Source organism: Bacillus cereus group sp. Bc061 (assembly GCF_027715825.1).
In the GTDB taxonomy this organism is placed as follows: Bacteria; Bacillota; Bacilli; order Bacillales; family Bacillaceae_G; genus Bacillus_A; species Bacillus_A paranthracis.
Genome location: NZ_JAQFTZ010000002.1, coordinates 576716 through 807401 on the forward strand (window position 1 = coordinate 576716; position 230686 = coordinate 807401).

A 230686-nucleotide genomic window follows, 5' to 3' on the forward strand; every position below is an offset into this window, starting at 1 on the left:
ACCGTATACGGCCCCAAATTATATTTGAAACTTATCAAGTTGTTCTAAGAAACGTCTTGATTTCAAATAAATCCCGCAATATTCATCATAATATGTATTCAATACTAAACGCATTTGTTTTTTTGTGCTATCCTTCACTGATACATTGCCAAGTCTATGTAAATCGAAGTGGTAGAAAAGACGCAATAATTTATGAACGGCTTCCCCCACTGGTATACGATACTGATCTTGCTCAGCATGACGTGAGCACAGAAAACCGCCCTCCCTAACAGAGAAGGCGACAAAATCTGTTTCTTGATGACAAATCGCACATGTATCAAAGTACGGGCGCATCCCTAATACCGGAAGCATTTTCGTTTGATAAATTAATGATAATACTTCTGGATCAACACCCTCACACATATAATGCAACGTTTGATATAACATTTCAAATAAATACGGATTATGTTTTTTATCTTCTGTTGCTTTATCAGTTAACTCAACAATAAATGATGCATAAGCAGTTAAAAATATATCCTCGCGAATTTCTTTCATAGTTGAAATAATCTCGCCTTGTTGCAAAGTTCCAAGTCCAGATCCCATTTGAATAAGAAAATGACCATGTGTCATAAGTTGCGAAACAGATGCTAACCGGCTTTTCGGTTTTTTCGCTCCTCTTGCCATTGCACTTACCTTACCCAATTCTCTTGAGAATATTGTAACAATCTTGTTCGTTTCTCCGTAATCTGTCGTACGGATAACGATGCCCTCAACTTTTTGAAACATGTTCGTCACCATCCAAGGTTTGAACAAAACGGGTCAAGAAATTGGAGAGTCTAAATGCGCTAGCTCCTCTTCATGTTGATCCATCTCATCGTTTACGTCTTTTTCCATTTCTTTCAAAAGCAAATACGTCTCAATGCTTCCTGTTTTGGAGAAAAACTTCCAGGTAAAATCTAGCATAAGAATCCACCTTTCTCAATAAGCGTAGCCTATAAACCAATTTCCTTTGTTGTTATTAAATTGACCCATTTTGTCCATTTTCATGTGAGAAAAATTTTTCCTAATTTATCAAAACTCGTAAAAACCAATAATCAGCGGATGAACAAAACATCCGCTGATTACAGCTTTACTCTATTTTAATACTCGTCTTCGCGGAAACCAAGGTCACGAAGCTGAGACATTTTATTACGCCAATCTTTTTGCACTTTTACCCATACTTCTAAAAATACTTTAGAACCAAGTAATGCTTCAATATCAAAACGAGCTCGCTTACCGACTTCTTTTAACATCTTCCCTTGTTTTCCGATAATAATCCCTTTTTGCGACGGACGTTCCACAACAATCGTTGCATTAATATAAACTGCCCCGCCCTCACGTTTTTGAATTGCATCGATAACAACAGCTACAGAATGCGGCACTTCTTCACGTGTTAAATGTAGTACTTTCTCACGAATAAGCTCTGCAATAATAAATCTCTCCGGATGATCCGTTACTTGATTATCTGGGTAGTATTGTGGTCCTTCCGGTAAATACTTTTTAATTGTACCAATTAGGGCCTCTACGTTATTACCGTCTAATGCAGAAATTGGTACGATTTCTGCAAAGTCATGTAATTTGCGATATTGATCAATTAGCTCTAATAATTGTTCTGGGTGAACTTGGTCAATTTTATTAATAACTAAAAATACTGGTTGTTTCGTTTCTTTTAACTTCTCGATGATGAATTCTTCACCACGACCAAAGCCTTCAACAGCATTCACCATAAATAGAACGATATCAACTTCTTTTAATGTCGTTTGCGCCATCTTCACCATGAAGTCGCCTAGTTTATGTTTCGGTTTATGTATTCCTGGTGTATCAATAAAAATTACTTGTGAATCATTTTCTGTATATACACCTTGAATTTTATTACGAGTTGTTTGTGGCTTGTCACTCATAATAGCAATTTTTTGACCAATAATACGATTTAAAAATGTAGATTTCCCAACATTCGGTCTGCCAATAATAGAGACAAAACCTGATTTATAACCTTTTCTATTCATGTAAATCCTCCGCTAAAAATGCTCCTGGTAACAATTCCCCGACTGTTGTCTCTTGAACGTCACCATGTAAATTTGATAGGTATACTTTCGTATCCTGTTTACATAATTCTACCATAACTTGTCGACATGCTCCACAAGGAGGTACTGGACGCTTCGTATCCGCCACAATTGCGATAGCTACAAACTCTTTATCTCCTTCAGAAACCGCCTTAAATAAAGCTGTTCTTTCTGCACAGTTACATAAGCCATATGAAGCATTCTCAACATTACATCCACGATATACTTTTCCATCCTGCGTTAATAATGCTGCACCTACTTGAAATTTAGAATATGGTACGTACGCTTGTTTACGCGCTTCGATTGCTTCTTGAATTAATTGTTGACCATTCATATTCCCGCATCCTTCCTGTTCACAGCTGTGAATAGATACACTCTCTTATTAAAGGCCTTTACGGCACCTTCAAAGCTTAAGAAAAGCTTTGGAATGCAACTATACCACATACGGTAAAAAGATAATAGCACCAATTATAACGGCTATTATCGCAAACAATAAAACCGCTCCCGCCGCGACATCCTTTGCGACTTTCGCAAACGGATGTATATCGGTAGTCGCTAAATCTACTGTTTTTTCCACAGCCGTATTTACCATCTCTAAACTCATTACAATTCCTATTACAATAAGTAATACCATCCATTCTACTTTTGTAATATGGAAATAAAAGCCGCAGCATATAACAACAACTGCGGCTAAATAATGAATTTTCATATTTCGTTCATGACGAAGACAAAAGAATATACCGACTATAGCATACCCAAAACTATCTATAAGTTTTCCTTTTTTCATCGTCCTAATCCAAATGCTTCTAAAATTTCTTTTTGTCTTCCGAACATTTCTTTTTCATCCTCTTCTGTCATGTGGTCATAACCAAGTAAATGTAAAAAGCCATGTAACGCTAAAAAGCCAAGTTCACGATCAAAAGAATGTCCATACTCTTCAGCTTGTTCTTTCGCTCTCGGAATAGAAATAATAAGATCACCTAACATACGCGGCATCTCTACACCTACAATTTCCATTTCTCCTTCTCCCATTTCTTCCATAGCAAAAGAAATGACATCAGTAGGCTGATCCTTATCTCGGTAATCACGATTAATCTCGCGAATGCGTTCGTTATCTACAAATGTTACTGATAACTCTGCACCATCCTCTATTTTTTCCATTTGAGCTGCTTTCCCTAATATCTCACGAATTAAATTCACATACTCTTCTTTCACTTCTTCTGTTTCATCAATGAAATCAATTAATAAACTCATTCTTTCTCCTTATCTTCCGGTGGTTCCGGATATGTAATACGCGAATGGAAAATACCATTTAACGTTTCACATAACGTTTTTCCAACGATTTGTAGTTCCTTAAATGTCAAATCACATTCACTAAATTGCCCATCCTGCAGGCGATCTTTAATAATACTTTGTACTAAATTATTAATTTGATCTGGCGTTGGGTGATTCATAGAACGTACCGCTGCCTCAACACTATCCGCAATACCAACGATTGCCGATTCTTTAGAAGTTGCTTTTGATCCCGGATAACGGAACATCTCTTCTGTATATTTTTCTTTATCTTCTTTAATCGCCTTATAATAAAAATATTTCAGGAGCGTTGTACCATGGTGTTGTCCAGCAATATCGATAATTTCTTGCGGAATATGGTATTCTTCGAGCATCTTTACTCCATCGGTTACATGAGCAATGATAATATCTTTACTCGTCACAGGATCTAATTTATCATGCGGATTTTCAATTCCCATCTGGTTTTCAATAAAGAATTGTGGTTGTACTGTTTTTCCTACATCATGATAGTAAGCCCCTACACGCGCTAATACACCATTTGCTCCAACTGCTTCACAAGCCGCCTCAGAAAGATTCGCTACCATTACACTATGGTGATATGTCCCTGGCGCTTCTAATAAAATTCTACGCAACAGCGGATGATTCGGACTTGATAATTCCATAAGCTTCATACTTGATACAATTCCAAGTCCACTTTCTAAATATGGTAATATCCCCATAGCCAAAACGGATGAGATAATTCCTGAAAGGGAAGCCATTAATAATTGGGTACCAATTTCAAGAGGCGAAAAATTCCCATTACGTAATAATAATAACGCCGCCAAGACGACTACATTTAAGATTGAAACGAGTATACCAGCTTGTAAAATCATCGTACGACGATTTTTTTCTCTTAAGAAAATGCTCACTGATAATGAACTTAATAACACATAAATGCCTACACTATAATTTAGTGTACTTGTTACTCCTTCATTAAACATAATACTTCCGCACACAGAAAAAATCATACTTGTTAAAAATACAAATCGATCGCCAATCATTAGTTTTACAAGTATCGTTCCCATCGCAACTGGGACAACATACGCAATTCCTGCATATTCAAGCTTTTGAAACAAACTAATAATTTTCATTAAAACAATCGTGATAGACAAAATTGTAATATACGCTAAAATGTACGGTTTGTCTTCTCTTTTCCGCTGTAAAAATACTTCAAACTGTTTATGCATAAAGTATAGTAACACACCAATGAGCACCGCTAATCCAACATAAGGCTGAAAACTATTACCTTTTTCTAATAAACCGACTAATTTCAACTGATTATACATATCACTTGAAATTGTTTCACCTTCTCTAACAATAACTTGTCCTTGAAGAATATAAACAGGTGGAACTAAATCTTCTTCTGCTTTCTTCTTCTCTTTCGTTACAGCCGGGTCATAGAAATAATTTGCTGTAATCGCATATGATCCTAGCGCATTCACAGCTTCTTTCAATCCGCTATTCACATTCAGGCTTTTCATTTCATTAACAAATCGCTCTTTCGCTGCCATTTCTTCGGACATTTTAATATTTCCACCCATGATAACGCTAACAGACGTTAAAGCCGCATTCTTTGCTAATTCTAATTGATCCGGTTCTGCATTAATAAAGTATAATAAATTCTCATCCGATAATTCCTTCGTTAAATTAGATGGCAACTTCTTCTTCAACTTTTCTAATTTATTCGCATCGGTCATCTTTTTTTGCTCTTCAGGTCCAGCAGCTTTCATCTCCTGAATTACTTCATTCACCTTAGCAAAAACATCATTTACAATATCTACTCTATTTTGTTTATATTCACTTCTATATGTATATTGATCCCCGACTTTTTGAGCGGCCTCTTGTTTTTTTCTTTCCGTTATAACCTTATCTTCAATTTTAATAGGAGAATGAATTGTTTTTTTCGCAATAGAATACATATCAACATCTAATTGCTCTGGTTTCACATTATTCATAAGTGCGAAAAACAGCACTGCTCCTAATAAAACGTAAGAAATCCAACTTAGTTTTTTCGAATGTTGTAAATTACGAAACCACTTAGAAATTTCTTGAGATCTTAACATGATTTCAATACCTTCTCCTCTCTAGAAATAAAGTGAAACTATTTATAGCTTTCATTTCTTCTAGCCAACGATACTTTTAGGTAACATTTTTATACACCAGTACCTATAGTTTATTTCTCTTATCTTTTATGATAGTAAAAAATATGCCGTTCGCCAACCTTAATACAAAAAGAAATGATCCTGACAAATAGGATCATTCCATTTTATCATATGCCTCAATAATACGTTGTACCAGTGGATGCCTTACAACGTCCGTTTGTTCTAACGTAATGAATGAAAGACCTGATACACCAGATAAAATGTTAGCGGCTAGCGTAAGCCCTGATTTTACCCCCTTTGGTAAGTCTACTTGTGAAGGGTCCCCCGTAATAACCATTTTAGAACTAAAACCTAATCTAGTTAAAAACATTTTTATTTGTGCACCCGTTGTATTTTGCGCTTCATCTAAAATAACAAATGAATCATCGAGCGTACGTCCTCTCATATAAGCAAGAGGCGCGATTTCAATTACACCTCTCTCCATCATACGCTGCGTATATTCTTGTCCAAGAATATCGTGCAGAGCATCATACAATGGACGTAAGTACGGATCTACCTTCTCTTTCAAATCACCTGGTAAAAATCCTAAACTTTCTCCAGCTTCTACAGCCGGTCTCGTTAAAATGATTTTCTTTACATACCCTTGCTTTAAAGCTCTTACAGCCATTACTACAGCTAAGTATGTTTTCCCAGTCCCGGCAGGTCCTATTCCAAATACAATATCATTTTTCTTCATTGCATGAATATATCTTCTTTGTCCCATCGTTTTTACACGAATGGATTTACCTTTTGCCGTTTTAAAGATTTCTTCTTCATATAACTCTTCAAATTGAGCAATTTTCCCTTGTTGTGCGAGCTGAATTGCATACGCAACATCTCTTTCTGTAATTGACACACCTTTTCGAATAACAACAAGTAGTTGTTGTAAGATTTTTTCTACGAGTGTCACAGTTTCAACTGCTCCAGATGCATGAACAGTTTCACCTCTAGTTACGATTGATACATTCAGTTCCCGTTCAATTACTTTCAAATGAGCATCATTGACTCCAAAAAGAGCGATTGCTTCGTTAGTATTTTCCAATTGTTGGTTCATTTCTACTAATTGTTCTGCCATTACTCAGTCTCCTTGAATATCGGATTCGGATATTGGTTGTGGCTCTGCAATATTTTCAATCACAGTATAATGCAAAGTGACTTTTAGTTGATCCGCCTCAACCTCTTTACTCAAAATCTTATCACTTACAATCATAGCATGTTCATCCAATTTTTTCTTTAGTTCTTTTTCGGCCATTTCTTTCGCTACTTTCATTGCCTGTTTTTCTGTATATTCTCGGTTCGCCTCTTCCTCTTCTCGCACTACATCTTTTTCATATGCAATCGGCAGTGTAAAACCAAATAATTTCACATCATGTTTTACACTTTCCGTACGAGAACGTTTATACTTATCATGCTGAAATCCCCATATTTTTATTTTTGTACTCCCAAATGTAAGGTAATGCTCATTATACGTATTACCAGTATATACTTGAAATTGCGTCTTGAGTGGTACATTCACCTCAGAGGTGTACCACGTTTCTCCATATACAATACCTTTCGCCGAAACAATGGTTGGACTCTCCTCATTACCGTATATCCCTGATACGAGAAGCTGCCCTTTTTCTACATGATCATTTTTTAAAACGACTGGTTTTCCAACTTCAACAAATGTTTTTGTAACAATCGCTTCTTTTTTTGCCACTAAATTTTGCGGCCTTTGTTCTTTTTCTTTTTTCGGCTCATTTTTTTCAACAATTTTAAAATGGTACGTCGTTCCCCTTACTTCTAGTCCTGCCCAAGTAATCGCATTAATATTGTCCGTCAAATGACGTTGTACATCTTCTACACTAGGCATTTGGAATTGTAATTTTCCTTTTTTAATACCCATTTTGTCCAATTCTTTCATCAATATATATTCTGTTTCAGGTTTCGCTCCTGTAATTTCAATTTTCCAAACCATATTCGATAATGCAATCATACCAAAGAAGAAAATTAAAAAACCAATTAAGAATCCACTATTTTTAATTAAGCGCTTATTCCAAAATGGAAAACCGTAACGCCCAATAAAATATAGTTTACACTCATTTTTTCTATAAATCGGCTTTATTTTTTTCACATCTCGTAATAGCATACAAAAGACTAACGTTTCATCGGCGATTTTCTTAACGTCCCAAACTAATAATTTTCTACGCACACATTCGTTAACAAACCGCTCCGCTCCTCTACCTTCAATTCGTACCTTCACATATCCAAGCCACTTTATAAACCATTTATTTTTCATCTACTACCTTCACTACCTTTCCAAAAGTAGACACACTACTTTTCACTTTAATTAGCAAAATAGCTCGTACGAAAATGAAATAAAGAGTTTTATTTTCCATAAATAGCGGGATAAAGTGAGACTTTAATCAGCCCTCACCAATTGGACTTTAATGGATAGCCCGACCCCCACCTAACTTCTTTGCTTTCGCTGAATTTTGAGGCGGGGGCTTACTGCCCATTAAAGCGGGATAAACTTAAATAGTAGGGACAAATCATTAGAATAAAGAAGAAAAACTTCACATACGGAAGTTTCCCTTACTTCTCTTTCTGTTCGTCTTCTAAAAACGTCACTTGCTCAATTATCCCTTCAAGCAAAAGTTCTTCCGGAAGGATTGTTTTAATAACAAAGGACTGCCCCTTAATCAATAACTGACCATGTTTTAACAACAATCTTACTTCTTTATCTGAAAACACTAATAAACCTCGATGATTTTCTATATAGATATGCACTTGCCCAACAAGCGTGATCCGAGGTAGATCCATTAGCACATCCACTGGTAGGTCTATTTGCTTCGTTAACCAATTCTTCATTTGTTCTAATTTTTTCATCCCAAAAGACCCCCTCTCATCCCATATGTATGAAAAAAGAGCTTGTAATATCACGTCCAAACTGAAAAAAGCATAAAAAAACGTCTCATACGAAATGAGACGTTTTTTTATGCTAATAGCTGGATAACCAGCTTATTCACAAGCGATCCATCTGTTTTACCTTTTACTTTCGGCATAACAGCAGTCATCACCTTACCCATATCTGCTTTAGACGTCGCACCAACTTCAGAAATAACTTGCTTGATTATATCAACTAGCTCTTCTTCCGTTAATTGCTCCGGCAAATATGCGCTTAAAATCTGAATTTCACTTTGCAGTTTATTAACAAGGTCTTCACGACCAGCTTTTTTAAATTCAAGGAGGGAGTCCTTATGCTGTTTTACTTCACGAGCTAAAACTGTTAGTTCCTCTTCTTCAGTAAGAGTATGCTGTAGTTTAATACCTTCATTTTGTAAAGCAGCCTTAACCATACGAATGACGGTTAATTTTTCTTTTTGTTTATTCTTCATCGCTTGTTTCATATCATCGTTTAAACGACCGAGAAGACTCATAACTTACACCCTCTCTTAGAATTTACGCTTTCTTGCCGCTTCAGATTTCTTCTTACGTTTTACACTTGGTTTTTCATAAAACTCGCGCTTTCTTGCTTCAGCAAGTGTACCAGTTTTAGAAACCGATCTTTTAAAACGGCGAAGTGCATCCTCCAAAGACTCGTTTTTACGAACGACTGTTTTTGACATTCTCTTTCCCTCCCTCCGAAACATCACACTTACATACTAACTCCAGCATGCAAAAAGAAACACTTCTTCAGCATGTCTTTTACGATTATAATACATTTTATCACTTCAGGTCAACTATTTGACAGAATAAAAGAAGAATAGATGCTCTTCCTTTTTCAAAAACTATGCAGATAGCTGTTATCTTTTCCCCTGAAGGCAACTATATTTTTGTCATTATACCTTTTTTCATGCAGAAACGTACGGAAAAACTACTCATTTCGTACATTTTCAGTACTTAACTTCTCCACTAAAAAAGAAAGCATGCAAATCGTTTCCGTTTGCATGCTTTTTTATCCCGATTGGTGCGGGCTAATAATGAGCGGGGAATGAATCCCACGCTCATTAAAGTTTCACTTTATGCGCTTGCTGATTCCTTTTTCACATCATCTTCAAGGACACGAACAAATTGCGCTTCGTTATATGGATAACCAGCTTTTGTGATTTTTACTTTCACTAATTTACCGATTAATTCTTCTGATCCTTCAAATACAATTTTCAAGTAGTTATCTGTATAACCTACATATAGGCCTTCACGGTCGCCCTCTTTAAATTGTTCTTCTGGAATAATTTCAAGTACTTCTCCTTCAAACTGTGATGCATACTCTTTCGCTAATTGATTAGATAGTTCAATTAAACGGTGAACACGATCATTCTTCACATCTTCAGGAACTTGATCTTCCATACGCGCTGCAGGTGTTCCTGTACGTTTTGAGTACGGGAATACGTGCAACTCAGAGAAGCGATTCTCTTTAATGAAATTGTATGTTTCCATGAATTCTTCTTCTGTTTCACCTGGGAAACCAACGATTACGTCTGATGTAATCGCAAGACCTGGTAACGCTTCTTTCAAACGATCTAAGCGCTCCTGGAAAAATTCCATCGTATATTTACGACGCATACGCTTTAATACAGTATTAGATCCAGATTGCAACGGAATGTGTAAATGACGTACAACTACTTCAGACTTATCTAACACTTCAATTACTTCATCTGAAATCTGACTCGCTTCAATAGAAGAAATACGAAGACGTTTTAATCCGTCTACTTCCGCTTCCATATCACGAAGTAATCCAGCTAAGTTATAATCTTTAATATCTTCACCGTATCCACCTGTATGAATACCTGTTAATACGATTTCCTTATAGCCTGCATCTACTAATTGCTGCGCTTGTTTAATAACTTCTTTCCCATCGCGAGAACGCATTAAACCACGCGCCCAAGGAATAATACAGAATGTACAGAAGTTATTACAACCTTCTTGTATTTTTAAAGATGCACGTGTACGATCCGTGAAGTAAGGTACATCCAGTTCTTCGTATACACGTGTTTTCATAATGTTGCGGACAGCATTAATTGGCTGACGCTCTTTACGGAATTCTTCGATGTATCCTAACATCTTTTCACGATCTTGTGTACCAACTACAATATCTACACCTGGAATCGCCATAATTTCCGCTGGAGATGTTTGTGCATAACATCCCGTTACACAAATAACCGCATCTGGGTTTTGACGAACAGCACGTCTAATAACTTGACGACTTTTCTTATCTCCCGTATTTGTTACTGTACATGTATTGATAACATATACATCAGCTTTCTTTTCATATTCAGTTCTTTCATATCCACCTTGTTTAAACAATTGCCAAATGGCTTCTGTTTCATAGTGGTTTACTTTACAACCTAACGTATGGAACGCAACAGTTGACATTGATCATCACCCCATCAATTCAAAATGATACGAAGCAGCACTTAACGCGTATAACGGCGCCGTTTCTGTTCTTAAAATTCTTGGTCCTAAACTACATGGTACAAATTTATGTTCACGAAGCGCTGTAATCTCTTCCTCAGCTAAACCGCCTTCTGGGCCAAATACAATCAATAGCTTTTGACCTGGTTTCATCATCGTTAAAGCTTTCGCAAAATTAGATTTCTCGCCTTGTTTCGCTTCCTCTTCGTAAGCAACAAGGCAAACATCATACTCACCACTCATTGACAGCAATTGTTTAAACGATGCTGGGGTGTGTACTTCTGGAATTTCACTTCTATGTGATTGTTCCGCAGCTTCTTTCACAATTTTTCTTAAACGCTCAACTTTTTTATCAGCTTTTTTCGCATCCCATTTTACGATAGAGCGAGATGCTTGAAATGGTAAGAATGCAGCTGCCCCAAGCTCAGTTCCTTTTTGAAAAATTAACTCTAGCTTGTCTCCTTTCGGCAGTCCACTTGCAATCGTCACGAAAACAGGAAGTTCACTTGACGTCTCTACCCATTCTACAATAGCCGTATGAATAAATTCACTGGTAATTTCATCAATTGAACATACGGCTGTTTTTCCGTTTACACAGCAATAAATGTAATCACCAGCTGACATACGCATCACTCTTGCTATATGATGTACGTCATCACCTACAATGCGAATACTTGTCTCATTTACATATTTCTCTTCTACAAAATAACGTTGCATATAATCACCTTAGTAGAGTTTCGTTCCTTTCGTAAGCCAATACTTACGAAAAGAACGAAACGTTATCATTTTTCATATAACAAACGGCAAGTCCCTCACCTTATAGTGAGAGACTCCCCTTTTCATTATAGACTAAAATCTATATTACGCATTTCGTGCAATAATTGCTACCCAATCTTCCATTCGCAACACTTCTTCAATTGTAAATCCAGCTTTTTCTAGCGCTTCAGAAATTACTTTTTCCTTTGCAGCAATAATGCCCGATGTAATAAATAATCCGCCTGACTTCACAACTCTTGCTGCATCTTCAGGGAATAAAAGAATAATTTCTGCTAATAAGTTAGCTACGATTAAATCAACAGGACCTTCAATACCCTCTAAAAGACTATTTTGTCCAACAGTCACGATATCATCTGTTTTATTTAAACGTACATTCATTTCTGCACTTTCAACCGCAACCGGATCTAAATCATATGCTTGAACAGAAGACGCACCTAGTTTTGCTGCTGCAATACTCAGCACACCAGAACCTGTTCCTACATCAATGATTGTGTTACCTGGCTGTACTGTTTTTTCTAAAGCACGGATACACATCGTTGTTGTTGGATGAGTTCCTGTCCCAAACGCCATACCTGGATCTAATTCAATAATTTTTTCTTCCGGAGAAGATGGTGTATATTCTTCCCAAGTCGGTACAATTGTGAATGTATCAGAAATTTGTACTGGATGGTAATATTTTTTCCAAGCAGTAGCCCAATCTTCTTCATTGACTTCGTTAACGGTAATATTTCCAGTACCAATTTCGATGTCGTAAGATGGAAGCACATCAATAGATGATTTTACACCTGCAATTGTTTCATGTAAAGAATCCGTTTGCGGGAAATATGCTTTTATTAACACACCTTCTGCCGGATACTCATCTGGGTTCAATGCATAAATTTCACCATATTGTTGCTCGCGCTCTTTCGTCAACTCCGCTGGGTCCTCAATCGCAACTCCACTAGCACCAGCTTCATGTAAAATATGAGAGACAGCTTCTACTGCTTCTTCTGTTGTATGAATACTAATTTCTGACCATTTCACAATTTACCAACTCCATTTTTTATTTCCATTATTCCCCTTTGAAAGCACGTTTAAGCTTTCCGAATAAACTATCATCCTGCTCTTCTTGTCCTGCAAATTCACGCAATAAATCTTTTTGCTGTGAAGTTAATTTCGTCGGTACAACAACACGCACGACTACATATTGATCTCCTTGACCGTATCCACGTACGTTCGGAGCACCCTTTCCTTTTAGGCGGAATTCTGTTCCTGTTTGTGTTCCTGCTGGAATTTTCAGCTTCACTTTACCATGAACAGTAGGAACTTCTACTTCATCACCAAGTGCCATTTGCGCAAATGTTAATGGCATTTCGCAAATAATGTGATCTCCTTCGCGCTCAAAGAATTCATGATTTCTTACATGAACAACAACATATAAATCTCCTGCTGGGCCGCCATTTACGCCCGCTTCACCTTTTCCAGATACGCGGATTTGTTGACCATTATCGATACCTGCTGGAATTTTAACATTGATTTTTTTACGTTTACGAACTTTACCAGAACCGTGGCATGTCGTACATTTTTCTTTAATGATTTGCCCAGTTCCTGAACAATGACCGCAAGCTTGACGGTTTACGATACGACCAAATGGTGTATTTTGTTCTACACTTACTTGCCCTGATCCTGAGCAATGTTTACATGTTTCTTTTGAAGTTCCTGGTTTTGCCCCGCTACCTTTACAAGTATCACATGGATCTTCTACTGGAATCTCAACATTTAACTCTTTACCAAAAATAGCTTCTTCAAAATCTAAAGTGACTTGATATTGTAAGTCAGCACCTTGGCGCGGAGCATTTGGATCACGACGTCTGCCGCCACCGCCGCCAAAGAATGAACTAAAGATATCTTCAAAACCGAAGCCACCACCGAAGTCTCCTCCGCCGCCAAAGCCACCGAAGCCTTGATTAGCACCAGCATGACCAAATTGATCATATTGCGCACGCTTTTGATCGTCGCTTAATACTTCGTATGCTTCTTGTACTTCTTTAAACTTTTCAATTGCATTTTCTTCTTTACTTACGTCTGGATGGTATTTTTTAGCCAAACGACGATACGCTTTTTTTATTTCATCTTTTGAAGCACCCTTGCTAAGTCCAAGGACCTCATAATAATCTCGTTTACTCATAAATTTACAACCCCCGAATCTTTCACATAAACGTAATTTTAACACCGAAAGAAAGTGCTTTGCAACAAAGTTTCCTCACTTACAGTATGCAAAGTAAAAAACTTAAGACCCTCACACATTCCTTCTCATTCGTGAAAAAAGCCAAAGCCAAGGCACGCTTGACTTTGACTTTTTGTCATCTTACTTATTATGTTTAAAGTTGAATTACTTGTCTTCTTTTACTTCTTCAAACTCAGCGTCTACTACATTGTCTTTCTTCGCGCCAGCATCTTGTGCTCCTTGTGCACCTTCTGCTTGCCCTGCAGCTGCTTGAGCTTGCTCATATAGTTTAACAGTTAGTTGTTGTACGATTTCTTGTAAAGCGTCTTTTTTCGCACGGATTTCCTCAAGCTCGTTCTTCTCAATCGCAGCTTGTAATGCTTCTTTCGCTTCTGTTGCTTTTGCAACTTCAGCTGCATCTACTTTACCTTCTAAATCTTTTACAACTTTATCTGTTTGGAATACAAGTTGGTCAGCTTCGTTACGAAGTTCAACTTCTTCCTTACGTTTTTGGTCAGCGTCAGCGTTTGCTTCTGCTTCTTTTACCATACGATCTACTTCTTCATCAGAAAGACCTGAAGAAGATTGGATTGTAATAGCTTGTTCTTTGCTTGTTCCTAAATCTTTTGCACGTACGTTAACGATACCGTTCGCATCAATATCGAATGTTACTTCGATTTGTGGAATACCACGTGGTGCTGGTGGGATATCCGTTAATTGGAAACGTCCTAACGTTTTGTTGTCAGCTGACATTGGACGCTCACCTTGTAATACGTGAATGTCTACTGCTGGTTGGTTATCAGCAGCTGTTGAGAATACTTGTGATTTACTCGTTGGAATTGTAGTGTTACGCTCGATTAATTTCGTGAACACACCACCCATAGTTTCAATACCTAAAGAAAGTGGAGTTACATCTAATAATAGTACGCCTTCTACATCACCAGTAAGTACGCCACCTTGAACTGCAGCACCTAATGCTACAACTTCATCCGGGTTTACACCTTTATATGGTTCTTTACCAGTTTCACGTTTAATAGCTTCTTGTACAGCTGGGATACGAGTAGAACCACCTACAAGGATAACGCGATCTAATTCACTTGCAGATAGACCAGCATCTTTTAAAGCACGACGAGTTGGTTCTAATGTTCTTTCAACAAGGTTTGCTGAAAGCTCTTCGAATTTCGCTCTTGTTAATGTTAATTCTAAGTGTAATGGACCAGCAGCCCCAGCACTAATGAATGGCAATGAAATTTGTGTTTGTGTTACACCTGAAAGATCTTTTTTCGCTTTTTCAGCTGCATCTTTCAAACGTTGAAGTGCCATTTTATCTTGGCTTAAATCAATGTTATTTTCTTTTTTGAACTCAGCTACTAAGTGATCAATGATAACTTGGTCAAAGTCATCTCCACCAAGACGGTTGTCACCAGCAGTTGAAATAACTTCAAATGTTCCATCTGCTAACTCAAGGATAGATACGTCAAATGTACCGCCACCTAAGTCATATACTAAGATTTTTTGCTCTTCATCTTGTTTTTCTAAACCGTAAGCAAGCGCTGCTGCTGTTGGTTCGTTAATGATACGCTCAACTTCTAAACCAGCGATACGACCAGCATCTTTCGTTGCTTGACGCTCTGCATCGTTGAAGTATGCAGGTACTGTAATAACAGCTTTCGTTACTGTTTCACCTAAATATGCTTCAGCAGAAGCTTTTAAGTTTTGTAAAATGATTGCAGAAATTTCTTGAGGTGTATATTCTTTACCTTCAATTTCTACTTTGTAGTCTGTACCCATATGACGTTTAACAGACATGATTGTATTTGGGTTTGTAATTGCTTGACGCTTTGCTACTTCCCCAACTTGACGTTCTTCATTTTTGAAAGCTACAACAGAAGGTGTTGTACGGTTTCCTTCTGGATTTGGGATAACCTTTGGTTCTCCACCTTCCATAACAGCTACACAAGAGTTTGTTGTACCTAAGTCAATACCGATAATTTTACTCATGGCGAATCCTCCTACTTTTATGTAAATTATTGATTTACTTTTACCATCGATGGGCGAATTACACGGTCTTTTAATTTATAACCTTTTTGGAATTCTTCCACAACCGCATTTGATTCAAATTCGCTGTCTTCTACTTGCATAACAGCTTGGTGTTCATGAGGATCAAACTGTTTACCAACAGCTTCAATCGCTTCTACACCTTCTTTTGTCATCGCTTCTAACAATTGACGATATACCATTTCCATCCCTTGTAATAAGGACTTCATTTGCTCATCAGTTGCTTCCACTTGCATCGCTCTTTCAAAATTATCAAGAGCTGGCAAAATATCTGAAACAAGACTTTGTGCTCTATATTTTTCAGCAGCCTGTTTATCCATTTGAACACGACGCTTATAATTTTCAAAATCAGCTTGTAGACGTAGCATACGGCCTTCCGTTTCCGTCAGTTTCGCTTGCAATTCATCTACTTTTTCTTGTAAAAGAGCAGCCTCACTTTTTTCTTCAACAGTTTCTTCGCTGTCTTCAGATGTTACGGCTTCTTCAACTTGTGCTTCTTTTACTTCTTCTTTCACTTCTTCTACAACTTGTTCGTTACGCTCTTCCACAATTTTCACCTCCTTAAAAGGTATTAGGTATCATGCATAGCATGATTACCTAAGTATAGTTATATATTACACACAGTGATGTATTGCTTATCACTTGAGCGAATGTATTCTTCTTTATTCTTTATTTTTTTAGTCCATCTGTAATTTGCCTTGTAAATAACTGCAACAAACTAATTACACGAGAGTATTGCATTCTCGTTGGACCTAAAATTGCAATTGTTCCAAGTTGTTCTTCTCCAATCGAATATGTTGCAGAAATCAAACTACAATCTTCCATGGCTGTCGCAGAGTTTTCCCTACCAATTTTCACTTGAATACCAACTTGTTTATGACGCAAAATATCATAAAACTCAGCTTCGTTATCAATCATGGTAAGTAAAGATCTAACTTTTTGAATGTCATGAAACTCTGGTTGCGAAAGCATATTTGCCTTCCCTCCAAAGTATATCTTTTCCGATAACGGAACTTGAAATGTACCATCCAATATTTTTATTGCACTATCGTAATTATGAACATACCCACGCAATACCGTAACAATCTCCTTAAAGATTTTATTATGGAGTTCCGACATTGGTACGCCTGATAGCTTTTCATTTAAAATATTAACCATTTTTTCTAAATCTGATAAATCAACAGATTCCGGAACGGTAATCGTTTTGCTTTGTACATGCCCTGTATCCGTTACAATAATAGCGACTGCGGTTTGACGATCAAGCGGAACAATTTGTACGTTTTTAAGTTTATTTGTGCTTAACTTCGGTCCAAGAACAATGGCCGTATAATTTGTAAGCTCTGATAAAATTTGAGCCGATTGCTGTGCAATCTTTTCCGCTTCAAAAATTCTTTCAGCAAATAAATCTTTAATTTGTACAATTTCATCGTTCGGTAAATTTTGCGGCGCTAAAAGATGGTCTACATAAAATCGGTATCCTTTTTCAGAAGGAACACGTCCAGAAGAACTGTGCGTTTTCTCAATAAATCCTAGTTCTTCTAAATCAGCCATTTCATTTCGTATAGTAGCTGAACTAAACGTAATTTCATCTTTTTTAGCCAACGTTCTTGACCCAACAGGTTGCGCTGATCCAATAAAGTCATCAATAATTGTTTGTAAAATTAAGAGCTGACGTTCCGTAAGCATCTCATCATCACCTCTGTTAGCACTCTTTGTCTTCGAGTGCTAAATCTATTAATAACTTACCAAAATTGACATTCAATTGTCAACGGAAACGTCACGAAATAATGAAACTTTTTCACGTTAATGGAACATTTAATTAGTCAATCAAAAATGATTGGAATACTTCATTCCCTAATAATTTCCCTTTTCGCGTTAAACGAACATATCCATCGCTCTCTTCAAGCAATCCTTGTTCTTGGTTGTTTTGTAACTGCTTCGCGAAAACTTGATCCATTTCCATATTAAATTTCTTTTGAAACGCTATTTTAGATACACCTTTTGTTTTTCGGAGTCCTAAGAACAATTCTTCTTCCATTTTTTCTTTCTCCGTCACCACGTGAACATCTAAATACGGAAATCCGGTTTCATCGATTTTATTGAAATATTGCTTGAGCGGCCCTACATTTTGGATACGTTCTCCATTTACATAACTATGCGCTCCAGCTCCAAATCCATAATACTCTTCATTATTCCAGTATGTGAGATTATGTCTACTTTCATTATTACCTTTTGAAAAATTACTAATTTCATACTGGGTATAGCCATGTTTCTCCATTTCATCCATTACCATTTCGTACATTTTCGCTTCGTGGTCTTCACCTGGAAGTCTTAATTTCCCTTTATTCATTAAGTTATAAAATACTGTTTTCGGTTCCACAATTAATGAATATGCCGAGAAATGTTGTACACCAAGCGTAAAAGCAATGTCTAATGTTTCTTTTACATCTTCTATCGTCTGTCCTGGCAGAGCATAAATAATATCTACATTTATATTTTTAAAGCCTACTTCCTGCGCTTCTCTAATTGCTACAAACGCATCTTCTCTCGTATGCTTACGTCCAATTTTCTCAAGCAATTCATCTCGAAATGTTTGCACCCCAAAACTAATTCGGTTCACTCCACCTTCTAGCAATACATTTAATTTCTCTTTCGGCAAATCACCTGGATTCGCTTCAAATGTTAATTCACAATTCGGGGCAAACGGACGTAAACGACGATTTATAATATTTAATAATTTCTTTGTCTGTTCCATATTTAATGCTGTTGGAGTTCCCCCGCCAACAAAAATCGTTTTCATACTATCAAACGGTACCTTTTGAACTGTATTTATTATTTCTTTCTCTAAATACTCTAAATATTGATCGACCGGCTGGCGTTCAATAAACACTTTATTAAAATCACAATAGTGACAAATATGCTGACAAAACGGAATATGAATATATGCAGCTTGCACCAAAAATAACTCCTACCTTTCTAAAAAGAAAACCTCCACGCTCGGGAGGCTTCTTTTACTTCTCTAACGTATTACGAATTTGTTCCATTCGCATTTTTCCCCAATCATACATCATTTCAACGATTGGTAAAAGCGACATGCCTAATTCCGTCATATAATATTCCACTCGCGGTGGAATTTCTGGGTATACTGTTCGATCAACAATCCCATCTTCCATTAACTCTTTTAATTGGTTTGATAAAACTTTATGAGAAATGCTCGGAAATAATCGCTGTAATTCACTAAAACGATGAGGCCCTTCCACACCAAGATGCCACAATATCACAACTTTCCACTTTCCACTAATAATAGAAAGCGTCAATTCCTTTTCACAATTAAAATTGCCATTTTGTATTTTTTCTTGAATATCTTTTCGAATATTTTCGGACATTAACAAACTCCTAACTTTATATGAACTAAAAAGCTCTCTCACTATTGTAAATGAGAGCTACTCAGATGTCTAAAAAGTAATTATACGTAAAAAAGAAGCCGCATAAACGACTTCTTTTTTCATTCCAACTATTAGTTGTCATCCATTTTCAGTACAGCCATGAATGCTTCTTGCGGTACTTCTACAGAACCAACAGACTTCATACGTTTTTTACCTTCTTTTTGCTTATCAAGAAGTTTACGCTTACGAGAAATGTCACCACCGTAACATTTCGCAAGTACGTTTTTACGCATCGCTTTAATTGTAGAACGCGCTACAACTTTGTTTCCGATCGTCGCTTGAATTGGCACTTCGAACTGCTGTCTTGGAATTAATTCTTTTAATTTTTCTACGATTACTTTACCACGGTCATATGCTGAATCACGGTGTACGATAAATGATAGAGCATCGACTTGCTCAGAATTTAAAAGAATATCCATTTTCACAAGTTTAGATGGCTTGTAACCAATTAACTCATAATCAAATGATGCATATCCTTTCGTATTTGATTTCAACTGATCGAAGAAGTCATATACGATTTCTGATAATGGGATTTCATATGTCAAAGTAACACGCGTTTCATCTAAATATTGCATATCAATAAACGTTCCGCGTTTACCTTGGCAGATTTCCATTACAGCTCCAACATAGTCATTCGGAACCATAATTGCTGCTTTAACAAATGGCTCTTCAACACGATCAATTGTCTGTGGATCCGGCATATTAGACGGGTTATCGACAATCATGTCTTCACCATTCGTTAAGAATACTTTATAAATAACACTTGGCGCTGTTGTAATTAAATCAATTTTAAATTCACGTTCAATACGCTCTTGAATGATTTCCATATGAAGAAGTCCTAAGAATCCACAACGGAAACCAAATCCTAGCGCTTGAGATGTTTCTGGCTCAAACTCAAGAGCAGAATCGTTTAATTCTAATTTCTCTAGCGCATCACGTAAGTCGTTGTAACGTGCAGAGTCAATCGGGTACAGACCACAGAATACCATTGGATTTAATTTACGGTAACCAGGTAATGGCTCAGCTGCTGGACGTTTCGCATGTGTAATCGTATCACCAACGCGTGTGTCACCAACATTTTTAATCGATGCCGCTAAGAAACCTACATCACCTACTGTTAACTCATCACGTTGCGTAGTTTTCGGTGTAAACACACCTACTTCTGTTACTTCAAATTCTTTTCCAGTTGCCATCATACGTACTTTATCGCCAACTTTTACCGTTCCATTTACAACACGGATATACGCAATTACACCGCGGTATGGATCATATAAAGAGTCAAAGATCATACATTGTAACGGTTCTTCTGAATCACCTGTTGGTGCTGGCACTTTTTCAACGATTTGTTCTAAAATCTCTTCGATACCAATCCCAGCTTTTGCCGAAGCAAGTACAGCTTCTGATGCATCTAACCCAATTACATCTTCCACCTCTTGGCGTACACGCTCTGGGTCTGCACTTGGTAAATCGATTTTATTAATAACCGGTAAAATTTCTAAATTGTTATCAAGCGCTAAGTATACGTTCGCTAACGTTTGCGCTTCAATACCTTGCGCTGCATCTACTACAAGAATTGCACCTTCACAAGCCGCTAAACTACGAGATACTTCGTACGTAAAGTCGACGTGTCCTGGTGTATCAATTAGGTGAAGAATATATTCTTCGCCGTCTTTTGCTTTATAGTTTAATTGTACTGCGTTTAATTTAATTGTAATACCACGCTCACGCTCTAAATCCATAGAGTCAAGCAACTGAGCTTTCATTTCACGTTGTGTTAACGCGTTTGTTTTCTCTAAAATACGGTCTGCTAACGTTGACTTTCCGTGGTCAATATGAGCAATGATAGAGAAATTACGAATTTTGGACTGTCTTTTTGCTCTTTCTTCTTTGTTCATCTATGTTCTCAACTCCTAATAGTCTCGCCAATATACACTAGCACTGATTATATCAATAGAGCAGCAAAGATTCAATGAAAACTCGTGCTGCTTACAATACAAATCATTCTATTTATATCTTATGCGAACAAACCATAAGAGACAAACCTTTTTCAAATTAAAGAACGGCTGTCTTACAAACCTGTAAAACAACCGTCCTCCGTTTGACTCTTAACTAAAAATCCCTTTTACTTTCCCAACAACTATATCTGTTCCAAACTTTGTTATTTCATAGGCAACGCTTGCTATCGCCATACCCATTCCTTCTACAATATTAAAACTTTTTAAGCTTTCTAATTGTTTTTGTTTTTCAGTAGCGGAAAACGAACCTTCCAAAGTTTCTGATTCAGTGGCCTCACCTTTTGTTCCTGTCATATGAGCGATTTGTTCATACGACATTTGCTGATAACCTTTCATACTTTTCAATCCGTGATTTGCAAGTGCCACCCCTGCTATTACCATAAGTAAGCATATAGCCACACTACATATACATAAAAGCGAAAAGCGGCTTACATGATTATCGTCACTTCCCATCAATGTGTATATGCTCCTGTATTATCTTGGTCAATTTGATGATGCAGCGCTGCATTTAAACCACTTGCTATTACATTTGCCATATCCTCTATGAAGGCATCCACTTCTTTCGGAGTCACCATTAAATTGTGACCAAGAGGAGATAACACTTCATAAATTAATTTTCTTTTCTCTTCATCTTCCAGTGTACCTACAGCACCTAAAAACATATTTCGGCTTTTTTCATCCGGCATATCCTCTTCTGTTAATTTTTTCTTTTCTCCAAATGTAAAACCAGCTGGCAACAAAGATCGGGAAGGTTTGTTTCCCTCTTTCATCTCTCGGCCAAAATGTTTCAAAATAAAATCAATTGTATCGCTTGTAATCGAAACGGCATCCACCACAGTCGGAACACCAATTGCGATAACAGGAATACCTAATGTTTCTTTACTGAGTTCCTTACGTTTATTCCCAACACCCGATCCAGGATGAATTCCTGTATCAGAAATTTGTATCGTACTATTTACCCTTTCAATAGAACGAGCAGCTAATGCATCAATTGCAATGACAAAGTCTGGCTTTGTCTTCTCAATGATTCCATAAATGACATCGCTCGTTTCAATTCCTGTAATCCCCATTACCCCGGGCCGAATTGCACTAACAGGCCTAAAGCCTTCTTCTACACTTTCAGGCTGCAATTGAAATAAATGTCTCGTTACCAATACATTTTCTACAACTATCGGTCCAAGCGCATCTGGTGTTACATTCCAATTCCCAAGACCAACAATTAAACAGCTCGCTTCTTTCGTAACGCCAACCTCTTCTAAGAAATACGAAAATTCTTTTGCAAAAATACGCTCTACTTTTTGTTGCAGCTCCGTATCTTGTTGACGTATACCTTGTACTTCAAGCGTTAAATAATTTCCAGGTTTTTTACCCATCGATTCCGAGGCAACTTCATCAATCGTTACTTTTGTAATGGTAATACCTTCTTCTTCCCTCTCTTTTACAACAACTCCTTGTATCCCTTGTTGCTCTTCTTGGCGCTCTTGCAGCATTTGATGTGCCTCTACAGCAAGGTCCGTTCTAACACTATATTTACTTAAATCTAGTGGTTCTTTCATCGTATCTCCTCCGTCATTCATAGTAAATATCGTTAGATTTCCCAAAGTTATATAAGGTCATTCTTTCCTTTACGTGAAATTTCATGGATATACTATTGCAATTCTCTTCACCGTTTGATAGAATATCACTTGTTCTATGTTAAGAATCGAGTCATTCGATTGCACCAGGGAGGTGAAAAGTATGGCAAACATCAAATCTGCTATCAAACGCGCTAAACTTAGCGAAGAGCGTCGTGCACATAACGCTTCTATCAAGTCTGACATGCGTTCTGCTGTTAAAACTGTAGAAGCTTTAGTTACTAATAACGATCTTGAAAATGCTAAAGAAGCTTTCAAAACTGCTTCTAAAAAACTTGACAAAGCAGCTCGTAAAGGTCTTATCCACCAAAACGCTGCAGCTCGTCAAAAATCTCGCTTAGCGAAACAAGTAAACGCGTAAGGCGTTTAAAAAACGATCCATTCGGATCGTTTTTTTATATACAAAAAAGTTCACGCTCTTAGCACGTGAACTTTTTTTGTTTCATCACATATGATTTAACCGCATTAAGAAAAACTCGAGCACAAGTTTTTTATCCATTTTTCCCGTTTTCATACTATAATCAGCTTCCGCTAATTCCATTATCACTTTTTTTAATGCTTCAAAAGAGAAAAACTTCGTTTGATTCACCGCTAATTTTACACGATATGGATGCACACCAATATGAGACGCGATTTGATTTTGGCCGTAACCACGCTGCTGTAACTCTTTCACTTGATGCAGTAAACGGAATTGACTTACTAATAACGCAAGCAATTTAATAGGTTCCTCCTGCTGCGTAAATAATCCATCCAAAATTTGCATCGCACCCGCGATATCTTTTTTCACCACTTTTTCTGTCAAAGCAAACACATTTTGTTCAACTGATTTTGGTACAAGCTCTGCAACGAGTTTTGGTGTAATCTCTCCGCCCATACCGACGTATAACGTTAACTTGTCCATTTCCTTCGCCAACATTGTTACATTACTTCCCACAAGCTCTAACAACAAACTAACAGCCGCATGATCAATATGCACATGTACTTCATCCGCCCGAGCAACAATCCACTTCTGAACATCCTGCACTTGCATTGCATTCGCTTCTACTACATCCGCTGTTTTCTTTAATAGTTTTGTAATTTTTTTTCGTTCATCCAGCTTTTCGTAAGGCGCAACAAAAACAAGAATAGAAAAGGGAGAAGGTTCCCCGATATATTCTTCTAAAATTTTTATATTTTGTTCCAATTTTTCTTTTTGTGAAGTTAAAAAGAGTGGTGATTTTATTAATAACACTTTACGTTCTCCGAAAAAAGGAAGTGTACGTGCATCTTCAACCACATCTTCTAAATACGCTTCTTCTAAATCATATGTAACAACATTAAACTCGCGATCTTCCTCTTCAAGCGCTTCTGTTGTAATAAGCTTTATCGTTTCATTTATAAAAAACGCTTCCGTTCCATACAGTAAATATAACGGAGCAAACTGCTTCTTTTTAATCTTTTTATGTATATCACTCATACTTTTTCCTACTCCCTAACTTGGCAATATATATTTATACTAATGCCCTAGCTTTTGTTTTACAAGTACAAAGGAACAGGCAATATAACCCGTCCCTTTATTTATATTAAACGCCACGCAATAAGCCCCGGGTTTCTTATTGGTGTGCGGTAATCACCTTCCCTTTATTATTCGCAATAAAAATTCGAGTATAAGTGCCAACTGTTAACATGCTTGGAAACAAAAATTCACATTACTTCATGATCTAAAAGTAGTAAAAACGCTCTATTTCTCCTCACATGGAAATTGTAGATTTTTTTCTGACAATATTTTATACTAAAGTGGAATGTTGGGGAGGGATTCTAAATGAATGATTTTGAACAAAACGTTCAAAGTAAACGCAATGACGCTATTGATTCAGGGGTAGGATTTATCGTCTCATTTGGTTTTTTCGCAACACTTTTCATCATTGCAACTGTTATTAAATTTATCGGTTCTTAAAGACTGCTGCTTACTGGCAGTCTTTTTTATCTATTATGTGTTTCATCATATGTGATTTTGCTGCGAAAGGTTCCGTTTTCCCCTTTAAAAACATAGGAGATAGCCCCTTGCTTATCCGTACGCCATATTTCAATCCCCCTCTTCTCAAAACGCTCTATAACGTCCTTATGAGGGTGCCCATACCTATTACGCTCACCGGCAGAAATAACGGCTATATTAGGCTGTACGACGCTCAGAAAAGTTGTTGTAGATGACGTATTACTCCCATGATGAGCAACCTTTAAAACATCCGCTCGCAACTCTGGATACGTAGCTACTAAAAACTTCTCACCTTCTTCTTCTAAATCACCTGTAAACAACCACGTTAGTCCTCCTAATTTTGCCAACATTACAATTGAAGCGTTATTTTCACTGCTCTTCTTCCCTGTTGGCGCTAATACGAAAAATTCCGCTCCATTTATGCTCCAACTTTCTCCTTCTCTCACTTCTCTTATTTTCACTTCCTTTTCTAAAGCCTGTTTCTTTACTATTTTTTCTAATTCCGCATCTTGTTCCTTTCGGCCAAATACAACTTCTTTTACGGTTATATTTGATAACAACTCTTGTGCAGCACCTATATGGTCCGCATCTCCATGCGTTATAATTAATTTATCGATCTTTTTAATACCTTCCTTTTGTAAATAAGGAATCAAAATATCATTTCCGACAGAAAATTCATGCTTTTTACGTTGCCATTCTTCCTTGTTTGGACGAATTGTTCCACCAGTATCAATAAGGTAAATCTCTTGATCATACGGGAGGCGAATTAATATTGCATCTCCCTGTCCAACATCGAGAAAGGTAACACTCCCACTTTCTCGAAAATACGGATATACATAATGGCATGTACTAATAAAAAGAAATACACCCGCAGATATAAACAGAATCCCCTTCGTCATTCGCCTTTCCCAAACCATCAATATACTAATAATACTCACGCAATATAGGGCTACAAGAAGTATAGGTGTTTGTCCGAAATTAAGACGGGTAAATGGTAAGTTTTCGCAATAACTTAAAAAATCATTAGAAAGATTCAAACCTATTGATAATACATTCCCAAGCCTTTTTGCCAGAAACGGAATGATCGGTATACATATCAAAATAACAATACTGCACGGCAATACAACGAGAGATAAAAACGGAACGTATAGGATATTTAAGAAAATACTATATGGAGAAAAATAACCGAAGTGATATAACAAAATCGGAGTACTAACGAGCTGTGAAATAAGAGAAATATAAATAGAATTTCGAATTACTCCATTACCACTCTCTAGTAAAAGCGGGGCAGATAAAAGTAAAGCAAAACTACCGACGAAAGAAAACTGAAAACCAATATTAAACACGAGATATGGATCAAATATAAGCATACATATAGCTGTTATACTTAAAGCATCTAAGCTAGATAAACGAATAGAACACATAAAAGCAATTAACATGAAAACTCCTGTTATAGAAGCTCTTATAACAGATGGTGACGCTCCTGCTAAAATCATATATAGAGGAATGCAGAAGATAAGACATACTGTCGCTACCTCCCTTGTCACACCGCTTCTTAGCAAAATAAAATACACGATTACCATTAACAATACGATATGCGATCCTGAAATCGCCAACAAATGCACGAGACCGAATTGTTGATATTGCTCTTCAACTTCAAATGTCATTTGTTGTCTATCACCAAATACTAATGCATTCATAAAAGCACCTGATTGTTCTGGAAACATTTCTGTAACTTCTGAGATTGCTTGTTGCCTCAAAAGAAGAATCCACTGCACGAGTGACAACGATATTTTATGGCATTCAGAAATATATGTAGCGTCCAATATGAAATGAATATTTTGCTTATATAAATAATCACGATAATTAAAACCATGAAAATTCCGAGCTATTTGTGGTTCTTTCCTCTCACCTTCGAATACACATGATACTCCTGCATGTAATTGTCGCATTTGTTTCTTTTCCGAGGCTGATTTCATTTTGTAACTTAACTGCACTATATTTTTATTCTGATCTTCAACTTGAAATGAGAGGCGATCGCCGTTAATAAGAGGTGTAGTATGTATCACTCCTCTTGTAGCTTCATAGGACTCTCTCAGAGGCTTGTTTTGCCCTTGAACATACGCGGTGTACATAGCGCCACTAAAACACGCTATCATACAATAAAAGAAGGTTTTACGCGAAGTACGATATAAACAAAAGAAAACATATACAACGAGACAACAAGTTAGCAATACAACTGAAGAGGAGAAGGCAATTGCAATCCCTATTATAAATGAGATTGCAACATAGCCCCATTGTCCTTGCAACTCATACCCACTCCTTATAGCATCATTTTTGCTTTCGTGAATACATGCTGTAATTCTTCCATTGATAAGTTCTCTTTTTCTAAAGATGCAAATAGTTCTTTTAACTCCATATGACGTTTTTGATCCTCTAATGCTGCAATATCATATTCTAGCGGAACGTGTTTCACCGTTACATTCGCTTTTTCAAATAACTCTACGGCATACGGATGATTTTTATAATCCTGTGCATAATAAACTGCTGTAATACCACTTTGAATAATCGCCTTACAACATTGTAAACAAGGAAAATGCGTAACATAAATTTCCGCTTCCTCCGTTTTCACACCAAATTTTGCACATTGTAATAAAGCATTCATTTCTGCGTGAATTGTACGAACACAATGATTGTCAATAACGTAGCATCCATCATCTATACAATGTACGCCACCTTTAATTGAACCATTATATCCACCAGCAATAATTCGTTTATCACGAACAATTGTCGCTCCTACTGCAAGCCTTGTACATGTACTACGTAAAGATAACAAATGGCTTTGCGTCATAAAATATTGATCCCATGAAATTCGTTCCATATTCTTCACCTACTTTTTTGTCTACTTGTAGTGTAGCGAATGAAGAAAAACTTCGTCAATCTTTTACGGAATAATAATTTGATCTTTTATTTTCTCCAAAGACTTCACACCAATCCCATCAATCTCTAACAAATCTTCTATTTTTTGAAACGGACCATGTTCCTCTCGATATTTCAAAATACTTTCTGCTTTCCGAGAACCAATACCTGTAATTTTTTCAAGTTGTTCTTTAGAAGCTGCATTTATTTGAACTTTTCCCTCTCCCTTTGAAACAGCAGCTACTTCTTGCACTTGTTCGTTTTTATTCGGTACGTAAAGAATCATTTGGTCTTGTACCATTTGTGCTAAATTTACCTTCATCCTATCTGCCTCAGGCAAAAAACCACCTGCTTTTTCAATAGCATCCTTGACCCGGTCCCCTTCTTTCATTTCATACACCCCCTCTTTAACAACAGCCCCTTTCATATCAATTACAATTATTTTTTTCTGCTGCTTTGTATCCGATATTTTCGGTTTACTTTTCTTCTCTATATCTTTCGCTTGAACATCCGTTGCAATAACTGATCGCTCTGTATGCTCATTCGTTTTCCAGAAAATAAGAAAAAGCACAGTTCCAATAATAGCAACTAATCCTAACCATTTCTTTGGAAAATCCCACATCATTTTTCACCTCTAATCATAAATTTATAACATCATTCATATTGTTTAGGAGAAAGCTGTTACGAAGGAGGGATGAAACATTGAACATAGGAATTATAGGGACAGGAAACATGGGGAATATACTAATCGATGCATTTTTAGAAACCCGTGCTGTCAAACCTTCGTGCCTTACGATCATTAATCGGACGCCCGCCAAAGCATATCATATAAAGGAAAAACACCCTTCTGTTCATATAGCCAAAACTATTGATGAGGTAATCGAACGATCGCATCTTATTTTTATTTGTGTAAAGCCGATAGATATATACCCAATCTTACAAAAATACGCCGAACATTTTTCTGATGAAAAGTGCTTAGTTTCTATCACAAGTCCAATATCTCCATCACAATTAGAGACACTTGTACCTTGCCATGTTGCTCGTATTATTCCGAGCATTACAAACCGCGCCCTATCCGGCGCATCACTATTTACATTTGGAAGTAACTGCTCTGAAGAATGGCAACAAAAACTATTTCGCTTATTCAAAAACATTTCTACTCCCCTTGTAATAGAAGAAGATATAACGCGCGTTTCATCTGATATAGCAAGCTGCGGCCCTGCATTCTTTAGTTATTTATTACAATGTTTCATTAATGCTGCTGTAGATAAAACAAATATTACACATGAAGAAGCCACTACTTTAGTAAGTGAAATGGTCGTTGGAATGGGGAAACTACTCGAAAAAGGAATTTTCACATTGCCTACTTTACAAGAAAAAGTATGTGTGAAAGGCGGCGTTACAGGAGAAGGTATTCGGGTTTTAGAAGAACATGTTGGAGATATGTTTCATAAATTAATCGAGCGGACACACGAGAAATTTGATGAAGATTTAAAATGCGTTGATCAGCAATTCAATAAACACACATAACAAATACGTCATCGTCATTCCAAATCCTTTTTATAAATACTTAATTTTTCACATTACATTTTTACTTAAACTAGCTTTTTCACAATCCACGTATGTCATTTTCTTATTATCCTAGAACTAAAATTACAGCTTCTTCACAAAACAAAAGCAACCTTCTCGGTTGCTTTTGTTTTATCCGTTTTTCTTCGCCATGAAGAAAATACGCTCTGTTTGTTCTGTAACTTCAAGTCGCTCAAAGTCACCAGTTACACGAAGCACTGTAAAACCAGCTTCTTCAAGCCATTTCGTTAACTCTTCAACCGGATATGCACGTTGTACGTGACATTCGTCAAAACGATGGTACACATCTTCTTCTGGGTCTTGAACAAAGAATGTTAAATCATGTTCTACACTGTTTGAATCTTCACCAGGGAAGCAATTCCAAATAAGAGATATTTCTTCTCCATTCACTGTGTATGTTTCATTTTGAAATACATGATGTATTTTATATAAAGAATGTACATCAAATAAAAACAAACCATCTTGACGTAAATGATGAAACACTCTTCGGAATGTTTCTTGCACTCCATCTTCTTGCAATACATAGTTTAATGAATCACAAAAGATCGTTACACAGTTAAACTCACCTGGAACATCAAGCTCCCGCATATCTTGTTGGTAAAAAGGAATAAAATATCCTGCCTCGCCTAGTTTTTGCTGTGCGACTGCTAACATTTCTTCCGAAAGATCGACACCGATTACATCGTAACCCTTTTGTACAAGCGGAAGCGTTACATTACCAGTACCGCATGCTACATCAAGAATCTTCGCCTCTTTCATATCCGCTTGCTGCAAGCTTTCCTCTGTGAATTCCACCCATTTATCATAAGGGACATCATTCATTAGTTCATCGTACAGCAACGCAAATTGTTCGTAGTTCATTGGCCTAACTCTTCTGTAATATCTTCACGTGGCACATCGCCCCATAGACGCTCTAAATTATAGTGATTACGCTCATCTTTATGGAATACATGAGCAACTACATCTCCAAGATCAACTAATACCCAGCGAGCTTCGTCAAAACCTTCCATACGTTGTACGTCGATTTGGAACTCGTGTGCTTTCGCTTTAATTTCACGTGCAATTGCTTGCACTTGCTTATCTGAGTTACCGTGACAAATAATGAAATAATCTGCAATTGGTGAAATACCTTGCATATTTAGGACAACCATATCTTCTGCTCTCTTATCATCAGCTGCTTTTGCTGCTAATACTAATAAATCTTTATCTTTCATTTACTCATTTCCTCCTTGATAACTGCATTGTATGTTTGGAATGTTAATGGATAAATCGTTTGATCTTTTTCCATTAAAAATTGAATTGTTCTCTTTAGCGCAAATAATAAAGCTTGATCTATATCCGTATATGCGAGTTTACGAGCTTCCTCCACCCCTGGAAACTTTCGCCCAGGCTCAATGTAATCAGCTACATAAATTACTTTATCTAACATCGTCATTTTCTCATGACCACTTGTATGATATGTAATAGCTTGCAGGATTTCAGGATCTGTAATACCTACTTCTTTTTCTACTAAGTATGCCCCAACAGGTGCATGCCATAACTCTTTGTTATAACAAAGTAAATCTTTCGGCAAACCTTCACTTTTAATGATCTCTTCCATCTCTGAAATCGCTCTACACTTCGCATAATCATGGAATATAGCTGCAACTTCAGCCTTTTTTTCATCCACACCGTATAATTTAGCAAGTTCAATTGCCGTCTCCATTACACCAATTGTGTGTATATAACGTTTTTCATGCATTTGTTGTTTCACAATATGAAGTGCTTCCTCACGATTCATACAACCCATTCCTCTCGATATATACCTGTACTTTTTCAGGAAGTAAATATTTGCATGTTTTCTTCTCTTTATATCTCTCACGTAATAAAGATGAAGAAACTGCAAACTCCGGAATTTCCACAGTGGTGATAGGATAAGGTGTATGCAATGTATAACCCGGTCTTGCAACCCCAACAAACGTTACAAGATCAAGTAACGCTTCAATGTTATACCACTTCGGTAAATACTCAACCATATCTCCACCAATAATAAAGTGAAACTGCACATCCGGATGCTTCTTCGTTAATTGTAGCATAGTGTCATACGTATAAGATGGGCCCTTCCTGCTTAGCTCTTCTAAACAAATAGAAAAATGTTCCTCTTCCTCAGTCGCAAGTTCTAACATTTGTAAGCGACTTTCTACACTTGTAATATTCCGCCCTTGTTTATGCGGCGGAATTTGGTTCGGTAAGAACCATACTTCTTCTAAATTCAAAGCATGATATACTTCATTTGCAATGAGCAAATGTCCATAATGTGGCGGATCAAATGTACCGCCAATGATGCCAATTTTTCTCAAAAGAAACGCCCCTTCCTTTTACATACAGCAACTCTCTTCATTTCCATCCGAAGAGAGTTTACTGTTAATAAAAGTTCAATTGGTTTCGATCTCTACACCATTACTAGTGATAAAAATAACATATGCTATTTTTATCGAGGAAGTTTAATTTGCTTGTTTTCTCTTGATTCTTTGTATAAAACAATTGTACTTCCAATTACTTGAACGATTTCCGCACGTGCACCTTTTGCAAGCTCTTCTGCAACTTCACGGCGATCGAATTCACAGTTTTGTAGCACACTTACTTTAAATAACTCACGAGCTTCTAAAGTATCTGCAATTTGTTTAATCATATTTTCATTTACTCCGCCTTTTCCTACTTGAAAAATTGGTGTTAAATGATGTGCTTGTGCACGTAAAAATCTTTTTTGTTTTCCTGTTAACATATATGTTAGCCTCCAAGCTTTCTTATAACTAATTGTTTCATTCGTTCAATATTCGGTACGCAACCTGTCCACATTTCAAATGCAAGCGCTCCTTGATAAACAAACATATCAATACCATTTTGAATGATTGCACCTTGCTCTTTCGCCTCACATAAAATTTTCGTTTCAAATGGATTATAAATTATATCTGATACAATCGTTCCCTTTTTCAACGAAGAAATTTGTAACGGCGTATGTTCGACACGTGGATGCATACCTATCGTTGTCGTCTGAATGATAATATCATAATTCTCTTGTTCTTCTGTTGCTTCCTCTAACGATAAAGCAACAGAATGAACAGTAGCCGTACATGCAGTAATAAGTTCTTTCGCCTTATCTACTGTACGATTCGCTACATCAATCTCTTTCACACCTACATCAGCAAGTGAAAAATAAATAGCTCGACTAGCACCACCTGCGCCAAGCAATAAAATACGTTTCTCTTGAAGTGGTTCACTACTAATTGACTGTAGCGCTTTGACAAAACCAATTCCATCTGTATTGTAGCCAATCAATTTCCCATCCTTATGAACCACCGTATTTACTGCACCAATTTGTTTTGCTAGCGGGTCAATCTCATCCAAATAATCCATAATCGCAACTTTGTGCGGAGTTGTTACATTAAATCCTGAAATACCTAACGCTTTTAAACCTCTTACTGCTTCCCCTAGCACTTCCTCTTTAACAAGAAAGGCATGATAATGGGCATCCATATTCAAGTGTTCAAATGCATCGTTATGCATAACGGGTGATAATGAATGTCCAATTGGATTTCCGATTACACCATATAATTGTTTCATAAATCCCTCTCCATATTAAATTAAAGATTTACGCAATGAAACACTTACTCCTTTTGGTACGTGTGCAACAATTTTTGCTCCCGGTTCGTTCACAGTAACCCATCCTAATCCAGAGAATACAACATCCGTTTTTGGTTCACGAATATTAAACTCGTATTTCACTAACTCTGGCATATTTTCTAATTCTTCTGGTGTTGGCGGGCTTAGTAAATCCCCTGCATGATTTTTATACAATTCATCTGCTTTCTCAAGCTTTGTACGATGGATTGTTAAACGATTTGAGAAGTGACAAGTAAATGCGCGACGACCGCCACTTACGTAATCAAAACGTGCCAATCCGCTAAAGAACAATGTTTGTTCTTCATTTAATTGGAATACCATTGGCTTAATTTCTTTTGTTGGTGTAATAAGCTTTAAGCTTTGTTTTCCAACATAATGAGCCATTTGATGGTGGTTAATAATACCTGGCGTATCATATAAAGAAGATTCTTCGTCTAACGGGATATCAATTAAATCAAGCGTTGTTCCTGGGAAATGAGATGTTGTAATTACATTTTCAGTCTCATCACTAAATTCTTTAATCATACGATTAATGAATGTTGATTTCCCTACATTTGTACATCCAACAACGTAAACATCTTTTCCGCCGCGGTAATACTCAATCGCATCTGCCAGCTCAGCAATCCCTTGTCCTTTCGCTGCACTAATTAAAAAGACATCTTCTGGCTTTAATCCTAGCTGCTTTGCACTATAGCGCATCCAATGCTTTACTTTATCATGTTTTACTGACTTAGGAATTAAATCCGCTTTATTCCCAACAAGTAATACTTTATTATTTCCCACGAAACGATGTAAGCCAGGTAACCAGCTACCATTAAAGTCGAAAATATCTACAATTTTAACTACTAACGCATCCGATTTTCCAATACCGTTTAGAATACGTAGGAAATCATCATCTGTTAATGAGACATCTTGAATTTCGTTATAATGTTTCAATCGAAAACAGCGTTGACAAATGACTTGTTCTTTTTCTAAAGATGAGGCAGGAGCATATCCCACTTCATTTTTATCTTCTGTTTGAATTTCTACACCGCAACCAATACATTTAATTGTTTCAGTCAAACTTTATTCCTCCCAGTTAATTAAACCTTTTTTCTTCATGTTTCTCATAATTCTTCGTTCAATTTTTCGATTAAAGCGCGTTACTAATCCGTCTGTTTGTGCTACTGGTACAACTAAAATTGTATGCAGTCCAACTCGGTTTCCACCTAGCACATCTGTCAGTAACTGATCCCCAATTACTACAACTTCATCTGGTTGCAACTGCATCTCTCGTATCGCACGCTTAAACGCACGAACAAATGGCTTACGCGCACTATGAATAAATGGAATGCCTAATGGATCAGCAAAATCTTTCACTCGTTGCTCATTATTATTTGAAACGACCGTTACTTGAATGCCTTGCTCTTTCATTTTCAAAAACCATTCTTCAAGTTGTGGCGTTGCATTTGGACGATCCCATTCAATTAAAGTGTTATCTAAATCAGTAATAACACCTTTAATTCCACGTTTCTTCAAATCTTCTGGTTGAACATGATATACATTTTTCACATATTCATTTGGTAAAAATAGTTTCAATTTCTTTCACCTCTTTGAGGAGTTTTCATAAAAATTTTTCGACAACATATTTCGATATATGGCCTGTGGATAAAATTGTACACATTTTCCACATTAATTTTTCGGTTAATTTGGAATTTACTAACAATCTATACACATTTTATCCACCTAGGTATGTGGATAACCACCCGTTTGTGACTGTCATATTTTTTTGGTACATTAAATGCAACAACGAATCAATCCTTATATTATTAGGAGGTGACTCACCTTGAAAACAAAACATATGGAACAGTTATCTACTGAGTTACTCACTGAGTCTTATTATAAAGCAAAAGAACTAAAATTAAATCCCGACTTCATTTTACTTATAAAACAAGAAATTATTAGACGCTCATTAGAGGACAAGCTCGTCAAATCGTCTTGATTACATATAAAGTGAAATTTTAAGTAACTAACTTGTAAAAAGAGCCATCCTGCGATGGCTCTCGAATAAACAAGTACTCCCATCTAGGGAATTTCATCATTACGCATCTTTGTCCATAAATCTTACTTACAGTTATAAAATCTTTTTTACTTATGAGCCAATCGAGTAGCAATCTTTTCACCAAGGCGAAGCTCTTGTCCACTCTTCAATTCTTGCACTACTTCTATCATATCTTTTTCAAACAATAACACAACTGTTGAACCGAATGTAAAGTATGCCATTTCTTCACCTTTTTGAACAGTGTCTCTTTCATGCAGCAGCTCAATACTATTTACAAACATAGCTCCTACTTTTACAAGCGCCATATGTTCACCGTCACTATTCACTTCTGTAACGGAGCGATAGTTTTTTGACAATGGTTCTTTCCCGTATTCCATACCAGCTGCATTTACCGGATATGATTTTCTACCGAGTACAAATCTTTCAATCACAGCACCAGAAAGCGGACTATGAATACGATGATAATGACTTGGGCTTAAATAAATAACCATATATGTACCACCTGCATATCGCTGTGCACGTTCTTCATTACCTAGCATATCCACAATCGAATAACGCTTGCCTTTAATATCAAATGTTTTTGTGTCCTCAATAGGACCGTGATCAGCAAAAACACCATCAACAGGACTAACGATACTCGATGCATTTGTATCAATACTACGCTTTCCTTCTTTTAGCTTACGTGTAAATAATTCATGCAATGTTCTATATTCCTTCAAACCCTTTTCCATCTCATCTTGATTAATTTGAAATACTTTCGCATACGATGGAATAATGATAGAGCTCAAACGAGATTGTGCAAATTTACGTAATATATAAGAAGTAAAACGACCATTTGTAAGTTCGATCATAAGTCGATATAATGTACGTCGCAAATTGCGGAACCTCCTAATCAGTCTATAACTTTAGCTTCCCCTTCTTTTCCTTCTATATCATATGTAAAATTAGTTCTTATTCCCACATATCATATAGAACCGCCATATTATACATGCAGAAAACTAAGTACGGTATCATTCTTAAATTGTTTAGCACCTTCTAATATTACAGATAGAATCCGTCATTTTCAACAGTGAACATGGATTTCTTCTGAACACAACTCTTTTTCTTTCCTTATTTCCAAAAAGAAAAGCAGCCCATTTTAAAATACAGCTGCTTGTAATGTACATTATTCTTTTGCTTTTTTCTCTTTCTCTGCTCTTACAAATTCATGGAACATTTTCATTAAAGCGCGCTTTTCAATTCTTGATACGTAGCTTCTGGAAATACCAAGTGCCTTCGCAATCTCTCGTTGCGTCTTCTCCTTATCAAGCCCCAGTCCAAAACGCTTCACGATTACTTCTTTCTCTCGTTCGTCTAAAATATCGATATACTCTTTAATCTTTTCTAACTCCATACTAAGCTGGATCATATCAATTACATCTTCAGACTCTGATTTTAATATATCAATAAGCGATATTTCATTCCCCTCTTTATCTTGCCCGATTGGATCATGAAGTGAAACGTCCTTTTTCGTTTTCTTTAATACACGTAAATGCATCAAAATTTCATTTTCAATACAGCGTGCTGCGTACGTCGCAAGTTTCGTTCCTTTTCCTGCCGAATAGCTCTCGATTGCTTTAATGAGCCCGATTGTACCAATTGAAATTAAATCTTCTGCATCTTCCCCTGTATTTTCAAATTTTTTAACGATATGAGCTACAAGCCGTAAATTATGTTCAATTAACAGATTCCTCGCTTGAGCATCACCTTGCTCCATTAACTCTAAGTACTTTCTCTCATCGTCTGATGATAATGGCTGCGGAAACGCATTGTTCTTCACATAAGAAACAAAAACAAACACTTCTCGAACCATATATCCAATTGCGGCGAATAGACTCAAACCTTTCACCTCCGCCAAAATAGTGGTCTTTACTAAGTGTATGTGGGCATGAGGTTGTTTGTGTCTGTACGATATCATTCCCGTATGTTTTTAAGCATAATAATTGTCTCATAAAGCTTCACTACGTATACTTAAACAAAAGATTGGAGAGTGGAATATGAAATATTTCATTTCCCTCTTGTACCTGAGTAGCTTGTAAGAGATGAACTCCTTGTACGCTCTTGCAAGCTACTTGTACTACAAGGAGGGATTACAAATATGAAATTTGAAAGAACACGTGCTTATACAAGACACCAACGTCAACGTACAATGCGTCGAAAAATGAATATTGCAAAACACACATGGGGATATACTCCTGAAATTGCCGGTATTTTTGCAAAAGGAAAAGTTCACTGTTCTTGTGGAATGTGTACAATAAAGTGGAGAACAGAAGGACCGCCTGCTAGTGTACAGAAGTGGTTATATAAAATTGATACATACGAAGAATAATCGTTCTTTCTAAAAAAGGTCTTCTCTCGAAGACCTTTTTCCCTATTTAAAAGTTTATTTACTCCAAATTTTCTCCCCAGTATGCGCATCAATATAACGAATTTCTCGACTACAGTCGAAGGATTCTTTATGATTTTCATCCGTTGTTTGTTTATACAATAGTTCGTAAATTGTTTCCTCTACCTCATTTTCTAAAAACCATTCTAAATGAACTCGCATGGCCCCTCTGTATATTTCTAACGCTTTTTCCTTTGTTACTTTTGGTGTTGTTTCGTATGTGAGCAATTCTTTTATAAAATTGCTAGACTCTCCAGAGTAGTGCATCACAGCACCATTCTCTGTATTAATATTAATCATAATATATTTTCCCTCTACTTGAATGTCATTTACATATATTGAAAAGGAAAATCTCTCAATTCCATCTTCCTTTTCATAATTATCCCAAAGTTGAACATAATTGGTTGCATCCGGAATAATATGCTCCAAAAATTGAAGTGCTTTGTCTAAACATTGGTCTCTAGATAAGAGCGTTTTCCTTTCTCGCTCATCCTTCCACATTAAACAGGAAAGTAATTGATTTGTTTCTTTATCTAAAGTAATTACAACGAAGTTATCATGTTTCAATATCGGGGAATACTTTTTATAGAATTCCTCCATTGAATATGCATCTTTCTCTTTTCTTTCTTTTTGTAATTCTTTCTCCAGTACAAATCTCATCTGAATTTCATACCTATCCTCTTTTTCATCTACTTTTATAAATTTTTCTTTATCCCAATCTAATAAATCGAGCACATCTTTTCTTTCACTGTTTTTTATCGCTTTAACAACCGGTACTGTAGAAGCTATTCTATAGTGATCTGGCCCAAACAAATCTTTGCCTGTACTTGCTTTAATAAACGCATGGCTAGGATCTGGTTCATATACAAGATGGTACCCTTTTACTTCTTCTCCATTTTCATACTCACATGAGGAGTGTGTTAAATCTACAAATGCAAGTCTCATATCTTGTCTAGCCTTCAAATTTTCTAAGACGACGTTCTCCTCAACAATATCACTTGGCCATAACGGTTTTTTCTCGATAGCTTTTTGTCCATTATAATGAAAATGCATCACATCACCTAATGGATGTACTAGCACAACACACCCCGTATTCGGCAATGGATAGCCATTCACTTCTTGCATATAATTTACTTCTTTCCAACCACGCCTGTCGTACTTAACAGTTACATATGTATAAAATTCATATCCTTCTTTTGTATATTTTGTTAAAAATATATTTGCAATCTCTCTCGCTTGATTTTCCTCTAGAGCTTCCTTATCGTCCGAAAAAGAATTTTCATCATCTATACTAAATTCAATTAAATTACCAGTATGTCTATTCAGCGTAATTTGTATCGTTCTCTCTTCATCCTCTTTATGCTCCCACCATAATAGATGATACGGGTCATCTACGCCTTCTTGATCGTCTACAACAAGTCTATAATCATCTGGAATGTTGATCATATGAGCCACTTGCTCTTTTCTTTCTATATCTTTTTGATTCATCATACCGCCCCCTTGTTACAATTTAAGGTAATTATAACAAACAAAACCAAAGGATAATAAACAAAACCAAAGGATAATAAACAAAACCAAAGGATAATAAACAAAACCAAAGGATAATAAACAAAAAAGACTAGAGATATCTCTAGTCTTCTACTTCGTTTCACGATGTAACGTTACTCGCTTTAATCGTGGACAATATTTTTTTAGTTCGATGCGCTCTGGATTGTTTCGTTTATTTTTTTTAGAAATATAATTACGATCACCGCACTCCGTACAAGCTAGTGTAATATTTACACGCATATGTAATTCTCCTTTCTTTTAAAGATCGCAAACTAAATCGTAATGATTACGATTTATACATTATATAACTTCATTCTATTTGTCAATTGCAAAATAAAAGGGATCTAAATAGAACCCTTTTATTTAAGTAATCTATACCTTGTATTAAAATGTCTCATATGTAACAAACTCACTAATTGGTTTTCTATATCCTCGTGGGCGAATTTTAGTAGTATCACTTTTTCCTATCGTAATCATTAAAACAGGTACTACATGCTCTGGCATATTCAATTCACCTTGTACTGCTTTCTCATCAAAACCGATCATTGGACACGTATCATATCCATAATACTTAGCTGCGTACATAAAAGTCATCGCACTTAGCGAAGCATTTCTAATCGCTTCCTCTTCCATGAAGCGTTCTCCTTTTCCTTCATATAACCCTTTCGTTTGCTTAATTGTATCTTCATACTCACATTCATCAATCATCTCTAAAACCTTCATACCGAAATAAATATTTTCGACATTTTGGTATGCTCTCTTGTCACCACAAACAAGTATTACCGCAGATGCACTCGATACTTTATATTGTCCGAAGGCTAACTCTTTTAATCTTTCTTTGCGCTCTTGATCACGAATTACAACATAATGTGTATGTTGCAAATTGTAACAAGATGGAGAAAGCTTTGTGAGCTCAAATATTTTTTTAAAGTCCTCATCTGGGATTTCTATTCCTTGTACAAATTTCATTGCAGAACGTCTAGCAATTGCTAATTCTTCAAAGTTCACCGTATAGCCTCCTTAATAACTATAAATTCAAATATACATTAATTTATACAAATGAATAAATCAAATAAAAACACTTTAAATTATCGAGAATAATGATGATTTGCAAAAAAAGACAAAAAGCTGAAACAATTAGTTCATACGAAATTCACACGAATCTATTACTATAGAAACTGTACATAGTGAACTTATTAACAATCACGTTTATTTATATAAAATTTTATTTGAAAGGAGTTGAAAGTATGAAAACTAAATATCGTTTTATGATCTCATCATTTGCTGCTTGCGCCTACATGATTTGGTGTTTAGTATAATAACAACCTCACTTGTAAATAGGAAAAGGTGTGTATATAAATGGAATATAATCAATCAACAGTTAACTACTGGAAAGCTTTTGTACTACCATATACATTTGCTTTAGAAGAGTTAAAAACTAAATTTGAAATTATGAACCGGGAAGCCCAATTTTTAGAGGATTACAACCCGTTTGAACATATAAAAACAAGATTAAAACAACCTGAAAGTATTATTAAAAAACTTGAGCGTAAAAATTTATTACCGACAGTTGAAAATGCGCAAACGCATTTACAAGACATCATTGGCATTCGTATTACATGTTGCTTCGTAGAAGATATCTATCATTTGAAAGAAGTCATTCAAAAGCGTGAAGATATGGAAATCATAGAGGTAAAAGATTATATCGCTAATCCAAAACAAAATGGATATAAAAGTTTACACATGATTATTAAATATCCTTTATCACTGAATTCTGGTACAAAAGAAGTCTTTGCAGAAATTCAGTTACGTACGCTCGCAATGGACTTTTGGGCAAGTTTAGAACATAAACTTTATTATAAATATGAAGGGAAAATACCTGATTATTTAAAAGATGAACTACATGATGCCGCAATGAAAGCTGAGGATCTTGATAATAAAATGGCAACCATTCGCCAAGATATTGATGATATCGAAGCATGCTCAGATCAAATTATGTTGCCACTATAAAAAAAGGTTCTCGCCAATGAGAACCTTTTTGCGCTATTTACGGAAAATTTCACTTTATTTCTTCTCTATCGTGCGAACCTCTTCAATTTTCCAGCCATCCTCTTCTTTTCCAAGTGCATACTGTACTTTTTTCTGAAGAGTGATTTCTCCATCTATTTCCTTTTCTTTTGTTTCAACAACAACATACCCTGCTTTACTAGCTTTTATGTCTATATGTTCCAATTCAATTTTCTTATTTCCCTTTTGAAAAGCTGCTTCTTTTTGCGTTTTTAAGTCTTCGGCACTAGGCATCTTCTTTGAAAATAATTCTATATGTTCAGCAAGATTTTTTTCATTTGTTGTCCTTACAAATTTATCCATAACATCTTGAATCGATTTCTCTTCTTCTTTCGTTATTTGTACCTTTCCTTCAGCTTTTGTAGTAGCTTTTTGTTCTATCTGATTCTCTTTGGATTGACATCCAACTAGCAATAATACACCTATTAGAAAGAGTCCTATCCCCCTGAAAAAAGCTCTCATCTTCCCATCTCCTAAAAAGAAAAGTGAGGCATTTCGCCTCACTTTCGTTTATAATTAGCGTCTTCCTTTATTCGGGTCGCCACCGCCAACAATATCAAAGACACGTTTCGCGATATTTGTATTCTCTTGAACGCCAGAGAACAAGTATTTACCAGGGCCAAATGCATATACGTTTACATCTTCTCCTGTATGTCCACCTGTTGTCCATCCTGTAACCGAACGCTTATTGAAAATATCTTCAATCGCATTATCAATCTTTGTTACATCTTTTGAAGGAGCAATATCATTTACCGCTTTAATTTCTTCAGGTGTTAATTGTAAATCAATATATTTTTTCAATGTTTCTTCTACATTTGCACCGTTTGCAATCTCATTTGCCATAAAGTCTGGTGTGCGTTTTGCAGCTTTAATTGGATCTACTTTAAAGTTATACTCACCATTTGCACCTAAAGATAATCCACCAGTAGCGTGGTCTGCCGTTGCAATAACTAACGTATTTTTATCTTTTTTCGCAAACTCAATCGCAGCTTTAAATGCTTTTTCAAAGTCTTCCATTTCACTCATTGCACCAACGATATCATTATCGTGTCCTGCCCAGTCAATTTGACTTCCTTCAACCATTAAAAAGAAACCTTTTTTATTTTTGTTCAAACGCTCAATTGCTGCATTTGTCATTTCTTCTAATGAAGGTGTCTTCTCATTGCGGTCAATCATTTTATCTAAACCGCCTGGTGCAAATAAACCAAGAATTTGATCATTTTTATCATTTAACAATTGATCTCTATCTGTTACGTAACTATAACCAGATTTCTTAAATTCTTCTGTAAGATTGCGATCTTTTCTAACAAAGTTTTTTACGCCGCCGCCAAGCATAACATCTACTTTATGCTTCCCTTTAATTTTCTCATCAAAATAATCATTTGCAATTGCGTCCATATTTTTACGACTAATGTCATGCGCACCGAAAGCAGCTGGTGTTGCATGTGTAATTTCAGAAGTAGCAACTAGTCCTGTTGATTTCCCCTTTTCTTTCGCTTGTTCAAGAACAGTTTTCACTTCTGCTTTATCATTATCAACTGCAATTGCCGCATTATATGTTTTAATTCCTGCTGACATAGCTGTTGCTGCAGATGCAGAGTCTGTGATATTTTCATGTTCATCTTCTGGATATGTCTTTTGTGTTCCTACAAGATGTTTATCAAACTCTGTAGATTCCATCTCAAAAGTTTTTGGATTATCTTTCATATAACGGTGAGCTGTCATATATGAAGGGCCCATACCATCCCCAATTAATACAATGACATTTTTAATCTTTGCATTGCTTCCGTTCTCATCTGCACTCACTTCACTAGAACGTGTAAAATTCCATGTTGCTACCGAAGTAACTGCTAATGATGCCACAACTGCAAATGGCCATGCTTTTTTCACAAACTTTTTCACTGTCTTGTCCCCCTAATTACGTTATTCATTTCCCACTATCAAATCTAATAGAAGACTATTAAGAGAAAATTAGTTATATGTAAATTTTTTGTTAACTTATGTAAATATCAGTTATAATTTGTATAAGTTTGTCTTTTCATATCAACCATTTTCACCTTTACAATCAAAATATAAACAAGTTGGATTTCATTTAACGTAAATCTCTTATTTAACATTTTCCATCTACTTTTATGAAAATTAATAGAAATGTGGTGAACATGTATGAAAATAATAAAGCTAGATGAAACTTTTATTTTTGATTTACTCGACCTTTGCAAATCTATTGGATGGTTACAAAATAAAGCATTTATGAAAAAACAATTCGAAATGTACCTTTCTCTCGGTACACTTGTCGGTTATATGCATGAAAATAAACTGATTGCAGCTGGAGGCGTATTTCCTTTTAAAGATAGGTTTTCTACTATTGGCATGTTAATCGTCCATCCTCATTTTCAAAGACGAGGTATCGGGCGTATTTTGCTTAATCACTGCTTAGAACACACTCACCCAAAACAACCAATTGCACTTATTGCAACAAAAGCTGGCGAGCCTCTGTATACATCATGCGGATTTCAAACAGTAACGACGATTCATCGTTTTGAAAAACAAACTACTAAGACACATATCACTCATCCAAAACAAGTAAAAGAAAAAGATCTTATATCGCTTATTTCTCTCGATCAAAGTACAACTGGTGCCGATCGTTATTTACTTTATTCATTACTATTCCCAAGAACGAGCCACTCTTTTAAAATTGAGAGACATAACTGTATAGAAGCTTTTTCCTTATGCATACAAAAGGGGAATGTATTATGTATCAATCCACTTATCGCCAAACGAGAAGAAGATGCTATTCAATTACTACAAAACATATGTGAATGTTGGAATGGCACAGTAAGAATTGATGTCCCACATTCACAATTTTCATTTCGCAAATTTCTTCAAACAGAACATTTCCAAGAAACGCTCCTTTCACCTCTTATGATCAAAAATGGTAGCCAACTTCCTGGAAATCGTAATATGCTATTTGCTATGATAGATACAGCGTTATGTTAGAAAGGGGACACCTAATTGAAGCGATTTAGCTATTTTATGGTAGGTTGTCTTACTCTTACACTATTAGTAGGATGTAGTGCAGCAGAAAAGCCAGTAGAACAAGTAAAACAAGTTAAAAATACACTTACAGCAAAACTAGCTACCGAGGAAAAAATGGTAGAAATAGATGGTCAAACCATTTACTTCAAAAAGATTGGCAATGAAAAACCACCTTTACTTATGATCCATGGATTTGGAGGATCGTCAGATGGTTTTCAAAAGATTTACTCAGACTTAGCAAAAGATCATACAATTATTTCTGTAGATGCTTTAGGATTCGGGCGCTCATCTAAGCCGATGGATTTTTATTATTCTTTCCCAACTCATGCAAATTTGTATTATAAATTAATGAAAAAACTAGGTTACGATTCGTTTGCAATATTGGGCCACTCAATGGGCGGAGAAATTTCTCTTAATTTAACATATTTATATCCAGAATCCGTTACCCACCTTATTTTAACTGATGCTACGGGCGGTCCTCATACACTCGTTAATAAACAAGGATCACCAAGACCACAGTTGTCGACTGATTTAAATACCGTTTCTGCCATTGCAGATTATGATGAGAGCAAAGTGAAATTTAAACGTAATGATGAAGAGCATTACAATAAAATGAAATTATGGCCTAGACGTCTTCAAATCAACGCAAATGAAATAAAACAACCGACCTTAATTATATGGGGAAGAAATGATAGTAGCGTTTCGTGGAAAGAAGGAGAAACGTATCATCAATTCTTAAAAAATAGCACTTTCCATATTATCGAGAAAGGCTATCACGCACCATTTCGTCAGGAACCACAGGAGTTTGTAGGGTATGTGAAAGATTTCTTTGGCAAAAACCCTATAATAACTGAAAAATAAACGGGTATCTCATTTTGAGATACCCGTTTTCATATATTAAGCAGCTTGCTTTTGGCGTTTTTGAGTTTTTGAACCTAATACTTTCGGAATAACGAAACCATCTATTCCAAATTTACCAGCATTCATACCAGAAACTAGAACGAACATTGATAGAATAACCATTTCAGGATTCACACCAATTGACCCACTAAACATATAGGAAAAGTTCATTACAAGACCGAAAAAGACCGCTGTTTTTGTTAAACAGCCTACAATTAAACCAATTCCGACTAAAATTTCTCCCCACGTTACAAGTGTATTAAATAGATCAACGTTTGGAATTGCGAAATCTTGTAAAAATGATGCCCACCAAGATTGAACAGCCGGTTGTGCTCCTTTAGATTTTTCAATTGCACCTTGTAAATAACCCGTTGCATCGAATCCTTTTCCTTGTAGTTTACCAATTCCAGCCATTAACCATGTGTAACCAAGATACACTCGAATTACCGCTAACACAAAAGAAACTGCTTTGTTTTCTCTTAAAAATTGAATAACCATATATTCCTCCTAAATTTGTAATTAAGTTAGTTACAAGTTATAAAATAACATTAGTTACTTATTTTTAAAATGTTAATTATGAATAATTCATGACATGTGTATGAAACATTAAAAACTAACGTTTATATAGTAACTTTTATTACCTGTAAAAACTTGAACATATCATACCATAAGTGATAATGGTTTTCATTGAAGAAAATGTAAAAAAAATGTGAGTTAAATGTGAAACACGTTTATTCGAATATAGAATAAACGTGTTTCACACTACTTATATAATCGAAATGTATGTGTCTCTTTATCAATTAACCGTGCTTCTTCAAAAACCTCTCCTAACGTTTTTTCATGGTTAATAAGCCCGTAAAATAAGCGTATTGTAAACATAAGTGCTGCATTTCCATCTACATAATCTATCGATCCAATATACGATTTCGCACCACTACGTAAGAAAGATTCTGCTAGTTTTTGTTCCCCTAACGTACACCCACTATTTACAATATTTGTATTATGCAATTTTGCATATTTATAAATTTCTTCTGCACCAAAGTATCCTCTCGGTTCATCTTGTTCATATATATCTTCACCTAACTCTTCCATGACAAACTTTCCTTCCTCACCATGAAAGCAAAAGACGACATAATTAATATCGTTATATAAACCCTTTCCAGAAAGAATGTCGATGAATTCTTTCGGTCTACCAATCCAGTACGTTATAACTTTCGCCCCAAAGTATTCAAGTGATGCTCGGATTGATTGTGCCTCTAAATCAGAATTAAAGCCAACTACTAGTGCAACATTCCACATACACCCACCATCCTATAATTAGATCTCCTCAATCAAAATTTTAAGGGATACATCCATTTCATATATACCCGTTTCTTGCAAAAAATCAGCTCTAGTTAAAACGACTTTTTGTAAATATTGCCGATACGCAGTAATTGTCCCGTCGTGAGATACAATACAAATTCTTTCAGCGCCTAGCTGACAACACCAAAGAAGAAATTCATCTACGATTTGCTGAAAACGATTCTCTGGAATAGTATTTATACCTTCCGTCCATAGCTGTTTATTTGTACTTTTCTCTATCAAAAAATGTGGAAATAAATTTGTTATTACCCCCTGATCTACTATGTGATCACATGGTAATGTTGTCGATCCTTCTCGATAAGGAAAAATACGTGGGGATACATATGGGTGGACAATTTTTTGACAAGCTACTTTCGCACTCCATATTGTTGCCGTTTGTAAAGTTCTAATTGTAGGACTAGCAATTAATATATCCGTTTCTTGCAAGGGTACATTGCATTGAAGTAATTTAGCCTGATTCCTTCCCTCATCCGTTAACGGTGGATGAGGCACTTGTAAACTTGATGGCGAATCTTTTGTATGTTCTCCTTCACCGTGCCGAACAAAGATGAGTTTCATCCCCATCCTCCTCTCACTATAAAATCCTCTTACATATTTCTTCCCTATTCCATCCTTTATTCCTGCTATATGAAACATCGATATGTAAAAAATATTTGACACAACAAATTGGAAAACATTACAATTATATGTGTAAAATACTTTTTACAAGAGAGAGGAGAAACATGCATATGAAATGGCTAACCATCTTAATTGGCATGATTATATGGGGGTATATAAACGGATTTTTTAGCAGTGATAAAACTGCTAACCCTTGGATTACAGATGATGAACGCGAAACAAAAATTAAGCAAAAGGCAATCATTGCAAGCTGGTCCGGTGTTTTTATGTTTTGTACCATTAATCTCTTAAACAAATGGTTAGGTATAGAAACGAGTAATACATCACCATACTTACCAACTTCTGTCGCAACTATTTTAAAAGAAAATGTAGAGTTACAAATTTTATTTATGCTATTTATTACGTATGGCATATTTTACGTATACTATCGAAGAAAATTAAGCACTTAACTTTTTATCTCATGATTATCCTCCTAAATGGTTATAGTAATTAGGACAAGATGAAAGGAAAGGAGCGATAGAAAAATGAGTAACTCGAATGACTTTTTAGATACACTGCATGAAAAACAAGCAAAAGATGAACAAAATAGAAAACGTCAAGGGAACGGAAACCCAGCGAAAAAAAAGCCAAATAAAACACATAAATAATAATAAAAAATCTGCTTAAAATTATCTTTTAGGCAGATTTTTTATTGTTATTTCACCGATATAACATTTCCCCAATTCCATTTCTCATAATACCACTCTGGTACATCTATATTTTCAATCCACTTCATTTCATGCTTTCCATATCTATGAGCAAGCCATACATCTGCTTTCTTACGGTCTGAACGTATCCATATTAATTGATTGCTCTTCTTCATAAAGATTGGATGATAATCACCCTGCTTATGAGGTGGCTTTGTGATTCGATGCTGTACATTGCTTGTACTATCAACCTCATATAAAGATGGTAGTGGCCTTTTTTCTGGCAATGTTTCAAATCCTCCCTCTTTTGCTCGAGAGACGATAATTACGTTATCGTTCTTCCATGTAAAATCCCAATCGACATATCCTTTCGGTGTAAATGTGTTCTGCTGAAGTGCTGGCAATTCTTTTACTTTCAAATGTTTATTCTCTAATGCAACTCTCCCGCTTCCTTCAATATAGGCCAATATATTGTTGGCTGGCGCCCATTTGAACCATTGTGTGTTTAATAACATTTGATCTACCTTTTCAAAACGACTACCATCTGCACGAACTAAGCAAAGCGTATTGCTATCAGCTGACCATGAAGCTGTCGGTACTGCTAAAAATGAAATCCACTTTTGATCTGGCGACCACTGAAAGCCACTTGCAACTAACGCTAGGAAATCATCATGTTCATTTGGCAATGCATACAAATGCTTCATTTTGTGAGGATTCATATGTGCATCTTTTTGTACTTCATATAGCTGAGCTCCTGTCCATCCAGTTGGAAGTAAGTGTGCTTCAGAAGATACAAGAAACTTCTTTCCATTCGGGTACCATGCATAATCACCTACACCAGCCGATACATTTTCAAAATCTGCATTCTTTTTTTCTACCTCGAAGGTATGTAATGTACCTGTAAATATAAATGCAATTATATTTTCTGTTGGTGACCATTGATAATTTGATACTTCTGAGTGAAACGGCGTAACTTTCTTTCCATCTTTTAGCCGATATAACTCAAGATTACTTTGTTTCTTTCCTTTTACATATGCCAGCCACTCTCCATCATGAGACCACTTTGGCCCTGTTATATACTCTCCTTTTGTAAGTTGTTTTTCTTTTCCATCAACTTTAATCCAGAGGTCATGATGACGAATAAAAGCAATTTTAAATTCATTATTTTCTGCGCTACTATTAATGGTTGAACATAAAAATACGACTAACATTGTACCAACGCTTACTATGAACCGTTTCATAACACCCCTCCATTTCCCTCATAGCATTCCTCAATGTCCACCTACAATATGTAAAAAATACCTATTCGACATAATCAGAAAAAATTTCCCAAGAAATTTTAAATTCATAGAGGATTGGTATGAATTATGTCGAAAATATAGTTTAGCTAACATCCGATTATGTAATTCGAGATCAATTTGTAAGATGTTTTTTCGGAATATTAGCACTTTTTATTAGGGGGAGCTTCAATGAAAAAAACTACATCTACACTATTAAGTATGGCGCTCGTCTTTTCCAGTTTTGGAGCTTTAAGCGCACATGCTGAATCGCTACAAAAGGAGAAGCAATTTAGTCCACAGTTAAAAGCGAACATTGAACAATGGGGAGAAAACAAAATTGCGCAAAATGTTGAAACAAAAACATCAAAAGAAATTTCTGTCATTGTAGAATTGCAACATGCTCCACTCGCTTCACAAAGTAACATTCAGCATGCTCCAGATTTACAAAATAATCATGCACAGTCTTATCATACCGAGCTTAAAAAAGCACAAGAAGATACAACTAAGAAAATAAAAGAAAAAGCACCTGGTGCAAAAATTAAAGAAGTGTATAATACGTTATTTTCTGGATTCTCTATTTCAGTTCCTGGAGATCAAATTACCGCTCTTGCTTCTTTACCTGAAGTAAAAGCAGTCTATCCGAACTTAACATATAAATTACATGAAACATCAAAAAGTACTACTAATGAAGAAGCACCAAATATCGGCGGACCAACAATTGGTGCAATTGAAGCATGGAATTTAAAAGACCCATCTGGCAAACCGCTTGATGGAAAAGGTATGAAAGTAGCGATTATCGACTCTGGTGTAGACTATACACATCCTGACTTAAAAGCAAATTATATCGGTGGATATGACACAGTTGATGAAGATAATGATCCAATGGATGGTAACGTACATGGTACTCATGTAGCTGGAATTATTGCTGGTAACGGAAAAATTAAAGGCGTTGCTCCGAATGCTTCTATTTTAGCTTATCGTGTCATGAATGACGGTGGTACTGGTACAACAGATGATATTATTCAAGGTATTGAACGAGCAATTCAAGATGGTGCTGATGTGTTAAATCTATCCCTTGGACAAGATTTAAATGTACCTGATCAGCCTGTAACTTTAACGTTAGAACGTGCAGCAAAGCTTGGGGTTACTGCAGTCGTTTCCAATGGAAATGATGGTCCAAAACCTTGGTCTGTTGATGCACCTGGAAATGCAAGTAGCGTGATATCAGTTGGAGCATCTACAGTTTCTATTCCGTTTCCAACATTCCAAGTAGCTGGTTCCAGCAAAACATACCAAGGATTACCGTTATCAAAATCAGATTTCCCAATAGGAAATGATTCTCCACTTGTATATGTTGGCTATGGTAATCCAAGCGATTATGCAAAACAAGATGTGAAAGGGAAATTTGCACTTGTTTTACAAGGTACTTCTAGTACGTTAGTAAAAGCAGAACAAGCGAAACAAGCTGGTGCAGTTGGTGTACTATTCATTTCTACAGAAAAAGAAATCAATATTATGCCAGAATATTTTATGCGTGAAAATCTTGCCCTTCCAGTTATGCAATTATCAAATGTAAACGGTGAAGAGTTGAAAAACTTAATTACAAAACGTAAGAAAAATATAAAAATTGGCCAGCCAAATCCAACCGAATTGATTGCTAACTTCAGTTCCAGAGGTCCGTCACAAGGTAGTTGGCTTATAAAACCAGATATAATTGCACCTGGCGTACAAATTACGAGCACAGTGCCGAGAGGCGGCTATGAATCTCATAATGGTACAAGTATGGCTGCTCCACAAGTAGCTGGAGCGGTTGCCCTCTTGCGTCAAATGCATCCTGATTGGACGACAGAGCAATTAAAAGCATCCCTTGCCAATACCGCAAAAACTTTAAAAGATGTGAATGAAAATACATATCCTATTATGACACAAGGGTCTGGTTTAATTAACATCCCGAAAGCAGCTCAAACAGATGTATTAGTCAAACCTAACAATGTGAGCTTCGGTCTTATTAAGCCAAACAGTGGGAAAGTAAAACTGACGCAAAATATTACGTTACAAAATCTATCTAGTAAAAAGAAAAGTTTTTCAACTCGTGTGGAATTGCTAGATACAAACACAAAAACAAAAGTAAAAACTTCTGTACCTTCATCGATTAGCATACAGCCGAATAGTAGTACCGAAAAACCATTTACTATCACTGTCGATAGTTCGCTACCCCAAGGTGTCTATACTGGAAATGTGTATATAAAAGAACAAGGTAAGAAGGAAGAAACTCGCATTCCATTTACATTTAGTATCGATCCTAAAGATTACAAACGTATAGATGGACTCGAAATTATTAATTCTACATTTAGTCCAAATGGTGACCAAATATTAGACGATAATCTCATCAACTACTATTTAGTTGCACCTGTGGATGATGTAACATTGCACGCAAATTTAGTTACAAAAGAACGTGTAACGTACCAAGGGATTATCCATCAAGCTAAAAATGAAACAGCTGGATACAAACCTTTCAAATGGAATGGTACAAAAGCAGATGGTACTCCGTTAGCTGACGGTCTATACCAAATCGAAGCAGTTGCCTCTAATTCTGGTGGGGAAACAAAACAAACAGCTGCTGTATTTCTGGATCGAACTGCACCTAAGTTAACATACGAAATTGACCAAGAAAACCTTGTAATCACAGGAAAAGTGGATGATATCTTACTAGATTGGATGACAGAATCTGGTTGGGTAGCACCTGGAATTCCAGTGAGACTACAGTATGAAATCAACGGAAATGGTGTATGGGAAAGTGCATTCCTAAATCCTTGGGAGAAAAATTACGGCATTTATTTAGATCGTACTCAATTACAAGAAGGTAAAAATACAATTCACATTGTAGCAACAGATGCAGCTGGAAATACATCTAATTTAAATGTTGATTTAGATGTGAAATAAGGTAGTAACCCGATTCTTTCGCCCCTATCGGATTTTCCGATAGGGGCTTTTTCTATTTCTCACAGAAACAAATGTTAAATAATTCCGAATCTTATGATAAAATTTTTATAAGCGCTTACAATTTTGAAAGGGGGTGATACAATCTATACGAAACCGATACTTAATTTTATTTTAAAAAAGGAGGATGTCTAAATGACAAAGAAAACAGAAATTCCATCGCATTTAAAACCATTCGTATCCACACAGCATTATGATCAATACACACCGGTGAACCACGCTGTATGGCGTTACATTATGAGACAAAATCATAGCTTCTTAAAAGACGTTGCTCATCCAGCCTATGTGAACGGACTACAATCATCTGGTATTAATATAGATGCAATTCCAAAGGTAGAAGAAATGAATGAATGTTTGGCGCCAAGCGGCTGGGGCGCTGTAACGATTGACGGACTTATTCCTGGCGTCGCATTTTTCGATTTTCAAGGGCATGGATTGCTACCAATCGCAACAGATATTCGCAAGGTAGAGAATATCGAGTATACACCAGCTCCAGATATTGTACACGAAGCTGCAGGACACGCACCTATTTTACTTGATCCTACATATGCAAAATATGTGAAACGATTTGGACAAATTGGTGCAAAAGCTTTCTCAACAAAAGAAGAACATGATGCATTCGAAGCTGTTCGTACATTAACAATTGTAAAAGAAAGCCCTACTTCTACTCCTGATGAAGTTACAGCTGCTGAAAATAATGTAATTGAAAAACAAAACTTAGTTTCTGGCTTATCAGAAGCGGAACAAATTTCACGTCTTTTCTGGTGGACAGTAGAATATGGATTAATTGGAAATATAGATGCTCCAAAAATATATGGTGCTGGTCTCCTTTCTTCTGTTGGCGAAAGCAAATATTGCTTAACAGACGCTGTAGAAAAGGTTCCATTCTCTATAGAGGCATGTACAAGTACAACTTATGACGTAACAAAAATGCAACCACAACTATTTGTTTGTGAATCATTTGAAGAATTAACAGAAGCACTTGAGAAATTCTCTGAAACGATGGCCTTTAAAACAGGTGGTAAAGAAGGATTAGAAAAAGCAATTCGCTCTGAAAATCATGCAACTGCTGAATTAAATAGCGGCTTACAAATTACAGGTACATTTACCGAGACAATTGAAAACGATGCAGGTGAATTGATTTACATGCGAACGAGCTCGCCAACAGCATTAGCAATTCACAATAAACAGCTAGCGAATCATTCTACGTCTGTACACAGTGACGGGTTTGGAACACCAATTGGATTACTCACTGAAAATATTGCATTAGAAAATTGTACAGATGAACAATTACAATCATTAGGAATTACAATTGGAAATGTTGCTGAGTTTACTTTTGCAAGTGGTATTCATGTAAAAGGAACAGTAACAGATATTGTAAAAAACGATAATAAAATCGCTCTTATTTCCTTTATCAATTGTACAGTTACTTATAACGACCGCGTTTTATTTGATGCTTCATGGGGCGCATTTGATATGGCTGTTGGTTCAACAATCACTTCGGTATTCCCAGGTGCCGCAGATGCTGCAGCATTTTTCCCAATGGATGAAGAAATCCAAGAAATTCCTGCTCCACTTGTACTGAATGAACTTGAACGTATGTATCAAACAGTTCGCGATATCCGAAATGAAGGTATTTTACACGACGCGCATATCGAGCAATTAGTAGCAATTCAAGAAGTATTAAATAAATTGTATCCGAAAGAATGGTTACTTCGCCTTGAAATATTAGAATTGCTTTTAGAGCATAACAAAGGGCACGAAACATCAGCAGCATTATTACAACAACTTTCTACTTTCACAACGGATGAAGCTGTAACACGTCTTATTAACAATGGTCTTACGCTACTTCCAGTAAAGGATGTGAAAAATGATGCTACGATTAACTGAAGAGGAAGTTCAAGAAGAATTATTGAGGTTAGATAAATGGGTAGTAAAAGATGAAAAATGGATTGAAAGAAAATATATGTTTTCCGACTACTTAAAAGGAGTCGAATTTGTCTCTGAAGCCGCCAAACTATCAGAAGAACATAATCACCACCCATTTATCCTTATCCAGTATAAAGCAGTCATTATTACTTTGTCATCTTGGAATGCAAAAGGTTTAACGAAACTCGATTTTGAGCTTGCGAAGCAATTTGATGAACTATTTGTCCAAAATGAAAAAGCCATTATAAGAAAGTAAAAAAGAGAAGCCTTTATTAGGCTTCTCCTTTTATTTTGAAATGGATACAATGTCCAAATGGATCCTCTACTTGTAATATTCCATCTTTGTACGTAGCAATCTTGCCAATATTTTTTAAGCTTTCACATACTTGCTCTTTTTGTTTTTCATCTGCTAGTACAATTGTGAAATATTTCAAGCCAACAGAATTTGGCATTTGCGGTAGTATTCCTTCACCTTGCCACGTATTTAAACCGATATGGTGATGGTAGCCGCCTGCCGATACAAAGAGCGCCCCATTACGGGCTGGGATCGTTACTTCAAAGCCAAGACCATCCACATAGAAACGTTTCGCTTCTTCCAAATCAGCTACATGGAAATGAATATGTCCCATCACAGTACCAGCTGGAAACCCACTCCATTTACTTCCTTGCTGTAATAATTCTTCACCAGCTAACGGGTTACTAACAAATGGTAGCTCTCCATTCTCATCACGCCAAACTTCTTTTTGACGATCATGATAAATTTCAATCCCGTTTCCATCTGGATCAGCTAAATAAAGGGCCTCACTAAAGTAATGGTCAGCTCCGCCGTGCAGTGGATATACCATTTCTACAAGATGACGAAGGATATTCGCTAAATCCTGTCTGCTCGGTAATAAAATTGCGTAATGATATAAACCCGTTCTCCCTCTTTGCTTTGGTAAGGCTTCTTTCTTTTCTTCAATGATAAGGAGTGGTTCGTTATTTTCATTCCCAAATGTAACGACCATTTCATCTTCTTTTAGCACTTTCATACGTAGTACTTCTGTATAAAACTCTAGTGATTTCTTTATATTTGATACATATAAATGAACAACATCAAGTGTTGTATCGGGATGAAGTTGAAAACTCATCTTGTTAGCCTCCCATTTAAATTAGTTCTTCTTTGACATTTTCTCTTTTAAGAAATTATCTACAAAACCATCCGCTTTCGCAACAAATAAGTACGCACCCATTGCTAACAATGCAAGCTCTAATTCGAAACCAGGATTTTTTCCATCTCCTAATAAACCAGCTGACCATTTTACTTTTACAATTGCTCCAACCATAACTAGTGCAAATAATAATCCAATATATCTTACACCTAAACCTAGAATTAATAATAGACCGCCAACTAATTCAACTGTTGCTACACCGTATGCAAGTCCTCCTGGTAAACCAATGCTTGTGAACCACCCTGCAATATTGTCAATTCCCGATTGGAATTTTGTTAAACCGTGCATAAAGAACGTTACCCCTAACACGATACGAATAATTAAGTTACCAATATGTTGATTCATTTCCTTCTCTCCTTTATAGTTTTCTTATACAAAACTTTTATTTACATTACAAAACATACACTAATTTTTTTTATTCGTCAATTCATTTTCACTGGGAAAATATATATTTTTTTTGCTATGATACAAATAGTTGTTTATAAAAAGGAGCTTGATTTTATGAATATTGGTTCTGCAATACGTGAAATTCGTCAACGTAGAGGCATAACAATTGCACAAATTTGTGAGGGAACAGGTCTTTCTAAAGGGTTTATGAGTCAGGTTGAAAATAATAAAACATCACCATCTATCTCAACTTTAGAAACAATCTCCAATTTTTTAAACGTTCCTCTTCCCTATTTATTGTTAGAACAAAAAGATCGATTGAAAGTTGTCAAAAAGGTAGAGCGTAAATATAGTGTATACGGAAAAGATGAACAAAGAATTGAACATGTTGCAGAGCAAGGTGGCCTTCGCCTCAATCTCGTAGAAATTCCTGCTGGGTTTCCGAAAGAAAACACACCAAATGCCCATGAAGGAGAAGAATGTCACCTTGTATTACGCGGAAAACTAGAAGTTCAACATGGAGAAGATGTTGCAATTGTAGAAGAAGGAGATTCTTTCTCCTGGAATGCATGTGTTCCTCATATCGTTCGTAATATAGGAGAAGAAACTGCATTATTACTCATCTCTAGTCATGCAGAAAATCGAAAACGTGTTTATTAAAAAAAGAAGCCTGTAAATCAGGCTTCTTTTTATCCTCTTATAACTCCATAGCTTGTCCCAACTAGTACAGTCTTTTCGTGTTGATTACGATAAACTGACTCGATTGAAACCTTTTTGTATCCTTCCATCTGTTCAACATTCGTTAAAGTTAATTCACAAGTGATCGTATCTCCTGTAAAAACTGGTCTAATAAACTCACTTACTAATTCTCTTGCTATGTAATGTAATTCTTGGCCTACTTTCGTTCCAATACTAGCAGTCAATAAACCATGAACCATTAAACGTCCATTTTCATCATATTCCATATGATGCCTACCTTTATCCCCTGTAATATTTGCAAATTCAAAAACCTCTTCCTCAGTAAATCTTCTTTCGTATTTAAATACATCCCCAACTTTTATACTCATTTTTATCCCCCTAATAATAAACAGAATTTTCTTTCATTTTATCATAAAATGAATCTTAGTTCAGTTTATATTATTAAAATAGTAAGCCTTTTTCTGTTCTACTTTTTCTCCTTATCGGTGCCCCTCTTTTTTGGCTATTTGATATCCATAGTACGCACATGTTCCATTTCTCGATAACTCTCTCACCTCAAAACCACAACTTCTATAAAAATCAAAATTACTCGCAGAAGTATGCGCAAACCAGTCACCATGTGGCAATTTTTGCAAACAAAGAGCAACAAGTTTCTTACCTAATCCCTTCCCTCTATATTCACATTTCACAACTAAATTTACTATGTTGGCGACCATGATTCCATCAGAAATGACTCTAACCATCGCAATCATCTCTTCTTCATCCCAAATTGTGAATGCCCATGTTGAATTTTCAAATGCTATCGTGAATTTTTCAATTTGCCAAGAAGGGATATTATCATTGCTCCAACCGGCATCTTCGAATAAAGTTTTAATTGCATATGCAGGTACACCATTCGTTCCCTCACGAATAATAAGTCCATTATGATAAATGTACATGTAATCCCCCCTTTATTTTTATATACCATTCTTCAAAAGATGCAATTCACCTTTTTTCATCCAATGCGCCTAATGGAATAAACGAGAACATCCATCCCATGAAATGAAGTTGTTTTCTCATAACTAAGCCCCGTTTTTCTAGCAACAAAGATTGAGGCGGGGTGATCCGGATTAATAAGAGAGATTAATTTATTCATTCGTAACGCTTGGAAGCCATAATCTCGAAATGCTGCCGCTGCTTCTTTCGCATACCCTTTTCCCCAATACTGAGGTAATAACCAATAACCAATTTCAATTTCCTCTTTTCCATCTATTTGCTGCTTTACTAATCCTGCATGACCAATTCGTATTCCCGTTTCCTTTTCAATCAATACAAATAAACCGAGACCGTTTTTATAGCTAGGAATCACCCACTCCTCCAAACTTTTTTTACACTGCATATATGTTTTTAACGTCCCATTTCCAATATAGCGCATTACCTTCTCATTTCCCCATAGTGAAGCGTAGAACTGTAAATCATCCATTGTATATTTGCGAATTTGTAAACGATCTGTATGAAACATTTCTGCACTCCTTCCCACGAATTTGTACTTAATTACACGCTCACGTCTTGTATCCATACTAAATGTTACTATCTATTATAAATGAACTAACATTGAAATACAGAATATTCAATCTCAAGAGAATTAAAAAAAGGCAGTAGACAAATATTGTCTACTGCATCCATATCATAACTAGCATAAAGAAAACTACAATTGAGGGGGGTGTAGGATTTTCAAATACACTAGATACTTATCCCGTTCTAACGGGCGGTAAACTTTCCAATTATATAAAAGTGAAAAGTTTACCGCACATAAGAACTTTGGCGGTCAGTAAGAAAGCACCGTTAAGTAGTCAAATACACGCTGTGCTTTTTCTCCACCCATTCGTGCATGTTGAAGAAGAGAAATACCATGTGGACCAGATGCACGTAATGCTTCTGGTTGTGCTACTAAAATAGCTTGTACAACTTCTAATTCCCCCAGCATAGCGGCCGCGAAAATATCCATTCGAGCACCCTTTTCTAATAAGTAAAGAGCAATATCTTTACGCCCTACATGTGCCGCTGCTCCTAACGCACTTTCCCAATCTGATCCACCCCAATTGTAAGAAGCATGAAGTAAACTTGGCGATTCAGCCAACAGTTCTTGTACTTTTTCTAAATCTCCGTGAGCTGCTATAACAAATTCCCTTACTAACTCAGTGGTAACACGTTCTTCTGTTCGCATTTTGCTCCTCCTTTTTTAGAAATTCGTTTCGGTGTAAAAAATGGCTTTTCGCTTCCTTGAAAAATATCTACCTCTATGCCAAATACATGTTGAAACATTTCATGACATAACACTTCTTCTGGTATGCCATCATACTGAAGCTTCCCTCGCTTTAATACGAGTAAACGATCACTATATTGAGCTGCTTGGTTAATATCATGTAAAACCATTATAATTGTCATGCCAAATTCCTCGTTTAGTCGTTTCACAAGTTCCATTACTTCCAACTGATGAACGATATCTAAAAAAGTTGTTGGCTCATCCAATAATAAGACATTCGTACGTTGTGCTAGCGTCATTGCAATCCAAGCGCGTTGTCTTTCCCCTCCTGATAAAGATTGTAAAAGACGATATTCATACCCTTCAAGATTTGTAACAGACAATGCCCAATCAACAATTTCTTCATCTTCTTTATTTAAGCGACCTCTCCATAACTTATGAGGGCCTCTTCCAAATTCGATTAATTCTTTCACTGTTAAATCTAATTGATGATCATGCATTTGTGGTAACATCGCTAATTGCTTCGCTACATCGGCACTTTTCATCGTATGAATACTTTTTCCATCTAAAACGATATCCCCTTCGCTTTGTTTAAGTAGTCTTGCTATTAAACGAAGCAAAGTAGATTTCCCAGATCCATTCGGTCCAATCAAACTAACGACTTCTCCAGCTTTAATATGTACATTCATATTTTGCATTTGAAATCTTTCAGAATGTGCGTAAAACACTTTATTAACGGAAATCACGCTGTTTTCCCCCTCTATGAATTAAATATAAGAAGAACGGACCGCCTAAGAAGGATAATAAAATACCGACAGGCAATTCAATTGGATCAAACCAACTTCGAGCTATCGCATCCGCGAAAACAAGTAATATCCCTCCGCCAAGGCATGATAATGGCAGTAAATATTTATAGTCATTTCCAACTAATAAACGTAACATATGTGGTACGACAAGGCCGACAAATCCAATAAGACCAGAAACACTAACTGCTATTCCAGCTAATAATGTGCTTACTACTATTAAATAAAAACGACTTCTCTCCACGTTATGACCTAATAATTTCGCCATTTCATCTCCAAGCATTAATACTCGAATATGCTTGATACCGAAGAAGGCCAGTATAATAGCGAATATTGCATAATAAATAATCATGTTTAAATGTGCCCAACTTACACCGCCAATACCACCCGCTAACCACGGTAACACGGATTGTACTTTGTCACTATGTAATAACATTAATGCTGACGTCGCTGCACCTATTAATGCATTAATTGACACACCTACTAAGACAATTCTTGAAGGTGGCGCCCCTTTTTGCCATGATAAAGCATAAATGATCATCGCCGTTATGAAAGCTCCTAAAAACGCACCGAGTGGTAAAAACGCCATATGCTGAGGGAATAAAATCATAATTACAATTGCGACAAGGCCTGCTCCAGATGACACCCCGATAATACCAGGGTCTGCAAGAGGATTTCTCATCACCCCTTGCAGCATTGCGCCAGATGCAGCTAAACATGTTCCTACTATAAATCCAACGAGCACTCTTGGTATACGAAGGTCCCATACAATTCGATGAACTGTCGAACCTTCATCTTGTATCCCTGTTACAATATCTCGTAAAGAAAAGGATAGGCTTCCTGCGAAAAGACCGTAAAAAAGACATAAAACCGTTAATACAACTAAAGTAACTGCTATGATCCATCTTTTTTTCGCAAAAGGATGTTCCTTTTCCCTTACTACTTCACTACTTTCCATACTTATCATTTCCTTACATCTTGTATACTTTTATACATAAAGTCCATCGCTTCTGTAACTTTTGTTCCAGGATTTGATCCAAATAAGTCTGGTGGCAAAATAACTACGCGATTTTGTTTTACTGCATCTAAATTTTTCCACGCTTCATTTTTCATCATTTCGCCTTCAAATGCTTTTTTAACGCTATTTGGATCTCCATGTGTAATTAAGTAAATCACATCAGGATTCGCCTCAATAATGCGTTCTACACTTAGCTGTGCATATTGCGGATATTCCTTCATTTTTGGAAAATCAGCGGCAATATTTTTCCCACCTGTTTTCTCTAAAATATCACCTGATAAAGAGGTTGGTAATGCTGCTAAATAAGTACCAGGTGCTCCATACACTAGCAATGCTTTCACATCACTCTTTTTCTCATATGTCTTCATTTGATTCGTAATTTTTTGGTTAAGTTCTTTTGCTTTATCTTCTTTTTTCATTATCGTTCCGTATAGTTCAATATTCTTTAGAATATCTTGTACAGAATTCGTAGAAGAAATCATTACTTTCGTTCCTTGCCCTTCAACCGTTGGAACATTCTTTTGGAACCCATTATTAGCAATAAGTACATCGGGCTTTAAGCTGGCAATTTGCTCAAAATTCGGCTGATGTGCATTTCCGATTACTTGTACTTTCTTTATATCCTCTGGAAGAGTTATTTTTGCATCCGGACGACCCACTATTTTTCCGCCTAAAGCATGAATAATATTCATGTCTCCCATACTTAATGTTGCAAAACTCTCTGGCACTTTATCGAATATTACCTTTCTTCCTGACAGGTCGGTAACTTCTATTTTCTCTTTTCCTTTTTCTGTTTTTGTTGCCGCTGCTTTTTCGTCTCCCTTTGCACTGCAACCTATTAATAAGAAAAAAATAGATAAAATCGCTGTAAATAGCGTAATAGATTTTTTCATTCTCCCACCTCTAATTGATAATGATAATCATTAACTACTATTCTACTTTAATTGATAAGGATTATCATTGTCAATATGAAACACATACATTTTCTAGAAAAAAACAAAAAGCGTTACAAAAAGATTCCTTCTTTTTGTAACGCACTATTTATCAATATTATTCACATTCGTTTCCCTCTAACTTGTCTCGCATCACTTTCACACGCTGAAAGAAAAAGAAAGATAAACTTAAAAATATAACGATGCTCCCCATCATAACAAAAAATTGTATCGTTTCTTTTGCTCCATTTGGAATCAATAAGCCAACCATTAACAATGTACTTACAGCGAGAAGAATTTGTCCGAACCGAGTATAATCTTCTATTTTCTCTTGTAATTCTTTCATTATATTCTCACTCCTCCATTTCACTGTATCATATTCTACTAAACTTAAAGACAAGTAAATACAGCCATTCTGGGAGATGTTTTCCAAAAGAAAAAGAGCCGCTTTATTGCGACTCTTTCATAACCATTACTCACCTTTATATGCTTTCATATAAATTTCTTTCAGCTCTGAAATGAGAGGTAATTTCGGATTAGCTGTTGTACATTGATCTTCAAAAGCTCTTTCTGCTAATAATCCAACAACCTCTTCAAATTGGTCTTTAGCAACTCCTTGTCCCGCAATACTCATATTTATATTTAAACTTTTTCCGAGATCAATAATTGCTTTGACGAGTGATTCTACACCTTCTGCCACCGAACTTGCTGGTAGCCCGAGCGTTCTCGCAATATGTGCATAGCGTTCATCAGCTACAAAATGCTCATATTTTGGGAACAATGCGTGTTTTCTTGGCTTAATAGCATTATAGCGAACTACGTGCGGCATAAGAATTGCATTCGCACGCCCATGCGGAATATGAAATTCTGGTCCAATTTTATGTGCTAAACTGTGATTAATACCTAGGAAAGCATTTGCAAATGCCATCCCTGCAATTGCAGAAGCATTATGCATTTTTTCTCGTGCTTCTTCATCATGTCCATCTTTAAATGCTCTTGGTAAATATTTAAATACGAGATCAATAGCCTTTAATGCTAATCCATCTGTATAGTCATTTGCTAAAACAGACACATACGCCTCGATTGCATGCGTTAATACGTCCATCCCAGTGTCTGCTGTTACATGTGGTGGTACTGTCATTACAAATTGTGGATCAACAATTGCTACATCTGGCGTTAATTCATAATCGGCAAGTGGATACTTTATATTATTTTTCTTATCTGTAATAACCGCAAATGGTGTCACTTCTGATCCTGTTCCAGATGTTGTTGGAATAGCAACAAACTGCGCCTTACTTCCTAATTCCGGATATTTACATGTACGTTTTCTTATATCTAAAAACTTCTGTTTAATTCCATAGAATGTTGTTTCTGGGTGCTCATAGAAAAGCCACATCCCTTTCGCTGCATCCATCGCTGAACCACCACCAAGTGCGATAATGACATCAGGCTGAAAACTTCTCATCATTTCCGCACCTTTAAACACAGTTTCATCTGACGGATCTGGCTCGACCTCAAAGAAAACTTCAACTTTCACATCATTTGCATGTTTACGTAAATAATGCGTAACCGTATCTACATATCCGTGCTCAACCATTCCTGGATCCGTTACAATAAACGCACGTGAAATGTTAGGCATATTTGCTAAATATGATGTCGCATGTTTTTCAAAATAAATTTTTGGTGGTAATTTGAACCACTGCATATTCTTTTTTCTATTTGCCAACCTTTTTATATTTAATAAGTGCGTCGCTGTTACGTTTTGAGAAACCGAGTTTTTCCCGTAGGAACCGCAGCCAAGCGTAAGTGATGGAATAAATCCATTATATATGTCACCGATTCCACCTTGTGATGAAGGAGCATTTATAATAAGGCGGCAAGCTTTCATACGTAATCCAAATTGCTTTTGCACTTCTTTATTTACAGAATGGATAACTGCTGAATGTCCTAAACCACCGAGGTTTAACATTTCTTCACAATATGTAAACCCTTCTTCTAATGAATTTGCTTTTACACAAGCTAATACTGGACTTAACTTCTCACGAGATAGTGGATATGCAGCTCCGATGCCTTGTATTTCAGCTACAAGCATTTTTGTATTTTTAGGTACAGTAATTCCAACTAATTCGGCAATATACTGTGCGGATTTCCCTACAATATCACTATTTACTGCACATGTATTTTCATTAATAACAAGCTTTTCTAATTTACTTCTCTCTTCCTCGGTTACAAAATAACAATCATTTGCAATCATTTCTGTTTTCACATCATCATAAATTTCCTTGTCTACAATAATTGCTTGTTCTGATGCACAAATCATACCATTATCAAATGTTTTAGATAAAATCAAATCATTAACCGCTCGTTTTATATGCGCTGATTTCTCTATATAACATGGTACATTACCAGGACCTACACCTAACGCTGGTTTTCCAGTAGAATAAGCTGATTTCACCATACCAGCCCCTCCAGTTGCCAAAACAAGAGCAACACCTTCATGGTTCATTAATTGTTTCGTTGCTTCGACAGAAGGTTTTTCAATCCACTGTATACAATGTTTTGGTGCCCCCGCCTTCACCGCTGCATCATATACTGTTTTTGCGGCTGCAATAGAACAGTTTTGTGCTGAAGGATGAAATGCGAAAATAATTGGATTTCTCGTTTTTATCGCGATTAATGCTTTAAACATTGTTGTCGATGTTGGATTCGTTACTGGTGTTACCCCAGCTACTACACCGACGGGCTCCGCAATTTCTATTATTTCTTCATGAGGATCTTCGTGAATAATCCCTACTGTTTTATCTTTCTTTATGCTATGCCAAATATATTCAGTAGCAAAAATATTTTTAATACATTTATCTTCGTATACACCACGACCTGTTTCTTCAACAGCCAACTTCGCAAGCGGCATATGTTGATCAACACCTGCTAATGCCATTTCATGAACAATGTTGTCAATTTGCTCTTGTGTAAAACTTTCTAATGCTTGTAAAGCTCTCTGACCGTTATTCACTAACGTATCAATCATCTCTTTTACTTCCTGCATTTCATTTACAACTTTCTCTTTGACTACCATGTAAATTCCTCCTATTCTGCTATCTTGGACTAAATAAGACCCTACAGGTCATAATTAGTCCTGATTAGCGCAAAAAAATAGAATTGCTTTCCTACATGAACCTCATCGTTTGTGAAACATTTCACAAGTTTGTTCGTGGGTAACACTTCATGAACTTAATATACATGAATTTATTTTATTTGTGTTTGTCTAATTTGTGAAATATTTCACAAATTAATATAGTAAAAATGCACTGCCTATACTAGCAGTGCATTTTTACTATGCTAACGCTTGTGCTAAATCTTCAATTAAATCTTCTCCGTCTTCAATACCGACAGAAATTCGAATTAATGTATCTGTAATTCCTAATTCTTTGCGACGATCTGCTGGGATTGATGCATGCGTCATTTGAGATGGGATAGAAATTAAACTTTCTACTGCTCCTAAACTTTCAGCCAGTGTAAAGTATTGTAATCTCTCAAGTACTTTATTTAATGTTTCTTCGCTATCTACATCAAATGAGATAATCGCACCAAATCCATTTGCTTGTTCTGTTGCTAATTTATGGTTTTGATGTGACTCAAGGCCTGGATAATATACTTTATTCACTTTTGGATGATTATTTAAAAACTCAGCAATTGCGCGTGAATTCGTTTCATGCTCTTCCATTCGAATTCCTAATGTTTTTAAACCACGAAGTAGTAAGAAACTATCTTGCGGGCCAAGAATGCCTCCTGTTGAGTTTTGTACAAAGTGAAGGTCTTCTGCTAATTGCGGACTATTTACAACTACTAAACCTGCAACTACGTCACTATGACCTCCTAAATATTTCGTTGCACTATGAAGTACAATGTCTGCTCCTAAAGAAATCGGCGACTGCCAATATGGCGTCATGAATGTGTTATCAATAATTGTTAATAAATCTTTCTCTTTAGCAAGAGTAGATATTTTTTTAATATCAGTAATTTTTAGTAACGGATTCGTTGGTGTTTCTACATAAATCGCTTTCGTATTTGGACGAATCGCTTCTTCAACTTCCTCTAAGTTTGTTGTATCTACAAATGTATGCTCAATACCGAAGCGGTTTAACACTTTCGTAATCACGCGGTACGTTCCGCCATACACATCATCTGTTAAAATAACGTGGTCACCTTTTGAGAACAACATAATTGTAGCTGTAATAGCCGCCATTCCTGAACCAAATGCGAAACCAGCATGACCGTTTTCTAATACCGCAATCATTTCTTCTAAAGCTGCACGTGTTGGGTTTCCTGTACGTGAATATTCATATCCTTGATGCTTACCAACTGCTTCTTGTTTGTACGTACTCGTTTGATAAATCGGTACATTTACAGATCCAGTTGAAGGTTCTCCTATGCGAATACCATGAATTAACTTTGTCTTTGCTCTCATTTTTTATTCCCATCCTTTGTATATGTCTTTACTTAAATAGCGCTCACTACTATCAGGAAAAATCGTTACAATATTTGTACCTGGCGCCGCTTTCTCTGCTTCAAGTAAACTTGCATGAAATGCTGCTCCTGAAGAGCTCCCAACAAGAAGTCCTTCTTTTTGCGCTAATTCTTTCACTCGTAAAAATGCATTTTGATCAGAAATCGTATGAATTTCATCAAAATAAGATGTTTTCAAAAATGGCGGGATGAATTCAAGGCCAATCCCTTCTGTTTCATGTGAGCCAGCTTTACCACCATTTAAAATAGATCCTTCTGGTTCCACAATAACCGTTTTTATATCTACATTTTTTTCTTTTAAATAAGATGCAGTCCCCATAAACGTACCGCCAGTTCCTGCTCCAGCAACAAATATGTTAATCTCTCCATTAAGTGCCGACCAAAGTTCAGGTCCTAATGTTTTAAAATATGCACGAGGATTTGCCTCATTTGCGAACTGACTTGGAGAGTATGAATTCGGTATCTCATTTACTAACTCTTTTGCTTTTGCAATTGCACCGGTCATTCCTTGCTCAGTCGGCGTATGCACGACCGTTGCGCCTAGTGCTTTCATTAATTCTTGTTTTTCAATGCTAAATTTCTCTGGTACACAAACGATAACGTGTAAATCATGTTGTAACGCTGCGAGTGCCAGTCCAATACCAGTATTTCCAGCTGTCGGTTCAATAATTGTTCCGCCCTCTGTAACAAGCCCTTTTTCTAGCGCATCTTCGATTAATTCTCTTCCTAATCGGTCCTTAACGCTTCCGCCTGGGTTATAAAATTCAAGCTTTGCAAATAAACGGACCCCTTCTGGAAGTGAAAAACGAGTAATTTCCACAATTGGTGTATGACCAATTAACTCATGAACTCCACGATATACATTCATCGTGTTCTCCCCCTTATTTGCCAATAAAGAAAAGGCAACTGTATGTATTTTCTTTATATGAGACAGTTGCCTTTTTGTTACATTACTTTAACTCTTCTAATACTTTTACGATAAAGTTTGTAGAATGAAGAGCTGCTTGATCTAAAAATTGATCAAATGAAACATTTGATTCTTTACCAGCAATATCAGAAAGTGCACGAATGATAACAAACGGAACTTCATATTGGTGGCATACTTGTGCAACAGCTGCTGCTTCCATTTCTACTGCATAAAGGTTTTCAAATTTATCACGAATGGCTGCAACTCGGTTCGGATCACTCATAAATGAATCACCTGTTGCAATCATACCTTTTACAACTTGAATATTTTCTTCTGCCTGCATACATTTTTCAGCTAATGCAACTAATGCTTCATCAGCTTTAAATCCAGGCGGCATTCCTGGTACTTGACCATACTCATAGTTAAATGCTGTTACATCTACGTCATGGTGACGAACTTCTGTTGAAATAACGACATCCCCAACATTTAGAGAATGATGGAATCCACCAGCTGAACCAGTATTAATGACTTTTTCAGGCTTATATCTTTCTAATAAAATTGTCGTTGACATCGCTGCATTTACTTTACCAATACCAGACTTTAACAAGATTACTTCATGTCCTGCTAATTGCCCTTTCGTAAATTCACAACCCGCAACCGTTTCTGTTTCTGCTTGTTCTAATTTATCACGTAAAATACGTACTTCTTCTTCCATTGCTCCAATTACAGCAATTCTCAATCTAATCCCTCTTTCTATTGCTTAGTTGCCTCCATTACCCACACGAAATGATTTAATCTCGTAAACGTTACATGGAAGCCATTGTTTTCAAAAATAGTCTGCATAACTGGAATACGTGTATAGTATTCCGTTTGCAAATCGTTTGCTAACTGATGAAAACCTCTTTGTTTTGCTGCTTCAACAGTTTTATCATATGCATCTTGATCTGCAAATATCGTATCAGCAAACACTATTTTACCACCTTTGTTTAGCAATTGACTATACTTCGCAATCGCTACATTTTTTTCATCATCTGTTAAATGATGAAATGCATAGGTGCTTACTATGGTATCAATGGAATTCGGGACTTCAAACGAAAGAAAATCACCTTCTGTAATGGAAAACTCTTTTGGCAATTTCTCTTTTGCAATCATGCGCATTTCACGTGACGGTTCTATACCGTAAACTGTGCGGCCAGCAAGTAATAATTTATTTGTTAAATTACCTGTACCGACACCAAATTCTAATACGTTACCAAATGACTTGTTCACTACATCCTCTAGAATGTCCTCATAATGGGCGAAAACTTCTTTATATTGTATATCTTCGCCTTGTACAAATGAGTCGTACGTATGAGCCCACTCATCAAATAAACCATTAAATTCTGTACCCATAAAAATTCCCCTTTTTCTTATCGGTTTTATCAGTATGATATTCCCTCTTTCTAAAAATGTCAATTGAAATGTACATGGTATTTCCTTCTTTTCTTTGTTACACTATAGTTGATTACATAGGAGAGGGGCCGTCTTCATGTCATTTACCTTTGAAATGTTAGAAGATAAAGTAGAATTTTTTGAAGCGGGAGACTTAGCTTCTTTAGAACGTAAAATCAGTGAACAAATCGATAATAATAAAGCACTTATGCTTGAAGTTCATCACATCTCGCATCAAATGGTTATGGATCCTGAAAGTAAAAGACCATATTATAGCGCGGTTGTTCATTTTAAATTAAAGAAATTACGCTAACTAAAAAAGAGAAGCTCCTAAGGAGCTTCTCTTTTTTAGTTTAGAGTTTGAACAAGTACTGGTTTCCAGCCTTCATTGTCTACCCAATCAATATTTACATAATATCTTTTACCTGTTTGTTTATCTTGTACGTTACCGTAAGCTTTATTCTTACCGTTATTTCCGATTCGATGAATAATTAATTGCTCTACTGGAACGTCAATTGCAGCTGAAATCGCTTGATTCATCTCATTCCAATCTGCTGTACCTTTTTTAAACGTCATCGCAGGTGTTGCACCTTGCTCTGTGCCTACTGGCTTCCAAGAAGGTTTCGTATAAGCGTCAGTTGCCTTTGGCTGTGTTTTTTCAGCTGGTACTTTCTCGTTAGCTTTCGCTTCTTCTTCAGCTTTTTTCTGTTCTTCTTCAGCCTTTAGCTTCTCTTCTTCTTCTTTCTTCTTAGCCTCTGTTTTCTCTTGTTCATTCTTCTTCGTCTCTTCTTTGCCTTTAGCTTTCTCAGACTTAGTCTCTTTCGTTGTTTGCTGAGATACCTTTTTATCGCTAGAAGACGCTTGCTCTTTCGTGTCAGGAACAAACAATTGATATGCTACAATAGCTACTGCTACTAGTACAATAGCGATTGCAATATTTAAAACACCGTTTTGACGACGTTTTTGTTGTTTCTGTTGGAATCTAGATCCTCCTGCCATTCTTCAAACCTCCATGCAGTTTTTCATACTTGCTATTGTAACATTAAATCTAGAAAGGTTGAACATTTACAATAATATTTTCATGAAATGAAAACATTTTACTATGAATTGCAAGATTACTTTTCATTCTCTAATCGATAGATTGATTCTACGATTGCTTTAAAAATAGGTGTAACTGCATTTACATTGCTACTCGTTTCTATATCCACGACAACTAAAGCATATCTTGGATTTTCATATGGAAAATAACCTGCAAACCAACGATTCTCTTTCGTTCCTTTTCCTGTTTGTGCTGTCCCAGATTTTCCAGCGACACTTAGTGGTAACGACTTGAATGCTGCTCCTGTGCCTTTCTCCGTTGTTACAACGCTCCTTAATAACTGTTGTAATGTTTTCACTGTTTCATATGAAAGCTGTTTCCCACCTAATGTATGGTCTTCAAATGTATAAAAATCCGTTCCATTTTTGTACATTATTTTTTCAACAGCTTTCACTTCCATCTTTTCTCCACCTCTAGCAATCGTCGCCATCATATTTGCAATCGCTAGAGGTGACATACGTACATCTTTCTGTCCAATTGCTGTTTGCGCTACCGCTTTTTTACTATTCTTATTTCCTTCACTCTCCCAAATCGTAACACTTTTCTCCTCTGGCATTTGCTCAAAATGAGTTGTATGAAATACAGAACCTCTCCATCCAACCTTCTCAGCGCCTCCTAAAGCCTCTACATAAGTTTCTAACACCATCTTATCCTTTTGTATTAGCTCATTTCCTAACTCTGAAAATGTCCTGTTACAGCTTCTAGCAAAGCTCTCTTTAAAACTAAGTGTCCCCATCCTAACTTGTGGGTGATCTTCACCATATAAATCTTTATTACAATTAAATACGCGATTAAAAACATTTTCATTTTGATCAATCGCTGCGGCCGCAATTATTGTTTTAAAAACAGAACCGGGAAAGTGTGGTGTTAGCATTTGATTTTCAAGTGTAGTTTTATATAAACTCTCATCTTTCACCTGTACAGATGGTTTGCTAACCATTGCTAAAATTTCATTTTTCTTTACATCAAGTAGCACTACTCCTCCCTTCTTAATTTCACTTGCTTCAACTACTTCTTCTGCTTTTTTCTGTAACTCGTTATGTAAAGTAGTTTGAATCGTCACTGGATAAAACGGATTTCCAGGCGATGTATATTTCGCTTGTTTTCCAAAAATCGGTTCTCCTTGCCGGTCCACTTGATACAATACTTTTGCCTCTCCATCGGTCAAAAGAAATTCATCAAATGATTGCTGCAATCCTGAAATGCCAATCGGTGTTTGTTTTGAAATTTTTCTAACTTCTCCGTATCGTTTTTGAAATTCTCGTTCATTCTCACCCACATCACCAATTAAATGATTCACCACGCTAGTTTGCCGCAAACGAACTTCAGCTGCTACAATGCCTAATACATTTAATTGATTCACCTTCTCCATCTGCTCTCGTTCCAAGCGAAGTGGTTCATTTCCTCTTTGCAGGATAAATGCACTTTTCTTATGTTTCATTTGACTTTCAATCTCTTGTCTCGACATACCAATGATATGCGCAATTTTCTCCAACATGTTATTTTTTAATTGTAGAAATGGAAAAACAATTAAAACAGGATACTTTTTCTCACCTATCTCCTTACCATTACGATCTATAAAATGGCCGCGTCCATCATCTACCGTAATGGATTGCGTCCGTTGTGTAACACTTTTTTCAATTAAGTTAATCTTACGATCCGTAAATGATTCCGTATCGATAATTTGTATTTGAATTAAACGACAAAGTAACATAAACATGACACATATAAAACAAATTAAAACAATTGTAATTCTCCGTTTTATTTCCATAAAAAAACACCTCGTCTAGTATAGTTTGGACGGAGTGTTTCATCTTTTATACAAATAAAAAAATCACTCGCTTTTACACGAGTGATTTTTAATTATTTTACAGAGATAATCTCTACTTGCATTTCTCCACCTGGAGTTTGGATTGCTACCTTCTCGCCAATTTGCTTACCTAATAAGCTTTTTGCGATTGGAGAATCGTTAGAAATTCTTCCTTCAAATGGATCTGCTTCTGCGCTACCTACGATTGTGTAAGCTTCTTCATCTCCATCTGGTAGTTCTTTAAATGTTACTGTTTTACCTAATGTAACAACTGTAGATTCTTCACCGTTATCTGTGATGATAACTGCGTTACGAATCATGTTTTCTAATTGTGTAATACGTCCTTCTACGAACGCTTGCTCATCTTTCGCTGCATCATACTCAGAGTTCTCAGAAAGATCTCCGAAGCTACGTGCAATCTTAATGCGCTCTACAACTTCTTTACGTTTTACCGTTTTTAAATCCTCAAGTTCATTCTCTAGCTTTTGCTTACCCTCTTGCGTCATAGGGTATGTTTTTTCTGTTGCCATATTTTCCACTCCTTTTATATACCAATCCCCCGAAAAAAAGAGGAGTTCCATATGAAAACTCCCCCGCTTATATGTAAAGCGGAGGTTTCTAGCACGCCTGTACTAGCGGAGTTGTCACATACAACCCCGTATTCCCAATTCTTCTTTATATAAAGAAGATATGTATGGAAAGTTGATATAAATATGCCCTCACCTATATATAGATGAGGTTGCATGTTTCATTGTATTCGATAGGAAGGGAAAAAATCCCTTCCTACCGTATATCTTTTACTATGCTATTACAAATTTACTTTTTGTTCAAGAATTGTTGCAATTTTTGTAACCATAATATCAATTGCAACGTGGTTTTGTCCACCTTCAGGGATAATAATATCCGCAAATTTCTTAGAAGGCTCAATAAATTGATTGTGCATTGGACGTACAACATTTACATATTGATCAATAACTGAATCCATCGTACGACCACGTTCTTTAATATCACGTTGCATGCGGCGCAGGATACGAAGGTCAGCATCTGTATCAACGAATAACTTAATGTCCATTAACTCACAAAGACGTGGGTCTTCTAAAATAAGAATTCCTTCTAAAATGATTACATCTTTCGGCTCAACTGGAATAATTTCATCTGAACGCGTATGCAATGTATAGTCATATACAGGTTTCTCTACTTGTTTATATGCAAGCAACTGCTGCAAATGTTCAATTAACAAATCATTATCAAACGCTAATGGATGATCATAATTTGTTTTTAAACGCTCTTCCATTGGTAAATGGCTTTGATCTTTGTAATAATAATCTTGCTCTAAGATTAAAATGGAATGACCTTTAAAATGGTCAAAAATCGCTTTCGTTACACTTGTCTTACCTGACCCTGAACCACCAGCAATTCCAATTACAACAGGCTTATTCGTCCCCATTCGACTATCACTCTTTCTTATTGAAGTATGCTTTTGCGCATCATATTATTCACATACACTGGTTGATCCACTTTGAATTTCACGATCTGCAACGGATGTCTCGCTGCATCTAATTCGTTTCCATCCTCATCCCAAATTTTCTCCACCGTCTGCGTAAAGTTTTCTATTTCTGGTCCAAAGAACTCCACTTCATGTCCTGGTTTGAAATGATTACGTTGCTCAATCGTTACGATGCCCGTTTCTTCATTATAATCTAACACTAAACCAGCGAAATCATACGTTGTTTTCTTACTATGATTTCCAAACATTTGCTCTTGATGTCCTGGAACCCCTTCAAAGAATGCAGGAGCTGTATCACGATTTGCACATTTATCAAGCTCATCTAACCATTCTTGTTTAAACTCAAAGTTATCAGGATCCGCACAATATGCATCAATTACTTTACGATATACTGTCGCTACAGTAGCTACGTAATGGATTGATTTCATACGTCCTTCAACTTTTAAGCTATCAATTCCAATTTCAATCATTTTCGGAATTGATAAAATTAAATTTAAGTCTTTTGGACTCATTGCAAAGTGAGCATCTTCTTCTTGGAATAGAGGAAGCTCTTTTGCATCTTTATGTTGTGATACTGTTTGAACTAAATCATAGTCCCAGCGACAAGATTGACAACAACCACCACGGTTAGAGTCACGCGCTGTCATATGGTTACTTAGCGTACATCTTCCTGAATATGCGATACACATTGCACCATGGACGAATGCTTCAATTTCAATATCCACTTTTTCTTTAATCTCTTTCATTTCTTCATAGCTTGCTTCACGAGCTAATACAAGACGATGTAAACCTTCTTCTTTCCAATACTGTGCTGCTTTCCAGTTGGATAGTGATTGCTGTGTGCTTAAATGCACCTCAACAGAAGGCGCTACACGTTTACAAGTCTCAATGATAAGCGGATCAGCAACGATAATTCCCGTTACGCCAGCTTTTTCAATCCCTTTTAAATATTCCTCTAGCCCGTCCATATTTTCATTATGTGCAAAGATATTTGTTGTTACATATATTTTTGCTCCATATTTCTTTGCAAATTCCACACCTTCTGCCATTTCTTCCAGTGTAAAGTTACCTGCATTCGAACGAAGACCAAATTCTTGTCCACCTAAATATACAGCATCTGCCCCGTAATGGATAGCTACTTTTAATTTTTCTAAGTTACCCGCAGGGATTAACAGTTCAGGTTTCTTCACAATAACGCGTTTGCCATCGATTACTCGTGAAATTTCTTGTACAGTCATTTCCTACACCCTCCTCGTTTAGTAAACCGTCTCTTTAAAGAAGAATCCTGTATCTAACGGACGATTTACCGGTTGCATTTCTTCTATCTCTTTATATAAATCGTCTTTCACGTCATAATACGCATCACGATCTTCTACACATAAATCAATTGCTTTACGATATTTCTTCGTTACCTCAATAATGTATTCAGAGCTTTTTAGTACACCATCAATTTTTAAGCTGTCGATTTCAGCATCAATTAGCTCTTCTAACTCATCGATGAAACAAATATCGTTTGGACTCATAATGTGAGTACCATTTTCATCTTCATAAATTGGATATTTATTGTTACGCTCTGGGTCATATAAGAACATATTCTCTTCATATTTTTTCTTTTCAATGTCAAGATGACGTCCTTGATACTCAAAGTAGTTTCCTACTAATGAACGCTTCGATTGGAACATACAAGTCATACCGTGAATTTGTACTTCAAGTTCCACTTCAGCATTTTCTTTTAACTCAACAATTTCATCTAAGCTAAGCTCACGAGCTAATACAGCACGTTTTGCTCCTTTTTGTCCCCAGTAGTTACAAGTAAACCAGTTTGTTGCTGTTGTTTCTGTATTCCAGTGCAATTGCATATTTGGCGCTACTTCGCGGACCGCCATTAATACTGCTGGGTCTCCAAAAACAATTGCATCTACATGTACTTCGTTTAAAAATGCAACATAGTCTGTTAATTCTTCTACTTTATCGTTGTGGAACATAGCGTTCATTGCTACGTATACTTTCACACCATTTTCATGTGCAATTTTCACAGCTTGTTTCACATCTTCACGTGAAAACTCACCTGCTAAACGTAAACCAAACTTTTGCTCGCCGATCATTACCGCATCTGCTCCTGCTTTCGCAAGAGGTTCGATATCCGCCACTGCTTTTGGCGTTACTAACAATTCAGGTTTCTTCATACCTTGGTCACCCTCTCTTTTTACTAACAGCTACTCCATCACCAATTGGGAAAATCGTCGTATCATATCCTTCATGGTTCATAAGCCATTCATTGTACGTCTTAATACGACGGATTAAACCACGTGTACGTCTGTTTTCAATTTTCTCTTTCGTCGTTACAAGGCCATGGTACATAACATTATCTGAAATAATTACGCCACCAGGATTTAATAACGGTTCATATAAGTCAAAAAAGCGACGATATTGTCCTTTTGCTGCGTCAATAAAAATAACATCAAATGTTCCATGTTCTTCTACTTGCTCGCCTGTTTCTAACGCATCACCGTAAATAACGGAAATACGCTCTTTAACTGGTGAACGTTCTATATATTCAAGTGCTTTTTCATATCGATCGCGATTGCGCTCAACTGTCACAATGCGAGAGTTTGGAATAGCTTGCATCATACGAATGCTAGAATAGCCAATTGCTGTACCAAGCTCTAAAATACTCTTCGGTCCAATTAAACGTAAAAATTGCAACATAAATTCCATTCCAAGTCGATCCATAATTGGCACATGATTTTCTTTCGCATAGTCTTCCATTTCAAGAATTAATTTATCTTTCGGATCAATAAATGATAATAGGTACTCGTTAACTGCATCCTCCATAATGGTCCTCCTTATTTACATGGAGAAGTGCCTCTATGACGTCTTTTCACACATAGAATGCAATAAAAATACAAGCCAGCTTTACCCTTAGCTTGTACGTCCCGTTTTGATATTAAAAACGATTCTTCTGCCAGTTTTTAACCCGATATATTTTACCACAAAAAAGAGGGATGTGCGACCTTTTTCGCTATCCCTCCCCATTTCACTGCTTTTTCGTAATATATTTTTGCTTTAATGCATTATGCTCTTCCAATGTTTTCGCATAATACACTTCACCAGTTGGTGCAGCTAAGAAATAATAATAATCTGTTTGTGCAGGTTCTAACGCCGCTTCCACTGAATGTTTACCAGAGTTTGCAATCGGACCGACAGGCAATCCTTTCACAACATACGTATTGTACGGTGAGTTAACCTTTAAATCTTCGTATAACACACGTTGTTTATGCTTTCCAAGTGCATATAATACCGTCGGATCAGTTTGCAGTGGCATGCCTTTTGCTAAACGATTATAAAAGACACTAGAGATCTTTTGACGATCTGTAAAGCCTGTTGCCTCTTCTTCAATAAGTGAAGACAATGTTAAAAGCTGGTGAACATCCCAGTTTTTCGCTTTCATTTTTGCCTCGTTTTGAACAATGATTGCATTCGTTTTTTCAAGCATTGGAATTACAACTTCTTCTAACGTCGTATCTTTTTTATAGAAAGAGTACGTCGCAGGATATAAATACCCTTCTAACGGATATTTAATATTGCTATCAAAGATTTTATCGGTTAACAACTTCGGATACTTTTGCTGCATTTTTTGAATAAATGCTTTATCGTTTAATTGACGTACGACATCATCTTTATTCCATTTTAATTCGTTTGCAACCGTTTCTGCAATTTCAGTTACTTGTGCACCTTCTTTTATCGTCACTTTATAAAGAGCTGGACGATGAACGTTACCAGATGACATTTGCTCAATAACATCTTTCGCACTCATTGAAGGATTTAATAAATATGTACCCGCTTGTAAATTTTTAGATTTAGCCTTTGTATAAAAACTAAAAACTGTACCGTTTTTCACAGCACCTTTTTCTTCTAAAATCTCACCAATTTTACTAGTAGATGATCCCTTTGGAATTTCTACTTCAATCTCTTTTTTATTCCCGCTATCAACTGGTCCTAATGCGGATGAAATATACGCATAGACTGAACCACAAACTAAAAGCAGTGCAATAATCGAAAATAAAAAAATGCGTCTACGCTTCTTTTTCACTTGATTCTCTACCAAAACTCTTCCTCCTTATTCAATTGTAGGCCATATGTACATCTTTCTATACAACACGATGAAAAATCACAATAAACTTACCTATCATTTTTGACAGATACTTTATTTTTCTACAATCCGTCTCATTATACTACAAAGGATTACGCAGTTTCGACAAAAAATCTTTCATTTTACATATAAAAAAAGGTGGACTATATATCGTCCACCTTTTCAGTACTTATTATTCAGCTTCTTGCTCATCAGCTAGAGTGTTGAACATTTCTTGTACCATTTCCCACTCTTCTTCAGATTCGATTGGAAGTAAAGTTCCGCCCTCTTCTTCATTTTGCTCATAAGCCATTGCATCGTAAATTTGGTCTCCATCTTCGTCTACTTCACCGATTGGAGAGAAGACTACGTATGATTTTTTGCCAAATTTTTCAGCGTCAAAAGTGAAAATAATTTCACATAAATGTTCGTTACCTTTTTCGTCTACAATTGTAATTTGATTTTCTTCCATTTTGGTCACCTCTTATTTACTATCTAAAAATCCTTGTAAGATTACGACTGCAGCCATCTTATCAATTACTTGCTTTCGCTTCTTACGGCTTACATCGGCTGAAATGAGTAGACGTTCCGCTGCCATCGTTGACAAACGCTCGTCCCACATTACAACGTCTAATTGTAACAGCTCTCGTAGGTTTTCTGCAAATTGTTGGCACGCTTCACCACGCGGGCCAATTGTACCATTCATATTTTTAGGTAAACCTACTACTATTTTGTCCACATTGTACTGCTTTACTAACTCAGAAATACGATCAAAACCAAAGTGACCTCGTTCTTCGTTAATCTTAATTGTTTCTAACCCTTGTGCTGTCCAGCCCATTTCGTCGCTAATTGCAACTCCGACTGTTTTTGTACCTACATCTAAACCTAATATCCGCATAAACTACTCCTCACGATGATGTTTCAAGTAAGACTTCACAAGCTCTTCAATTAACTCATCACGTTCAAGCTTGCGAATGATGCTACGTGCATCTTTATGGCGAGGTATGTATGCTGGGTCTCCACTTAATAAATAACCGACGATTTGGTTAATCGGATTATAGCCTTTTTCTTGAAGTGCATCATACACAGTTAAAAGTACATCATTTACATGGACACTCTGTTTTTCATCTTGAATGCTAAACTTCATTGTTTTATCAAAACCGTCCATTTCAAGCACCTCACTTATATAGTAAGTATAGGGAGAAGAACTTCTCCTCTCCCTACCATTGTACACTACTATCTCTTTATTTTGAAACAGATTTAACGTACTCTTGTACAAATGCTAAAGCTTCTTCGACTTGAGCTGGGTTTTTACCGCCTGCTTGTGCCATATCAGGACGGCCACCACCGCCACCGCCACAACGAGAAGCTACTTCTTTCACAAGTTTACCCGCATGGTAACCTTGGCTAATTAAATCTTTCGTTACGCCAGCTAAGATGTTTACTTTGTCATCATTTACAGACGCTAATACGACAACCGCAGATTCTAATTTATTTTTCAGATCATCCATCATCGTACGTAAGTTATTCATATCTGCAACATTTACTTTCGCTGCTAATACGTTCACGCCATCAACTGTCATTACAGAATCAGTTAAGTTTCCAGCTTCGATATTGCTTAATTTCGCAGCAAGAGATTCATTTTCTTTTTGCAGTTGTTTCACTTCAGCAAATAGACCATCAACTCTTGTTAAAATATCTTTCGGATTTGTTTTCATTTTTCCTGCTGCTTCTTTTAATAAACCTACTTGATCGTTCATTAATTCGTATGCAGACTTACCAGTTACTGCTTCAATACGACGAGTTCCTGCACCGATACCAGACTCAGCAACGATTTTGAAAATACCGATAGAAGCTGTATTATCAACGTGACAACCACCACAAAGCTCTAAGCTGTAATCGCCAACTTGTACAACGCGTACAACATCTCCGTATTTTTCACCGAATAATGCCATTGCGCCCATTTCTTTCGCTTCTTCGATTGCTTTTTGAGAAATCTCAACATCAATACTTTCCCAAATTTTCTCGTTTACAATACGCTCAATTTTTTCTAATTCGTCAGTTTGTACTTGACCGAAGTGAGAGAAGTCAAAGCGTAGACGTTCAGAAGTTACAAGAGAACCTGCTTGGTTAACGTGTGTTCCAAGTACGTCTTTTAATGCTTGGTGTAGTAAGTGAGTTGCTGTATGGTTCTTCACAACGCTACTACGGTTTTTCGTATCGATAATAGCTTTTACAGCCGCATCTTTCGTTAATGTACCTTCTTCAACAACAACTTTGTGCAAGTTTTGTCCGTTTGGTGCTTTTTGTACATCTTTTACAAGAACTTTCACGCCATCAGCAAGAAGGTAACCACGGTCTGCAATTTGTCCACCGCTCTCAGCATAGAATGGTGTTACATCAAGCATTAATTGTCCTTCTTCACCTGTTTGTAAGCTGTCTGTGTATTCGCCATTTTTCACAAGTGCAACAACGTTACTTTCTGTTGCAACTGTACCGTAACCAACGAATTCACTCGCTACTTTCACTTCTCCAAGGACACCGCCTTGAACTTGCATAGAATCAACATCTTGACGAGCAGCACGTGCGCGCTCACGTTGTTTTTCCATTTCATTTTCAAAGCCTTCATGATCAACAGTCATACCAGCTTCTTCTGCATATTCTTCTGTTAATTCAATTGGGAAACCGTATGTGTCATATAGACGGAACGCATCTACTCCAGAAATAACAGTTGTTTTTTCTTCTTTAGCTTTTGCGATAACTTCAGCTAAAATTGCTTCACCATCATGAAGTGTTTCGTGGAAACGCTCTTCTTCATTTTTCACAACTTTTGCGATGAAATCTTTCTTTTCAAGTACTTCTGGATAGAAGTCTTTCATTACTTCTCCAACAACCGTTACTAATTCAAACATGAATGGACGGTTGATGTTTAATTTCTTCGAATAACGAACCGCACGGCGTAATAAACGACGTAATACATAACCACGGCCTTCGTTAGATGGAAGAGCACCGTCACCAACAGCGAATGTTACTGTACGGATATGGTCAGCAATTACTTTGAATGCCATATCTTTTTCTAAATCGCCATTACGATATTTTTCACCAGAAATTGTTTCTGTTGCACCAATCATCGGCATGAATAGGTCTGTATCAAAGTTCGTAGGTACATCTTGAACGATAGATGTCATACGCTCTAGACCCATCCCTGTATCGATGTTTTTCTTAGGAAGTGGTGTATATGAACCGTCTGGATTATGGTTAAATTGAGAGAATACAAGGTTCCATACTTCTAAGTAACGCTCGTTTTCTCCGCCTGGATATAATTCTGGGTCACTAAAGTCATTACCGTAAGCTTCTCCGCGGTCATAGAAAATCTCTGTATTCGGTCCACTTGGTCCTTCACCGATATCCCAGAAGTTTTCTTCTAAGCGGATGATGCGCTCTTTTGGAACGCCCATTTTCTCATTCCAAATTGTGAATGCTTCTTCATCTTCTGGATGGATTGTAACTGATAGTAATTCTTTATCGAATCCGATCCATTTGTCGCTCGTTAAGAATTCCCAAGCCCATGTAATTGCTTCTTCTTTGAAGTAATCACCGATTGAGAAGTTTCCTAACATTTCAAAGAATGTATGGTGACGAGCTGTTTTCCCTACGTTTTCAATATCGTTTGTACGAATTGATTTTTGAGCATTTGTAATACGTGGATTTTGCGGGATTACACGTCCATCAAAATATTTTTTTAATGTTGCTACACCACTGTTAATCCATAGAAGAGATGGATCTTCATGTGGAACTAGTGATGCACTAGGTTCTACTGCATGTCCTTTTTCTTGGAAAAAGTCTAAAAACATTTGACGAATTTGTGCGCCTGTTAGTTGTTTCATTGTATTTTCCTCCTTAAATATAAAAAACTCCCGCCCCTATAAAAGGGACGAGAGTTAACTCGCGATACCACCCTAATTATGAATTGATTGCTATACGAATCAATTCATCACCTCATGGTGCCGTAACGTGGCAAGACGGCAGTGATTAGCTGCTCTCAGGATTAGCTTTCTGTTACCCTTCATTTAAAGCTTCTTTCAGCCATATGGAAGCTTCTCTCTATAAATGGACTGTAACGTACTTGTTCCGTCATTGATTTAATGTATTATATGACTAAATATAATAGAATTCTCTTAAGTTTGTCAATGTAGATAATCATTTATATTATATCAATTACTTATTAATCATAGCTATTCTACTATTCATTTTTAACAGCCTTTTCATATATTATGCATGTATTAATAAATTGTACTACCTCTAAAAATCTTTCTGAATATTTTATTTTTGTTATAATTAAATTATCAATAATAAAGGAGCGATTATAATGACAACCTTATTGCATAAAGCTAAAAATATGTTAACGACTGACGAAACAATACTATTTTACACAGCATGTTCACTAGATATATTTATTTATCGTTCCGTCGCAAGGCCGGGATTGTTAATTTTAACGAACAAACGCCTCTTCTTTTATGGACCAGATGTAAGTAAGAACCCATTATTTGAAGAGTACTCTTTCGCGAAAATTTCTAATTTAAAAGAACAACAGCGACTTTTCAGCAATCAAATTGTATTTATGTATGATAATGAATGGAAAAAAATAAAACATATTCAAACAAATGATGTAAGCTCTCTCGTTCAAAAAATAAACGAACAACTCTCTAAATAATGATAAGCCCTCTACTTTTATAAGTAGAGGGCCTTCCTATTACACATCTTCTTTTTTCCAAAGAGGCCTTACATGAACAATCACTGTACGAATGACCGCTAAAACAGGAACTGATATTAATAACCCTACAATTCCTGCCACTTCTCCCCCAACTAGTAGTGCAAGCATAATAACGACAGGATGCATGCGAAGCGACTTACCAACGATGTAAGGGGATAAAATGTTACTTTCTACAAATTGCAAAATAGCAATCGTAATCCCCGCTTTAACGAGTAAACTTGTTGATACCGTTGCCGCAATCATTAATGTCGGGATCGCCCCCAAAATAGGGCCAAAGTACGGTATTATATCCGTCACCCCAATAATAATCCCGAGTAATAATGGATATTTCATACCGATAAACCAAAAGGAAAGAGCAGATACGCCCCCTAATACTAAACAAACAAATAACTGTCCTCGAATATAACTTCCAAGTGATTTATCTATTTCTTTCGCCAGTATTTGCCCCGTACTACGCCACTTACTCGGGACTAGTTTCCAAAAAATATGATAAAATTCGCCGTAATCTTTTAATATGTAAAATACAATGAACGGAATCAAGAAAATAATGAGTAACGAATCCAGTACACCACGAGCTGTGCTCATCACTTTATTTAAAAGCGCTTGTATCTTCGTCTCTACTCCAATAAAAATTTGTTTCACCTTTTCATGAATAAATGATGGAAAATTCGCTGTTTGTTCTGTAACACCATCCATCCAAGAATCATACATTTTTGTAAACTGCGGGAATTGTTCATTGATTTCTTGTAATTGCTTAATCACAACTGGCGTTCCTTTATAAATTCCATAACCAATTCCGCCAAAGAAAAGGATGTAAATGAGCAAAATAGCGAGTGTGCGCGGCATCCCTTCCTTATGAATTTTTTCAATTAAAGGATGCAATAAATACGCAATAAAACATGCAATAAGAAACGGTGTAATGGCCACCTTAAACACAAAAATAATCGGTGCCCATAGCGGCTTAATTTTTAAAAAGACGAGCAAACAAAGAAAGACAAGTAACAATAAGCCTAAACGATATATCCAAATGATTTTAAGATTCTTCACACGAAAAACCTCCTCCACCTTTATTTTGAAAATAAATAGGGCAGGTTATGTGTAAAACTTTTAAAATCTTTTCGTACAGACCATACTGTTTTGTAACGACGTACATATACATAACATAACAAGGACAACCACCCCTGAGAATGCAGCGTGAAACAATTTAATCAGGAGGGCTCATAATGGTTTTATTTATGCTCGTATTATCAGCACTTTTTATGATTCTTGAATGGATTTGTATCGGGTTTGGTATTTGGAAAGGTTTCTTTATTCGTTCTTCACGAAAAGAAAGGGCGAAGCAATTATTTCATTACGGCATGCTTGGCGTTGGATGTTACGGCCTATCTTATCTCTTCTCTGAAATTGGACTTTTATATTTGCATACAAATGCATAAAAAAACTCCCTTATCATAAAGGGAGTTTTTACACTTATAAATAAGATTTAATCATCTTACGTGCTTTTTTCATATTGCGTTTTGAAAATACATCTTGTTTGCGAGCATATTGATATGCTGCCGCTCCAACACCTAATGCGATTAATGAATTGCGTAGATTCAAAGTAAATCCCCCTTTTCGTTATCCGATCGTTCTTTCATTCTCATCAAATAAATCATCAAGAGAGCTTAGTGAACCATCTTCTTCTACTTGATGCGTATGGATTTTCCCCTTTGAAACCGATAATTCGATATAACAATTCCAGCAATAAAATTGGTTGACACCTATTTTTCCAATGTCTTTCCCTTTGCAATTTGGACAAATAAACATATGGCGTTCATCTCCTTACAGTCTCCCAGATTCTATTCGCCATTATGTCCAAACCGCATTCATTTATACATTGCTGGAGCCTTTCAACGTTATACGTTTGAAAGTTTCACTATATAATTTCACCTTGTTACATGAAATCATACGGTGAAATGTTTTCCACGTCCATTTCTTCGCCATTAACCGTTACCATCTGTACTTCTCCTTGTGATTCCTGCAATCTACTAGCTAAAGTCGTTTGACGCATTGCATCATCAAGGCGATTTACACCAGACTGGAAAGCAGCTTCCTCCCCGCAAATAATAAGGAACTTCTTACTTCTTGTAATACCAGTATAAATTAAATTACGACGTAACATACGATTATAACTTTTTACTATCGGCATAATCACAATCGGAAATTCACTACCTTGTGATTTATGAATCGAACAGCAATAGGCATGTGTAATTTGATTTAAATCTGGTTTTGTATATGTTACCTCAATTCCATCAAATGAAACGATAATCATATCTTGTTGCTCAACGTTCTCTTTCGCATAAAACACCGAAACAATTTCGCCGATATCACCATTAAACACTTGGCTCTCCGGCTGATTAACAAGTTGCAAGACTTTATCGCCTCTTCGGTATACAACATCACCGTAAGCAATTTCTTTACTCTTTTCCCTTTTCGGATTAAACACTTCTTGCAATGCTTCGTTTAGTACATTAATACCCGCCGGTCCACGATACATCGGGGCTAATACTTGTACATCTCTTGCGCTAAACCCTTTTGTCTTAGCGTTTTCGCAAACCTTCTTAACAACCTCAACAATTTGAGCTCCTGTGCAGCCGATAAATGAACGATCTTTTTGATTTTGCGCTAAATCTGGTGGGAGCGTTCCATTTTTTATCGCATGGGCAAGTTGAATTACTGATGAACCTTCCGCTTGACGATAAATCTCAGTAAGCTTTACTGTTGGAACTGCACCTGCATTCAATAAATCCTTTAATACTTGTCCAGGTCCTACAGATGGCAATTGATCTTCATCGCCTACAACGATAACTTGAATGTTAGTCGGCAATGACTTAAAAAGCTGATTTGCAAGCCAAATATCAACCATTGAAAATTCATCAATAATGAGTAATTTCCCTTGTACCGGATCTGTTTCGTTCCGCTGGAAAGACCCTTCGGGCGTCCAGCCAAGTAAACGGTGAATTGTACAAGCTGGAAGCCCTGTTGATTCACTCATTCGCTTCGCTGCCCTTCCTGTTGGAGCCGTTAATAATATCGGAAATGGATTATCATCACTGTATTCATTCGGATTTAACGATAGCCCGTGAAGTGACGCATACATTTCAACAATTCCTTTAATAACTGTTGTTTTCCCTGTTCCTGGTCCACCTGTCAATAACATCATCGGTTTATGAAGTGCCGTTTGAATTGCTTCTTGCTGAAACGGTGCATATTGTACGTTCAGTTGTTCTTCAATTTCACCTAATGTTTTTAACACTTCTGCCTCTGGAAATGAAGGTGTTTCTTCTTGATTCATAAGCCTGCGAATGGACTTTACAACACCTTTTTCAGAGTAGAATAACGTTGCTAAATACACTCGCTCTTCTTCTATGATGACTTTCCCTTCACTTTGCATCGTTTCAATACAGCCTACAATATCTTCCTCAGTCACTTTTCCTTCTTGATTGTTTAAAAGTGACATCGTTTCTCTTACAAGTTGGTCTTTCCTCATATAAACGTGACCAAGTTGTAATGAGACATTCTCTAACGTGTAAAAACATCCTGCGCGTACACGGTCGTCGTGATTACCAGATATCCCTAACGCACGCCCTATATCATCCGCTCTTCCAAAACCAATCCCGTCCACTTCTTCGATAAGTTGGTACGGGTTATTACGAATCACTTCTAATGTCATCTCTTTATATTGCTGGTAAATCTTAATAGAAAGTTTCGTTCCAAAACCGTAGCCATTTAAAAAGCTCATTACTTTCTCTAATCCTTGATGTTCAACAATTGTCTCATATATCTCCTGAGCCTTTTGTTTATTAACAACACCATTTAATGCCTCAGGGTCATCCATAATTTTAGAAATAGCATGTTCTCCGAGATGATCTACAATTTTTTCAGCTGTACGCTTTCCTATCCCTTTAAATAAATCACTCGCTAAATATTGCACCATACCGGCTTTCGTTTGCGGCAATTCTTTCTTAAACGTTTCAACCATATATTGTTTTCCATACTTCGGATGGTCTTTAAAATGACCTGTCAACGTAAACACTTCATCTTCATGCATGCGAGGAAAATGACCGTTTATCATTACTTTCTTTTCGTCGTACGTTTCATTCGTTTCAATGACTTTCATACTGACAACGGAATAGAGGTTTTCTTCGTTGTGGAAAATGGTATGAAGAACTTGCGCTTTTATAAACTTTTTTTCTTCCTCAAACAAATCCATTGCATGTTGATTTCCCATCTTTCCTCTCCTTTCCGGTTTCGTTTCACTTTAATGAGCAGTACATCCCCCACCTATTTAGATGAGGGATAACTACTCATTAACTATATTTTCATCTTATTCAGCTTCTTGCTCTAATAAACGAACACCATTACCAGCTAAAAAGTGATCTGGCTGAATTTCAGTTGCTTTCTTAAATAAAGCGAGAGCTTTCTCGTTATTATCTTCAAATACGTATGCAACACCTAAATTATAATACGCATCTGCATGCTCTTCATCCATTTCTAATACCTTTTCAAAGTAAGGCTTCGCCTCTTGAATATGTTCTAGTCGCGCAAAGCAAAGTCCACACTGGAACACAGCTTCTACATCGTTTTCATCTAATTCTGTTGCTCTTTGTAAAAACGGCAGTGCAAGACGGTCATTTCCAAGTTGCACATGTGTAATACCTAGCATAAATGTTACATCAGCTGATTGTAATCCAGCTTGCATCGCTTGTTCAAATACAGCTTTAGCCTCTGCAAATTGCTCTTGACCGTAATATACATTTCCTAATCCATAATACGCAGCCGCTGATTTATCATCTAACTCTAATGCACGTTTATAAAATAAAATTGCTCTCTCACTGTCACCTAGTACATCTAATAAGTTCGCAAAATTAATATATCCAAGCGCATCTTTCGGATTTTCTTCGATTGCTTCTGTGAAATTTTTAGCAGCTTCTTCCCAGTTTCCTTCTTGCATATATTGAATACCTGTTTCAAGTTTGTTTGACATGTCCTTCACCTCTACAACAAATTATAACAAAGAATGTATTTTCCAAGCGAACGAAAATTCGCCTTATGTAAAAGAAACCTCTAACCGCGAATCGGCAGAGGCTTCTCTTTTATCCTAAATAATCCAATTTCTTACCGCTACGGTACACTTCATCAATTGTAGCACCGCCTAAGCACTCATCTCCATCATAGAAAACAACTGCTTGTCCTGGTGTAATTGCACGAATTGGCTCGTCACAAAGAATACGAACTGTATTTTCATCAACGATTTGAACCGTTACTTTATTGTCTTCTTGACGATAACGGAATTTCGCTGTGCACTTAAATTCTTTTTCTTTCGCTTCATTACTTACCCAGCCAACATTCGTAGCAATAACTTCATCGCCATATAGAAGTTCGTTATGGAATCCTTGATCAACATATAAAATGTTTTCTTTCAAGTTTTTCCCAACAGCAAACCACGGATCACCGTTACCACCAATACCAAGGCCATGACGTTGTCCAATTGTATAGTACATTAAACCGTCATGCTTCCCTTTCACTTCGCCAGATAATGTTTGCATCACACCTGGTTGTGCTGGTAAATAGTTACTTAAGAAATCTTTAAAGTTACGCTCACCAATGAAGCAAATACCAGTACTATCTTTCTTCGCCGCTGTCGCTAAACCAGCTTCTTTCGCCATTTCACGAATTTGTGGTTTCTTCAGTTCCCCCAGCGGGAACATTGTTTTTGATAATTGCTCTTGGCTTAATTGATTTAAGAAATACGTTTGGTCTTTATTGTCATCAACGCCGCGAAGCATTTTATATTCGCCGTCCATATAAGCAACGCGTGCATAATGACCTGTCGCTACATAATCAGCACCAAGCGCTATTGCATGCTCTAAAAATGCTTTAAATTTAATTTCTTTATTACACATTACATCTGGGTTTGGTGTACGACCAGCTCGGTATTCATCTAAGAAGTACGTAAATACTTTATCCCAGTATTGTTTTTCAAAGTTTACTGCATAATACGGAATACCAATTTGGTTACACACTTCGATTACATCATTGTAATCTTCTGTTGCTGTGCAGACACCATTCTCATCTGTATCATCCCAGTTTTTCATAAAAATTCCGATTACATCATAACCTTGCTCTTTTAATAAAAGAGCCGCTACAGATGAATCGACGCCACCGGACATCCCGATGACAACGCGTGTTTCGTGAGGTAGTTTGTTCATCATGTCACCTCCTATGCTAATTTTGTGTTAATCGCTTCACGATTTTCACTGTTTCGTACGCCGCTTTCTCAACTTGCTCTTTCGTATTTCCAAGTCCGAAACTAAAGCGTACGGATGAACGTATTTGATCGGAGTCTTTTCCGAACATCGCCACTAATACATGTGATGGATCAATTGAACCAGCTGTACAAGCCGAACCACTTGATACTGCAATGCCAGCTAAGTCTAAGTTCACAAGAAACGGTTCAATGTTCATTCCTGTAAAACTAATATTAAGCACATGTGGTAAGCGATATTCTAAGTTTCCGTTTACCTCGAAAGTAATGTCTTCATTTTTGAAGACAGATACCATTATATCTTTAAACTCTTCATATTGGGCATTTTTTTGCTCACGAGTTTTTTCAGCTAGCAAAATTGCATGTTGCAACCCAACGATACTCGGCACATTTTCAGTACCAGCACGGCGTTTTCTTTCTTGCTCCCCGCCTATTAATAACGGTTCAAATTTCACATTTGCACCAGCGTATAAGAACCCGACACCTTTTGGCCCGTTAATTTTATGAGCTGAAATTGATAATAAATCAATACCAAACTCTTTCACATTAATTTCTACTAAACCGTAAGCTTGTACCGCATCTGTATGGAAATAAGCTTGATGCTCTTTTAGCAGCTTACCTATTTCCGCAATTGGTTGCATCGTCCCAACTTCATTATTCCCAAACATAATAGATACAAGAATTGTCTCTTCTGTTAATGCCTTCTGTATGTCCGAAACTTGAACTCGTCCTGTTTCATCAACAGGTAAATATGTCACTTCAAATCCTTCACGCTCTAACAATTCACACGTATGCAAAATTGCATGATGTTCAATTTGTGTCGTTATAATGTGGTTACCTTTATGACGGTTCGCACGCGCTACACCGATAAGCGCTAAATTATCAGCTTCCGTACCACCGCTCGTAAATATAATTTCATTCGGATTCGCATGAATGCTACGTGCACATGCGCGTCTCGCCTCATCTACTGCATGGCGCGTTTGACGTCCATAAAAGTGAATACTAGACGGGTTTCCGAATGTTTCTGTCATATATGGAATCATCTTTTCGACCACTTCCGGGTGAGTCGGAGATGTCGCAGCATGATCTAAGTAAATGCGTTCCATTAAATCTCCTTCTTTCCAAATCGTTTCACAAGGAATTAAATGTAAAACATATAGCCCCCGTGATTTTCTTCCTCATAACGTACTAAATCTTCTAACGTTGTGCTATCTAACACTTCTTGCACCGCATCACGAACACGCATCCATAACTGGCGTTGTGCTGGCTCTTCTTCTTCTATCATTTCTACAACACTAATTGGACCCTCTAATACACGGATTACATCCCCAGCTGTAATGTTAGCCGGTTGATCTGATAATACATATCCGCCATATGCTCCGCGCGTACTCTTTACTAGACGCGCGTTACGAAGTGGTGAAATTAATTGCTCTAAGTAATGTTCCGATAAGTCATGTGCCTGCGCAATTGATTTTAATGAAATCGGACCTTCACCAAACTTTTTTGCAAGATCGATCATAATTGTTAAGCCGTATCGGCCTTTCGTTGAAATCTTCATCTATTTTGCACCTCTTTTCAAATTTTCACTTCTATTGGTTATATCTTATTTATAAAAGAACACAATTTAAAATCCTATGAAATTATAGCATAATATAGTATTATAAGAAATTTCAACTTGTGTATCAAAATGATAACATAAAATCACATTGAAAAACTCGGAAATTATTACAATTGAAAGAAAAATGAAAATATTCATATTCATTTTTCCCACAAAACAGCATCCTATTTCAAATTCCACTAAAAAAAATGATACGATAGAAAGAGATTATACATTAAGGGAGACGGTAAAAATGAAACAACCACTCGCACATCGAATGCGCCCTACAAATATTCAAGAAATTATCGGACAACAACATTTAGTTGGTGAAGGAAAAATTTTATGGCGAATGGTCCAAGCAAATCATTTTCAATCTATGATTTTATATGGCCCTCCAGGCACTGGAAAAACATCCATCGCGAGCGCAATTGCAGGAAGTACCGGAACCCCTTTTCGCCTATTAAACGCTGTTACTCATAATAAAAAAGATATGGAAGTTGTCGTACAAGAGGCAAAAATGCATCGACACCTCGTTTTAATTTTAGATGAAGTACACCGTCTAGATAAAGCAAAACAGGATTTTCTATTACCTCATTTAGAAAGTGGACTCCTTACCTTAATTGGTGCGACGACGAGTAATCCGTTCCATGCTATTAATTCTGCTATTCGAAGTCGGTGTCAAATCTTCGAATTACATGCATTAACAGAAGACGACCTTTTAATTGGCTTAAAACGAGCACTTGAAGATAAAGAAAAAGGTCTTGGGGAATATGATGTAACTGTTACGCCTGAAGCATTACATCACTTTGCAAATGCATCAGGCGGAGATATGCGTTCCGCTTATAATGCACTTGAACTAGCTGTTTTATCTAGCTTTACAACTAATGACAAAGCTGCGGAAATTACGCTAGAAATCGCCGAAGAATGCTTACAAAAAAAGAGTTTCGTTCATGACAAGGGCGGAGATGCTCATTATGACGTATTATCGGCATTTCAAAAATCGGTGCGCGGAAGTGATGTAAATGCAGCACTTCACTATTTAGCACGTCTTATTGAAGCTGGTGACCTACAAAGCATTGGTAGACGTCTTCTTATTATGGCATATGAAGATATTGGACTTGCCAGCCCGCAAGCTGGACCGCGTACACTGGCAGCTATAGAATCAGCTGAACGAGTTGGATTCCCAGAGGCACGCATACCACTTGCAAATGCCGTTATCGAGCTTTGCCTATCACCAAAATCAAACTCAGCTTATAAAGCACTTGATGCTGCATTACACGATTTACGTAACGGGCAAACAGGCGACATCCCAAGTCATTTAAAAGATAGTCATTACAAAGGTGCCGAATCACTTGGAAGGGGCATTGGATACTTATATCCACACGACCATCCAAATGGCTGGGTAAAGCAACAATACTTACCTGATAAAATAAAAAACAAACAATATTATAAACCGAAAACGACAGGGAAATTTGAGCAAGCACTTTCTACTGTATATGAAAGATTACAAAGTTCGAATAAAACGAAAAATAAAGGGTAACATAAGCGAAAACGTCACCATTATGGAGGCTTCGCTTATGAAAACACGTCAAGATGCATGGACAAAAGAAGACGATCTCCTTTTAGCAGAAACTGTTTTACGACATATTCGCAGCGGCAGTACACAAATAAAAGCATTCGATGAAGTCGGCGATACATTGAACCGCACTTCAGCAGCTTGCGGATTTAGATGGAATGCTGAAGTACGACCGAATTACGAAGATGCGGTTCAACTTGCGAAAAAACAGCGTAAAGAATTAAAGCGTTCTGAAGCTAAAATAGAAAAAGATCAGTTCACGAAAACGAAACAACTCGTAATCGATGCCGAGTTTTCAGAAGATATTGCGCCAAGTAAACAAGAACTTACAATGCAAAATGTCATCTCGTTTTTGCAAAACTTGGAGCATACCAACCCTTCACTCGCAAAGTTACAAACTGAAAATCACGTACTACAAACTCAGCTCACTTCCTTGCAAAAAACGAATGATGAACTGGAAGCAAAATTAGCTGTACTCACAAAAAAACAACAAGCAATCGAAGAAGATTATGCAATGCTCGTTAGAATTATGGACCGTGCTCGAAAACTCGTTTCAGTTGAAGAACAAGAAGAACAGATCGCTCCCATTTTTAAGACAGATCAAAATGGTAATTTAGATATTATTTATTCTGCAGAGAATTAAAAAAGATGTCACCTAGCCCTATTTTCCGGCTAAGTGACATCCTTTTTTTGTCTCTTCGATGGATAGCATATTGGTAAATGAAATTATATCGACGATTTTTCGAATATATCTATCGTAACTTACAATATATCAACGATTTTTTAATTATATCGACTATTCGACAAGGAATATCGATTTACCGACAAATATTTACAAAATAAGCAAACCCGCTATACAAAGAAATCCCTGAATCAACTGGATATTTTTTACTTAAATGTTACTATAAACATATACGATTGAAAGGGGCTGATTGCCATTTCATTAGTAACCTTCAAAATAACACTCGGTATTCTCGTTCTAACGTTAGGTCTTTTTACCATTCACAGTTTAAAAAAGACCTCAGGTTATAAATCAGACAAATATGATTATTACTTACTGGCCTTGCTTACATTTGAACTAGTAGCAATGCAAATACCCCTATTTCTTTAGCACATATAAAAAAACATATATCCGAAATGGATATATGCTTTCATTTTATTCTTGCCCTACACGTTTCACTTCTACATTTTTAATGCGTTCACGTACAACGTGACTTGCCATAATTAAGCCTGCCACAGATGGTACGAATGCATTTGATGAAGGTGGTAATTTCGCTTTACGAATTTTTGCATTTTCGTCTGGTACAATTTCTTTACGTACCTCTTCACGAATTACGATTGGGTTTTCGTCAGAGAAGACAACTTTTACACCTTTTTTAATGCCCTCTTTACGAAGCTTCGTACGAATGACTTTCGCAATTGGATCTGTATGTGTTTTAGAGATGTCCGCAATACGGAAACGAGTTGGGTCCATTTTATTTGCTGCACCCATACTTGAGATAATTTTAATTTTACGACGTAAACATTGTTTAATTAAATGAATTTTGAACGTAATTGTATCAGATGCATCCACTACAAAGTCTAAACCATACTTAAAGAACTCTTCATATGTTTCATCTGTGTAAAACATTTCTAGTCCAATTACTTCACACTCTGGGTTAATGTCTGCAATACGCTCTTTCATTAATTCTACTTTTGAACGTCCTACAGTAGATACTAAAGCGTGAATTTGACGGTTTACGTTTGTAATATCTACAACATCTTTATCTACTAATACGAGACGCCCAACTCCAGAACGTGCTAACGCTTCAGCTGCAAAAGAACCTACGCCGCCAATTCCTAAAATACCGACTGTACTATTTTTTAATATTTCAAGTCCTTCTTTACCGAAGGCTAATTCATTACGTGAAAATTGATGTAACATTCAGCTCTACACTCCTATTACAAAAATGGTCTACCATGTATTCTAGCGTTTTTCCGACTATTTGTATAGAAAAAGTTATAGAATTCCTAAAAATACATATTTCAAAAATAAAAACATAGTGTAAACCGGACTTTTTAAACTTCCTTCCAATACACGTTTAAAAAGGAGGATTCAGATAACCGAGCAGATCGAGGCACGTATGCTAGGAGGAGCGCAGTGTAGCTTTACTACTCGAGCACCGGACTAGCATACGTAACGACGAGATGCGACAGTTATCTGAACCGGACTTTTTAAACAACCTCTCAAAAAAAGCCTAGATGGTATTAGTATAACCATCTAGACCCTATTCTTACTTCTCTTCTTTTAAGCTTAATTTTAAGTTTAACTCTTCAAGCTGTGCTTCTGCAACTGGGCTTGGAGCTTCTGTTAATAAGCAGCTTGCGCTTGCTGTTTTCGGGAATGCAATTGTATCACGAAGGTTCGTACGACCTGCAAGTAACATAACAAGACGGTCTAAACCTAATGCAATACCACCGTGTGGTGGAGTACCGTATTCGAATGCTTCTAATAAGAATCCGAATTGCTCTTGCGCTTCTTCTTGTGAGAATCCAAGTGCTTTGAACATTTTTTCTTGTACGTCACGCTCGTAAATACGAAGTGATCCACCACCAAGCTCATAACCGTTTAATACAAGGTCATATGCTTGCGCACGTGCTTTTTCTGGTGCTGTTTCTAATAGCTCAACATCTTCACGGAATGGCATTGTGAATGGGTGGTGAGCTGCGAAGTAACGATCTGCATCTTCATCGTACTCAAGAAGCGGCCAATCCGTTACCCATAGGAAGTTAAATTTACTTTCGTCAATTAACTCAAGCTCTTTACCTAGACGTAAACGAAGTGCACCTAAGCTATCTGCAACAACGCTCTTCTTATCTGCTACGAATAGTAATAAGTCACCAGCAGTAGCTTCTAATGTATTCATTAACACGTTTGCATCTTCTTCACCGAAGAATTTCGCGATCGGTCCTTTTAAGCCGTCTTCTTCCACTTTAAGCCAAGCTAAACCTTTTGCACCGTATACTTTTACGAATTCAGTTAATGCATCGATGTCTTTACGAGAGTATTTGCTCGCAGCACCTTTTGCATTAATTGCTTTTACTTGTCCGCCGCTTTCTACAGCACTTGTAAATACTTTAAATCCACAACCTGCTGCAAACTCAGATAAGTCTGTTAGTTCCATTTCAAAGCGTGTATCTGGCTTATCAGAACCGTAACGAGCCATTGCATCAGCGTAAGTCATACGAGGGAATGGTGCACTAATCTCTACACCTTTCGCATCCTTCATAACTTTCGTCATCATGCGCTCCATCATATCTAAAATTTCTTCTTGTGTTAAGAATGAAGCTTCAATATCGATTTGCGTAAATTCTGGTTGACGGTCCGCACGTAAATCTTCATCACGGAAACAGCGTGCTACTTGATAGTAACGCTCAAATCCGCCGACCATAAGAAGCTGTTTAAATAGCTGTGGAGATTGTGGTAATGCATAAAACTCACCATCATGTACACGACTTGGTACTAAATAATCACGAGCTCCTTCTGGCGTGCTCTTCGTTAAAATTGGTGTTTCCACTTCTAGGAACTCTTCTGTGTCTAAGAAGTTACGAATTGTTTTTGTTACGTCATGACGCATTTTGAATGTATTGAACATTACAGGACGACGTAAGTCTAAGTAACGATATTTTAAACGCACATCTTCTGATGCATCTGTATCATCAGCGATAATGATTGGCGTTGTTTTCGCTGCATTTAATACGTTTACTTTCGTTGCTTGTACTTCAATACGACCAGTTGCCATATTGTCATTAATTGCGCCTTCACCACGCTCAACAACTGTACCTTCTACGTGTAATACGTATTCGCTACGAATTGTTTCTGCTACTTCTAGCGCTTCTTTTGATGTTTCTGGGTTAAATACAACTTGTACGATACCTGTACGGTCACGTAAGTCGATAAAGATTAATCCACCTAAATCACGGCGTTTTTGTACCCAACCTTTTAATTGAACTGTTTGTCCAACTGCTTCTACTGTTACTTTTCCACATGCATGCGTTCTTTCAGCCACTGTAAGTTCCCCCTATATTAATTTCTCTGCTACGTATGAAGCAAATACATCTAATGCTACTTCTTCTTGTTCGCCTGTTGCCATATCTTTTAAGTTAATGATGCCTTTATCTAGCTCATCTTCCCCTAATACAGCTACAAATTTCGCTTTTAGACGATCTGCTGATTTAAATTGTGCCTTCATTTTGCGATCTAAATAATCTTTTTCAACTGATAATCCAGCTTTACGAAGATCAAATGCAACTTTTGCAGCATGGTCTTTTGCTTTTTCACCAAGCGCTACAACGTAACAATCAATGCTATGTTCGATTGGCAATTCAATGTTTTCAGCTTTTAGTGCCATAATTAAACGTTCAATACTCATCGCAAAACCGATACCTGGCATTTCTGGTCCACCGATTTCTTGTACAAGTCCGTTGTAACGTCCACCACCGCTTAATGTAGTAATAGCACCGAAACCTTCTGCCTCACTCATAATTTCAAATACAGTGTGTTGGTAGTAGTCTAAACCACGTACTAAGTTCGGATCTTTTTCAAATGGAACATCCATCATCGTTAATAGTTCTTGAACTTTTTCGTAGTATACTGCTGAATCTTCGTTTAAGTATTCTGTAATAGATGGTGCTGTTCCCATTAATTCATGGTTACGGTCCTTCTTACAATCTAAAATACGAAGAGGGTTCTTTTCTAAACGAGATTGACAGTCAGAACAGAATTCGCCGATACGTGGCTCGAAGTGTGCGATTAATGCATCACGGTGTGCTTGACGGCTTGCTGCATCACCTAAGCTGTTTAATACAACTTTAATATTTTTTAAGCCCATGCCGCGGTAAAACTCTACAGCAAGTGCAATTACTTCTGCATCAATTGCAGGATCGTTACTGCCGATTGCTTCAATACCAAATTGTACGAATTGACGATAGCGACCTGCTTGTGGTCTTTCATAACGGAACATTTGGCCGATATAGTATAATTTCGTCGGTTGTGTTGCGTCACCGAACATTTTATTTTCAACGTAAGAACGTACAACAGGTGCAGTACCTTCTGGACGTAATGTTAAACTACGCTCTCCACGATCTTGGAATGAGTACATTTCTTTTTGTACGATATCTGTCGTATCACCAACACCACGTAAAAATAGCTCAGTGTGTTCAAAAATTGGTGTACGAATTTCTTTGTAATTGTAACGACGGCAAATTTCGCGTGCTTGCCCTTCGATATACTGCCATAACTCAACAGTACCTGGAAGAATATCTTGCGTTCCGCGTGGGATTTGAATAGACATATTCAGTTCCTCCTCAAATTGTTTTAATCTTAATAAAAATAAAAAAACTCCCGCCTCTACTGTTTGAACAGTAGGGACGAGAGTATTATACCCGTGGTGCCACCCTAATTGAAGCACGTATGCTTCCACTTTTTTAATAACGCTTAAATGTGCGTTCATCCCTACTAAGCGTATACGCCGTTCAAGTTGAAACCTCTAGAGTGTCATTCAATCAGTCATCATGTAGAAATGTTTTCAGCCTAAGACATTTCTTCTCTTTCCATGTGTGTCTCATTTACTCTTCTCTATCAAAGGTTATATTCATATGTAAATATAAAATTACTATACGTTTGTTCAGTAGGATTGTCAAGTGCTCTAAGAGCGTTCAATCTGCTTCTTTAGACGCTTTACATCTTGAAGAGAAATGCCAAACTCAGAAGCAAGCTCCATTGAAGTATTGTTTTGCTCTTTTGAAATAAAATCATGAAAATTCACGTTAAACAGTTGATTTGCACCATTTGTAACAGAATGCCCTTTTTCATTCATACGCATACGTATATCCCTCACATTCAATATGGATGTTTTACTTTTTATTGTTCCATATTGATTAGAGAGTTATACATAAACGAAAAAGCTATTGACTCAAAATAAACATTAGTATTGGATTTATAACAATGAGCTAGTCCACTTGCTAGCATATGATGCTTCAAATAATATAACGATACGATACAATACCTACCCCAATTACGAGAATTTCTAACATTACATGTAATACAACTTGCGCGGCCATTTCTTCTATAGGAAGTAAAGCATACATTAAATTACTTCTACACTCTGATTCAATATACGGACCAATGCCTCTGGATTAGTTTCCATTACCCAATGCCCACCAACTTCAATAGAAAAAACCTCCCATTTTCTATCTCTTGCTTTTTTTGCTGATTCTAAAAAGATAGACGTCATTGGCCAATGTTCTGGATTATCCTTTACTTCTACGTATATATGCGGTATACATTGTGCTTTAGAGTTTTTTATTTCAACCGATTGTGTAAAAGCCAACAATGGCATCGCTGATTTTCTCTCATCTATTGTATTTCTAGGAAGAACACGCCACCCCTCCCCGTATACTTTTACTTCTTCTATAAAATGCGCGGCCATTTCCGGTCCAGAAATATCCATAACAGAATCACCATCTTCCGGAAGCATTGCATCCACGTATACTAGCTCCTTAATGAACTCGGGAATTACTTCTGCCACCCCTGTAATTACCATACCAGAATAACTATGTCCTACCAAAATTACATCTTTTAGACCCTGATATTTAATAGTATTAACAATGTCTTGAATAAATGTCTTCAACCCTATGTTAGGTTGCATAAGATGTGTTCGTTCCCCAAGTCCAGTTAATGTAGGAGTATATACACTATGACCCTCTTCCCTTAAAAGTTCAGCTAGTTTTTTCCAAACATAACCGCCATCCCATGCTCCATGAACGAGTACAAATGTTTCCATAAGTTTTACCTCCCATAATCCCCCGATTATATCGTTTATTTTCTGAACTATCATAACAATAATTAACAAAATATACCATTAAAAACCATAAAAGAAGAGAGGGGCTCATCCCCTCTCTTCTTGCAACACTATTTACTTTCCACAATTAAGGTCACCGGACCATCATTGATTAAAGAAACATCCATCATTGCTCCGAACTTCCCTGTTTCTACATGCAATCCTTGCTTACGTACTTCTTCATTAAAGAAATCATATAAACGCTCTGCATAGTCAGGTTTAGCTGCATCCATAAAGTTTGGACGTCTTCCCTTGCGGCAATCTCCGTATAATGTGAATTGCGAAATGGATAGAACTTGTCCTTCTACATCAAGTACAGAATGGTTCATCTTTCCGCTCTCATCTTCAAAAATACGTAAGTTCGCAATTTTTTCTGCAATGTAAGTTGCATCTTTTTCTGTATCTTCATGCGTAATGCCAACTAGTAATGTTAAACCGAACGGAATTTGTCCTACGATCTCACCGTCTACTGTGACAGACGCTTCTTTTGATCGTTGTAAAACAACTCTCATCTTTTCTACACTCCCTATTAATGCATCATGCGTCGTACTGCATAAATTTCTGGAACACGTTTAATGCGTTCTACTACTTTTTTCAAGTGCTGTAAGTTACGAATAGAGATTGACATATTAATTGTTGCCATCTTATTACGGTCACTTCTACCAGAAACTGCTGAAATGTACGTTTTCGTCTCTGTAACAGCTTGTAATACTTCGTTTAATAAACCACGGCGATCGTAACCTGAAATTTCAATATCAACGTTATACTCAATTTCTTTTTCAGGGCTACCTTCCCACTCTACTTCTAATAAACGTTCTATAGCTTCTTCTGTATGAACATTTACACAGTCACGGCGGTGAATCGATACGCCTCGGCCTTTCGTAATATACCCAACGATATCATCACCAGGTACTGGGTTACAGCATTTTGATAAACGAATTAATAAATTATCTGCACCACTTACTTTAACGCCAGAATCCCATTTTCGAATTTTCATCGGTTTACGAACTTCTTTAACTTCAACAATCTCTTCTTCTTCACGTTGCTTACGGAACTTGTCCGTTAGTCGCGTAACAATTTGCGATGCAGTGATACCATTATATCCAACTGCCGCAAACATATCTTCTTCATTTGCAAAGTTGAATTTTTCAGCAACTCGTTTTAAATTGTCAGGCGCTAACACTTCTTTCATCTCATACTCTAGGCTACGCACTTCTTTCTCAACAAGTTCACGGCCTTTTTCAATATTTTCATCTCTACGTTGTTTCTTAAAGAACTGACGTATTTTGTTTTTTGCATGAGATGTTTGAGCAAGTTTCACCCAATCTTGACTTGGTCCATACGAATGTTTCGATGTTAAAATCTCAATGATGTCACCTGTTTTTAATTTATAGTCAAGTGTCACCATTTTCCCGTTTACTTTTGCACCAATTGTTTTATTCCCAATCTCTGAATGCACACGATATGCAAAGTCAATTGGAACAGATCCAAGTGGTAATTCCATTACATCGCCTTTCGGTGTAAAGACGAATACCATGTCAGAGAATAAATCAATTTTTAACGACTCCATAAACTCTTCTGCATTAGAAGCTTCATTTTGCCATTCTAATATTTGACGGAACCATGTAAGTTTCTTCTCTAATGTACCTGTTGTTTCTGCTGTTTTTCCTTCTTTATACGCCCAGTGTGCCGCGATCCCGAATTCTGCAATCTCATGCATTTCTTTCGTACGAATTTGCACTTCAAGCGGATCACCTTTCGGTCCAATTACAGTCGTATGAAGAGATTGATATAGATTTGCTTTCGGCATTGCAATATAATCTTTAAAACGACCTGGCATCGGCTTCCAGCACGTATGAATAATTCCAAGTACTGCATAACAATCTTTAATACTATTTACAACGACACGTACAGCTAATAAATCGTAAATTTCATTGAACTGTTTATTTTGCAGTGCCATTTTACGATAAATACTGTAAATATGTTTTGGTCTTCCAGAAATTTCAGGTTGAATTGCAACTTCGTCTAATTTCTCACGAATACCAGTCATTACTTCGTCTAAATACTCTTCACGTTCTGCACGTTTACGCTTCATTAAATTTACAATACGATAATATTGCTGTGGATTTAAGTAGCGAAGTGACGTATCCTCTAGCTCCCATTTAATAGTACTAATTCCGAGTCTATGTGCTAAAGGCGCAAAGATTTCTAACGTTTCATTCGCAATGCGACGCTGCTTCTCTTGAGGCAAATGTTTCAATGTACGCATGTTATGAAGACGATCAGCTAGTTTAATTAAAATAACTCGAATATCTTGAGCCATTGCAATAAACATTTTGCGATGGTTTTCTGCTTGTTGTTGCTCATGAGATTTATATTTAATCTTTCCAAGCTTTGTCACACCATCAACAAGCATAGCAATTTCTTTATTAAATTCCCGTTCAATATCTTCTAATGTAATCTCTGTATCTTCTACTACATCATGTAAGAAACCTGCTGATACTGTAGCTGGATCCATGTGTAAATCAACTAAAATACCTGCAACTTGAATTGGATGAATAATGTATGGTTCACCCGATTTTCTGTATTGTTCGCTATGCGCATCGCGTGCATATTCATAGGCACGTGCTACTAGCTCAATATCTTCATCCACTAAATATTGACTTGCTTTCTCGAGTACCTGTTCAGCTGTTAGTACCTGCTCATTTGCCATCGAATCACCTTTTATTGAAAATTGACTTTATCTTTATTAAATAGAATAAATTATATTCTATCATTATAACCCAATGATTGTGAATTGTGAAAAGGAAAAGATTTTACTGACATTTCACCATAATTTTTTGTTCAATTATACAAAAGTACCCGCTCCTCTCCAAGAGATTCACGGGTACTTCTTATCACCGTAGTTTTACCTATATAGCGATTAGTATTTTTCTAATACTAATACATCGTAACCATCTAACATTTTACGACCATCTAAGTAAGTAAGTTCTACTAAGAATGCAATTCCTGCTACAACTCCGCCTAGCTCTTCAACTAGCTTAATTGTCGCTTCGATTGTTCCACCTGTAGCTAATAGATCATCTGTAATTAATACGCGTTGGCCTGGCTTAATTGCATCTTTATGGATTGTTAAAACATCTTTACCATATTCTTTACCGTAGTCAACTGTAATTACTTCACGTGGTAATTTTCCTAATTTACGAACTGGCGCAAATCCTACTTCTAATGCGTAAGAAACTGGGCAACCAATAATAAAGCCACGAGCTTCTGGACCTACTACAAGGTCGATGTCTCTCTCTTTTGCATACTCAACGATTGCATCTGTTGCTGCTTTGTATGCTTTACCGTCGTTCATTAACGGTGTAATGTCTTTAAACACAATACCTTCTTTTGGATAGTCCGGTACAATTGCGATATGTTGCTTGAAATCCATATTTCTGAATCCTCCTCAGATCTAAAAGGTTTGTAAATACAAATCCTTTACCCTAACTGTTCTACTTCTTTATGATTACGAATCGTTTCAAACCATGTATATAGTTGCTGATATGTGCTATAAACCAATTCTTTTTCTAATTGTAAGTGGTTCATTTTCTCACGATATGTGTTCGATTCAATTAAATCACGCTTTTGTTTTTTGTCTGCCATAAAAATGACGCCATCTTTTATTGTAACAAATTCTAACTCAAAAAACACCTGTGTCATGAAATTTACTGTATCTTTTGACCAACCTTTATGTTGACATAGTTGTTCTCCATATTGCCTTAAAGAAAATGGTGATTTTTGGCTCAAGAATGAATAGTACCATTTAAAGTGATCCCTCGTTGGAACAGTGCTAAATAAATGATTATTCTCTTGATAAAATAGCGTATAAATTCGCGACGGGAACCCAACTTTAAATAGATCTCGTAATTCATCTGTTCCTTTTGGTAAATCAAGTAACACGATGTATTGCTCATCTAACTCGGTTACTTCTGATGCATGCATCATATGCTCTTTATAGTCTTCTAAAGAAAATTTATTCAATACCTCTTTAGAAAAATACAACATCGTGATTTTTTCTTTCGGAAGTTCTGCTAAATTTGCTTCTACGTTACGCATACTACGCCAATCAAATAATTGCCATGCCTCTACAGCAATATCTTGCACCATTAATTGCGGCTTCTTAAAATTATTCCATTCATTGATAGACGCTTCTCCTATTACAGATACTTTTGCAACTGGAGAAATTTCTTTCGCGTACGCACCAAAACCGAATCCAATTGTATCCAATGTTGCTTGTCCATCACGAAGAGACATCTTTAAATGAGAACCGTCTGATCCGATTGCACGAATACTTTCTAACTCCGCATCTTTCACTGCAATACGTGGCTTTGGATTTCCAACACCAAATGGTGCTAACTTTTGCATATCTTCAATTGCTGCAAGTGTTACGTCCTCCACTTTGCAAAAAGCATCGACAGCTGTAATTGGAATAAAATCTTCTTCCGTTAAAATTGTATCTGCCTGTTCATTTAAACGGCGGCGTAATTCATCTACATCATTCATATGTAGCGTCATTCCCGCTGCCATCGGATGTCCTCCGAAGTGTGGCAATAACTCTCTACAATCTGACAAATTCGCAAACAAATCAAATCCTGCAATACTACGCGCTGAACCTTTTGCAGTTTCTTTTACAGGATCAATGCATAATACAATCGTTGGACGATAAAAACGTTCAACTAATTTAGAAGCGACAATTCCAATTACACCTGGATTCCATCCTTCTTTTGCAAGCACTAATACTTTATTATCTTCAGGAGGGAAATTCGTTTCCACTTCAGCGATAGCTTCTTCTGTAATTTGCTTTACAATATCTTTTCGCAGTTTGTTCAGCTCATCAATTTCTTCAGCCAGCTCTTTCGCTTCTTCGGGATCCTCTGATAATAAAAGATGTACAGCCGGCGTAGCATCTTCTAAACGTCCAACTGCATTAATACGAGGTGCGATTGAGAAGCCAATACTCTCTTCTGTAATTTCACTTTGCGAAACGTTAGCAACTTTAAATAGCGCCTTTAGTCCAATATTTTTCGTCATGCGCATATGTTTTAAACCGCGCTTCACTAGCAATCTATTCTCACCGTGAAGTGATACTAAATCGGCTACCGTACCAATTACTGCAATTTCTAATAAATGTTCTGGTACACGGCCTAGTAGTGCATGTGCAACTTTAAACGCAACACCAACGCCCGCTAAATAGTGAAACGGATACACACCGCCATCTAATTTCGGGTGAATAATCGCAAGTGCTTCTGGCAATTCTGGTGGTGGCTCATGGTGATCTGTAATAATTAGATCTATCCCAAGTTCCTTCGCCACTTTTGCTTCATGTACAGCTGCGATACCAGTATCGACAGTAATAATTAATGAGAATCCTGCGCTATGCGCCCAACGAAATGCTTCTTCGTTTGGTCCATAACCTTCTGTAAAACGGTTTGGGATATAAAATTCTACGTCTGCACCTAATTCTTGCAAGGCAAGATATAACACAGTCGTACTACTTACTCCGTCCGCATCGTAGTCACCAAATATTAATATTTGCTCTCCATTTTGAATCGCCTTATTTACACGTTCTACCGTTCTATCCATTCCTTCTAATAAAAATGGATCATGAAATTCTTGATTTTCTGTATTTAAAAAATCTAAAATCTTATCTTCTGTATCTAGTCCTCTACCGAGGAATAACGAAACGACAAGTGGTGATAATTGTAATTTACTTGCTAATTCACTCACTCGCTCGCCATTATATTCTTTTTCTTTCCAACGCGTCTTCGGTTGTAACACGAAATCACCCCTTAACCTGTTCATTATACAAGACAGATTAAGGGGTGACAATATAATGCAAACTACGATGCAATATCTATATACTAAAATGTTAATAATGTTTAATTTGGAGAATACGGATTTATATGTACAAACACATTTTGTACGTTATCTTGTTTCATAAGCGTTTCTTTCACATGCTTTCCAATGCGATGTCCTTCTTCTACAGTAATGTATGGATCTACAGAAACTTTAATATCAACAATAACGTAATGACCATGTTCCCTTGCGTATAACGAGCCGATTTTTTTCACACCATCTATTTGAAGTACGGCTTCTCTAAGCGGAATAACATCTTCCTCATGAAGAACATGATCAAGCGTTGCATGAATTGCTTCTGCCCCAATACTCCATGCCATTTTTGCAACAAGAAGTGAAACAAATAATCCTGCAATTGGATCGGCATACACAAGCCAATCTAACCCGAACTTACCACCAATAATCGCTGCACAAATACCGATTAAAGCTGCAATTGAAGAAAACACATCTGAACGGTGCTCATATGCATTTGCAATAATTGCATCACTATTTACCCTTTTCCCTAATCGGAATTTATATTGAAACATTCCTTCTTTCACGATAATTGAAAGAACGACAGCAAAAATTGTAATCCCTTTCGGCGGTTCTAGTTCCTGTGAAAAAGCTTTTATGGACGAAATCGCTATCTCGATTCCCACAATAAATAATAATACTGCAACAATAATCGCTGAAATCGATTCCGCTTTACCATGACCATACGGATGATCTTCATCGGGCGGCTGCTTTGCTGCTCGTAACCCAAACAGTACAGCTAGCGAACCAATTACATCTGATGCAGAATGCACCGCATCTGCTAATAGCGCTTTACTGTTCCCAATATAACCAATTACCGCCTTTATAATCGCTAATATAATATTACCAACGATCCCGACAATAGCACCAAACTCGGCCTGTTTAAAACGTTCATCTTTTTCCATCATTAAAATCCCTTCTTTTCTTAACCTATCTTTTTATTGTAACAAAAACAGCGATAACATCACCACTTTCTTCCATTTCATCATTTCAAAGTAACTATCTTATTGTATCCACAAACGAAAAAAGAGATGCCTCATAAAGAGACATCATCTTTTTTATACTTGCGGTTCAGATTCTACTTTCTCAACCTTTTTCTTGTTTTTGCCCTTTTTCAAACGACGGTTTTCAAGCATTAACCAAATTTGAGAAGCAACGAAAACAGAAGAATACGTACCTACAACTAGTCCAACAAGTAACGCAAACGAGAAGTTACGTAGTGACTCACTACCGAAGATAAGCAGTGCAATTACTGGGAATAACACTGTTAATACGGTGTTAATCGAACGACCAAGCGTTTGGCGAATACTTGCATTTACGATTTCTTCTAAGTCTTTTATATCGCGAACTCGTTTTTTCTGTTTGTATAATTCACGGTTTCTATCAAACGTAACAATTGAGTCATTAATAGAATAACCGATGATTGTTAACACGGCAGCGATAAACGTTAAGTCTACCTCCAATTGGAAAATACTAAATATAACAATCATAACGAATGCATCATGTAATAATGCAAGCACTGCAGATAATGCGTACGTAAATCGGAATCGAATACTTACGTATAAAATGATAACTGCAGAAGCAATTAATACTGCGATAAATGCATTTCTTGCAATTTCTTTACCAATTGTCGGCGAAACTGTACTTACGTTTGGATCTGTACCATATTTATCGTGGAAGAATGTTTTTGTTTTCGCAATTTCATCTTTTGATAGAACACCTAATGTACGAACTGCGAATCCCTTATTGTCATCTCCAGTCGGTACAATGTTTTCTTCCTTCACGTCAATGTTCAATTCTTTAAAATCTTTATGAACATCAGACACAGTAACTGATTGTTTTGATTGCAGGTCGATACGTGTACCACTCGCAAAGTCAATACCAAGATTCATTTTGAAAATTGGTAAAATAATTGCACCTGCAATTACAACTACAATCGAGAAGATAAGGAATTTATGACCGACATTTACAAAGTTAATACGATCAAATTTCGTTGGTGGATGTACTACACCTTTTGTTAACGGAATAATATCCTTTTGTTTCACACCAAAGTATCCTGGTTTTTTATCGAAGTAACGGCTCTTTACAAGTAAACTTAGTAAGAAACGAGTACCGAATACGTTCGTAATAAAACCAACTAAAATACTTACAATTAAACTTGTTGCGAATCCTTTTACAGAGCTATTACCGTAAACGAATAATACACCAGCTGCTGCAAGTGTTGTAATGTTCGCATCTAAAATTGTTGCTAATGAACGATGGTTACCAGCACGGAATGCTGACATCATTGACTTACCAATTTTCAGTTCTTCTTTTAGTCTCTCGTACGTAATAATATTCGCATCAACTGCGATACCTACCCCGAGCACTAACGCTGCAATACCTGGCAACGTCAGAACTGCATGCATCCAGTTAAAGACAAGTAATGTAACGAAAATGTATAAACCTAACATAATAACCGCTACAAGTCCTGGTAAACGGTAGAATACAAGCATAAATAAGAAAATAAGAGCGATACCAATCGCACTAGCGAAAATTGTTTGCTCTAACGCTTGTTGACCAAATTTCGCTCCAACAGATGTTGAATACATTTCTTTTAAATCAACCGGCAGTGCACCTGCGTTTAATAAAGATGAAAGTTGTTTTGCACTTTCAACTGTGAAGTTTCCACCTACGATAGATACTTCAGCTTGGTTAAATACTTGACTTACTGTTGCTGCTGATAAGAATTTCGGATTCGGTTTTGCAGATTCTGCTTTATACGAATCTTTTCCTTCTTCAAAATCAAGCCAAATTACCATTAAATTCGTTGGTGGTGGCATTTTTGAAATTTTCTCAGTTACTTCACGGAATTTTTCAGCGCTTTTTAGTGTAAGACCTACACTCGCACGGCCTTGCTCATCAAATGTTTGCTTCGCTCCGCCACCTTTTAAATCCGTTCCATCCATAAGAAGATTGTCATCTACATCACGAAATGTTAATTTCGCTTGTGTTGATAACATTTCACGTGCTTTTTGCTGATCTTGTACACCAGCAAGCTGTACACGAATTCGATCTTGCCCTTCGATTTGAATGTTCGGCTCACTTACACCGAGAACATTGACACGATTTTCAAGAGCACCTACTGTACTTACAAGTACATCTCGATCGATTTTATCACCTTTTTTGGCTGGTTTTACTTCATACAGAATTTCAAAACCACCGCGAAGGTCTAGTCCTAGACTAATTCCTTTTGCTATGTCTTTTCCTGCCGCACCAATTACTCCACCGATTAATAAAACGATGAGGAAAAAGGCGGCAATTCTTGTACCACGCTTTGCCATATGTACCCTCTTTCCGCTACTAACACTTCAAATAAATCTTTTACGATTCACTTTTACACGTGTGCATACGCCTAGTTAGTAGACTTCCTTTCTATAATTTTGCTAGTTCCTCACCAGCTGTGTCGGTAAGTTTTTCACATTACCTACACTTTCATTATTTGTTTTCTCTCTTCACTACCTCCTTTATATATGATCTTAGACATAATTATTTCCTCATTATCAATACCTATCATTATACTGCAAAAGGAAGAACAAACCAATTGCAGTCGGTTATTTATTTTCATATTCATCAAATGACCAAAGCGGGGCTTGATATGCTTCAACAGTTAAATACGTCATATATTCATTAGCTGTTACTGTTAATACGTCATTAACTAATTCATACAATCTAACGTCACTGTCTATCTTCTTCCACTTTTTCACTTTAAGAAACTTCCAAATGTCATCATCTGTTACTCGGTCGTAGCCGAACATTTGGAACTCTTCTACTTTACTTTCTAAAACGACTTGTAACTGTCCGCGGTATGATTCTACCAAAGCCTCTCTATCTAACATATATAACATCTCCTTCTTATTTCAGCACGAAAAGTCGCTTTTAATCCCGCTCTAATGGACAGCAATAACTACTTTCAAGAGTACTCTCTTAAATGCTTGTCATTCTTGTCTCGTACGTGCATATAAATTATTGTAAATCATTCCACTGATTTTGAGAAGGTAGGAGAAGACCATGACGAGACAAAGCTTTTTAAAAGGCGCATTTATTTTAATGATCGCCGGCTTTATTACCAAAATTTTAGGATTTATTAATCGTATTGTAATGGCGCGTATTTTAGGAGAAGAAGGCGTTGGCCTTTATATGATGGCCGTCCCTACATTTATTCTAGCAATTACATTAACACAAATCGGTCTTCCTGTCGCAATCGCAAAATTTGTAGCAGAAGCAGAAGCTGTGAATGATAAACAAAAAGTTAAAAAAATATTAACAGTATCATTAGCTGTTACATCTGTTATTAGTATCATTTTAACAATTGGAATTATGCTCCTCACACCTATTTTAGCAAAAACATTATTAACTGATGAACGAACGTACTATCCATTAATGGCCATTTTACCTGTCGTTCCTGTTATTGCTGTTTCTTCTGTTTTACGTGGCTATTTCCAAGGGAAACAAAATATGAAACCTAGCGCTTACGCCCAAGTGATAGAACAAATTGTCCGCATTACAATTATCGCTATATGTATTCAATTATTTTTACCTTACGGCGTAGAATATGCTGCAGCTGGCGCTATGTTATCAGCCGTTCTCGGTGAAGTGGCATCGTTATTATTTTTACTTACTTTATTCCAGCGCGAAAAACATTTATCTATACGCTCTGGATTTTTCACTACTGTAAAGGAGAGCAAAGGAACATTTTATTCTCTTATGGATATTGCACTTCCAACTACAGGAAGTCGTTTAATCGGTTCCGTTTCCTATTTTTTTGAACCTATCGTCGTTATGCAAAGCTTAGCGATTGCCGGCGTTGCTGCCTCCGTCGCAACTCAGCAATACGGTATATTAAACGGGTATGCATTCCCGCTTCTTTCACTACCAGCCTTTATTACATACGCTCTTTCGACAGCACTCGTTCCATCTATTAGCGAGGCAATGGCAAAAAGACAACATAAATTAGTAGAACACCGCTTACAACAAGCTCTTCGAATCTCACTCATTACTGGCGGGTGGTCAGTCGTTATATTATACGTATTTGCTTCTCCTGTTTTAACTCTTATGTATGGATCAGATAGTGCAACAGCATTCATCCAGCTTCTTGCACCTTGCTTTTTATTTCATTATTTTCAAAGTCCACTTACCTCTGTCTTACAAGCTTTAAACTTAGCACGTGCGGCCATGATGAATACATTTATTGGTGCAATCGTGAAATTAATCGTTATTTTTGTACTAGCTTCAAGGCCAGAGTTTCAAATGATGGGGGTTGCCCTTGCAATTGCAGCAAATATCGTAACAGTAACATTTCTTCATTATGCTACTGTTTTAAAGAAAATTACATTTACCATTTACGCAAAAGACTATATTTTTGGCGGACTTGCCATCGGTATCGCAGGCTCCTTCGGTTTTTACCTTCATAAGTATATAGTTTTCTCTCATTCACTTGGCGTACAAACATTATGGGAAATCACTTTAACAACACTCGTTTATATTGTGCTCCTCTTCATTTTCAAACTCATTCGAAAAGAAGAGTTAAGTCGTCTCCCTATCATTCGAAAACTTTCATTTTTGAAGTAAATAGGCTTACTATTCCATATAGTAAGCCTCTAGTTTTCTTTCAAATCAACAAAAAATTTTCCATTTTGAAAACTACAGTATAAAATTTGTGTTACATCGTTATAGCCTAAGTTTTTTAATTTTTCAACAAGCCACTCGTCTGTATGTTCAATCATTTGTAAATGATTCGATTGAATTTCTCCATCGATAATAAGGGGAAGAGTAAACTGCAATGCATCCTGCCCGCCTTTTTGTTTTTGGAAGACAGATAACTTCCCAGATGGTTCTAAAATAGCGTATTCTACATCCCTAATATCTCCGACTCCCTGCTCTCTTAATTGCATCATTAAATCATCTATATTATATCGCTGGTTTCTCATCTTTTTTCCATCAATTTTTCCAGCATTAATAATGATTGCTGGTTCTCCTTCTATTAAATGCCGAAATCGTTGAAACTTTAAAGAAATGACAGACAAAATGATCTGTATACACATAAGAAAGACCATCGGAACTAATTGATGCCAAAGTGATTTATCCGTATTTTCAATTGCGACTACAGCCATTTCACCAAGCATAATGAATACGACTAAATCTAATACACTTAATTCTCCTATCTCACGTTTACCCATAAGACGAAAAATAATTAAGATGATAATATACAACAGCATCGTCCGGCCAATTACTGATACCCATTCCATTTTTACATCTCCTTTTTACGTATAGACTCCCCTATAAAAAAGAAAATAGTCTAACTTAGGCAAAAGGAAAATATGCTTGTATTAAAAAGGGGGAATGTATAAATGGATGGAACGAAAAAATTATCAACTGCAATCGGCTTCGGTATCGTTATCCTATTAATTCTCGCAACAGTTACTAGCATGATTATGGCTCTTTTATTAAAATTTACAGATATGAATGAAGGAACATTAGCTGTTACTATTTTTATACTAGCACTTTTATCTATGCTTATATCTGGGTTTACTGCCGGCAAAAAAGCACAAGGGAAAGGTTGGCTAGTAGGCTTCTCAACAGGACTTACATTCACTATACTTGTTTTTCTAGTTAACTATTTAGGCTTCTCTCAAACTTTATCGAACTCGCAGTTACTTTACCAATTAGCATTAATGGGCGCGAGTACACTTGGTGGCATTTTCGGTGTAAATATGTCCAAACAAAATAACTAAAAAAAGGCCCTGCACATTTCATGCAGGGCCTTCCTCATTAGTTTTTCACAACTTCACGAATCGCATTACGATCGAAAGTTAAGTGTGAACCGCCAGATTTAACAACGATTTTCGTCTCATCTACTGATTCAATTGTACCGTGTAAACCACCGATTGTTACGATAGCATCACCTTTTTTTAACTCACTTTGCATTTGAGCAACTGCTTTTTGACGTTTTTGTTGCGGGCGAATTAATAAGAAATAGAAAATCGCAAACATCGCAACGATCATAACGATATTCATCATACCTGGATTCATCTTTTGTTCCTCCTTTTAAACTATGTATTAGAAGTTTTTAGCATTCGGTTTATTAAAGCCATACTGTTCAAAGAACTCTTCGCGGAAATCGCCAAGACGGTCTTCACGAATAGCTTGTCTCACCTGCTCCATTAAGTTTAACAGAAAATGAAGGTTGTGATAAGACGTTAAACGAATTCCGAACGTTTCATCACATTTCATTAAGTGACGAATGTACGCACGAGAGTAATTTTTACATGTATAGCAATCACAGTTTGGATCAAGCGGACCGAAATCTCTTGCGAATTTCGCATTTTTGACAACAAGGCGCCCTTCACTTGTCATACATGTACCATTTCGAGCGATACGAGTTGGAAGTACGCAGTCAAACATATCAATACCACGAATTGCACCATCGATTAACGAGTCAGGAGAACCTACTCCCATTAAGTAACGTGGCTTATTATCTGGAAGAAGTGGCGTTGTAAACTCAAGTACACGGTTCATAATATCTTTCGGCTCACCTACAGATAAACCACCTACCGCGTAACCAGGGAAGTCCATTGAAACAAGGTCTTTTGCACTTTGGCGACGAAGCTCTTCGAACTCCCCACCCTGTACAATACCGAATAAACCTTGATCTTGTGGACGTTCATGTGCTTTTAAGCAACGCTCTGCCCAGCGGCTTGTACGCTCTACAGATTTCTTCATATATTCAAAAGTAGCTGGGAATGGTGGACACTCATCAAATGCCATCATAATATCTGAACCTAATGCATTTTGAATTTCCATCGCTTTTTCTGGTGATAAGAATAATTTATCTCCATTTAAGTGGTTACGGAAATGAACGCCTTCCTCTTCAATGCGACGGAAGTCACTTAAACTGAATACTTGGAAACCACCAGAGTCCGTTAAGATTGCACGATCCCAGTTCATAAATTTATGCAAACCGCCTGCTTCACGAATGATTTCGTGACCTGGACGTAGCCATAAATGATACGTATTACTTAAAATAATGCCAGAATCCATTGCTTTTAATTCTTCTGGTGACATTGTCTTAACTGTTGCAAGCGTACCAACTGGCATAAATGTTGGTGTATCAAATGAACCGTGTGGCGTATGTACACGTCCTAAACGGGCACCTGTTTGTTTACAAGTTTTAATAAATTCATAACGAATTGCTGTCATAATTTACTCCTTTTATTTGTTTCCCATTTTAGCGTGAGAGGCAACGAACATTGCATCACCAAAGCTAAAGAAACGATATTTTTCTTTTACTGCTTCATTATAAGCATGAAGTACATTATCTCTGTTTGCAAATGCACTTACAAGCATAATTAATGTTGATTTCGGTAAATGGAAGTTTGTAATTAAACCATCAATTGCTTTAAATTCGTAACCTGGGTACATAAAAATGTCTGTCCAGCCAGAAGCAGCACAAAGCTTGCCGTCATGATCTGTCGCAATTGTTTCTAACGTACGAGTTGAAGTCGTACCTACCGTAATAATACGTCCACCATTCTCTCTTACACGGTTTAATAATGCCGCCGTCTCTTCAGACATATGGTAATATTCTGCGTGCATATGGTGCTCTTCAATCGTATCAGCAGAAACTGGTCTAAATGTTCCAAGCCCTACGTGAAGTGTAATAAATGCTAACTCAACGCCTTTTTGTTTTAACTTTTCCAGTAACTCTTCTGTAAAATGAAGTCCTGCAGTCGGCGCTGCTGCTGAACCGATTTCTTTCGCATATACTGTTTGATAGCGATCGCGATCTTCTAGCGTCTCTTTAATATATGGAGGAAGTGGCATTTCTCCAAGTTCATCTAAAATTTCATAGAAGATGCCGTCATATGAAAATTCAAGCTGACGTCCACCTTGATCTGCAGTTCCTGTACAAGTTGCTTTTAATTTTCCTTCGCCAAAAGAGATAACAGTTCCTTCTTTTACACGTTTCGCTGGCTTAACAAGCGTCTCCCACTTATCGCCTTCTTCTTGTTTTAAAAGAAGTACTTCAATGTGTGCGCCTGTATCTTCTTTCACACCATGCAGACGAGCAGGCATTACTTTCGTTTCATTTAAAACTAAGCAATCCCCCTCATGTAAGTAAGAAAGAATGTCTGTAAAATGTTTATGCTCAATATCGCCTGTTTCACGGTCTAACACCATTAATCTTGATGTTTCACGCTCTTCTAATGGGACTTGTGCAATAAGTTCTTCTGGTAAATGAAAATCAAACAGATTAATATCCATAACTATATCCACCTATTTCTTATTTGAATCGATTTATTATATACATAATAAAAGATAATACAATACTTAACACAATACATGTAATGATAGGAAAATAAAAGGTAACGTTTCCTTTTTTCACAAAAATATCGCCTGGAAGTCTTCCAATGAACTTCCAAGCTAAGCCAAAAACGATAAGTAAGATCCCTGCTGTAATAAGCAATTTCGGCATCTCCGTCATACTTTTGGCATCTCCATTCCGAAATGCTCATATGCAAGTGGCGTTACAATTCGCCCCCTTGGCGTTCGTTGTAAAAAGCCAATTTGTAATAAATACGGCTCATACACATCTTCAATCGTATGAGATTCTTCTCCAATCGTTGCCGAAACCGTTTCTAATCCAACTGGACCACCACGGAACTTCTCAATAATACCAAGCAATAATTTATGGTCAATATGATCTAGACCTAATTTATCTACTTGCAGCAATTCTAATGCCATTTGTGTAATTTCCATCGTAACCGTTCCGTTACCACGAACTTGTGCGAAATCTCGTACACGTCGTAATAAACGATTCGCAATACGAGGTGTACCACGAGCACGTCTTGCAATTTCTAGTGCGGCTAACGAGTCAATTTCAACTTCGAATACTTCTGCTGTACGTTCAACAATCTCAGAAAGCTGATCTACTGTATAATACTCTAATCTTGAAAGCACACCGAAACGGTCACGAAGCGGCGCTGATAACGCACCTGCACGCGTCGTTGCTCCAACTAATGTAAATGGCGGTAAATCTAAACGTACAGACCTTGCTGACGGTCCTTTTCCAATTACAATATCAAGGCAAAAATCTTCCATTGCAGGATATAGTACTTCTTCAATTGATCTATGCAAACGATGAATTTCATCAATAAATAATACATCCCCTGGCTGAAGTGCTGTTAAAACAGCCGCTAAATCACCTGGCCTTTCAATTGCCGGTCCTGAAGTTGTTCTAACATTTACGCCCATTTCATTGGCAATAATATTCGCAAGCGTCGTTTTACCAAGACCTGGTGGTCCATATAAAAGCACGTGATCTAGCGTCTCTTCACGCATTTTCGCCGCTTCAATAAACACCTCTAAATTATGTTTCGCTTTATCTTGGCCAATATACTGACGGAGCGTCTGTGGCCGTAATGAATATTCTAAATCTGCATCTTCATATGCTGATTCCCCTGAAAGGAGACGTTCGTCCATTATACTCACCTCTTACCATTTAGTAAAAGACTAAGTGCCTTTTTAATATACTGATCCGTCGTTAATGATTCTTTTAATAACTCTGGTACAACGCGAGAAACTTCTCGTTCCGCGTATCCAAGTGCGCGCAGAGCTTCCAACGCCTCATCAAGCTCAGCTGAAGAACCTTTCTTCTCATCAAAACGTTCTTCGTCTGAGAATAAATCAACAAATGCATCTGGTACAACATCTGCTAGTTTTCCTTTTAAATCTAAAATCATTTGGCGCGCTGTTTTCTTCCCTACGCCCGGGAACTTCACTAAAAACTTCTCGTCCTCATGTTCAATCGCTTGAACGACCTGTCCTGTTTGACCAGAAGCTAAAATTGCAAGAGCGCCTTTTGGTCCAATACCAGACACGCCTAACAACTTTGTAAATAATAAACGCTCTTCACGTGTTTTAAACCCGTAAAGCGCCATAATATCTTCTCTCACATAATGATATGTATAGACACGGATTTCTTGCTTACTTCTTTGAAATACATACGGATTCGGTGTGAAAATTTGATAACCAATTCCATTATGATCAATTACGACATATTCCGGTCCTACATACTCCACGTAACCTGTAACATATTCAAACAAAATACGATCTCTCCCTCTTAAATCATGTATTCCATTTTAACATATTTAATGATAGAAAAGCGAGACTACCCCAACAAATGTTCTCTATTTGAAACTTCTGTTATTTTCCATTGACAGAAAGCATGAAGCACATTAATATACAGAAGTCGATAATGATTATCAATACTAATTAAAGGGGTTACATCAGGATGAAACGTAAGCTATTTATTTTATTTACTATTATGCTAGTTGTTCTTTCTATCGTTGGCTGTTCTTCTCAAAAAGAAGAATCAAAAGCAAAAGAACAACCGAAAACAAAAGTTGTAAAACACGCTAAAGGGGAAGCTACAATTCCAGTAAATCCAAAGAGAATTGTTGATTTATCGGGTTCAACAGAAGAATTATTACTTCTTGGACACAAACCTGTTGGTACAGCAAATACATATAAAGATAAAATCCAAAAGCATTTGACAGAAAAGCTAGACGGAGTAAAAGCAGTAGGTTGGTATTGGGCACCTAAAGTTGATTTAGAAGCTGTTACTGCTTTAAAACCAGACTTAATTATTTTGAACAATCGTCAATTAAAAATTTATGATCAACTAGAAAAAGTAGCACCGACAGTTGTTCTAGAAACAAACTTAGAAGACTGGCGCGGTAAGTTTAAAGAAGTAGGTAAACTATTTGACGAAGAAAAGAAAGCCGACAAATGGATTGCAGACTACGATAAAAAAGCCGACTCTTTATCTAAAAAGATTAAAGAGAAAACAAAAGATGAGAGCTTTATGTTCATCGCAGTTACACCACAAAACTTCCGTGTATACGGTAGCTTCGGGTACGGTGACATCATCTTTAACGACTTAAAACTTCCAGCAACAAAAGGTACAGATTTAAAACAAACGATGGCGCAAGTATCGCTAGAAGGTCTTGTTGCATTCCAACCTGATCAAATGTTTATAGTAAACTTTGGCGGTGAAGCTGATAAAGTTTACGAAGACTACAAAAACAGTGCCGTTTGGAAAGACAATAAAGCAGTAAAAAACAATCACGTATATGAAGTATCAAACGAAATCTTCAATACGAAAGCTTTCAATCCAATCGGAAAAGATATGCTAATCGATGAAATCGCAAAACAAATTTTAGATAAAAATAAATAAGAAAAAAAGCAGCTCACCATGAGCTGCTTTTTTTCTTATTTTGCACTGCATATTGTTTCATTTTTTCAATCGTCTTCACAAAACCTTCTTTTGATTTAATACGAATACCACGTTTCAATTTCGCACGCTCATAACTCTCAAGCTTTTTCATATCAATTTGAAAGAAGGAATGAATCGCATTATCGCTTTTCGGTACACCTTTAAAAATTTGTAATATCCCTTCCTCTGACACGCCAAAATAACCGCTCGTTTTTAACAACGGAGAAATATCGTCAACTTTCTTTTGTAATACGATTTGTACATCATCACGATCAACGAGCTGCCATTCTTTATACTGCTGTAAAAACTTTTCTAAGTCTGCTACTTTTTCTGTAAAGATTTCCTCACTTACTTCTCCATCAACATACATTCGCTCTAATAAAATTGTAACTTGAGGGTCTTTCTCTGTTACTTCTGGTACTGGCCCTTCCGCCTTCGCATTCGTTCCATAAACGAAACAAAACATCATAACGAAAGCTTGCATCGCAATCAGTATCCATTTCATTTCCGTTCACCTCTTTTAGGCAAAATCATACTTTCATTAGTAGTTTTTCCGGAAATGGGGGTTTTATCCCTAATTCATAGATTACTCTCATTAAGACTTATAGAGTCCAATGATTTCTACCTATTTCGAAACATATTGATTACTTGAAAGCTTTTTTATATCTTTATTGGATTGTACCGTCGCTATATAGACTCCAATTAATACGATTGCCATTCCAACTATCTGTTGCCACGTAACAGCTGCTCCATATAGGACAACTGATATACAAGTAGCTACAATAGGAGTTAGATTTAAATACATACTCGCTTTGCTTGCACCTAACTCTTCTACTCCTTTATTAAACACGATATATCCAATTAACGTCCCGCATATGACCATATACAACATTTCTATCCATCCCTGTAAAGAAAACGTCCCAACCTTTCCCCATCCATCTTCATATAAAGAAAGGCCTGCTAAAAACCCAGTACCCAATACCGTCATACTCATTGTAGTTAATAAAGGGGAGACACCACTCATAACTTTTTTTCCTGTTAAGCTATATAACACCCCACAGATTAAAGCAGCTATAAATAAAAGATCGCCCTTATTAAATGACAAAGACATAAGTGTATTTATTGAACCGCTCGTAATAACAACTATTACACCGATAAGAGACAACATTAAACTTATTCCGACTTTTATACTCCAAGACTCTTTAAAAAATAATATTGCTCCTAAGGTTACAAAAACGGGCATTGTAGCAATAATAAGCGAGCCATTCAAAGTGGAAGTATAGTTAAGTCCCATAAAGAAAAAAACATTGTAGCCAAAAATACCTGTTAATGATACAAATAACAGCCCTTTCCAATTCTTTAATAACAAACTTGTATTCCACTCAGATTTCATAAAAACTATGCCTATTAAAATACAACCCGCTAAACCAAAACGAATTGTTGCCGCTGTAATCGGTGGAATTTCAGTAATAACATGCTCTGCTGTTGCAAAAGAGCCACCCCAAAATAAAGGAACAAGTAACATAATGACATACATACGATTTATTTTTTTCATTTTTATTACCCCTTTCAAGTAAACAAGTTCAAAAGTTTAAACTTGTTTACTTATTAGTTAAAAAAAAATTAATAATTCGATTCTATTGCTTGAAGTAAATCCTTCACCTGTTTTAAAAATTCTCCGGCTATTATAGAATAAAAAATTTCTTTTCCATGTCGATCCGCTACAATTAGTTCTGCTTGTTTTAAAATTTTTAAATGGTGTGAAACAGCTGGTCTAGAAATCCCCATTTTATCTGTTATTTGCGTTACATTCATCTGTTTGTTTTCTAACAATAACATAATAATTTGCTGACGATTCTCATCCCCCAACGCCTGAAATATAGGTGTTACGACCTGAAATTTCTCTAATACAACTTCTGTATTTCTACATTCAAAATTCTCCATATCCTATTCATCCCAACCTTTTATATATAAAAAACATGTAATATATTACCATTAAATAGTAACTCTTTCATTCGCAGTTGTAAATAACTTTATTTTCAGACTATTTTTCGATAAAAAAAGGAAGATTGGATTCCTCCACTCTTCCCTTTACATTCATATAAAATGAAAGACGCCTGCAAAGCAGGCGTCTTGATGCGTTTACGGCGAGAGACCAGGCGACCACATTCGCGTGTTTAGCACTTAAGCATATCTCTCGTCTTACGTAAATTAGCTCATCGCTTTGCTAATATAACATTAATAAAGTATAAGTGCAACATGTTTATAAAAAATATTTTATTTCCTCTTTCATCCAAATGAATTATATGTAAATTATAAATTGATAATTGTAATATATATATATATTACAATTAATGTAACAGCGAAATCATCATAAACAGGAGATGTATATTGTGAAAAAAATAAAAGATGAACGTCTCATTCTGCAAACATTAAAAAATATACGTATTGCCTTTCTTTTTCAATCACTTGGTATAATTGGAATTTTAGGCTATATCGGATTCACTGAAGGACTAGATCAAATTACGAAATCTCCATTATGGCTATTATTTATTCTTACGAGTATTGTGCTTAGTTATTTACAGTTAAGCGTTTCAATTGATGTAGAAGAAAGCAAAAAGGACATCCAATTAACTCCTTACTATAAACTTGTCTTTCGCTCCCTTATCGTTGGAATTATTATGGCTATTATTTATATTATTTTCAGTCCAGAAAGACCTCTCTTTGAAGCTATTTTAACAGGTGGCATTCTCTTCATTTGCTTTTTAGGTTCTTATTCCATTAGTTATTTTATTAAAAAGCGTCGTTTACAAGATGACGATGAATAAAGAGGAAGGGGTAGCCCTTCCTCTTTTGTTATCGCACTGTACCAGTTAAACCGTAACGAATGTCTCGGAACATATTCACTATGTCACGATTAAAATCGTTTGTAACTGTACCGTTACGCAAGCGTGTACTCATTGCATCGACACGAGTAAACATGTCATTTCTTACAGATACATATACGTTTCTGTTTCCAACTTCATTTGAAACCGCTTGACGAATTTCGTTCGCCATTGCCGTTTCATTTGTCACTGTGTTACGTGGTTTTACCGCAATCGCCACATCGTTTCCATATACAACTGTAGACACACGGTCTACGTTATTCATACGTTTCACACGATTTGTAATTCTTTCTGCAGTTTTACCATCATTGTTAATGTATGAATTGTTCATTGTAATATTACGTGTTGGATGCGGATTAGCAATTTGACCGTTGTAATTTACATCACGGTAATAGTTATATCCTGTATCGTTACGACCATTTCTATATGTTACATAGTCTGTATAACGATCGTTACGCGTCACATTATCACGATACTGGTGTGTATCATTATAAGATGTACGCTCGTAATTGTAGTTACGTCCATCCATTGCATTGTTTTTTGGTGTACCACATGCAGCTAATGCACTAGTAACTAACAAAGAAGCAGCAATCACTTTTACTTTCGTATTCAATACAAAAACCCCCTCTGTTAGAATGAACTTCTCTTCTGAAAAGCTCCCTCTTATGATGAGTAACAGAGAAGGTTTTTACACTGTTAATATTTCACTGGGGATTTTCTAACATTTGGTGTAAATCTTCCGTTTCCAGAACGAATCTACATACAAAAAAGGTGGGAATCATCCCACCTTTTTTAAACTTCTTCTTCATCCTCTTCTTCTGAAACTGGCTCCCCAAATACATTTGGTGGATCTGGTTGATAATACATCGTTCCTGGCTGTGGTGCATATGCGGATTGAGTTGGTTGATAATATAAAGGATTCGCGTATTGTGGCCCTCCAGGTTGCGGACTATATAGCCTACTCTCTCCTCCGCATCCACAATCTTCCTCTCCTTGCACGAGCGGCGGCATATTATTATCTATCGGCATCATATTTGGATTTGGCATAGACGTATATTGCGGTCCAAACGGTGCTCCTTGCTGATATGGCATTTGATATGGATTTTGTTGTTGATAATACGGATTCGGCGGCATCATAGGCTGTTGGTACGGCATTTGATATGGCATCATATTCGGTGGTTGATTGTTATCCATGATTGGCATCATATTTGGCATTTGATTGTTATCCATAATTGGCATCATATTCGGCATTTGGTTGTTATCCATTATCGGCATCATATTTGGCATTTGATTATTATCCATAATTGGCATTATATTTGGCGGTTGATTGTTATCCATGATTGGCATGATGTTTGGTGGTTGATTGTTATCCATGATCGGCATCATGTTTGGTGGTTGATTGTTATCCATGATCGGCATCATGTTTGGTGGCTGATTATTATCCATGATTGGCATCATGTTTGGTGGCTGATTGTTATCCATAATTGGCATTATATTTGGCACTTGAATATTTGGTGGTATTACTTGCGGAATCACTACATTTTCTTTCGATACATTTGGCGACACTATGTTTCCTACATTTTCTTTCTTTACTTGCGGTGATACTATGTTTCCTACGTTTTCTTTTTTTACTTGCGGTGATACTATGTTTCCTACGTTTTCTTTTTTTACTTGCGGTGATACTATATTTCCTACGTTTTCTTTCTTTACTTGCGGTGATACTATATTTCCTACGTTTTCTTTCTTCACTTGCGGTGATACTATATTTCCTACGTTTTCTTTCTTCACTTGTGGTGATACGATATTCCCTACATTTTCTTTCTTTACTTGCGGTGATATTATATTATCTTTTTTCGTTTGCGGAGAAATGATGTTATTAGGTTTCATTTTAGTAATTTGAGGAGCAATTAACTCGCTTCCTTTTTTAATTACATCTGAAATTTTATATTCTTTTTTCGTTTTTATTGGTGGTTGCGGCGGCTGCGGTAACACATTTACCGAAAACTTCGTATTTTCTTTTTCCGCTGGTTTTTGTTTTTCTATAACAGGTGGTTTTTGAATCACTGACGGTTTTTCAACTGGTTTTTCTTTTTGAATTGGCTGTTCTTTTTGCACCTCTTTTTGCGGTTTCACCTGTACTTCTTTTTGTGGCTTCACTTGTATTTCCTTCTGTGGTTTTACCTGTACTTCTTTTTGTGGTTTCACTTGCATTTCCTTCTGTGGTTTTACTTGCACTTCTTTTTGTGTTTGTTGCATGGCAGGCTCTTGTGTAATTGGTGCTGATTGATACGTAACTTCTTCCTCGTCTTCTATTCCAAGCGGCGTTGGCGTTGCTGCAAATTCTTTTTGTTGCACTTCTTTTACATATTGTTTTGGAGGTGCTGAACCTGCTCCAGCATGCTGTTTTACGTGTACACTGTTTGATGGTACTTTAATTTTCATACCTGGCATAATTAAATCTGGATTGCTAAGTTGTGTATTTGTTTTTTTCAACGTATCAAAATCCACTCCGTACTTTTTCGCAATTTTCCAAAGGGTATCCCCTTTTTGCACGATATGAATTTTCAAATTTTCCCCCTCCTGTATAACTTATCTATAAGTAACAAATCTCATGAAGTAACCCTTTCTAAATAACGTTAACCTCTTTTCACTTGTATCACTTCTTCGATTTTCGATATCATTAGAAGCGGAATAAGTATAAGATAATCGCAATGATTTCTTCAAAACAATGTATGCCCATTTTGTTCTCGTTATGATTATATGTACGAAAAAAAGCAACGGGAATCCGCTGCTTTACACACGCTCTAACATACGATTTAATGCAAGAACCGCTTCTTCAGTTACTTGTTTATCTACGCTAATGACGTTAATTTCTTCTCCTTTTTCTATCGTTTCAAGTGCCCATAATAAGTGCGGTAAATCAATTCGGTTCATCGTTAAACACGGACACATAAAGGGGTTAAGTGAAACAATTTCTTTATCTGGATGTTGTTGAATAATTCGGTTCACTAAATTCATTTCTGTACCAATCGCCCATTTACTTCCGGATGGAGCCGCTTCAATCATATCAATAATGTATTTCGTTGAACCTGCATAATCCGAAGCAGCTACAACTTCGTAGCAACATTCCGGATGTACAATAATATTCATGTCCGGATGATTTTTCCGTACGTTCTCAATGTTTTTCACTGTAAAGTTTTGATGAACTGAACAATGCCCTTTCCATAAAATCACTTGAATTTCTTCTATATCTCCATCGTACTCTAATGAATCAGTATGTGGATCCCATACTGCCATTTTATCTAACGGGATACCTAAATCGTACGCTGTATTTCTTCCTAAATGTTGATCCGGTAAAAAAACGAGACGCTCTTTTTGCGTAAAAGCCCATGATACCATTTGTTTTGCATTAGAAGAAGTTACTGTTGCTCCGCCATTACGACCACAAAATGCTTTAATTGCAGCCGTAGAGTTCACATACGTTAACGGAATCATCGTATCTCCAAATAATTTCATGAGCTCTTTCCACGCTCTTTCTGTTTGTTCAATATCTGCCATATCTGCCATCGAACAACCTGCACGCATATCTGGCAAAATAACAATTTGATCATCTGTCGTTAACATATCTGCTGTTTCCGCCATAAAGTGTACACCGCAAAATACAATATATTTCGCCTCTTTATTGCTCGCTGCAACTTGCGCAAGCTGAAGTGAATCTCCTGCTGCATCAGAAAATTGTACCACTTCATCTTTTTGGTAATGATGGCCTGGAATAAATAGTTTTCCCCCCATTTTTTCTTTAATTTCACGAACCCGCTTTTCCATGTTTTCTGTTGACATCGTGTAATAACGCTCTGGTAACATCGTTTCAATCGGTTGTACTTTTTCTAAAATACTCATATTTCTTTCTCCCCCTCTAAGCCACTTTCCTTACGCCTCAATATTGAAACTAATATCAAGTGCTTTCACTGAATGTGTTAACGCTCCAAGTGAAATATAATCTACCCCTGTTTTTCCGTATTTCGATAAATCTTCAATGGTAATACCTCCTGAAGCTTCTGTAACAATGGCACTTGGTACAATCTTTGAAAACTCTCGAATCTCATCTGGCGTACGGTTATCAAACATAATAATATCTGCACCAGCAGCTACAGCCTCTCTCACTTGCTCCTCTGTTTCTGTTTCCACTTCTACTTTCACCATATGTCCTAACTTTTCTTTCACTGATGTAACAGCTTTCGTAATAGAACCAGCAAAAGCAATATGATTATCTTTGATCATGACACCGTCATATAGGCCGAAACGGTGATTAAATCCGCCTCCGCACACGACTGCATACTTATCAAACATACGTAGCCCTGGCATCGTTTTTCGCGTATCACAAATACGTGTATGGCTGCTATCTAAGGCACGAACAGCCTCGTATGTCATTGTCGCTATCCCACTCATACGCTGGATAACGTTTAATATAACGCGCTCTGCCGTTAATAACGATGCGATTGGTCCTTGGACAGTTGCAATTATTTCGCCTTTTTCTACAAGATCTCCATCTTTTTTATGAAGCTCCACTTTAATTCTCTCATCAATTAATTTAAACCCTTCTTCAATGACTAAACGTCCCGCAAAGACTCCTGTATCCTTTGCAAGAAACGTTCCTTTTGAAAGTAAATTATCTGAAAAAATAAGCTGAGATGTTACATCTCTTTCTCCTATATCTTCTAGAAAAAATCGATTTAATGCTTCTTTAACCTTTATCGTATTCATAAAGCCCCTCTTCCCCTCATTACACAAGTTGTAGTTTTCTTTTCACTCGAACGATTTCTTTGTTTACGCTATTTCTATGTGGGTAATCACTTCGATAATGGCCACCAATGCTTTCTTCTCTTTGCAAAGCTGATACGACGATAAGCTCACAAACTGTTAACATATTCATAAGCGTTATCTCTTCATTTGTAAGAACATCATGTTGTAATATCATATTTCGAACACCGTACTTACTAAGCCATCTCTTTGCATAAGATAAACTTTGCTCTGTTCGCACAATCCCAACATATTTCATCATGCATTCTTGTATTTCTTCTTTCGTCGGCAAATGATTCAGAACGATAAACTTCTTTTCCTTCTCAGCAAAGTTGTTCAATCTGTCTTTTGTCGCTTTCGTTAAAAGATGCTGTCCTATTCTTTTTCCAAACACAAGACCTTCTAATAATGAATTACTCGCTAATCTATTTGCTCCATGAACCCCATTACAAGCTACTTCACCGACTGCATATAAATTTGGAATAGACGTCTCCCCATCAATGTTTGTTTTCACGCCACCCATATGAAAATGAGCACCGGGTACGACTGGAATGCGTTTTTTAGTAATATCAACACCATTCTTTTTACACAATGCTGATACAGTTGGAAAACGTTCTTCGAAATTTTGAATAGACTCGATATTCAAATATACTTTTTCACCCGACAAAAGCTGTTCATGAATCGCTCTTGCCACTACATCACGCGGTGCGAGATCATGATCTGGATGTATATCCATCATAAAACGCTGCCCTTTTCCGTTTATAAGGACAGCTCCTTCACCGCGGACTGCTTCAGAGACGAGACCGCAGCATCGCCCGCCCGCATATAACATCGTTGGATGGAATTGTACAAATTCTAAATCTACAAGCTCCCCACCCGCGCGGTACACCATCGCAAGTCCATCACCCGTAATTGTTTTGTCATTAGAAGTAAAAGCATACAAACCACCAATCCCGCCTGAGGCTAACACCGTATAATCTGCATCATAACGCTTCAACTTCCCTTCACTATCTCGCGTTAAAACTCCAGCACATTTTTCGTTTTCTATAATAAAATCAAGCACCATTTCCTGTTCCACTACCGTAACATGCGGAACTACTTCTTGAATGAAATGCTCTAATAAATTCTTTCCTGTTGCATCGCCACCTGCATGTAAAATACGCCGCTTCCGATGTGCACCTTCTTTTCCAAGGTGAGGGCCCGTTTCATCTCCATCAAATTTCATTCCATTTTCAATGAGATAATTCATTTCTTTCGGCCCTTCTTCAACTAAATAACGAACCGCATCTTCATTGTTATAATGACATCCTGCTACTAACGTATCTTCAAAATGATCATTTGGATTGTCATATGTAGCTACGGCTGCGGCAATTCCACCTTGCGCTAAATATGTATTATTATTACGATTCGTTTTCTTTGTGATAATAATCACATTCTTTTCGTGACAAATCTCTTTTGCAACACGAAGTGCCGCAACGCCACTTCCAATAATTAAGACATCTGCACTTGGCATAATTGTTGCCTCCTACTTTACACTTTTCAACTGTCTTGACACCTATATTTACATAGTTTTAAAATAATGACAAGAGTTTTTTTATAATTCTTATTTTCACTACCATTTAAAAAAATAAAAGAAATGTAACTCTTACTAGAGAGAGGAACTTACATGATGATATATCTTGATTATGCAGCTACTACACCTATGAGCGCGGAAGCATTACAAACATATACGAAAGCAGCATCGCAATACTTCGGAAATGAACAAAGTTTACACGATATTGGAGGAACAGCCTCTTCTTTATTACAAGTTTGTAGAAAAACATTTGCCGAAATGATTGGCGGAAAGGAACAAGGGATATTCTTCACGAGCGGTGGGTCAGAATCGAACTACCTTGCGATTCAGTCCCTTCTCAATGCCCAAAATAAGAAGCATATTATTACGACACCTATGGAACATGCATCCATTCGAAGTTATTTTCAATCCTTACAATCAAAAGGGTATACAATTACTGAAATTCCTGTTGATAAAAATGGACTCATTCGTTTAATAGATTTAGAAGCATCTATTACAGAAGATACTGTTCTAGCAAGTATACAGCACGGAAACTCTGAAATCGGAACCGTTCAAAATATCGCAGAGATTGGGGCACTTTTAAAAAAATATAACGTTTTATTTCATTCAGATTGTGTACAAACCTTTGGTAAACTTCCTATCCATGTTTTTGAGATGGGGATTGATAGTCTTTCTGTTTCAGCACATAAGATATACGGACCGAAGGGTGTTGGCGCTTGCTATATCAATCCGCAAGTTCGCTGGGCACAAATATTTCCGGGAATCTCTCACGAAAGAGGTTTTCGTCCAGGTACAGTGAACGTTCCTGGCATCGCAGCTTTTTTAACAGCTGCTGAGAATATATTAAAAAATCAACAAGAAGAAAGTTTACGTTTTAAAGGGTTACGATCTTACTTTTTAGAGCAAATACGAACACTTCCACTAAAAATTGAAGTAGAAGGTCATTCTACTTCTTGTTTACCACATATTATTGGGGTTACAATAAAAGGAATAGAAGGCCAATATACAATGCTAGAATGTAATCGCCGCGGTATTGCCATTTCTACCGGAAGTGCTTGCCAAGTTGGTAAACAAGAACCTTCGAAAACAATGCTTGCAATTGGAAAAACGTATGAAGAGGCAAAACAATATGTCCGCTTCTCTTTCGGACAACAAACAACGAAAGATCAAATTGATACTACTATTCATGCACTACACACAATTGGAAATCAATTTTATAGAGGTGTTAAATCATAATGAAACAAAATGAACAAAAAAAGATTTTAGGTGAAGAAAGACGACAACTTATCCTTCAGTGGCTTCTCGCTGCAAATGAACCGTTATCCGGAAACGAGCTATCGAAAAAGACAAACGTAAGTAGACAAGTTATCGTGCAAGATATTTCCTTGCTTAAAGCACGAAACGAACCGATCATTGCGACTGCTCAAGGCTATTTATATTTAAAACCACAAGAAAAACAGCAAGCTTTCGAACGCGTAATTGTATGCCAACATAAACCAGCAGAAGTACGTCAAGAACTTACAATGCTTGTTGACCACGGCGTTACGATTAAAGATGTAAAAGTTGAGCATCCTGTATACGGTGACTTAACAGCATCCATCATGGTAAGTAATCGCTTTGATGTAGAGCAATATTTACAAAAAATCGAAAATACAAACGCTTCCTATCTATCGCAACTAACAGATGGTATTCACTTACATACAATTGAAGCGGATTCTAAAGAAAAATTAGACGCTGCTTGCGAGGCTTTAGATAAAGCAGGATTTCTCGTTTATTAATGTAAAGCACAGAGTTTTTTATCATTCTCTGTGCTTTTTTAATGATATAATATTGTAATCAATTGTAAAGGAGATCAAAGATGGGAATTGAACTCGTTCACTTTAGCATTGGCAAACCGAAACAAATGAAATATGGCGAAGATAAAGAAATGATAACAGGTATATGTAAAGATTCTACGGAAGAAGCTTTTCTCTCAAAAGATGGCTTCCTTGGTGATGACGTAGCGGATTTAAAACACCATGGGGGACCTGATCGTGCAGTTTGTGTGTACCCACACGAGCATTACGCACTATGGGAAGAAGAATTCCAAACAACACTCCCCGCTTCTGCATTTGGCGAAAACATTACCGTAACAAATATGTTAGAGCGTGATGTTTGCATCGGAGATACATACAAATTAGGTGAAGCAATCATTCAGGTGACACAAGCAAGAGTACCTTGTAGCACGATTTCAAAACGCCTCGGTATTCCTGGCATACTGCCGCGCATTGTAGCAACTGGATTTACTGGCTATCTATGCCGCGTTCTTCAAGAAGGTACTGTACGTAAAGATTCTAAAATTACTTTACTAGAACGTCAACCGAGCAATGTTTCTGTCTTGTTCTCTAACGAAATTTATTTTCATAATAGAAAAGATAGAGATGGCATCGAAAAGATTCTTGCTGTTCCAGAACTAGCTGACGTTTGGCGTGGTCAATTAGAAGAGCGTCTTGCGAAGTTAAAATAAAGAATCCCACCATTTATAGGTGGGATTTTATTGATCTATCACACGGTATAATCTAACTCCCCTTATAACCAATAAGAAGAATAACTCCCCAGCACCGTAACAGAAAAACCGAGTGCTTCAAGTTCCATCGTTACGCCTGGCAATAATACATCATCATATGCTTTATCGACATCAATCAAGAAAAAGTAATTTCCAAGACCCGTTTTCATCGGGCGCGATTCAATTTTTGATAAGTTTAATTTTCTCCATGCGAAAGCTGATAACACTTGATATAGTGCCCCTGCATAATCAGCAGGTAACGTTATCATAAGCGTCGTTTTCTCTCCGCGGTTTTCTCCATTATTTGAGAGTATAGCTTTCTTTTTCTTATGGAGCACTAGGAAACGTGTATGATTATTTTTATGTGTATGAATACTTCGTCTTACGATCGTTAATCCGTATTTCTCTGCAGCTGCTTCATTTGCAATGGCAGCAATTTTTTCTTCAGGATGTTCTTTCACATATTGCGCAGCAGCACTTGTTGATGTCATATCTCGAGCAGTTATCCCTTTTAATTCTTCATTTAAAAACTTATGACATTGGGCAATAGCGTGTGGATGAGAATGCACTGCATATACTTCTTCCCACACTTCTGCATACTGCGGATGTACAAGTAAATGTTGCTGAATGGGCACTGTAATTTCTCCTACAATAGAAAGTGGTTGCTCATGTACAAGATAATCAACCGTTATATTCACTGAACCTTCTATGGCATTTTCTAGTGGTACCACTGCATAATCTACATTTCCATTTGCAGCTGCATCCATACAATCTGGGATCGTTCGATACGGTACATGCTCTGCTTCCGGAAAAAAACGACTCACCGCCATATTTGTAAATGTTGCTTCTGGTCCTAAATATCCTACTCGAATCATCGTCTTTTCCCCTCTTTTTCGTTTTCTTACTGTTATACCATACTTTTTTATATTCTTCTATGTAAATTTCGAATATTAAAAAAAGACTAGCATTTGCTAGTCTAAATGTTTCCTATATTCTCTTTGAGCAAAAAAGAAATAAACGATGCATGCAACAATATAAAATAGAATAAACAAGCCTACTTTTCGTAATGAACCATCCATAAAGATTGTATTATGAAATGTATATAACGCAACCGCACTATGCATACTTCCTACTATAATTGGCGCAAAAAATAGCATACATAATTGCCAGCGAGAAATCTTCCACACTTCTTCTTTCGTCATTCCAAGCTTAGAAAGCGCCCCGTACTGCTTTCGATCCGATGCAATATTATGAAACCATTTAAAGTATACGATACTACACGATGTAAGGAAAAATAATATACTAATGAATGAGCCTACAAATAGAGTAATATCGCCGCCCTTTTTCATAGTTACATAAAATTCCATATTACTTCGAAATGCATGATCTTTATCTTGTTTCATATGTTTCCGTAAATCTTCATTTAATTCTTTCGTATTTTCGATACTTGGTAATGTATAGCCTCTATATATCATTTTTTCAGAATCAGGAACCTGATTTGCTATACTGTCAAAGTCTTTATCATTCATGACGAAGAACAGACCGTTAATGTGCGAAGGATGATAGTTAAATTGGACCCCTTCCTTTTGACCGTTAAATACGAAGGAATAAGTTTGATTCATTACTTGTAGTTGAATCTCTTTTTGATCATATACATTCGGATGATTGTATTTATTATAATAAACAAGTGTGACTGTTCCTTTTTTAGGATGATACGTTTTCTGTTTTTGTTTTCTCGCCTCTTGATTGTATTCACTTTGTTTAATGAGTGGCGCTACTTCTGTTTCTCCCTTATTGGTCTGAAAAGATGCATACATTCCAACAAAACTCATAGATTGAAAATCATCATATCTATATTGGTGCAGTAATTGTTCAACCGTACCTTCCTCAAAGACTTCATGGGTAGAAACACCTTTTTCTATGTATGAAAATGAGTGTGCGCCCCCATCTCGCCACATATCTTGCATGCTAGAAAAATATAAAAACACCGTACCTGTTGCTGTAACTACAAACGTCGTTGCCATAGACATCAGAAAGAAAAAGCGACCATTTTCCTTCATTCGATGTGACAATTGATTCACTATAAATAAATACGGATATGTATACATAATCTTTTTATTTCGTTTTATTATTTCTAATATTTGAGCAGTGCCGTGTGTAAAAGAAAAATACGTTCCGAAAGAGACAAGTATAGACACAGGGAAAAAATAGACCGCTATCGTTAGTATGGTCGCTTGTAACGCTAACGTATATCCTATACCTAAACAAATAAATCCAAATATACAAAGCCACATTGATGTTTTCTTCTCTTTTTTATCTGCTCGAAATTCTTTCAATAACCGAATGATTTTTATATTCCATATACGTAAAGCACTTATAAATGATAAGACAACAAATACGACCATATACGCAATAAATGTTCCCCCAATTGCTCTCAAGTCAAATATGACAGGGAGTTCTTTCGGAAGCCCCAGTAACATACTAAACACCATAAAGAAGAGCTTTAAAAAAATCATGCCAAGCCCAATACCAAAAATATTAGCAAATACCCCGATCAACATTTGCTCGGTCATAATTACGCCAATTACGTTAGATTTCGTTGCTCCCATTAACATATATAATCCTAATTCTTTCTTACGTGCCTCTATGAAAATAGAAGTAGAATACAAAATAAATATGACGAAAAAAGAAATGATAATAACATTACATATGATCAGTCCCCAGCGTACGTTTTGATACCACATCGTCTCTTGCATATACGGATGTACAATGACGGACATGTATGTAAAAGACGCAAATATCGCAAAACAACTACTTAAGAAAAATACTTTATAATTACGCCAATTTCCTTTTATATTTTGCAGCGCTAGTTGCCGAATGTTCATCTATCGTCCTCCTGTAACTTACTACATAGGCAAAAAGCTAGAGGTTCCCCTAGCTTTTTACGTGTTTTAAATATCCTCTTTGCGCGATCATAAAGTAAATCGCAGAAGCTAAAATGTATGCTCCAATTACAAGCACACCTGATTTCCATAAATCGAGATAAAGCATTTTTCCTAACGTATGAAGAGCAAATCCACTATGAATAGCGCCGATGACAATTGGGATAAAGAAGATAACGCCCATTTGTCGAATTGCAATTTTACGAATTTCTTTATCTGTCATACCGATTCTCTTTAACGATTTAAATTGAATACGATCTTGTTCTTTATCGTTAAACCATTTAAAGTATGTCATACTACAAGCGAAGAAGAAGAATAGTACAGCTACGAAGAAACCGATGAACATTGTAATTGCACCACCTTCTCTTATAGCCTTATACGCAAACACTGAATTTCTCAATTCCCCTTGCTTTTCTGGTGCAATTTCCTTTTTCAAATCTAGCACAAGATCTTCGGTACTTTTCCAATCTTCAATATAATAACCATAATATTTCGTCTTTTCTTCATCTGGTACAAGCTTTGCATATTTCTCAAAGTCTTGATCATTCACAATAAGATATTCGCTATCGTTAAAAACAGAATATGACGTTGGCTCGTTTAATTGAACAGACTGCTTTTGTCCGTTAATCTTAAATTCATACGGTTTCGTACGATCTATTTTCATAAGTTCATTTGCTGCATCAACCATAACCATCGTCGCGCTACCTGGTGCATTATGAACCTCTGTAATTTGCTCTTTCTTTTGTTTACGCACTTCCGCGTTATATTCTTTTTCTGAAATAATCGCCATTGGTACTTCACGTTCACTGTTAAACAACATTATTTTCTGTGTTGCAGGTAGTTTTACATAGGTTACTTTTCGTGCATCTTCAAACCCATTTCTTTTTACAATCTCTTGTACTTTTTCTTCATTAATAAGGCTATGCGTATTTAATCCCTTTTCCTCATATGAAATAGCATGTGGCGTAAGCTCTATCGTTTTCGCACTCATATTTTCAAAATATACGTACAGTGTACCTACTGCTGAAGATACTACCGCCGTAATGATAGAAATTACAAATAAAAAACGAGCATTATCCTTCATTTTATAAATAAGATTGCTAAGTACGAACATATTTGGGTATGTATAAAAAGATTGTTTTCGTTTTTGCAATGCTTTTAATACAACTGTACTTCCTTGTGTAAATAGTAAATACGTTCCGCCAATGGTCAATCCTACAATTGGTAAGAAATATATAATAAAATTCATAATGGTTACTTGGAAACAAAGAACATATGCAACAATAATACATCCTATACCAACTACGCATAACCATGTAAATGCAAAAGGCTCTACTTTTTGTTTTCTTGCTTCTCTTAATAAATCGATAATTTGCAAGCGTCCTACTGTCCAAACGCTAAACAATGATAGGATTAAAAATAGAATAAAGTATACACCTGCTGTAATAAGAACTGCTTTACTATTCCATACGAGCGGTAGTGTTTTATCAATTTTTAGTAATACACTCAGTGCTTGGAAAAATAGTTTTGAGCAAAGCATTCCGACCCCAATACCAACTACAATTGCAATACTACCTAACATCAGTTGCTCTAATATAATCATTCGGCCGAGCTGCGATTTCGTTCCACCTATTAATGTTAGTAGACCAAACTCTTTTTTTCTTGCTCGTAAAAATGTTGAATTTGCATATAAAATAAAGAGTGCTGAGAAGATGACGACAATATAATTCATTGATTCTAACCCTTTTGAAATCATCTCCCTCATACTAATATTACCGCCTACAACATCTGGATGATAAATGAAGGAAGCATACATGAAAAATACGACTATCGATAAACAACTACTTATAAGAAACGCTTTATAATTACGCCAATTTCCTTTTACATTATTAAGCGCGAGCTGGCGAAAGTTCATGATATTCCCCTCCTAGCATCGCAAGTACGTCCAGAATTTCTTGGAAAAAGGCTTGTTTCGTTCTTCCCTTATGTATTTCTGAGAAAATCTCTCCATCACGTATGAAAAGAATACGTTCGCAATAACTCGCCGCTACTGGATCATGCGTTACCATTGCAATTGTTACTTTCTTTTGTTCATGCAAATCTTGCAACGCGCTCATTAATGATTTTGCCGACTTAGAATCTAAGTTTCCAGTTGGCTCATCTGCTAAAATTAGCGTCGGTTCATGAATGATCGCTCTCGCAGCTGCTGCACGTTGTTGTTGGCCACCTGATACTTCATATACCTTTTTATTTAAAATGCCCTCGATATTTAAAAACTTTGCAATCTCAAGCACTTTTGCATCGATTTCATTTACAGATTTCTTCGCCATTACAAGTGGTAAAATGATATTTTCTTTAATCGATAACGTATCAAGTAAGTTAAAATCTTGGAAAATGAATCCTAAATGTGTACGGCGAAACTCCGCTAATTTTGCAGCACGCATTTGATTAATTTCTTCACCATTTACAAGCACATGACCTGAAGTTTGCTTATCAATTGTTGCTAATAAATTTAAAAGCGTTGTTTTTCCGCTCCCTGAAGGACCCATAATCCCTACAAATTCGCCTTCTTCTATTTTAAAATTTATATCATTTAAAGCCGTCGTCGCTACTGAACCTTTTGATTGGTACACCTTCGTTAATCCTTTTACTTCAAGAACACTCATTTCTAATCCCCCTATGTGTTTTCTTCTTACATTTACTATAAGAAAAATAAGAAAAAGAAACGAGTGATTTCCCTTACAAAACGTTTTGTTATCTTACAGTTTTGTCATTTTTCTCATTAATGTATGATATTCTTCATCTTTTGCAAATTGGAACGTGAATGTTGTCCCTTCCCCTTCAGCCGATTGCACATACATACCGTGATGTAAATTATCACAAATTTCCTTCGTAATATATAAACCCATTCCAGTCGCTTCTCTCGTTTTCCGGCCATTTACCCCTGTAAAGAATGGATCAAATATACGCTTTACATCTTGCTCTGGAATACCGATTCCATTGTCCTTAATATGTAATAACACCTTTTGATCTTTCTCTTCAATTTGAAATTGAATTTCCTTTTTCTCTGCTTCCGAAATTTTTGTATACTTAATTGCATTTACAACAATTTGTCCTATAGCAATACTGAGCCATTTTCTATCAGAGGCAACCATACAAGTATCTTCCTCAAACATCACTTTCGGAAATACAGACGATTGAATGAAGGACTTTCTATTTTCATTAATAATACCTCTAATAATATCTATCACATTTACTACTTCTACTTTATAATCTTTCGCAAACTGCTCTAACCTTGCCATATGTAACGCTAAATCTAAACCATTTAGTATGCGATTATTTTCTTCACGAATACTTTCAACTGTTGCCCTTGCTTCACGATGCTCTTTACCAAACTTCTGTAATAGTAACTCAATAACAGATACCGGTGTTTTCATTTGATGAATCCATTGGTTCATAAATATCATTTGCTGTTGTTCTTTTGCATGTTGTTTATGAACTTCATTCATATATTGCTGTCTTAATAGCGTAAACGATTCAACGACCATCTCTTGCTCTGCCGTATAAGAAGTATCAATAAGTAAGGAATCATGTAATGTATTTCCGCCAGTAACATACTTTTCAATCCTCTTTAAAAACACACTCCGTTTTCGGTAATCGTAAATGAGATATACAGTAAAAACAACTGTCCCTAATAAAAGTCCGTATAACCACGTATTCCAATCAATAGATCGCTTTTCTAAAAGACTTTGCAACTGCAAAACGAGCCCAAATAAACAGAGGCTAACAATGTAAGAAAGAATTAAAGAAAAGCGGTCCATGAGGTAATCTTTAACCTTCATGTCCTTCTCCCCACTCTGTAAGAAGCGCATAACCGTATCCACGTTTCGTTACAATTGCATTTTTAATGCCTAGCTCCTCTAGTTTCTTTCTTACACGTTTTACATTTACGGTTAATGTATTATCATCAACAAAAGCTACCTCATCCCAGAGGGCTTCTAACAATTCTTCGCGCGTTACATATTGATCTGCTTGTTTCATTAAACACTCTAATAAGTAAAATTCATTTTTTGTCAGTTCTGTTTGTTGCCCTTGCCACTCAACAACGTGCTGAGATGGGAATAACAACAGTCCATTTACACCTAAACAATCGCTTTCTGCCGCAGAAGCATACTCACCATACCCACGACGAAGTGCACTTTTTACCTTAGCCATTACAATGTCTAAATGGAATGGCTTCGTAATGTAATCATCTCCGCCATTTTCAATTGCCATTACTTGATCCATTTCCCCCGTTCTTGCAGAAACAAAAATAATTGGTGCATTCGATACAGTGCGGATTTGACGACACCAATAGAAACCATCAAAATACGGTAAATTAATATCAAGTAACACGAGATGTGGATTTACTTTTACAAACTCATCTTTTATATGTCGTAAATCACTTGCTCGAAATGACTGATAGCCATACCTTTCTAAATGCTCCTCTAATATCCCCGCGATTTTTTCATCGTCTTCTACAATTAATATTTTATACATGTTCACTTTCTCCCCATAAAAAGTTCTTATAAAACCACTTCTTTTTCTATTATAAATTGAAAATTTAATTAGTGGGGATTTTTTCCTGTATAAATCAGACTTTTACGATATAAAAAAAGACTGCCATATTTCGGCAGTCTTAGTCGATAAATTCAAATTCATATTCAAGAATTTTTACAATATCTCCGTCTTTTGCACCGCGTGCACGAAGCGCTTCATCAATACCCATTCCGCGCATTTGGCGAGCGAAACGACGTACAGATTCATCACGTGAGAAGTCTGTCATCTTGAATGTTTTCTCGATATCGTAACCAGAGATAACAAACGTGCCATCACTTTCACGTGTAATGTCAAATTTAACACCTTCAGTCTCAAGTTTGTACATTACACTTGTATCAGACTCATCCGCAACTTCATGTATTGGGAATTCAGGTGTTGTTTCTAATAAGTTCGCTACTTCAAATAGTAAATCACGAACACCTTGTTTCGTTACAGCTGAGATTGGGAAGATTTTTACTTCGTCTCCCACTTTCTCTTTAAATGCTTGTAAGTTTTCTTCTGCATCTGGCATATCCATTTTGTTTGCAACAACAACTTGTGGACGCTCCGTTAAGCGAAGATTGTATTCTTTTAATTCATTATTAATCGTTACGTAATCTTCATATGGATCACGGCCTTCTAAACCAGACATATCAATTACATGCACGATTACACGTGTACGCTCAATATGACGCAGGAATTGATGACCAAGTCCAACGCCGGCATGTGCGCCTTCAATTAGTCCAGGAAGGTCAGCCATAACGAAGCTGCGGTTATCACCTGTTTCAACAACACCAAGGTTTGGAACGATTGTTGTAAAGTGATACTCTGCAATTTTCGGACGTGCTGATGATACGACAGATAATAATGTAGATTTACCTACACTTGGGAATCCAACAAGTCCAACGTCTGCTAGTACTTTAAGTTCTAGAATGACATCACGTTCTTGACCTGGTTCCCCATTCTCAGCAATTTCTGGCGCTGGGTTCGTAGCTGTTGCGAAACGTGAGTTACCACGGCCACCGCGGCCACCTTTTGCAATTACAGCTGTTTGTCCATGTGTTACTAAATCCGCAAGAATTTGACCTGTTTTTTCATCTTTTACTACCGTTCCTGGCGGAACTTTAACGATTAAATCTTCAGCTTTACGACCGTGCTGCCCTTTACTCATTCCGTGCTGACCACGATCAGCTTTGAAATGACGTTGGTAGCGGAAGTCCATTAATGTACGTAAGCCTTCTTCAACAACGAAAACAACATCTGCACCTTTACCACCGTCGCCACCTGCTGGACCACCTTTTGGAACATACTTCTCACGACGATACGCAACCATTCCGTTACCACCGTCGCCGCCTTTTACATATATCTTGACCTGATCTACAAACATTATTTCACCACACTTTTTTCAATTGGTTGTAATATAACTGAGACTTCTTCGTCTCTTACTGTATAAGAAATGGAATACCATTTATTGTTTTGGTTCGCAAGCCAATTCTGTAGTTCTTCTACACTCGTTAGCTTACCACGAAAATCAAAAAAGAAACGAGCATTCTCCGCGTCACATTCAATTGTGATACAAACATAATTTTCAACATATACGTCTAAACTATGCTGAAGCATTGAGAAAAATTGATTCGTCCATGTACATACAGTCTCATCTAAGTGAGATAAGTTATGTAAATTCCCTAATACTTCGTACTCCAATAAGCACGGCTGCTGTTTCCAATTATATGTTAAAATCCACTCTGAAAATAAAGGCATTGATAGCCCCATCAGATTGGATTCTTGTCTCGCTTCTTGGACAAAACGATCGATGAGACTATGAATTTCTTCCACTTTTCCAAGGGAAAGGTTTCCTTTCACCATCTGCATACGATTGAGCCAATCATGTCTTGAATGGCGCAATGCATCTATAATTGTCCATTTTTTATTCATTTAGATACTCCTTAATATAGAAAAACTCTAACCTGCACTCAGGTTAGAGTTTTCCGTGAGTTCTTATGCTTCTTGAGCAACAGGATATACGCTCACTTGTTTGCGGTCACGGCCAAGACGCTCGAAGCGTACTACGCCGTCAACTTTCGCGTATAAAGTGTCATCGCCACCACGACCAACGTTAACACCTGGATAAATTTTTGTACCGCGTTGACGGTAAAGAATTGAACCACCTGTAACCGTTTGACCATCTGCGCGTTTAGCACCAAGACGTTTTGACTGAGAGTCACGACCGTTCTTTGTACTACCTACACCTTTCTTAGATGCGAAAAACTGAAGATCTAATCTTAACATACGTTACACCTCCTGCACTTTTTCTATTAAACGGATATACTTTCCGTAATCAAGTTCGATCGTCTTAAGCGAAACAACCAATCCTTCTAAAAGTATCTGTGCTTTTTCTGCTGTATGAACGTCTAAATCATTAGGCAATTCATACGTTAAGAATCCACCATCACTTCCGAGTTCAATAGTTGCCTGCACATTACAAAGTTCTTCCACAGCATTTATGGAACCAAACACAACCGCTGTAGTTCCAGCACAGACAAGATCTTGTCCATGTGGCGCATAATCGGCATGTCCAGTCATTTTAAATGATTGGATACTTCCTAATTTCGTGCGACTTATCGTAATTTTAATCATGTTAACCAGAATTAAGCGTTGATAGCTTCAACAACTAGCTTAGTGTAAGGTTGACGATGACCTTGTTTCTTACGATTGTTCTTTTTCGCTTTGTATTTGAAAACGATGATTTTCTTAGCGCGACCGTGTTTTTCAACTTTCGCAGTAACTGTTGCACCTTCTACAACTGGGCTACCAACTTTCACGTTTTCGCCACCAACGAAAAGAACTTTGTCAAAAGTAACAGTTTCACCAGCTTCAACATCTAATTTTTCAATGTAGATTTCTTGACCAGCTTCAACTTTGATTTGTTTTCCACCTGTTTCGATAATTGCGTACATACTTGCACCTCCTCTTAATTACTAAGACTCGCCAAAAACGAGGTAGACATAAATGCCTTTAAGGAACCTGTCTTGTGCGGTTGTAGCATATAGCCGTTTAGGTGCTATAAACTATAACATAAAGATGTTATCATGAATCATAGACTATTGTCAATGAAAGTTCTAATAACTATTTTTTCCGTTCTATAATTTCTTTTTTACTTCCAAAACGGATAATAGCGTACTTTTCGATCATATCATCTTTGAAATAAATTTCAAATGGAATATTTTTTTGTAATTCTTTTTGCAAAAATTGTTTTTGCAGTTCTTTAGGTGCAGAGATTAATACCGCCTCATCTTCTATATTTCCATATGTAATTAGCTCTCTCTCTAGCTCATACGCAATCGTTTCATATGACATCACATACCCTGTCGCTTTACACGGTGCACACTCTTCAAGTAATACGTCACGTAAAGAATGTTTTTTACGTTTACGCGTCATCTCTAAAATCCCTAACTCTGTAAACCCAAGCACCCTTGTATATGTACGATCATGTTGCATAGCAGCGATGAGACATTCTCTTATTTTTTCTTTATCTTCTCTTCTTTTCATATTAATAAAGTCAATTAATATCATACCACCGATATCACGCAGTCTTAATTGACGCGCTATCTCTTCAGCTGCCACTTCATTTGTACGAAGGACTGTATCTTGTAAATTCTGTTTTCCAGTAAACTTACCCGTATTCACATCAATTACAGTCATCGTCTCCATTTGCTCCACAATTAAATAAGCGCCATTCGGGAGCCACACAATTTTTTGAAGTGCTTTCTCAATTTCACGCTCTATTCCAAAATGGTTAAACATTGAAGATTTTTCATTATAAAAGGACACTTTCTCTTTACCAACTTTTTCTTCTAACTCTTTTACTATACTTCTTGTATCTACAATTACTTTTTCAATCGTTTCAATCGGATTCTCTTGAAATACACGATCTAAAAAAGTCGCCGGTCGATGAAGTAGTAACGGTGCCTTTCCTTGGCCCTCTTTTCTTTTTAACTCTTCATATAACTGCTGTAACCTTTGCATTTCAGCTTGTATTTCTTCAATTTCTCCTTTTTCAGAAGCAGAGCGGAAAATATAACCTCCTGTCCCTTCCACTTCAATTTGGAGTAGTTGTTGCCTTCTTTTATTGTTTTTTATTTTCCGAGAAACCGCGCGCATTTCATCATATGGCATATAAACGACATATTTCCCGGTAAATTCTATGTTCGCTGTCAATTTTGGCCCTTTCGTATCAATTGCCTCTTTCACAACTTGTACGAGTACCGCTTGTCCTTCATGTATTCGATAAGAAGATGGTACATCATCGTACGAAAGATACGCATGTTTTTCTAAACCGATATTTACAAAAGCTGCGTTCATTCCAGCAATCGTTCTTACGATACGTCCAACATAAATATGCCCAACAATCTCTTGTTCTTCATTTCGTTTCCATAAAAACTCAACAATTTTCTTATTCTCTTCAATTGCAACGCGTTTTTCCGATCCAGCGTAGTTCATATATAACGTTTTCAAAATACTTTCCTCACTTTATAATCTTCTTTGCTTTTACAATAATAAAAGGTTAGTGCTAACGTCAACACTAACCGATTAATTCTTCAACAGATGAAGTTGTTCGTTTTTCAGTAAAATACGCATAAAGCAATTCATTTTCATCCAATGTGTAATGTTCTTTATATTTTCCGCGGACGATAATAGAATGCTTATAGCCTCTACGAAATTTTGTGAATATCTTATATAAATGATCTTCTGATTGCACCTCAATCGGTGCAATCTTTTCAATTCCTCTTTTGTTCCCATAATAACGTTCTAATAAAAAACGCATAAAGGCATACCGTCTTTGCTTCCATTCTTGATATAACGACATCGCTAAAAATATGAGTAGTACCCACATCATAATATTGTTACTATTCCAAAGTAACTGCCATCCTAGTATGACACTAAAAAAAACACATGATAATTTCATCATCTTTTCATGTGCTTGTAAATAAGGAAAACGATATGATAGTACGTTAAACAATACTTTTCCACCATCAAGAGGCCAAATAGGTAGTAAATTAAACGCTAAAATAATTATATTATTCCACATAAAGAAATAATATAATTCCGCATGAAGCCAACCAGCTTCAAACAACATATAGCCTACCGCCATCATCCAAATATGTTGAATAGGTCCTGCAATTACAACAACTAGTTCCTCTTTCAATGATTTATTCCCATGTTCCTCAAGCTCAGCCACACCACCAAACGGCAAAAGTTGAATCTTCTTAATACGCCAATTATAGTGTGCCGCTGCAAAAGCATGCCCAAGTTCATGGATGAGAACGATACAAAATAACAGTAGTAACTCTTTAAAACGTGCCGTGAAAATACCAATGACAATAATAACCCAAAACAACGGATGTACTGAAATCTTTGTTAAAACATCTCTATATTTAATCAAATGAAATCACCTGAATCGGATCAATAAATTTTTCGTCCTTTTTTATTGCGAAATAAAACTTACCATTTTTATTATTCGCATCATTATTCACTGTTCCAATTTTTTGTTTCTTTGAAACATAATCATATAATTTCACTGACATATCATTTAAATTTGCATACCATGACTCCGTACCATCTGCATGCTGAATTTGAACTGTATTACCAAGTTCCTCTTTTTTGCCCGCAAAAACTACTAGCCCTTCATTCACTGACTCAACAGTTGCATTTGTAGCTGTTTGTACAAATACACCTTGGCCATTTTTTTGAAACCCTTGCATCACCTTTCCGGAAGCAGGAATGGCATAATCTTTTTGCTGAATCGTTTCTTCTTTTTTCTCATTAGGCGAATAGAACACGAGCGGTTTTCCAAACTGTTTTTCGTACCATTTCGCTACAGTAGCAAACTGAAATTCTTCTTTCATCACTTTTTCTGTAACAGCTTTAGCACCGTCGAAAGAAGCTGGTGCATTCTTATATAAAATAGCGACAGAAAGAACTAATATTGCTGATAACAATACTTTGAAGAAAAACACTTCTTTTCGAAATAAAGGATGAATTTCCTTTTCTCCATCTTCAATAAATACTGTTTCACTATCAAAATTCCCTCCAGCAAAATACTGCTCTTCCTCCATCCTTTCTTGCTCTGCCTTCCTCTTCGCAATCCGTTTTTTAATTTCTTCTACACGTCTATTCTTCATACTGTCTCCTTTCTTTCGTTAAGCTAATGTACATAGAAACAGTTGTATACAGTTTGTACATATGTATGAGCTAGGTATGGAAGATATTCGTGTGAAGAAAAAAGAAAGCACTCCGCAAATATGCGAAGTGCTTTTAACGGATTCCAAAGAAGTTTTTCACCTTTGTAAATACCGATACCTTTTCTTGTTCAAATGCTTGTAATGGGACATTCTCACCCAACAAACGTCTTGCAATATTACGATAAGCTAACGCTGCTTTTCCGCTCGGTTGCAACGCTACAGGCTCACCTGTATTTGTAGCACGAATAACTTCATCATCATCTTCGACAACACCAAGAAGCTCGATTGACAATGTACGTACGATTTCATCAACATCTAACATATCCTGTTCATGAAGCATATGACTACGCACACGATTAATAACAAGTTTCGGTGGTTCAATATCCTCTTTTTCTAAAAGCCCGATAATACGATCCGCATCGCGCATTGAGGATACTTCTGGCGTCGTAACAACAATTGCTTTATCCGCACCAGCTACCGCGTTTTTAAATCCCTGCTCAATCCCCGCAGGACAATCAATTAATATGTAATCATAATCTTGACGTAATACTTGTATTAATTCATCCATTTGTTCAGGTGTTACCGCTGATTTATCACTCGTTTGTGCTGCAGGTAATAAATAAAGATCATCAAAACGTTTATCTTTAATAAGAGCCTGAGGTAAACGGCAACGCCCTTCAACGACATCAACAAGATCAAATACAATACGATTTTCCAGCCCCATTACTACGTCTAAGTTTCGAAGACCGATATCTGTGTCAATTAAGCACACTTTCTTTCCAGATAACGCTAGGGCTGTCCCAATGTTCGCAGACGTTGTAGTTTTACCTACACCGCCTTTTCCAGATGTAATTACTATTGCCTCTCCCACAGCTATACAATTCCCCTTTCTAACTTTGTTAAATTAGGTCTAAGATGAGTGAGAAGTTGCAGTCGATCGACAACAATGTGATTGTTCTCATTAATATACGCACATTCTGCCGCCTCCGCTCCGTCTTCTTTCTCTTCCGGAGCCCGCATTGCCACATCACTAATTCGAAGTTGCATCGGGTTCATAACAGATGCAGCGATTACAGCATCTGAATCCCCATAATACCCCGCATGTGCAATTCCTCTTAATGATCCTACGACAAAAATATTCCCCCCAGCGATAACCGTTCCGCCTGGATTAACATCACCAATTAACAATAAATTTCCTTTTACATGTAAAACTTGTCCAGAGCGAACAATTTTGGAAATAGGGACGATTTCTGTTTCTTCTTTCCAAGCTATTGCTTCCTCTTTCGTTATAACATCACTTTCGATCGAATCCACAACGAGATTCTTTTTATTACGAATTAACGTACGAATCTCTTCTTGTTGGACTTCTGTTAAATAACGGTTTCCCACTTTCACATGCACTTCAATTAAAGAGCGTCCATCACCATCATAGTAATGTGTAGAAAGCTTTTCATCCAATTCCTTCAATAATTCAGAGAATGAACAACAATCATCTAAATGAAGGGTTATTCCGTCTTTTGTCCCTTTTATTGTTACATTTTGTTGCTTTTTTTCTTCCACTAAAGTTCACCCCACCGATTCAATTCGACATAAAATTAGAAAATCCTTTTTTCTTTTTCTTCCATCGCTTTTGAAAGACGCACTAAATATCGTCTCAGTGGGAAACAAACTATCAATAAGAAAATTGCATTTAGCAATAAAGTAGACAGGAGACGATCTGTGAAAAAGACATACGCCGACATATGAGTACGTCCTAACAAAGTTAAAAATCCATACACATAATACTCTAATGCTACTATGCTAGCTAGTACGATAGAAGTAACAATAAATAAATTCAATTGTAGTACCTTCATCACACTATAAACTAAATAAACTAAAATCGGATACGCAAAAATATATATACCAACAAGTTCCGTGTATACGGTATCAAATAAGAAACCAAATAATAGTCCGTAATAAATCCCTTGGACCGGACTATAGTACACAGTAATAAAACATAACACAATGATAAAGAAATGAGGTGATGCTATACTGTCTTTCCAAAAAACCTCTGTTGGAACAATAGTAGCAAACATATTTTCAAATAGAAAAACAAAAAGGAGCAAAAGAGGAAGAGCTGCTCTTTTTAAAATCTTCATCATCTCTTCTCCCCCTCCTATTCTAATGGCGCTGAAGGCATTGCACGTTTCGCAACTATAACATGCTCTACGTCATTTAAATCAGCGGCAGGTTTTACATAAGCTGTTTTTGTTAAACCATATGGATCCGGCTGAACATCTACGATTTTTCCAATTACAAGACCTTTCGGGAAAATATCACCAAGTCCAGATGTTACAACTAGTTGATCGGTTTTCACCTCAGCATCAGAGCCAATCTTTGTGAAAAGGAGTAAGTGCTTTTCTTTGTCATAACCTTCAATCAATCCAAAGATTTTCTCATTTCCTTGTACGATAGCAGAAACACGATTTGTTCGGCTCATAGAGCTTAATAACTCTACTGATGATGTAAACTGAGATACACTTTTCACTCGTCCAACTAAACCTTGTGAAGTTACTACAGCCATATCTTTTTTAATTCCTTGCTGTGCTCCTTTATCAATTCCAACTAAATCGTACCATTTATCTGGATTACGAGAAACGACAGTAGCTGGAATTTCAGTATAATCACTAGGCAACTCTTTTTTACCAGTTAACTCTTGTAACTTCTTTTTATCATCTTCTAATTGCTTTACGTCACCTGATAACTTTGCATAGTTATCTAATTTTGCTTTTAATTCTTTATTCTCTTCATACGTGCGCTTTACATCCTCTACATTTTCGAAGAATCCAGCTACGTATTTCGCTGGCTTTTGGAATACACGTTCTACAACACCGACAGTGTCTTTAACAAACTGCTCTGGCCATGTTAAACTGTTCCGTTCTTTCAATGAGATTCCAATCAATGCCACGAGAAGAATAATACTAACTAACAAAACAATTAATCTTTTGTTTAAGAAAAACTGTGGCACGTTCACACCCTCTTAATTTCATTGATTTTTATTTTGCAATATTATCGAGCAGCAGTTTTGAAAAGATCGATATTGTCTAATGCTTTACCTGTTCCAATTGCTACGCAATCTAATGGGTCTTCTGCAACAAGAACTGGCATATTTGTTTCTTCACTAATTACTTTATCTAAGTTACGTAGTAATGCTCCACCACCTGTTAATACGATACCACGGTCCATAATGTCTGCCGCTAATTCAGGTGGAGTTTTCTCTAACGTATTTTTAACAGATTCTACAATTGCATCTACTGTATCTTTTAATGCGTCTGCAATTTCTTCTGGTTGAATTAGTACTGTTTTTGGTAAACCACTTACTAAATCACGACCGCGAATTTCCATAGGTTCGATACCTTCTGGCTCGCCTGCAGAACCGATTTCTAATTTTAATGCTTCAGCTGTTCTTTCACCGATCATTAAGTTGTAGCTTTTCTTAATGTACTGAATGATTGAATCGTCCATATCATCACCAGCAACACGAACTGATTGACTTGTTACAATACCACCTAACGAAATGATTGCAACTTCTGTTGTACCGCCACCGATATCAACAACCATACTACCAGTTGGTTCCCAAACAGGTAAGTTCGCACCAATTGCTGCTGCAAATGGTTCTTCGATAGGATAAGCATCACGAGCACCAGCTTGACGAGTCGCATCGATTACTGCACGTCTTTCTACAGCTGTAATACCAGATGGTACACATACCATTACATATGGTTTACGTGAGAAGAATCCATTTGATTTTTGAGCTTGTTGAATGTAGTATTTCATCATTGTTGCTGTTGTTTCGTAATCAGCAATTACACCGTCTTTCATCGGGCGAAGTGCCACAACGTTTCCTGGTGTACGACCAATCATTTGTTTTGCATCGCTACCTACAGCAACGATTTGTTTCGTATCAGTTTGTAACGCTACTACTGAAGGTTCACGTAAAACTACACCTTTTCCTTTTACATATACAAGCGTGTTCGCAGTTCCTAAATCTATTCCAAGATCGCGAGTAAAGCCACCAAATCCAAACATATTATTTATCTTCCTTTCTTGTTTTCACGGACTCATTTTTTCTTACTTTATATTATAAAAACAGTACGTTTTTTATATCTTTATCCTTTTTGTAGATAATTTTCTACAAAAAACTCATAAATCACATTATAAAACAAAATAAGTAAAAAGCATAGTCTTAAATATGACCTTTTTCCTTTAAACTCACGAATTTATGGTCACCTATTATAATATGATCGAGTACTTCAATTCCGATAATTCGGCCGCATTCTACTAAGCGTTTTGTTACTTCAATATCTTCTCGGCTCGGCGCAGGGTCTCCTGAGGGATGGTTATGAAGACATATGATAGAGGCTGCTGCACGGCGAAATGCTTCTTTAAAAACTTCCCTGGGATGTACAATTGAAGAGTTTAAACTTCCAATAAAAATCGTTTGCCTATGTATAACTTGATTCTTTGTGTTCAAATAGAGACATACAAAATGCTCCTGTTGCAAGAACCGCATTTCTTCCATCATATATCTGGCGCAATCTTCCGGGCTTCGAATGCTGTATCTATTTTGATATTCTAAACGCACCATTCTTCTACCGAGTTCAAAAGCAGCGATGAGCTGTGATGCCTTCGCAACTCCAACACCATGTATACTCACTAACTCTTCTAGCGTTGCGTCTTTCAACATACGTAAACCATCAAAATGATGCAAAATTTTATCCGATAACTTTAAAACTGTTTCTTCCTTAGAACCTGTTCTCAGTAACACTGCAAGAAGCTCCCGATTTGATAAACTTCCAGCTCCCTCTAACAATAAACGCTCCCGTGGCTGTTCTTCTTTGACAACATCACGAATACCGTTCATTTCTCCACCCCTTTATTTGTTCTCTCAAAGAAAATCCCATGCAGTTTTACGCATGGGTTACATCAATATTAAATTGTTTTAATTCCCGAACAAGACGTGAAATTGGTAACCCAACTACACTATAGTAGTCCCCTTGAATATGTTGAACAAAAATAGATCCTTTACCTTGAATCCCATAACTTCCTGCTTTATCCAAAGGCTCTTTTGATGCAATGTATGTGTCAATTTCCTCTTCTGTTAATTCCCAAAACGTAACTTCTGTACGCTCGTAAAAAGTGACTGTTTTGTCCTTTGCTATAATTGCAACACCTGTATACACCTCATGTGTTTTCCCTGATAATAATTGCAACATTTCTTTCGCCTCAGCCCCATTAGATGGCTTTCCAAGAATACGCGACTCATATGTAACAATTGTGTCTGCACCTAACACAATATAATCACTGTTATTTTCTGCTACCGCAGATGCTTTTTGCAGGGCAAGGGACATAACAATATCAGAAGGCGATGAATACGCACCAATCGTTTCTTCTACTTCACTTACAACAATTTCAAATGGTACACCCGCTAACTCAAGCAATTCCTTCCTGCGAGGTGATCCTGAAGCTAAAATAATTTTTTTCATATTTTCTCCTTCCTTTCTCACATGAAGCAGAATCATTTATATCAATCGTATCAAAGGAATAGTTTGTCCACAAATAAAAGAAATATTATTTTCTCTAAACAAAATAATACTTCCTTACCAAAACACGATTATATTCCTGTCATAGAGAAAGCACTTTACTCTAAATTCAAAAGAAAAGAAAGAAGCCTCTACACTTCTTCCTTCGTCATTTCATTATCCTATTATTTCACCTTTTGTGAAACAATTTTTTCGTATGAAAGTATACCATCAATGATAACTTGATTTAATTTCGCTAATGATTCCTTATCATCTTTTCCATCCTTCACTGTTTGCACAGCTACCGACGTATACATATACAATTTCTTCGCTTCTTCCTGCTTCATGCTTTTCCCTTCTTTTTCAATCGCTTTCCACTCTTTTTCGATTGCACTTATATCTTTTGCATTACTTTTTTCACTAGCTTGTACGCTAGAAGCATATTTTGCTAAATGAGTATATAATGGCTGTACTTTTGTTAAAAACGCCCCGATTTCTTTATCATCTTTAAGTAACGCTTTATCTGTTATATCCCAGTCCTTTTTCAATACGGAGACATTATCTTTTTTATACTGCGTCATTAATTGGTTTATACCTTGTTCATCGCTAGCAATACCAACAACTAATGCATACTTATCACCGCTCGGTTTTAAGGCTGCTACACCTCCATTACCTTTCCACTCTTCAAGAGCGGCCTGTCCCTTTTCTTCAGAAGAATAGATTCCTCCTTGAACAAAAAATAATTTCATTGGATCTAATGACGTTCCTGTCTGTGCTTTTCTTTTTTCCTCTTTTGGTGCTGGTGTTTGTTCTGCCGTTCCACCCACCTTTGATTCTTCCTTTCGCATCTGCTTCGAAGCTGTTACTTCGCTTCCTCCTGTCGCACCTTGTCCTTTCAGTAACTGTAGCATCCCCATCCCAAACGCCGTACCAATAATAATTGCAGTTGCAACGATTGCAATTAACGTATTGCTCCACTTCTTTCGATTTTTTTCCGTAGACGCTACTTTCGATTTTTGAAACGGAACAACGTTTTTTGGCCTTTCACTTTCTACTACCATCCAGTCAAATTCATCTTTCTTCTTCTCCTCATACTTCGCTTCTGTTCCATTCACTTTCACTGAGATCGTTCGTGATTGCTTGTCCATACACTCACACCTCACCTCTTATCGTTGTCCGCATCATATCATATTCATTTCACAAAAAAACGAGATATTTGTCAGAGGAATTCGCCAAATAACCCTATATATTTATCTTATATGTATGCATTTGACTTCATTTGTAGAACAAAAAAACTAGATAGCAAAGACTATCTAGTTTTTTTCGCGAATATATTTTCGAACTTCCGAAATGAAATAAAGAGAACCTGTTATGATAAAAACATCATTTTCTCCAAGCATTTCAACCTTCGTATCAATTGCCTCTTTCCAATTTTCAAAAACTAATTTTGACTCTTCCTTTGCATACGATGCAAGCTCGCCTGCTGAAATAGCACGATCAAAGGCGAATGTTGTAAAAATAATTTCATCGGCGATGCTTTCTAATTGACCTACCATATTGTGCAATTGTTTATCACCAAGGGCAGTAAATAAAACTATTACATTTTTATCTTTGTAATGTGATTCTACCGTTTTCACAAGACTTTCAATACCTTCTGGGTTATGAGCACCATCTATAATAATATCCGGATTACTTTGCAGTTTTTCAAAGCGCCCCACCCAATACGCTTCCTGTAATCCCGTTCTTATTTCTTCTTCCTCAATTAAAAATGATAAGTATGTTTTTACATACATGACTGCCATAAGTGCAAGTGCTGCGTTTCCTACTTGATGGCTGCCTTTCATTGTGATTCGCACATCTTCAAAAGAGGCGAAAGGACAAGTGAAATCGAACTGTTCTCCATCTTCACTAGACTGTTTATGTAACGCTGTAAAATGGTTGCCCATCTCGTATAAGTTTGCCTGATTTTCCTTTGCAACTTTTTGAATGACTTGCAGCGCTTCCTCATCTTGCACACCAGTAATAACGGGAACACCAGACTTAATAATTCCCGCCTTTTCATATGCAATTTCTCCTAATGTATTACCTAAAATATGCATATGATCGTGACCGATATTCGTAATAATCGTGAGAACTGGATGAATCACATTCGTAGAATCAAAGCGCCCTCCAAGCCCTGTTTCAAATAAAACAACATCACAGAAATTAACTTTACCGAAGTAACAAATTGCCATAACAGTAATAATTTCAAACTCAGTCGCTTCCCCTAAATCCGTTTCATCTAGTTTTTCAACGACTGGCTTTACCATCTTTACAAGTTCAGTAATCTCTTCATCTGCAATTGGTGTTCCATTCACACTAATACGCTCGTTAAATGTTTCAATATAAGGGGAGGTAAATGTTCCTACCTTATATTTTGCATTTTCTAACATGTAGCGCATATATGTTAACGTTGAACCTTTTCCATTTGTACCAGCAAGGTGAACACATTTTATGTGACGCTCCGGATTTCCGAGCTCTTCTAGCATCCATCTCATTCTTTCTAATCCCGGTTTAATACCAAACTTCAATCGGCTATGAATCCACCCTATCGCTTCTTCGTATGTATGTATCACGTATGCTTTCCCCTTTCAAAAAACAACCTTCATAACCCTATTATACGCAAAGAAAAGAGACTCACCAATATAGTGAGTCTCTAAAAAGCATTTTATTTCTCAAGATCTGCTAGACGTTGGCGAACTGCTTCGCGTTTTTCTAGGTAATCTTGCTCTTTCGCACGCTCTCCTTCAATAACTGCTGCAGGAGCTTTCGCTACGAAACCTTGGTTTGAAAGTTTCTTCTGTACACGTTCTACTTCTTTGTCGAACTTCTCAAGCTCTTTCTCAAGACGCGCTCTCTCTTCATCAAGATTGATAAGATCAGCTAACGGTAAGAATAACTCTGCACCTGTTACAATTGCAGTCATTGCTTTTTCTGGCGCTTGTAAGTCCGTTTGAATTGTTAATTCGCTTGGGTTACAGAAACGCTCAATGTAAGAGCTGTTTTTCGTAAGTTGAGCAAGTACAGCCTCGTCTTTTGCTTTAATTTGCATTTGAACTTTTTTGCTCATTGGCGTATTAACTTCTGCACGGATATTACGAACAGAACGAATGATATCAACTAGAAGGTGCATTTCTGCTGCAGCTTCTGCATCTTGTAAATCTTCGCGTACTGTTGGCCACGCTGCTACTGTAATAGATTCGCCTTCGTGCGGTAAATGTTGCCAAATCTTCTCTGTTACGAATGGCATGAATGGGTGTAATAGACGCATTGTTTGGTCTAATACGTAAGCTAAAATAGAACGAGTTGTTTTCTTAGCTGCTTCATCTTCACCGTATAGAGGAAGTTTCGCCATTTCAATGTACCAGTCACAGAAATCATCCCAAATAAAGTTGTATAATGAGCGACCAGCTTCACCGAACTCATATTTATCCATGTTACGTGTTACGCTTTCGATTGTTTCATTTAAGCGAGTTAAAATCCACTTATCTGCAACTGATTTTTCACCAGTTAAATCGATTTCTTCATATTTCATGTCATCCATGTTCATTAATACGAAACGTGATGCATTCCAAATTTTATTAATGAAGTTCCAAGTAGATTCTACTTTCTCCATGCTGAAGCGTAAATCTTGACCTGGTGCACTTCCCGTTGATAAGAAGAAACGCATTGCATCTGCACCGTACTTCTCGATAACTTCCATTGGGTCAATACCGTTACCAAGAGATTTACTCATTTTACGTCCTTGCTCATCACGAACTAAACCGTGAATTAATACATCTTTAAATGGACGCTCGCCTGTAAACTCTAAACCTTGGAAAATCATACGAGATACCCAGAAGAAGATGATGTCATAACCAGTTACTAGTGCATCTGTTGAATAGTAACGCTTGAAGTCTGCTGCATCTTCATTTGGCCAACCAAGTGTTGAGAATGGCCATAGTGCTGAACTGAACCATGTATCAAGTACGTCGTTATCTTGATTCCAGTTTTCAATATCTGCTGGTGCTTCTGTACCTACGTATACTTCACCAGTTTCTTTATGATACCAAGCTGGAATGCGGTGTCCCCACCATAATTGACGAGAAATACACCAGTCGTGAATATTTTCCATCCAACGTAAATATGTGTTTTCGAAACGCTCTGGTACGAACGTTACTTTCTCTTCTTCTTTTTGCTGAAGCGCTACTGCCTTCTCAGCAAGTGGAGCCATTTTTACGAACCATTGTGTTGATAAGTAAGGCTCAACAACTGCACCACTACGCTCACTATGACCTACTGAATGCATATGAGGCTCGATTTCTACTAATACGCCCGCTTCTTGTAAATCTTTTACTAACGCTTTACGGCACTCGAAACGATCCATACCGTTATACTTACCAGCTTTTTCGTTCATCGTTCCATCTTCGTTCATTACTAAGATACGTGGTAAGTCATGACGGTTACCTACTTCAAAGTCATTCGGGTCATGAGCTGGCGTAATTTTTACAACACCTGTTCCGAAATCTTTTTCTACATACTCATCAGCAATAATCGGAATCTCACGGCCTACGATTGGAAGTGTAACTGTTTTTCCGATTAAATGCTTGTAACGATCGTCTTCTGGATGAACCGCTACCGCTGTATCACCAAGCATCGTTTCTGGACGAGTTGTTGCAAGACGAATGTGGCCAGATCCATCTGTTAACGGATAGTTCATATGGTAGAATGCACCTTGAACTTCTTTATGAATTACTTCAATATCAGAAAGAGCTGTGCGTGTTGCCGGGTCCCAGTTGATAATATATTCACCGCGGTAAATTAAGCCTTTTTCGTATAATTGAACGAATACTTTATTAACCGCATCAGATAAACCTTCGTCTAATGTGAAACGTTCGCGAGAATAGTCTAGTCCTAAACCAACTTTCCCCCATTGTTGACGAATGTGAGAAGCGTATTCTTCTTTCCATTCCCAAGCCTTTTCAAGGAATTTCTCACGGCCAAGATCGTAACGTGAAATACCTTCTTCACGAAGTTTCCCTTCTACTTTCGCTTGTGTTGCGATACCCGCATGGTCCATTCCTGGAAGCCACAATACATCGTAACCTTGCATACGCTTCGTACGAGTTAAAATATCTTGAAGAGTTGTATCCCAAGCATGACCTAAGTGTAACTTACCAGTTACGTTCGGAGGTGGAATTACAATTGTATACGGTTGTTTCTTCTCGTCTCCTGTTGCTTCAAAATATTTGCCTTCTAACCACCACTGATAAAGGCCTTCTTCAACGGACATATGATCATATTTAGTTGGTAAATTCTTTTCCGTGTTTGACATTATTTTCCCTCCTTAAAATAAAAAATGCCCCTCATCCAAAAAAGGACGAGGGACATCGCGGTACCACCTTTATTTACAAACAAATTCAGAAATTTGCTTATACTCTTAATTTGATAACGGACAAATCCGTCTTTTCCTAATGAGAACTATTCCGTTCAGAAAAGATGCTCCAGGGCTACCTTCTAACATAACTATCTAGAGAATCTCCCAGCTAATGATTCTCCTCTCTGAAGACGTTTCTTGTTATACTCTTCCCCTTCAAGGCATTTATATGATTGTTAATTATTATATACAATAGTGTAAAAAACGAAACCTTATTCGTCAAGATAAATTTAATACTACAGCTTTTTGAGTAAAAAAAAGAAGATAAGTAACATTCTCTACTTATCTTCTTTATCCGTTCCCTTGCTGGGCAGCTTGTAATTGCGAAAGAAAATATTCTATATTACTAACGAGCCAATGCGCTTGTTGCAAACTCTTTACTCCGAGAAGTTCATTTTCCTCATTACGCCGCTCTCTTCTTTTCTTATAAGACTGGATTTGCCGAATAAATTGCGATGGATACGTCATATACGCAAACATGAGTAGTTGCTCTTCTTTCGTAAAAGGGAAATTTTTTTGATACATTTGATACCATTCAAACCGATCACTTCGCGCAATTGGATATGTGTTTAAAGACCGAGAATAAAAGCCTACAATATCTTGCACAGGTGTTGCAAACTTCGATTTTTCTAAACTAATAAAATAGCCATTCCGTTCATAATCAAATAAAAAATGATTAAGCGATACGTTACCATGTACAAAAGTAATGCGCGTTGTTTCTTTTTCTTTCATTGCATCGTTCCACTCATTTAATTGCTTCGTCGCAAACTCACGCGCCCTCATTACATGATGATAGTACGTACAATATTGCAATTCAAACGGAGACATATACCACTTCGCTTCAGATTCTACAAGAAACTCTTCTAACATCTCTCCATCACTTTCCCAGCGATCGGATATATTTGTATAATGTTTTTCTAAATCCTCTTCTGTATACGTTTCTTCTTTTACCGTTTTTTGATGCAACGTTCCGAGAGTCTGAAACATTTTATGGTATTGATCATTATCCTCGCCGTTCCCTTCCGCACGCTCTAACCAAGGCATTAAATAATAATTATACGTACCGTCACTTAAAATATAATTTCCATCCGTCGCATGGTATATAGGTACATAATTTGAAAAACCTTTCTCCTTTAAATATTGAATATGGTGCAGAAAGTTATTCCGCTCTAACTTCCTGCCTTCTATTTTCTTGAGCGCATATGGACCTTGATTCGTATAAATTTTCGTCACGCTTCCGTGTTCTTCCATATGCTGCGTATCCAATCTATATTGCCTTACAATGGGTTCATAGCGATTTCGTAATTCCATATCCATACGAATAACCCTTTCTATTCAAAACATAGCCTTTAGAAAAATAAGTGAGTGAAAACACTCACTTATTTCGCTTTTGCTCTTGAAACAGGAATATAAATAATTTGTCCTGTAGTTAAATATATATCTTCTGTTTGATTGACACGGTATAAGTTTTGTACAGATGTTTCATAACGTTCTGCAACAGATTCAATCGTATCTCCTTCTTGCACGAAATACATTCTTAACTTTGTAAATTCTTCTTCCGGTTCTTTCGTAAATAATTTCGTTAAATAAAGCGCATTTTCATCTCGCTGTGAATACGTTTCTTCTTCTTGCTCTTCTTGTTTTTTCGCTTTTTCTTTCTTGAAATCTTTTCGTCCGAACAATTCAAATTGCGGCGTTGTTTCTTTCTCCTCTTCACGCTCTACAAATTCATGTTCTTCTATTTCCTCTTCTTCTACTTCCTGCTCTTTTCTTTCTTCTAGTTGGAACGGTTCAAACGCGTAATCTTCCCACTCATCTGATTCCTTATAAGCTGGTTCTTCTACTTGCGGCGTCGGTCTATTTTCATCCTCTTGCGCTGAATCAACTTCCAACTCAGCATACGCCGTTTCTTTCTCTTCCTCTTCATCCTCGATGCGTTCTTCATCACATAATCCTGTAATAGATATATCCGCTAATAATTGTAAGCAACCATTTTCCTTTAATTCATAATCAAATTCCTCGATGGATACATATAGTTCTTCAATTACTTTCACACGGTTTCTTGGGATCGATATTTCAAGCGGAAAGGAATGAACAAGTTCATTAACCCCATCTTCTCTCGTTTCTACATAATCAATTGACTTCGCTGGCGATAAATCTCTTAATGAATAAGCTGAATCATCTTGCCTTGCAACATACTCTCCCGTTAAATCTAATTGCCCTCTCACAATAACCTCATGATCAAGCTCTTCTATCTCAACGTCTGGATCTAACGAAATTGACAAAAGTTCTTCGACTTCCTGTCCTTTTTGGAACCAAACAGATTCTTTTAATGAAAAACGTAATGAATGATCTGTTGCCACTTCTTTTCCCCCTCCCAAACTATATGTCATTACAGATTTATGTACGGAAAGCTGACTTTATGAATAAAAAAAAATCGCTCCCCTTACGGAGAGCGATTTTCTTTATTCAATTAAGCTTTTAATTTTGACATTGCAATTTCAGCCGCTGCAATCGTCGCTTCAATATCAGCATCACTATGTGCTGTCGATAAGAATAAACCTTCGAATTGAGATGGCGGTAAAAATACCCCTTGTTCTACCATTTCACGATAGTAAGCCGCAAAGAACTCTAAGTTTGAAGATTTTGCTGCATCGTAATTAATAACTGGTTCATCTGTAAAGAAGATACCAATCATAGAACCCGCACGATTGATATGATGTGGAATGCCATGTTTTTCAGCCGCTTTACGTAAGCCAGCTTCTAACATTTCAGCTTTACGCTCAAATTCTACATACGATTCTGGCGTTAACTGTACTAACGTTTCATAACCTGCTGCCATTGCTAGTGGGTTACCTGATAAAGTACCTGCTTGATAAATCGGTCCGCTCGGTGCAACTTGGCGCATAATTTCTGCTTTACCACCGTATGCTCCTACCGGTAATCCACCACCGATTACTTTACCTAAACAAGTTAAATCAGGTGTTACACCGTAATAACCTTGTCCACAATTATAAGCAACACGGAATCCTGTCATTACTTCATCAAAAATAAGCAATGCGCCATTTTGCTCTGTTACTTCACGAAGACCTTCTAAAAATCCTGGTTGCGGAGGAACAACACCCATATTCCCTGCTACTGGTTCTACAATGACACAAGCAATATCATCACCGAATTGTTCGAAAGCGTATTTCACACTTTCTAAATCGTTATACGCTACTGTAATCGTATTTTTCGCTACACCTTCTGGTACACCAGGGCTATCTGGTAAACCTAGCGTTGCTACACCAGAACCCGCTTTAATTAATAACGAGTCACCATGACCGTGATAACAACCGATAAATTTCAAAATTTTGTTACGCCCTGTATAACCACGAGCTAAACGTAGCGCACTCATTGTCGCTTCTGTTCCAGAGTTAACCATACGCACAATCTCAATTGATGGAACACGCTCAATAACAAGTTTCGCTAATTTATTTTCAATTTCCGTTGGAGCACCGAAGCTCGTACCTTTTTCAGCAACAGCTTTTAAAGCCTCAACAACACGATCATTTGCATGACCATGAATTAATGGACCCCATGATAATACGTAATCGATGTATTCATTTCCATCGATATCATATACTTTAGAGCCTTTTCCACGCTCCATAAACAACGGATTCATACCGACAGACTTAAAAGCACGAACTGGGCTATTTACGCCACCAGGCATTAAATCTTGAGCCTCTTCAAACGCTGCAATCGACTTATCAAACTTTTTCATTATTTAGCGCCTCCTTCTTGTAACCATCTTGCTGCATCTTTCGCATGATACGTAATAATTAAATCTGCTCCTGCGCGTTTCATACTAATTAATTTTTCAAGTACAACTTCTTTTTCATTAATCCAGCCATTTTGCGCTGCCGCTTTAATCATTGAATATTCACCGCTTACGTTATAAGCAACGACTGGTAAATTAAAGTTATTTTTCACATCACGAACGATATCTAAGTAAGAAAGAGCTGGCTTTACAATTAAGAAATCTGCCCCTTCCATTACATCTGATTCTGCTTCACGGAATGCTTCCATGCGGTTCGCTGGGTCCATTTGATATGTTTTACGATCACCAAATTGCGGTGCACCATGCGCCGCATCACGGAATGGTCCGTAAAATGCTGATGAATATTTAACAGCGTACGACATAACTGGTACATGTCCAAAACCATTTTCATCTAATGCGTGGCGAATTGCTGTTACGAATCCGTCCATCATGTTTGATGGCGCAATAATGTCCGCTCCTGCTTTCGCTTGGCTTACAGCTGTTTTTGCAAGAACTGCAAGAGACTCGTCATTTAAAATAATACCATCTTCAATTACACCGCAATGACCATGGCTTGTGAATTGGCATAAACATGTATCCGCAACTACTACTAGATCAGGGAATTCACCTTTAATTTGCTGAATCGCACGTTGCACAATTCCATGATCACAATATGCTGATGATCCAACTTCATCTTTTTCAGCAGGTAAACCAAATACAATAACAGAACGAATACCTAAATCAACAACTTCTTGCATTTCAGCTTGCAATAAATCTAAAGATATTTGATATACGCCTGGCATAGAAGGCACTTCATTACGAACATTCTCTCCTTCTAATACAAAAATAGGGTAAATAAAATCTTCCGTATGTAAAAACGTTTCACGCACAAGCGCACGCATGCCTCCACTTTGTCTTAAGCGACGATGACGATTAAATTGTAAAGAGTTCATAGATTTCTATCCCCATTCTTTTATTTTATAGATTCACAAACACATTGTAGTAATGCTTCTACAGTGTACTCTTTCGGCATAATAATATGCGGAAAATAAAGGCTCGCCTCTTTTTCCGTAATAGGCCCTATACAAGCAATTGTACATTTTTTTGTCCATTCTCTCCAGTTTGTATCCTCAAGTAAACGAACAAAACTAGTAACAGTGGAAGGGCTCGTAAATGTAATAATATCTACTTTCCCTACTTCTAACGCTTCTATAAGCTCTTGCTTTTTCTCTACATTTTCTTTCGTACCATATACGATAAGCTCATCTAGAGAAACACCCATTTCACGAAGCGCAACTGGAATTACGTCTCTTGCTAAATTCCCTTTCGGAAATAAAATACGTTCGTTTCCACTTAATCTTTTTACAAACTCTTCTGCAAATACTTCTGCAACAAATGAAGTTGGAACAAAATCCACTCGATAGCCTCGCTTTTCTAACTCTAACTTTGTTTTCACACCTACTGCAGCAATTTTAGTCGTTACAGGTAGCTTCTGTCTCAAACGATCTAGAAAAAAAGCTACCCCATTTTTACTCGTAAAAATAACCCAGTCATACGAATGTAACTGCCCTGCTATATGTTGAATTTGCCTATGAGACATACCTTCCATACGCAAAAGCGGAATTTCCAATGGAATTCCGCTCTTTTTTTTCACCGCTACACTCATTTGTTTTGCTTGATGCTGGGCACGTGTAATCAATACCGTTTTGCCAGCGAGAGCGTTCATATTTATTGTTGCCCCTTATTTGCAGCAAGAATGAGTTCTTTTGCGCCTTGGTTAATTAAACGGTCCGCAGCCTCTAATCCTACTTTCTCTGGATCAGTTCCTACTACTGTCTCTTTCAATAAAACCGAACCGTCCATAGACCCGACAAGAGCTGTTAATTCGATTGCATCGTTTTCCGTAAGAGTTGCATATCCAGCGATTGGAACTTGGCATCCACCTTCAAGTTTATGAAGAAATACGCGTTCTGCTGCCACTGTTTTTTCTGTTACTCCATCATTCATATGAGCTAACAACTGCAGTAAATCTTTATCATCCTCACGACACTCAATCGCTAATGCACCTTGTCCTACAGCAGGTACACATAACGTCTCATCTAAATGTTCTGTAATAACTTCATTATCCCAGCCCATTCTTTGTAATCCCGCTGTCGCTAAAATAATTGCATCGTAATCTTCTTCTTTTAATTTGCGTAAACGTGTATCGATATTTCCGCGAATCCACTTCACTTGTAAGTCTGGTCTCGCAGCGAGTAGCTGTGCACTACGTCTTAAACTACTCGTACCTAAAATAGCGCCTTCTGCTAACTCTTTAAACGACGCTCCGTTTTTTGAGATAAAAGCATCACGAGGGTCAACACGCTTTGGTGTACAACCAATCATTAATCCTTCTGGAAGTACGGCCGGCATATCTTTCATACTATGTACAGCCATATCAATTTCTTTCGTAAGTAGCGCATGTTCAATCTCCTTCACAAACAAGCCTTTGCCACCTACTTTTGAAAGAGTAACATCTAAAATTACATCGCCTTTTGTGACGATTTCTTTCACTTCAAATTCATATGGTAAACCTAGCGCTTTTAACTGATCAATAAACCAATTTGTTTGCGTTAATGCTAATTTACTCTTTCGTGACCCTACAATAATTTTGCGCATAATTTTCTCTCCTCATTATAAATACCAAAAGTGGAAGTTGGATAAACTGCTTAATAGAAAAATATTAATTAGCATTACGAGAAATGCTCCGATGTTCCACTGCACGATTTTCTTCCCTTGCAACACATCTGCCGCTCGTAAATATAGGCCAGCACAATATACAAATAGAACGACAAAGGACCCGATTACTTTCGTATCATACCAATGAAAATTGTCCAATTTTGTATATCCCCATATGCATCCTAATAAAATAGCTAGTAAGAAAAATGGAACAGAAAATAAATTTAATCCGTAAGACATCGATTCTAGCTTCGGTAAATTCCCTAACCTTCTTAATCTGGCATTCCATTTTTTCTTTTTTAATAGGCGATATTGCAATAAATACATAATAGAAAAAATGAACGATACAGTAAAAGTTGCATAAGAAATAATAGCCATACCGACATGTACATATACAAGCTCCGAAACTAATTGCTCTGCAAGTATCGGCGACATCTTTCCAAGCGGCGTAAAAATAGAAAAAGCGCTTACGCCAAATGCAACAACATTTGTAAAAAAGACTAAAAAATCGATTCTCATAAATCGATTAATGACTAACGACATCGTAATCAATAGCCAAACATAAAAATAAATACCTGATAATAAGGTTAAAAGGGGGTTCGTTTCTGAATCTGTAGCTCTAAGCAACATAAAAATAGAATGCAGAACCCATACAATCGAAAGTAACCAAAAAGCAAATCGGTTCGCCTTTCGGTTACTTTGGAAATAATCTATAAAATATAAACTAATGCTACAAGCATATAAAATAATTGCAATATGATAAATAATACTGTTATTTAAAAAACTCATCCGATCATCCTTCCAAATTATAAAGATGGAACGGATGGTGTCCACGCTCTTTTATGTTCTACTTCTTCCGCACGACTCTCTACGTCTTCCATTTCTAAATCGAAAATCTTTGCAAATAACGCTAATTTTTCGTCTGCTCCCTCTTCAGCAGCTATTTCTTTCGCTACCAAAATTGGGTCTTTTAATAATTGATTAATAATACTTTTCGTATGCTTACTAATTACTTTTCTCTCACGATCACTAAGATTCGGTATTTTTCGTTCCAGACTTTCCATCGTTTCACTTTGAATAGCAAGTGCCTTATCACGAAGAGCTGATATTAACGGAACGACACCAAGTGTACTTAACCACGTTTTAAATACAACAATTTCCTCTTCAATCATAAATTGAATTTTCTCTGCTTCTTTCAAACGCTCAGCACGGTTCGCTTCCACTACTCCTTGCAAATCATCAATGTCATACAAGAAAGAACCTTCTAGCTCATCAATTGCTGGATCAATATCACGCGGCACTGCAATATCAACCATAAATAATGGACGACCAGAGCGCATTTTCTCTACCTTTGTCATCATCTCTTTCGTAATGACATAATCCGATGCACCAGTTGAACTAATTAAAATATCAGCTTCTAATAATGCACATTGTAATTCACTTAAAGGTTTTGCGTGTCCCATATATTTCTCAGCCATTATTTCTGCTTTTGAAAGCGTTCTATTCATGACTGTTACTTTACGAGCACCACTTCCATATAAGTTTTGTAGTGCAAGTTCACCCATTTTACCAGCACCAAGAATAAGTACGTGACAATCTGTTAACTCGCCAAATATTTTCTTCCCAAGCTCAACAGCAGCATAACTAACAGACATCGCGCTTTCACCAATTGTCGTTTCTGAGTGAGCACGTTTCGCCAATGTAATAACTTGCTTAAACAATTCATTAAAAATTGTCCCTGTTGCTTTTACTTGTTGCGCTTCTAAAAAGCTATCTTTTATTTGACCTAAAATTTGCGTCTCTCCAACTACCATAGAATCTAAACCGCACGTTACGCGGAATAAATGATCAATTGCACCATCTTGTTCAAAAATAGTTAAATATGGTGCGACTTCTTCTATTTCAAGCTGAAACCAATCAGCTAAAAACTTCTTAATATAATACCGTCCCGTGTGTAATTGATCGACAACAGCATAAACCTCAGTGCGATTACAAGTTGATACAATAACATTCTCTAACACGCTCTTTTGATTTTGTAATGTAGTCATTGCTTGCTCTAGCTCTGCTGCCTGAAATGTGAGTTTCTCACGAAATTCTACAGGGGCTGTTCGATAATTTACACTAACAACAAGAATATGCACGCAGCATGTCCCCCTTCACCCGTTTTATCACTTTATCTACTATCATAATACAACTTTCCTCTTATGAATCTGACAATCGTGTGAACAACCGATTATTTTTTTATTTATTCTCCATATGTAAGAAAGGAGATTCAGTAAAATGAATAAAATTTTTCTACTTTATAATGATTATAAATTAATAACTCTATTTGTACGTTACCAAAAAAAGCCCTCATAATCAAGTGATGGAAACTATTCCATATAAATTATAACATCATCTTTCCTATCTTCTTTCATCATGAAGGAAAATATGTATGATTGTTCCAAATTGTAGCACAAACTTTCTCAATACAATGTATTTGACATTGTATTTCTTTTTCGTTATATTGATTTTACAAAATTAAATTGTGCACAACTTAATTAGAAAGGAGTCATTCATGACAGAAGATTCTTTGCATCTAGATAATCAACTTTGTTTTTCTATTTATGCTTGTTCTAGAGAGGTTACACGCTTTTACCGACCATATTTAGAAGAAATGGGCATTACGTATCCACAGTACATTACTTTACTCGTACTATGGGAGCAAGATGGATTAACAGTAAAAGAAATTGGAGAACGTCTATTTTTAGATTCCGGTACGTTAACACCTATGTTAAAACGAATGGAATCATTAAACCTTGTAAAACGCGTTCGTTCCAAAGAAGATGAGCGAAAAGTGTGTATTGAATTAACAGAACAAGGAAAAGATTTACAAGATAAGGCTTGTTCATTGCCGACAACGATGGCAACAAATTTAGGAATTACAGAACAAGAATATCGTTCTTTATTAATTCAATTAAATAAACTAATTGAAACAATGAAAACAATTAATGATAGAAAAGGGGAATAAACATGGATAAATTATATACTGCTTCAGTAACTGCTACAGGTGGAAGAAATGGAAAAGTAGTATCAGATGATGGCATATTAAATCTTGATGTGAAAATGCCGAAAGCACTAGGTGGTGCAGGCGGAGAGGCAACAAATCCAGAACAACTATTTGCTGCTGGTTACGCTGCTTGTTTTGATAGTGCATTACAACTTGTCATTCGTACGAAACGTGTGAAAGTAGAAAGTACAGAAGTAACTGCTCACGTTTCTATCGGAAAAGATACAGATGGTGGTTTCGGCCTATCTGCTGTACTTGATGTACATGTCGCTGGCGTTTCACATAGCGAAGCACAAGAACTTGTAGAAGCCGCTCACGGTGTATGTCCTTACTCTAAAGCAACACGAGGAAATATTGAGGTTACATTAAACGTACGCTAAAAGTGTATAAAGAAAAAAACGCGCGACATTCGTCACGCGTTTTTTGTTTTTGTAAATTTATGAATTGCTTTCCATGCTTCTTCTTTCCCAAGTCCTGTTTCAGAAGAGAATAGAACGACTTCATCGCCACTTTCAATATCAAGCGTTTCTTTTACAACTTTTAAATGCTTTTGCCATTTCCCTTTCGGAATTTTATCGGCTTTCGTTGCAATAATAATGGTTGGAATGTCATAATGCTTTAAGAAATCATACATCATTACATCATCATTTGTTGGTTTGTGACGTAAATCAACTACTAATACAGCTGCATCTAATTGCTCACGTGTTGTAAAATACGTTTCAATCATTTTACCCCAAGCCGCGCGCTCTGTTTTAGATACTTTTGCATATCCGTAACCTGGAACGTCCACAAAGTGCATCATCTCATTAATTAAGAAGAAGTTTAATGTTTGTGTTTTTCCTGGTTTAGAAGAAATACGTACTAACTTTTTACGATTTAAAATTTTATTAATAAAGGAAGACTTCCCGACATTTGAACGACCTGCTAATGCAATTTCTGGTAAGTCACCGTCTGGATATTGTTCTGGTTTAACAGCACTAATTACAATGTCTGCTTTTGTTACTTTCATTGTTTCACTCCTACTAATGCGTGCTCCAATACTTCATCTAAATGAGATGCAAGCACAAACGTAAGGTTTTCTTTTACGCTCTCTGGAATATCATCTAAATCTTTCTCATTTTCCGCCGGTAAAATAATCTTTGTTAAACCTGCGCGGTGAGCACTTAATGTTTTTTCTTTTAAACCACCAATCGGTAATACACGACCACGAAGTGTAATTTCACCTGTCATCCCCACTTCTTTACTTACAGGAATACCTGTTAGCGCAGAAATAAGTGCCGTTGCCATCGTAATACCTGCTGACGGTCCATCCTTTGGAACTGCTCCTTCTGGAACATGAATATGAATATCATTTTTCTCATGGAAATCAGGATCAATCTGAAGCTCTTCTGCACGAGAACGAATATAGCTAAACGCTGCTTGTGCGGATTCTTTCATAACATCCCCAAGTTTCCCTGTTAAAATTAATTTCCCTTTACCTGGCGCTACGGACACTTCAATCGCCAGTGTATCGCCACCTGCTGCCGTATACGCTAAACCTGTCGCCATACCAACTTGGTCTGTTTTTTCAGCTTGCCCATAACGGAATATGTGCTTACCAAGTAAATCAACAACGTTTTTCTCTGTTACTACAATACGCTTGCGTTCTGCTGTAACGATAATCTTTGCTGCTTTACGACAAACCTTTGCAATTTGGCGCTCTAATGTACGAACACCAGCCTCACGTGTATAATAGCGGATAATTTCAAGAAGCGCTTCATCACGTACTTGTAAATTACCTTTTCGTAAGCCATGCTCTTTTAATTGTTTCGGCAATAAATGTTCACGAGCAATGTGAACCTTTTCAAGCTCTGTATAGCCAGCAATCGAAATAATTTCCATACGGTCAAGCAACGGACCTGGAATACTGGAAAGTGTATTCGCAGTTGCTACAAACATAACTTTCGATAGATCATATGGTTCTTCAATATAATGATCACTGAAGTTATGGTTTTGTTCTGGGTCTAACACTTCAAGTAATGCTGCTGAAGGATCTCCACGGAAATCGTTAGACATTTTATCAATTTCATCTAATAAGAAGACTGGATTAACTGATTTCGCCTTTTTCATACCTTGAATAATACGTCCTGGCATTGCTCCAACGTACGTACGACGGTGACCACGAATTTCAGATTCATCACGCACACCACCAAGGGATACACGGACAAAATTACGATTTAATGATGTTGCAATAGAACGCGCTAACGAAGTTTTTCCGACCCCAGGTGGTCCTACTAAACAAAGGATAGGCCCTTTTAATGAATTCGTTAACTTCTGTACCGCTAAATATTCAAGTACGCGCTCTTTCACTTTCTCAAGACCGTAATGATCTTTGTTTAAAATCTCTTCAGAATGAGCAAGATCAATCATATCTTCTGTTGCCTCTGTCCACGGAAGTGCTAATAACCAATCGATATAATTGCGAATAACACCGCTCTCCGCAGAACTTGCTGGTAACTTTTCATAACGATCTAATTCTTTCAGTGCGGCCTTCATTGTTTCTTCAGGCATTCCTGACTGTTCAATTTTCTCACGAAGTTCTTCAACTTCCCCGCCCTTACCTTCTTTATCGCCAAGTTCAGTTTGAATCGCCTTCATTTGCTCACGTAAAAAATATTCTTTTTGCGTGCGCTCCATTGAACGTTTCACTTTTTGTCCAATTTTCTTTTCTAAACTAAGTAATTCTTGTTCATCTTGAATAATTGAAATAAGTGTATGTAATCGTTCTTTCACAGATATGATTTCTAAAATCTCTTGTTTCTGCTTCGTTTTAATTGGCAAGTGAGAAGCAATTAAATCCGCTAATCTTCCTGGCTCTTCTACATCAGCTACCGTTGCAAATGTTTCATTTGAAACTTTTTTCGAAACTTTAATATATTGTTCGAAATGCTCCAGTAATGTGCGCATAAGAGCTTTCTCTTCTAAATCAGCTTCCACTTCTTCCGTTATCGTTTTAATAGAAACTTGCACTACATTTTCTTCTTCGATAAACTCTACTACTTCTGCTCTATGTAAACCTTCTACAAGGACACGAAGCGTACCGTTCGGCAATTTTAACATTTGCTTCACTTTCGCCACTGTACCTACACTATATATGTCATCTTCTTTCGGATCATCGATATTCATTTCTTTTTGCATTGCTAAAAAGATGATATTTTCATCCATTGCCGCCTGCTCTAGTGCTTGTATCGATTTATCACGTCCTACATCAAGATGCAGAACCATCGTTGGATATACGAGAACGCCTCTTAATGGTAGGAGGGGCACGATTCTTTCATTCGTATTCATACTAGACATAGCACCTCCATAATAAATTAAACTCCTGTTCAACTATTTTATATTACAATACATCTAGATGCAATTGCAGAGATTCTCCGCAACTGTAAATCCCTCGTTTTTTCTCCCTTATAAAAGAAAAAAGACTCCGCTTAAGCATACAAACTTAAACGAAGTCTGGCAAATACTATTATCGTTCATTCTCACATTGATTGTGCATCTGTTTCGTCTATCGTAGTATGTACATCGAGCTCTCGATGTATATTTTCCTGTATAAACGTTAGCTCAAATACTTCCTTCAACTTCCGAACAGGAATAATTTCAATTCCTTTTATTGTATACAAAAATGGTTGCATGTTTTCAGCAGGAATGATAACTTTCTTAGCTCCTGCCTTTTTCGCAGCTTTTATTTTTGCGTACACACCACCGATAGGTTTCACTTCCCCGTGTATACTTATCTCACCAGTCATCGCTACTTCATTATTCACATACGTATGATGCACTGCTGAATACACACCTGTTGCCATAGCAATTCCCGCCGAAGGCCCATCAATCGGGATACCACCTGGAAAATTAATATGTATATCGTACCCTTCTGGCAATACATCTAGAGATCGAAGCACTGTTAATACATTATCTACAGAACCTTTCGCCATACTTTTACGACGAATGGATTTCGTTTGACTACCAATACTTTCCTCTTCAACAATTCCGGTAACATTTACCGATCCTTTATCTTTCGCCTTGATTGCTGTTACTTCAATTTCTAATAACGCACCTGTATTTGGTCCGTATACAGCAAGTCCATTTACAAGACCGATTCTCGGAATAGGGTAAATGCGTTTTTCATACTTCGGTGTAAGTTGACTAGAGTGAACAACCCACTCTATATCTTCATCTTTAATGAAAGGACGTTCTTCATTTATTGCCATTCCAGCAGAAATTTGTACAAGATTAATCGCTTCTCGCCCATTTCTTGCATACATCCCGATCATTTCAATACCATTTTCACCGATTTGCATTTCCACTTTGTCAGCCGCATTCTTCGCTACTTTTTGAATTTCTTCTGTATCTAACTCACGGAAGAACACTTCTAAACAGCGCGACCGAATAGCAGGAGGTATCTCATCTGGCGAACGTGTCGTCGCCCCAACTAAGCGAAAATCGGCTGGTAAACCTTTTTGAAAAATGTCATGTATATACGTTGGAATCATCGTATTCTCTTCACTGTAGTATGCACTTTCCAAAAACACTTTCCGATCTTCTAGCACCTTTAACATTTTGTTCATTTGAATCGGATGTAATTCACCTATCTCATCAATAAACAAAATACCACCGTGAGCATCTGTTACCGCACCTTTTTTTGGTTGCGGAATACCTGCTTGCCCCATCGCACCAGCACCTTGATAAATTGGATCATGCACCGAACCAATTAAAGGGTCTGCAATACCACGTTCATCAAACCGAGCTGTCGTCGCATCCAGTTCAATAAATGTTGCATTTGTGCGAAATGGAGATTTTGGATTTCGTTTCGCTTCTTCTAATACGAGACGTGCTGCCGCTGTCTTTCCGACACCTGGCGGACCATATATAATCACATGTTGCGGGTTCGGACCACAAAGAGCCGCTTTTAACGACTTAATCCCGTCCTCTTGCCCTACAATATCTAAAAAGGATGTAGGACGCACCTTTTCCGCAAGCGGCTCTGTTAAAGAAATCTCGCGCATTTTACGAAGCTGTTCTAATTCTTTTTTCGATTCTCGATCAATTGAAACTTTTTGTGTTCGCTGATTTCGAAGTAAATGCCAAAAATACAATCCGACAATTACACCAAAAACAAGTTGAACAAGTAAAAATATATTTGTCCAGCTCATCATTTATTTCCTCCCGCAATGTTTTATCTCTTAGTATTTCCGCGGAGGAACATAGCTAAACATAAAGAAAAACAGCAATTATAAAAATTGCTGTTTCTCCTTCGCATTATGCAGATGTTTTTGTATCAAGTACAGTACCGTCTTGTAACACCAATTTTGGTGCTGCATTATCAGCTACTGTTTCTTTTGTAAGAATACACTTCTCGATATCTTTGCGAGATGGTAGCTCGAACATTACCTCAAGCATTAAGCCTTCAATAATAGAACGAAGTCCACGAGCACCTGTTTTACGTTCAATTGCTTTTTTCGCAATCTCAATTAGTGCGCCTTCTTCAAACTCTAACTCAACATCGTCAAGCTCCAATAGTTTTTGGAATTGCTTAACAAGTGCATTTTTCGGTTTCGTTAAAATATCAACAAGAGCATCTTCATCAAGCGGCTCTAGGTTCGCAATAACTGGAAGACGACCGATAAACTCTGGAATTAAACCAAATCTTAAAAGGTCCTCTGGTAATACGTGAGATAAAACATGCTTCTCATTTACATCAGCATTTTTCTTCTCAGAACCAAATCCAATTACTTTTTCACCAAGACGACGTTTAATAATTGGCTCGATGCCATCAAACGCTCCACCACAGATGAATAAGATATTCGTTGTATCAATTTGAATAAACTCTTGATGCGGATGCTTACGGCCACCTTGAGGTGGAACGCTTGCTACAGTACCTTCTAAAATTTTCAGAAGTGCCTGCTGCACACCTTCACCAGATACATCACGTGTAATTGATGGATTTTCGGACTTACGTGCCACTTTATCAATCTCATCAATATAAATGATTCCTTTTTCCGCTTTCTCTACATCATAATCAGCTGCTTGGATTAATTTAAGTAAGATGTTTTCTACATCTTCCCCAACGTACCCAGCTTCAGTTAAAGATGTTGCGTCCGCGATTGCAAATGGAACATTTAAAATACGCGCTAACGTTTGTGCCAGTAATGTTTTACCACTACCTGTTGGCCCGATAAGTGCGATATTACTCTTCGCTAATTCTACATCATCAATTTTGCTGTTAGAATTAATGCGTTTGTAATGGTTATATACCGCTACCGCTAGTGCTTTTTTCGCGTTATCTTGTCCGATGACATACTCATCTAAAATTTCACGAATTTCTACCGGTTTCGGTACATCTTTGAATTCTACTTCTTCGTCTTTCGCAAGCTCCTCTTGTACAATTTCAGTACAAAGTTCGATACACTCGTCACAAATGTAAACACCTGGACCTGCAACTAACTTTCGGACTTGCGTTTGTGTTTTACCACAGAAAGAACATTTTAATTGCCCTTTTTCATCATTAAATTTAAACATATTTTCACACCCCTTACAAAGTGCTAACCTCTTGCCTTCGTATGTACACGATAAATGTATCGTATGTAAATACATATTATGTCACTACGTGGCGAGAAATACAAATAATATGACTAGTTATGTACAAATAAAAAGTTTTTAAAACTTTTGAAATATGTATATTCGACTTATTAAGGAAGTTTTCCTTCTTCATCGAAAAGTTTTATAAATATATTTCTATATTTATAAAACAAGGCACGATTAAAATCGCGCCTTGTTATTTTATTATGCAGCGTTTTCTACTAAGAAGTCTACAGCTTTACGAACTTTAAGATCTTCAGCTAAAGCGTCTACGCTTCCAAGAGCTTGCTTGATAGCGTCTACTGGCATACCGTACATTTCAGCCATTTTTTCAACTTCTGCAGTTACTTCTTCTTCAGTAACTTCGATGTTTTCAGCTTCAATGATAGCTTCAAGAACAAGGTTGATTCTTACGCGTTTTTGAGCGTCTTCTTTCATTTGCTCTTTTAACTTGTCAGCATCAGTACCTGTGAATTGGTAGTAAAGCTCAAGGTTCATACCTTGTTGGCTTAAACGTTGCTCGAATTCACGAACCATACGATCTAACTCAGTGTCGATCATAGCTTCTGGAATGTCGATTTCAGCGTTAGCAGCAGCTAATTCTACTACTTCGTCACGTACTTTGTGCTCAGCTTCGTGCTTTTTGCCTTCTTCTAAGTTTGTGCGAAGTTTTGCTTTTAATTCATCAAGAGTTGCAACCGCTTCGTCAGCTTCTTTAGCGAACTCGTCGTTTAACTCAGGAAGTTCTTTTGTTTTGATTTCGTGAACTGTTACTTTGAATGTTGCTGGTTTGCCAGCTAATTCAGCAGCATGGTACTCTTCTGGGAATGATACTTCAACGTCTTTAGACTCACCAGATTTAAGACCAATTAATTGCTCTTCGAAACCTGGGATGAATGTACCAGAACCGATTGCTAGAGAGTAGTTTTCGCCTTTTCCGCCTTCAAATGCTTCGCCATCAACGAAACCTTCGAAGTCGATTACAGCTGTATCACCGTTTTCAACAGTTCCTTCTTCTTTAACAACTAGCTCAGCTTGACGCTCTTGTAAAGATTTTAATTCGTTCTCTACATCTTCGTCAGTTACAGTTGTTTCAACTTTTTCTACTGCTAAACCTTTGTACTCACCTAATTTAACTTCAGGTTTCACTGTAACTTTTGCAGTGAAGATAAGGTTAGCATTTTTTTCGAACTTCTCAATGTCGATTTCAGGATGAGCAACTGGGAAGATACCAGCTTCATCGATTGCTTCACCGTATGCTTTTGGTAAGATGATATCTAAAGCATCTTGGTATAAAGATTCAACACCAAAGCGTTGTTCGAATAACGGACGAGGCATTTTTCCTTTACGGAAACCTGGTACGTTGATTGTTTTTACTACTTTTTTGAACGCAGCGTCGATAGAGTTGTTTACTTCTTTAGCATCAACTTCGATTGTTAAAACGCCTACGTTACCTTCTAATTTTTCCCATTTTGCAGCCATTTATTCTTTCCCTCCAACTATAATAATGTATGCACATACCTCTATAGATTAAGATCTTCATTATCTCTTTTTTGAAATAACAAAAGTACAAATAATCCTCTAGCAAAAGCTTTCAGATATAATGTTCCAATCTACTAATTGCCTAAAAGACAACTACGGTATATTTTGTTCGAGAATAATATGAAACATATTAAGTAAGAGAATTACACTTCTCTTCTCTTACAAACAGGCAGATTTCTGCCTTTTGCAACCCTTACATTATAACATAGAATATGCTCGTTTCAAGAACCGAACGATTCTTTTTCATAATTATACGGGCAAATATCCTTCTCTTTCGACACGTAATAACCATTGATAGGCAATATGAAACTCTTCTAATTCAATATTATACGCTGTCATAAGCTCTTCTTCATCAATAGTCAACCCGAAACGCTTTCTACCAATTCTCTCTAAAACAGCAGCCCAAATCTCCACTTTATCCATTAATAGAGCGAATGGGAAAATGCTAATTTGCAATTCTTTCCAATATGTAACCATCGCATCAAATATATCAGGATAATTTTGCTCTAATCGACTTGATAATCTATGTATAATGTTATCGGATTGCTCCTCATTATGACCTGTAAATGCCGGAATTACCTTGATCGTATTCCCAAACTTTTCTACCTCTATCTCTTCTTCTATTTGATTTTCTATCATTTTATATAAAATAGAAGTTTTCAAATAAGGGTGCTGTTTTTCGTCTATTAAAAATTTCTTTAAAATAGGTAATGCAAGATCCAAGTCTTTTAACGAAAGTTGCTGAATCGCTCTTAGCTTTTGCCCAAAGTTTTCTCCAAATATTTCATTAGTAAATTCATCTAACTCAAAATTCGAATCAACTCGTGATGTATCTACTTCATGTAACATACCTTCTGCAAATAAAGCGAGCTGTGCTAATTTTTCCTTTTGCTCAGGCATTACATCTTTCGTTTGCAAAACTTTTTCAACAGTTTCAATAACGCCTTCATAATCATTTGTTTGAACTAAAATTGTCACATACGTTTCAAGAATATCACCAAATAAGACCGCTCCTGTTTCCAGTAACTGTTCACATTTCTCTTTCGCTTCTTCCATATGTTTTAATTCTAACAAACAAATAACCGAAGCTAGTTCCGTTTGTTCCGTTTCTGCATTATACTGACGTAATATTTCAAAGCAGCGCAATGCATCTTCGAATTTCCGCTCTTTCAGCGCTAAAAAACCTTCATCAATATAGCGCTCTGATAGTTGCGGAAACAATACGACCGTATTTTCTTTTTTATCCATACGTCCGCCTCTTTTTCTAGATTTTAATTATCTTTAAAGTAAATATATCAAATGAGTAATGAGAACACAACATCCCGAAACCCTTTGTTTGAAATATAGAAATATTTAATTTTTATATTTCAATACAAGTGAATTCCTACTCAAAATTAAAAATATGCAAATAAAAACCCTCAGCAATTCAAGCAGAGGATTCATCATTAATGGAAAGCTTTTATAATAGTGGGGTATATAACAAGGGTAATAATTTGGAGAACAATAATTGCCATAACAATCATGCTAAAGTAGAAGATTGGTTTACTTCGCTTCATTAAAAACATAATGATAAGCATCGTACAAGCAAACAAACTTAAGAAGAACAAACTCGTTGTCGAACTAAGTATACCACTCGGGACAAAGAACAATAACACTACACTACAAGTACCTATAATTCCAAATAACCATTCCATTCATTCACTCATTCCCTTTCCCTCTCATGGTAGTTTCCTCTAAGCGATTAAATGTTTTACAACATCAACTACATACGTTAATTTCTCATACGCTACAAATCCAAAAGCAACTGTTAAACCCGTTACGATTAATCCCTTCATTATTTCTTCCTCCTCGTTTTATCGTTGTTACCTTCATTATAGAGGATTAGCAATTTGTTACCATCGAACTACCTTACAGTTACCTTACAGAATTGTAAGATTTCAAAGAGAGATTGAAAAACACCCCATATCGCTTGAGGTGCTTTCACGGAATTTCTCTATAATCACTTGCAAAATTAACTTTTTTCTCTTGTTTATTTTTCGGAGAATCCACTCTTAAACTAATAGATTTACTAAATAATTTCGGATTGAAATAATAACAACAATCCGTTTGAGGACAATATACACAATACACGTCTATTTCTTCTTTATTCACTTCTTTTGTAGCGACTCCGCTTGCTGTAGAATAACTAGATCGGAATCTTACTTCCAGTATCCCTCTTGCATTCAACTCTCTATATTTCACTTGCACCGTTTTAAATACCCCGCCCTTATATACTACAAGATCAAAGGGCGAATGCTCTGTTTGTGGTATTAAAATCATATATCCTTTTTCATACAAATCAACTTGTGCCTTTAAAACAGCTAAATCTCCTTTTGTTTTTGTATGATGGTACACTTTTTCTCAGCACCTTTTTACATATTTTCAAAATAATATTCGTTCCTTTTCTTAACTTACCTCCCAACATTTTCTCATTAAAAGAAAACTCTTTGTTAAAACCATGTTAATATATTTTTGTATAATTAAGAATTTAATTTACAAGGGGGATTATATATGTTCAAAAAAGTAGCTGCTGATGTTTTAGGGTTAAGTGATGTAGGTTCTGTAATTACACCGAAAGATTATGACAAGGTCGATGCTGATGATTACGTAATGCATGAAGATGGAGAGAAAATTTATTTTCTAATTAAATCGAAATCAGATGAATATTGCTTCACAAACAAAGGATTACTTCACCTAGATGGTACAAGTGCGACAAGCAAAAAACGTACACTACGCCGCTTTAGCTATAGTAAATATCAAATTAAAAACGTAGCGCTTGAAACTGCGGGAACGATTGATTTAGATGTAGAAATTAAATTTCAAATGGGAGATGAACATTATTCAATTGATGTTCATAAAAAACATATCGAGGAATTAAAAGATTTATATAAAGCTTTACTTAAAATCGAAGAAATTTCATACGACAACGACATTACATTGCAGTATGCACATAAAAGTTTAGATATGGCATCTAACGCTTTTAGCCGTATTTCAAACGCACAAGTAAATTTAGCAGAGCAGTTTAAAGAAATGAATGAGATTGCCTTTAACTGGCTTGTTGATACGAAGAAACAATATAATGTGAAAGATTATGGTTTTGTATTTGAGAAGTTTATTAATAACTAATTTAAAATACACAAAAAACCTTGTTATCAAAAGATAACAAGGTTTTTATCTCAGGAGAAAGTTAAATTCCTGATCCATCTATTACCTATGTTCTATTACAATCCAGCAAAAATTTCTTTCCTTCCGCACTAATCTTCTACTCAGATTAGTGATATATAATAAAATTAAATTTCTTATTATATATACAAATGAAATATACGTTACTTTATTCCTGACTTTCCATCTCTTTCATTTCATCTTGCCACGTACCACCGATACCACCGCTAGGCGTATTCCAACGTTTTTCCTGTCTTTTGATTCTCATCTTGTCTTCTTCAGATAGTTCATATTGTTCCATTTCTTTACGTTGTTGTTCCTCATATTCTCTTTCCTGTTGTTCTATATGCCTTCTATGAGCTTCCCTATCAATAATCTTGTCGCAGCCGTGTGCTAACTCCTTCGTTTCATCATGTCCGTGTCCACAATAATCGTTCGGAATTTTAGCATTAGATTTCGTAGCTGGTTTAGAATCACGCTCATGGTTGCTTGTAACTCGACCTTCGTTTCCTCCGTTAGCTGTCGCATCTTGAATCCTAGTATTTCTAAGGCCATCTTGCTCTTTCTTCGTTACACTACCATCAGGATTAAACGTTATAGTCATGGTGCCTTCTCCACCATGACCTAAATACCCGTAAATAGAAAACGACTTATATTTCTCGATAAATCTAGGCGCACCCGCTATTTCTTTAACTTTATTCGCAGACATTCCAACCTTAATTCCTTCGTACTGTTCTAACGACACGGTTGGTGCATCATTATTCGCATCTTTATAATATGGACGCCTGTCGTTAATCTCCTTATCTTCTTTTGTCGTTTCCTCCACTTGTTGTAACTCCTCGTCCTTAGCAGGTTCTTCGTCAATCTTCTCGCCCCTATCCGAATTAGATGTGCCCTCTTCCCTCTGCGCATTTTCAACAGATTCATGTTTCTTATATGGCTCATAGTTCGCTTTTTCTTTCGCGGAGCAAGCACTAAGAGTTAATAGAGACATGGCACCTAGTAAAAACAACTTTTTAAATGCTTTCTTATTAAACATCACAGTATAATTCCTCTCTTTACCTTCTTTGAATCGAACTTCAAGAGTCTTCTTTCCTCTTTCGTATAAAATTGCCAATCCGTGCAGTAATAACCGTAGCGACTACAGCCATTGCTAACACTACCGCAAGCCCACCTAATATTGAATTTCCTATAATACCTGTAACTATTAGCATCAGCAATGCAATTGTCATTAGATTGATAGTATCCTTCTTTCCCTTTTTCATTGTAATTTTGCTACACCAACTTTTCTATTACTTCTTTTTCGTATCCTCTGGCCTAGATCCTCGCACCATACCTCTAGCCGAATCAAACAAGTAACTTAATCACGTATCTTATTCTACAGAAATAGTCGACTACTCCATTTAATCAGCAATATGTAATACGATTTTATTTTTTCTATATAATTATTATCACATATTCCATTGTGATAATCTTCCATTTTTAATCAAAAATCAATTTTTAAACAAACAGAAAACCTTGTTATCAAAAGATAACAAGGTTTTGTTAGCGCCCTAGGAGAGGTTCGAACTCTCCACCCGCCCATTTCCGTACTATTTTATATATTTTGATCGCAGTCTTAATATATCTTCCTCTTCTCGAATACCTGCCGATCCTTTCCTCACATTTTTTACGATAGTCCAATCCGGGTTGGTTTCATCACCGATGTTCTGTACTGTAAAGTTGCCATCACCATATTTTCGGTGACCTTCTGCCAATTTCTCCGTTAAATCGTTCTCATTTGATCTCGCCATCTTTGCGCCATCTCCCTTTTTTATACAACCTTCTTAAACTGTCTAACCAATCACAGGTCTAGTCAATTGGAGATTCTCGTTTTCCGCTTCTATTCATTGTAACACACTAACGGGGATAAGTTTCGATAACGGTTGCTCAATCGTACGAGGGCGGTAAAAAGTTTTATAATATTGTAAGTGAACAGTTAGGAGAATCTGGATATGGATTTGAGTTCCATCATAAACCTATTGATTCTTGAAATGAAATAAGAGGAATAGGGCGCATAAATGGCGCTCTTTTCTTCATGCACTTTAATCCGTTACACATAATAATTACCATATATTACGTCATATTTTTTACACCTTTTGCACATACATCAATTTGTAGACAAACAAAAAACCTTGTTATCAAAAGATAACAAGGTTTTTTTAGCGTCCCAGGAGAGATTCGAACTCCCGACCGACGGCTTAGCTTACCACCATAGCTTTCGCTACCAGCAATTACTGTTTGTAGTCTGGACTATATCTTCACCATTTCAGGTGCGACACGTGTAGTCTCTACGGAACCTCACGATGATTTTCATCATACTTCAGAGTCTTTACCATTAAGTTTTACTTAATCATTCAAAACTCCTTAATCTTTTTCAAGATCGTAAGTTTCCTCGGTATTACCATCAGCCGAACTGTTAAGGCTTCACCGATATAGTGTCGTCCACTTTATAGGTTCTTGTTTCCCTATAAAGGCTCCTATTTTTCTTGAAGGCCGTTGCTCTATCCTGCTGAGCTACTGGGACATGGAGCGGGTGAAGAGAATCGAACTCTCGACCAGAGCTTGGAAGGCTCTTGTTTTACCACTAAACTACACCCGCATATGTTATTTTATTTTCAATCGTTAGCGCCGTTGCCCTATCGACAATATTTATTATATGTATAACCATACATAAAGTCAACACCTTTTTTAAAAGAGGATAATTTTTCTTATCCTCTTTTAAAAACTGCTTGTTCAACTAGCTGTCCGTCTAGTGTTTCAAAACGAACTTCCATTTGATTTTCATCCATTTCTAATAAAGCAAATGTTTTTTCTACACGCTGACGCGGTAATAAAATACTGCCTGGATTAATAAATAAAACGCCGTCGATTAATTCCGCACCTAATACGTGAGAGTGTCCGAAGCATGCAACTTGCGCCCCTACCTCTTCAGCATGGTACGCTAATGTTTGTAACGTCATTTTCACGTTATGACGATGTCCGTGCACAATTATGAAACGAACACCATCTACATCAGTTACAATTTCGTCTTGAAAGTTAGCATAATCACAATTCCCTTTTACAACATGGAAACCTTGCAACTCTTCATGAGCAGGCGTTAGCTCTGAATCACCGCAATGAATCATGATATCTACTTTCCCTTCATACTTCTCTTTTAACTGCTGTAATTCCTTCACAGAGCTATGACTATCGCTTACGATTAAAGCTTTCATCAATCTCTCTCCCTTATTCTCCTAAAAACCATTCAGGGATTTTTTCTTCTAGCTTACGTAGAGCACGTCCGCGGTGACTAATAGCATTTTTCTCATCTGAACTTAGTTCCGCCATCGCTTTTTTATATTCTTCCACATAAAAAATCGGATCATATCCAAAACCGTTTTCCCCGCGGCGTTGTTCTAAAATAAAACCTTCGCACGTCCCATTTACAATGACAGGCTTTTTATCCCCTTCAGGGAAAGCCACTGCTAATGCACAGTAGAAACGAGCTTTACGCTTTTCAAACGCTACGTCATTTAATTCTTGTAAAACTTTATCAATATTTGCTTGATCATCTTTCGGCTCTCCAGCAAAACGTGCTGAATACACGCCTGGTTTCCCGTTTAAAGCATCTACAATAAGACCTGAATCATCCGCAATTACAATTGCATTCAATTGTCTACTCAAACTGTCCGCTTTTAAGATTGCATTTTCTTCAAATGTTTCACCAGTTTCTTCGACTTCTTCAATATGAGGAAAATCGTGTAATGATTTCACTTCTAAATCAAATCGCTCAAATAACTCAGCAAATTCACGTACTTTCCCCATATTTTTTGTCGCTACAACAACTTGTTTCATTTTTTCCACCTCTACTCTATATGAGATACGATGTCACCTAACGCTTCTTTTTGCATATCAATCAGTTGGAAAATGCCTTGTTCTGCAGCATCAAGTAATTCATTTAACTGCGCTCTACTAAACGTCGCTTCTTCTCCAGTTCCTTGCACTTCAACGAACTGACCTTTTCCAGTCATAATTACGTTCATATCAACGTCTGCTTTAGAATCTTCTGCATAGTTTAAATCTAAAACAACACCTTGTTCTTCAACAATTCCTACTGACGTTGCTGCTAAATAATCTTTTACTGGAATTTTAGATACTTTTTCTGCTTGTAATAACTTCTCAAACGCTAATACCATCGCTACGTATGCACCTGTAATAGAAGCAGTTCGCGTTCCACCATCCGCTTGAATAACATCACAATCAATCCAAACCGTTCTCTCACCAAGCGCTTCTAAGTCAACTACCGCACGTAATGCTCGTCCAATTAAGCGCTGGATTTCCATTGTACGTCCTGTTACTTTCCCTTTACTTGACTCCCTAATTGTACGTTGTTCTGTCGCACGTGGAATCATCGCATATTCAGCTGTTACCCAACCCTTTCCTTCTCCACGCATAAATGGCGGGACGCGCTCTTCAATTGTCGCTGAGCAAATTACCTTAGTATCCCCAACCTCAATTAATACTGATCCTTCTGGATGTTTTAAGTAATTCGTATGAATATGTATATGGCGTAATTCTGTTTTCTCTCTACCATCTACTCGCATAAAAATAACCTCCTCATAACTACTTGTTAGTATAGCCAAATTTAAATGTATGATATGTATACAATAAAAGAAGAGGAACCCAAAAAGCAATTCCCCTTTCTTACTTAAGTATATCAAATTATTGGCGATTAAAAACTACCTGTATTCACGTTTTCTGGACGATCTACAGGTTTTATTAACTTTCCGCCCTTTTCATCTATAAGATTTGCTTTACCATTTACTTCAATAGAAACGCTTTTCACGCCTTTCTTTTCTGTTAAAGATAAAACTAATGACTTCAATACGTAATTTGAAATCATATTTTTATCTGGGTTTATAAATATATTTTCATTAAAGTTTAATGTAAGATTTCCATCTTGTAATTTCGGATTCGTAATGAGCTTAACTCCTGGATTGAAATCGTTCAGAAGAGATTGATGAATCGGCCCTTTTACAAGTTCATCTACAATTGCTGCATAATCATTTTCTTTTCCTTCTACAACGCGGCGTGTTACTGGTACGTAGTATTGCTGTTTATTATTATTTTGTGCCATAAAATAAAGTGTTACTGGTTTTGTATTTGTTACATCCGCTACTTGCTCATCATCGAAGTTAATACCGTTCGCACGGCTCACCCCTTCACCAAGCGGTGTACCACCAACAGGCATCTTCGCTAATTTTTCACCATTTATTTGGAACTGCACTTGTTTTATTTCTTTAAATTGCGTCAACGTCCATGCAATAGATTCAACGATTTGACGTTCTTCCTCTTTTGCATAGTTTTTCATTTCTTTAGAAAAATCAATGACTGCCGTCCCATCTTTTTTCAAGTTTAGGGTCATCGATGTATTCGCCGGAATGACTGCACGGAACCCATTCGGTAACAAATTCGTTACCGGTCCATCTTTCACAAGGTACTCTAACGTTTGCTGAATAACCTCATTTGCTTTCGGAGTAGGTATAGCTAACGTTTGCGGTACAACATAGCCATTTTTATCAACAAGGTATAGTTCTCTATTCACCGTTTGTCCTTGCTTATCTTTCTTAGATACTTCTTTCTTTCCACCCTCTGTATACGTAACTTGTTTTGGCGGATCAATTTGCTCCGTTGCTTTCTCTTGATTTATAAAGCCACACCCTGTTAGTAAAACAGCGCTCACAGTAGCACCAACAACCCATTTAAAAGTGGATTTAGGCATGCCATTCCCCCCTAAAATCTAAGTTTGTACTATTATGTATACGAGCTGTTTCATGTTTTAGAACAAGCTGTGCTCCCTATAAACAAAAAAACTCCTGATTTCTCAGGAGTTCACTTATATGAATTCTATTATTATTCTTTTTCTAAATAAATATGTTTTACATTTTCAATCGGTTGACCGAACCATTTTGATGCAATTTCTTTAAATAGGCCTATTTTTCCTGTTGTTAAGAAGAGATGATCACTTTGTTCCTCTCCCTCATTCAACATTTTACTATGGTATAAAATGGTACTTACTTCACGTGCCGTTTCATCACCAGAACTAATGAGTTGCACTTTATCTCCCATTACTTGTTTAATAACAGGACCTAAAATTGGATAATGTGTACAGCCTAAAATAAGCGTATCAATATCAGTGTTTTTCAGCGGTTGCAACGTTTCTCTTACAACTTCATACGCCATTTCACTTTCGAAATTACCGCTCTCTACAAGCTCAACAAAAGGTGGACACGCTAAACTTTCTACCATAACACGATTATTAATAGACTTTAACGCTTCTTCGTATGCACCACTTTTCACCGTTCCAATCGTTCCAATAATCCCAACATGATACGTGTTTGTCATTTTTAAAGCTGTACGTGATCCTGGGTGAATAACTCCTACCACTGGAATTGGTAATTGTTTCTGCATCTCTTCTAATACAACTGCAGTTGCTGTATTACATGCAATAACTAACATTTTGATATTTAAATCTAGTAAATGCTCCGTCATTTCCCACGTAAATTGACGCACTTCTTCTCGAGAACGTGGACCATAAGGGCAACGTGCTGTATCCCCTAAATATATAATGCGCTCTTTCGGCAACTGACGAATTAATTCCTTCGCCACTGTTAAACCGCCAACTCCTGAATCGATAACACCGATTGCTCTATTCAACTTCATCACCCGTTTTCTCATTCATCATCTTATTTTATCATTATATTTTTCACACTTTAAGTTCGCTCACTTAAACTGCTTCTATATGAAAATTTTCATTTGTACCTGTATAGACTAGGACCTTTTTTATTTTGCTCCTTTTTTTCATAATTTGCAAGACAGAAAAACAACCGACCTTCTATATGAAAGTCGGTTTCTTCTATAATAAAGTACATCTTTAATGCTCCATCTTTTTTTGGAAAGAAGACATTCCTATTAATAAGAAGAAATGAGCAGAAATTAACATGACGATTAAAATAAAATTGAAACGATAACTATTTGTAGATTCCATAATTTTGCTCGCAACAGCTGGTCCAAATGCCATACCGAAAAAGTTAATTAAATTATATAAGCCAAGACCGACTCCAACTTTAGCTGCATGTAATGTTTTCGGTATAAATGTGTTCAATGATACTTGAATGGCAGAATAACTCATAAATGTCAAAATAATCGCCAATACAATAACGACTATACTTCCATTCGGAATAAACCCTAAAATTAAAAAGCCAACAATCATAATGACAGACGCTACATAAATCATATTCACATTTCCAAACGAAGGGACAATCTTTCCAGTAATAAAACTAGACACAATACCAAAGAGTGATGCAACAAATAATACAATTCCGATAACAAATGGAGACAATTCGTGCTCTCTTCCTAACAGTAATGGCAACAATAATAAATTAGCACATAACGCCACATTAATTATAAATCCGACTGTTATTAAACGAAGAAATGCTTTGTTCGAAAACAACTCAATATCGATAAATGGATGCTCCGCTTTCTTCATACGAACCGTGAATAAAAATAAAGAAATTATCGATAACACAAATAGCCAACGATTCATATCGATACCTAGTAAAACAGTCGTAATGAATGCAAATAGTAACGCCGCTCCAATATAATCAAAATGAAACGTTTCATCCGTATGCTGCATTTCTTCTGGCATAAATTTTATAAGCAAGAAAATCCCCACTACTGAAATAACCATAAATAAAAATAAATATGGCCACCCTAGTGTATTTGTAATAGCCCCGCCAACTAAAGGGCCAATACCTACTGCTAATGCAATAGAAGAACTAATCATCGCTAACGCACCAGGCTTCTTATGAGGAATAACTAATTTGGCCACTGCAATCATACTAAGCGCAATAAACGCTGCACCCCCGCTCGCTTGCACTAATCTTGCAAGAATGGTAATCACATAAGATTGATTCATAAATCCAATAATAGAACCCACTACAAATATGATAATCGAAATAATTAATAGTTTTTTTACACTGTAACGATCAGCAAGCTTCCCATATATCATTGAACCAATACCGACAACTAAAGAATAACCTACTACAACCCAACTTACTTTCGATTGACTAATAGATAAATCATGAGCAATATCCTCTAACGCAACATTAAATAAAACCGCATTCATCGGTCCTAATAAAACGATAAAACATAATGTGAAAACAAACCATTTTGAATGATTGTTTATATCTTCCCCCATGTGTAACACCTCTCCTGATTGTAGTAATTGAAAACGAAAAATGAAGTTGTTTAGCTCTTCTATTATCACTAGACAACTTCATCAAATGTATACATTTATCGCGCGACAAATTGAATTCGAAACGAAACATGTACGTTGTTCGATATTCATGGAACTATCATAGTTTCAGCATTACAGTTTGTCAACGAAAAATATACAAAGTAAACTAATTTAGTGTTTTTAGTTTACTTTTTTCAAAAATTGTTATACACTAATTTCGAATCCGATATAAGGAGGACTAACACGGTTATTCAAATTTGCAATTTCTAACTTAATAAAATAATGAACTTGTATACGGAAGAAACATTACAGGAGGATTATGATGAAGAAAAAAATGTTAGTTGTATTAACGAGCGTTGAAAAATATCCAAATTTAAATCGAGCTACTGGCCTTTGGCTTGGTGAAGCTGTTCATTTCGTTAAAAAAGTTGAAGAAGCTGGTTACGAAGTAGATTATGTTAGCCCACAAGGTGGTTATACACCGATTGATCCGCATAGTTTAGCAATGGCGGAGAGCATCGATTGGGAATGGTATCAAAAGAAAGAATTTATGAATCGCCTCGGTTCTACAATAAAACCGAGTGAGGTGAATCCAGAAGACTATGCTGTTATTTATTACGCAGGTGGTCACGGTGTGATTTGGGACTTCCCTGAAAATAAAGAACTCCAAATGATTAGCCGTAGCATTTATGAAAATGGCGGAATTGTTTCCTCTGTTTGTCACGGAGCTGCTGGTTTATTTCATATTACATTAAGTAATGGGGAACGTTTAATTAGCGGTAAAAAAGTAACAGGTTTCTCAAATGAAGAGGAAAAACTAGCTGAATTAGATCAATTCGTTCCATTTTTAACAGAAGATGAACTTATTAAAAATGGAGGAATTTACGAAAAAGCAGCGCAGCCTTGGGAAGCTTTCGCTTTAGAAGATAGTCGTGTTATCACTGGTCAAAACCCAGCTTCAGGTGGTCCAGTAGCTGAATTAGTATTACAACACTTAAAAAAGAACATGTAATAAAAAAAGCAGATTTTCCATTCATATAGGAAAATCTGCTTTTTTACGAAATCATTTGCAAAATAGCCATAACTTCTTTTTCAATTTCCGAATCATCAATTGCTTCTATATACTCCGGTTTAAACAGTTGATACTTCTTTAGTTGATAAAAATCAAGTATCGCTTTCTTTAACGTAATATCGTACTGAATACAAAAAGAATGATCTATTATACGTCTTAACATCACATCATCTTGCACCATAAATAATTGTGCGTTCATTTTATTAAAGTAACCTTGTTCCATACCAGCTTCAAAAAACATTTGCAAATTATGATTACGATTTTGTTGTGCAGCGACTAACCGATCAGATAAGTGCGGATATGCCTCTTTCAAATCTTGTAAAAAGACATCTGAAATGTATGTCACACATTTTAAAGAGTGAATAAACGTCTTTTGGAAACGTTCTGCAAAAGACATACTTTCATCTTGATTATCCGCATCCCCTTCAAGAAGATAGTTCATAAAATCTTCTACCACAGCTTCAATAATCTCATCTTTTGAAGAAAAACGTTTATATAAAGTAGCTTTACTAATATCCATATACTTCGCAATTTCATCTATTTTCAATTGACTAAAACTCGTTTTTCTAATAACGGGCTTTATTTTATTAATATAAGTATTTGCACACGCAACTTTTCTCATTAAAAGAGCCTCCCCTTTTGTCCATACAAAATAGTATAGCAAATTCACGATTAATTATAAATGAAGTCACTATACTCAATACATCTTTTTAGTTTAAGGGGTCATTTATCCTATAAAAAAAGTGCCCGCTACCTTTATGAGTAACGAGCACTTTTTCTATACTTTATTTACAGCTCTTCTTATAGCTTTCCCTATTTCCATACTAGACTGCGGATTTTGCCCTGTAATTAAACGCCCATCTACTACGACGTGCGGCGTAAAATTTGGAGCAACATAAAACAAAGCCCCTTCTTCTTTCAATTTATTTTCTAACAAAAACGGCACTCGCTTTTCTAAATGTACAGCTTTTTCCTCATCATTTGTATAACCTGTTATATGCTTACCCGCACTAAAAAACGAGCCGTCCTTATTTTTTACACCGACTAAAGAACTTACTCCGTGACAAACAGCCGCTACAATTCGGTTGTCGTTGTACATATTCACAATTAAATTTGCAACATATGGATTACCTGGAAAATCTACAATCGCCCCGTGTCCACCACCAAATAAAACCGCATCATAATCCGAAAAATGAACATTTGAGATTGGTTTCGTATTTTGCAATAAAGAAGCGACATGCTTAAATTCACGAGGTATCCCGTTCGGAATAGAAACTCTATCAATCGGCACTCTACCGCCCTGTATCGACACAATATCAACATCAAACTTAGCCTTTTTAAACAAGTTATAAGGAGCTGCGAGCTCTTCCAGCCACAAACCAGTCGGGTGTCCATTCATATCATGAGCGCTTGTTGAAACTAACAATATCCTTTTCAACATATCCCCTCCTTACTACTTATTTATGTATGGAGTGTTCTTATCATTCATATAACGCATGAAACAAAAAAATAGCCGACTCTTTATATAAGTCGGCTTTCTTTTTATAACTCGAGCTCTCCCATACGAAGAAGCTCAACAACTGCTTGTGAACGTCCTTTAACCCCTAGCTTTTGCATTGCGTTTGAGATGTGGTTGCGAACTGTCTTTTCACTAATAAAAAGTTCACCTGCAATTTCCTTCGTTGTTTTATCTTGAACCAGTAATTCAAATACTTCTCTCTCTCTCTTTGTGAGTAAAGGTTTAGATTGATACGCTTTTTCCTTCAACTGGTATAACCCTCCTTGCTTAAGCCAGAGCTGTGTATGTGTAAGTTGGGTGTTTATTTAGTCAAGATATTGTATGAACGAAATGTGCGGGTGGTGAATGAAAATGGGCTTTATTTCACATGTTATTTTAGACTTTTATACAGTGCGTTCACTCTTTGTATCCACTTACTTTTCGGTACGCCATATTTGTTCTAGTAATATGCTGACAACTGTACCTACGAACAAACCATTTCCAAATATATATTGTATGACAGACGGCAAGGACTGGAGCGCTCCAGACGGTAAAAACATAACGCCGCTACCAAATAATACTGCAACGCCTAAAATTGTTACATTCCTTTCATTAAGCTCCACTTGTTTTATATTATTTAACCCAATTCCAATTAACTGTACGAAAGAAGCCATTAAAACCGCAGATGCGACAGCGGATGGTAAAGATGCTAAATAACGAATAATACTTGGGAACAGCGACATTACGACTAGTAACATACATGCTAGTAAGAACGAACGTATATATTTTTGTTTCGTTAAACGTATAAATCCTGCCGTTGCCGGTAACGGCACGACACCTACAGTTGAAAATATGGAAGAAATGATATGTGAAATGCCTCCAACCCACGTTCCATCCTTCAACTGTTTCTGTTCAATAGTCGCTTTTTGAATGGTAGCTTGATTAATCGCTATAATAGCTGCCACTGTATTTGAAACTAAAATACATACCATAACGAAACTTGATACTGCCATACCTGTATTCCATTTTGGAAGTCCCCAAGCAAATATTTGCGGAAGTTGCACAAAATGAGTTACTTGAGATGGAATCGTCACTTTTCCTGCAATGAGAAAAAGAATCCACCCACTAATTAATCCTATTAAAACCGCATAACTTTTGACAAAACCTTTCCCAAAATTAGATAGTATAATAACGAAAAGAAATATACTAAACGCAATTATCGCTGTAAATGCATCAATTTGAGAAACAGTAGCAGTAATTCCTAGCATTCCTTTTAGGAATACACCGCTTAATTGTAAGCATAATAAAAGTAAAAACGTCCCTGTCACAAGTGGCGTAAATAAAAATAAAATACGTCCGATGAAACCAGTTACTCCTAGTCCTATTAAAATAACACCTGAGATTATCATTCCTAATTCTAAAATTTGCAATGTACTGTGTAATTGATCTTGCCCGACCGTTGCGTAAGCAAGTACGGTAAATACGCCAACCCATGATCCAGCTGGTCCATCTGCAATTGGTAGTCTATGTCCAAGCCACCCTTGTAAAAAAGAAGATATACCAACTACAAAAAATGTACGCTGCATTAAATAAAATATTTCCTCCGTCGTAAGATGAAATAATCCGCCAACGACAATTGGTAATGCGATTGAATTCGCTAATAAAAAGATAAACCATTGCAAAGTTCCCATAATATGATTTTGGTTATGTTGATTGTCCAAATTTTTCATCCCTTCCATACATTTCACATAGAAATACACACTATACTATTACGTAGCTTTTCGAAACAAAACTTTTTGTCCCTTCGATTTCTTCCCGTATCCAAATGTCGCAGTGTACACTCCACAAACGATAAAAACAGCTCCAATTATTTGAATAGCTGTTACACTTTTCTGCAATATAATATAGCCTACCACCATCGTAACGAATGGTTCTAAATTTAAAAACATGGCTGCTGTTGATGCTTGTGCTTTTCTCAATTGATTATTCCAAGCCAATGTACAAATTCCATGCATAAGTATTGCTGTCACAATAAGAAGCGACCAACTCTCTATAGAGTATTTCAACGTTATGTGAGAAAAGGTAAAAGCAAGAAACGGTAGCATAATTAAAAAACCAAAAATTGAAGAAAAGAATGTAATCAAAAACATATCATCTCTGTTCCCCAATTTCCGAATTAAAACGATAGATAAAGAAAAAGATAGCATCGTTATAAAAATCCATATTAACCCTTCTGAAAAGACAAACCTCTGCCCAACACCAATTACAAAAAACACTCCAAAAGTAGCAATTCCCCCTCCTATTACTAACTTAGCTGTTAACGGTTCGTTTAAAATAAATACCGCTAAAATAGAAGTCATGACAGGAGTAAGTGCTAATATTAGCGCAGCTGTTGTTGGATCTGCTGTTTGTAACCCTTCATAAAAAGACCATTGATTAATCGCGACACCTATGACTCCAATTAATAATACACCTTTCATTTCATTCTTTTCTATATATAAGCCTTTCTTACACATAATAGCGTACGCTAGAAAAAACAAATTAATAAATAGTAAGCGAAGTGTCGTTAACAACACCGGATGAAATGTATTCACTAAAATCGCACCAAATATAAAATTACTCCCCCAAACTACTACACATATAAACAGTAATATATATGTACGTGTCATCTATTCCCCTCCTTTTCTCGTAAAAAAGAAGGATTCCTATTCTTTCATTAGGAACCCTTGAAAAAATATATATAAAGTGAAACTTTAATCAGTGGGGGTTTTGTTCATCCCCACTGATTATTAGTTGAACCAATCGGACTTTTACGGACAGTTGATCCCCCACCTAACTTCTTTGCTTCCGCTGAATTTTGAGGTGGGGGTCTTACTGCCCGTTAAAGCGGGATAAATTAGGGAGATACGTAAATTAAATCAATACGCCTTGAACATGTTGCAAGGAACCTGCTACTATTTTTCCACCTTTCATCACAGCAGGTCGCTGTGCACGTCTAGCTATCGCTTCTGCTGAACAAGTAGCTTGTAAGAAAACAAAATCAGCTTTATCTCCTACTTTAGGCCAAACTTGATTTCCGTCTTGATCCAATGGCGTTTTTCCACCTGTAATATAAGTTAAAGAAGAAGCTAAAGACTTTTCATCAATCCAGCGATACTTTTCCGCTAAACGCCCTACTCTTTCAAAAATATCAGCATTTCCAAATGGTCCCCATGAATCAAACATACTATCGCAACCTAAAGAAACGGAAACACCCTTTTCTGTAAGTAATGGTACTGGCGGCATATTTCTGTTAATTGGTACCGTCGTAATAATAGACATTCCTCTTTCAGCTAATAAGTCTGCCATATCTGCTCCTTCTTCTTTAGATACATCTCCTAGGCTAAACGCATGACTGACCGCAACACGTCCGTCCCAACTAGCCTCCTCTGTATACTGAGCTAACTTTTTAATTGTATAAATACCTAAATGCCCTGCATCATGTAAATGCAAATCAACATCGGCATTTGCTTCTACAGCAATTTCCATCATATCAAAAAGTGATTTTTCAATATTATTATCTACAGTAGCTGGATCTACACCACCTACTAAAGTTGCGCCCATTTTCATCGCTTCTCTCATAAGAGAATGCGCTTCTGTACGAAGTAAACCATGCTGCGGGAATGCTACGATTTCATATGTAAACGCATCTTTCATATTCTCTAAAGTTTGACGTACAGATTCTAAGTTTTTAAGACCGATATACGGATCAATATTTACATGCGTTCGTATATGAGTCGAACCAGCATTTAAAATGTTGCTTAGTAATAACTCTGCTCTCTCTCCAGTTGTTTGAGCTAAAATTGGTAACTCCTGCTGTTCTAACTCTAATCTCTCAATAATATTTTTTACTGGTGTACATGCTTCCCATGGACCACCAAGTCTTGTCTTATCAAGGTGAAAATGATTTTCCACAAACGACGGAAGAACAAGCAATTCTTTCGCATCTTTCATTTCATATTCCGTTTGAAGCGGTACATCCGCAAGTACAATCTTTGCAATCTTTCCATCTTGTATAAGTAAATGATACAAAGCTGTTTCTGTACCTGTAACTACTTCATTATTAAACTTGTAACCTGTTTCTAATCGTACATTCGTTAACCAATACACATTTTGCATTTCAATCATCCTCTCAAACAAGATTATTTATAGCCGTTTTTTCCAAACTACCAGCAACAACATTCCCTTTATATAAAACCGCACAGCGCTCTGTTTGTCTTGCTACTACCTCAGCTGAACATGATGCTTCTGTAAAGACGATATTTGCTTCATCCCCAATTTTTGGCCATTGACGATTTCCTTGATCATCTAATATAGATTTCCCACCCGTAATAAACTGAAGTGCTTTCCCTAAAGAGCGCTCATCAATCCATCTAAATCTCTCCGCTAGACAATTTGCCTTTTGCAACATATCTCCTGTCCCAAACGGAGACCAATGATCAGTTATACTATCATTTCCTAGCGAAACTTTTACACCTTTACGATTTAATAACGGAACTGGAATTACATGTCTACTAATTGGAACTGTTGACGTTATATCAATACCTAATGCCGCAAGTCGTTCAGCCATTTCCTCCGCTTCTTCTACAGATACATCTCCAAGTCCAAGAGCATGACTAATCGTAACTCTTCCTTGCCACCCTGCTTCTTCTGTTAGTGCAGCTAATCTCTTCATTGTAAATGTTCCAAGTTGATCCGCATCATGTAAATGAATATCAATGTCTGAATCAAACTCTACTGCAATATCCATAATTGTATTCAATGATTTTTCAATATTACCATCTACTGTGGCTGGGTCTACTCCACCTACTAAATGAGCTCCCATACGCATAGCATCTTTTACAAGCCCTACGGAATTACTTCTTAACAAACCGTGTTGCGGGAATGCTACAATTTTTGCTGATAACTTATCTTTATATGTTTCCAGTGCCGCAATCGTTGCTTCTAAATTCCCAAGACCAATTACAGGATCAATATTGCAATGTGTTCGAATATTTGTCGCTCCATTTTCAAGAAGTAATTGCAACATTTTCTCCGCTCTACTCTTTGCAGTTTCTAATTGCTTCGGAAGAATAGTTTGCTCCTCATGAATACGAGTGAATATACTTTTTACTGGTGTACATGCTTTCCATGGTCCACCATAATACGTTTTATCAATATGAATATGCATTTCTTCAAATGCTGGTAATGCCAGTAAACCATTTGCATTTACTACTTCACCATCTTGCTCTGATACAATTCCAGGTAATATGTTCGTAATCTTTCCATCTTCAATAAATAAACTACAAATTTCTGTTTCTGTACTTGTAATTCGCGCTTCCTCATATACGTACCCACATTCAAGTTTTACATTCGTTAACCAATATTGTGATTTCACACTCACTTTGTCAATCTCCCTTCGCAATATGATTTTTCTACTTACAAACGAAACAAAAACAGATAAAAATTTCTATCAGTGTAAAATCATTTTTACACTGATAGAATTTTCTATTTTACTGTAGTTCTACACCTTCCAGTCGCAAATACCCAGATGGATCAATCCAAAATCCTTTTATATTTTTCGTAGTTGCCGCAATATGATTAATCCCTCGAATTGGTACTAGTAAAGCATCCTTTAATTCAATCTCTTGTAACTGTTTGTATAATTCTTTTCTCTTCGTCTCATCTTTTTCTTTTCTAGCTTCTTCTATTAATTTATCTACTTCCGGATTACTATAGAAAAATTGGTTACCAGTTGCTCCGTGTGAACTAGAATGGAATAAATTATATTGATTATAGTCACCATCACCTGTTGCGTTTCCCCATCCTCCAACAAACATCGCATGTTCTGATTTATTCGTTGCAGCTAAAAACGCACCATATTCCATAACTTTAATTTCTACATCAACGCCAATCCCTTTTAATTGAGATTGAATTACTTCCACTAACGCCATTCTAACTTTGCTGTCATTCGTCCAAATTGTTGTTTTAAATCCATTTGGATAACCAGCATCTGCTAATAATTTTTTCGCAGTATTAATGTCATACTTATATCCTTTTACGTCTTTCGTATAACCGAACACTTTAGGAGTCATTACGGAGTTTATTTCAGTCCCAACATTGTTATATACCCCTTTTAAAATCCCTTTCGTTTCAATTGCATGTGCAATCGCTTGACGAACGAGCGGGTTGTCAAATGGCTTTTTCTGTACATTAAATCCAATATATTCTACACCTAAACCTTCATTTTCAATTAACTCCATAGATGGTGAATTTTTCACACGTTCTACTTCAGTTACAGGTAAATTCTCTGCAATGTGAGCTTCACTAGTTTCAATCATTCCAATACGTGTTGCATCTTCTGGTACTACTTTGAATACCACTTCATCAATCTTTGATTTTTCACCCCAATAATTTTTATTCTTTTCAAGGCGAATTTCTTCACCTGGTTTCCATGATTTAAAAGTATATGGACCTGTCCCAACCGGATGCTGCGCTAAGCCTTTCCCTTTTTCATCAATTGCCTTCGGACTTAAAATACTTCCTTCATTACTTGCGAAAATAGATAAAAGAGGTGAGTATGGGTATTTCAATACGAACTGTACTGTATATTCATCAATTACTTTTATTTCTTGAATCATGGAATAAACAGTTGCTCGATTTGAACCTACTTTCGGGTCTAATACACGTTCAAAGTTTTTCTTTACTGCCTCAGCATTAAATGGTGCACCATCTTGGAATGTCACTCCTTGTTGCAACTTAAATTCCCAATTTAAATCATCAATTTGTTTCCATTCCTTTGCTAACATCGGCTTAAAATCCATGTTTTTATCTCGCTGTACAAGATTTTCATATACTTTATGGTACACAACACTTGCGGAAGGGATGTTTGTAATAAAATGCGGATCTAAATTATCAGCATCTGACAGTCTAGCAATTGTTAAAACACCGCCTTCTTTTGTTCCATTGCTTCCTGATCCTTCATTTCCTGTCTTCGTATTAGATGAACACCCCGCTAGAAAAACTGAAAGACATAAAATTGTGATAAAACAAATCACAAGTCCCCTTTTGAATCTCATCGCCCTTCCCCCTCCACTTTCTTTTATCTCTACATCCTAAAGTGAAACCTTACATCTAGCTTTCTATCCCCTACTTTCTAATAGCAGATCATTCCACCACCCTTTCTTTTCAATTTCGTCTATGTATTTGTAATTATAAATAACTTTGCGAAAAAAGTTTTTAAACATCTTTACTTCTATTTGCACTTTCTTTACTTATTGAATTTTCTGAATTATTTTGAAACATCTTTACTTCTATTTGCACTTTCTTTACTTATTGTTTTAAACTCGTTGACTTGTTTTAATTTTCTGATAATTTAATCATAAAGAAAGAAAGGGAGGTATAAAAAATGGAAGTTCGTCTTTCTAAAGAAGAAAATACTTCTTTGCAAACAATTCAAACGAAGAACACATCGAAATGGATCATTAGCTATCGAAAACTGAAAAAAAATAAGATGGCATTTATCGGGGGTATTATCGTTCTTTTCTATATTTTAATAGCTATATTTGCCCCATTGTTAGCACCCTACAATCCATTTGATATTCAGTTAGTTAACAAATTACAACCACCATCTATGGAACATTGGATGGGAACAGATGATAAAGGCAGAGATATTTTAAGCCGCCTTTTACACGGGACACGCCTTTCGTTACTTGTTGGATTTTCTTCTGTATTTATAGGGGCATTGTTTGGCATTATTCTTGGTATCATTTCTGGTTATTACGGTGGATGGTTTGACACAATCATTATGCGAATCATTGATATTATGCTAGCTTTCCCTGGTATTTTACTTGCTCTTGCCATTGTAGGCGCACTAGGACCAAGTCTTGTGAACGTAATTATCGCTATTGGCTTTTTCTCAATCCCTATGTTCGCTCGTATCGTTAGAGCTTCTACATTAACAGTAAAAAAATTAGAGTATATCGATGCTATAAGAGCACTAGGGGCAAATGATTTTACTATTATTATGAAACACATATTCCCTAATATCTTATCACCTATTATCGTCCAAGCTACTTTACGCTTAGCTACAGCAATTTTATCTGCAGCTGGATTATCATTTTTAGGACTTGGAGCGCAACCACCTTCACCTGAATGGGGTGCCATGTTAAGTAATGGGCGCGACTTTTTATTTACCGCACCACATATTGCAATGTTTCCTGGAATCGCAATGTCTACACTCGTAATCGGTTTAAACATGTTTGGTGACGGATTACGTGATGCACTAGATCCGAGACTTAAAAAATAGAAAGGGGCATTATACATGCTAATGTTTATTTTTCGTAGAATACTACAATTAATTCCCGTTCTTTTCGGCGTTGTATTCGTCGTTTTCTTAATTATGCAAATGGTACCCGGTGACCCAGCTCTCCTTATCGCTGGTGAAGGAGCATCAAAAGAAACTGTCGAGCAAATACGCCATCAATTAGGATTAGACAAACCCTTTATCATGCAATATTTCTCTTATATCGGAAATATATTACAAGGAGATTTCGGGGTTTCAATTCGTTCTAACCGCCCAGTGTTAGACGAAGTATTAATCCGCCTTCCAATCACTATTGAACTCGCACTGTGTAGTATCGTCATTACAGTTGTAATTGGGATGATTGCTGGTATCATCTCTGCTACAAAGCAATATTCTTGGACAGATGTTTCTATTATGATTATCGCTTTGTTAGGTGTCTCATTACCAAGCTTTTGGTTTGGACTTATGCTCATTTTCTACTTCTCTGTCCAAATTCAAATATTCCCGGTTTCTGGTTGGGGAACTTGGATGCACATGGTTTTACCAGCACTTACACTTGGTGCATCTGGCGCAGCAATTGTAGCACGTATGACTCGCTCAAGTATGCTTGATGTTATACGCCAAGATTATATACGAACAGCAAGAGCAAAAGGGGTAAAAGAAAGAGTTGTTATATATAAACATGCTTTGAGAAACGCATTAATTCCCGTTATTACTGTTGTTGGATTACAATTTGGTGCCCTTTTAGGCGGTACAGTTTTAGTAGAATCAGTTTTTGCTATAAATGGACTTGGAAGATTGATCGTAGACGCCATCCGAATGAGAGACTTACCAATGTTACAAGGAGGCGTATTAATCGCCTCGGTCATCTTCGTTCTAGTCAATCTTATTGTTGATATTTTATACCGTCATTTCAATAAACGTATTGAGCTTAATTAAGGGGGTGCACAAACATGAATAAAAAGGAAGAGGTATTACAAGTTAAAGATTTAAAAACACATTTCTTTACAGACGAAGGTGTAAGCAAAGCGGTTGATGGTTTAAATTTCTCTGTTTCTAAAGGAGAAACACTCGGCATCGTAGGTGAATCTGGTTGTGGGAAGAGTATCACTTCTCTATCCATTATGAGATTAATTGACCGAGAAAGCGGCAGTAAAATTGAGGGGAGCATTTTATTTAAAGGAAAAGATTTATTACAACAAAACGAAGCTGAAATGCGTGCAATTCGCGGAAATCAAATCTCAATGATTTTCCAAGAACCAATGACATCTTTGAATCCAGTATATTCTGTTGGGGAACAGATCGCAGAAGCAATTCGTATCCATCAAAAATTAAATAAAAAGGAAGCTTGGAATAAAGCCGTAGATATGTTGAAACTAGTTGGAATTCCTTCTCCTGAAAAGCGTGCAAAACAAGAGCCTCATGAACTAAGCGGAGGAATGCGACAACGCATTATGATTGCAATGGCACTTGCTTGCAATCCAGATTTACTCATTGCAGACGAACCAACAACTGCTCTTGATGTAACAATTCAAGCCCAAATATTATCACTTATGAAATCACTTCAAAAACAACTCGGTATGGGAATTATCATGATTACACATGACTTAGGAGTCGTGTCAGAAACATGCGATAGAGTCGCCGTTATGTACGCTGGAAAAATCGTCGAATATGCAGATATCGAGCATATATTTACTAGTCCAAAACATCCTTATACAATCGGACTTCTTCAATCTCTTCCAAGACTCGATACAGACCAAGAAGAGTTACAAACTATTCCTGGATCCGTACCGAGTCCATACCATATGCCGAGCGGATGTCGCTTTGCTGATAGATGCACACATGCAAAAGAACTATGTCACAATACTCTTCCAGAACTTCAACTCACACAAGATGGAAGTAAAGTTCGATGCTGGATGTTTACAGACCTTTGGGATAAATCATCTTCAGAAAAATTGGAGGTATTATAATATGTCTACTGCTACGCAAATAAATAAAAAAGAGTTATTACAAGTACAAAACTTAAAACAATACTTCCCTATAAAAAAAGGAATTCTAGGACGCTCTATTAACTATATTAAAGCGGTTGACGATATTAGCTTTACAATTTACGAAAAGGAAACTGTTAGTATTGTTGGTGAATCTGGTTGCGGAAAATCCACCACTGGGCGTGCAATATTACGCCTTGATGAAGCAACAAGTGGAAAAATTATTTTTCAAGACAAGGATTTACTAGAATTAAATAACTCAGCAATGCGAAAGGTTCGAAAAGATTTACAAGTTATTTTTCAAGATCCCTTTGCTTCTTTAAACCCTAGGCAAACTGTAGGGAGCATTTTAGAAGAAGCTATAGCCATTCAAAACGTATGCCCAAAAGGTGAAAGAATGGCGAAAGTTATTGAGCTGCTCGGGAAAGTTGGTCTTCCACCTGATGCAGTGAAGCGCTATCCACATGAATTTAGCGGTGGTCAACGGCAAAGAATCGGAATCGCACGCGCCTTAGCTGTTAATCCAAAACTCATTATTTGTGACGAGGCTGTCTCCGCCTTAGATGTTTCAGTGCAAGCACAAGTTTTAAATTTATTAAAGCAGTTGCAACAACAATACGGGTTAACATATTTATTCATCTCTCACGACTTAGCTGTCGTTCGTCACATATCAGATCGCATCATTGTAATGTACCTTGGTACCATTGTGGAGATTGCCGATAAACATTCTCTTTTTAACAATCCGCAACACCCTTACACAAAAGCGCTTCTCTCAGCAATTCCTACCATTAGTGCAGGAACGAAAAAAGAACGCATTGAACTTAAAGGAGACCTCCCCTCTCCTCTAAACCCGCCAAAAGGCTGTCGTTTTCATACTCGTTGTCCGTATGCCATTGAAAAATGCGCTACGCAGCAACCAAGTTTTCAATCTATAAGCGAAGGTCATAAAGTAGCCTGTCATATCATTTGATCCGAGTCTGAATAATAGAAACATTTACAACGCTTTAGTATAATAATAAAAAACAAGATTGAGGTATGTATGTTAACTTATGAAGCATTTGCTGTATTAATAACTATACTTGTCTTAGCTCCAATTTTTGGAGCTATTATTTTATTATGTTTATTTATTTTTGAAAAACGAATCGATTTACTAGAAAGTGAAAAGAAAAAAATAGCACTGGAACGAGAGTTGCAACAGTCTTTATATCATCAACTTACGCAACAAATTCAGCCTCATTTTTTATTCAATACATTAAATACAATTTTGAGCTTAGCTCGTCTACAGAGAACAGATGAAGTTGTCAAATCACTCGAGATCTTTTCTCTATTTTTGAAAGGAAAATATAAAACAACAGATTTGTTAATTCCAATCTCTGAAGAACTGGCTTATACGAATTATTATATTGAGATTCAAAAAATGCGGTTTCGCTCGAGACTTTCAATAAATATTACTTCTTCTGAAGATTTACAGAATGCTTATATTCCACCTTTCGTTATTCAAACGTTAGTTGAGAATTCTTTTAAACACGGTCTTGAAAAAAAAGCTGGTCAAGCTATTTTAAATATTCATCTACACAATACAAATAACCGAATTACACTTCTAGTATCCGACAACGGTACTCAAAACAAACCATTTACTTCCCATACGGAAGAAAGCGGATACGGACTTGAAAATATAAAACAACGATTTCAGTTATTCTTTCAAGAACAAACTACATTCTCTTTCCTCTCTACAAAAGAGAATGGCACGAAAGTAGAAATCACATGGCCTTTCATCACAGAAAAAAACACAGAGGAGGTAATACAAAAATGAACGTGCTATTAGTAGATGACGAACCACTGGAACTGGAACAATTAGAATTTCTTATCCACCGTCAGTTCCCTAATTGGACATTACATCTAGCTTTAGATGCGGCTGAAGCTTTACGTATAAATGAAAAATTCTCAATTCATTTGGCACTTTTAGATATTCACCTTCCGGGCATATCCGGCCTACAACTAGGTGAGAAATTAAAAAATAATAACTCTAACCTCGATATCATTATTGTAACCGCATATCAAAATTTCGATTATGCAAAACAATCTATTCGTCTAGGCGTTATTGACTACATAACAAAGCCAATTATAGAGAAAGAACTCATCGATATATTACAAAAGTACAAAGGAGATGCTAATACCCCTTCCTACTCACGTATTATTCAAGATACATTAGACATCATCCATGAAACTTTTCATGACAAACTACACTTAGCAGACATCGCAACTAAAGTACATACAAATCCGACTTATTTAAGCCGAAAATTCCATGAAGAAGTAGGGGTTTCATTTTCCGGATATATCATGCAATATCGGATTGAAATGTCACAGAAATATTTAATGGAACACCCACATTGGTGTATCTCTCAAATCTCTGAAAGATCTGGTTTTAATAGTCAGCATTATTTCAGCACTGTTTTTCGTAAGATGACCGGAATGACTCCGAAAGAATATAGAGGCGAGGGATAAATTGTGAAGAAAAACAACTCAGCTTTCACACCTTTACAATTAGGCATTGGAACTGGTACTGTTCTTTTATTATCTAAATGGGTCGCAAGTATATCGACGCTCGCTTTACCTGAATCGATTATTAATTATGGGCTAATCGCTGGTATTCTTTATGCGATGATTGGCCCTTTTACTCTTATTTTATTGGGGATTTTAATAAAAAAAATACGTTCTACATTCCCAGAAGGAGAATCCATTCACGATTACTTATCTTATAAACTTTCTCGCAAAGGATATATAATTGTATGCTCTTTCCTTGTTCTATTAAGTATAGAAAGTATGTTCATTCAAACGAAAGTTGCTAGTATTTTACTTAATGTTTTTTTCCATATTCCATATACATTGGGTTCTTTCCTTTTCATTACCCTTTGTACAATATTCGTAATATTAAGTAACGCTAAGCTATTTACTAAAATGGCTATTATGCAAACTGTATTAATGTTTTCTACTATGATCATTATTCCAATTTATTTTTTTGTGCAAGATGGCATTACCCATGTATACGATGGAATCCGCTTATATCACCCGTACTTGCTATTTTATGAAAATAGAAATGGAATATATTTTCTTACTGCCGGTATTCTCATTGAAACAGGAAGAGTATTAATAAGCCCTGCATCTTGGGATAAAGCTTTCCGTATTCATCCTAAAAAAATTATTCCAACTTTTTTACTATCAGGATTTATATGGATTACTATCCCTTTGGCATTCGCTTCTCTAATTATGATAGTTATCTTTAGTGGGAGCTTAGATCATTTATACGATCTTCTAGTCCAGCTTCCAAAAAAAATAGAATTTACCATTTTATTTTATCTGCTCGTTATCGGTTCGTTAAGCGCAATAACTTCTAGTTTTATTTCTTGGATACATGGATTTACTAAACTCATTCGAGATTTTATACCGATGATACCTACAAAAATAAATTTCAAATTATATACAACTCATTTTATTTCTATCACTATCGGATTTTTAGCTTTTTTCATTACAATTACTACAAACTATACGATTTTAGAAATTATTTTTTTCTTTGGTATTCTTTATACATCTCTTATCATCACAATATTATTCGTTATTTTCAGCAAGCAAAAAATCAGCATCATTATACCGCTCATCTCGATTATTGGTGCTCTTACCGGTTATGTAGTTTACTTCTTAATCGGTCCTTTAACGAGCATTTGGGTTAGTATAGCGGTTACTCTTTCACTAAGTATTTGTTTTCTGTTTTCACATTGGATACATCAACAATTCAACTATAAAATGAAACAATAATATGAGGCCTTTTTGGTAGCTTAAATTTTGCTACCTAAGGCCTTTTTATTTTTATCGCAAACTATTATACTGCGCTATAAATTAGATTTATTGTTTATATGACCTCACATCTAAATTTTAAAATACGGTTCACTTTATAAAAAAATGTCATACAACCTCATAGTCTCCTCATAGATTTCCATATAGAATAGAAGTATATAGTTTGCTATAAAAAGGAGTTGATCGTAATATGTCAAAAAAATTATATAAATCCGAAACTGATAAAATGCTATTTGGTATATGCGGTGGTTTAGGAGAATATTTTGATATTAGCTCTACTCTCATTCGCATACTTTGGGTCATTGCAGTTTTATGTTTTGGGACGGGGTTTTTAGTTTATTTTATTTGTTTATTACTTATGCCACGCTCTTACTAATAACATTCTTTCGTATATTTGAGCATAGTGTATACAAAATCCCCTATAGATTTTTCTATAGGGGATTTTTTCATGAAGAATATTTCATCGTTAAATGTAATACCGCCACTTCATCTTCTTCATTCTTATAACTATGTTTCTTATTCGCTTCAAATTGAATAGAGTCAAACTCATTTAATTCGTAAACATCGCTTTCTACTTGAATCGATACTTTTCCTTTCATTACCGTTACAAGCTCAATAGCACCTTCATGATGAGCTTCTGGTTCATATATACTATTCGACCTTAAACAAGCACGGTGCATTTCCATACCCGTTTCTTTCGTATAACGGAACATTGTTTCTAAATGCCATGCTTGTCCTACGTCTACTGCAAATCCTTCTCCGCAGCGCGCAACCGCTACAGGTTCTCCAACAACCATCAATCTCGATAAAGGAATCGATAACCCTTTCGTTATTTTCCAAATGACAGCTAACGTCGGATTCGTTTCGCCTCTTTCAATCTTTCCTAATGTTAATTTACTAACCCCTGTTTTTTGAGCTAATTCTTCTAAACTTAATTTTTGTTCATTTCGAATTTGCCTTAATAACTGACCTACTTGCTGAATGACTTCTTTCGTTTGCATATCTTCATGTTCTTTCATCTATAAAACCACCTTAAAATATAAAATAGTTTACTTTTATCTAGATAAAGTATATTATACTATACATAATCATTAAATTCCGAAAGGAGTGCTATACTTCATGCGCGCAATTTTATTAGGCCTTTTATCATCAGCCTTTTTTTCCGCAACTTTTATTATAAATCGAGCGATGAATGTATCTGGAACGAGCTGGGCTTGGACAGCTTCCTTCCGTTTTTTATTTGCTCTCCCTATTTTATTCCTTATCGTTTTATTTCGCAAAAACTTAAGGGAGTTATGGGAAGAATTAAAGAAACATCCATTGGCTTGGATCGGGTGGGGTTCTGTTGCTGGTATTGGTTTCTATTCTTTATTAAGTTTTGCAGCTGTCTTTTCTCCAGCTTGGCTCGTTGCTGGAACTTGGCAAGTTACTATATTAGCAGGTTTACTACTCTCGCCATTATTTTTCGTTAAAATAGAAACGAAATCAGGTACGAAACTTGTACGCGGAAAAATTCCACTTCGTAGTTTATACGTTGCATTATTTATTTTACTTGGTGTAATTTGTATGCAAGCAACTGCAGCAGGTCACATTACAATGACTCAGTTTATTTCAGGTTTTTTACCTGTCGTGTTAGCTGCTTTCTTATATCCGTTCGGTAACCGAAAAATGATGGAACTTGTTGGTGGGCGCCTTGATACATTCCAACGTGTATTAGGAATGGCAATAGGCAGTCTTCCTATAACAATTTTACTTGGTATATACGGATTTTCTACTACTGGTATTCCAACATCAAGCCAAATGCTACAAGGATTTTTGTTAGCATTATGTTCTGGCGTTATAGCGACAATGACATTTTTCTTTGCTACTGACTTAGCCAAAGATAATCTCGCTCTACTTGGAGCTGTTGAAGCAACGCAAGCTGGAACGATGGTCTTTACCGTGCTTGGCGAAATTGTTTTCTTAAATGGTTCATTTCCTGGCGGGCTTTCCCTACTTGGAATGATTATTATTATGTTAGGAATGGTTGCAAATAGCATTTTAAACCGTTCTGTTCCAGTCGTTAAACAGAAAAAAACAGCATAAAAAAAGAGTATGGTTCTGTAACAAAGAACTATACTCTTTTTTATTGTCCCCCTATTGTGCCTTATCAGAATAGTATTTCATTAACGGTTTATACTAAAACCTATGTTATAATACGGTTCATGCGCAACAATAGGAGGTAAATTATGTTAAAAAAAGCAATCGCTGAATTTATTGGTACGTTTGTACTAGTATTATTCGGAACTGGAGTAGCTGTCATTGGCGGCGGAATTGAAGGAATTGGAACATTAGGAATCGCTATGGCTTTCGGTCTATCTATTGTGGCTATGGCATATAGCATCGGAACAATTTCTGGATGTCACATTAACCCAGCAGTATCAGTAGCTATGTTCATCAATAAAAGAATGAACGCTATGGAACTTTGTTATTATGTATTAGCTCAAATTTTAGGTGGTTTATTAGGAACTGCAACGTTAGTAACAATTTTAAAATCTGCTAAAACACCTTTAGATAATTTAGGACAAAACGGTTTTGGAACTCTTGGTTTATCTGGAGCATTTCTAGTTGAATTTATTTTAACTTTCGTATTCATTTTAGTGATCGTTGCTGTAACAGGTAAAAAAGGAAGTTCTTCTCTAGCAGGATTAGTAATTGGTTTCACATTAGTTTTAGTTCACTTATTAGGTATTCCGTTAACTGGAACTTCTGTTAACCCAGCTCGTAGTATCGCCCCAGCTTTATTCGCTGGCGGAGAAGCCCTTTCTCAACTATGGGTATTCATCATCGCACCAATTCTTGGTGGTATCGTAGCAGCTATCGTAGGTAAATTCATTTTAAATACTGAAAAATAGAATTTTCAATATTTCTGAATAAAAAAAGGCGAGCCCTCATTATGAGGATGCTCGCTTTTTTACTCTTTCATTTTAGACTTTAAATTTGTAACTAGTTGATCTACCGTTACATTTGCAAGTACATTTTCCATCGCTTCTTGTGCTTGCATTAAAATAATTTCTAATACTGATTGAATATTAGCTCCTACTGGACATTCAATGTTGGGATTTTCATGGAAGGAAAATAGCTGTCCTTCTTCTACAACTTCCACTGCTTTATATACATCAAGTAATGTAATTTCTTCTAAATCACGAGCAAGTGTCGTACCACCTTTACCAGCTTGTACATCAACAAGTCCTGCTCTCTTCAACATTCCTGTAATGCGACGAATCACAACTGGATTTGTATTCACACTACCGGCAATCCATTCAGAGGTACAGCGAGAGTTTCGATCTATCGCAAGTAATGTCAGCATATGAACACCTACTGTAAAACGACTACTAATTCCCATCTGCACACCCTCCTTTTTATTCATTCTATTAAAAGACAACTCTTATTATTATATACTATTTTTAATTTATACATAAAGAAAAAGCATGATTTCATTAGGAAATCATGCTTTTCTCTCATTATTGACGCTTTATAAATTTCGCTAAGTCTTTAAATTTCACTTTGTCTGAGTAATTCATTACACCATTTACGTAAATGCGGCTTGTTAGCATATTGACGATAACAATAGTCACCAATAAAATGACTAACGTCACAATAATTTCTACAGTGCCCGCTTCACCAGATACAAGTCTTGAAAAAGTAACCATAGGTGTAAAGAATGGAATATATGAACTAACTATAGCTAATGTACTATTTGGATCAAATAATGATTTAAGACTAATAAAAAATGCCGCCATACCTAACATTGTAATTGGGAACGAAAGAGATTGCACATCCTCAATTTTTGATACAACAGCACCAACCGCTGCATATAGCATTGCGTATAGTAAGTAACCCGTAACAAAATACACAAAGAACATACTAATTACTACAGCATCCAATTTAGAAAAATCTAGTGTAAGTCCTATTAAGGATGCATTATCTAAATCCACCCACCCTAATAAATTTGGTACAAGAAAACCGAAAGAAGCAATAACAAGTAATAGTAAAGCACTAGAAACAATTGCTAAAATTTTGGCATGTAGCATTGTTAATGGTTTTACTTTCGGAAGCATTAACTCCATAACACGAGATGATTTTTCAGATGCCACAGTTGTTCCAATTGCAGCACCAAAGATAACAATAAACATATATAAAGCAAACGAGAAAACATAACCAATTCCAAAGGAAGATGCATGATCCTTTACTGCCTCTTGCTTTAACGGAATTTCCATCTGTAACTGTTTGGCTACTTCTGCAGATACATTATTTTTTTCGATCATTACCGCTGTATATTGTTCTTTTAAATAACTCGCCATAAGTGTAGCAGTTGATTGACTTGGAAAACCACTATACATATACGTCACTTCTGGAATACCATTCTTTTCTGTAATACGGAATAAACCGTCTAGATCCCCATCTTCTACTTGCTTACGTAACTCATTAAACTTATCCTTATTTTCTACCGTTACTTTAGCAGACGGGAGTAACTTTGTTACATCACTTTCTTGCACTTTATACGTATCACTTTCTGTTACTACAGCAAATTTATCTTTTCCTTTATCGTTATCAGCTGTGAAATGATTAAAGGCAAAAAGGCCAAACACAACTAAAAACAAAATCGCACTCGTAATTAATGATTTTTTAGATAAAAATGCTTCTCTAAAATAAAATGAAAATACGTGAGAAAATTTACGCATCGTTATTTCGCCCTCTCTACAAAGATTTCGTTTAACGTCGGCTCTAACATCTTAAATTGTCGTAAGGTAACACCTTGTTCTTGTAATTGTTGTAAAATGTTTAGAGCTTCTGCATCATCTTGTACTCGCACATAAAGAAGGCCTTGTTGTTTTTCATACGATACATGTATAGATTCTAATCCCTTCTCATTCACTTCTGTATCTTCAATCGTTAAATTACGAAAACCATATTGTTTTTTAATATCACTTAACTGGCCTTTTACGACTGCTTCGCCTTTTTTCAAAATACATACATGTTGGCAAAAAGCCTCTACTTGTTCCATACGATGACTAGATAAAATAATTGTCTTTCCGCTCTGTACTTGTTCTTCAATAATGCTAGCTAACATTCCAGCATTCACTGGATCCAGTCCGCTAAATGGCTCATCTAAAATGAGAAGTTCTGGATTATGAAGAAGAGCAGCAATTAATTGAATTTTTTGCTGGTTCCCTTTTGAAAGCTCTCCTGCTGTTTTAAATTTATATTCTGGTATTGCTAATCGATCTAACCAATGATCAATAGCAAGATCTACTTCTTTTTTCGTCATTCCTTCTAATCTACCAAAATATCGCAACTGGTCTATTACTCTACTTTTAGTATATAAACCTCTTTCTTCTGGTAAGTATCCTATCGTTACCCCACTAGTCCCAAATGGTTTTCCATCCCATGTAATAGAGCCTTCATTAGGCGTTAATAATCCGAGAAGCATTTTGATTGTCGTTGTTTTTCCTGCACCATTTCGTCCAAGTAATCCTAACACTTCACCTTTTGGTAACGAAATTTGCAAGCCGTTAACTGCTTTTGATTCCCCAAATTGTTTCGTTAAGTTTTGAATTTGTAAACTCAAAGTATAAAGCCTCCCCTTTAGTATCATTCATACTCTCTTTCAAAGACTATGTTTATTCAGGATAAAATATAGCACTACACTCCATCCTCTTATTATGTAGCATCTCTCTAATCCATCATTTGTTTCATTTAGTTAAAATTGTAAATAAAATTACATAGTTTGTCAATTATTATTGTCATTTCGACAATTAAACTTGTCAAAATAATTCCCATCATTTTTTCTCATCTTTCTAATATAGGACATACTACTATATATACAAAAGACAATATGCAAATGTTCATACAAAAAATATTATTTTTCGATATATAATATTAACTGGTTTTCTAACATCAAGGAGGGTACATATGAAGATGAAAAGGGGCATTACCACTTTATTATCTGTAGCGGTTCTATCTACATCACTTGTAGCATGTTCAGGAACACAAGAGAAAACAGTGGCGAAAGAAGAGAAAGTAAAATTAACAGATCAGCAATTAATGGCTGATTTATGGTATCAAACAGCCGGTGAAATGAAAGCACTGTACTACCAAGGATACAATATCGGTCAATTGAAGCTTGATGCAGTTCTTGCAAAAGGGACAGAGAAAAAACCTGCTATCGTACTTGATTTAGATGAAACTGTTTTAGACAACAGTCCTCATCAAGCAATGAGCGTAAAAACAGGAAAAGGCTATCCATATAAATGGGATGACTGGATTAATAAGGCTGAAGCCGAAGCCCTTCCAGGTGCAATTGATTTCTTAAAATATACAGAGTCTAAAGGTGTAGATATTTACTACATCTCAAATCGTAAAACGAACCAACTAGATGCAACAATTAAAAATCTTGAGCGTGTAGGCGCTCCTCAAGCAACGAAAGAACATATATTACTACAAGACCCGAAAGAAAAAGGAAAAGAAAAACGACGTGAACTCGTTTCTCAAACACATGATATCGTCTTATTCTTCGGTGATAACTTATCTGACTTCACTGGTTTTGATGGAAAGTCTGTAAAGGACCGAAACCAAGCAGTAGCAGATTCAAAAGCACAATTTGGTGAGAAATTTATTATTTTCCCTAATCCGATGTATGGTGATTGGGAAGGCGCTTTATATGATTATGATTTCAAAAAATCAGATGCAGAAAAAGATAAAATCCGCCATGACAACTTAAAATCATTTGATGCAAAATAAAAGAGGATGGCATGTGCCCTCCTCTTTTATTGCATATTTCTCGTTAAAGGTAAAATAAACACTTCTACACGTCTATTTTTCGCTTTTCCTTCTTGCGTATCATTTGGAGCAATTGACCGATATTCTCCGTAACCAACTGCACTAAATTTTCCTGGTTGTAATTCTTTATTTTGCAGTAATACTTGCATAAAATTAACTGCCCGCTGCGTACTTAATTCCCAGTTCGATGCAAATTGCGCATTTGCAATAGGAACATTATCTGTATGTCCAGATACTGTGATTTCACGAGGTGATGCTGAAACCAGTAAATTAGACATTTCTTTCGCAATACTTAACGATTCTAATTTTACGTCCGCTTTCCCAGAATCAAATAGTACATTTTCTAATATCGTTACCTTCAATCCCTTTTCTGTTAAATCAGTTTTAAAAGAAGAAGATAATCGATTTTCCTCAATATACTTATCAATACCTTTTTGTACCGCTTTTAATTCGTTCATTTCTTGTTGCTTTACTTCAGCTTCAGCATTCTTTTTGATCTTCTCAGACTCTAAACTACTTGCTGATAATTCCTTTTCATCATTTGGCTTCTGATCACTTAAAAATTCTTTGTTACCTGTTCCACCAGCTAATTCACTTCGAAAAGCAACAGCCATCTGTTTAAACTTAGCAGCATCTATACTGCTCATTGCGAATAAAACGATGAACAATGCAAACAACAACGTTAACATATCAGAATAAGGGATTAGCCAAGTTTCATCGATATGTTCTTCGTGTTTTTTCTTTTTACTTCTTCTATTTTTTTTACTCCGCATTTTTTTCTGCCCCTTTTTCAAGCTTTTTGCGCTCAGTTGCAGAAAGTGCACCTAAAATGCGGTTCTTCATAATAAACGGATATGTACCTTCTTGTAACATTAATAAACAATCAATAATTAAACGTTTTTTCTCTAATTCAGCTGCAGATTTTTGCTTTAATTTATTTGCAAATGGATGCCATAGTATATAACCTGAGAAAATACCAAAAATCGTTGCAATAAATGCACCCGAAATAGCGTGACCTAACTTTTCAATATCAGTTAAATTACCAAGTGCAGCTACAAGACCAATAACAGCACCTAAAACCCCTAATGTTGGTGCATATGTACCAGCTTGAGAAAAAATTGCTGCCCCCTTTGCATGCCTTTCTTCAATTGCTTCTAATTCAGCTTCTAAAATCTGTTCTAAATCTTCTGCAGATACGCCATCAATCACAAACTTCATACCACGCAAAAGAAATTCATCTTGAATTTTGTCTAATTGCTGCTCTAAAGACAAAATACCGTATTTTCTACTTTCAGATGTCCAATGAACAAACAATTCTAGCAACTGTTCATAACTTAAATCTTTTTTATTAGAACCAAAAAGAACTTTAAATAATTTTGGAATCTTTTTTAATTGATCCATCGGAAATGCGATACATACTGCAGCAAATGTACCAACAAAAATAATTAATGCTGCGGCAGGATTAACTAAGGCCATTACGTCAGCGCCCTTGACGACCATCCCTACAACTACCGCCACTACTCCTAAGATGATTCCAATAAGTGTTGCAAAATCCATTCCCATTCACTCCTAGTCTATACAAGAAGTTCTTTATTCTCGATAATCGCTACATCTTCTTATGTATATATATTACATAAAAAATGAATTTCATGAAAGATAAGAAATGAATTATATAAAAAAATACTACAATTCCACACATTTTCTGACATTTTCTTTGCATTTCTATTACGTTACGACTCTTATATTTCTTTTTCAGTAAACTAGACTTATAATAAAAAACGATACATATTTTATTAAGAAAGGATTGTGATTACAAGGCATCATGAAAAAAATAATCCTTATTTCTGCCGCTACTATTGTAATCGGTATCACTTCTTTCGCTTACTTTGATTCTAAATCGCCACTACAAAATGAGGCGAAAGCTGTCGAAAGTCAACAGCATAATAATCACCAAAAAGAAGAGATTCCTGCTTTTCCAAAAGCTGATCATAACGCCAAGAAGCTAGACAATGATTTTTCCGTTGTAACAAATCCAGATTCTAACCTTGTATTAGTTAATAAACATCGAAAACTACCAGATGGATATACACCTGAAGACTTAACAAGACCAAATGTACCATTTACTAGTCCAAAAGATAAAGAAAAAACATTGCTACGCAAAGATGCTGCAGATGCGCTTGAAAATATGTTTGCAGCAGCAAAAAAAGAAGGACTTGAACTTACAGCTGTATCTGGTTATCGTTCATACAAACGCCAAAAATCATTACATGATACATACGTTAGACGTCAAGGAAAAGCTGAGGCAGATTCAGTAAGCGCCATTCCTGGTACGAGTGAACATCAAACTGGTTTAGCAATGGATATTAGTTCAAAATCTGCTAAATTCCAATTAGAGCCTATTTTTGGAGAGACAGCCGAAGGTAAATGGGTTGCAAAACATGCTCATGAATTTGGCTTTGTCATTCGTTATTTAGAAGATAAAACAGAAACAACAGAATACTCATATGAACCGTGGCATTTGCGCTACGTTGGAAATCCATACGCTACATACATATATAAACATCATTTAACATTAGAAGAAGCGATGGAAGACAAAAAATAAGAGAGCATGTTGCTCTCTTATTTTTCTTTCACTCTATTATTGTAGTAATTTTTTCTTCCACTCTTCAGGCCACGGTTCGCCTCTTCCTGTTTTTTTCGACGCTTGGACCATCATTCCACGACCAACTAAACAAACCTCTCCTTCTGCATTCTTCACCATATAATGCAAATCTAATGAAGAATTTCCAACTGATCCCGCTTTTACATACACCTTCAACTGTTCATCAAAATATATTTGTTTAATAAAATTACATTGTAAATCCGCAACAACAATCATCGTTTCTGAAGATTCATGCGTCCATTCTTGCATAAATCCAAGTTCTTTAAACAATGCGATACGCGCTTCTTCAAAATAGGTGAAGGCAACGACATTATTTACATGTCCAAACATATCTACTTCACCAAAACGAACCTTTACAGGATTGTAAAACGAAAAACCACTTTCCCATTGCTCAAAGTCTTCAATATAAGAAATCCTCTTCATTGTTCCCTCTCCTTTTCGCTTCAAAATAAACAGAATAAACAGAAAAATACAGTTATAAATATTGCCCCTTCGAAATGAAGAGGCAATATTTTTTAATAGTTATTGTCGCTACCAAAGAAATCTTTGAACGATTGAATTGTTGTATCACGGTTTAACGCCGCAATTGAAGTTGTTAATGGAATACCCTTTGGACATGATTGCACACAGTTTTGAGAGTTACCACAGTTTGCAAGTCCTCCATCACCCATAATTGCACGTAAGCGATCTGCTTTATGCATTTCACCCGTTGGATGTGAGTTAAATAAACGAGCTTGTGATAACGGTGCTGGTCCAATAAAGTCCGATTTACTATTTACGTTTGGACATGATTCTAAGCAAACACCACATGTCATACATTTTGAAAGCTCATAAGCCCATTGACGTTTCTTCTCTGGCATTCTTGGTCCTGGTCCTAAGTCATACGTACCATCAATTGGAATCCAAGCTTTAACACGTTTTAGAGCATTAAACATGCGACTACGGTCAACTTGTAAGTCACGAACAACCGGGAATGTCTTCATCGGTTTTAAGCGAATTGGTTGTTCTAATTGATCGATAAGCGCTGTACATGATTGACGTGGTTTTCCGTTAATTACCATCGAACATGCACCACATACTTCCTCTAAACAGTTCATATCCCATGCAATCGGAGTTGTTTTGTTTCCTTTTGAATCAACAGGATTACGACGAATTTCCATAAGCGCCGAAATAATATTCATATTCGGACGATACGGAATTTCAAACTCTTGGTCAAACGCTTGCGCATCTGGTCCGTCTTGTCTCGTAATGATGAGGCGGATTGTTTTCTCAGACATGTTGTTTATCCCCCTTCTCTTCACTCTTAGCAGCTACATCGTGTTTTGAAGAATAATCACGTTTACGTGGTTTAATTAATGAAATATCCACGTCTTCGTAATGGAATGCCGGTGCATTTCCTTCTCCTTCAAATTTCGCCATCGTAGTTTTTAAGAAGTTTGCATCATCACGATTTGGGAATTCAGGTTTGTAATGCGCCCCACGGCTCTCATTACGGTTATATGCACCAATTGTAATAACACGTGCTAATTCAAACATATTTGCAAGTTGGCGTGTAAATGAAGCACCTTGGTTGCTCCATCTCGCTGTATCGTTAATGTTAATACGTTTGTAGCGAGCCATTAACTCTTCAATTTTTGCATCTGTTTCTAATAATTTTTTATTTTCACGAACTACTGTAACGTTATCTGTCATCCATTCTCCAAGCTCTTTATGAAGAACATACGCATTTTCGTTACCATCGAGCGTTAAAATATTGTTAAATTTCTCTGTTTCGATTAATTCATTTTGTTCATACACAGTAGATGAAACAGCATCTGATGATTTAGAAAGACCTTTCATATATTCAATTGCATTTGGTCCTGCTACCATACCACCGTAAATTGCTGATAATAGTGAGTTCGCGCCAAGACGGTTACCACCGTGCATAGAATAATCACACTCACCTGCTGCAAATAAACCTGGAATGCTTGTCATCTGCTTATAATCAACCCATAGCCCGCCCATTGAATAGTGAACAGCTGGGAAGATTTTCATTGGTAGTTTACGAGGATCATCACCTGTAAATTTCTCATAGATTTCAATAATTCCACCAAGTTTAATATCTAGTTCTTTCGGATCTTTATGAGAAAGATCTAAGTACACCATGTTTTCACCGTTAATACCTAGTTTTTGCTCTACGCAAACATCAAAGATTTCACGCGTTGCGATATCACGAGGTACAAGGTTTCCGTAAGCCGGATATTTTTCTTCTAAGAAATACCATGGTTTACCATCTTTATATGTCCAAACACGTCCACCTTCACCACGTGCAGATTCACTCATCAGACGTAATTTATCGTCTCCAGGAATTGCCGTTGGGTGAATTTGAATGAACTCACCGTTTGCATAATATGCGCCTTGTTGATATACAGCAGAAGCTGCTGTACCTGTATTGATAATGGAGTTTGTTGATTTTCCGAAGATGATACCAGGGCCCCCTGTTGCCATAATCACGGCATCAGCTCGGAAACTTCTAATCTCCATAGTTTGTAAGTCTTGTGCAACGATTCCTCGGCACACACCTTCATCATCAATAACAGCTCGTAAGAAATCCCAACCTTCATATTTCGTTACAAGTCCTGCTACTTCGTGACGACGTACTTGCTCATCTAATGCGTATAGTAATTGCTGTCCAGTTGTTGCACCAGCAAATGCTGTACGGTGATGTTGCGTTCCACCAAAACGACGGAAATCAAGAAGTCCTTCTTCCGTACGGTTGAACATAACACCCATACGGTCCATTAAATGAATGATACCAGGTGCTGCTTCACACATTGCTTTAACTGGTGGTTGGTTCGCTAAGAAGTCCCCACCATAAATTGTATCGTCAAAGTGGATCCATGGAGAATCCCCTTCACCTTTCGTATTTACGGCACCGTTAATTCCACCTTGGGCACATACAGAATGCGAACGTTTTACTGGTACTAAAGAGAACAGTTCAACATTTACTCCTGCTTCCGCCGCTTTAATCGTTGCCATTAAGCCAGCCAAGCCACCGCCGACTACTATAAGTTTCCCTTTCATGCTCTCCCACTCCTTACTGGTTTGCTAGCTGTGGATCGATGAACGCTAATAATGCACTCACACCTACATAAGATAGACCTAAGAAAATAGCTAATGTTACATAAGTAGAGATTCTTTGTGAACGTGGAGATACTGTAATTCCCCAGCTGATGCAGAATGTCCATAGTCCATTTGCAAAGTGGAAAATTGTTGAAACAACACCAACTAAGTAGAATGCAAACATAGCTGGATTGTTTAAAATATCTGCCATCATGTCATAGTTTACCTCTTTACCTAACGCTGCTTGAATACGAGTTTCCCAGACGTGCCAAGAAATGAAAATCAGTGTAACGATACCTGAAATTCTTTGGAAGACGAACATCCAGTTACGGAAATAACCGTAAGAAACCGCATTGTTCTTAGCTGTAAATGCAATATATAAGCCATATATAGCATGGTACAGTATTGGTAAAAAGATAATGAAAATTTCTAGCGCATACCGGAATGGAAGGAGCTCCATAAAGCCTGCAGCTTTGTTAAAAGCCTCTGCTCCTCGTGTTGCAAAGTTGTTTACAATTAAATGTTGCGTCAAAAAGACACCAACCGGGATGACCCCCATTAATGAGTGCCACTTACGAAACGTATACTCGCGGCCTTTCATGTCCCCATTACCCCCCTTGAATGATTGACTGCTGTTTTCAGATTAGTTTATGGCAATAATGTTTTTTCACTATTGGCATAAGAAAAACTGAAAAAATTATTCGAAATATTTCAGCATAATTTGATACCAAGTTCATTTTACTCCTATTTTTGTCGAAGCGTCAAGAAAACGTATACATAATTTGCATATAATTTGCCAATTCTTTTTTTCTTCTTATATATTCAGATTTTCCCAAAGAAAAATCTGTTTTTATAAATGAGAAATGTTATATAATAATCCCTATAGAAAGAGGGGAATATTGTGAGTAAAAATACAATCGATACAACATCTTTAGAAGATGTTTCATTGAACGCCTTCGCTTACGAATTGCTACGTGAAGAATTACTACCTGATTTAATCGGTAACGATCTAGATGGTATTTTATACTGGTCCGGTAGAAACCTTGCAAGAAAATATCCACTAGACACAATTGAAGAAGTCATTCAGTTCTTTGAAAAAGCTGGCTGGGGCACTTTAAGCATTATTGAACATAAGCGTCGTGAAATGCAGTTTCAACTTAAAGGCACACTCATCGCTGAACGTCAAAAACAAAAAAGACATTCTTCTTATCAATTAGAAGCTGGGTTCATCGCTGAACAAATTCAAAAGCAACGAAACGTCGTTGCAGAGTCCTACGAAGAAAAGAAAAAACGTTCAGACTCTATTACATTTCTCGTAAAATGGGATATAAAAGATCTCATTGAAGTGTAGCATTACCCGCGGTCAACTAGACATATCAGTTTAGTTGACTTTTTGCATTTTCATTCATTTGAATTTATTTTAAATCTTCAGAAATTATACCAAAAAATAGAAGACGTTGTAAACTACAACGTCTTCTTATCCGCTAAATAACTATAAATCGTCTCTGCGACATTTTTCGGCATACCCGCTTCGACAAATTCTGTTACAGAAGCCTCTTTCATCTTTTTTAGCGATCCGAAATGTTTTAACAATATCTTTTTTCGTTTATCTCCAATTCCAGGAATATCATCGAGTGCCGATTGAATGACAGATTTCCCGTGTAATTGACGATGGAATGTAATTGCAAATCGATGCACTTCATCTTGAATGCGCTGCAATAAATAAAATTCTTGGCTATTTCTCTCAAGCATCACAGGTTCAGGTGGATCTCCAATAATTAAATGAGATGTTTTATGTTTGTCATCTTTTACAAGACCTGCCATCGGAATATATAAACCGAGCTCATTTTCTAAAACATCACTTGCAGCCGCCAGATGACCTTTTCCGCCATCAATAATGATTAAATCTGGTAAAGGTAACCCCTCTTTCAGCGCCCTTGTATAACGGCGTCTCACAACTTCTCTCATAGACTCATAATCATCTGGTCCTTGAACTGTTTTAATTTTATATTTCCTGTATTCTTTCTTAGCTGGTTTCCCATCAATAAAAGCAATCATTGCCGAAACAGGATTTGTCCCTTGAATATTTGAGTTATCAAACGCTTCAATACGATAAGGCGTTTCAATTCCGAGCTGCTTCCCTAAATTCTCTACCGCTTTAATCGTTCGCTCTTCATCACGTTCAATTAAATAGAATTTCTCTTCCAAGGCAATCTTCGCATTTTTATTTGCCAGTTCTACAAGATCTTTTTTCTTACCGCGTTTCGGCTGTGTCGCTTCCACTTCTAAAAAGCGTTCTACTAATTCTGAGTCTATACTTCCTGGAACGACAATTTCCTTCGGCTTAAAATGACTGCTGTTTTCATAAAATTGACCGATAAACGTTAAGAACCCCTCTTCTGGTTCATCGTAGATTGGAAACATAGAAACATCACGTTCGATTAGCTTTCCTTTTCGAACGAAGAAAACTTGAACACACATCCACCCTTTATCAACTGCATAGCCAAACACATCACGGTCCACTAAATCACTCATAATCATCTTTTGTTTTTCCATAATCGCATCGATATGAGCGATTTGATCACGTAACTCTTTTGCACGTTCAAACTCTAGTTTCTCTGAAGCTTCATACATTTTTGTTTCTAATTCCGAACGAACTTCTTTATGTCCACCATTTAAAAACTTAATAATTTCATCTACAATTTCTTTATTTTGTTCTTCCGTAACTTCTTTCACACAAGGTGCTAAACATTGACCCATATGATAATATAAACAAACTTTATCGGGCATATTTGAGCACTTACGAAGCGGGTACATACGATCTAGCAGTTTTTTCGTTTCATGAGCTGATTGTGCATTCGGATAAGGACCAAAATACTTTCCCTTATCCTTTTTTACATTTCGCGTAATAAGTAATCGCGGTTGTTTCTCAGCTGTAATTTTAATAAAAGGATATGTTTTATCATCTTTTAATTGAATATTATATTTTGGGTCATGTTTTTTTATTAAGTTTAACTCCAAAATGAGCGCCTCTAGATTTGAGGAGGTTACAATATATTCAAAATCTACAATTTCCCCTACTAGCCGAAGTGTTTTTCCATCATGCGAACCAGTAAAGTACGAGCGCACACGATTTTTAAGCACTTTTGCCTTTCCGACATATATAACCGTTCCTTGCTTATCTTTCATTAAATAACAACCAGGTTGATCTGGTAAAATAGCCAACTTCTCTTTTAAATGTTCGTGCACTCGTTACCCTCCATTTCTACATGCTTAGCATTTTTATTTTCACATGAAAACATACTATGCCAAAACACCCAACATACGTTCTTTCATTGTAACGGAAAGGTGTAAAAAAGGAAAATAAAAAGGCTACCAAATGGTAGCCTTTTTATTTTAGAAGTGTTTAGAAACTAATTCTACTAACGCTTCTTTCGGTTTGTAACCTAACGCTTGATCAACTACTTTACCGTCTTTTAATACGAAAAGAGCTGGAATGCTCATTACTTCGAATTGACGAGCAGTTTCTTGATTTTCATCCACGTCTACTTTTACTACTTTTACTTTTTCGCCTAGTTCTGCATCAATTTCCTCTAATACAGGAGCGATCATTTTACAAGGTCCACACCAAGGTGCCCAGAAATCTAATAATACAACACCTTCGCTAGTTTCTGCTGCGAAGCTTTGGTCATTTGCGTTTACAATTGCCATTTTATTTCCTCCTTCAAGTATATTCTACCAAGAGTATATCATTAACTTATATACGTGGCGAATAATATGTATCGTTATGTATTGTAACAAAAAAGTGTTCCTTTATACTATATAAAAATACGGATTAAATACTAAAAAGATGAGAGACAGGGGATCTCTCACCTTTTTCTATATATAGGGGTACTTCACTTGGAACTCAAGGGTACTCAAATCATGAATGTACTTTTAACTTTTTAAACTCTTCTGTTAAAAGAGGTACGACTTCAAATAGATCGCCAACAATACCGTAGTCAGCTACTTTGAATATACTTGCTTCTGGGTCTTTATTAATCGCAACGATTATTTTTGAGTTAGACATACCAGCTAAATGCTGAATCGCTCCAGAAATACCGCATGCAATGTATAGGTCTGGCGTAACAACTTTACCAGTTTGACCAATTTGTAATGAGTAATCGCAATACTCAGCGTCACAAGCACCACGAGATGCTCCAACAGCGCCGCCTAATACGTCAGCTAACTCTTTTAATGGTTTGAACCCTTCTTCGCTCTTCACACCGCGTCCGCCAGCGATAATCACTTTTGCTTCAGAAAGATCAACGCCTTCTGCCGTCTTACGGACGACATCTTGAATGATTGTACGTAAGTCTTTCACATCTACTGTAATAGAAGACACGTCACCACTGCGAGACTCATCTTTTTCAAGCGTTGCGATGTTATTTGGACGCACTGTCGCAAATAAGATGCCGTCTGTTACAATCTTCTTCTCAAACGCTTTACCAGAGTAAATTGGACGAGTAAAGATAACATTTCCACCTTCAACTTCTAAAGCAGTTACGTCAGAAACTAGACCAGCTTCAAGCTTCGCTGCTAATTTTGGTGATAAATCTTTCCCAAGTGCTGTATGTCCAAATACAATACCTTCTGGATTTTCTTCAGCATATACAGCTAAAAATGCTTGTGCATAGCCATCAGATGTATATGATTTTAATTTATCATTTTCAACTGTCACAACGCGATCTGCACCGTAATGAATCAATTCATTTGCAAAAGAAGCAACGCTGTCTCCAACTAGAAGACCTACTACTTCACCGCCTTCTGCAATTGTTTTTGCTGCTGCTACCGCTTCAAACGAAACGTTACGTAGCGATCCATCACGAACTTCACCCATTACTAATACTTTACGAGCCATAGATTTTCCCTCCTGCATATATAATTTCGTATTTTATTAGATTACTTTCGCTTCTGTATGGAGCAACGATACAAGTTCTTTTACTTGATCTTGCAGCTCGCCTTGTAACACTTTTCCTGCATCTTTCTTAGGAGGCAAATAGATTTCAATTGTTTTTGTCTTTGCTTCCACATCATCTTCTTCTAAATCTAAATCATCTAATTCTAATTCTTCTAGTGGCTTTTTCTTCGCTTTCATAATACCTGGAAGCGATGGATAACGAGGTTCATTTAAACCTTGCTGTGCTGTTACTAAAACTGGTAATGAAGTTTCAATCACTTCTGTATCACCTTCAACATCGCGCTCAATCTTCACGTTTTTACCGTCAATTTCAAGTTTTGTAATTGTCGTTACGTACGGAATATTTAACGCTTCAGCTACACGCGGACCAACTTGTCCAGATGCACCATCAATTGCAACGTTTCCGCCTAAAATTAAATCTGCATCTTTATCTTTTAAATATTCAGCAAGCACTTTTGCTGTCGTGAACTGGTCACCATTTTCTACATCATCTTCAATATTAATTAATACCGCTTTATCGCAGCCCATCGCTAACGCCGTACGAAGTTCTTTCTCACTATCTTCGCCACCAACTGTTACGACAGTAACTTCTCCACCTTGTGCGTCTCTTACTTGAATTGCTTCTTCAATTGCATATTCATCGTAAGGGTTGATGATGAATTCCGCTTCGCCATCGTAAATTGCACCGTTTTTAATTACGATTTTTTCTTCTGTATCAAATGTTCGTTTCATGAGTACGTAGATGTTCATTCCATTTACCCCCTTGTTTTTCAGAAAGATTCTATCAATTTTAATTTTCTGTTAATTTATATTAAAAAAATAATTGAACTACCTGCCGCTAAATGAAGGCTTACGTTTTTCTAAAAACGCCGCTACACCTTCTCTTCCATCTTCACTCGTAAATACTTCACCAAAGATTTGAGCTTCGCGTTGTACACCTTCATAATAATGAGACGATTTCGTCGTTTGCAATAACTCTAGTACAGCACGAGTCGTCGCTGGGCTTTTTCCAGCAATCTGTTTTGCAACTTTAAGCGTATCATCTAAAAATGTTTCTTCAGCAAAAACTCCGTTAACTAGTCCCCATTTTAATGCTTCTGCACCAGTAATCGGTGTACTTGTTAACATCATTTCACAAGCTTTCGCTTTCCCAACATAACGTGGTAATCGCTGTGTACCTGCAAATCCAGGAATTAATCCAAGTGTTAATTCAGGTAAACCAAGTTTTGCACTTTCAGTTGCAAAGCGCATGTGGCAAGACATAGCAAACTCAAGGCCGCCGCCAAGTGCCGCTCCATGAATTGCCGCGATAACTGGTTTTGAACATTTTTCAACGCGCTCAAACGTAACTTGTCCAAGCTGCGCTAATTCAGTCGCTTGCTTCGCTTCAGTAACAGATGTAAATTCTTTAATATCTGCTCCCGCCGAGAAGAAGCGCCCTTCACCGTGAATAACAACAACACGAATGTTATCATCCTTCTCCACTTGATCAATTAATTCAGTAACGTCATGCATAACTTGTGAAGACATCGCGTTAGCTGGCGCATGATTTAACGTAGCCACCGCGATATGATCTTCAACTCTTACAGATAGGAATTTCAACATGATCCCTCCCATTATTGACGATAACCACAAGCTGCAATAAGTAGCCCATGTACCGTTTTTGAAAGTGCGACCAGATCATACTTATGATCGCTCATTACCCAATTGGTCACAACTTCATCTACTGTTCCAAAGATCATTTGTCTTGCCACGCGAACATTTAAATCCGCTTGGAATTCACCTTGCTTTATACCAGTCTCTAAAATCTCATCAATAACTTGTAAGTAGCCTTTTAATACTTCATTTATTTTCAGGCGTAAGTCTTGATTGGACTGTCTTAGCTCTAATTGCGTAACGATAGCAAGAGGATCATTTTGCGACAACAGCAAGAAGTGCGTTTCTACCAACATGAATAACTTCGATACAGCGCTTTCAATTCCTGCTGTTTTTTGACGAATTGTTTCGACAAATTCTCCCATCTTCTCTTGGAATAAGGATATTAATATATCTTCTTTATTTTTAAAATATAAATAAATCGTGCCATCAGCTACCCCAGCTTGCTTTGCTATTTTAGAAACTTGCGCTTGGTGGTACCCATTCTCCGCAATCACAATGACTGCCGCATCAATAATTTGATTGTATTTCGGTCTATTTTTCTTCACTTTACTGTCCCCTTCAAGAAGATGACTGAATGAATAGTCATTCATATTCTTATAATACTGACTATTTAGAAAAGTGTCAATCCCATTTTTTCAAAAAGAAAGGGCCTTAGCCCGTTTGCTCATCCTCATTCTTTCTTTTCTCTTCCTCAATTAGGACACGGCGCAAAATTTTCCCAACTGTCGTTTTCGGCAGTTCATCTCTAAACTCATATACTTTCGGAACTTTATAGGCCGCTAAATATTTACGAGCAAACTGATTTAATTCTTCCTCAGAACACTCTGTACCTTCTTTTAACACAACAAACGCTTTAACTGTCTCTCCCCTATACGGATCGGGAACTCCAATCGTCACTACTTCTTGCACTTTTTCATGCTCATATAATACTTCTTCTACTTCACGAGGATACACATTAAATCCACTCGCAACAATCATATCTTTCTTACGATCTTTCACATAGAAAAAGCCATCTTCATCCATGTAGCCAACGTCCCCTGTATGGAGCCACCCATCTTGCAGTACAGCTGCTGTTTCTTCTGGCTTATTCCAATATCCTTTCATAATTTGAGGGCCTTTTACTACAATTTCACCGATTTCTCCCGGTGGTAATGCCTCACCAGTTTCAAGCGACATAATCATTGCTTCTGTATCTGGCCACGGAACTCCAATGCTACCTGGCACTCGCTTTTCCCATAAAAAATTACTATGTGTAACTGGAGATGATTCTGTTAAACCATATCCCTCTACTAGTTTACCCCCTGTAACTGTTTCGAACTTTTCCTGTACTTCTACTGGCAGTGGTGCTGATCCACTAATACAAGCACGAATAGACGAAATATCATATTCTTTTAAAAGCGGGCTATTTAAAAGAGCGATATAAATAGTTGGTGCCCCTGGGAACAATGTCACTTTATGCTTCTTAATCGCTTCAAAAACCATTTTCATATCAAATTTTGGAATAAGAACCATTTTGTATCCTTGCATAATACTTAAATTCATGACAGCCGTCATGCCATACACGTGGAAAAATGGAAGAACCCCAAGAATGACTTCTTCTCCTTCTTTGCAATTATATAACCATTGAACTCCCATCAAAGTGTTAGAAACGAGGTTTTTATGCGTTAACATAACGCCTTTCGGAAATCCAGTTGTTCCTCCTGTGTACTGTAAAAGAGCTAAATCATTTTCAGGATCACAAGGCACCTCAACATCCGTATTCACTTCTTTTTCTACTGAGTTCCAAAGGTGAATCGTTTCACTCTCTGATACTTTCACAACTAAATTTGACTGTTTTTTCTGCACAAATGGATACAATAGATTTTTAGGGAAGGGCAAAAAGTCCGCAATACGAGTTACGATAATATGCTCAATTTTTGTAGCAGATTGAACATTCGTTACTCTTGGGAACACTAAATCGAGGCAAAGAATGACTTTTGCTCCCGAGTCATGAAGTTGATATTCTAATTCTCTTTCTGTATATAATGGATTTGTTTGGACTACGATACCTCCCGCAAGTAATGTACCGTAATAACCGATTACAGCTTGCGGACAATTCGGCAACATAATGGCAACTCGATCACCCTTTTCCACACCGAGCTTTTGAAGATAATTTGCAAATCTCTTCACCTTATCATGAAAGTCTGAAAATGTAATATCCTTCCCTAAAAAGTGAAGCGCTTTCTTTTCTGGGTAGCGAGAAGCCATCTGTTCTACATATTTATGAAGCGGCTGAATATCATAAGAAATTGTACTTGGAATTTCCTCTGGATAATTTTTCAACCATGGTTTTTCCACCTTCATTCCCCCTTCAAATACATAAAAATAAATGAATGTTCATTCATGAGGTTGTTTTCATTATATTATAGTCACCATAACGTTACAATCATAATATTCTGACTTTTATATAACTATGCTTCACTCCATTAACTTCTTATTATATGTACAAACTCTCCTAATCTATAAAAAAATAAGAGAGTTATTATTTAGCTTAATCTTATTATCGTTAACACAGCTCCTGGTGTAGTTGTTGATAATGTTGCAACAGCTAACAAACCAAATAGTTGCAAACTAATAGCATCTCCTGCTGCAAGAGTTGTAATAATTGTTGCGCTAAATGATGTAGTTGCTAACGCAGGAGAATTGATCGTTCCAGCAAGTGGTGCTCCATTAATTGTAATACGAGAACTGACTAATAATGAAGCCGTTATATTAATCGTATATGAAATATAATAATTCCCAGCATTTGCAACCGTAAATACTGTATTTCCCCCGGAAACCGTAATACCAGGACCGATATTTTGATTATTCGGAAGCGGGACATTCGTTCCACCAAGAAGTACCGATATCGCTGTTCCCGACGTATTATTTGCAAATGCATACGTCGCCGTGATACTTGTACCTGTAGCTCCCGTTGGACCTGTTGCTCCCGTTATTCCCGTTATTCCTGTCGCTCCCGTTGCTCCTGTTATTCCTGTTGCTCCCGTTGCTCCCGTTGCTCCCGTTGCTCCCGTTGCTCCCGTTGCTCCCGTTGCTCCCGTTGCTCCCGTTGCTCCCGTTGCTCCCGTTGGACCTGTTGCTCCCGTTATTCCCGTTATTCCTGTCGCTCCGGTTGAACCGGTTACTCCAGTTGGACCCGTTGCTCCCGTTGCTCCCGTTGCTCCCGTTGCTCCCGTTGCTCCCGTTGCTCCTGTTATTCCTGTTGCTCCTGTTATTCCTGTCGCTCCTGTTGCTCCCGTTGCTCCTGTTATTCCTGTTGCTCCTGTTATTCCTGTCGCTCCCGTTGCTCCCGTTGGACCTGTTGCTCCCGTCGGACCGGTTGGGCCTAGCTTAGGCACTGTCCCATCGCAACTAAAACAACACGAATCAACATGTACACCATTTTGATTATTACAACTACAATATCCATTTATATTATTTCTCCATGAAGACATGTTGATCACTTCCTTTACTTCGATCTTTTAAGTAAAATCATCTAGTTAAAAAACACCTATCTAACTAACAAAGAAATAATTTACTTAATAGGATAAACACAGATACATTCCATAGATTCTAGTAATTATTACATGCAATTTGCTCTCCTTTTGCTTGTACTTTCGCCTCATCTCCACAGATTATTAACTATACACATTTCACTTTGTATTGGGACGATTGCATATCCGAAAGAAATCCCTTCCAGCCTTGTCGTTGCTGTAATTGGAGCACCTTATTTCTCATGTTTGATGAGGAAGAGTGAAAAGAAGGTTAATTAAAAACCAGCTTCATATATGAAGCTGGTTTTTCTATTATGGCATAGAGTGAAACTATAATTAGACTTTTACAGGCAACCTGACTTCCATCTAAATTCTTCAATCTAGCCGAGTTTTGAGACGGGAGTTTTACTGCCCGTTAATGCGGGATAAAATTAATATAAGCTTTGTACATAAAATATATAACAAGTGAATACATGATTATATTGAACACACTTCGTTTTAAAGTTAACTTTCTCTTTAATTCCTTATCTTGTAATTTTAGTTCTATTCCGTTCGCTACTTTCAATCCACCTATTATTTGAAATAGCCCTCTGTAATCATCAGCATTCCCTAACAATACGTATTCCTTATCATTTTTATACTTTATATACAGAAATTCACTTCCATTTCTCTATTCATTACATATACGAATAAAAAGATCGTTTTTCTGACACTTTTATAAATATTTTCTAATTATTTTTATAATGTAGCAATATTTAACGAAAGCTTTTCTATTAAAAGGGAATGCATCACTTCTCTCGAATTTAATGTATGAACATAAATAGGGGGGATAACAATAATGTACCAAACAATTGAAGGCTTCTTGCAATCATGGACATACGAGGCTGCGTCTACTCAGAAAATGCTTGATTCATTAACCGATGCATCTTTATCACAAGAAATTGCACCTGAGCATTGGACGTTAGGCAGAGTTGCTTGGCATATCGTGACGGCAATTCCTGTTATACTATCTGGTACTGGGCTTAAGTTTGAAGGAGAAACGAAAGATTATCCTGTTCCAACTTCAGCAAAAACAATTGCAGATGGATATCGTAAAGTGAATACAGCTTTTGTTGAAGCACTTCAAAGTAAATGGGCTGATAAAGATTTAGCAACTATTAATGACTTCTTTGGTCGTCCTATGCCAAATTCTATATTTTTAATGACACTTATTAATCATCAAAATCACCACCGCGGACAAATGACGGTATTAATGAGGCAAGCTGGCTTAACAGTCCCTGGCGTATATGGCCCTGCAAAAGAAGAATGGGCTGCCGCTGGAATGGAAGCTCCTAAAATGTAACAGCAGAAAAAGACAAGGTGTTTACACATCTTGTCTTTTTCTGTAACTTGTTTCATGTGAAACTATTTTACGTATTCTTATCATACAGTTATATCTTCCTTCTCTATATTTTTAATTCCGTAATATGCAATGGCAACTCCAATTGCTGCCAATGCTAGTTGAAGGGGAAGAAAAGTTGCTGTGGGAAACTCTGGGTTGCTATTCATTGCAATTGAAACAACGATAAGAGATGAAACAATTGTAGTTGGCACGGAACGTTTACGCATTCCGAAATATAATGGGATTAAACTCATCCCCGCAGTTGCAATGGCTAAAGGAACCAGTTTTATTCCTTCTTGCACCAATTGATCTACTGTGAATGAATGAGGAAGAATTGAAAAATAACTATCTATCCCAAAGAAAATTCCTACTACTAAAATGTTAGATACAATAACTGTTATAAATGTTACTATCGCTGTAATAGCCAACTTACTAGCCATCATTTTCTTTCGGTTAATAGGATAAGAAAACATAAGTAGTATTGTTTTATTTTTATATTCGCCGATTATTAACCTTGCGATTAAGACACTACCAAAAATAATAAATGTTGCTCTTACTATTGTGCTAGCCATTAACAAAATGGCCTGCGGATCTCTTATTTCTGGATCTCCCTCTATTTGAGAAACGATGCTAACAAAAATCAATAATGCCAGTATAGCAAGATTTGCAATTACTGCTCTCTTCACGTACCAGCCAAGTTTAATTTTCTTCAGTTCTAGCTTCATAAGACGTAGCATGATAGTCCTCCCTCCTCCTAAGACTTAATCAATATAAATGACCCCTGTCTTACTTAAAATCTCCACTTTGTTTTTTGCATCACCAATCGTTCCTACTTTTATTTTTTCTGTATTTTTATCTTTCTTAAGTCCTTTTAAATCCACTATTACGTCAGTCAAATTACTTTTAGCCGTAAGTTGTAAAGAAGTCGGAACCCCTTTATATCGTACGCCAATATCCCCTGATTTTGTTTCTATAAATAATGATTTTCCTTCTGTCATATCTTTCAGCAATACTTCCCCAGATGTTGAAGTGATGTTCATATTTGAGTTACTTACATTTGTTATATAGTTATCACCAGTCGTAGACTTTATATTTAATTCTTGTACTGAACTATCTTTTACAACTAACTCTCCACTTTGCGATATAAATTCACCTTTCTCGGCTGATAGTCCTACAATCATTCCATCCCCAGATTTGCCTTTCGTCATGATACTTTTCACTACTAGATCTCTTATTTTCACATCACCCGATTTATTATTTACTACAATTTTATCTATCTCTTTCTTCGGAATAGCTATACATATACTATTTTTCTTTCTAAACGTAAAACCATTAAAAAATTTGGCTGCCTTTTGTTTTTGCTTAATCACAATTTTATTTTCTTCATTTTCTATTTTGACGGGATCTATCTCTTTATCCGCTTGTTCACCTTGAGCGGAAATTACTATTTTATTAGCGTCTGTACTTTTAAATTCAAGATTCCAGTTTTCATTGTCTACTTCTATTTCTTTTATATTATTTATCTCAAAAGATTTTTCTTTCTTAAAATCTTTCCCCTGAAATACCTTAATACCAAAAACTACACTAGCAATTGTAATGAATAATATTGCAATTACTATTATTCTTTTCACCATTCATACCCCAGTTCGTTTTTGTTTTATGCTTTTTTCACGCTACATCAATTTTATCAATTTTACGATACGATAGATAACTAATAAAAATTCCTAATAAACAGAGTACAATTGGGATAAATATAAAATCATACATACTTACTTGACCGTTTCCAGGACCAACGTTACTGTTTATTAGCATCCCAATTATCACTGCAGAAGTAATCGTTGTCGGTGTCGATTTCTTTCTCATTCCAAAAAACAAAGGAATTAAACTTATACCCGATATCATAAATGCACTTATAATAGTAGTTGGAACGGTAGCTATTATTTCCCCCATCGTAACAGGTGTTTCAAGTATTCCTATTATTGGATTCATACAGAATATGAGCAAACTAATAATGAATGTTGCGATTATCGTGCTCACAAAGCAAAAACTAAAAACAATTGCTAATTTCGCTCTCATTAGCATTTTCCTTTGCAGTGGGTACATAAATAATAGCTGTATTGTTTTGTTCTTGTATTCATCAATCACTAAACGTGATAAAATAACCGATGCAAAAATAATAAATGTAATTCTAATAAAAATATTTGCTAAAGACATGTATTCCATATAGCTAGAGAACATCAAATCATCCTCTACTTTAGATCCCCATGCCATAAGACTTACCGCAGCAAAAATTGCTATAATACCAATCGCTACTCCTTTAAAATAACTAGATAATTTATGCTTTTTCCACTCGAGTTTCATTAATTTAAACATACAAACCACGCCTCCATTCTTTATATAACTGTCTCTACACTGCTAACATTCTAATTCCAGCAGTAACGAAGCTTAACATTCCTATCACTAGTAGAATTAACAACCATTTCCACTCTGGCTTCCTATAATATAAAATCCCACTTATGAACATTACGACCAATCCACTTACTAGATTCACTAACAATCCATTAAGCATGAATGCCCTCTCCATCCATTACATTTAAGAAATATTCCTCTAAGGAACTATGTTTCTTATTAATACTTTCAATTTCCACATCGTTCATAATAAGCGCTTTTGAAATGGCTTGCTGCGTCACCTTCAATTCATACACACGAATCATATTTCCGCTCATTATTTTGTAATTTTTTATACCGAGTTTATCTTCTAAAATATAAGCTGCACGCTTCACATCAGGAACAGTGATTTCAATGTACTCTGTTTGTTTTCCGTTAATACTCTTCATTGAAACTTCTTTTATTAGTTTTCCATTTTGAATTACACCAATTGTATCCGCCATTTGTTCCATCTCTCCTAAAATATGGCTAGAGACTAATAACGTAATACCATATTCTTTGCAAAGCATTTTAAATAAGTCTCGTAACTCTTTAATACCAATTGGATCTAAACCGTTAATGGGTTCATCTAAAATGAGTAATTCTGGCTTTGTTACGATTGCCCTTGCAATACCGAGTCGTTGTTTCATTCCTAATGAAAAATCTTTTACTTTTTTATTATCTATACCTTGCAGCTTCACTAAATGTAAAGCATGGTCAATTTCATTTTTATCGTAATAGCCCATATATTCACAATGTAATTCTAAGTTTTCTTTCGCCGTTAATTTATCATAAAAGATTGGATATTCAATAATCGTCCCCATTCTCTTTAATACTTCATAAGATGTATCTGTTAACTTCTCACCGAAAATTTCAATCTCACCGCTCGTCGGTTTTATTAAATTTGTAATCATTTTCATAATCGTTGTTTTACCAGCACCATTCGGTCCTAAGAAACCGTATATCTCTCCTTTTTTCACATGCATGTTAACGCTAGAAATAACTTCTTTCCCTTTAAACACTTTCGTTAACTGATTCGTTTTTAATATATAGGTCATATCACTTTCCCCTTTCGCACTACTTTATATTTCTATAATAGACAACGGAAATCTCTTTTTTCTTACCCGTTTCTTACAAATTCCTTACGCTGCAAAAAAGCTTGTAGAATCTACTTCTCTACAAGCTAAAACTGCATCTTTTTTAATGCAACTGTAAAAATTGTTTTTTCATACGGCTTACTAGAAAGATGAATTTTTCCATCCATCGCTTCCACAAGCCTTTTCGTAATCGTTAACCCTAAACCGCTCCCTTGGTACAATCTATTTCTTGAATCTTCAAGTGTGTACATACGCTCAAACACTTTATCAATATGCGATTCATCAATTCCTTTTCCTGTATCCCATACGTCTATATACACATTCGTTTCATCATCTCTTAACGTCATACCAAGTGTCTTTCCATCGTCTCCATATGTAATCGCATTTGATATAAAATTGTTCAATACCCTACCTAATACTTCTACATTTCCAAGTGCATATATATTTCTTTCTGGTATATCAATATGAACATGAAAACCTTTCGACGTCACTAAATCATAAAAGGATAAAATCTTCTCTCGACAAACTTCATTCATATTCACTTTTGTCATCTCGATTGCCTTGTCACCAGATTCTAACTTTGCTAGATCAAAAAACTTATGAATTAGTTCCATCACTTCTAGTGTTTTCGTATGCACTTTCTCAAGTAATATTTGTTGTTCTTCTTCATTTATCGTTTTATCCTTATTTAACATTTCTGTATATCCAAGAATAACTGTTAGTGGCGTCTTCAAATCATGTGAAATATTTGAAAGCATTTTTCTCATCGAAATTTCTACTTTCGCATGATCTGCATTTGTTTTCTGTTTTGCATCTAACAATTGGTTAATTGCCACTAACAATTTTTGCAATTCTAGATCATCTGTCATAACAAGTAACTTCTCACCTGTTTTTTCATTAACAATACTTTCTAACTTTTCATATGTGTATCGCAAATTTTTGCTACTATTTTTCCTCATTTTATATTGTATATAAATGACACATAACAATATAAAAATAATACCTATTAACAAATTGACCATATTACATCACTTCCAACTTATAACCGATACCCCATAACGTTTTAATGTATTCTGGATTAGATGGATCACTTTCGATTTTCTCACGCAATCTTCTCATATGAACATTAATAACGTTATCGTCACCGTAATACTCTTCGTTCCAAATTAGCGTATATATTTGTGCTTTCGTAAATACACGATTTTGATTCTTTACAAACAGTTTTAAAATCTCAAATTCTTTTAAAGTAAGTTTGAGAGGCTTCCCGTTTTTTTCCACAGTAAAATTAATTGGATCAATCGTTAAATCACCAATTTGAATCATCTTTTCTGTTGTTTCTGTAGCTGAATATTTCGTAGATCTCCGAATTCCTGCTTTTACACGCGCGGCTAATTCAATCATAGAAAATGGCTTACAAATGTAATCATCTGCTCCAAGCCCTAATCCGACAGCTTTATCAACATCTGTATCTTTTGCCGACATCATTAAAATCGGAACAGCACTTTTTTCTCGAATAATTCGCACAACCTCTAAGCCATCTAACTTTGGCATCATAATGTCTAGGATAATCAAATCAAATGAACCTTTTAAATATGTGTTCACGCCCTCTTCTCCATCAGACGCGATTGTAACTTGAAAGCCCTCTTTTATTAAATACTTTTCCACCATCTCTTGAATTGAGAGATCATCTTCAACTAATAATATATGATGTGACATATGTCTATCCCCTTTTTACAAACGTTAACAATTCAATTGTATCGTAACTACTACAGACTTGAAACAAATATATGAATTTTCAAACCAACTTCCCTTCCTTCCTTAACAATGATATGATGAAATTCACTACGATTGTTCATAATTAACTTTATATAAAGGAGACTTATCATGTCAGAAAACAAAAAAGTAAGCTTAGCTGATTTAATGCGCGAACAACTTGCAAAGAAAAAGCAAGGTAACGGTAATGGTCAAAATGCCAAAAACCAAAGCCAAGAAACAAAAAAGTTACAAAACCAACAAACGAAAAAGACAAACAACCAACGTAGACGTACAGGTGTATAAATGAACGGACAAAAACGTTCTAATATCGCACCCGGCCTTGAAGTTGATATTGTATTAAAACAAGATCAACGAACTGGCAAATTAACACGTGGAATTGTAAAAGATATTTTAACGAACTCCCCTTCTCATCCGCATGGCATTAAAGTTCGATTGCAGGACGGGCAAGTCGGTAGAGTACAAAATATCGTTCAATAAGAAAAGGAGCTCAAGTAAACTCGAGCTCCTTTTCTTTATTACCCTTTAATTTTCTCGATGAAAACTACTTTTAAATAGTCTCCTTCTTTAAATTGATCAATGGTACGGAAATCTTCTGGTAAAGAATGTTCTTCTAATATTTTATATTTACCATTCATTTCTTTAAAGGCTGTATCGATAAAGCCTTTAAACTTTTTCATATCGAATGCACTACAATTTGTAGAAGCAACGATAATACCGTTATTTTCTGTAATGGCAATTGTTTCTTTTAATAAATTTTTATAATCTTTCGCTGCACTAAATGTATATTTTTTCGAGCGCGCAAAGCTTGGAGGGTCTAATACAACCATATCGAACTTCATCTTTTTCTTCGCTGCATATTTAAAGTAAAGGAATACATCTTCTACAATAATATCTTGCGCTTCATAATCAACTTCATTTACACTAAACTGCTCAATCGTTTTACTTAAACTACGATTTGCAAGGTCGACACTCGTCGTTTTGCTCGCTCCACCAAGCGCTGCAAATACAGAGAAGGCACCTGTATAAGAGAACATATTTAACACTGTTCTTCCCTTCGCATATTTATCACGAATTTGTTTTCGCACGTTACGCTGATCTAAAAATACACCAACCATCGCTCCGTCATTTAAATAAACAGCGAAATTCACACCATTCTCTTTTACGATAAGCGGGAACTCACCGCGCTCTCCTGCTACGAAATCATCGCCTTCAATGTATTTCCCTTTCGTATCAAAACGCTTCTTCTCATAAATGCCTTTAAAGTTTGCTACTTTTTGAAGAGCTGCTATAATCTCATCTCTGAAAGTATAAATCCCTTCGCTATACCAACTTACTACATAATAGCCGTCATAATAATCGATGATTAAGCCTCCAAGCCCATCACCTTCACCGTTTAGAGCGCGGAATGCTGTCGTATCACTTGATTTATAAAATTGCTTTCGTTTATGTAAGGCAGATTTAATTTTACTTTCAAAGAAAGATTGATTAATTTGTTCACTCTCTTTTCTCGTTAAAATCCAGCCGTATCCTTTATTTTGTTTTCCATAATAACCTTTTCCGACAAAATGGTTCTTCTCATCTACCACTTTAATGATTGTTCCTTCTTCCTGAACATCATTTAAATTTTGAATCGCATCTTTTAAAATAAGCGGATATCCACTTTTAATTTCTTTTATAAATTTCGGTTTTATTTTTACAGTTACTTCTGATCGCATATAAAAACTTCCTTTCCATTTGCATGCTTTCTCTATAGGAAGCACTTAAAAAACGAGACTGAAAAACAGCCTCGTTTCACTATACCATATTATTGCTTTGCTAGTACAACTAGCTCATCCCCTGGCATAACAGCTATATATTTATACAATGTTGAAAAAGTAAGACTACCATCTCTATGGCGAATAAATAGTATTAAATCCTCTGAATCGATTTCTTCTTTATTAATCTTTTGTTCTTCTGCAACTTGTATCGTTTTAAACGTATAACCATCTTCAATTTTTCTATTTAATTCTTCATAAATTTCATTTTGACCAAACAGTAAATGAGCTTTTTTCGAAAGGGAAATGCGTTCTTGTTCAATCTTTTCCACATCATGGATTGGAAGTAAAAATGTATTATGATGTCCAAACTGCGGTACGTATGTATTTGCGACTAATACATTATAAGAATGCGTATCTGTAACTGCAATTAAGTATTCGTACTGATTCATATCAACTTCAAATTGTAATTGTTCAGAAAGTACTTGGCCATTATATGTATTAAGTCCTTTCCCCTTTGCACATTGCAAATGCTCTTCTGATACATCTACAATTAAGCTCGGAATACCCATCTCTTTACAGTGCAATGCAAAAGCAGATGAGAATGTACTCGCACCTGAAATTAAAATTCCCGGTGGCTCCGTATTCGCCAATCCCAATCTTTTCGCTAAAAATCCAATTGAAAATCCATGAGCACAAACGGTCGTAATAACGAGTGCAAATGTAAGTGCCGTTAATATAGAAGCATCTTTATAACCTTCTTGTAATAACTCCGTCGCAA

General features: G+C 36.5%; 238 protein-coding genes, 1 tRNA gene, 4 pseudogenes and 4 other annotated features (1 of these 247 only partly in view). Of the genes and pseudogenes, 48 read left to right on the forward strand and 195 right to left on the reverse strand.

What is annotated here, in order from left to right; all coding sequences use genetic code 11:
* Nucleotides 1-18: 18 nt before the first annotated feature.
* The 24 genes from recO to gpr all read right to left on the reverse strand — a co-directional run bounded on the left by recO (nt 19) and on the right by gpr (nt 23006).
* Entirely contained in the window at nt 19-765 is a 747-nt protein-coding gene (gene recO / locus PDQ40_RS12365) for a DNA repair protein RecO (protein ID WP_000487010.1), read from the reverse strand.
* A gap of 33 nt (nt 766-798) precedes the next feature.
* The gene (locus PDQ40_RS12370) at nt 799-942 is read right to left on the reverse strand and encodes a YqzL family protein (protein ID WP_000883924.1); all 144 of its coding nucleotides are present in this window, start codon (nt 940-942) and stop codon (nt 799-801) included.
* A gap of 176 nt (nt 943-1118) precedes the next feature.
* Complete coding sequence (era, locus tag PDQ40_RS12375) at nt 1119-2024, reverse strand: GTPase Era (RefSeq protein WP_001080241.1); 906 nt, start codon at nt 2022-2024, stop codon at nt 1119-1121.
* Entirely contained in the window at nt 2017-2415 is a 399-nt protein-coding gene (locus PDQ40_RS12380; RefSeq protein ID WP_001014347.1) for a cytidine deaminase, read from the reverse strand. Before PDQ40_RS12380 ends, era begins: the two co-directional genes overlap by 8 nt.
* A 99-nt stretch (nt 2416-2514) precedes the next feature.
* A complete protein-coding gene (locus PDQ40_RS12385) occupies nt 2515-2868 on the reverse strand; it encodes a diacylglycerol kinase family protein (protein ID WP_000715482.1) in 354 nt (117 codons plus the stop codon).
* Complete coding sequence (ybeY, locus tag PDQ40_RS12390; protein WP_000054692.1) at nt 2865-3335, reverse strand: rRNA maturation RNase YbeY; 471 nt, start codon at nt 3333-3335, stop codon at nt 2865-2867. The genes PDQ40_RS12385 and ybeY overlap by 4 nt, the downstream gene beginning before the upstream one ends.
* On the reverse strand, nt 3332-5476 hold the full coding sequence (locus tag PDQ40_RS12395; RefSeq protein ID WP_000946450.1) for an HD family phosphohydrolase: 2145 nt from the start codon (nt 5474-5476) through the stop codon (nt 3332-3334). The genes ybeY and PDQ40_RS12395 overlap by 4 nt, the downstream gene beginning before the upstream one ends.
* Nucleotides 5477-5669: 193 nt before the next feature.
* Nucleotides 5670-6629, reverse strand: coding sequence for a PhoH family protein (locus PDQ40_RS12400; protein ID WP_000840516.1), 960 nt, complete (start codon nt 6627-6629; stop codon nt 5670-5672).
* 3 nt (nt 6630-6632) lie between these two features.
* Nucleotides 6633-7832: a sporulation protein YqfD gene (gene yqfD, locus PDQ40_RS12405; RefSeq protein ID WP_000792485.1), complete on the reverse strand. Its 1200-nt coding sequence runs from the start codon at nt 7830-7832 to the stop codon at nt 6633-6635.
* A 296-nt stretch (nt 7833-8128) separates the two neighbouring features.
* Nucleotides 8129-8422, reverse strand: coding sequence for a sporulation protein YqfC (yqfC, locus tag PDQ40_RS12410; protein ID WP_000732266.1), 294 nt, complete (start codon nt 8420-8422; stop codon nt 8129-8131).
* Nucleotides 8423-8529: 107 nt separating this feature from the next.
* Nucleotides 8530-8973, reverse strand: coding sequence for a GatB/YqeY domain-containing protein (locus PDQ40_RS12415; RefSeq protein ID WP_000054571.1), 444 nt, complete (start codon nt 8971-8973; stop codon nt 8530-8532).
* Between the two features lie 15 nt (nt 8974-8988).
* Nucleotides 8989-9162: a 30S ribosomal protein S21 gene (rpsU, locus tag PDQ40_RS12420; RefSeq protein WP_000048061.1), complete on the reverse strand. Its 174-nt coding sequence runs from the start codon at nt 9160-9162 to the stop codon at nt 8989-8991.
* A 394-nt stretch (nt 9163-9556) separates the two neighbouring features.
* Entirely contained in the window at nt 9557-10909 is a 1353-nt protein-coding gene (gene mtaB / locus PDQ40_RS12425) for a tRNA (N(6)-L-threonylcarbamoyladenosine(37)-C(2))-methylthiotransferase MtaB (protein WP_000108677.1), read from the reverse strand.
* A gap of 6 nt (nt 10910-10915) precedes the next feature.
* Nucleotides 10916-11665 (reverse strand): 16S rRNA (uracil(1498)-N(3))-methyltransferase, encoded by a 750-nt coding sequence (locus tag PDQ40_RS12430; protein ID WP_220778335.1) that lies wholly within the window; start codon nt 11663-11665, stop codon nt 10916-10918.
* A gap of 144 nt (nt 11666-11809) precedes the next feature.
* Nucleotides 11810-12748, reverse strand: a complete 939-nt coding sequence (gene prmA, locus PDQ40_RS12435; protein ID WP_000872108.1) for a 50S ribosomal protein L11 methyltransferase — start codon at nt 12746-12748, stop codon at nt 11810-11812.
* A gap of 28 nt (nt 12749-12776) precedes the next feature.
* Nucleotides 12777-13892 (reverse strand): chaperone protein DnaJ, encoded by a 1116-nt coding sequence (dnaJ, locus tag PDQ40_RS12440; RefSeq protein WP_000043935.1) that lies wholly within the window; start codon nt 13890-13892, stop codon nt 12777-12779.
* A gap of 204 nt (nt 13893-14096) precedes the next feature.
* Entirely contained in the window at nt 14097-15932 is a 1836-nt protein-coding gene (gene dnaK / locus PDQ40_RS12445; RefSeq protein ID WP_000034690.1) for a chaperone protein DnaK, read from the reverse strand.
* 26 nt (nt 15933-15958) lie between these two features.
* Nucleotides 15959-16537: a nucleotide exchange factor GrpE gene (grpE, locus tag PDQ40_RS12450; RefSeq protein ID WP_000392720.1), complete on the reverse strand. Its 579-nt coding sequence runs from the start codon at nt 16535-16537 to the stop codon at nt 15959-15961.
* A 121-nt stretch (nt 16538-16658) separates the two neighbouring features.
* Entirely contained in the window at nt 16659-17675 is a 1017-nt protein-coding gene (gene hrcA, locus PDQ40_RS12455; protein WP_000954950.1) for a heat-inducible transcriptional repressor HrcA, read from the reverse strand.
* A gap of 133 nt (nt 17676-17808) precedes the next feature.
* Complete coding sequence (hemW, locus tag PDQ40_RS12460) at nt 17809-18948, reverse strand: radical SAM family heme chaperone HemW (RefSeq protein ID WP_025991619.1); 1140 nt, start codon at nt 18946-18948, stop codon at nt 17809-17811.
* A gap of 52 nt (nt 18949-19000) precedes the next feature.
* Nucleotides 19001-19375: a winged helix-turn-helix transcriptional regulator gene (locus PDQ40_RS12465; protein WP_001293546.1), complete on the reverse strand. Its 375-nt coding sequence runs from the start codon at nt 19373-19375 to the stop codon at nt 19001-19003.
* A 131-nt stretch (nt 19376-19506) separates the two neighbouring features.
* The gene (gene lepA / locus PDQ40_RS12470; RefSeq protein ID WP_001030957.1) at nt 19507-21330 is read right to left on the reverse strand and encodes an elongation factor 4; all 1824 of its coding nucleotides are present in this window, start codon (nt 21328-21330) and stop codon (nt 19507-19509) included.
* Nucleotides 21331-21540: 210 nt separating this feature from the next.
* Nucleotides 21541-21903, reverse strand: a complete 363-nt coding sequence (locus PDQ40_RS12475; protein ID WP_000534316.1) for a YqxA family protein — start codon at nt 21901-21903, stop codon at nt 21541-21543.
* Nucleotides 21903-23006 carry a GPR endopeptidase gene (gene gpr, locus PDQ40_RS12480; protein ID WP_000662638.1) on the reverse strand — a complete coding sequence of 368 codons (1104 nt, stop codon included), beginning with the start codon at nt 23004-23006 and terminating at the stop codon, nt 21903-21905. The genes PDQ40_RS12475 and gpr overlap by 1 nt, the downstream gene beginning before the upstream one ends.
* Before the next feature lie 181 nt (nt 23007-23187).
* Between gpr and rpsT the strand changes: the two genes are divergently transcribed.
* Nucleotides 23188-23445: a 30S ribosomal protein S20 gene (gene rpsT, locus PDQ40_RS12485; protein ID WP_001274011.1), complete on the forward strand. Its 258-nt coding sequence runs from the start codon at nt 23188-23190 to the stop codon at nt 23443-23445.
* 84 nt (nt 23446-23529) lie between these two features.
* Here the strand turns inward: rpsT and holA are convergent, their stop codons facing one another.
* Nucleotides 23530-24540, reverse strand: a complete 1011-nt coding sequence (gene holA / locus PDQ40_RS12490; protein ID WP_270691440.1) for a DNA polymerase III subunit delta — start codon at nt 24538-24540, stop codon at nt 23530-23532.
* A 345-nt stretch (nt 24541-24885) separates the two neighbouring features.
* On the opposite strand from holA, the gene PDQ40_RS12495 reads away from it, so the two are divergent.
* Nucleotides 24886-25020, forward strand: a complete 135-nt coding sequence (locus PDQ40_RS12495; RefSeq protein WP_000997609.1) for a YqzM family protein — start codon at nt 24886-24888, stop codon at nt 25018-25020.
* Between the two features lie 26 nt (nt 25021-25046).
* On the opposite strand, the gene PDQ40_RS12500 is transcribed toward PDQ40_RS12495, so the two are convergent.
* The 3 genes from PDQ40_RS12500 to PDQ40_RS12510 form a co-directional block, all read right to left on the reverse strand.
* A complete protein-coding gene (locus PDQ40_RS12500; RefSeq protein ID WP_061185414.1) occupies nt 25047-27368 on the reverse strand; it encodes a DNA internalization-related competence protein ComEC/Rec2 in 2322 nt (773 codons plus the stop codon).
* Between the two features lie 14 nt (nt 27369-27382).
* Nucleotides 27383-27940, reverse strand: a complete 558-nt coding sequence (locus tag PDQ40_RS12505) for a ComE operon protein 2 (protein ID WP_000439783.1) — start codon at nt 27938-27940, stop codon at nt 27383-27385.
* Nucleotides 27941-28003: 63 nt separating this feature from the next.
* Nucleotides 28004-28603 carry a helix-hairpin-helix domain-containing protein gene (locus PDQ40_RS12510; protein WP_000989939.1) on the reverse strand — a complete coding sequence of 200 codons (600 nt, stop codon included), beginning with the start codon at nt 28601-28603 and terminating at the stop codon, nt 28004-28006.
* 77 nt (nt 28604-28680) lie between these two features.
* Between PDQ40_RS12510 and comER the strand changes: the two genes are divergently transcribed.
* Nucleotides 28681-29508, forward strand: coding sequence for a late competence protein ComER (gene comER / locus PDQ40_RS12515; RefSeq protein WP_001020541.1), 828 nt, complete (start codon nt 28681-28683; stop codon nt 29506-29508).
* 171 nt (nt 29509-29679) lie between these two features.
* Here the strand turns inward: comER and PDQ40_RS12520 are convergent, their stop codons facing one another.
* From PDQ40_RS12520 to PDQ40_RS12555, 8 genes are all read right to left on the reverse strand, one after another.
* Nucleotides 29680-30429 carry a class I SAM-dependent DNA methyltransferase gene (locus PDQ40_RS12520; protein ID WP_214328315.1) on the reverse strand — a complete coding sequence of 250 codons (750 nt, stop codon included), beginning with the start codon at nt 30427-30429 and terminating at the stop codon, nt 29680-29682.
* The gene (gene rsfS, locus PDQ40_RS12525) at nt 30426-30782 is read right to left on the reverse strand and encodes a ribosome silencing factor (protein ID WP_000653200.1); all 357 of its coding nucleotides are present in this window, start codon (nt 30780-30782) and stop codon (nt 30426-30428) included. Before rsfS ends, PDQ40_RS12520 begins: the two co-directional genes overlap by 4 nt.
* On the reverse strand, nt 30779-31348 hold the full coding sequence (gene yqeK / locus PDQ40_RS12530; RefSeq protein WP_001078246.1) for a bis(5'-nucleosyl)-tetraphosphatase (symmetrical) YqeK: 570 nt from the start codon (nt 31346-31348) through the stop codon (nt 30779-30781). The genes rsfS and yqeK overlap by 4 nt, the downstream gene beginning before the upstream one ends.
* On the reverse strand, nt 31338-31907 hold the full coding sequence (nadD, locus tag PDQ40_RS12535) for a nicotinate-nucleotide adenylyltransferase (RefSeq protein WP_001226058.1): 570 nt from the start codon (nt 31905-31907) through the stop codon (nt 31338-31340). The genes yqeK and nadD overlap by 11 nt, the downstream gene beginning before the upstream one ends.
* A 131-nt stretch (nt 31908-32038) precedes the next feature.
* Nucleotides 32039-32332, reverse strand: coding sequence for a ribosome assembly RNA-binding protein YhbY (gene yhbY, locus PDQ40_RS12540; RefSeq protein ID WP_000955224.1), 294 nt, complete (start codon nt 32330-32332; stop codon nt 32039-32041).
* A 5-nt stretch (nt 32333-32337) separates the two neighbouring features.
* Complete coding sequence (aroE, locus tag PDQ40_RS12545; protein WP_061132137.1) at nt 32338-33171, reverse strand: shikimate dehydrogenase; 834 nt, start codon at nt 33169-33171, stop codon at nt 32338-32340.
* Nucleotides 33172-33186: 15 nt separating this feature from the next.
* Nucleotides 33187-34293, reverse strand: coding sequence for a ribosome biogenesis GTPase YqeH (yqeH, locus tag PDQ40_RS12550; RefSeq protein ID WP_000140795.1), 1107 nt, complete (start codon nt 34291-34293; stop codon nt 33187-33189).
* 3 nt (nt 34294-34296) lie between these two features.
* The gene (locus tag PDQ40_RS12555; protein ID WP_000765311.1) at nt 34297-34809 is read right to left on the reverse strand and encodes a YqeG family HAD IIIA-type phosphatase; all 513 of its coding nucleotides are present in this window, start codon (nt 34807-34809) and stop codon (nt 34297-34299) included.
* Nucleotides 34810-35056: 247 nt separating this feature from the next.
* On the opposite strand from PDQ40_RS12555, the gene PDQ40_RS12560 reads away from it, so the two are divergent.
* The gene (locus tag PDQ40_RS12560) at nt 35057-35212 is read left to right on the forward strand and encodes a sporulation histidine kinase inhibitor Sda (protein ID WP_000850094.1); all 156 of its coding nucleotides are present in this window, start codon (nt 35057-35059) and stop codon (nt 35210-35212) included.
* Nucleotides 35213-35358: 146 nt separating this feature from the next.
* On the opposite strand, the gene PDQ40_RS12565 is transcribed toward PDQ40_RS12560, so the two are convergent.
* A complete protein-coding gene (locus PDQ40_RS12565) occupies nt 35359-36147 on the reverse strand; it encodes a phosphatidylserine decarboxylase (RefSeq protein ID WP_073541148.1) in 789 nt (262 codons plus the stop codon).
* Nucleotides 36148-36437: 290 nt separating this feature from the next.
* Nucleotides 36438-37151: an RNA polymerase sporulation sigma factor SigK gene (sigK, locus tag PDQ40_RS12570; protein ID WP_000051382.1), complete on the reverse strand. Its 714-nt coding sequence runs from the start codon at nt 37149-37151 to the stop codon at nt 36438-36440.
* Nucleotides 37152-37409: 258 nt separating this feature from the next.
* Between sigK and PDQ40_RS12575 the strand changes: the two genes are divergently transcribed.
* Nucleotides 37410-37640, forward strand: a complete 231-nt coding sequence (locus PDQ40_RS12575) for a hypothetical protein (protein WP_000667454.1) — start codon at nt 37410-37412, stop codon at nt 37638-37640.
* A 54-nt stretch (nt 37641-37694) separates the two neighbouring features.
* Here the strand turns inward: PDQ40_RS12575 and PDQ40_RS12580 are convergent, their stop codons facing one another.
* From PDQ40_RS12580 to PDQ40_RS12590, 3 genes are all read right to left on the reverse strand, one after another.
* Nucleotides 37695-39188: a YcdB/YcdC domain-containing protein gene (locus PDQ40_RS12580; RefSeq protein ID WP_080492478.1), complete on the reverse strand. Its 1494-nt coding sequence runs from the start codon at nt 39186-39188 to the stop codon at nt 37695-37697.
* Between the two features lie 147 nt (nt 39189-39335).
* Complete coding sequence (rpmG, locus tag PDQ40_RS12585; protein ID WP_001265617.1) at nt 39336-39485, reverse strand: 50S ribosomal protein L33; 150 nt, start codon at nt 39483-39485, stop codon at nt 39336-39338.
* A gap of 144 nt (nt 39486-39629) precedes the next feature.
* A complete protein-coding gene (locus PDQ40_RS12590; RefSeq protein ID WP_270691441.1) occupies nt 39630-40253 on the reverse strand; it encodes a nitroreductase family protein in 624 nt (207 codons plus the stop codon).
* 351 nt (nt 40254-40604) lie between these two features.
* Here PDQ40_RS12590 and PDQ40_RS12595 point away from each other — a divergent pair, with 351 nt between their 5' ends.
* The gene (locus PDQ40_RS12595) at nt 40605-41255 is read left to right on the forward strand and encodes a GTP pyrophosphokinase (RefSeq protein WP_000456216.1); all 651 of its coding nucleotides are present in this window, start codon (nt 40605-40607) and stop codon (nt 41253-41255) included.
* 54 nt (nt 41256-41309) lie between these two features.
* On the opposite strand, the gene PDQ40_RS12600 is transcribed toward PDQ40_RS12595, so the two are convergent.
* Nucleotides 41310-41774, reverse strand: coding sequence for a hypothetical protein (locus PDQ40_RS12600; protein WP_001201009.1), 465 nt, complete (start codon nt 41772-41774; stop codon nt 41310-41312).
* A gap of 54 nt (nt 41775-41828) precedes the next feature.
* On the reverse strand, nt 41829-43214 hold the full coding sequence (locus PDQ40_RS12605; protein ID WP_000714927.1) for an alkaline phosphatase: 1386 nt from the start codon (nt 43212-43214) through the stop codon (nt 41829-41831).
* A 261-nt stretch (nt 43215-43475) separates the two neighbouring features.
* On the opposite strand from PDQ40_RS12605, the gene PDQ40_RS12610 reads away from it, so the two are divergent.
* Nucleotides 43476-44309, forward strand: coding sequence for a GNAT family N-acetyltransferase (locus tag PDQ40_RS12610; RefSeq protein ID WP_000691518.1), 834 nt, complete (start codon nt 43476-43478; stop codon nt 44307-44309).
* 15 nt (nt 44310-44324) lie between these two features.
* A complete protein-coding gene (locus tag PDQ40_RS12615) occupies nt 44325-45209 on the forward strand; it encodes an alpha/beta fold hydrolase (RefSeq protein WP_000819828.1) in 885 nt (294 codons plus the stop codon).
* Nucleotides 45210-45245: 36 nt separating this feature from the next.
* Here PDQ40_RS12615 and PDQ40_RS12620 read toward each other — a convergent pair whose 3' ends face one another.
* The 3 genes from PDQ40_RS12620 to PDQ40_RS12630 form a co-directional block, all read right to left on the reverse strand.
* On the reverse strand, nt 45246-45746 hold the full coding sequence (locus PDQ40_RS12620; protein ID WP_000236600.1) for a DoxX family protein: 501 nt from the start codon (nt 45744-45746) through the stop codon (nt 45246-45248).
* A gap of 264 nt (nt 45747-46010) precedes the next feature.
* Entirely contained in the window at nt 46011-46547 is a 537-nt protein-coding gene (locus PDQ40_RS12625) for a hypothetical protein (RefSeq protein WP_000267385.1), read from the reverse strand.
* Between the two features lie 18 nt (nt 46548-46565).
* The gene (locus PDQ40_RS12630) at nt 46566-47168 is read right to left on the reverse strand and encodes a histidine phosphatase family protein (protein WP_270691443.1); all 603 of its coding nucleotides are present in this window, start codon (nt 47166-47168) and stop codon (nt 46566-46568) included.
* 170 nt (nt 47169-47338) lie between these two features.
* Here PDQ40_RS12630 and PDQ40_RS12635 point away from each other — a divergent pair, with 170 nt between their 5' ends.
* Both PDQ40_RS12635 and PDQ40_RS12640 read left to right on the forward strand, forming a co-directional pair.
* Nucleotides 47339-47677, forward strand: coding sequence for a phosphoglycerate mutase (locus PDQ40_RS12635; RefSeq protein ID WP_270691444.1), 339 nt, complete (start codon nt 47339-47341; stop codon nt 47675-47677).
* 75 nt (nt 47678-47752) lie between these two features.
* Nucleotides 47753-47875, forward strand: a complete 123-nt coding sequence (locus PDQ40_RS12640) for a DUF4023 domain-containing protein (protein WP_000071861.1) — start codon at nt 47753-47755, stop codon at nt 47873-47875.
* Between the two features lie 47 nt (nt 47876-47922).
* Here the strand turns inward: PDQ40_RS12640 and PDQ40_RS12645 are convergent, their stop codons facing one another.
* Nucleotides 47923-49155: an eIF2A-related protein gene (locus PDQ40_RS12645; protein ID WP_046197807.1), complete on the reverse strand. Its 1233-nt coding sequence runs from the start codon at nt 49153-49155 to the stop codon at nt 47923-47925.
* A gap of 228 nt (nt 49156-49383) precedes the next feature.
* Here PDQ40_RS12645 and PDQ40_RS12650 point away from each other — a divergent pair, with 228 nt between their 5' ends.
* The 3 genes from PDQ40_RS12650 to PDQ40_RS12660 all read left to right on the forward strand — a co-directional run bounded on the left by PDQ40_RS12650 (nt 49384) and on the right by PDQ40_RS12660 (nt 54379).
* Nucleotides 49384-52137, forward strand: coding sequence for a S8 family serine peptidase (locus PDQ40_RS12650; RefSeq protein ID WP_000754134.1), 2754 nt, complete (start codon nt 49384-49386; stop codon nt 52135-52137).
* A 192-nt stretch (nt 52138-52329) separates the two neighbouring features.
* Complete coding sequence (locus tag PDQ40_RS12655) at nt 52330-54084, forward strand: aromatic amino acid hydroxylase (protein ID WP_000163200.1); 1755 nt, start codon at nt 52330-52332, stop codon at nt 54082-54084.
* Nucleotides 54065-54379: a 4a-hydroxytetrahydrobiopterin dehydratase gene (locus PDQ40_RS12660; RefSeq protein WP_000979545.1), complete on the forward strand. Its 315-nt coding sequence runs from the start codon at nt 54065-54067 to the stop codon at nt 54377-54379. Before PDQ40_RS12655 ends, PDQ40_RS12660 begins: the two co-directional genes overlap by 20 nt.
* A 16-nt stretch (nt 54380-54395) precedes the next feature.
* Here PDQ40_RS12660 and PDQ40_RS12665 read toward each other — a convergent pair whose 3' ends face one another.
* Nucleotides 54396-55253 (reverse strand): VOC family protein, encoded by an 858-nt coding sequence (locus tag PDQ40_RS12665; protein ID WP_000009821.1) that lies wholly within the window; start codon nt 55251-55253, stop codon nt 54396-54398.
* Nucleotides 55254-55274: 21 nt separating this feature from the next.
* Nucleotides 55275-55679 carry a DoxX family protein gene (locus tag PDQ40_RS12670; RefSeq protein WP_001071557.1) on the reverse strand — a complete coding sequence of 135 codons (405 nt, stop codon included), beginning with the start codon at nt 55677-55679 and terminating at the stop codon, nt 55275-55277.
* A 156-nt stretch (nt 55680-55835) separates the two neighbouring features.
* Between PDQ40_RS12670 and PDQ40_RS12675 the strand changes: the two genes are divergently transcribed.
* Nucleotides 55836-56381: a helix-turn-helix domain-containing protein gene (locus tag PDQ40_RS12675; protein ID WP_001020702.1), complete on the forward strand. Its 546-nt coding sequence runs from the start codon at nt 55836-55838 to the stop codon at nt 56379-56381.
* Nucleotides 56382-56410: 29 nt separating this feature from the next.
* Here PDQ40_RS12675 and PDQ40_RS12680 read toward each other — a convergent pair whose 3' ends face one another.
* From PDQ40_RS12680 to PDQ40_RS12740, 13 genes are all read right to left on the reverse strand, one after another.
* Nucleotides 56411-56788 (reverse strand): MaoC/PaaZ C-terminal domain-containing protein, encoded by a 378-nt coding sequence (locus tag PDQ40_RS12680; RefSeq protein ID WP_000025013.1) that lies wholly within the window; start codon nt 56786-56788, stop codon nt 56411-56413.
* 111 nt (nt 56789-56899) lie between these two features.
* Entirely contained in the window at nt 56900-57358 is a 459-nt protein-coding gene (locus PDQ40_RS12685; protein WP_000276116.1) for a GNAT family N-acetyltransferase, read from the reverse strand.
* A gap of 56 nt (nt 57359-57414) precedes the next feature.
* A complete protein-coding gene (locus PDQ40_RS12690) occupies nt 57415-57978 on the reverse strand; it encodes a GNAT family N-acetyltransferase (RefSeq protein ID WP_139264460.1) in 564 nt (187 codons plus the stop codon).
* Nucleotides 57979-58227: 249 nt separating this feature from the next.
* Complete coding sequence (locus tag PDQ40_RS12695; RefSeq protein WP_001258466.1) at nt 58228-58626, reverse strand: ankyrin repeat domain-containing protein; 399 nt, start codon at nt 58624-58626, stop codon at nt 58228-58230.
* Entirely contained in the window at nt 58593-59411 is an 819-nt protein-coding gene (locus PDQ40_RS12700; RefSeq protein WP_000626535.1) for an ABC transporter ATP-binding protein, read from the reverse strand. Before PDQ40_RS12700 ends, PDQ40_RS12695 begins: the two co-directional genes overlap by 34 nt.
* Nucleotides 59398-60426 (reverse strand): FecCD family ABC transporter permease, encoded by a 1029-nt coding sequence (locus PDQ40_RS12705; RefSeq protein ID WP_000445967.1) that lies wholly within the window; start codon nt 60424-60426, stop codon nt 59398-59400. The genes PDQ40_RS12700 and PDQ40_RS12705 overlap by 14 nt, the downstream gene beginning before the upstream one ends.
* A 5-nt stretch (nt 60427-60431) precedes the next feature.
* Nucleotides 60432-61379 (reverse strand): ABC transporter substrate-binding protein, encoded by a 948-nt coding sequence (locus tag PDQ40_RS12710; RefSeq protein WP_000748450.1) that lies wholly within the window; start codon nt 61377-61379, stop codon nt 60432-60434.
* Between the two features lie 157 nt (nt 61380-61536).
* On the reverse strand, nt 61537-61764 hold the full coding sequence (locus PDQ40_RS12715; protein ID WP_000661441.1) for a YrhC family protein: 228 nt from the start codon (nt 61762-61764) through the stop codon (nt 61537-61539).
* Nucleotides 61765-61890: 126 nt separating this feature from the next.
* Nucleotides 61891-64494 carry a bifunctional acetaldehyde-CoA/alcohol dehydrogenase gene (gene adhE / locus PDQ40_RS12720; protein ID WP_000260468.1) on the reverse strand — a complete coding sequence of 868 codons (2604 nt, stop codon included), beginning with the start codon at nt 64492-64494 and terminating at the stop codon, nt 61891-61893.
* Nucleotides 64495-64752: 258 nt separating this feature from the next.
* The gene (locus PDQ40_RS12725; protein ID WP_001201911.1) at nt 64753-65886 is read right to left on the reverse strand and encodes a bifunctional cystathionine gamma-lyase/homocysteine desulfhydrase; all 1134 of its coding nucleotides are present in this window, start codon (nt 65884-65886) and stop codon (nt 64753-64755) included.
* A gap of 3 nt (nt 65887-65889) precedes the next feature.
* Nucleotides 65890-66813: an O-acetylserine dependent cystathionine beta-synthase gene (locus tag PDQ40_RS12730; protein WP_001103856.1), complete on the reverse strand. Its 924-nt coding sequence runs from the start codon at nt 66811-66813 to the stop codon at nt 65890-65892.
* 82 nt (nt 66814-66895) lie between these two features.
* Nucleotides 66896-67591 carry a 5'-methylthioadenosine/S-adenosylhomocysteine nucleosidase gene (mtnN, locus tag PDQ40_RS12735; protein WP_001217039.1) on the reverse strand — a complete coding sequence of 232 codons (696 nt, stop codon included), beginning with the start codon at nt 67589-67591 and terminating at the stop codon, nt 66896-66898.
* A gap of 14 nt (nt 67592-67605) precedes the next feature.
* Nucleotides 67606-68244, reverse strand: coding sequence for a class I SAM-dependent methyltransferase (locus PDQ40_RS12740; protein ID WP_000536319.1), 639 nt, complete (start codon nt 68242-68244; stop codon nt 67606-67608).
* A 136-nt stretch (nt 68245-68380) separates the two neighbouring features.
* Here PDQ40_RS12740 and PDQ40_RS12745 point away from each other — a divergent pair, with 136 nt between their 5' ends.
* The gene (locus PDQ40_RS12745) at nt 68381-68596 is read left to right on the forward strand and encodes a YrzA family protein (RefSeq protein ID WP_000010984.1); all 216 of its coding nucleotides are present in this window, start codon (nt 68381-68383) and stop codon (nt 68594-68596) included.
* A 35-nt stretch (nt 68597-68631) separates the two neighbouring features.
* Here PDQ40_RS12745 and PDQ40_RS12750 read toward each other — a convergent pair whose 3' ends face one another.
* The 12 genes from PDQ40_RS12750 to alaS form a co-directional block, all read right to left on the reverse strand.
* Nucleotides 68632-69282, reverse strand: coding sequence for a YrrS family protein (locus PDQ40_RS12750; RefSeq protein ID WP_000907114.1), 651 nt, complete (start codon nt 69280-69282; stop codon nt 68632-68634).
* 116 nt (nt 69283-69398) lie between these two features.
* On the reverse strand, nt 69399-71153 hold the full coding sequence (locus tag PDQ40_RS12755; protein ID WP_000403943.1) for a peptidoglycan D,D-transpeptidase FtsI family protein: 1755 nt from the start codon (nt 71151-71153) through the stop codon (nt 69399-69401).
* Between the two features lie 92 nt (nt 71154-71245).
* Nucleotides 71246-71722, reverse strand: coding sequence for a transcription elongation factor GreA (gene greA / locus PDQ40_RS12760; protein ID WP_000179963.1), 477 nt, complete (start codon nt 71720-71722; stop codon nt 71246-71248).
* A 278-nt stretch (nt 71723-72000) separates the two neighbouring features.
* A complete protein-coding gene (udk, locus tag PDQ40_RS12765) occupies nt 72001-72639 on the reverse strand; it encodes a uridine kinase (protein WP_000537087.1) in 639 nt (212 codons plus the stop codon).
* Nucleotides 72640-72656: 17 nt separating this feature from the next.
* The gene (locus PDQ40_RS12770; protein WP_000217969.1) at nt 72657-73937 is read right to left on the reverse strand and encodes a peptidase U32 family protein; all 1281 of its coding nucleotides are present in this window, start codon (nt 73935-73937) and stop codon (nt 72657-72659) included.
* A gap of 18 nt (nt 73938-73955) precedes the next feature.
* Nucleotides 73956-74885, reverse strand: a complete 930-nt coding sequence (locus PDQ40_RS12775; RefSeq protein ID WP_000742778.1) for a peptidase U32 family protein — start codon at nt 74883-74885, stop codon at nt 73956-73958.
* Nucleotides 74886-74892: 7 nt separating this feature from the next.
* Entirely contained in the window at nt 74893-75534 is a 642-nt protein-coding gene (locus PDQ40_RS12780; RefSeq protein WP_000389090.1) for an O-methyltransferase, read from the reverse strand.
* 202 nt (nt 75535-75736) lie between these two features.
* A complete protein-coding gene (mltG, locus tag PDQ40_RS12785; RefSeq protein ID WP_000230078.1) occupies nt 75737-76807 on the reverse strand; it encodes an endolytic transglycosylase MltG in 1071 nt (356 codons plus the stop codon).
* Between the two features lie 217 nt (nt 76808-77024).
* Nucleotides 77025-77303, reverse strand: coding sequence for a DUF1292 domain-containing protein (locus PDQ40_RS12790; RefSeq protein ID WP_000392247.1), 279 nt, complete (start codon nt 77301-77303; stop codon nt 77025-77027).
* A gap of 12 nt (nt 77304-77315) precedes the next feature.
* Nucleotides 77316-77729 carry a Holliday junction resolvase RuvX gene (ruvX, locus tag PDQ40_RS12795; RefSeq protein WP_001221193.1) on the reverse strand — a complete coding sequence of 138 codons (414 nt, stop codon included), beginning with the start codon at nt 77727-77729 and terminating at the stop codon, nt 77316-77318.
* Between the two features lie 3 nt (nt 77730-77732).
* Nucleotides 77733-77999: an IreB family regulatory phosphoprotein gene (locus PDQ40_RS12800; protein ID WP_000348590.1), complete on the reverse strand. Its 267-nt coding sequence runs from the start codon at nt 77997-77999 to the stop codon at nt 77733-77735.
* A 76-nt stretch (nt 78000-78075) separates the two neighbouring features.
* Entirely contained in the window at nt 78076-80718 is a 2643-nt protein-coding gene (gene alaS / locus PDQ40_RS12805; RefSeq protein WP_000811847.1) for an alanine--tRNA ligase, read from the reverse strand.
* A 40-nt stretch (nt 80719-80758) separates the two neighbouring features.
* Nucleotides 80759-80978 (reverse strand) — a binding site (T-box leader).
* Nucleotides 80979-81200: 222 nt separating this feature from the next.
* Between alaS and PDQ40_RS12810 the strand changes: the two genes are divergently transcribed.
* Nucleotides 81201-81545: a PH domain-containing protein gene (locus PDQ40_RS12810; protein ID WP_000209437.1), complete on the forward strand. Its 345-nt coding sequence runs from the start codon at nt 81201-81203 to the stop codon at nt 81543-81545.
* A gap of 39 nt (nt 81546-81584) precedes the next feature.
* On the opposite strand, the gene PDQ40_RS12815 is transcribed toward PDQ40_RS12810, so the two are convergent.
* Nucleotides 81585-82652, reverse strand: coding sequence for an AI-2E family transporter (locus PDQ40_RS12815; RefSeq protein WP_000793125.1), 1068 nt, complete (start codon nt 82650-82652; stop codon nt 81585-81587).
* A 176-nt stretch (nt 82653-82828) separates the two neighbouring features.
* Between PDQ40_RS12815 and PDQ40_RS12820 the strand changes: the two genes are divergently transcribed.
* Nucleotides 82829-83041, forward strand: coding sequence for a hypothetical protein (locus PDQ40_RS12820; protein WP_000242551.1), 213 nt, complete (start codon nt 82829-82831; stop codon nt 83039-83041).
* A gap of 34 nt (nt 83042-83075) precedes the next feature.
* On the opposite strand, the gene PDQ40_RS12825 is transcribed toward PDQ40_RS12820, so the two are convergent.
* From PDQ40_RS12825 to cymR, 7 genes are all read right to left on the reverse strand, one after another.
* A complete protein-coding gene (locus tag PDQ40_RS12825; RefSeq protein WP_001053553.1) occupies nt 83076-83204 on the reverse strand; it encodes a YrzQ family protein in 129 nt (42 codons plus the stop codon).
* A gap of 18 nt (nt 83205-83222) precedes the next feature.
* A complete protein-coding gene (locus tag PDQ40_RS12830) occupies nt 83223-83411 on the reverse strand; it encodes a hypothetical protein (protein ID WP_000469281.1) in 189 nt (62 codons plus the stop codon).
* Between the two features lie 127 nt (nt 83412-83538).
* On the reverse strand, nt 83539-85875 hold the full coding sequence (gene recD2, locus PDQ40_RS12835) for an SF1B family DNA helicase RecD2 (RefSeq protein WP_071678918.1): 2337 nt from the start codon (nt 85873-85875) through the stop codon (nt 83539-83541).
* 96 nt (nt 85876-85971) lie between these two features.
* Nucleotides 85972-86631: a tetratricopeptide repeat protein gene (locus tag PDQ40_RS12840; RefSeq protein ID WP_000066393.1), complete on the reverse strand. Its 660-nt coding sequence runs from the start codon at nt 86629-86631 to the stop codon at nt 85972-85974.
* A 109-nt stretch (nt 86632-86740) separates the two neighbouring features.
* The gene (gene mnmA / locus PDQ40_RS12845) at nt 86741-87856 is read right to left on the reverse strand and encodes a tRNA 2-thiouridine(34) synthase MnmA (protein WP_001038006.1); all 1116 of its coding nucleotides are present in this window, start codon (nt 87854-87856) and stop codon (nt 86741-86743) included.
* A 16-nt stretch (nt 87857-87872) separates the two neighbouring features.
* Nucleotides 87873-89018 (reverse strand): cysteine desulfurase family protein, encoded by a 1146-nt coding sequence (locus PDQ40_RS12850; RefSeq protein ID WP_000439907.1) that lies wholly within the window; start codon nt 89016-89018, stop codon nt 87873-87875.
* 35 nt (nt 89019-89053) lie between these two features.
* A complete protein-coding gene (cymR, locus tag PDQ40_RS12855; protein ID WP_000704116.1) occupies nt 89054-89470 on the reverse strand; it encodes a cysteine metabolism transcriptional regulator CymR in 417 nt (138 codons plus the stop codon).
* 292 nt (nt 89471-89762) lie between these two features.
* Between cymR and PDQ40_RS12860 the strand changes: the two genes are divergently transcribed.
* Nucleotides 89763-91049, forward strand: coding sequence for a replication-associated recombination protein A (locus PDQ40_RS12860; protein ID WP_061401583.1), 1287 nt, complete (start codon nt 89763-89765; stop codon nt 91047-91049).
* Between the two features lie 37 nt (nt 91050-91086).
* A complete protein-coding gene (locus tag PDQ40_RS12865) occupies nt 91087-91728 on the forward strand; it encodes an RsfA family transcriptional regulator (protein ID WP_000857715.1) in 642 nt (213 codons plus the stop codon).
* A gap of 513 nt (nt 91729-92241) precedes the next feature.
* On the opposite strand, the gene PDQ40_RS12870 is transcribed toward PDQ40_RS12865, so the two are convergent.
* The 12 genes from PDQ40_RS12870 to PDQ40_RS12925 form a co-directional block, all read right to left on the reverse strand.
* The gene (locus tag PDQ40_RS12870; protein WP_000903179.1) at nt 92242-93009 is read right to left on the reverse strand and encodes a tRNA threonylcarbamoyladenosine dehydratase; all 768 of its coding nucleotides are present in this window, start codon (nt 93007-93009) and stop codon (nt 92242-92244) included.
* 349 nt (nt 93010-93358) lie between these two features.
* The gene (gene aspS / locus PDQ40_RS12875; protein WP_000840908.1) at nt 93359-95134 is read right to left on the reverse strand and encodes an aspartate--tRNA ligase; all 1776 of its coding nucleotides are present in this window, start codon (nt 95132-95134) and stop codon (nt 93359-93361) included.
* 12 nt (nt 95135-95146) lie between these two features.
* Nucleotides 95147-96418, reverse strand: coding sequence for a histidine--tRNA ligase (gene hisS / locus PDQ40_RS12880; RefSeq protein WP_000027087.1), 1272 nt, complete (start codon nt 96416-96418; stop codon nt 95147-95149).
* A 69-nt stretch (nt 96419-96487) separates the two neighbouring features.
* Nucleotides 96488-96718, reverse strand: a binding site (T-box leader).
* Nucleotides 96719-96772: 54 nt separating this feature from the next.
* A complete protein-coding gene (locus PDQ40_RS12885) occupies nt 96773-96949 on the reverse strand; it encodes a hypothetical protein (protein WP_001242605.1) in 177 nt (58 codons plus the stop codon).
* 264 nt (nt 96950-97213) lie between these two features.
* Nucleotides 97214-97909 (reverse strand): alpha/beta fold hydrolase, encoded by a 696-nt coding sequence (locus tag PDQ40_RS12890; protein WP_000447391.1) that lies wholly within the window; start codon nt 97907-97909, stop codon nt 97214-97216.
* Between the two features lie 128 nt (nt 97910-98037).
* Nucleotides 98038-98478: a D-tyrosyl-tRNA(Tyr) deacylase gene (locus PDQ40_RS12895; protein WP_001266956.1), complete on the reverse strand. Its 441-nt coding sequence runs from the start codon at nt 98476-98478 to the stop codon at nt 98038-98040.
* Nucleotides 98479-98495: 17 nt separating this feature from the next.
* On the reverse strand, nt 98496-100679 hold the full coding sequence (gene relA, locus PDQ40_RS12900) for a GTP diphosphokinase (RefSeq protein WP_001262809.1): 2184 nt from the start codon (nt 100677-100679) through the stop codon (nt 98496-98498).
* A 210-nt stretch (nt 100680-100889) separates the two neighbouring features.
* Nucleotides 100890-101402, reverse strand: a complete 513-nt coding sequence (locus PDQ40_RS12905) for an adenine phosphoribosyltransferase (RefSeq protein ID WP_000346214.1) — start codon at nt 101400-101402, stop codon at nt 100890-100892.
* 47 nt (nt 101403-101449) lie between these two features.
* On the reverse strand, nt 101450-103789 hold the full coding sequence (gene recJ, locus PDQ40_RS12910) for a single-stranded-DNA-specific exonuclease RecJ (RefSeq protein ID WP_073541135.1): 2340 nt from the start codon (nt 103787-103789) through the stop codon (nt 101450-101452).
* A 101-nt stretch (nt 103790-103890) separates the two neighbouring features.
* Nucleotides 103891-104784, reverse strand: a complete 894-nt coding sequence (locus PDQ40_RS12915; RefSeq protein WP_033674155.1) for a cation diffusion facilitator family transporter — start codon at nt 104782-104784, stop codon at nt 103891-103893.
* A gap of 153 nt (nt 104785-104937) precedes the next feature.
* On the reverse strand, nt 104938-107202 hold the full coding sequence (gene secDF / locus PDQ40_RS12920) for a protein translocase subunit SecDF (protein WP_001119080.1): 2265 nt from the start codon (nt 107200-107202) through the stop codon (nt 104938-104940).
* Between the two features lie 270 nt (nt 107203-107472).
* The gene (locus PDQ40_RS12925; protein WP_000886980.1) at nt 107473-107757 is read right to left on the reverse strand and encodes a post-transcriptional regulator; all 285 of its coding nucleotides are present in this window, start codon (nt 107755-107757) and stop codon (nt 107473-107475) included.
* Between the two features lie 172 nt (nt 107758-107929).
* Between PDQ40_RS12925 and spoVB the strand changes: the two genes are divergently transcribed.
* Nucleotides 107930-109489, forward strand: coding sequence for a stage V sporulation protein B (spoVB, locus tag PDQ40_RS12930; RefSeq protein WP_000198282.1), 1560 nt, complete (start codon nt 107930-107932; stop codon nt 109487-109489).
* A 29-nt stretch (nt 109490-109518) separates the two neighbouring features.
* Here spoVB and PDQ40_RS12935 read toward each other — a convergent pair whose 3' ends face one another.
* Entirely contained in the window at nt 109519-110166 is a 648-nt protein-coding gene (locus tag PDQ40_RS12935) for a DUF421 domain-containing protein (protein WP_000455393.1), read from the reverse strand.
* A 102-nt stretch (nt 110167-110268) separates the two neighbouring features.
* Here PDQ40_RS12935 and PDQ40_RS12940 point away from each other — a divergent pair, with 102 nt between their 5' ends.
* Entirely contained in the window at nt 110269-110652 is a 384-nt protein-coding gene (locus tag PDQ40_RS12940; RefSeq protein ID WP_000349147.1) for a TIGR04086 family membrane protein, read from the forward strand.
* A gap of 37 nt (nt 110653-110689) precedes the next feature.
* On the opposite strand, the gene yajC is transcribed toward PDQ40_RS12940, so the two are convergent.
* From yajC to ruvA, 6 genes are read right to left on the reverse strand one after another with little or no spacing between them, the layout of a single operon-like run.
* Nucleotides 110690-110950: a preprotein translocase subunit YajC gene (gene yajC / locus PDQ40_RS12945; protein ID WP_001068067.1), complete on the reverse strand. Its 261-nt coding sequence runs from the start codon at nt 110948-110950 to the stop codon at nt 110690-110692.
* 27 nt (nt 110951-110977) lie between these two features.
* Nucleotides 110978-112117 (reverse strand): tRNA guanosine(34) transglycosylase Tgt, encoded by a 1140-nt coding sequence (tgt, locus tag PDQ40_RS12950; protein ID WP_000125362.1) that lies wholly within the window; start codon nt 112115-112117, stop codon nt 110978-110980.
* Between the two features lie 12 nt (nt 112118-112129).
* The gene (gene queA / locus PDQ40_RS12955; RefSeq protein ID WP_000354031.1) at nt 112130-113182 is read right to left on the reverse strand and encodes a tRNA preQ1(34) S-adenosylmethionine ribosyltransferase-isomerase QueA; all 1053 of its coding nucleotides are present in this window, start codon (nt 113180-113182) and stop codon (nt 112130-112132) included.
* Nucleotides 113183-113201: 19 nt separating this feature from the next.
* Nucleotides 113202-113402: a DUF2905 domain-containing protein gene (locus PDQ40_RS12960; protein WP_270691445.1), complete on the reverse strand. Its 201-nt coding sequence runs from the start codon at nt 113400-113402 to the stop codon at nt 113202-113204.
* On the reverse strand, nt 113399-114400 hold the full coding sequence (ruvB, locus tag PDQ40_RS12965) for a Holliday junction branch migration DNA helicase RuvB (RefSeq protein ID WP_046197784.1): 1002 nt from the start codon (nt 114398-114400) through the stop codon (nt 113399-113401). The genes PDQ40_RS12960 and ruvB overlap by 4 nt, the downstream gene beginning before the upstream one ends.
* 5 nt (nt 114401-114405) lie before the next feature.
* Nucleotides 114406-115023, reverse strand: a complete 618-nt coding sequence (ruvA, locus tag PDQ40_RS12970; protein WP_000464508.1) for a Holliday junction DNA helicase RuvA — start codon at nt 115021-115023, stop codon at nt 114406-114408.
* A 188-nt stretch (nt 115024-115211) separates the two neighbouring features.
* On the opposite strand from ruvA, the gene PDQ40_RS12975 reads away from it, so the two are divergent.
* The gene (locus PDQ40_RS12975) at nt 115212-116156 is read left to right on the forward strand and encodes an iron-hydroxamate ABC transporter substrate-binding protein (protein ID WP_000823600.1); all 945 of its coding nucleotides are present in this window, start codon (nt 115212-115214) and stop codon (nt 116154-116156) included.
* Nucleotides 116157-116169: 13 nt separating this feature from the next.
* Here the strand turns inward: PDQ40_RS12975 and PDQ40_RS12980 are convergent, their stop codons facing one another.
* The 3 genes from PDQ40_RS12980 to PDQ40_RS12990 all read right to left on the reverse strand — a co-directional run bounded on the left by PDQ40_RS12980 (nt 116170) and on the right by PDQ40_RS12990 (nt 118139).
* Nucleotides 116170-116700, reverse strand: coding sequence for a BofC C-terminal domain-containing protein (locus PDQ40_RS12980; protein ID WP_000871180.1), 531 nt, complete (start codon nt 116698-116700; stop codon nt 116170-116172).
* A 120-nt stretch (nt 116701-116820) separates the two neighbouring features.
* A complete protein-coding gene (locus PDQ40_RS12985) occupies nt 116821-117750 on the reverse strand; it encodes a DMT family transporter (protein WP_000723576.1) in 930 nt (309 codons plus the stop codon).
* 68 nt (nt 117751-117818) lie between these two features.
* Nucleotides 117819-118139 (reverse strand): ArsR/SmtB family transcription factor, encoded by a 321-nt coding sequence (locus tag PDQ40_RS12990; protein ID WP_000426918.1) that lies wholly within the window; start codon nt 118137-118139, stop codon nt 117819-117821.
* A gap of 449 nt (nt 118140-118588) precedes the next feature.
* Here PDQ40_RS12990 and PDQ40_RS12995 point away from each other — a divergent pair, with 449 nt between their 5' ends.
* Entirely contained in the window at nt 118589-119023 is a 435-nt protein-coding gene (locus PDQ40_RS12995; RefSeq protein WP_071741864.1) for a branched-chain amino acid ABC transporter substrate-binding protein, read from the forward strand.
* 28 nt (nt 119024-119051) lie between these two features.
* Here PDQ40_RS12995 and PDQ40_RS13000 read toward each other — a convergent pair whose 3' ends face one another.
* From PDQ40_RS13000 to nadB, 5 genes and pseudogenes are all read right to left on the reverse strand, one after another.
* Nucleotides 119052-119693, reverse strand: a complete 642-nt coding sequence (locus PDQ40_RS13000; protein WP_001093544.1) for a YhcN/YlaJ family sporulation lipoprotein — start codon at nt 119691-119693, stop codon at nt 119052-119054.
* A gap of 1798 nt (nt 119694-121491) precedes the next feature.
* Nucleotides 121492-121648 (reverse strand): annotated as a pseudogene (gene safA, locus PDQ40_RS28210) (SafA/ExsA family spore coat assembly protein); the annotation flags it as partial.
* Between the two features lie 225 nt (nt 121649-121873).
* Complete coding sequence (gene nadA, locus PDQ40_RS13010) at nt 121874-122980, reverse strand: quinolinate synthase NadA (RefSeq protein ID WP_000025316.1); 1107 nt, start codon at nt 122978-122980, stop codon at nt 121874-121876.
* 30 nt (nt 122981-123010) lie between these two features.
* The gene (nadC, locus tag PDQ40_RS13015; RefSeq protein WP_262734632.1) at nt 123011-123844 is read right to left on the reverse strand and encodes a carboxylating nicotinate-nucleotide diphosphorylase; all 834 of its coding nucleotides are present in this window, start codon (nt 123842-123844) and stop codon (nt 123011-123013) included.
* A 19-nt stretch (nt 123845-123863) separates the two neighbouring features.
* Nucleotides 123864-125393 (reverse strand): L-aspartate oxidase, encoded by a 1530-nt coding sequence (gene nadB, locus PDQ40_RS13020; protein WP_001138560.1) that lies wholly within the window; start codon nt 125391-125393, stop codon nt 123864-123866.
* 153 nt (nt 125394-125546) lie between these two features.
* Between nadB and PDQ40_RS13025 the strand changes: the two genes are divergently transcribed.
* The 3 genes from PDQ40_RS13025 (at nt 125547) to PDQ40_RS13035 (ending at nt 127959) form a co-directional block, all read left to right on the forward strand.
* Nucleotides 125547-126689: an IscS subfamily cysteine desulfurase gene (locus PDQ40_RS13025; protein ID WP_000973745.1), complete on the forward strand. Its 1143-nt coding sequence runs from the start codon at nt 125547-125549 to the stop codon at nt 126687-126689.
* Nucleotides 126689-127231: a transcription repressor NadR gene (locus PDQ40_RS13030; RefSeq protein ID WP_000812272.1), complete on the forward strand. Its 543-nt coding sequence runs from the start codon at nt 126689-126691 to the stop codon at nt 127229-127231. The genes PDQ40_RS13025 and PDQ40_RS13030 overlap by 1 nt, the downstream gene beginning before the upstream one ends.
* An 80-nt stretch (nt 127232-127311) precedes the next feature.
* Nucleotides 127312-127959, forward strand: a complete 648-nt coding sequence (locus PDQ40_RS13035; RefSeq protein ID WP_000510675.1) for an MOSC domain-containing protein — start codon at nt 127312-127314, stop codon at nt 127957-127959.
* A gap of 62 nt (nt 127960-128021) precedes the next feature.
* Here PDQ40_RS13035 and pheA read toward each other — a convergent pair whose 3' ends face one another.
* The 32 genes from pheA to hemA all read right to left on the reverse strand — a co-directional run bounded on the left by pheA (nt 128022) and on the right by hemA (nt 161434).
* Nucleotides 128022-128873, reverse strand: a complete 852-nt coding sequence (gene pheA / locus PDQ40_RS13040) for a prephenate dehydratase (RefSeq protein ID WP_000621725.1) — start codon at nt 128871-128873, stop codon at nt 128022-128024.
* A gap of 96 nt (nt 128874-128969) precedes the next feature.
* Nucleotides 128970-130883, reverse strand: coding sequence for an ABC transporter permease (locus PDQ40_RS13045; protein WP_270691447.1), 1914 nt, complete (start codon nt 130881-130883; stop codon nt 128970-128972).
* 49 nt (nt 130884-130932) lie between these two features.
* On the reverse strand, nt 130933-132855 hold the full coding sequence (locus tag PDQ40_RS13050; RefSeq protein ID WP_270691448.1) for an ABC transporter permease: 1923 nt from the start codon (nt 132853-132855) through the stop codon (nt 130933-130935).
* A complete protein-coding gene (locus PDQ40_RS13055; protein WP_000114533.1) occupies nt 132830-133606 on the reverse strand; it encodes an ABC transporter ATP-binding protein in 777 nt (258 codons plus the stop codon). The genes PDQ40_RS13050 and PDQ40_RS13055 overlap by 26 nt, the downstream gene beginning before the upstream one ends.
* Nucleotides 133607-133699: 93 nt before the next feature.
* Nucleotides 133700-134782, reverse strand: coding sequence for a HAMP domain-containing histidine kinase (locus tag PDQ40_RS13060; RefSeq protein ID WP_000864967.1), 1083 nt, complete (start codon nt 134780-134782; stop codon nt 133700-133702).
* Complete coding sequence (locus PDQ40_RS13065; RefSeq protein ID WP_000276715.1) at nt 134772-135479, reverse strand: response regulator transcription factor; 708 nt, start codon at nt 135477-135479, stop codon at nt 134772-134774. Before PDQ40_RS13065 ends, PDQ40_RS13060 begins: the two co-directional genes overlap by 11 nt.
* A gap of 139 nt (nt 135480-135618) precedes the next feature.
* Nucleotides 135619-136905, reverse strand: a complete 1287-nt coding sequence (gene obgE, locus PDQ40_RS13070; RefSeq protein ID WP_000497115.1) for a GTPase ObgE — start codon at nt 136903-136905, stop codon at nt 135619-135621.
* Entirely contained in the window at nt 136905-137453 is a 549-nt protein-coding gene (locus PDQ40_RS13075; RefSeq protein ID WP_001037006.1) for a sporulation initiation phosphotransferase B, read from the reverse strand. The genes obgE and PDQ40_RS13075 overlap by 1 nt, the downstream gene beginning before the upstream one ends.
* Nucleotides 137454-137516: 63 nt before the next feature.
* The gene (gene rpmA / locus PDQ40_RS13080; RefSeq protein WP_000944958.1) at nt 137517-137807 is read right to left on the reverse strand and encodes a 50S ribosomal protein L27; all 291 of its coding nucleotides are present in this window, start codon (nt 137805-137807) and stop codon (nt 137517-137519) included.
* Nucleotides 137808-137810: 3 nt separating this feature from the next.
* Complete coding sequence (locus PDQ40_RS13085; protein WP_001993153.1) at nt 137811-138155, reverse strand: ribosomal-processing cysteine protease Prp; 345 nt, start codon at nt 138153-138155, stop codon at nt 137811-137813.
* An 11-nt stretch (nt 138156-138166) separates the two neighbouring features.
* Complete coding sequence (gene rplU / locus PDQ40_RS13090; protein ID WP_000270908.1) at nt 138167-138475, reverse strand: 50S ribosomal protein L21; 309 nt, start codon at nt 138473-138475, stop codon at nt 138167-138169.
* Nucleotides 138476-138489: 14 nt separating this feature from the next.
* Nucleotides 138490-138567: a sequence feature (ribosomal protein L21 leader region), on the reverse strand.
* A gap of 77 nt (nt 138568-138644) precedes the next feature.
* Nucleotides 138645-140033 carry an Rne/Rng family ribonuclease gene (locus tag PDQ40_RS13095; RefSeq protein ID WP_000855455.1) on the reverse strand — a complete coding sequence of 463 codons (1389 nt, stop codon included), beginning with the start codon at nt 140031-140033 and terminating at the stop codon, nt 138645-138647.
* 67 nt (nt 140034-140100) lie between these two features.
* The gene (gene spoIVFB / locus PDQ40_RS13100) at nt 140101-140961 is read right to left on the reverse strand and encodes a stage IV sporulation intramembrane metalloprotease SpoIVFB (RefSeq protein WP_270691449.1); all 861 of its coding nucleotides are present in this window, start codon (nt 140959-140961) and stop codon (nt 140101-140103) included.
* Nucleotides 140954-141700 (reverse strand): stage IV sporulation protein SpoIVFA, encoded by a 747-nt coding sequence (gene spoIVFA / locus PDQ40_RS13105; RefSeq protein ID WP_000797468.1) that lies wholly within the window; start codon nt 141698-141700, stop codon nt 140954-140956. The genes spoIVFB and spoIVFA overlap by 8 nt, the downstream gene beginning before the upstream one ends.
* A gap of 133 nt (nt 141701-141833) precedes the next feature.
* Nucleotides 141834-142631 carry a septum site-determining protein MinD gene (gene minD / locus PDQ40_RS13110; protein WP_000503311.1) on the reverse strand — a complete coding sequence of 266 codons (798 nt, stop codon included), beginning with the start codon at nt 142629-142631 and terminating at the stop codon, nt 141834-141836.
* 2 nt (nt 142632-142633) lie between these two features.
* Nucleotides 142634-143320, reverse strand: a complete 687-nt coding sequence (gene minC / locus PDQ40_RS13115) for a septum site-determining protein MinC (protein ID WP_000391517.1) — start codon at nt 143318-143320, stop codon at nt 142634-142636.
* A 35-nt stretch (nt 143321-143355) separates the two neighbouring features.
* Complete coding sequence (mreD, locus tag PDQ40_RS13120; protein ID WP_046198099.1) at nt 143356-143901, reverse strand: rod shape-determining protein MreD; 546 nt, start codon at nt 143899-143901, stop codon at nt 143356-143358.
* Between the two features lie 14 nt (nt 143902-143915).
* The gene (gene mreC / locus PDQ40_RS13125; RefSeq protein ID WP_046198100.1) at nt 143916-144767 is read right to left on the reverse strand and encodes a rod shape-determining protein MreC; all 852 of its coding nucleotides are present in this window, start codon (nt 144765-144767) and stop codon (nt 143916-143918) included.
* 41 nt (nt 144768-144808) lie between these two features.
* On the reverse strand, nt 144809-145828 hold the full coding sequence (mreB, locus tag PDQ40_RS13130; RefSeq protein WP_000466737.1) for a cell shape-determining protein MreB: 1020 nt from the start codon (nt 145826-145828) through the stop codon (nt 144809-144811).
* A 157-nt stretch (nt 145829-145985) separates the two neighbouring features.
* Nucleotides 145986-146663 (reverse strand): DNA repair protein RadC, encoded by a 678-nt coding sequence (gene radC / locus PDQ40_RS13135; RefSeq protein WP_001013381.1) that lies wholly within the window; start codon nt 146661-146663, stop codon nt 145986-145988.
* A 46-nt stretch (nt 146664-146709) separates the two neighbouring features.
* Nucleotides 146710-147285, reverse strand: coding sequence for a Maf family protein (locus PDQ40_RS13140; RefSeq protein ID WP_061132104.1), 576 nt, complete (start codon nt 147283-147285; stop codon nt 146710-146712).
* Nucleotides 147286-147506: 221 nt separating this feature from the next.
* Nucleotides 147507-148469 carry a hypothetical protein gene (locus tag PDQ40_RS13145; RefSeq protein ID WP_061535638.1) on the reverse strand — a complete coding sequence of 321 codons (963 nt, stop codon included), beginning with the start codon at nt 148467-148469 and terminating at the stop codon, nt 147507-147509.
* Nucleotides 148470-148634: 165 nt separating this feature from the next.
* Nucleotides 148635-149936, reverse strand: a complete 1302-nt coding sequence (locus PDQ40_RS13150) for a bifunctional folylpolyglutamate synthase/dihydrofolate synthase (protein WP_000582084.1) — start codon at nt 149934-149936, stop codon at nt 148635-148637.
* 92 nt (nt 149937-150028) lie between these two features.
* On the reverse strand, nt 150029-152674 hold the full coding sequence (locus PDQ40_RS13155) for a valine--tRNA ligase (RefSeq protein WP_000072229.1): 2646 nt from the start codon (nt 152672-152674) through the stop codon (nt 150029-150031).
* A gap of 38 nt (nt 152675-152712) precedes the next feature.
* Nucleotides 152713-152945 (reverse strand) — a binding site (T-box leader).
* A gap of 122 nt (nt 152946-153067) precedes the next feature.
* Entirely contained in the window at nt 153068-154093 is a 1026-nt protein-coding gene (gene ysxE, locus PDQ40_RS13160) for a spore coat protein YsxE (protein WP_000367001.1), read from the reverse strand.
* 62 nt (nt 154094-154155) lie between these two features.
* Nucleotides 154156-155139, reverse strand: coding sequence for a stage VI sporulation protein D (spoVID, locus tag PDQ40_RS13165; protein ID WP_000179732.1), 984 nt, complete (start codon nt 155137-155139; stop codon nt 154156-154158).
* A 110-nt stretch (nt 155140-155249) separates the two neighbouring features.
* Nucleotides 155250-156539 carry a glutamate-1-semialdehyde 2,1-aminomutase gene (gene hemL / locus PDQ40_RS13170; protein WP_000712926.1) on the reverse strand — a complete coding sequence of 430 codons (1290 nt, stop codon included), beginning with the start codon at nt 156537-156539 and terminating at the stop codon, nt 155250-155252.
* Nucleotides 156539-157528 carry a porphobilinogen synthase gene (gene hemB, locus PDQ40_RS13175; RefSeq protein ID WP_001087058.1) on the reverse strand — a complete coding sequence of 330 codons (990 nt, stop codon included), beginning with the start codon at nt 157526-157528 and terminating at the stop codon, nt 156539-156541. Before hemB ends, hemL begins: the two co-directional genes overlap by 1 nt.
* Before the next feature lie 20 nt (nt 157529-157548).
* Nucleotides 157549-158301: a uroporphyrinogen-III synthase gene (hemD, locus tag PDQ40_RS13180; protein ID WP_061132101.1), complete on the reverse strand. Its 753-nt coding sequence runs from the start codon at nt 158299-158301 to the stop codon at nt 157549-157551.
* Between the two features lie 2 nt (nt 158302-158303).
* Nucleotides 158304-159233: a hydroxymethylbilane synthase gene (gene hemC / locus PDQ40_RS13185; protein WP_001226412.1), complete on the reverse strand. Its 930-nt coding sequence runs from the start codon at nt 159231-159233 to the stop codon at nt 158304-158306.
* 15 nt (nt 159234-159248) lie between these two features.
* The gene (locus PDQ40_RS13190; RefSeq protein WP_000008993.1) at nt 159249-160082 is read right to left on the reverse strand and encodes a cytochrome C assembly family protein; all 834 of its coding nucleotides are present in this window, start codon (nt 160080-160082) and stop codon (nt 159249-159251) included.
* 17 nt (nt 160083-160099) lie between these two features.
* Nucleotides 160100-161434, reverse strand: a complete 1335-nt coding sequence (gene hemA / locus PDQ40_RS13195) for a glutamyl-tRNA reductase (protein ID WP_000547851.1) — start codon at nt 161432-161434, stop codon at nt 160100-160102.
* A gap of 416 nt (nt 161435-161850) precedes the next feature.
* Here hemA and PDQ40_RS13200 point away from each other — a divergent pair, with 416 nt between their 5' ends.
* Nucleotides 161851-162303 carry a MarR family winged helix-turn-helix transcriptional regulator gene (locus tag PDQ40_RS13200; protein ID WP_000133920.1) on the forward strand — a complete coding sequence of 151 codons (453 nt, stop codon included), beginning with the start codon at nt 161851-161853 and terminating at the stop codon, nt 162301-162303.
* Between the two features lie 2 nt (nt 162304-162305).
* Nucleotides 162306-162722 carry an organic hydroperoxide resistance protein gene (locus tag PDQ40_RS13205; protein ID WP_000359781.1) on the forward strand — a complete coding sequence of 139 codons (417 nt, stop codon included), beginning with the start codon at nt 162306-162308 and terminating at the stop codon, nt 162720-162722.
* A gap of 32 nt (nt 162723-162754) precedes the next feature.
* On the opposite strand, the gene ysxC is transcribed toward PDQ40_RS13205, so the two are convergent.
* The 8 genes from ysxC to PDQ40_RS13245 all read right to left on the reverse strand — a co-directional run bounded on the left by ysxC (nt 162755) and on the right by PDQ40_RS13245 (nt 172893).
* Nucleotides 162755-163351 carry a ribosome biogenesis GTP-binding protein YsxC gene (gene ysxC / locus PDQ40_RS13210; RefSeq protein ID WP_000869113.1) on the reverse strand — a complete coding sequence of 199 codons (597 nt, stop codon included), beginning with the start codon at nt 163349-163351 and terminating at the stop codon, nt 162755-162757.
* Nucleotides 163348-165678 (reverse strand): endopeptidase La, encoded by a 2331-nt coding sequence (gene lon / locus PDQ40_RS13215; protein ID WP_000097293.1) that lies wholly within the window; start codon nt 165676-165678, stop codon nt 163348-163350. Before lon ends, ysxC begins: the two co-directional genes overlap by 4 nt.
* Nucleotides 165679-165860: 182 nt before the next feature.
* A complete protein-coding gene (gene lonB / locus PDQ40_RS13220) occupies nt 165861-167531 on the reverse strand; it encodes an ATP-dependent protease LonB (protein ID WP_029141203.1) in 1671 nt (556 codons plus the stop codon).
* Between the two features lie 106 nt (nt 167532-167637).
* Nucleotides 167638-168897, reverse strand: coding sequence for an ATP-dependent protease ATP-binding subunit ClpX (gene clpX, locus PDQ40_RS13225; RefSeq protein ID WP_000472282.1), 1260 nt, complete (start codon nt 168895-168897; stop codon nt 167638-167640).
* 264 nt (nt 168898-169161) lie between these two features.
* Nucleotides 169162-170439 carry a trigger factor gene (gene tig / locus PDQ40_RS13230; RefSeq protein ID WP_000729258.1) on the reverse strand — a complete coding sequence of 426 codons (1278 nt, stop codon included), beginning with the start codon at nt 170437-170439 and terminating at the stop codon, nt 169162-169164.
* Between the two features lie 309 nt (nt 170440-170748).
* On the reverse strand, nt 170749-171747 hold the full coding sequence (locus tag PDQ40_RS13235; RefSeq protein WP_000358268.1) for a hypothetical protein: 999 nt from the start codon (nt 171745-171747) through the stop codon (nt 170749-170751).
* Between the two features lie 197 nt (nt 171748-171944).
* Nucleotides 171945-172193 (reverse strand): hypothetical protein, encoded by a 249-nt coding sequence (locus PDQ40_RS13240; RefSeq protein WP_001983650.1) that lies wholly within the window; start codon nt 172191-172193, stop codon nt 171945-171947.
* 286 nt (nt 172194-172479) lie between these two features.
* Complete coding sequence (locus PDQ40_RS13245; RefSeq protein WP_000274736.1) at nt 172480-172893, reverse strand: group I intron-associated PD-(D/E)XK endonuclease; 414 nt, start codon at nt 172891-172893, stop codon at nt 172480-172482.
* Nucleotides 172894-173049: 156 nt separating this feature from the next.
* On the opposite strand from PDQ40_RS13245, the gene PDQ40_RS13250 reads away from it, so the two are divergent.
* On the forward strand, nt 173050-173664 hold the full coding sequence (locus PDQ40_RS13250; protein ID WP_000475206.1) for a PH domain-containing protein: 615 nt from the start codon (nt 173050-173052) through the stop codon (nt 173662-173664).
* Nucleotides 173665-173869: 205 nt separating this feature from the next.
* Here PDQ40_RS13250 and PDQ40_RS13255 read toward each other — a convergent pair whose 3' ends face one another.
* The 3 genes from PDQ40_RS13255 to PDQ40_RS13265 form a co-directional block, all read right to left on the reverse strand.
* Nucleotides 173870-174739 carry a hypothetical protein gene (locus tag PDQ40_RS13255; protein ID WP_002170163.1) on the reverse strand — a complete coding sequence of 290 codons (870 nt, stop codon included), beginning with the start codon at nt 174737-174739 and terminating at the stop codon, nt 173870-173872.
* A gap of 40 nt (nt 174740-174779) precedes the next feature.
* Nucleotides 174780-174965 (reverse strand): hypothetical protein, encoded by a 186-nt coding sequence (locus PDQ40_RS13260; RefSeq protein WP_000715456.1) that lies wholly within the window; start codon nt 174963-174965, stop codon nt 174780-174782.
* 327 nt (nt 174966-175292) lie between these two features.
* A complete protein-coding gene (locus PDQ40_RS13265) occupies nt 175293-175493 on the reverse strand; it encodes a hypothetical protein (RefSeq protein ID WP_000124456.1) in 201 nt (66 codons plus the stop codon).
* A 152-nt stretch (nt 175494-175645) separates the two neighbouring features.
* Between PDQ40_RS13265 and PDQ40_RS28215 the strand changes: the two are divergent.
* Nucleotides 175646-175732 (forward strand): annotated as a pseudogene (locus PDQ40_RS28215) (DUF6572 domain-containing protein); the annotation flags it as partial.
* A gap of 535 nt (nt 175733-176267) precedes the next feature.
* Here PDQ40_RS28215 and PDQ40_RS13270 read toward each other — a convergent pair.
* The 7 genes from PDQ40_RS13270 to PDQ40_RS13300 form a co-directional block, all read right to left on the reverse strand.
* Nucleotides 176268-176341, reverse strand: a tRNA-Gly gene (locus PDQ40_RS13270).
* A 109-nt stretch (nt 176342-176450) separates the two neighbouring features.
* Complete coding sequence (locus PDQ40_RS13275) at nt 176451-176954, reverse strand: metallophosphoesterase (protein ID WP_214328323.1); 504 nt, start codon at nt 176952-176954, stop codon at nt 176451-176453.
* Nucleotides 176955-176967: 13 nt separating this feature from the next.
* Nucleotides 176968-177576, reverse strand: coding sequence for an XTP/dITP diphosphatase (locus tag PDQ40_RS13280; RefSeq protein ID WP_000815935.1), 609 nt, complete (start codon nt 177574-177576; stop codon nt 176968-176970).
* A gap of 11 nt (nt 177577-177587) precedes the next feature.
* Nucleotides 177588-178325, reverse strand: a complete 738-nt coding sequence (gene rph, locus PDQ40_RS13285; protein WP_001261765.1) for a ribonuclease PH — start codon at nt 178323-178325, stop codon at nt 177588-177590.
* Nucleotides 178326-178453: 128 nt separating this feature from the next.
* Nucleotides 178454-179503: a spore germination protein GerM gene (gene gerM / locus PDQ40_RS13290; RefSeq protein WP_001126762.1), complete on the reverse strand. Its 1050-nt coding sequence runs from the start codon at nt 179501-179503 to the stop codon at nt 178454-178456.
* Between the two features lie 131 nt (nt 179504-179634).
* Nucleotides 179635-180444 carry a glutamate racemase gene (racE, locus tag PDQ40_RS13295; protein WP_000773996.1) on the reverse strand — a complete coding sequence of 270 codons (810 nt, stop codon included), beginning with the start codon at nt 180442-180444 and terminating at the stop codon, nt 179635-179637.
* 211 nt (nt 180445-180655) lie between these two features.
* Nucleotides 180656-181981, reverse strand: a complete 1326-nt coding sequence (locus PDQ40_RS13300) for an MFS transporter (RefSeq protein WP_270691450.1) — start codon at nt 181979-181981, stop codon at nt 180656-180658.
* Between the two features lie 361 nt (nt 181982-182342).
* Between PDQ40_RS13300 and PDQ40_RS13305 the strand changes: the two genes are divergently transcribed.
* The gene (locus PDQ40_RS13305; protein WP_214328325.1) at nt 182343-183032 is read left to right on the forward strand and encodes a type 1 glutamine amidotransferase domain-containing protein; all 690 of its coding nucleotides are present in this window, start codon (nt 182343-182345) and stop codon (nt 183030-183032) included.
* Nucleotides 183033-183075: 43 nt separating this feature from the next.
* Here the strand turns inward: PDQ40_RS13305 and PDQ40_RS13310 are convergent, their stop codons facing one another.
* The 8 genes from PDQ40_RS13310 to PDQ40_RS13345 all read right to left on the reverse strand — a co-directional run bounded on the left by PDQ40_RS13310 (nt 183076) and on the right by PDQ40_RS13345 (nt 191687).
* On the reverse strand, nt 183076-183714 hold the full coding sequence (locus tag PDQ40_RS13310) for a TetR/AcrR family transcriptional regulator (protein WP_001233027.1): 639 nt from the start codon (nt 183712-183714) through the stop codon (nt 183076-183078).
* A gap of 156 nt (nt 183715-183870) precedes the next feature.
* A complete protein-coding gene (locus PDQ40_RS13315; protein ID WP_000919612.1) occupies nt 183871-184533 on the reverse strand; it encodes a type 1 glutamine amidotransferase domain-containing protein in 663 nt (220 codons plus the stop codon).
* A gap of 101 nt (nt 184534-184634) precedes the next feature.
* Nucleotides 184635-184859 carry a spore germination transcription factor GerE gene (gerE, locus tag PDQ40_RS13320; protein WP_000659484.1) on the reverse strand — a complete coding sequence of 75 codons (225 nt, stop codon included), beginning with the start codon at nt 184857-184859 and terminating at the stop codon, nt 184635-184637.
* 165 nt (nt 184860-185024) lie between these two features.
* Entirely contained in the window at nt 185025-186329 is a 1305-nt protein-coding gene (locus tag PDQ40_RS13325; RefSeq protein WP_000398837.1) for a purine/pyrimidine permease, read from the reverse strand.
* Nucleotides 186330-186359: 30 nt separating this feature from the next.
* Nucleotides 186360-187259 carry a DMT family transporter gene (locus PDQ40_RS13330; protein ID WP_000198920.1) on the reverse strand — a complete coding sequence of 300 codons (900 nt, stop codon included), beginning with the start codon at nt 187257-187259 and terminating at the stop codon, nt 186360-186362.
* Nucleotides 187260-187503: 244 nt separating this feature from the next.
* The gene (locus PDQ40_RS13335) at nt 187504-188748 is read right to left on the reverse strand and encodes an amidohydrolase family protein (protein ID WP_001181871.1); all 1245 of its coding nucleotides are present in this window, start codon (nt 188746-188748) and stop codon (nt 187504-187506) included.
* A gap of 13 nt (nt 188749-188761) precedes the next feature.
* Entirely contained in the window at nt 188762-190012 is a 1251-nt protein-coding gene (locus tag PDQ40_RS13340) for an amidohydrolase family protein (protein WP_000114203.1), read from the reverse strand.
* A gap of 109 nt (nt 190013-190121) precedes the next feature.
* Complete coding sequence (locus PDQ40_RS13345) at nt 190122-191687, reverse strand: glutathione ABC transporter substrate-binding protein (RefSeq protein WP_001211304.1); 1566 nt, start codon at nt 191685-191687, stop codon at nt 190122-190124.
* Between the two features lie 329 nt (nt 191688-192016).
* On the opposite strand from PDQ40_RS13345, the gene nikC reads away from it, so the two are divergent.
* The 8 genes from nikC to PDQ40_RS13385 all read left to right on the forward strand — a co-directional run bounded on the left by nikC (nt 192017) and on the right by PDQ40_RS13385 (nt 199129).
* The gene (gene nikC / locus PDQ40_RS13350) at nt 192017-192916 is read left to right on the forward strand and encodes a nickel transporter permease (protein WP_000453816.1); all 900 of its coding nucleotides are present in this window, start codon (nt 192017-192019) and stop codon (nt 192914-192916) included.
* A 15-nt stretch (nt 192917-192931) separates the two neighbouring features.
* A complete protein-coding gene (gene nikB, locus PDQ40_RS13355; RefSeq protein WP_000928487.1) occupies nt 192932-193852 on the forward strand; it encodes a nickel ABC transporter permease in 921 nt (306 codons plus the stop codon).
* A 14-nt stretch (nt 193853-193866) separates the two neighbouring features.
* Nucleotides 193867-194883 (forward strand): ABC transporter ATP-binding protein, encoded by a 1017-nt coding sequence (locus tag PDQ40_RS13360; protein ID WP_001034321.1) that lies wholly within the window; start codon nt 193867-193869, stop codon nt 194881-194883.
* A gap of 1 nt (nt 194884) precedes the next feature.
* A complete protein-coding gene (locus PDQ40_RS13365; protein WP_000102013.1) occupies nt 194885-195871 on the forward strand; it encodes an ABC transporter ATP-binding protein in 987 nt (328 codons plus the stop codon).
* A 69-nt stretch (nt 195872-195940) separates the two neighbouring features.
* Nucleotides 195941-196714 carry a sensor histidine kinase gene (locus PDQ40_RS13370; RefSeq protein WP_270691451.1) on the forward strand — a complete coding sequence of 258 codons (774 nt, stop codon included), beginning with the start codon at nt 195941-195943 and terminating at the stop codon, nt 196712-196714.
* A complete protein-coding gene (locus PDQ40_RS13375; protein ID WP_001101757.1) occupies nt 196711-197406 on the forward strand; it encodes a response regulator transcription factor in 696 nt (231 codons plus the stop codon). Before PDQ40_RS13370 ends, PDQ40_RS13375 begins: the two co-directional genes overlap by 4 nt.
* Before the next feature lie 3 nt (nt 197407-197409).
* Nucleotides 197410-198714 carry a hypothetical protein gene (locus PDQ40_RS13380; RefSeq protein ID WP_000740013.1) on the forward strand — a complete coding sequence of 435 codons (1305 nt, stop codon included), beginning with the start codon at nt 197410-197412 and terminating at the stop codon, nt 198712-198714.
* A gap of 229 nt (nt 198715-198943) precedes the next feature.
* Nucleotides 198944-199129, forward strand: a complete 186-nt coding sequence (locus PDQ40_RS13385) for a PspC domain-containing protein (RefSeq protein WP_000038791.1) — start codon at nt 198944-198946, stop codon at nt 199127-199129.
* Between the two features lie 70 nt (nt 199130-199199).
* Here the strand turns inward: PDQ40_RS13385 and PDQ40_RS13390 are convergent, their stop codons facing one another.
* Entirely contained in the window at nt 199200-199772 is a 573-nt protein-coding gene (locus PDQ40_RS13390; RefSeq protein ID WP_000658051.1) for a helix-turn-helix domain-containing protein, read from the reverse strand.
* Between the two features lie 100 nt (nt 199773-199872).
* On the opposite strand from PDQ40_RS13390, the gene PDQ40_RS13395 reads away from it, so the two are divergent.
* Together PDQ40_RS13395 and PDQ40_RS13400 are read left to right on the forward strand one after the other, a co-directional pair.
* Nucleotides 199873-200838 carry a DMT family transporter gene (locus PDQ40_RS13395; RefSeq protein ID WP_001201653.1) on the forward strand — a complete coding sequence of 322 codons (966 nt, stop codon included), beginning with the start codon at nt 199873-199875 and terminating at the stop codon, nt 200836-200838.
* A gap of 143 nt (nt 200839-200981) precedes the next feature.
* Nucleotides 200982-201647 (forward strand): MIP/aquaporin family protein, encoded by a 666-nt coding sequence (locus PDQ40_RS13400; RefSeq protein ID WP_000913198.1) that lies wholly within the window; start codon nt 200982-200984, stop codon nt 201645-201647.
* 59 nt (nt 201648-201706) lie between these two features.
* Here PDQ40_RS13400 and PDQ40_RS13405 read toward each other — a convergent pair whose 3' ends face one another.
* The 3 genes from PDQ40_RS13405 to PDQ40_RS13415 form a co-directional block, all read right to left on the reverse strand.
* Entirely contained in the window at nt 201707-202138 is a 432-nt protein-coding gene (locus PDQ40_RS13405) for an Rrf2 family transcriptional regulator (RefSeq protein WP_000512998.1), read from the reverse strand.
* A 118-nt stretch (nt 202139-202256) separates the two neighbouring features.
* Nucleotides 202257-203477 (reverse strand): ABC transporter permease, encoded by a 1221-nt coding sequence (locus PDQ40_RS13410; RefSeq protein WP_001225004.1) that lies wholly within the window; start codon nt 203475-203477, stop codon nt 202257-202259.
* Between the two features lie 2 nt (nt 203478-203479).
* The gene (locus PDQ40_RS13415; RefSeq protein WP_000058124.1) at nt 203480-204364 is read right to left on the reverse strand and encodes an ABC transporter ATP-binding protein; all 885 of its coding nucleotides are present in this window, start codon (nt 204362-204364) and stop codon (nt 203480-203482) included.
* Between the two features lie 344 nt (nt 204365-204708).
* Between PDQ40_RS13415 and PDQ40_RS13420 the strand changes: the two genes are divergently transcribed.
* A complete protein-coding gene (locus PDQ40_RS13420) occupies nt 204709-205536 on the forward strand; it encodes a 5'-nucleotidase, lipoprotein e(P4) family (protein WP_270691452.1) in 828 nt (275 codons plus the stop codon).
* A 26-nt stretch (nt 205537-205562) separates the two neighbouring features.
* Here PDQ40_RS13420 and motB read toward each other — a convergent pair whose 3' ends face one another.
* Both motB and motA read right to left on the reverse strand, forming a co-directional pair.
* Nucleotides 205563-206348 (reverse strand): flagellar motor protein MotB, encoded by a 786-nt coding sequence (gene motB, locus PDQ40_RS13425; RefSeq protein ID WP_001256753.1) that lies wholly within the window; start codon nt 206346-206348, stop codon nt 205563-205565.
* The gene (gene motA / locus PDQ40_RS13430; RefSeq protein WP_000344867.1) at nt 206338-207132 is read right to left on the reverse strand and encodes a flagellar motor stator protein MotA; all 795 of its coding nucleotides are present in this window, start codon (nt 207130-207132) and stop codon (nt 206338-206340) included. The genes motB and motA overlap by 11 nt, the downstream gene beginning before the upstream one ends.
* Before the next feature lie 265 nt (nt 207133-207397).
* Here motA and PDQ40_RS13435 point away from each other — a divergent pair, with 265 nt between their 5' ends.
* The gene (locus PDQ40_RS13435; RefSeq protein ID WP_000720579.1) at nt 207398-208177 is read left to right on the forward strand and encodes a M15 family metallopeptidase; all 780 of its coding nucleotides are present in this window, start codon (nt 207398-207400) and stop codon (nt 208175-208177) included.
* A 36-nt stretch (nt 208178-208213) separates the two neighbouring features.
* On the opposite strand, the gene PDQ40_RS13440 is transcribed toward PDQ40_RS13435, so the two are convergent.
* The 4 genes from PDQ40_RS13440 to sdhC all read right to left on the reverse strand — a co-directional run bounded on the left by PDQ40_RS13440 (nt 208214) and on the right by sdhC (nt 211940).
* Entirely contained in the window at nt 208214-208660 is a 447-nt protein-coding gene (locus PDQ40_RS13440; protein WP_000822740.1) for an acyl-CoA thioesterase, read from the reverse strand.
* A 92-nt stretch (nt 208661-208752) separates the two neighbouring features.
* A complete protein-coding gene (sdhB, locus tag PDQ40_RS13445) occupies nt 208753-209514 on the reverse strand; it encodes a succinate dehydrogenase iron-sulfur subunit (protein ID WP_001291826.1) in 762 nt (253 codons plus the stop codon).
* Nucleotides 209507-211300, reverse strand: a complete 1794-nt coding sequence (sdhA, locus tag PDQ40_RS13450) for a succinate dehydrogenase flavoprotein subunit (RefSeq protein WP_000676735.1) — start codon at nt 211298-211300, stop codon at nt 209507-209509. The genes sdhB and sdhA overlap by 8 nt, the downstream gene beginning before the upstream one ends.
* A gap of 13 nt (nt 211301-211313) precedes the next feature.
* Nucleotides 211314-211940, reverse strand: coding sequence for a succinate dehydrogenase cytochrome B558 (gene sdhC, locus PDQ40_RS13455; protein WP_000678352.1), 627 nt, complete (start codon nt 211938-211940; stop codon nt 211314-211316).
* 300 nt (nt 211941-212240) lie between these two features.
* Here sdhC and PDQ40_RS13460 point away from each other — a divergent pair, with 300 nt between their 5' ends.
* Complete coding sequence (locus PDQ40_RS13460) at nt 212241-212690, forward strand: YslB family protein (RefSeq protein ID WP_000042220.1); 450 nt, start codon at nt 212241-212243, stop codon at nt 212688-212690.
* Between the two features lie 113 nt (nt 212691-212803).
* On the opposite strand, the gene uvrC is transcribed toward PDQ40_RS13460, so the two are convergent.
* The 8 genes from uvrC to PDQ40_RS13500 all read right to left on the reverse strand — a co-directional run bounded on the left by uvrC (nt 212804) and on the right by PDQ40_RS13500 (nt 221431).
* Nucleotides 212804-214588 (reverse strand): excinuclease ABC subunit C, encoded by a 1785-nt coding sequence (gene uvrC / locus PDQ40_RS13465; RefSeq protein WP_000544272.1) that lies wholly within the window; start codon nt 214586-214588, stop codon nt 212804-212806.
* 147 nt (nt 214589-214735) lie between these two features.
* On the reverse strand, nt 214736-215050 hold the full coding sequence (gene trxA / locus PDQ40_RS13470) for a thioredoxin (RefSeq protein ID WP_001018943.1): 315 nt from the start codon (nt 215048-215050) through the stop codon (nt 214736-214738).
* A 211-nt stretch (nt 215051-215261) separates the two neighbouring features.
* The gene (gene etfA, locus PDQ40_RS13475) at nt 215262-216239 is read right to left on the reverse strand and encodes an electron transfer flavoprotein subunit alpha (RefSeq protein ID WP_000101965.1); all 978 of its coding nucleotides are present in this window, start codon (nt 216237-216239) and stop codon (nt 215262-215264) included.
* A gap of 36 nt (nt 216240-216275) precedes the next feature.
* Entirely contained in the window at nt 216276-217049 is a 774-nt protein-coding gene (etfB, locus tag PDQ40_RS13480) for an electron transfer flavoprotein subunit beta (RefSeq protein ID WP_098920986.1), read from the reverse strand.
* 78 nt (nt 217050-217127) lie between these two features.
* Nucleotides 217128-217904, reverse strand: a complete 777-nt coding sequence (locus tag PDQ40_RS13485) for an enoyl-CoA hydratase (protein ID WP_000911295.1) — start codon at nt 217902-217904, stop codon at nt 217128-217130.
* Between the two features lie 11 nt (nt 217905-217915).
* Entirely contained in the window at nt 217916-218503 is a 588-nt protein-coding gene (locus tag PDQ40_RS13490; RefSeq protein WP_000742222.1) for a TetR/AcrR family transcriptional regulator, read from the reverse strand.
* A 106-nt stretch (nt 218504-218609) separates the two neighbouring features.
* Entirely contained in the window at nt 218610-220295 is a 1686-nt protein-coding gene (locus tag PDQ40_RS13495; RefSeq protein WP_242302048.1) for a long-chain-fatty-acid--CoA ligase, read from the reverse strand.
* Nucleotides 220296-220483: 188 nt separating this feature from the next.
* Nucleotides 220484-221431, reverse strand: a complete 948-nt coding sequence (locus tag PDQ40_RS13500) for a BclA C-terminal domain-containing protein (protein ID WP_270691453.1) — start codon at nt 221429-221431, stop codon at nt 220484-220486.
* Between the two features lie 213 nt (nt 221432-221644).
* Between PDQ40_RS13500 and PDQ40_RS13505 the strand changes: the two are divergent.
* Nucleotides 221645-221749 (forward strand): annotated as a pseudogene (locus tag PDQ40_RS13505) (iron ABC transporter permease); the annotation flags it as partial.
* 136 nt (nt 221750-221885) lie between these two features.
* On the opposite strand, the pseudogene PDQ40_RS28120 reads toward PDQ40_RS13505, so the two are convergent.
* A pseudogene (locus tag PDQ40_RS28120) lies at nt 221886-222140 on the reverse strand (septation ring formation regulator EzrA); the annotation flags it as partial.
* A 168-nt stretch (nt 222141-222308) separates the two neighbouring features.
* On the opposite strand from PDQ40_RS28120, the gene PDQ40_RS13510 reads away from it, so the two are divergent.
* The gene (locus PDQ40_RS13510) at nt 222309-222812 is read left to right on the forward strand and encodes a DinB family protein (RefSeq protein ID WP_000284962.1); all 504 of its coding nucleotides are present in this window, start codon (nt 222309-222311) and stop codon (nt 222810-222812) included.
* Nucleotides 222813-222892: 80 nt separating this feature from the next.
* On the opposite strand, the gene PDQ40_RS13515 is transcribed toward PDQ40_RS13510, so the two are convergent.
* The 7 genes from PDQ40_RS13515 to PDQ40_RS13545 all read right to left on the reverse strand — a co-directional run bounded on the left by PDQ40_RS13515 (nt 222893) and on the right by PDQ40_RS13545 (nt 228091).
* Nucleotides 222893-223588, reverse strand: a complete 696-nt coding sequence (locus tag PDQ40_RS13515; protein WP_061535684.1) for an ABC transporter permease — start codon at nt 223586-223588, stop codon at nt 222893-222895.
* Between the two features lie 24 nt (nt 223589-223612).
* Nucleotides 223613-224485 carry a DUF4097 family beta strand repeat-containing protein gene (locus tag PDQ40_RS13520; RefSeq protein ID WP_061535685.1) on the reverse strand — a complete coding sequence of 291 codons (873 nt, stop codon included), beginning with the start codon at nt 224483-224485 and terminating at the stop codon, nt 223613-223615.
* A gap of 34 nt (nt 224486-224519) precedes the next feature.
* Complete coding sequence (locus tag PDQ40_RS13525; protein ID WP_001991797.1) at nt 224520-225224, reverse strand: ABC transporter permease; 705 nt, start codon at nt 225222-225224, stop codon at nt 224520-224522.
* A gap of 34 nt (nt 225225-225258) precedes the next feature.
* The gene (locus tag PDQ40_RS13530) at nt 225259-225420 is read right to left on the reverse strand and encodes a hypothetical protein (RefSeq protein WP_061535686.1); all 162 of its coding nucleotides are present in this window, start codon (nt 225418-225420) and stop codon (nt 225259-225261) included.
* Nucleotides 225413-226336 (reverse strand): ABC transporter ATP-binding protein, encoded by a 924-nt coding sequence (locus PDQ40_RS13535; RefSeq protein WP_000221097.1) that lies wholly within the window; start codon nt 226334-226336, stop codon nt 225413-225415. Before PDQ40_RS13535 ends, PDQ40_RS13530 begins: the two co-directional genes overlap by 8 nt.
* A gap of 125 nt (nt 226337-226461) precedes the next feature.
* Nucleotides 226462-227397, reverse strand: coding sequence for a HAMP domain-containing histidine kinase (locus PDQ40_RS13540; protein WP_000247662.1), 936 nt, complete (start codon nt 227395-227397; stop codon nt 226462-226464).
* A 1-nt stretch (nt 227398) separates the two neighbouring features.
* Entirely contained in the window at nt 227399-228091 is a 693-nt protein-coding gene (locus PDQ40_RS13545; RefSeq protein WP_000018056.1) for a response regulator transcription factor, read from the reverse strand.
* Nucleotides 228092-228259: 168 nt separating this feature from the next.
* On the opposite strand from PDQ40_RS13545, the gene PDQ40_RS13550 reads away from it, so the two are divergent.
* Nucleotides 228260-228433 (forward strand): hypothetical protein, encoded by a 174-nt coding sequence (locus tag PDQ40_RS13550; protein WP_001293578.1) that lies wholly within the window; start codon nt 228260-228262, stop codon nt 228431-228433.
* Entirely contained in the window at nt 228434-228628 is a 195-nt protein-coding gene (locus PDQ40_RS13555; RefSeq protein ID WP_001014310.1) for a YwbE family protein, read from the forward strand.
* Between the two features lie 38 nt (nt 228629-228666).
* Here the strand turns inward: PDQ40_RS13555 and PDQ40_RS13560 are convergent, their stop codons facing one another.
* Both PDQ40_RS13560 and PDQ40_RS13565 read right to left on the reverse strand, forming a co-directional pair.
* Nucleotides 228667-229866 (reverse strand): class I SAM-dependent rRNA methyltransferase, encoded by a 1200-nt coding sequence (locus tag PDQ40_RS13560; RefSeq protein ID WP_001255958.1) that lies wholly within the window; start codon nt 229864-229866, stop codon nt 228667-228669.
* An 89-nt stretch (nt 229867-229955) separates the two neighbouring features.
* Nucleotides 229956-230686, reverse strand: partial view of a cation:proton antiporter gene (locus PDQ40_RS13565; RefSeq protein WP_270691454.1) — the 3' portion only. It continues 1060 nt past the right edge of the window; 731 of the gene's 1791 nt are visible here — the last part of the coding sequence; the start codon falls outside the window, past its right edge; it ends in the stop codon at nt 229956-229958.

Coding starts and splice junctions, on each gene's coding strand:
- rpsT (WP_001274011.1), top strand. CDS start 23,188: ATGGCAAACATCAAATCTGCTATCAAACGCGCTAAACTTAGCGAAGAG.
- PDQ40_RS13550 (WP_001293578.1), top strand. CDS start 228,260: ATGTCAGAAAACAAAAAAGTAAGCTTAGCTGATTTAATGCGCGAACAA.
- PDQ40_RS12580 (WP_080492478.1), bottom strand. CDS start 39,188: ATGATGAATCAAAAAGATATAGAAAGAAAAGAGCAAGTGGCTCATATG.
- PDQ40_RS12985 (WP_000723576.1), bottom strand. CDS start 117,750: ATGAAAAAAATAAATCGTATGTATGTCATTATGTTACTTGTTCCTTTA.
- PDQ40_RS12750 (WP_000907114.1), bottom strand. CDS start 69,282: ATGGCAGGAGGATCTAGATTCCAACAGAAACAACAAAAACGTCGTCAA.
- PDQ40_RS12850 (WP_000439907.1), bottom strand. CDS start 89,018: ATGGAACGCATTTACTTAGATCATGCTGCGACATCTCCGACTCACCCG.
- PDQ40_RS12820 (WP_000242551.1), top strand. CDS start 82,829: ATGGTTTTATTTATGCTCGTATTATCAGCACTTTTTATGATTCTTGAA.
- PDQ40_RS13275 (WP_214328323.1), bottom strand. CDS start 176,954: ATGAAAGCTTTAATCGTAAGCGATAGTCATAGCTCTGTGAAGGAATTA.
- PDQ40_RS13235 (WP_000358268.1), bottom strand. CDS start 171,747: ATGGATAAAAAAGAAAATACGGTCGTATTGTTTCCGCAACTATCAGAG.
- PDQ40_RS12740 (WP_000536319.1), bottom strand. CDS start 68,244: ATGGGTACAGAATTTAATGGTTTATTTGATGAGTGGGCTCATACGTAC.
- mreB (WP_000466737.1), bottom strand. CDS start 145,828: ATGTTTGGATTTGGTGGCTTTACTCGCGATCTTGGAATAGATTTAGGA.
- PDQ40_RS13060 (WP_000864967.1), bottom strand. CDS start 134,782: ATGAAGGTTAAAGATTACCTCATGGACCGCTTTTCTTTAATTCTTTCT.
- lepA (WP_001030957.1), bottom strand. CDS start 21,330: ATGAACAAAGAAGAAAGAGCAAAAAGACAGTCCAAAATTCGTAATTTC.
- PDQ40_RS13385 (WP_000038791.1), top strand. CDS start 198,944: ATGTCAAAAAAATTATATAAATCCGAAACTGATAAAATGCTATTTGGT.
- hisS (WP_000027087.1), bottom strand. CDS start 96,418: ATGTCTATTCAAATCCCACGCGGAACGCAAGATATTCTTCCAGGTACT.
- PDQ40_RS12755 (WP_000403943.1), bottom strand. CDS start 71,153: ATGGAAATAAAACGGAGAATTACAATTGTTTTAATTTGTTTTATATGT.
- PDQ40_RS12635 (WP_270691444.1), top strand. CDS start 47,339: ATGAAATGGCTAACCATCTTAATTGGCATGATTATATGGGGGTATATA.
- PDQ40_RS13345 (WP_001211304.1), bottom strand. CDS start 191,687: ATGAGATTCAAAAGGGGACTTGTGATTTGTTTTATCACAATTTTATGT.
- mreD (WP_046198099.1), bottom strand. CDS start 143,901: ATGATGAAGATTTTAAAAAGAGCAGCTCTTCCTCTTTTGCTCCTTTTT.
- recD2 (WP_071678918.1), bottom strand. CDS start 85,875: ATGGGAAATCAACATGCAATGGATTTGTTTGAGGAAGAAAAAAAGTTT.
- PDQ40_RS12840 (WP_000066393.1), bottom strand. CDS start 86,631: ATGTCAAACAAACTTGAAACAGGTATTCAATATATGCAAGAAGGAAAC.
- PDQ40_RS12705 (WP_000445967.1), bottom strand. CDS start 60,426: ATGGAAAGTAGTGAAGTAGTAAGGGAAAAGGAACATCCTTTTGCGAAA.
- PDQ40_RS13155 (WP_000072229.1), bottom strand. CDS start 152,674: ATGTCAAACACGGAAAAGAATTTACCAACTAAATATGATCATATGTCC.
- PDQ40_RS13515 (WP_061535684.1), bottom strand. CDS start 223,588: ATGCTACGTCTTATGAAGCTAGAACTGAAGAAAATTAAACTTGGCTGG.
- pheA (WP_000621725.1), bottom strand. CDS start 128,873: ATGATTCGAGTAGGATATTTAGGACCAGAAGCAACATTTACAAATATG.
- PDQ40_RS13305 (WP_214328325.1), top strand. CDS start 182,343: ATGAAGAAAAAAATGTTAGTTGTATTAACGAGCGTTGAAAAATATCCA.
- PDQ40_RS13410 (WP_001225004.1), bottom strand. CDS start 203,477: ATGCGTAAATTTTCTCACGTATTTTCATTTTATTTTAGAGAAGCATTT.
- PDQ40_RS12730 (WP_001103856.1), bottom strand. CDS start 66,813: ATGAATGTATATCGTGGAGTTCATGAGTTAATTGGTCATACACCAATT.
- queA (WP_000354031.1), bottom strand. CDS start 113,182: ATGGATATTAATCTGTTTGATTTTCATTTACCAGAAGAACTTATTGCA.
- nadA (WP_000025316.1), bottom strand. CDS start 122,980: ATGAGTATTTTAGAAAAAGTACAACCGATTGAAACGATGTTACCAGAG.
- PDQ40_RS12830 (WP_000469281.1), bottom strand. CDS start 83,411: ATGTTTATTTGTCCAAATTGCAAAGGGAAAGACATTGGAAAAATAGGT.
- obgE (WP_000497115.1), bottom strand. CDS start 136,905: ATGTTTGTAGATCAGGTCAAGATATATGTAAAAGGCGGCGACGGTGGT.
- yqfC (WP_000732266.1), bottom strand. CDS start 8,422: ATGAAAAAATTAGAACAAATGAAGAATTGGTTAACGAAGCAAATAGAC.
- PDQ40_RS12775 (WP_000742778.1), bottom strand. CDS start 74,885: ATGAAGAAACCTGAATTGTTAGTAACGCCAAAAGCAGTGGCGGATATC.
- PDQ40_RS13310 (WP_001233027.1), bottom strand. CDS start 183,714: ATGAGAAAAGTTGCGTGTGCAAATACTTATATTAATAAAATAAAGCCC.
- recO (WP_000487010.1), bottom strand. CDS start 765: ATGTTTCAAAAAGTTGAGGGCATCGTTATCCGTACGACAGATTACGGA.
- PDQ40_RS13510 (WP_000284962.1), top strand. CDS start 222,309: ATGTACCAAACAATTGAAGGCTTCTTGCAATCATGGACATACGAGGCT.
- PDQ40_RS13520 (WP_061535685.1), bottom strand. CDS start 224,485: ATGGTGAAAAGAATAATAGTAATTGCAATATTATTCATTACAATTGCT.
- PDQ40_RS13560 (WP_001255958.1), bottom strand. CDS start 229,866: ATGCGATCAGAAGTAACTGTAAAAATAAAACCGAAATTTATAAAAGAA.
- PDQ40_RS13085 (WP_001993153.1), bottom strand. CDS start 138,155: ATGATTAAAATTACGATAAGTCGCACGAAATTAGGAAGTATCCAATCA.
- sdhC (WP_000678352.1), bottom strand. CDS start 211,940: ATGAAAGGCCGCGAGTATACGTTTCGTAAGTGGCACTCATTAATGGGG.
- hemB (WP_001087058.1), bottom strand. CDS start 157,528: ATGAACTCTTTACAATTTAATCGTCATCGTCGCTTAAGACAAAGTGGA.
- PDQ40_RS12465 (WP_001293546.1), bottom strand. CDS start 19,375: ATGTCCGAAAATATTCGAAAAGATATTCAAGAAAAAATACAAAATGGC.
- PDQ40_RS13535 (WP_000221097.1), bottom strand. CDS start 226,336: ATGACCTATATATTAAAAACGAATCAGTTAACGAAAGTGTTTAAAGGG.
- PDQ40_RS12670 (WP_001071557.1), bottom strand. CDS start 55,679: ATGAATCAACATATTGGTAACTTAATTATTCGTATCGTGTTAGGGGTA.
- hemL (WP_000712926.1), bottom strand. CDS start 156,539: ATGAAAAAGTTTGATAAGTCGATTGCAGCGTTTGAAGAGGCTCAAGAT.
- PDQ40_RS13055 (WP_000114533.1), bottom strand. CDS start 133,606: ATGAGTGTTCTTGAAGTAAAAGGATTAACGAAGGTGTACCAATCAAAA.
- yqeK (WP_001078246.1), bottom strand. CDS start 31,348: ATGAATCGTGAGGAAGCACTTCATATTGTGAAACAACAAATGCATGAA.
- rplU (WP_000270908.1), bottom strand. CDS start 138,475: ATGTACGCAATTATCGAAACAGGTGGAAAACAAATCAAAGTTGAAGCT.
- PDQ40_RS12640 (WP_000071861.1), top strand. CDS start 47,753: ATGAGTAACTCGAATGACTTTTTAGATACACTGCATGAAAAACAAGCA.
- sdhA (WP_000676735.1), bottom strand. CDS start 211,300: ATGAAAGGGAAACTTATAGTAGTCGGCGGTGGCTTGGCTGGCTTAATG.
- PDQ40_RS12380 (WP_001014347.1), bottom strand. CDS start 2,415: ATGAATGGTCAACAATTAATTCAAGAAGCAATCGAAGCGCGTAAACAA.
- yqfD (WP_000792485.1), bottom strand. CDS start 7,832: ATGAAAAATAAATGGTTTATAAAGTGGCTTGGATATGTGAAGGTACGA.
- hemD (WP_061132101.1), bottom strand. CDS start 158,301: ATGAACGCTCTCGCTGGCAAAACGGTATTGATTACACGTGCCCAGCAT.
- gpr (WP_000662638.1), bottom strand. CDS start 23,006: ATGAAAGAACCACTAGATTTAAGTAAATATAGTGTTAGAACGGACCTT.
- PDQ40_RS12780 (WP_000389090.1), bottom strand. CDS start 75,534: ATGGAGGATGCAGTTAACGAGTACCTATTATCATTTATTGATCCGAAA.
- PDQ40_RS13365 (WP_000102013.1), top strand. CDS start 194,885: ATGTCTACTGCTACGCAAATAAATAAAAAAGAGTTATTACAAGTACAA.
- PDQ40_RS13030 (WP_000812272.1), top strand. CDS start 126,689: ATGAAACAAAATGAACAAAAAAAGATTTTAGGTGAAGAAAGACGACAA.
- PDQ40_RS13395 (WP_001201653.1), top strand. CDS start 199,873: ATGCGCGCAATTTTATTAGGCCTTTTATCATCAGCCTTTTTTTCCGCA.
- PDQ40_RS13200 (WP_000133920.1), top strand. CDS start 161,851: ATGACAGAAGATTCTTTGCATCTAGATAATCAACTTTGTTTTTCTATT.
- PDQ40_RS12925 (WP_000886980.1), bottom strand. CDS start 107,757: ATGTTAGATAGAGAGGCTTTGGTAGAATCATACCGCGGACAGTTACAA.
- PDQ40_RS13025 (WP_000973745.1), top strand. CDS start 125,547: ATGATGATATATCTTGATTATGCAGCTACTACACCTATGAGCGCGGAA.
- PDQ40_RS12885 (WP_001242605.1), bottom strand. CDS start 96,949: ATGCGTATGAATGAAAAAGGGCATTCTGTTACAAATGGTGCAAATCAA.
- PDQ40_RS12630 (WP_270691443.1), bottom strand. CDS start 47,168: ATGAAACTCATCTTTGTTCGGCACGGTGAAGGAGAACATACAAAAGAT.
- PDQ40_RS12510 (WP_000989939.1), bottom strand. CDS start 28,603: ATGATGTGGGATTTTCCAAAGAAATGGTTAGGATTAGTTGCTATTATT.
- mnmA (WP_001038006.1), bottom strand. CDS start 87,856: ATGAACAAACTACCTCACGAAACACGCGTTGTCATCGGGATGTCCGGT.
- sdhB (WP_001291826.1), bottom strand. CDS start 209,514: ATGTCTGAGAAAACAATCCGCCTCATCATTACGAGACAAGACGGACCA.
- PDQ40_RS12745 (WP_000010984.1), top strand. CDS start 68,381: ATGTCATTTACCTTTGAAATGTTAGAAGATAAAGTAGAATTTTTTGAA.
- PDQ40_RS13140 (WP_061132104.1), bottom strand. CDS start 147,285: ATGAAAAAAATTATTTTAGCTTCAGGATCACCTCGCAGGAAGGAATTG.
- PDQ40_RS13540 (WP_000247662.1), bottom strand. CDS start 227,397: ATGGTCAATTTGTTAATAGGTATTATTTTTATATTGTTATGTGTCATT.
- secDF (WP_001119080.1), bottom strand. CDS start 107,202: ATGGCAAAGCGTGGTACAAGAATTGCCGCCTTTTTCCTCATCGTTTTA.
- PDQ40_RS13075 (WP_001037006.1), bottom strand. CDS start 137,453: ATGAATAAAAAATGGACAATTATAGATGCATTGCGCCATTCAAGACAT.
- PDQ40_RS12975 (WP_000823600.1), top strand. CDS start 115,212: ATGAAACGTAAGCTATTTATTTTATTTACTATTATGCTAGTTGTTCTT.
- PDQ40_RS12400 (WP_000840516.1), bottom strand. CDS start 6,629: ATGGCAGAACAATTAGTAGAAATGAACCAACAATTGGAAAATACTAAC.
- PDQ40_RS13390 (WP_000658051.1), bottom strand. CDS start 199,772: ATGAAAGAACATGAAGATATGCAAACGAAAGAAGTCATTCAGCAAGTA.
- PDQ40_RS12655 (WP_000163200.1), top strand. CDS start 52,330: ATGACAAAGAAAACAGAAATTCCATCGCATTTAAAACCATTCGTATCC.
- yhbY (WP_000955224.1), bottom strand. CDS start 32,332: ATGTTAACAGGAAAACAAAAAAGATTTTTACGTGCACAAGCACATCAT.
- tgt (WP_000125362.1), bottom strand. CDS start 112,117: ATGACAGCAATTCGTTATGAATTTATTAAAACTTGTAAACAAACAGGT.
- hemC (WP_001226412.1), bottom strand. CDS start 159,233: ATGCGCAAAATTATTGTAGGGTCACGAAAGAGTAAATTAGCATTAACG.
- clpX (WP_000472282.1), bottom strand. CDS start 168,897: ATGTTTAAATTTAATGATGAAAAAGGGCAATTAAAATGTTCTTTCTGT.
- PDQ40_RS12710 (WP_000748450.1), bottom strand. CDS start 61,379: ATGAAAAAATCTATTACGCTATTTACAGCGATTTTATCTATTTTTTTC.
- alaS (WP_000811847.1), bottom strand. CDS start 80,718: ATGAAACAACTAACAGGCGCACAAATTCGTCAAATGTTTTTAGACTTT.
- motA (WP_000344867.1), bottom strand. CDS start 207,132: ATGGATTTTGCAACACTTATTGGAATCATCTTAGGAGTAGTGGCGGTA.
- PDQ40_RS13280 (WP_000815935.1), bottom strand. CDS start 177,576: ATGAAACAAGTTGTTGTAGCGACAAAAAATATGGGGAAAGTACGTGAA.
- PDQ40_RS12385 (WP_000715482.1), bottom strand. CDS start 2,868: ATGAAAAAAGGAAAACTTATAGATAGTTTTGGGTATGCTATAGTCGGT.
- mtaB (WP_000108677.1), bottom strand. CDS start 10,909: ATGTCAACTGTTGCGTTCCATACGTTAGGTTGTAAAGTAAACCACTAT.
- PDQ40_RS13440 (WP_000822740.1), bottom strand. CDS start 208,660: ATGAAGAGGATTTCTTATATTGAAGACTTTGAGCAATGGGAAAGTGGT.
- PDQ40_RS13045 (WP_270691447.1), bottom strand. CDS start 130,883: ATGAACATTCGGCAACTAGCGCTGCAAAATATAAAAGGAAATTGGCGT.
- nikB (WP_000928487.1), top strand. CDS start 192,932: ATGCTAATGTTTATTTTTCGTAGAATACTACAATTAATTCCCGTTCTT.
- PDQ40_RS13370 (WP_270691451.1), top strand. CDS start 195,941: ATGTTAACTTATGAAGCATTTGCTGTATTAATAACTATACTTGTCTTA.
- PDQ40_RS13145 (WP_061535638.1), bottom strand. CDS start 148,469: ATGGACAAGCAATCACGAACGATCTCAGTGAAAGTGAATGGAACAGAA.
- nikC (WP_000453816.1), top strand. CDS start 192,017: ATGGAAGTTCGTCTTTCTAAAGAAGAAAATACTTCTTTGCAAACAATT.
- gerM (WP_001126762.1), bottom strand. CDS start 179,503: ATGCCTAAATCCACTTTTAAATGGGTTGTTGGTGCTACTGTGAGCGCT.
- PDQ40_RS12690 (WP_139264460.1), bottom strand. CDS start 57,978: ATGGATACAAGACGTGAGCGTGTAATTAAGTACAAATTCGTGGGAAGG.
- PDQ40_RS13405 (WP_000512998.1), bottom strand. CDS start 202,138: ATGGGAATTAGTAGTCGTTTTACAGTAGGTGTTCATATGCTGACATTA.
- PDQ40_RS13255 (WP_002170163.1), bottom strand. CDS start 174,739: ATGTTTAATAAGAAAGCATTTAAAAAGTTGTTTTTACTAGGTGCCATG.
- PDQ40_RS12905 (WP_000346214.1), bottom strand. CDS start 101,402: ATGGATTTCAAGCAACATATCGCAATTGTACCGGACTATCCAAAAGAA.
- PDQ40_RS12695 (WP_001258466.1), bottom strand. CDS start 58,626: ATGCGAACAGAAGAACGTGTTACCACTGAGTTAGTAAGGGAATTTGTT.
- PDQ40_RS13500 (WP_270691453.1), bottom strand. CDS start 221,431: ATGTCTTCATGGAGAAATAATATAAATGGATATTGTAGTTGTAATAAT.
- racE (WP_000773996.1), bottom strand. CDS start 180,444: ATGAAGTTGAATAGAGCAATCGGTGTTATCGATTCAGGAGTTGGCGGT.
- PDQ40_RS12600 (WP_001201009.1), bottom strand. CDS start 41,774: ATGAGAGCTTTTTTCAGGGGGATAGGACTCTTTCTAATAGGTGTATTA.
- PDQ40_RS12415 (WP_000054571.1), bottom strand. CDS start 8,973: ATGAGTCTTCTCGGTCGTTTAAACGATGATATGAAACAAGCGATGAAG.
- etfB (WP_098920986.1), bottom strand. CDS start 217,049: ATGAACATCTACGTACTCATGAAACGAACATTTGATACAGAAGAAAAA.
- PDQ40_RS12505 (WP_000439783.1), bottom strand. CDS start 27,940: ATGGAACGAATTTCATGGGATCAATATTTTATGACGCAAAGCCATTTG.
- PDQ40_RS12865 (WP_000857715.1), top strand. CDS start 91,087: ATGAAAACACGTCAAGATGCATGGACAAAAGAAGACGATCTCCTTTTA.
- PDQ40_RS13205 (WP_000359781.1), top strand. CDS start 162,306: ATGGATAAATTATATACTGCTTCAGTAACTGCTACAGGTGGAAGAAAT.
- lon (WP_000097293.1), bottom strand. CDS start 165,678: ATGTCTAGTATGAATACGAATGAAAGAATCGTGCCCCTCCTACCATTA.
- PDQ40_RS13420 (WP_270691452.1), top strand. CDS start 204,709: ATGAAGATGAAAAGGGGCATTACCACTTTATTATCTGTAGCGGTTCTA.
- PDQ40_RS13360 (WP_001034321.1), top strand. CDS start 193,867: ATGAATAAAAAGGAAGAGGTATTACAAGTTAAAGATTTAAAAACACAT.
- relA (WP_001262809.1), bottom strand. CDS start 100,679: ATGGCAAATGAGCAGGTACTAACAGCTGAACAGGTACTCGAGAAAGCA.
- PDQ40_RS13530 (WP_061535686.1), bottom strand. CDS start 225,420: ATGCTTAATGGATTGTTAGTGAATCTAGTAAGTGGATTGGTCGTAATG.
- PDQ40_RS12660 (WP_000979545.1), top strand. CDS start 54,065: ATGATGCTACGATTAACTGAAGAGGAAGTTCAAGAAGAATTATTGAGG.
- PDQ40_RS12645 (WP_046197807.1), bottom strand. CDS start 49,155: ATGAAACGGTTCATAGTAAGCGTTGGTACAATGTTAGTCGTATTTTTA.
- greA (WP_000179963.1), bottom strand. CDS start 71,722: ATGGCAACAGAAAAAACATACCCTATGACGCAAGAGGGTAAGCAAAAG.
- PDQ40_RS12770 (WP_000217969.1), bottom strand. CDS start 73,937: ATGACTGTACAAGAAATTTCACGAGTAATCGATGGCAAACGCGTTATT.
- hrcA (WP_000954950.1), bottom strand. CDS start 17,675: ATGCTTACGGAACGTCAGCTCTTAATTTTACAAACAATTATTGATGAC.
- PDQ40_RS13065 (WP_000276715.1), bottom strand. CDS start 135,479: ATGTATAAAATATTAATTGTAGAAGACGATGAAAAAATCGCGGGGATA.
- adhE (WP_000260468.1), bottom strand. CDS start 64,494: ATGGTAGTCAAAGAGAAAGTTGTAAATGAAATGCAGGAAGTAAAAGAG.
- PDQ40_RS13545 (WP_000018056.1), bottom strand. CDS start 228,091: ATGTCACATCATATATTATTAGTTGAAGATGATCTCTCAATTCAAGAG.
- PDQ40_RS12890 (WP_000447391.1), bottom strand. CDS start 97,909: ATGGAAACATTTGTACTCGTTCATGGAGCATGGGATGGCGGTTATGTT.
- PDQ40_RS13525 (WP_001991797.1), bottom strand. CDS start 225,224: ATGTTTAAATTAATGAAACTCGAGTGGAAAAAGCATAAATTATCTAGT.
- dnaJ (WP_000043935.1), bottom strand. CDS start 13,892: ATGAGTAAACGAGATTATTATGAGGTCCTTGGACTTAGCAAGGGTGCT.
- PDQ40_RS13035 (WP_000510675.1), top strand. CDS start 127,312: ATGGGAATTGAACTCGTTCACTTTAGCATTGGCAAACCGAAACAAATG.
- PDQ40_RS13315 (WP_000919612.1), bottom strand. CDS start 184,533: ATGTTGAAAAGGATATTGTTAGTTTCAACAAGCGCTCATGATATGAAT.
- PDQ40_RS12935 (WP_000455393.1), bottom strand. CDS start 110,166: ATGGAATGGGTATCAGTAATTGGCCGGACGATGCTGTTGTATATTATC.
- rsfS (WP_000653200.1), bottom strand. CDS start 30,782: ATGAAAGATAAAGATTTATTAGTATTAGCAGCAAAAGCAGCTGATGAT.
- era (WP_001080241.1), bottom strand. CDS start 2,024: ATGAATAGAAAAGGTTATAAATCAGGTTTTGTCTCTATTATTGGCAGA.
- PDQ40_RS13330 (WP_000198920.1), bottom strand. CDS start 187,259: ATGACACGTACATATATATTACTGTTTATATGTGTAGTAGTTTGGGGG.
- PDQ40_RS13240 (WP_001983650.1), bottom strand. CDS start 172,193: ATGGAATGGTTATTTGGAATTATAGGTACTTGTAGTGTAGTGTTATTG.
- PDQ40_RS12990 (WP_000426918.1), bottom strand. CDS start 118,139: ATGGAGAATTTTGAATGTAGAAATACAGAAGTTGTATTAGAGAAATTT.
- PDQ40_RS13260 (WP_000715456.1), bottom strand. CDS start 174,965: ATGAAAAAGGGAAAGAAGGATACTATCAATCTAATGACAATTGCATTG.
- PDQ40_RS12860 (WP_061401583.1), top strand. CDS start 89,763: ATGAAACAACCACTCGCACATCGAATGCGCCCTACAAATATTCAAGAA.
- PDQ40_RS12370 (WP_000883924.1), bottom strand. CDS start 942: ATGCTAGATTTTACCTGGAAGTTTTTCTCCAAAACAGGAAGCATTGAG.
- PDQ40_RS13555 (WP_001014310.1), top strand. CDS start 228,434: ATGAACGGACAAAAACGTTCTAATATCGCACCCGGCCTTGAAGTTGAT.
- PDQ40_RS12810 (WP_000209437.1), top strand. CDS start 81,201: ATGACAACCTTATTGCATAAAGCTAAAAATATGTTAACGACTGACGAA.
- PDQ40_RS12395 (WP_000946450.1), bottom strand. CDS start 5,476: ATGTTAAGATCTCAAGAAATTTCTAAGTGGTTTCGTAATTTACAACAT.
- PDQ40_RS13300 (WP_270691450.1), bottom strand. CDS start 181,981: ATGGGGGAAGATATAAACAATCATTCAAAATGGTTTGTTTTCACATTA.
- nadC (WP_262734632.1), bottom strand. CDS start 123,844: ATGAATACGATAAAGGTTAAAGAAGCATTAAATCGATTTTTTCTAGAA.
- rpmG (WP_001265617.1), bottom strand. CDS start 39,485: ATGCGTGTAAATATTACACTAGCTTGTACGGAGTGCGGTGATCGTAAT.
- lonB (WP_029141203.1), bottom strand. CDS start 167,531: ATGAGCTGGACAAATATATTTTTACTTGTTCAACTTGTTTTTGGTGTA.
- PDQ40_RS12495 (WP_000997609.1), top strand. CDS start 24,886: ATGAATGATTTTGAACAAAACGTTCAAAGTAAACGCAATGACGCTATT.
- yajC (WP_001068067.1), bottom strand. CDS start 110,950: ATGAATCCAGGTATGATGAATATCGTTATGATCGTTGCGATGTTTGCG.
- PDQ40_RS12520 (WP_214328315.1), bottom strand. CDS start 30,429: ATGAACTACGAACAATTTGCGTTGCTGTACGATGAACTAATGAATGAT.
- PDQ40_RS12685 (WP_000276116.1), bottom strand. CDS start 57,358: ATGTACATTTATCATAATGGACTTATTATTCGTGAGGGAACGAATGGT.
- rph (WP_001261765.1), bottom strand. CDS start 178,325: ATGCGAGTAGATGGTAGAGAGAAAACAGAATTACGCCATATACATATT.
- PDQ40_RS12665 (WP_000009821.1), bottom strand. CDS start 55,253: ATGAGTTTTCAACTTCATCCCGATACAACACTTGATGTTGTTCATTTA.
- etfA (WP_000101965.1), bottom strand. CDS start 216,239: ATGGCTCGTAAAGTATTAGTAATGGGTGAAGTTCGTGATGGATCGCTA.
- trxA (WP_001018943.1), bottom strand. CDS start 215,050: ATGGCAATTGTAAACGCAAATGACCAAAGCTTCGCAGCAGAAACTAGC.
- motB (WP_001256753.1), bottom strand. CDS start 206,348: ATGCGGAGTAAAAAAAATAGAAGAAGTAAAAAGAAAAAACACGAAGAA.
- PDQ40_RS13485 (WP_000911295.1), bottom strand. CDS start 217,904: ATGTTGAAATTCCTATCTGTAAGAGTTGAAGATCATATCGCGGTGGCT.
- PDQ40_RS13325 (WP_000398837.1), bottom strand. CDS start 186,329: ATGGAAGGGATGAAAAATTTGGACAATCAACATAACCAAAATCATATT.
- udk (WP_000537087.1), bottom strand. CDS start 72,639: ATGGGGACGAATAAGCCTGTTGTAATTGGAATTGCTGGTGGTTCAGGG.
- PDQ40_RS13375 (WP_001101757.1), top strand. CDS start 196,711: ATGAACGTGCTATTAGTAGATGACGAACCACTGGAACTGGAACAATTA.
- PDQ40_RS12675 (WP_001020702.1), top strand. CDS start 55,836: ATGAATATTGGTTCTGCAATACGTGAAATTCGTCAACGTAGAGGCATA.
- tig (WP_000729258.1), bottom strand. CDS start 170,439: ATGGCTGCAAAATGGGAAAAATTAGAAGGTAACGTAGGCGTTTTAACA.
- PDQ40_RS12575 (WP_000667454.1), top strand. CDS start 37,410: ATGAAATTTGAAAGAACACGTGCTTATACAAGACACCAACGTCAACGT.
- PDQ40_RS12940 (WP_000349147.1), top strand. CDS start 110,269: ATGGATGGAACGAAAAAATTATCAACTGCAATCGGCTTCGGTATCGTT.
- PDQ40_RS13400 (WP_000913198.1), top strand. CDS start 200,982: ATGTTAAAAAAAGCAATCGCTGAATTTATTGGTACGTTTGTACTAGTA.
- PDQ40_RS13265 (WP_000124456.1), bottom strand. CDS start 175,493: ATGGCGAGATCAAATGAGAACGATTTAACGGAGAAATTGGCAGAAGGT.
- PDQ40_RS12895 (WP_001266956.1), bottom strand. CDS start 98,478: ATGAGAGTTGTTTTACAACGATCAAAAGAAGCGTCTGTCACAGTAGAC.
- PDQ40_RS12430 (WP_220778335.1), bottom strand. CDS start 11,665: ATGCAACGTTATTTTGTAGAAGAGAAATATGTAAATGAGACAAGTATT.
- PDQ40_RS12475 (WP_000534316.1), bottom strand. CDS start 21,903: ATGGGAAGTGACGATAATCATGTAAGCCGCTTTTCGCTTTTATGTATA.
- radC (WP_001013381.1), bottom strand. CDS start 146,663: ATGAACGGTATTCGTGATGTTGTCAAAGAAGAACAGCCACGGGAGCGT.
- PDQ40_RS13190 (WP_000008993.1), bottom strand. CDS start 160,082: ATGAGTTTTTTAAATAACAGTATTATTTATCATATTGCAATTATTTTA.
- PDQ40_RS12725 (WP_001201911.1), bottom strand. CDS start 65,886: ATGAGAGCAAAGACAAAGTTAATTCATGGTATTCGCATAGGAGAACCT.
- ybeY (WP_000054692.1), bottom strand. CDS start 3,335: ATGAGTTTATTAATTGATTTCATTGATGAAACAGAAGAAGTGAAAGAA.
- PDQ40_RS12595 (WP_000456216.1), top strand. CDS start 40,605: ATGGAATATAATCAATCAACAGTTAACTACTGGAAAGCTTTTGTACTA.
- ruvX (WP_001221193.1), bottom strand. CDS start 77,729: ATGCGGATATTAGGTTTAGATGTAGGTACAAAAACAGTCGGAGTTGCA.
- spoVB (WP_000198282.1), top strand. CDS start 107,930: ATGACGAGACAAAGCTTTTTAAAAGGCGCATTTATTTTAATGATCGCC.
- rpsU (WP_000048061.1), bottom strand. CDS start 9,162: ATGTCAAAAACAGTCGTTCGTAAAAACGAGTCTTTGGAGGATGCACTT.
- PDQ40_RS12915 (WP_033674155.1), bottom strand. CDS start 104,784: ATGGAAAAAGATGAACGTTTTAAACAGGCCGAGTTTGGTGCTATTGTC.
- ruvB (WP_046197784.1), bottom strand. CDS start 114,400: ATGGACGAACGTCTCCTTTCAGGGGAATCAGCATATGAAGATGCAGAT.
- ysxE (WP_000367001.1), bottom strand. CDS start 154,093: ATGGATATGGAATTACGAAATCGCTATGAACCCATTGTAAGGCAATAT.
- PDQ40_RS12680 (WP_000025013.1), bottom strand. CDS start 56,788: ATGAGTATAAAAGTTGGGGATGTATTTAAATACGAAAGAAGATTTACT.
- dnaK (WP_000034690.1), bottom strand. CDS start 15,932: ATGAGTAAAATTATCGGTATTGACTTAGGTACAACAAACTCTTGTGTA.
- PDQ40_RS13335 (WP_001181871.1), bottom strand. CDS start 188,748: ATGCAAAATGTGTATTGGTTAACGAATGTACGATTAGAAACAGGTTAC.
- PDQ40_RS12800 (WP_000348590.1), bottom strand. CDS start 77,999: ATGGACGGTTTTGATAAAACAATGAAGTTTAGCATTCAAGATGAAAAA.
- PDQ40_RS12980 (WP_000871180.1), bottom strand. CDS start 116,700: ATGAAATGGATACTGATTGCGATGCAAGCTTTCGTTATGATGTTTTGT.
- PDQ40_RS12790 (WP_000392247.1), bottom strand. CDS start 77,303: ATGGAAGAAAATCAAATTACAATTGTAGACGAAAAAGGTAACGAACAT.
- ysxC (WP_000869113.1), bottom strand. CDS start 163,351: ATGAAAGTAACAAAAGCAGACATTGTAATTAGTGCTGTTAAACCAGAA.
- PDQ40_RS12715 (WP_000661441.1), bottom strand. CDS start 61,764: ATGAAAGAATTACAAGAGAAAATAGAAGATTATACTCGGTTCGGACAA.
- nadB (WP_001138560.1), bottom strand. CDS start 125,393: ATGCCAAGTGCAGATGTCTTAATTATTGGAAGTGGCGTTGCGGCACTT.
- aroE (WP_061132137.1), bottom strand. CDS start 33,171: ATGAAACAATTATATGGTGTAATCGGAAATCCAATTGGACATTCATTA.
- cymR (WP_000704116.1), bottom strand. CDS start 89,470: ATGAAGATTTCAACGAAAGGCCGATACGGCTTAACAATTATGATCGAT.
- PDQ40_RS12960 (WP_270691445.1), bottom strand. CDS start 113,402: ATGACGGAGATGCCGAAATTGCTTATTACAGCAGGGATCTTACTTATC.
- rpmA (WP_000944958.1), bottom strand. CDS start 137,807: ATGTTAAGATTAGATCTTCAGTTTTTCGCATCTAAGAAAGGTGTAGGT.
- holA (WP_270691440.1), bottom strand. CDS start 24,540: ATGAGTGATATACATAAAAAGATTAAAAAGAAGCAGTTTGCTCCGTTA.
- PDQ40_RS12610 (WP_000691518.1), top strand. CDS start 43,476: ATGAAAATAATAAAGCTAGATGAAACTTTTATTTTTGATTTACTCGAC.
- PDQ40_RS12620 (WP_000236600.1), bottom strand. CDS start 45,746: ATGGTTATTCAATTTTTAAGAGAAAACAAAGCAGTTTCTTTTGTGTTA.
- spoIVFA (WP_000797468.1), bottom strand. CDS start 141,700: ATGAAGAATAGACGTGTAGAAGAAATTAAAAAACGGATTGCGAAGAGG.
- PDQ40_RS12625 (WP_000267385.1), bottom strand. CDS start 46,547: ATGTGGAATGTTGCACTAGTAGTTGGCTTTAATTCTGATTTAGAGGCA.
- PDQ40_RS13050 (WP_270691448.1), bottom strand. CDS start 132,855: ATGAACTTTCGCCAGCTCGCGCTTAATAATGTAAAAGGAAATTGGCGT.
- PDQ40_RS12870 (WP_000903179.1), bottom strand. CDS start 93,009: ATGTTACATCAATTTTCACGTAATGAATTAGCCTTCGGTAAAGAAGGA.
- PDQ40_RS12650 (WP_000754134.1), top strand. CDS start 49,384: ATGAAAAAAACTACATCTACACTATTAAGTATGGCGCTCGTCTTTTCC.
- PDQ40_RS13250 (WP_000475206.1), top strand. CDS start 173,050: ATGTTCAAAAAAGTAGCTGCTGATGTTTTAGGGTTAAGTGATGTAGGT.
- PDQ40_RS13435 (WP_000720579.1), top strand. CDS start 207,398: ATGAAAAAAATAATCCTTATTTCTGCCGCTACTATTGTAATCGGTATC.